At 68.5% G+C, this 229,959-nt stretch carries 203 protein-coding genes, 2 tRNA genes, 1 other RNA gene and 11 pseudogenes (2 of these 217 cut by a window edge); 117 read left to right on the forward strand and 100 right to left on the reverse strand.

Going from position 1 to position 229,959, the window contains the following annotated elements:
• Together ACQP2E_RS03600 and ACQP2E_RS03605 are read left to right on the forward strand one after the other, a co-directional pair.
• Positions 1-90 carry the 3' end of a nucleoside triphosphate pyrophosphohydrolase gene (locus tag ACQP2E_RS03600; RefSeq protein WP_433828452.1) on the forward strand. Its footprint begins 870 nt before the window's first position, so 90 of the gene's 960 nt are visible here — the last part of the coding sequence; its start codon lies beyond the left edge, outside the window; the stop codon is at positions 88-90.
• 9 nt (positions 91-99) lie between these two features.
• Positions 100-1,716, forward strand: coding sequence for a DUF885 domain-containing protein (locus ACQP2E_RS03605; protein WP_433828453.1), 1,617 nt, complete (start codon positions 100-102; stop codon positions 1,714-1,716).
• A gap of 7 nt (positions 1,717-1,723) precedes the next feature.
• On the opposite strand, the gene ACQP2E_RS03610 is transcribed toward ACQP2E_RS03605, so the two are convergent.
• Both ACQP2E_RS03610 and ACQP2E_RS03615 read right to left on the reverse strand, forming a co-directional pair.
• Entirely contained in the window at positions 1,724-2,380 is a 657-nt protein-coding gene (locus ACQP2E_RS03610; protein ID WP_433828454.1) for a hypothetical protein, read from the reverse strand.
• Positions 2,381-2,455: 75 nt separating this feature from the next.
• Positions 2,456-3,088: a hypothetical protein gene (locus ACQP2E_RS03615; protein WP_433828455.1), complete on the reverse strand. Its 633-nt coding sequence runs from the start codon at positions 3,086-3,088 to the stop codon at positions 2,456-2,458.
• Between the two features lie 169 nt (positions 3,089-3,257).
• On the opposite strand from ACQP2E_RS03615, the gene eno reads away from it, so the two are divergent.
• From eno to ACQP2E_RS03705, 18 genes are all read left to right on the forward strand, one after another.
• Positions 3,258-4,541, forward strand: coding sequence for a phosphopyruvate hydratase (gene eno / locus ACQP2E_RS03620; RefSeq protein WP_433828456.1), 1,284 nt, complete (start codon positions 3,258-3,260; stop codon positions 4,539-4,541).
• A 98-nt stretch (positions 4,542-4,639) separates the two neighbouring features.
• Positions 4,640-5,200, forward strand: coding sequence for an FtsB family cell division protein (locus ACQP2E_RS03625; RefSeq protein ID WP_111648375.1), 561 nt, complete (start codon positions 4,640-4,642; stop codon positions 5,198-5,200).
• Positions 5,200-5,706 (forward strand): DUF501 domain-containing protein, encoded by a 507-nt coding sequence (locus ACQP2E_RS03630; RefSeq protein WP_433828457.1) that lies wholly within the window; start codon positions 5,200-5,202, stop codon positions 5,704-5,706. The genes ACQP2E_RS03625 and ACQP2E_RS03630 overlap by 1 nt, the downstream gene beginning before the upstream one ends.
• The gene (locus tag ACQP2E_RS03635) at positions 5,703-6,200 is read left to right on the forward strand and encodes an amino-acid N-acetyltransferase (protein WP_111648373.1); all 498 of its coding nucleotides are present in this window, start codon (positions 5,703-5,705) and stop codon (positions 6,198-6,200) included. Before ACQP2E_RS03630 ends, ACQP2E_RS03635 begins: the two co-directional genes overlap by 4 nt.
• 10 nt (positions 6,201-6,210) lie before the next feature.
• Positions 6,211-7,119, forward strand: a complete 909-nt coding sequence (locus tag ACQP2E_RS03640) for an exopolyphosphatase (RefSeq protein WP_433828458.1) — start codon at positions 6,211-6,213, stop codon at positions 7,117-7,119.
• A 274-nt stretch (positions 7,120-7,393) separates the two neighbouring features.
• Positions 7,394-7,723 carry a PadR family transcriptional regulator gene (locus ACQP2E_RS03645; protein WP_433828459.1) on the forward strand — a complete coding sequence of 110 codons (330 nt, stop codon included), beginning with the start codon at positions 7,394-7,396 and terminating at the stop codon, positions 7,721-7,723.
• The gene (locus ACQP2E_RS03650) at positions 7,720-8,736 is read left to right on the forward strand and encodes an HAAS signaling domain-containing protein (protein WP_433828460.1); all 1,017 of its coding nucleotides are present in this window, start codon (positions 7,720-7,722) and stop codon (positions 8,734-8,736) included. The genes ACQP2E_RS03645 and ACQP2E_RS03650 overlap by 4 nt, the downstream gene beginning before the upstream one ends.
• Before the next feature lie 93 nt (positions 8,737-8,829).
• A complete protein-coding gene (locus tag ACQP2E_RS03655) occupies positions 8,830-9,561 on the forward strand; it encodes an LppU/SCO3897 family protein (protein WP_433828461.1) in 732 nt (243 codons plus the stop codon).
• A gap of 99 nt (positions 9,562-9,660) precedes the next feature.
• Positions 9,661-10,413, forward strand: coding sequence for a uracil-DNA glycosylase (locus tag ACQP2E_RS03660; RefSeq protein ID WP_433828462.1), 753 nt, complete (start codon positions 9,661-9,663; stop codon positions 10,411-10,413).
• Between the two features lie 47 nt (positions 10,414-10,460).
• A complete protein-coding gene (locus tag ACQP2E_RS03665) occupies positions 10,461-11,162 on the forward strand; it encodes a DUF4129 domain-containing protein (RefSeq protein ID WP_433828463.1) in 702 nt (233 codons plus the stop codon).
• On the forward strand, positions 11,159-11,737 hold the full coding sequence (locus tag ACQP2E_RS03670; RefSeq protein ID WP_433828464.1) for a hypothetical protein: 579 nt from the start codon (positions 11,159-11,161) through the stop codon (positions 11,735-11,737). Before ACQP2E_RS03665 ends, ACQP2E_RS03670 begins: the two co-directional genes overlap by 4 nt.
• Before the next feature lie 7 nt (positions 11,738-11,744).
• Positions 11,745-12,740, forward strand: coding sequence for an AAA family ATPase (locus tag ACQP2E_RS03675; RefSeq protein ID WP_433828465.1), 996 nt, complete (start codon positions 11,745-11,747; stop codon positions 12,738-12,740).
• Positions 12,733-14,040 carry a DUF58 domain-containing protein gene (locus tag ACQP2E_RS03680; RefSeq protein WP_433828466.1) on the forward strand — a complete coding sequence of 436 codons (1,308 nt, stop codon included), beginning with the start codon at positions 12,733-12,735 and terminating at the stop codon, positions 14,038-14,040. Before ACQP2E_RS03675 ends, ACQP2E_RS03680 begins: the two co-directional genes overlap by 8 nt.
• Position 14,041: 1 nt before the next feature.
• Positions 14,042-14,605 carry a hypothetical protein gene (locus ACQP2E_RS03685; RefSeq protein ID WP_433828467.1) on the forward strand — a complete coding sequence of 188 codons (564 nt, stop codon included), beginning with the start codon at positions 14,042-14,044 and terminating at the stop codon, positions 14,603-14,605.
• Positions 14,606-14,692: 87 nt separating this feature from the next.
• Entirely contained in the window at positions 14,693-16,048 is a 1,356-nt protein-coding gene (locus ACQP2E_RS03690; protein ID WP_433828468.1) for an NAD(P)/FAD-dependent oxidoreductase, read from the forward strand.
• Between the two features lie 48 nt (positions 16,049-16,096).
• A tRNA-Leu gene (locus ACQP2E_RS03695) sits at positions 16,097-16,179 on the forward strand.
• A 197-nt stretch (positions 16,180-16,376) separates the two neighbouring features.
• Entirely contained in the window at positions 16,377-17,219 is an 843-nt protein-coding gene (locus tag ACQP2E_RS03700; protein ID WP_433828469.1) for a Bax inhibitor-1/YccA family protein, read from the forward strand.
• Positions 17,220-17,707: 488 nt separating this feature from the next.
• A complete protein-coding gene (locus ACQP2E_RS03705) occupies positions 17,708-18,022 on the forward strand; it encodes a hypothetical protein (RefSeq protein ID WP_433828470.1) in 315 nt (104 codons plus the stop codon).
• 199 nt (positions 18,023-18,221) lie between these two features.
• Here ACQP2E_RS03705 and ACQP2E_RS03710 read toward each other — a convergent pair whose 3' ends face one another.
• The 5 genes from ACQP2E_RS03710 to ACQP2E_RS03730 form a co-directional block, all read right to left on the reverse strand.
• Positions 18,222-18,722: a GNAT family N-acetyltransferase gene (locus ACQP2E_RS03710; RefSeq protein WP_433828471.1), complete on the reverse strand. Its 501-nt coding sequence runs from the start codon at positions 18,720-18,722 to the stop codon at positions 18,222-18,224.
• Between the two features lie 141 nt (positions 18,723-18,863).
• On the reverse strand, positions 18,864-21,500 hold the full coding sequence (locus ACQP2E_RS03715) for a helix-turn-helix transcriptional regulator (RefSeq protein WP_433828472.1): 2,637 nt from the start codon (positions 21,498-21,500) through the stop codon (positions 18,864-18,866).
• Between the two features lie 171 nt (positions 21,501-21,671).
• Positions 21,672-22,910, reverse strand: coding sequence for an acetyl-CoA C-acetyltransferase (locus ACQP2E_RS03720; protein ID WP_433828473.1), 1,239 nt, complete (start codon positions 22,908-22,910; stop codon positions 21,672-21,674).
• Between the two features lie 46 nt (positions 22,911-22,956).
• A complete protein-coding gene (locus ACQP2E_RS03725) occupies positions 22,957-23,745 on the reverse strand; it encodes an SGNH/GDSL hydrolase family protein (RefSeq protein ID WP_433828474.1) in 789 nt (262 codons plus the stop codon).
• A 16-nt stretch (positions 23,746-23,761) separates the two neighbouring features.
• Positions 23,762-24,793: an SGNH/GDSL hydrolase family protein gene (locus ACQP2E_RS03730; RefSeq protein WP_433828475.1), complete on the reverse strand. Its 1,032-nt coding sequence runs from the start codon at positions 24,791-24,793 to the stop codon at positions 23,762-23,764.
• A gap of 146 nt (positions 24,794-24,939) precedes the next feature.
• Here ACQP2E_RS03730 and ACQP2E_RS03735 point away from each other — a divergent pair, with 146 nt between their 5' ends.
• The 4 genes from ACQP2E_RS03735 (at position 24,940) to ACQP2E_RS03750 (ending at position 29,576) form a co-directional block, all read left to right on the forward strand.
• Entirely contained in the window at positions 24,940-25,284 is a 345-nt protein-coding gene (locus tag ACQP2E_RS03735) for a YkvA family protein (protein WP_433828476.1), read from the forward strand.
• Between the two features lie 3 nt (positions 25,285-25,287).
• On the forward strand, positions 25,288-26,646 hold the full coding sequence (locus tag ACQP2E_RS03740; RefSeq protein WP_433828477.1) for a cystathionine beta-synthase: 1,359 nt from the start codon (positions 25,288-25,290) through the stop codon (positions 26,644-26,646).
• Between the two features lie 1,660 nt (positions 26,647-28,306).
• Positions 28,307-28,600, forward strand: a complete 294-nt coding sequence (locus ACQP2E_RS03745) for a hypothetical protein (protein ID WP_433828478.1) — start codon at positions 28,307-28,309, stop codon at positions 28,598-28,600.
• 649 nt (positions 28,601-29,249) lie between these two features.
• Positions 29,250-29,576: a hypothetical protein gene (locus tag ACQP2E_RS03750; RefSeq protein WP_433828479.1), complete on the forward strand. Its 327-nt coding sequence runs from the start codon at positions 29,250-29,252 to the stop codon at positions 29,574-29,576.
• 4 nt (positions 29,577-29,580) lie between these two features.
• Here ACQP2E_RS03750 and ACQP2E_RS03755 read toward each other — a convergent pair whose 3' ends face one another.
• Positions 29,581-29,766 (reverse strand): hypothetical protein, encoded by a 186-nt coding sequence (locus tag ACQP2E_RS03755; protein WP_433828480.1) that lies wholly within the window; start codon positions 29,764-29,766, stop codon positions 29,581-29,583.
• 91 nt (positions 29,767-29,857) lie between these two features.
• Between ACQP2E_RS03755 and ACQP2E_RS03760 the strand changes: the two genes are divergently transcribed.
• The 5 genes from ACQP2E_RS03760 to ACQP2E_RS03780 all read left to right on the forward strand — a co-directional run bounded on the left by ACQP2E_RS03760 (position 29,858) and on the right by ACQP2E_RS03780 (position 34,426).
• Positions 29,858-31,291, forward strand: a complete 1,434-nt coding sequence (locus ACQP2E_RS03760) for a CHAD domain-containing protein (RefSeq protein WP_433828481.1) — start codon at positions 29,858-29,860, stop codon at positions 31,289-31,291.
• 80 nt (positions 31,292-31,371) lie between these two features.
• Complete coding sequence (gene ppk2 / locus ACQP2E_RS03765; RefSeq protein WP_433828482.1) at positions 31,372-32,289, forward strand: polyphosphate kinase 2; 918 nt, start codon at positions 31,372-31,374, stop codon at positions 32,287-32,289.
• 287 nt (positions 32,290-32,576) lie between these two features.
• The gene (locus tag ACQP2E_RS03770; protein WP_433828483.1) at positions 32,577-33,485 is read left to right on the forward strand and encodes a ribonuclease Z; all 909 of its coding nucleotides are present in this window, start codon (positions 32,577-32,579) and stop codon (positions 33,483-33,485) included.
• Between the two features lie 24 nt (positions 33,486-33,509).
• Positions 33,510-34,013 carry an N-acetyltransferase family protein gene (locus ACQP2E_RS03775; protein ID WP_433828484.1) on the forward strand — a complete coding sequence of 168 codons (504 nt, stop codon included), beginning with the start codon at positions 33,510-33,512 and terminating at the stop codon, positions 34,011-34,013.
• A gap of 101 nt (positions 34,014-34,114) precedes the next feature.
• Positions 34,115-34,426, forward strand: coding sequence for a hypothetical protein (locus ACQP2E_RS03780; protein WP_433828485.1), 312 nt, complete (start codon positions 34,115-34,117; stop codon positions 34,424-34,426).
• A 126-nt stretch (positions 34,427-34,552) separates the two neighbouring features.
• On the opposite strand, the gene msrA is transcribed toward ACQP2E_RS03780, so the two are convergent.
• Together msrA and ACQP2E_RS03790 are read right to left on the reverse strand one after the other, a co-directional pair.
• Positions 34,553-35,215: a peptide-methionine (S)-S-oxide reductase MsrA gene (msrA, locus tag ACQP2E_RS03785; protein ID WP_433828486.1), complete on the reverse strand. Its 663-nt coding sequence runs from the start codon at positions 35,213-35,215 to the stop codon at positions 34,553-34,555.
• A 2-nt stretch (positions 35,216-35,217) separates the two neighbouring features.
• Positions 35,218-35,664, reverse strand: a complete 447-nt coding sequence (locus ACQP2E_RS03790) for an HIT family protein (protein ID WP_433828487.1) — start codon at positions 35,662-35,664, stop codon at positions 35,218-35,220.
• 24 nt (positions 35,665-35,688) lie between these two features.
• Here ACQP2E_RS03790 and ACQP2E_RS03795 point away from each other — a divergent pair, with 24 nt between their 5' ends.
• From ACQP2E_RS03795 to ilvA, 3 genes are read left to right on the forward strand one after another with little or no spacing between them, the layout of a single operon-like run.
• Positions 35,689-36,840, forward strand: a complete 1,152-nt coding sequence (locus ACQP2E_RS03795; RefSeq protein WP_433828488.1) for a cystathionine gamma-synthase — start codon at positions 35,689-35,691, stop codon at positions 36,838-36,840.
• 24 nt (positions 36,841-36,864) lie between these two features.
• Positions 36,865-38,220, forward strand: a complete 1,356-nt coding sequence (locus ACQP2E_RS03800) for an amidase (protein WP_433828489.1) — start codon at positions 36,865-36,867, stop codon at positions 38,218-38,220.
• Positions 38,221-38,245: 25 nt separating this feature from the next.
• Positions 38,246-39,487 (forward strand): threonine ammonia-lyase, encoded by a 1,242-nt coding sequence (gene ilvA / locus ACQP2E_RS03805; protein WP_433828490.1) that lies wholly within the window; start codon positions 38,246-38,248, stop codon positions 39,485-39,487.
• 412 nt (positions 39,488-39,899) lie between these two features.
• Here ilvA and greA read toward each other — a convergent pair whose 3' ends face one another.
• Together greA and ACQP2E_RS03815 are read right to left on the reverse strand one after the other, a co-directional pair.
• Positions 39,900-40,394: a transcription elongation factor GreA gene (gene greA, locus ACQP2E_RS03810; protein ID WP_433828492.1), complete on the reverse strand. Its 495-nt coding sequence runs from the start codon at positions 40,392-40,394 to the stop codon at positions 39,900-39,902.
• Between the two features lie 153 nt (positions 40,395-40,547).
• Positions 40,548-41,024, reverse strand: a complete 477-nt coding sequence (locus tag ACQP2E_RS03815; RefSeq protein ID WP_433828493.1) for a DUF4307 domain-containing protein — start codon at positions 41,022-41,024, stop codon at positions 40,548-40,550.
• A 54-nt stretch (positions 41,025-41,078) separates the two neighbouring features.
• On the opposite strand from ACQP2E_RS03815, the gene mca reads away from it, so the two are divergent.
• The 3 genes from mca (at position 41,079) to ACQP2E_RS03830 (ending at position 45,071) form a co-directional block, all read left to right on the forward strand.
• On the forward strand, positions 41,079-41,960 hold the full coding sequence (gene mca / locus ACQP2E_RS03820; protein WP_433828494.1) for a mycothiol conjugate amidase Mca: 882 nt from the start codon (positions 41,079-41,081) through the stop codon (positions 41,958-41,960).
• Between the two features lie 17 nt (positions 41,961-41,977).
• Positions 41,978-42,328 (forward strand): hypothetical protein, encoded by a 351-nt coding sequence (locus tag ACQP2E_RS03825; protein ID WP_433828495.1) that lies wholly within the window; start codon positions 41,978-41,980, stop codon positions 42,326-42,328.
• Positions 42,329-42,566: 238 nt separating this feature from the next.
• Positions 42,567-45,071 (forward strand): putative bifunctional diguanylate cyclase/phosphodiesterase, encoded by a 2,505-nt coding sequence (locus ACQP2E_RS03830; protein ID WP_433828496.1) that lies wholly within the window; start codon positions 42,567-42,569, stop codon positions 45,069-45,071.
• Positions 45,072-45,097: 26 nt separating this feature from the next.
• Here the strand turns inward: ACQP2E_RS03830 and ACQP2E_RS03835 are convergent, their stop codons facing one another.
• Positions 45,098-46,378 carry an ATP-binding protein gene (locus tag ACQP2E_RS03835; protein ID WP_433828497.1) on the reverse strand — a complete coding sequence of 427 codons (1,281 nt, stop codon included), beginning with the start codon at positions 46,376-46,378 and terminating at the stop codon, positions 45,098-45,100.
• 170 nt (positions 46,379-46,548) lie between these two features.
• On the opposite strand from ACQP2E_RS03835, the gene ACQP2E_RS03840 reads away from it, so the two are divergent.
• A complete protein-coding gene (locus ACQP2E_RS03840) occupies positions 46,549-48,558 on the forward strand; it encodes a thioredoxin domain-containing protein (RefSeq protein WP_433828498.1) in 2,010 nt (669 codons plus the stop codon).
• Here the strand turns inward: ACQP2E_RS03840 and ACQP2E_RS03845 are convergent.
• Complete coding sequence (locus tag ACQP2E_RS03845; protein ID WP_433828499.1) at positions 48,537-49,100, reverse strand: Uma2 family endonuclease; 564 nt, start codon at positions 49,098-49,100, stop codon at positions 48,537-48,539. The two genes, ACQP2E_RS03840 and ACQP2E_RS03845, sit on opposite strands and share 22 nt — an antisense overlap.
• Positions 49,101-49,283: 183 nt before the next feature.
• On the opposite strand from ACQP2E_RS03845, the gene ACQP2E_RS03850 reads away from it, so the two are divergent.
• On the forward strand, positions 49,284-50,426 hold the full coding sequence (locus ACQP2E_RS03850; protein ID WP_433828500.1) for a 5-(carboxyamino)imidazole ribonucleotide synthase: 1,143 nt from the start codon (positions 49,284-49,286) through the stop codon (positions 50,424-50,426).
• Positions 50,426-50,923, forward strand: coding sequence for a 5-(carboxyamino)imidazole ribonucleotide mutase (gene purE / locus ACQP2E_RS03855; protein WP_433828501.1), 498 nt, complete (start codon positions 50,426-50,428; stop codon positions 50,921-50,923). Before ACQP2E_RS03850 ends, purE begins: the two co-directional genes overlap by 1 nt.
• Here purE and ACQP2E_RS03860 read toward each other — a convergent pair.
• Positions 50,920-56,040 (reverse strand): SCO7613 C-terminal domain-containing membrane protein, encoded by a 5,121-nt coding sequence (locus ACQP2E_RS03860; protein ID WP_433828502.1) that lies wholly within the window; start codon positions 56,038-56,040, stop codon positions 50,920-50,922. The genes purE and ACQP2E_RS03860 overlap by 4 nt on opposite strands.
• A gap of 217 nt (positions 56,041-56,257) precedes the next feature.
• Here ACQP2E_RS03860 and ACQP2E_RS03865 point away from each other — a divergent pair, with 217 nt between their 5' ends.
• Positions 56,258-57,412 (forward strand): acyl-CoA dehydrogenase family protein, encoded by a 1,155-nt coding sequence (locus ACQP2E_RS03865; protein WP_433828503.1) that lies wholly within the window; start codon positions 56,258-56,260, stop codon positions 57,410-57,412.
• A gap of 489 nt (positions 57,413-57,901) precedes the next feature.
• On the opposite strand, the gene ACQP2E_RS03870 is transcribed toward ACQP2E_RS03865, so the two are convergent.
• The 3 genes from ACQP2E_RS03870 to ACQP2E_RS03880 form a co-directional block, all read right to left on the reverse strand.
• Complete coding sequence (locus ACQP2E_RS03870) at positions 57,902-58,003, reverse strand: universal stress protein (RefSeq protein WP_433828504.1); 102 nt, start codon at positions 58,001-58,003, stop codon at positions 57,902-57,904.
• 44 nt (positions 58,004-58,047) lie between these two features.
• The gene (locus ACQP2E_RS03875; RefSeq protein ID WP_433828505.1) at positions 58,048-60,654 is read right to left on the reverse strand and encodes a response regulator; all 2,607 of its coding nucleotides are present in this window, start codon (positions 60,652-60,654) and stop codon (positions 58,048-58,050) included.
• Positions 60,655-61,187: 533 nt separating this feature from the next.
• Complete coding sequence (locus ACQP2E_RS03880; protein WP_433828506.1) at positions 61,188-61,610, reverse strand: ATP-binding protein; 423 nt, start codon at positions 61,608-61,610, stop codon at positions 61,188-61,190.
• Between the two features lie 436 nt (positions 61,611-62,046).
• Between ACQP2E_RS03880 and ACQP2E_RS03885 the strand changes: the two genes are divergently transcribed.
• On the forward strand, positions 62,047-63,255 hold the full coding sequence (locus ACQP2E_RS03885; protein WP_433828507.1) for a PP2C family protein-serine/threonine phosphatase: 1,209 nt from the start codon (positions 62,047-62,049) through the stop codon (positions 63,253-63,255).
• A gap of 183 nt (positions 63,256-63,438) precedes the next feature.
• Here the strand turns inward: ACQP2E_RS03885 and ACQP2E_RS03890 are convergent, their stop codons facing one another.
• From ACQP2E_RS03890 to ACQP2E_RS03935, 10 genes are all read right to left on the reverse strand, one after another.
• The gene (locus ACQP2E_RS03890) at positions 63,439-63,708 is read right to left on the reverse strand and encodes a GlsB/YeaQ/YmgE family stress response membrane protein (protein ID WP_433833752.1); all 270 of its coding nucleotides are present in this window, start codon (positions 63,706-63,708) and stop codon (positions 63,439-63,441) included.
• Between the two features lie 353 nt (positions 63,709-64,061).
• A complete protein-coding gene (locus tag ACQP2E_RS03895; protein ID WP_433828508.1) occupies positions 64,062-64,796 on the reverse strand; it encodes a GAF and ANTAR domain-containing protein in 735 nt (244 codons plus the stop codon).
• A gap of 40 nt (positions 64,797-64,836) precedes the next feature.
• Positions 64,837-65,574 (reverse strand): GAF and ANTAR domain-containing protein, encoded by a 738-nt coding sequence (locus tag ACQP2E_RS03900; RefSeq protein WP_433833754.1) that lies wholly within the window; start codon positions 65,572-65,574, stop codon positions 64,837-64,839.
• Between the two features lie 281 nt (positions 65,575-65,855).
• The gene (locus tag ACQP2E_RS03905) at positions 65,856-66,170 is read right to left on the reverse strand and encodes an STAS domain-containing protein (protein WP_433828509.1); all 315 of its coding nucleotides are present in this window, start codon (positions 66,168-66,170) and stop codon (positions 65,856-65,858) included.
• 183 nt (positions 66,171-66,353) lie between these two features.
• Positions 66,354-66,662 carry a hypothetical protein gene (locus tag ACQP2E_RS03910; protein ID WP_433828510.1) on the reverse strand — a complete coding sequence of 103 codons (309 nt, stop codon included), beginning with the start codon at positions 66,660-66,662 and terminating at the stop codon, positions 66,354-66,356.
• A 70-nt stretch (positions 66,663-66,732) separates the two neighbouring features.
• Positions 66,733-67,122, reverse strand: coding sequence for a DUF3618 domain-containing protein (locus ACQP2E_RS03915; protein ID WP_433828511.1), 390 nt, complete (start codon positions 67,120-67,122; stop codon positions 66,733-66,735).
• A complete protein-coding gene (locus ACQP2E_RS03920; RefSeq protein ID WP_433833756.1) occupies positions 67,119-67,544 on the reverse strand; it encodes a phage holin family protein in 426 nt (141 codons plus the stop codon). Before ACQP2E_RS03920 ends, ACQP2E_RS03915 begins: the two co-directional genes overlap by 4 nt.
• A 681-nt stretch (positions 67,545-68,225) precedes the next feature.
• Positions 68,226-68,840: a DUF3618 domain-containing protein gene (locus ACQP2E_RS03925; protein ID WP_433828512.1), complete on the reverse strand. Its 615-nt coding sequence runs from the start codon at positions 68,838-68,840 to the stop codon at positions 68,226-68,228.
• A complete protein-coding gene (locus ACQP2E_RS03930) occupies positions 68,816-69,232 on the reverse strand; it encodes a phage holin family protein (protein ID WP_433828513.1) in 417 nt (138 codons plus the stop codon). Before ACQP2E_RS03930 ends, ACQP2E_RS03925 begins: the two co-directional genes overlap by 25 nt.
• A complete protein-coding gene (locus ACQP2E_RS03935) occupies positions 69,229-69,966 on the reverse strand; it encodes a hypothetical protein (protein ID WP_433828514.1) in 738 nt (245 codons plus the stop codon). Before ACQP2E_RS03935 ends, ACQP2E_RS03930 begins: the two co-directional genes overlap by 4 nt.
• A 291-nt stretch (positions 69,967-70,257) precedes the next feature.
• Between ACQP2E_RS03935 and ACQP2E_RS03940 the strand changes: the two genes are divergently transcribed.
• Positions 70,258-70,482: a hypothetical protein gene (locus ACQP2E_RS03940; RefSeq protein ID WP_433828515.1), complete on the forward strand. Its 225-nt coding sequence runs from the start codon at positions 70,258-70,260 to the stop codon at positions 70,480-70,482.
• A 222-nt stretch (positions 70,483-70,704) separates the two neighbouring features.
• Positions 70,705-70,926, forward strand: coding sequence for a hypothetical protein (locus ACQP2E_RS03945; protein ID WP_433828516.1), 222 nt, complete (start codon positions 70,705-70,707; stop codon positions 70,924-70,926).
• An 82-nt stretch (positions 70,927-71,008) separates the two neighbouring features.
• Here the strand turns inward: ACQP2E_RS03945 and ACQP2E_RS03950 are convergent, their stop codons facing one another.
• Positions 71,009-73,264: a catalase gene (locus ACQP2E_RS03950; RefSeq protein ID WP_433828517.1), complete on the reverse strand. Its 2,256-nt coding sequence runs from the start codon at positions 73,262-73,264 to the stop codon at positions 71,009-71,011.
• Between the two features lie 127 nt (positions 73,265-73,391).
• On the opposite strand from ACQP2E_RS03950, the gene ACQP2E_RS03955 reads away from it, so the two are divergent.
• Entirely contained in the window at positions 73,392-74,192 is an 801-nt protein-coding gene (locus ACQP2E_RS03955) for an MBL fold metallo-hydrolase (protein WP_433828518.1), read from the forward strand.
• Between the two features lie 29 nt (positions 74,193-74,221).
• Here ACQP2E_RS03955 and ACQP2E_RS03960 read toward each other — a convergent pair.
• Positions 74,222-74,530: pseudogene (locus ACQP2E_RS03960) on the reverse strand (glutathione-dependent formaldehyde dehydrogenase); the annotation flags it as partial.
• Positions 74,531-74,640: 110 nt separating this feature from the next.
• On the opposite strand from ACQP2E_RS03960, the gene ACQP2E_RS03965 reads away from it, so the two are divergent.
• From ACQP2E_RS03965 to ACQP2E_RS03975, 3 genes are all read left to right on the forward strand, one after another.
• A complete protein-coding gene (locus ACQP2E_RS03965) occupies positions 74,641-74,808 on the forward strand; it encodes a hypothetical protein (protein WP_433833758.1) in 168 nt (55 codons plus the stop codon).
• A gap of 26 nt (positions 74,809-74,834) precedes the next feature.
• Entirely contained in the window at positions 74,835-75,017 is a 183-nt protein-coding gene (locus ACQP2E_RS03970; RefSeq protein ID WP_433833760.1) for a hypothetical protein, read from the forward strand.
• A gap of 291 nt (positions 75,018-75,308) precedes the next feature.
• On the forward strand, positions 75,309-75,623 hold the full coding sequence (locus tag ACQP2E_RS03975; protein WP_433828519.1) for a hypothetical protein: 315 nt from the start codon (positions 75,309-75,311) through the stop codon (positions 75,621-75,623).
• Positions 75,624-75,908: 285 nt separating this feature from the next.
• Here ACQP2E_RS03975 and ACQP2E_RS03980 read toward each other — a convergent pair whose 3' ends face one another.
• Entirely contained in the window at positions 75,909-76,322 is a 414-nt protein-coding gene (locus tag ACQP2E_RS03980; protein WP_433834292.1) for a glycosyltransferase family 2 protein, read from the reverse strand.
• Between the two features lie 199 nt (positions 76,323-76,521).
• A pseudogene (locus ACQP2E_RS03985) lies at positions 76,522-76,794 on the reverse strand (glycosyltransferase family 2 protein); the annotation flags it as partial.
• A gap of 105 nt (positions 76,795-76,899) precedes the next feature.
• On the opposite strand from ACQP2E_RS03985, the gene ACQP2E_RS03990 reads away from it, so the two are divergent.
• From ACQP2E_RS03990 to ACQP2E_RS04000, 3 genes are all read left to right on the forward strand, one after another.
• Positions 76,900-77,877 (forward strand): methyltransferase, encoded by a 978-nt coding sequence (locus ACQP2E_RS03990; RefSeq protein WP_433828520.1) that lies wholly within the window; start codon positions 76,900-76,902, stop codon positions 77,875-77,877.
• Positions 77,878-77,886: 9 nt separating this feature from the next.
• On the forward strand, positions 77,887-79,029 hold the full coding sequence (locus ACQP2E_RS03995; RefSeq protein ID WP_433828521.1) for a carboxylate-amine ligase: 1,143 nt from the start codon (positions 77,887-77,889) through the stop codon (positions 79,027-79,029).
• 137 nt (positions 79,030-79,166) lie between these two features.
• Positions 79,167-81,536 carry a putative bifunctional diguanylate cyclase/phosphodiesterase gene (locus ACQP2E_RS04000; RefSeq protein WP_433828522.1) on the forward strand — a complete coding sequence of 790 codons (2,370 nt, stop codon included), beginning with the start codon at positions 79,167-79,169 and terminating at the stop codon, positions 81,534-81,536.
• Positions 81,537-81,843: 307 nt separating this feature from the next.
• Here ACQP2E_RS04000 and ACQP2E_RS04005 read toward each other — a convergent pair whose 3' ends face one another.
• From ACQP2E_RS04005 to ACQP2E_RS04040, 8 genes and pseudogenes are all read right to left on the reverse strand, one after another.
• Positions 81,844-82,245, reverse strand: a complete 402-nt coding sequence (locus tag ACQP2E_RS04005) for a hypothetical protein (protein ID WP_433828523.1) — start codon at positions 82,243-82,245, stop codon at positions 81,844-81,846.
• A gap of 124 nt (positions 82,246-82,369) precedes the next feature.
• Complete coding sequence (locus ACQP2E_RS04010) at positions 82,370-82,783, reverse strand: CBS domain-containing protein (protein ID WP_433828524.1); 414 nt, start codon at positions 82,781-82,783, stop codon at positions 82,370-82,372.
• Positions 82,784-82,885: 102 nt separating this feature from the next.
• On the reverse strand, positions 82,886-83,611 hold the full coding sequence (locus ACQP2E_RS04015) for a DUF72 domain-containing protein (RefSeq protein ID WP_433828525.1): 726 nt from the start codon (positions 83,609-83,611) through the stop codon (positions 82,886-82,888).
• A gap of 101 nt (positions 83,612-83,712) precedes the next feature.
• A pseudogene (locus ACQP2E_RS04020) lies at positions 83,713-84,174 on the reverse strand (sigma-70 family RNA polymerase sigma factor); the annotation flags it as partial.
• 52 nt (positions 84,175-84,226) lie between these two features.
• A pseudogene (locus ACQP2E_RS04025) lies at positions 84,227-84,412 on the reverse strand (PfkB family carbohydrate kinase); the annotation flags it as partial.
• Between the two features lie 214 nt (positions 84,413-84,626).
• On the reverse strand, positions 84,627-85,262 hold the full coding sequence (locus tag ACQP2E_RS04030; RefSeq protein WP_433828526.1) for an alpha/beta fold hydrolase: 636 nt from the start codon (positions 85,260-85,262) through the stop codon (positions 84,627-84,629).
• A gap of 58 nt (positions 85,263-85,320) precedes the next feature.
• Positions 85,321-85,470, reverse strand: a pseudogene (locus ACQP2E_RS04035) (alpha/beta hydrolase); the annotation flags it as partial.
• Positions 85,471-85,473: 3 nt separating this feature from the next.
• Positions 85,474-85,830, reverse strand: a complete 357-nt coding sequence (locus ACQP2E_RS04040) for a VOC family protein (protein ID WP_433828527.1) — start codon at positions 85,828-85,830, stop codon at positions 85,474-85,476.
• 1,054 nt (positions 85,831-86,884) lie between these two features.
• On the opposite strand from ACQP2E_RS04040, the gene ACQP2E_RS04045 reads away from it, so the two are divergent.
• On the forward strand, positions 86,885-87,670 hold the full coding sequence (locus ACQP2E_RS04045; RefSeq protein ID WP_433828528.1) for a hypothetical protein: 786 nt from the start codon (positions 86,885-86,887) through the stop codon (positions 87,668-87,670).
• 254 nt (positions 87,671-87,924) lie between these two features.
• A pseudogene (locus ACQP2E_RS04050) lies at positions 87,925-88,707 on the forward strand (transposase family protein).
• A 208-nt stretch (positions 88,708-88,915) separates the two neighbouring features.
• Here ACQP2E_RS04050 and ACQP2E_RS04055 read toward each other — a convergent pair.
• The gene (locus tag ACQP2E_RS04055; protein WP_433828529.1) at positions 88,916-89,626 is read right to left on the reverse strand and encodes a hypothetical protein; all 711 of its coding nucleotides are present in this window, start codon (positions 89,624-89,626) and stop codon (positions 88,916-88,918) included.
• A 440-nt stretch (positions 89,627-90,066) separates the two neighbouring features.
• Between ACQP2E_RS04055 and ACQP2E_RS04060 the strand changes: the two genes are divergently transcribed.
• Positions 90,067-90,843 carry an HTH domain-containing protein gene (locus ACQP2E_RS04060; RefSeq protein WP_433828530.1) on the forward strand — a complete coding sequence of 259 codons (777 nt, stop codon included), beginning with the start codon at positions 90,067-90,069 and terminating at the stop codon, positions 90,841-90,843.
• A gap of 350 nt (positions 90,844-91,193) precedes the next feature.
• Here the strand turns inward: ACQP2E_RS04060 and ACQP2E_RS04065 are convergent, their stop codons facing one another.
• The 4 genes from ACQP2E_RS04065 to ACQP2E_RS04080 form a co-directional block, all read right to left on the reverse strand.
• Positions 91,194-93,146, reverse strand: coding sequence for an AAA family ATPase (locus ACQP2E_RS04065; RefSeq protein ID WP_433828531.1), 1,953 nt, complete (start codon positions 93,144-93,146; stop codon positions 91,194-91,196).
• The gene (locus tag ACQP2E_RS04070; protein WP_433828532.1) at positions 93,143-93,715 is read right to left on the reverse strand and encodes a hypothetical protein; all 573 of its coding nucleotides are present in this window, start codon (positions 93,713-93,715) and stop codon (positions 93,143-93,145) included. The genes ACQP2E_RS04065 and ACQP2E_RS04070 overlap by 4 nt, the downstream gene beginning before the upstream one ends.
• The gene (locus ACQP2E_RS04075; protein ID WP_433828533.1) at positions 93,712-95,046 is read right to left on the reverse strand and encodes a hypothetical protein; all 1,335 of its coding nucleotides are present in this window, start codon (positions 95,044-95,046) and stop codon (positions 93,712-93,714) included. The genes ACQP2E_RS04070 and ACQP2E_RS04075 overlap by 4 nt, the downstream gene beginning before the upstream one ends.
• A 311-nt stretch (positions 95,047-95,357) precedes the next feature.
• Positions 95,358-96,995: a GNAT family N-acetyltransferase gene (locus ACQP2E_RS04080; protein ID WP_433828534.1), complete on the reverse strand. Its 1,638-nt coding sequence runs from the start codon at positions 96,993-96,995 to the stop codon at positions 95,358-95,360.
• A gap of 394 nt (positions 96,996-97,389) precedes the next feature.
• On the opposite strand from ACQP2E_RS04080, the gene ACQP2E_RS04085 reads away from it, so the two are divergent.
• Together ACQP2E_RS04085 and ACQP2E_RS04090 are read left to right on the forward strand one after the other, a co-directional pair.
• Entirely contained in the window at positions 97,390-99,459 is a 2,070-nt protein-coding gene (locus ACQP2E_RS04085) for a GNAT family N-acetyltransferase (RefSeq protein ID WP_433828535.1), read from the forward strand.
• Positions 99,459-99,890, forward strand: a complete 432-nt coding sequence (locus tag ACQP2E_RS04090) for an ASCH domain-containing protein (RefSeq protein ID WP_433828536.1) — start codon at positions 99,459-99,461, stop codon at positions 99,888-99,890. Before ACQP2E_RS04085 ends, ACQP2E_RS04090 begins: the two co-directional genes overlap by 1 nt.
• A 258-nt stretch (positions 99,891-100,148) precedes the next feature.
• Here ACQP2E_RS04090 and ACQP2E_RS04095 read toward each other — a convergent pair whose 3' ends face one another.
• The 4 genes from ACQP2E_RS04095 to ACQP2E_RS04110 all read right to left on the reverse strand — a co-directional run bounded on the left by ACQP2E_RS04095 (position 100,149) and on the right by ACQP2E_RS04110 (position 105,512).
• Positions 100,149-101,867: an ATP-binding protein gene (locus tag ACQP2E_RS04095; protein ID WP_433828537.1), complete on the reverse strand. Its 1,719-nt coding sequence runs from the start codon at positions 101,865-101,867 to the stop codon at positions 100,149-100,151.
• 211 nt (positions 101,868-102,078) lie between these two features.
• The gene (locus ACQP2E_RS04100) at positions 102,079-102,732 is read right to left on the reverse strand and encodes a hypothetical protein (protein ID WP_433828538.1); all 654 of its coding nucleotides are present in this window, start codon (positions 102,730-102,732) and stop codon (positions 102,079-102,081) included.
• 182 nt (positions 102,733-102,914) lie between these two features.
• The gene (locus tag ACQP2E_RS04105) at positions 102,915-104,180 is read right to left on the reverse strand and encodes a tyrosine-type recombinase/integrase (RefSeq protein ID WP_433828539.1); all 1,266 of its coding nucleotides are present in this window, start codon (positions 104,178-104,180) and stop codon (positions 102,915-102,917) included.
• A 951-nt stretch (positions 104,181-105,131) separates the two neighbouring features.
• Entirely contained in the window at positions 105,132-105,512 is a 381-nt protein-coding gene (locus ACQP2E_RS04110) for a hypothetical protein (protein ID WP_433828540.1), read from the reverse strand.
• A 271-nt stretch (positions 105,513-105,783) separates the two neighbouring features.
• On the opposite strand from ACQP2E_RS04110, the gene ACQP2E_RS04115 reads away from it, so the two are divergent.
• Complete coding sequence (locus ACQP2E_RS04115; RefSeq protein WP_433828541.1) at positions 105,784-106,584, forward strand: SDR family NAD(P)-dependent oxidoreductase; 801 nt, start codon at positions 105,784-105,786, stop codon at positions 106,582-106,584.
• 292 nt (positions 106,585-106,876) lie between these two features.
• Here ACQP2E_RS04115 and ACQP2E_RS04120 read toward each other — a convergent pair whose 3' ends face one another.
• From ACQP2E_RS04120 to ACQP2E_RS04135, 4 genes are all read right to left on the reverse strand, one after another.
• A complete protein-coding gene (locus ACQP2E_RS04120; RefSeq protein ID WP_433828542.1) occupies positions 106,877-107,752 on the reverse strand; it encodes a zinc-binding dehydrogenase in 876 nt (291 codons plus the stop codon).
• A 105-nt stretch (positions 107,753-107,857) separates the two neighbouring features.
• Positions 107,858-108,280, reverse strand: coding sequence for a hypothetical protein (locus tag ACQP2E_RS04125; RefSeq protein WP_433828543.1), 423 nt, complete (start codon positions 108,278-108,280; stop codon positions 107,858-107,860).
• 85 nt (positions 108,281-108,365) lie between these two features.
• Entirely contained in the window at positions 108,366-109,157 is a 792-nt protein-coding gene (locus ACQP2E_RS04130; RefSeq protein ID WP_433828544.1) for a cytochrome c oxidase assembly protein, read from the reverse strand.
• Between the two features lie 11 nt (positions 109,158-109,168).
• Positions 109,169-109,609: a DUF2243 domain-containing protein gene (locus ACQP2E_RS04135; RefSeq protein ID WP_433828545.1), complete on the reverse strand. Its 441-nt coding sequence runs from the start codon at positions 109,607-109,609 to the stop codon at positions 109,169-109,171.
• A 644-nt stretch (positions 109,610-110,253) separates the two neighbouring features.
• Between ACQP2E_RS04135 and ACQP2E_RS04140 the strand changes: the two genes are divergently transcribed.
• The gene (locus tag ACQP2E_RS04140; RefSeq protein ID WP_433828546.1) at positions 110,254-116,934 is read left to right on the forward strand and encodes an RHS repeat-associated core domain-containing protein; all 6,681 of its coding nucleotides are present in this window, start codon (positions 110,254-110,256) and stop codon (positions 116,932-116,934) included.
• Positions 116,935-116,937: 3 nt separating this feature from the next.
• The gene (locus ACQP2E_RS04145; RefSeq protein WP_433828547.1) at positions 116,938-117,171 is read left to right on the forward strand and encodes a hypothetical protein; all 234 of its coding nucleotides are present in this window, start codon (positions 116,938-116,940) and stop codon (positions 117,169-117,171) included.
• A 51-nt stretch (positions 117,172-117,222) separates the two neighbouring features.
• Here ACQP2E_RS04145 and ACQP2E_RS04150 read toward each other — a convergent pair whose 3' ends face one another.
• Positions 117,223-118,311 carry an FAD-dependent oxidoreductase gene (locus ACQP2E_RS04150; protein ID WP_433828548.1) on the reverse strand — a complete coding sequence of 363 codons (1,089 nt, stop codon included), beginning with the start codon at positions 118,309-118,311 and terminating at the stop codon, positions 117,223-117,225.
• Positions 118,312-118,439: 128 nt separating this feature from the next.
• On the opposite strand from ACQP2E_RS04150, the gene ACQP2E_RS04155 reads away from it, so the two are divergent.
• A complete protein-coding gene (locus tag ACQP2E_RS04155) occupies positions 118,440-119,282 on the forward strand; it encodes a helix-turn-helix domain-containing protein (RefSeq protein ID WP_433828549.1) in 843 nt (280 codons plus the stop codon).
• Here the strand turns inward: ACQP2E_RS04155 and ACQP2E_RS04160 are convergent.
• Positions 119,207-120,043, reverse strand: a complete 837-nt coding sequence (locus tag ACQP2E_RS04160; RefSeq protein ID WP_433828550.1) for an alpha/beta hydrolase — start codon at positions 120,041-120,043, stop codon at positions 119,207-119,209. The two genes, ACQP2E_RS04155 and ACQP2E_RS04160, sit on opposite strands and share 76 nt — an antisense overlap.
• A gap of 94 nt (positions 120,044-120,137) precedes the next feature.
• Here ACQP2E_RS04160 and ACQP2E_RS04165 point away from each other — a divergent pair, with 94 nt between their 5' ends.
• Together ACQP2E_RS04165 and ACQP2E_RS04170 are read left to right on the forward strand one after the other, a co-directional pair.
• Positions 120,138-121,157, forward strand: a complete 1,020-nt coding sequence (locus tag ACQP2E_RS04165) for a LacI family DNA-binding transcriptional regulator (RefSeq protein WP_111648329.1) — start codon at positions 120,138-120,140, stop codon at positions 121,155-121,157.
• Between the two features lie 87 nt (positions 121,158-121,244).
• On the forward strand, positions 121,245-123,086 hold the full coding sequence (locus ACQP2E_RS04170; RefSeq protein WP_433828551.1) for an RICIN domain-containing protein: 1,842 nt from the start codon (positions 121,245-121,247) through the stop codon (positions 123,084-123,086).
• Positions 123,087-123,158: 72 nt separating this feature from the next.
• On the opposite strand, the gene ACQP2E_RS04175 is transcribed toward ACQP2E_RS04170, so the two are convergent.
• Positions 123,159-124,244, reverse strand: coding sequence for an Lrp/AsnC family transcriptional regulator (locus ACQP2E_RS04175; protein ID WP_433828552.1), 1,086 nt, complete (start codon positions 124,242-124,244; stop codon positions 123,159-123,161).
• 58 nt (positions 124,245-124,302) lie between these two features.
• On the opposite strand from ACQP2E_RS04175, the gene ACQP2E_RS04180 reads away from it, so the two are divergent.
• The gene (locus tag ACQP2E_RS04180; protein WP_433828553.1) at positions 124,303-125,493 is read left to right on the forward strand and encodes a M20 metallopeptidase family protein; all 1,191 of its coding nucleotides are present in this window, start codon (positions 124,303-124,305) and stop codon (positions 125,491-125,493) included.
• Positions 125,490-126,878 (forward strand): MFS transporter, encoded by a 1,389-nt coding sequence (locus tag ACQP2E_RS04185; RefSeq protein WP_433828554.1) that lies wholly within the window; start codon positions 125,490-125,492, stop codon positions 126,876-126,878. Before ACQP2E_RS04180 ends, ACQP2E_RS04185 begins: the two co-directional genes overlap by 4 nt.
• Before the next feature lie 172 nt (positions 126,879-127,050).
• On the opposite strand, the gene ACQP2E_RS04190 is transcribed toward ACQP2E_RS04185, so the two are convergent.
• Positions 127,051-128,028 (reverse strand): hypothetical protein, encoded by a 978-nt coding sequence (locus tag ACQP2E_RS04190; RefSeq protein WP_433828555.1) that lies wholly within the window; start codon positions 128,026-128,028, stop codon positions 127,051-127,053.
• Between the two features lie 58 nt (positions 128,029-128,086).
• Between ACQP2E_RS04190 and ACQP2E_RS04195 the strand changes: the two genes are divergently transcribed.
• Both ACQP2E_RS04195 and ACQP2E_RS04200 read left to right on the forward strand, forming a co-directional pair.
• Positions 128,087-128,599, forward strand: a complete 513-nt coding sequence (locus ACQP2E_RS04195; protein ID WP_433828556.1) for an acyl-CoA thioesterase — start codon at positions 128,087-128,089, stop codon at positions 128,597-128,599.
• Between the two features lie 52 nt (positions 128,600-128,651).
• Positions 128,652-130,631, forward strand: a complete 1,980-nt coding sequence (locus tag ACQP2E_RS04200) for an acetoacetate--CoA ligase (RefSeq protein ID WP_433828557.1) — start codon at positions 128,652-128,654, stop codon at positions 130,629-130,631.
• On the opposite strand, the gene ACQP2E_RS04205 is transcribed toward ACQP2E_RS04200, so the two are convergent.
• Positions 130,612-131,340 (reverse strand): TIGR03089 family protein, encoded by a 729-nt coding sequence (locus tag ACQP2E_RS04205; RefSeq protein WP_433828558.1) that lies wholly within the window; start codon positions 131,338-131,340, stop codon positions 130,612-130,614. The two genes, ACQP2E_RS04200 and ACQP2E_RS04205, sit on opposite strands and share 20 nt — an antisense overlap.
• A 166-nt stretch (positions 131,341-131,506) precedes the next feature.
• Here ACQP2E_RS04205 and ACQP2E_RS04210 point away from each other — a divergent pair, with 166 nt between their 5' ends.
• Positions 131,507-132,652 (forward strand): glycosyltransferase family 4 protein, encoded by a 1,146-nt coding sequence (locus ACQP2E_RS04210; protein WP_433828559.1) that lies wholly within the window; start codon positions 131,507-131,509, stop codon positions 132,650-132,652.
• A 22-nt stretch (positions 132,653-132,674) separates the two neighbouring features.
• Entirely contained in the window at positions 132,675-133,793 is a 1,119-nt protein-coding gene (locus tag ACQP2E_RS04215) for a mannose-1-phosphate guanylyltransferase (protein ID WP_433828560.1), read from the forward strand.
• Here the strand turns inward: ACQP2E_RS04215 and ACQP2E_RS04220 are convergent.
• From ACQP2E_RS04220 to cofD, 3 genes are read right to left on the reverse strand one after another with little or no spacing between them, the layout of a single operon-like run.
• Positions 133,790-134,347, reverse strand: a complete 558-nt coding sequence (locus ACQP2E_RS04220; RefSeq protein ID WP_433828561.1) for an NUDIX hydrolase — start codon at positions 134,345-134,347, stop codon at positions 133,790-133,792. The two genes, ACQP2E_RS04215 and ACQP2E_RS04220, sit on opposite strands and share 4 nt — an antisense overlap.
• Positions 134,344-135,297, reverse strand: a complete 954-nt coding sequence (locus ACQP2E_RS04225) for a coenzyme F420-0:L-glutamate ligase (RefSeq protein WP_433828562.1) — start codon at positions 135,295-135,297, stop codon at positions 134,344-134,346. Before ACQP2E_RS04225 ends, ACQP2E_RS04220 begins: the two co-directional genes overlap by 4 nt.
• Entirely contained in the window at positions 135,294-136,244 is a 951-nt protein-coding gene (cofD, locus tag ACQP2E_RS04230; RefSeq protein ID WP_433828563.1) for a 2-phospho-L-lactate transferase, read from the reverse strand. Before cofD ends, ACQP2E_RS04225 begins: the two co-directional genes overlap by 4 nt.
• Positions 136,245-136,333: 89 nt before the next feature.
• Here cofD and ACQP2E_RS04235 point away from each other — a divergent pair, with 89 nt between their 5' ends.
• From ACQP2E_RS04235 to ACQP2E_RS04245, 3 genes and pseudogenes are all read left to right on the forward strand, one after another.
• Positions 136,334-137,296 carry a hypothetical protein gene (locus ACQP2E_RS04235; protein WP_433828565.1) on the forward strand — a complete coding sequence of 321 codons (963 nt, stop codon included), beginning with the start codon at positions 136,334-136,336 and terminating at the stop codon, positions 137,294-137,296.
• Positions 137,297-137,403: 107 nt separating this feature from the next.
• Positions 137,404-138,642: pseudogene (cofG, locus tag ACQP2E_RS04240) on the forward strand (7,8-didemethyl-8-hydroxy-5-deazariboflavin synthase CofG); the annotation flags it as partial.
• Positions 138,643-139,021: 379 nt separating this feature from the next.
• Positions 139,022-139,279 (forward strand): WhiB family transcriptional regulator, encoded by a 258-nt coding sequence (locus ACQP2E_RS04245; RefSeq protein WP_111648315.1) that lies wholly within the window; start codon positions 139,022-139,024, stop codon positions 139,277-139,279.
• Between the two features lie 21 nt (positions 139,280-139,300).
• On the opposite strand, the gene ACQP2E_RS04250 is transcribed toward ACQP2E_RS04245, so the two are convergent.
• Positions 139,301-139,777 carry a metallopeptidase family protein gene (locus ACQP2E_RS04250; RefSeq protein ID WP_370457816.1) on the reverse strand — a complete coding sequence of 159 codons (477 nt, stop codon included), beginning with the start codon at positions 139,775-139,777 and terminating at the stop codon, positions 139,301-139,303.
• Positions 139,778-139,964: 187 nt separating this feature from the next.
• On the opposite strand from ACQP2E_RS04250, the gene ACQP2E_RS04255 reads away from it, so the two are divergent.
• Complete coding sequence (locus ACQP2E_RS04255; protein ID WP_433828566.1) at positions 139,965-140,327, forward strand: DUF3499 domain-containing protein; 363 nt, start codon at positions 139,965-139,967, stop codon at positions 140,325-140,327.
• A gap of 32 nt (positions 140,328-140,359) precedes the next feature.
• Here the strand turns inward: ACQP2E_RS04255 and ACQP2E_RS04260 are convergent, their stop codons facing one another.
• From ACQP2E_RS04260 to ACQP2E_RS04275, 4 genes are all read right to left on the reverse strand, one after another.
• Positions 140,360-141,190, reverse strand: a complete 831-nt coding sequence (locus ACQP2E_RS04260) for a polysaccharide deacetylase family protein (protein ID WP_433828567.1) — start codon at positions 141,188-141,190, stop codon at positions 140,360-140,362.
• Positions 141,191-141,460: 270 nt separating this feature from the next.
• A complete protein-coding gene (locus ACQP2E_RS04265; RefSeq protein ID WP_433828569.1) occupies positions 141,461-141,835 on the reverse strand; it encodes a DUF779 domain-containing protein in 375 nt (124 codons plus the stop codon).
• Positions 141,836-141,899: 64 nt separating this feature from the next.
• Entirely contained in the window at positions 141,900-143,423 is a 1,524-nt protein-coding gene (gene exaC, locus ACQP2E_RS04270) for an acetaldehyde dehydrogenase ExaC (protein WP_433828570.1), read from the reverse strand.
• 31 nt (positions 143,424-143,454) lie between these two features.
• Entirely contained in the window at positions 143,455-144,711 is a 1,257-nt protein-coding gene (locus ACQP2E_RS04275) for a GAF domain-containing protein (RefSeq protein ID WP_433828571.1), read from the reverse strand.
• A gap of 1,366 nt (positions 144,712-146,077) precedes the next feature.
• On the opposite strand from ACQP2E_RS04275, the gene nfi reads away from it, so the two are divergent.
• The 14 genes and pseudogenes from nfi to hpf all read left to right on the forward strand — a co-directional run bounded on the left by nfi (position 146,078) and on the right by hpf (position 161,571).
• Entirely contained in the window at positions 146,078-146,746 is a 669-nt protein-coding gene (gene nfi, locus ACQP2E_RS04280; protein ID WP_433828572.1) for a deoxyribonuclease V, read from the forward strand.
• 63 nt (positions 146,747-146,809) lie between these two features.
• A complete protein-coding gene (locus ACQP2E_RS04285) occupies positions 146,810-148,189 on the forward strand; it encodes a phosphomannomutase/phosphoglucomutase (RefSeq protein WP_433828573.1) in 1,380 nt (459 codons plus the stop codon).
• Positions 148,190-148,230: 41 nt separating this feature from the next.
• Positions 148,231-148,419 (forward strand): annotated as a pseudogene (locus tag ACQP2E_RS04290) (Trm112 family protein); the annotation flags it as partial.
• Positions 148,420-148,511: 92 nt separating this feature from the next.
• On the forward strand, positions 148,512-149,723 hold the full coding sequence (locus ACQP2E_RS04295) for an SIS domain-containing protein (RefSeq protein ID WP_433833762.1): 1,212 nt from the start codon (positions 148,512-148,514) through the stop codon (positions 149,721-149,723).
• Positions 149,720-150,667: a cation diffusion facilitator family transporter gene (locus ACQP2E_RS04300; protein WP_433828575.1), complete on the forward strand. Its 948-nt coding sequence runs from the start codon at positions 149,720-149,722 to the stop codon at positions 150,665-150,667. Before ACQP2E_RS04295 ends, ACQP2E_RS04300 begins: the two co-directional genes overlap by 4 nt.
• A 20-nt stretch (positions 150,668-150,687) precedes the next feature.
• Positions 150,688-151,869: a mannose-6-phosphate isomerase, class I gene (gene manA / locus ACQP2E_RS04305; RefSeq protein WP_433828576.1), complete on the forward strand. Its 1,182-nt coding sequence runs from the start codon at positions 150,688-150,690 to the stop codon at positions 151,867-151,869.
• A gap of 1,002 nt (positions 151,870-152,871) precedes the next feature.
• Positions 152,872-154,314, forward strand: a complete 1,443-nt coding sequence (gene ahcY, locus ACQP2E_RS04310) for an adenosylhomocysteinase (RefSeq protein WP_433828577.1) — start codon at positions 152,872-152,874, stop codon at positions 154,312-154,314.
• A 186-nt stretch (positions 154,315-154,500) separates the two neighbouring features.
• Positions 154,501-155,349 carry a helix-turn-helix domain-containing protein gene (locus ACQP2E_RS04315; RefSeq protein ID WP_433828578.1) on the forward strand — a complete coding sequence of 283 codons (849 nt, stop codon included), beginning with the start codon at positions 154,501-154,503 and terminating at the stop codon, positions 155,347-155,349.
• Positions 155,350-155,401: 52 nt separating this feature from the next.
• Positions 155,402-155,605 carry a DUF397 domain-containing protein gene (locus ACQP2E_RS04320; protein ID WP_433828579.1) on the forward strand — a complete coding sequence of 68 codons (204 nt, stop codon included), beginning with the start codon at positions 155,402-155,404 and terminating at the stop codon, positions 155,603-155,605.
• Positions 155,606-155,760: 155 nt separating this feature from the next.
• Entirely contained in the window at positions 155,761-156,450 is a 690-nt protein-coding gene (gene mtrA / locus ACQP2E_RS04325; protein WP_014688036.1) for an MtrAB system response regulator MtrA, read from the forward strand.
• Positions 156,451-156,503: 53 nt separating this feature from the next.
• On the forward strand, positions 156,504-158,129 hold the full coding sequence (gene mtrB / locus ACQP2E_RS04330) for an MtrAB system histidine kinase MtrB (protein WP_433828580.1): 1,626 nt from the start codon (positions 156,504-156,506) through the stop codon (positions 158,127-158,129).
• Entirely contained in the window at positions 158,129-159,955 is a 1,827-nt protein-coding gene (locus tag ACQP2E_RS04335) for an LpqB family beta-propeller domain-containing protein (RefSeq protein ID WP_433828581.1), read from the forward strand. The genes mtrB and ACQP2E_RS04335 overlap by 1 nt, the downstream gene beginning before the upstream one ends.
• Before the next feature lies 1 nt (position 159,956).
• Complete coding sequence (locus ACQP2E_RS04340) at positions 159,957-160,673, forward strand: ComF family protein (protein WP_433828582.1); 717 nt, start codon at positions 159,957-159,959, stop codon at positions 160,671-160,673.
• A 277-nt stretch (positions 160,674-160,950) separates the two neighbouring features.
• Positions 160,951-161,571 (forward strand): ribosome hibernation-promoting factor, HPF/YfiA family, encoded by a 621-nt coding sequence (hpf, locus tag ACQP2E_RS04345; protein ID WP_433828583.1) that lies wholly within the window; start codon positions 160,951-160,953, stop codon positions 161,569-161,571.
• Here hpf and ACQP2E_RS04350 read toward each other — a convergent pair whose 3' ends face one another.
• Positions 161,572-162,585: a GNAT family N-acetyltransferase gene (locus ACQP2E_RS04350; protein WP_433828584.1), complete on the reverse strand. Its 1,014-nt coding sequence runs from the start codon at positions 162,583-162,585 to the stop codon at positions 161,572-161,574.
• Positions 162,586-162,760: 175 nt separating this feature from the next.
• On the opposite strand from ACQP2E_RS04350, the gene secA reads away from it, so the two are divergent.
• On the forward strand, positions 162,761-165,667 hold the full coding sequence (gene secA / locus ACQP2E_RS04355; RefSeq protein WP_433828585.1) for a preprotein translocase subunit SecA: 2,907 nt from the start codon (positions 162,761-162,763) through the stop codon (positions 165,665-165,667).
• A 166-nt stretch (positions 165,668-165,833) separates the two neighbouring features.
• Here secA and ACQP2E_RS04360 read toward each other — a convergent pair whose 3' ends face one another.
• Complete coding sequence (locus tag ACQP2E_RS04360; RefSeq protein ID WP_433828586.1) at positions 165,834-166,376, reverse strand: Rv3235 family protein; 543 nt, start codon at positions 166,374-166,376, stop codon at positions 165,834-165,836.
• 107 nt (positions 166,377-166,483) lie between these two features.
• Positions 166,484-166,711: a helix-turn-helix transcriptional regulator gene (locus ACQP2E_RS04365; protein ID WP_433828587.1), complete on the reverse strand. Its 228-nt coding sequence runs from the start codon at positions 166,709-166,711 to the stop codon at positions 166,484-166,486.
• Between the two features lie 111 nt (positions 166,712-166,822).
• Between ACQP2E_RS04365 and ACQP2E_RS04370 the strand changes: the two genes are divergently transcribed.
• Positions 166,823-167,326, forward strand: a complete 504-nt coding sequence (locus ACQP2E_RS04370; RefSeq protein WP_433833764.1) for a DUF6912 family protein — start codon at positions 166,823-166,825, stop codon at positions 167,324-167,326.
• Here the strand turns inward: ACQP2E_RS04370 and ACQP2E_RS04375 are convergent.
• Positions 167,278-168,243: a hypothetical protein gene (locus ACQP2E_RS04375; RefSeq protein ID WP_433828588.1), complete on the reverse strand. Its 966-nt coding sequence runs from the start codon at positions 168,241-168,243 to the stop codon at positions 167,278-167,280. The two genes, ACQP2E_RS04370 and ACQP2E_RS04375, sit on opposite strands and share 49 nt — an antisense overlap.
• 311 nt (positions 168,244-168,554) lie before the next feature.
• On the opposite strand from ACQP2E_RS04375, the gene ACQP2E_RS04380 reads away from it, so the two are divergent.
• From ACQP2E_RS04380 to ssrA, 8 genes are all read left to right on the forward strand, one after another.
• Positions 168,555-169,070, forward strand: a complete 516-nt coding sequence (locus tag ACQP2E_RS04380; RefSeq protein WP_111648295.1) for a PadR family transcriptional regulator — start codon at positions 168,555-168,557, stop codon at positions 169,068-169,070.
• 52 nt (positions 169,071-169,122) lie between these two features.
• Positions 169,123-170,235, forward strand: coding sequence for a peptide chain release factor 2 (prfB, locus tag ACQP2E_RS04385; protein WP_433828589.1), 1,113 nt, complete (start codon positions 169,123-169,125; stop codon positions 170,233-170,235).
• Positions 170,236-170,376: 141 nt separating this feature from the next.
• Positions 170,377-171,057, forward strand: coding sequence for a cell division ATP-binding protein FtsE (ftsE, locus tag ACQP2E_RS04390; RefSeq protein WP_111648294.1), 681 nt, complete (start codon positions 170,377-170,379; stop codon positions 171,055-171,057).
• Between the two features lie 66 nt (positions 171,058-171,123).
• Positions 171,124-171,999, forward strand: coding sequence for a permease-like cell division protein FtsX (gene ftsX / locus ACQP2E_RS04395; protein ID WP_433828590.1), 876 nt, complete (start codon positions 171,124-171,126; stop codon positions 171,997-171,999).
• Between the two features lie 104 nt (positions 172,000-172,103).
• Positions 172,104-173,327 carry a M23 family metallopeptidase gene (locus ACQP2E_RS04400; protein WP_433828591.1) on the forward strand — a complete coding sequence of 408 codons (1,224 nt, stop codon included), beginning with the start codon at positions 172,104-172,106 and terminating at the stop codon, positions 173,325-173,327.
• 63 nt (positions 173,328-173,390) lie between these two features.
• The gene (gene smpB / locus ACQP2E_RS04405) at positions 173,391-173,867 is read left to right on the forward strand and encodes an SsrA-binding protein SmpB (protein ID WP_433828592.1); all 477 of its coding nucleotides are present in this window, start codon (positions 173,391-173,393) and stop codon (positions 173,865-173,867) included.
• A 133-nt stretch (positions 173,868-174,000) separates the two neighbouring features.
• Positions 174,001-174,759: a cellulose binding domain-containing protein gene (locus ACQP2E_RS04410; RefSeq protein WP_433828593.1), complete on the forward strand. Its 759-nt coding sequence runs from the start codon at positions 174,001-174,003 to the stop codon at positions 174,757-174,759.
• Between the two features lie 27 nt (positions 174,760-174,786).
• Positions 174,787-175,164, forward strand: a transfer-messenger RNA (tmRNA) gene (gene ssrA / locus ACQP2E_RS04415).
• Positions 175,165-175,418: 254 nt separating this feature from the next.
• Here the strand turns inward: ssrA and ACQP2E_RS04420 are convergent.
• A pseudogene (locus ACQP2E_RS04420) lies at positions 175,419-175,628 on the reverse strand (type II toxin-antitoxin system Phd/YefM family antitoxin); the annotation flags it as partial.
• Positions 175,629-175,685: 57 nt separating this feature from the next.
• A complete protein-coding gene (locus ACQP2E_RS04425; RefSeq protein WP_433828594.1) occupies positions 175,686-176,492 on the reverse strand; it encodes an S-methyl-5'-thioadenosine phosphorylase in 807 nt (268 codons plus the stop codon).
• 71 nt (positions 176,493-176,563) lie between these two features.
• Here ACQP2E_RS04425 and ACQP2E_RS04430 point away from each other — a divergent pair, with 71 nt between their 5' ends.
• A complete protein-coding gene (locus ACQP2E_RS04430; RefSeq protein ID WP_433828595.1) occupies positions 176,564-177,163 on the forward strand; it encodes a YqgE/AlgH family protein in 600 nt (199 codons plus the stop codon).
• A gap of 76 nt (positions 177,164-177,239) precedes the next feature.
• Positions 177,240-177,312, forward strand: a tRNA-Ala gene (locus tag ACQP2E_RS04435).
• 155 nt (positions 177,313-177,467) lie between these two features.
• Here ACQP2E_RS04435 and ACQP2E_RS04440 read toward each other — a convergent pair.
• The 10 genes from ACQP2E_RS04440 to ACQP2E_RS04485 form a co-directional block, all read right to left on the reverse strand.
• The gene (locus tag ACQP2E_RS04440; protein ID WP_433828596.1) at positions 177,468-177,758 is read right to left on the reverse strand and encodes a hypothetical protein; all 291 of its coding nucleotides are present in this window, start codon (positions 177,756-177,758) and stop codon (positions 177,468-177,470) included.
• A 46-nt stretch (positions 177,759-177,804) separates the two neighbouring features.
• Positions 177,805-178,410 (reverse strand): type 4a pilus biogenesis protein PilO, encoded by a 606-nt coding sequence (gene pilO / locus ACQP2E_RS04445; RefSeq protein WP_433828597.1) that lies wholly within the window; start codon positions 178,408-178,410, stop codon positions 177,805-177,807.
• Positions 178,410-179,108: a hypothetical protein gene (locus tag ACQP2E_RS04450; protein WP_433828598.1), complete on the reverse strand. Its 699-nt coding sequence runs from the start codon at positions 179,106-179,108 to the stop codon at positions 178,410-178,412. The genes pilO and ACQP2E_RS04450 overlap by 1 nt, the downstream gene beginning before the upstream one ends.
• Positions 179,105-180,130 (reverse strand): type IV pilus assembly protein PilM, encoded by a 1,026-nt coding sequence (gene pilM, locus ACQP2E_RS04455; protein ID WP_433828599.1) that lies wholly within the window; start codon positions 180,128-180,130, stop codon positions 179,105-179,107. Before pilM ends, ACQP2E_RS04450 begins: the two co-directional genes overlap by 4 nt.
• 22 nt (positions 180,131-180,152) lie before the next feature.
• Entirely contained in the window at positions 180,153-180,938 is a 786-nt protein-coding gene (locus ACQP2E_RS04460) for a prepilin peptidase (protein WP_433828600.1), read from the reverse strand.
• A gap of 78 nt (positions 180,939-181,016) precedes the next feature.
• Entirely contained in the window at positions 181,017-181,496 is a 480-nt protein-coding gene (locus ACQP2E_RS04465) for a prepilin-type N-terminal cleavage/methylation domain-containing protein (protein WP_433828601.1), read from the reverse strand.
• An 81-nt stretch (positions 181,497-181,577) separates the two neighbouring features.
• Positions 181,578-182,810, reverse strand: a complete 1,233-nt coding sequence (locus ACQP2E_RS04470; protein ID WP_433828602.1) for a type II secretion system F family protein — start codon at positions 182,808-182,810, stop codon at positions 181,578-181,580.
• A 4-nt stretch (positions 182,811-182,814) separates the two neighbouring features.
• Positions 182,815-183,933 carry a type IV pilus twitching motility protein PilT gene (locus ACQP2E_RS04475; protein WP_433828603.1) on the reverse strand — a complete coding sequence of 373 codons (1,119 nt, stop codon included), beginning with the start codon at positions 183,931-183,933 and terminating at the stop codon, positions 182,815-182,817.
• Positions 183,934-184,008: 75 nt separating this feature from the next.
• A complete protein-coding gene (locus tag ACQP2E_RS04480) occupies positions 184,009-185,673 on the reverse strand; it encodes a GspE/PulE family protein (protein ID WP_433828604.1) in 1,665 nt (554 codons plus the stop codon).
• Between the two features lie 89 nt (positions 185,674-185,762).
• The gene (locus ACQP2E_RS04485; RefSeq protein WP_433828605.1) at positions 185,763-186,719 is read right to left on the reverse strand and encodes a GlxA family transcriptional regulator; all 957 of its coding nucleotides are present in this window, start codon (positions 186,717-186,719) and stop codon (positions 185,763-185,765) included.
• Between the two features lie 71 nt (positions 186,720-186,790).
• On the opposite strand from ACQP2E_RS04485, the gene ACQP2E_RS04490 reads away from it, so the two are divergent.
• Positions 186,791-188,071, forward strand: coding sequence for an MFS transporter (locus tag ACQP2E_RS04490; protein WP_433828606.1), 1,281 nt, complete (start codon positions 186,791-186,793; stop codon positions 188,069-188,071).
• On the opposite strand, the gene ACQP2E_RS04495 is transcribed toward ACQP2E_RS04490, so the two are convergent.
• Positions 188,061-188,378 (reverse strand): STAS domain-containing protein, encoded by a 318-nt coding sequence (locus ACQP2E_RS04495; protein ID WP_433828607.1) that lies wholly within the window; start codon positions 188,376-188,378, stop codon positions 188,061-188,063. The genes ACQP2E_RS04490 and ACQP2E_RS04495 overlap by 11 nt on opposite strands.
• 93 nt (positions 188,379-188,471) lie before the next feature.
• Here ACQP2E_RS04495 and fxsT point away from each other — a divergent pair, with 93 nt between their 5' ends.
• Entirely contained in the window at positions 188,472-190,895 is a 2,424-nt protein-coding gene (gene fxsT / locus ACQP2E_RS04500) for an FxSxx-COOH system tetratricopeptide repeat protein (RefSeq protein ID WP_433828608.1), read from the forward strand.
• 80 nt (positions 190,896-190,975) lie between these two features.
• On the opposite strand, the gene ACQP2E_RS04505 is transcribed toward fxsT, so the two are convergent.
• From ACQP2E_RS04505 to fxsA, 3 genes are read right to left on the reverse strand one after another with little or no spacing between them, the layout of a single operon-like run.
• On the reverse strand, positions 190,976-192,643 hold the full coding sequence (locus tag ACQP2E_RS04505) for a putative bifunctional diguanylate cyclase/phosphodiesterase (protein ID WP_433828609.1): 1,668 nt from the start codon (positions 192,641-192,643) through the stop codon (positions 190,976-190,978).
• 47 nt (positions 192,644-192,690) lie between these two features.
• Complete coding sequence (locus tag ACQP2E_RS04510) at positions 192,691-194,136, reverse strand: aKG-HExxH-type peptide beta-hydroxylase (protein ID WP_433828610.1); 1,446 nt, start codon at positions 194,134-194,136, stop codon at positions 192,691-192,693.
• Positions 194,136-194,324, reverse strand: coding sequence for an FxSxx-COOH cyclophane-containing RiPP peptide (gene fxsA, locus ACQP2E_RS04515; protein ID WP_433828611.1), 189 nt, complete (start codon positions 194,322-194,324; stop codon positions 194,136-194,138). The genes ACQP2E_RS04510 and fxsA overlap by 1 nt, the downstream gene beginning before the upstream one ends.
• A gap of 350 nt (positions 194,325-194,674) precedes the next feature.
• Here fxsA and ACQP2E_RS04520 point away from each other — a divergent pair, with 350 nt between their 5' ends.
• Positions 194,675-195,076, forward strand: a complete 402-nt coding sequence (locus ACQP2E_RS04520; RefSeq protein ID WP_433828612.1) for a hypothetical protein — start codon at positions 194,675-194,677, stop codon at positions 195,074-195,076.
• Between the two features lie 23 nt (positions 195,077-195,099).
• Here ACQP2E_RS04520 and ACQP2E_RS04525 read toward each other — a convergent pair whose 3' ends face one another.
• Positions 195,100-195,384: a DUF427 domain-containing protein gene (locus ACQP2E_RS04525; protein WP_111648271.1), complete on the reverse strand. Its 285-nt coding sequence runs from the start codon at positions 195,382-195,384 to the stop codon at positions 195,100-195,102.
• A 139-nt stretch (positions 195,385-195,523) separates the two neighbouring features.
• On the opposite strand from ACQP2E_RS04525, the gene ACQP2E_RS04530 reads away from it, so the two are divergent.
• A complete protein-coding gene (locus ACQP2E_RS04530; protein ID WP_433828613.1) occupies positions 195,524-196,606 on the forward strand; it encodes a hypothetical protein in 1,083 nt (360 codons plus the stop codon).
• Positions 196,603-198,099: a hypothetical protein gene (locus tag ACQP2E_RS04535; RefSeq protein ID WP_433828614.1), complete on the forward strand. Its 1,497-nt coding sequence runs from the start codon at positions 196,603-196,605 to the stop codon at positions 198,097-198,099. The genes ACQP2E_RS04530 and ACQP2E_RS04535 overlap by 4 nt, the downstream gene beginning before the upstream one ends.
• A gap of 476 nt (positions 198,100-198,575) precedes the next feature.
• On the opposite strand, the gene ACQP2E_RS04540 is transcribed toward ACQP2E_RS04535, so the two are convergent.
• The 4 genes from ACQP2E_RS04540 to ACQP2E_RS04555 all read right to left on the reverse strand — a co-directional run bounded on the left by ACQP2E_RS04540 (position 198,576) and on the right by ACQP2E_RS04555 (position 203,741).
• Positions 198,576-200,378, reverse strand: a complete 1,803-nt coding sequence (locus ACQP2E_RS04540) for a SpoIIE family protein phosphatase (protein ID WP_433828615.1) — start codon at positions 200,376-200,378, stop codon at positions 198,576-198,578.
• Between the two features lie 129 nt (positions 200,379-200,507).
• Entirely contained in the window at positions 200,508-201,344 is an 837-nt protein-coding gene (locus ACQP2E_RS04545; protein ID WP_433828616.1) for a bifunctional DNA primase/polymerase, read from the reverse strand.
• Between the two features lie 30 nt (positions 201,345-201,374).
• Positions 201,375-202,376, reverse strand: a complete 1,002-nt coding sequence (locus ACQP2E_RS04550) for a beta family protein (protein WP_433828617.1) — start codon at positions 202,374-202,376, stop codon at positions 201,375-201,377.
• 36 nt (positions 202,377-202,412) lie between these two features.
• Complete coding sequence (locus ACQP2E_RS04555) at positions 202,413-203,741, reverse strand: AAA family ATPase (RefSeq protein WP_433833766.1); 1,329 nt, start codon at positions 203,739-203,741, stop codon at positions 202,413-202,415.
• Positions 203,742-203,798: 57 nt separating this feature from the next.
• On the opposite strand from ACQP2E_RS04555, the gene ACQP2E_RS04560 reads away from it, so the two are divergent.
• From ACQP2E_RS04560 to ACQP2E_RS04570, 3 genes are all read left to right on the forward strand, one after another.
• Positions 203,799-204,167, forward strand: coding sequence for a hypothetical protein (locus tag ACQP2E_RS04560; RefSeq protein ID WP_433828618.1), 369 nt, complete (start codon positions 203,799-203,801; stop codon positions 204,165-204,167).
• Between the two features lie 828 nt (positions 204,168-204,995).
• Entirely contained in the window at positions 204,996-205,664 is a 669-nt protein-coding gene (locus ACQP2E_RS04565) for a hypothetical protein (RefSeq protein ID WP_433828619.1), read from the forward strand.
• 219 nt (positions 205,665-205,883) lie between these two features.
• A complete protein-coding gene (locus ACQP2E_RS04570) occupies positions 205,884-206,363 on the forward strand; it encodes an SDR family NAD(P)-dependent oxidoreductase (RefSeq protein WP_433828620.1) in 480 nt (159 codons plus the stop codon).
• Between the two features lie 18 nt (positions 206,364-206,381).
• Here ACQP2E_RS04570 and ACQP2E_RS04575 read toward each other — a convergent pair whose 3' ends face one another.
• Positions 206,382-206,600: a hypothetical protein gene (locus tag ACQP2E_RS04575; protein ID WP_433828621.1), complete on the reverse strand. Its 219-nt coding sequence runs from the start codon at positions 206,598-206,600 to the stop codon at positions 206,382-206,384.
• Positions 206,601-206,691: 91 nt separating this feature from the next.
• Between ACQP2E_RS04575 and ACQP2E_RS04580 the strand changes: the two genes are divergently transcribed.
• The 4 genes from ACQP2E_RS04580 (at position 206,692) to ACQP2E_RS04595 (ending at position 214,104) form a co-directional block, all read left to right on the forward strand.
• A complete protein-coding gene (locus ACQP2E_RS04580) occupies positions 206,692-210,933 on the forward strand; it encodes an AAA domain-containing protein (protein WP_433828622.1) in 4,242 nt (1,413 codons plus the stop codon).
• Between the two features lie 328 nt (positions 210,934-211,261).
• Positions 211,262-212,977, forward strand: coding sequence for a sensor domain-containing phosphodiesterase (locus ACQP2E_RS04585; RefSeq protein WP_433828623.1), 1,716 nt, complete (start codon positions 211,262-211,264; stop codon positions 212,975-212,977).
• A gap of 19 nt (positions 212,978-212,996) precedes the next feature.
• Entirely contained in the window at positions 212,997-213,386 is a 390-nt protein-coding gene (locus ACQP2E_RS04590; RefSeq protein WP_433828624.1) for a cupin domain-containing protein, read from the forward strand.
• Positions 213,387-213,615: 229 nt separating this feature from the next.
• Positions 213,616-214,104: a MarR family winged helix-turn-helix transcriptional regulator gene (locus ACQP2E_RS04595; protein ID WP_433828625.1), complete on the forward strand. Its 489-nt coding sequence runs from the start codon at positions 213,616-213,618 to the stop codon at positions 214,102-214,104.
• Between the two features lie 73 nt (positions 214,105-214,177).
• Here ACQP2E_RS04595 and ACQP2E_RS04600 read toward each other — a convergent pair whose 3' ends face one another.
• Entirely contained in the window at positions 214,178-215,158 is a 981-nt protein-coding gene (locus ACQP2E_RS04600; protein WP_433828626.1) for an MGH1-like glycoside hydrolase domain-containing protein, read from the reverse strand.
• A 73-nt stretch (positions 215,159-215,231) separates the two neighbouring features.
• Positions 215,232-216,302 (reverse strand): DNA polymerase ligase N-terminal domain-containing protein, encoded by a 1,071-nt coding sequence (locus ACQP2E_RS04605; protein WP_433828627.1) that lies wholly within the window; start codon positions 216,300-216,302, stop codon positions 215,232-215,234.
• A 214-nt stretch (positions 216,303-216,516) separates the two neighbouring features.
• Between ACQP2E_RS04605 and ACQP2E_RS04610 the strand changes: the two genes are divergently transcribed.
• The 3 genes and pseudogenes from ACQP2E_RS04610 to ACQP2E_RS04620 form a co-directional block, all read left to right on the forward strand.
• Entirely contained in the window at positions 216,517-217,623 is a 1,107-nt protein-coding gene (locus ACQP2E_RS04610) for an FAD-dependent monooxygenase (RefSeq protein WP_433828628.1), read from the forward strand.
• 159 nt (positions 217,624-217,782) lie between these two features.
• The gene (gene ctaD, locus ACQP2E_RS04615; protein ID WP_433828629.1) at positions 217,783-219,522 is read left to right on the forward strand and encodes an aa3-type cytochrome oxidase subunit I; all 1,740 of its coding nucleotides are present in this window, start codon (positions 217,783-217,785) and stop codon (positions 219,520-219,522) included.
• Between the two features lie 182 nt (positions 219,523-219,704).
• Positions 219,705-220,946 (forward strand): annotated as a pseudogene (locus ACQP2E_RS04620) (MFS transporter); the annotation flags it as partial.
• 1,039 nt (positions 220,947-221,985) lie between these two features.
• On the opposite strand, the gene ACQP2E_RS04625 reads toward ACQP2E_RS04620, so the two are convergent.
• The 5 genes from ACQP2E_RS04625 to ACQP2E_RS04645 form a co-directional block, all read right to left on the reverse strand.
• Positions 221,986-222,240: a hypothetical protein gene (locus tag ACQP2E_RS04625; protein WP_433828630.1), complete on the reverse strand. Its 255-nt coding sequence runs from the start codon at positions 222,238-222,240 to the stop codon at positions 221,986-221,988.
• Positions 222,241-222,616: 376 nt separating this feature from the next.
• Positions 222,617-223,402 carry an RBBP9/YdeN family alpha/beta hydrolase gene (locus tag ACQP2E_RS04630; RefSeq protein ID WP_433828631.1) on the reverse strand — a complete coding sequence of 262 codons (786 nt, stop codon included), beginning with the start codon at positions 223,400-223,402 and terminating at the stop codon, positions 222,617-222,619.
• Positions 223,403-223,474: 72 nt separating this feature from the next.
• A complete protein-coding gene (locus ACQP2E_RS04635; protein WP_433828632.1) occupies positions 223,475-224,116 on the reverse strand; it encodes a GNAT family N-acetyltransferase in 642 nt (213 codons plus the stop codon).
• Between the two features lie 65 nt (positions 224,117-224,181).
• Positions 224,182-224,760, reverse strand: coding sequence for an isochorismatase family protein (locus ACQP2E_RS04640; protein WP_433828633.1), 579 nt, complete (start codon positions 224,758-224,760; stop codon positions 224,182-224,184).
• Between the two features lie 10 nt (positions 224,761-224,770).
• The gene (locus tag ACQP2E_RS04645; RefSeq protein ID WP_433828634.1) at positions 224,771-226,057 is read right to left on the reverse strand and encodes a nicotinate phosphoribosyltransferase; all 1,287 of its coding nucleotides are present in this window, start codon (positions 226,055-226,057) and stop codon (positions 224,771-224,773) included.
• 117 nt (positions 226,058-226,174) lie between these two features.
• On the opposite strand from ACQP2E_RS04645, the gene clpS reads away from it, so the two are divergent.
• The 5 genes and pseudogenes from clpS to ACQP2E_RS04670 all read left to right on the forward strand — a co-directional run bounded on the left by clpS (position 226,175) and on the right by ACQP2E_RS04670 (position 228,924).
• The gene (gene clpS, locus ACQP2E_RS04650; protein WP_433828635.1) at positions 226,175-226,465 is read left to right on the forward strand and encodes an ATP-dependent Clp protease adapter ClpS; all 291 of its coding nucleotides are present in this window, start codon (positions 226,175-226,177) and stop codon (positions 226,463-226,465) included.
• A gap of 60 nt (positions 226,466-226,525) precedes the next feature.
• The gene (locus ACQP2E_RS04655; protein ID WP_433828636.1) at positions 226,526-227,026 is read left to right on the forward strand and encodes a DUF2017 domain-containing protein; all 501 of its coding nucleotides are present in this window, start codon (positions 226,526-226,528) and stop codon (positions 227,024-227,026) included.
• A gap of 59 nt (positions 227,027-227,085) precedes the next feature.
• Positions 227,086-227,576, forward strand: a pseudogene (locus ACQP2E_RS04660) (Mov34/MPN/PAD-1 family protein).
• A 63-nt stretch (positions 227,577-227,639) separates the two neighbouring features.
• A complete protein-coding gene (locus ACQP2E_RS04665; RefSeq protein WP_433828637.1) occupies positions 227,640-227,954 on the forward strand; it encodes a MoaD family protein in 315 nt (104 codons plus the stop codon).
• Positions 227,955-227,958: 4 nt separating this feature from the next.
• Positions 227,959-228,924: a PLP-dependent cysteine synthase family protein gene (locus tag ACQP2E_RS04670; RefSeq protein ID WP_433828638.1), complete on the forward strand. Its 966-nt coding sequence runs from the start codon at positions 227,959-227,961 to the stop codon at positions 228,922-228,924.
• A 43-nt stretch (positions 228,925-228,967) separates the two neighbouring features.
• Here ACQP2E_RS04670 and ACQP2E_RS04675 read toward each other — a convergent pair whose 3' ends face one another.
• Positions 228,968-229,351, reverse strand: coding sequence for a hypothetical protein (locus tag ACQP2E_RS04675; RefSeq protein ID WP_433828639.1), 384 nt, complete (start codon positions 229,349-229,351; stop codon positions 228,968-228,970).
• A 285-nt stretch (positions 229,352-229,636) separates the two neighbouring features.
• Between ACQP2E_RS04675 and ACQP2E_RS04680 the strand changes: the two genes are divergently transcribed.
• On the forward strand, positions 229,637-229,959 hold the beginning of the coding sequence (locus tag ACQP2E_RS04680) for an MBL fold metallo-hydrolase (protein WP_433828640.1). It continues 424 nt past the right edge of the window; 323 of the gene's 747 nt are visible here — the first part of the coding sequence; the start codon lies at positions 229,637-229,639; its stop codon lies beyond the right edge, outside the window.

The raw sequence follows: 229,959 nt of genomic DNA on the forward strand, positions 1-229,959 counted from the left end.
GGTCTCGATCCGGAGGCTGAGCTGCGCAGGGCCGCGCTCGAATACGCCGACGCGGTGCGTGCGGCGGAAAATGTCGGTCCGTCCGAGTAGTTTCTGGGCATGGCTGAGTTCGTGCCGCTCGCCGAGCGCATCGTCGACGCTCTCCTGGAGAGCGACCCCGCAACCGCGACCTATGCGGGTGACCACCGCTTCGACGACCGTCTGCCCGATCTCTCCGGAGACGGCGTGGCGGGCCGCGTCGCGATGCTGCGTGACGCGGGTGACGCGCTCAGTGGCGTCGATCCCGACGGCCTCGACCCGGAGGACCAGGTCGACCACGCGATCCTGGCCGCCATGGTGGAGCGTGCCGCGTTCGAGCTGACCCAGATCCGCGAGCACGAGTGGAACCCTCTGGAGCACAATCCCGGCCCGCTTCTGCACGCACTGCTGGCCCGGCCGTTCGCTCCGGCCGATGAGCGGCTGACCAGCCTCACCGGCCGGCTCACCGCGATCCCTGACGCGCTCGCCACCGCCCGTGCGGTGCTGCGCGACGTGCCCCGCATCCATGCCGAGACGGCGGCCGGCCAGTTCGCCGGCACGGCCGCGCTGATCCGCGACGAGGTGCCCGCCCTCCTGGCTCAGGAGCCCGGCCTGCGTGACCGGGTGGAGCCGGCGGCCGCCGCGGCGCTTGCCGCGCTCGGTGAGTTCGACGGCTGGCTGCGCGAGCGGCTCGACAGCGGCGAGCCGGGCCGCGATCCCCGGCTGGGCCGCCGCCTCTGGGAGGCGCGGCTCTGGCACACCCTCGACACCGAGCTCTCCGCGTCCGAGGTGCTCTCCCGGGCGCGGGCAAATCTCGATCGGGTCGGTGCGGAGCTGCGGGCCGCCGCGGCCGAGCTGGTCGGCGGTCCGGCTGACGACGACACGGTCCGCCGCGCGCTGGACTCGATCGCCGCCGATCACCCCGACAACCAGTCCATCGTCGGGCTGGCCAAGCTGACGATGGACGAGGCGACCGCGTTCGTCCGCGAGCACGACATCGTCTCGCTGATCGACGACAACTGCGTGATCGAGGAGATGCCGGAGTTCGCACGGGGCGTCGCGGTGGCCTACTGCGATCCGCCCGGCCCGCTCGAGACGGCCGACGTGCCCACGTTCTACTGCATCTCGCCGGCCCCGGCGGACTGGCCGGCCGACCGGGTGGAGAGCTTCTACCGGGAATACAACAACCAGATGATCCGGGGCCTCACCGTCCACGAGGCGATGCCCGGCCACTTCCTGCAGCTCGCGCACTCCCGCCGGTTCCGGGCCGCCACCCGGGTCCGTTCGCTGGGCCTCTCCGGGCCGTTCGTCGAGGGCTGGGCGGTCTACGCCGAGATGGCGATGGCCGGCCTCGGCTTCGGCGGCCTCCCGGTGCGGCTGCAGCAGCTCAAGATGCAGCTGCGGATGAGCCTCAACGCGATCATCGACCAGCTCGTGCACTGCGACGACCTGGCCGAGGCCGAGGCCATGGAGCTGATGACCGGGCGTGGTTTCCAGGAGGAGGGCGAGGCGGCCGGCAAGTGGCGTCGCGCGCTGCTCACGTCGACCCAGCTCTCGACGTACTTCGTGGGTTACAGCGAGGTCGCGGCGATCGCGGCGGCCAGGCCGTTCGGCGCCACACCGAAAGCGTGGCACGACGCGATGCTGGCGCACGGTTCCCCGCCGCCACGGCACCTGCGCACGCTGCTCGGGGTCTGACTGGGGGTTATTTGTCTCGGCGGTCGACCAGCTCCGAGCCGGGCGGGACCTGGAAATCGCGTTCGTCGGCCTCGTCGGCGTACTCGGTGAGCACCACGTCCACCTCGGTGCCGTCGAACCGGCCGCGGAAACTGGCGAGCATGCCGCCGACGGTCACGCACACGTCGAACGACGACGCCTCGGCGGCCTGCACACCGGTCAGCGCGAGGCAGGTGGCGTGCCGTCCGGCGAGAGTGGTGTCGGTCTGGGTGACCTCCGGGTACGCGTCGACCGCCGCCGCCTCCAGCAGCGCGACGACCTCGGCATCGGTCACCAGGCCGGTCCCGGCCGGAAGCGCCGCGGCGGGATCCGGGTCGGAAGCGGTGCAGACATCGCCGGCACAGCGGGTCACTGCCGCCGGGGTGCGGATCAGGCGGCCGTCGGGAAACGCGTACGCCGTGCGGTCCGGAGTGAGACTGCGGGTCACCCGCGCGGTGTCGCCACCGGCCAGCCGATAGGTCGCGGTGTGCTCGGGGCCGGGCGTGGCCAGTTGCGAGGCCACCTCGGAGACGAGGTCACCCTGGGTGACCCCGGCGGCATTGGCCTGATCGAGCCCTCCGCAACCGGCGAGGAGCCCGAGCAGACCGATCACCACGACAGATGTTGATCTCACGGAGGCGGGCACGACCTCCACCCTCGCCCAATTCATGGACGGTGCGCAATCGAGTTATCTCGTTGCCGACATTCACTTTTGAATGGTTCAGGCTGTATCTCTCGCCCGGGCCACCTGCTGGCGCAGCACATATCGGCGGATCATTTTGGCCTGCCGTTCATCCTGCTCGAAGACGGCCACCAGTTCGACGATGAGCGGCCCGCGGACCGGCACCCGCTGGCGGATCGCACTGACCTTGGTGGCCAGCGCGGTGAACTCCACGACGTCCTCGGCGAGCTGGACACGCAGCGTCATCTCGGCGCCGGGCCGCAGGTCGACGTCGGTGAAGTGCGCGCGGATCGAGCTCTCACTGATGTCGTGCACCCAGCCGATCGCCTCACGCTCACCCGGGCGTGCCAGCACCACGCTCTCGCCGCCGCCGCCGCGTACGTAATGCCGCAGCTGCTCCAGCTCCGGCGGGCCGAGCGGCCGCAGCTCGACACGGTTCTCGTCGGTGCTGGTCACCGAGCAGCGCACGGCATATCGGCCCCGCGGGCCGGCCGGGCCACGCAGGGTCACCGTGGCGCCGGCCGGAGGCACGTCGTCGAGGGCCATGGACAGCGTCGCGGCCTTGTCGGAGGCACGGAGGACCCGGATACCGGGGATGCGTTCCTCGCCGTTGTCGAACTCGATGCGCGAGCCCTCAGCGAGGAAGCCTGCGGGAAAGAGATCACTGGTCATAGTGCCCAAAGGTTCGGCAGGCCGGGTGCGGGTTTGAGGTAAACAGGGTGCGAAGTTGACCGGCCCCGCGAACGCCGCATCGCCTCACTCGATAGGCTCAAGTGCGTGGTCGGCCCGCAGGGTCGCGGACCGAAACTGAATTCCCAACTGTTAGGGAGCGACACGACTAATGGCCACCATTGAAGCGATCGTCGCCCGCGAGATCCTCGATTCCCGGGGCAACCCCACCGTCGAGGTCGAGGTCGGCCTGGACGACGGCACGGTGGGTCGCGCGGCGGTGCCCTCCGGTGCCTCCACCGGCGCGTTCGAGGCGCTCGAGCTCCGCGACGGCGACAAGGGCCGCTACCTCGGCAAGGGTGTCGAGAAGGCTGTCGCCAACATCGAAGACAAGATCGCCGACGAGCTGATCGGTTACGAGGCGAGCGAGCAGCGCCTGATCGACCAGAAGATGCTCGACCTGGACGGCACCGACACCAAGTCGGAGCTGGGCGCCAATGCGATTCTCGGCGTGTCGCTCGCCGTCGCGAAGGCCGCGGCGCTCTCCGCCGAGCTGCCGCTGTTCCGCTACGTCGGTGGCCCGAACGCCGCCGTCCTGCCGGTGCCGATGATGAACATCGTCAACGGTGGCGCCCACGCCGACTCGAACGTCGACGTGCAGGAATTCATGATCGCCCCGATCGGCGCGCCGACCTTCCGCGAGGCGCTGCGGACCGGCGCCGAGGTCTACCACGCCCTCAAGTCGGTGCTGAAGAAGAAGGGCCTCTCGACCGGCCTGGGCGACGAGGGCGGCTTCGCGCCGAACCTGCCGGCCAACGCCGCCGCGCTGGACCTGATCGCCGAGGCCGTCCAGGCCGCCGGCTTCAACCTGGGCACCGACATCGTGCTGGCGATGGACGTCGCGGCCACCGAGTTCTACAAGGATGGCGCGTACGTCTTCGAGGGCTCGCCGAAGTCGACCGACGAGATGATCGCGTACTACGCGAAGCTCGCTGCCGACTACCCGATCGTCTCGATCGAGGACCCGCTGTCCGAGGACGACTGGGCCGGCTGGACCGCGATGACTGCGGAGCTCGGCGACAAGATCCAGATCGTCGGCGACGACCTGTTCGTCACCAACCCGCAGCGCATCGCCCGCGGCATCGCCGAGCGCGCCGGCAACTCGGTGCTCGTGAAGGTGAACCAGATCGGTTCGCTCACCGAGACCCTGGACGCCGTGGACCTGGCCCACCGGGCCGGCTTCAAGACGATGATGTCGCACCGCTCGGGCGAGACCGAGGACACCACGATCGCCGACCTCGCGGTGGCGGTCGGCAGTGGCCAGATCAAGACCGGCGCACCGGCCCGTTCGGACCGTGTCGCCAAGTACAACCAGCTCCTGCGCATCGAGGAGCAGCTGGAGAGCGCCGCCCGGTACGCCGGTGCGGGCGCGTTCCCGCGTTACCGCGTCGGCTGACGACTCGGCGACAGATCATGGAGTTGTGGCGCCCGTGCCGGCCGACGTAGGTTCGATCGGGCGCCACAAATCTTGGTGAGCCGGGGGGAGGGGCAAACATGACGCAGCGTCGCCTGCCGAGCGGGCAGGGCCCGACCCGTCGCCCCGGATCCGGCGGACGTCCGACGGCTTCGCGTACCCGTAACACCGGGCCGATCCGGGTGCCGTCGTCTCGGCGTACCCAAGGGTCCGGGTCGGAAAAGGGCGGCGCAGCCGCCGAGCGCACCGACGCACCTCGCCCGCGCGCGCTGACCGGCCGGGCCACCATCCTGATCGCGGTCTTTGTGGCCCTGGCGCTGGCTTACACCTATCCGCTGCGTGTCTACCTCGAGCAGGAGACGCAGATCGCGCAGATGGAGAACGATCAGGATCGGCAGCGTGGCGACATCGCCGCGACCGCCAAGGAACTGGAAAAATGGCAGGACGACGAGTACCTGCGCATCCAGGCTCGGGAGAAGTACTTCTACGTCCGTCCCGGTGAGACGCCGCTGCTGGTCTATTACGATGCTGCGGGCGCCGCTCGCGACGCCGACGAGAAAACGCCGGCGGCCGCTCCGGACCGCTGGTACGACACGCTGTGGAGCAGCGTCCAAGCCGCGAATGCGGAGCCCGCGAACTGATGGCTGAAGCACCAACCCCTGAAGACCTCGAAATCGTCGCCGCTCAGCTGGGCCGGACCCCGCGCGGCACTCGCGCGGTCGGGCATCGCTGCCCCTGCGGTAATCCGGACGTGGTGGAGACCGCGCCGCGTCTTGACGACGGCACACCGTTTCCCACGCTGTACTACCTGACGTGTCCACACGCCACCGCCGCGTGCAGCCGCCTGGAGTCGGCCGGCGTGATGCGTGACATGCAGGAACGGCTGAGCACCGATCCTGAGCTGGCGAAACGGTACGCCGAGGCGCATCAGGAATATCTGGACCGGCGGACCGCCATCGAGGACGTGCCGGAGATCGCGCGCGTGTCGGCGGGTGGCATGCCTGATCGGGTGAAGTGCCTGCACGTCCATCTCGGGCATGCGCTGGCCGCGGGGCCGGGAGTGAATCCGTTCGGTGACGAGGTGCGGGATGCGATCGGGCCGTATTGGTCCGGTGGATCTTGCGTGTCCCGTCCGGTCTCTTCATGATCATCCGGCGTGCCCGGACCGGGGATGTGCGAGCCATCCGGGCCCTGGTCGACGCTTACACCACCGACCGGCGGCTGCTCAGCAAAGCCACCGTCACGCTCTACGAGGCGGTCCAGGAGTTCTGGGTGGCGGTCGACGAGCAGGACGGCACGGTGGCCGGGTGCGGTGCCCTGCACGTCATGTGGGAGGACCTCGCCGAGATCCGGACCGTCGCCGTCGATCCGTCGCGGCGCGGGCAGAAGATCGGCCACCGGATCGTTTCGGTGTTGCTCGATCAGGCGCGGGAACTGGGCGTACGCCGGGTCTTCTGTTTGACGTTCGAGACCCGGTTCTTCGGGTCGTTCGGGTTCACCGAGATCGATGGGGCGCCGGTGCCGCACTCGGTTTACGAGCAGTTGCTGCGCTCCTATGACGAGGGCGTCGCGGAGTTCCTGGATCTGGAACGCGTCAAGCCGAACACGTTGGGAAACACGCGAATGCTGCTGCACCTGTGAGGGTCTTTTTGTGAGAGTTGCTGCTATCGACTGCGGGACCAATGCGATTCGCCTGCTCATCGCTGATGTGGCCGGCGGTCAGCTGGTCGACGTCGCCCGCCGGATGGAGATCGTGCGCCTGGGGGAGGGTGTTGATCGCACCGGGCTGCTCGCTCCCGCCGCGATCGAGCGCACTCGGCAGGCATTGCTGGGATATGCCGCCGAGATCGCCGAGCTGGGCGTGACCCGGGTGCGGATGTGCGCGACGTCAGCAACGCGCGACGCCGAAAATTCCGCGATATTTCGTGACATGGTGCGCGGTGTCCTCGGCATCGACCCCGAAGTGATCACCGGCGAGGAAGAGGCGACCCTCTCCTTCCTCGGCGCGGTCCAGGGCCTGGACGCCCCCGGCCCCTACCTCGTCTTCGACCTCGGCGGCGGCTCCACCGAATTCGTCACCGGCACGGCAACGGTCGAACACGCCATCTCGATGGACATCGGCTGCGTCCGGATGACCGAACGCCACCTGCACAGCGACCCGCCCACCGCGGCGGAGATCTCGGCGGCCACGGCGGACATCACCAAGGCCGTGGACACCGCCCTGGCAGCCGTCTCCCCAGCTGTCACTCTGGTCGGCCTGGCCGGGACGGTCACGACCGTCGCTGCTATCGCTTCAGGCCTCCCTGGGTACGACTCGGAGCGCATCCACCACAGCAGGATCTCCGCCGTCGACGTCGCCCGGGTGACCGACTCGCTGCTGGCGATGACGGTCGCGGAGCGGCGCGCCCTGCCCGTGATGCACCCGGGCAGAGCCGACGTGATCGGTGCTGGCGCCCTGATCGAGAAGATCATCGTCGAGAGGTCAGGCCACGACGTGGTGATCGCCTCCGAACACGACATCCTGGACGGCATAGCTTTCGGCCTGGCAGAGGCCGCCTGAGCCGCTTTTTCCGCGGGGGTGCCTTCCAAAGAGCTCGGCTGGCTCTCGCGAGGGTGGCCGATTCGGGAGAGTGGCCGATTCGGGAGAGTGGCCGACACGCCCTCATCCACGCTGATCTGACCCCAGCCGGCCTTTGTAAAGCCGGCCGCGCGCGCCCGGTCGGCCAGTGCGCTTCCCTGCCCGCCTAATCCTGCGCCCGCCCGCACCGCGCCCGCCCTGCGCCTCGGTAGTCTACTGTTGACGGTACTTCGGATTGCGCAGTAGTGTGCCACGCGTGGATCCGACCCAACTTCTCAAGGGTGTGCTTGACCTTGCCGTCCTTGCTGTTCTGCGCGACGAGGACGGTTACGGCTACGACATTCTGCGACGTCTGCGAGCTGCCGGCCTGGAAGATGTCGGCGACGCTTCGGTCTACGGGACCCTGCGTCGTCTCTTCAACAGCGGCCTGCTGACCAGCTACGTGGTGCCCAGCGACGAGGGTCCGCACCGGAAGTACTACGCCCTCAATACGGCCGGCCGCGAGGAGTTGCAGCGTTCCGGCAAAATCTGGCAGGGCTTTGCATTGATCATGGACGATCTGCTTCGCGAGCGGGGGACGGCGTGAACCTGACGGCACAGGACGAGATCGGCAGCTATGTCGAGGAGGTTCGGCAGGCGCTCGGGGGTCTGCCGGCCACCACTCGCGAGGAGCTGCTGGAAGATCTGCCGGAGCATCTGGCGGAAGTTCTCGCCGAGGGCGGCGGCACGCTGGTGGAGCGTCTCGGTTCCCCGTCGGCCTATGCCGCCGAGCTGATCGCGAGCGCCGGGCTTGCGGACGGTTCCGCGCCGCGCCCTCCGGGCCGCGAACGCTTCGCCCATCTCCGTGGCCGGGCACGCGAGGCGATCAAGCGGACCGACGTGCGGGTCGGGCCCCTTCTTGGGTACGCGAGAGCAACCGAATTCCTGGTGCTCCTGCGACCGGCATGGTGGGTGTTGCGGGGTTACCTGGCCGCGATGGCCTTCGCCTACGTCTTCGACGACAACAACGGCCCGATCGGGCTGCTGCCCCGGGTCGGGGGCGTCGGCTTCGATCTGTTCACGATGACGTTCCTGGTCGTGGCGATCGTCGGCTCGATCTGGCTGGGCCGTCGTGGCGAGCCGGCCGGCCGGCTTCCTCGCCTGTTGCTCCGCGGCAGCTCGATCGCGCTGGCCATCTTCGCGGTGGTGGGTTTCTTCGAGATGGACAGCTCGACCCGGCAGACCGCGTTCGTCGGTGACTACGTGAGCAACCAGTACAGCAGCGTGCAGGACGTCTTCGTCTACGACGGCCAGGGCAACCTGGTACGCAACGCGCAGCTGTACGACCAGTGGGGCAACCCGATCCAGTTCGGCGAGCCGGGCTGCATCGACCCGCAGACGGGCAACTGGAGTGCGACTCGCTCGCTCGGCTACCCGTTCTGCCCGGACCAGGCGCCGTTCCCCGGCGAGACCCCGGACGGCACGGAGAGCACGCCTCCGTTGGAACAGAAGCCGGACCCGGCGGCAACCGCGGAGAACCGTACGAAAACGGACACCGGGCCAACTGTCGAGCCGGCCGACGCCCCGAGTGTTGCGAACGCCTCACCCGGCGGTGAATAAAGCCTGGTTACGGGGTCGCGCAAGCCCTGCGGCGGTCGCTATCCTCGCGTGCCGACGGCCGATTTTCGGCCGTGCCCCCGAGAGGAAGACCCCATGACAGACCCGGTTGTGCCGACCCCGCCCGGTGGCGGCTACCCGTCCGCTCCCGGGGGCGGTTACCCGCAGCAGGGCTACCCGCAGCAGGGTGGCACGCCCGGCTACCCGCAGCAGGGCTACCCGCAGCAGGGTGGCACGCCCGGCTACCCCCAGCAGGGCTACCCCCAGCAGGGCTACCCGCAGCAGGGCGGCTACCAGCAGCCGGCCGCCCCCGGCTACCCCCAGCAGCCCCAGCAGGGCGGTTACCCCCAGCAGGGCGGTTACCCCCAGGAGCCGCAGCAGGGTGGCTATGCGCAGGGCTTCGCGGGCAAGGCCGAGGGTGACGCCCCTGCCTTCCCGCCCGCGCCCGAGCAGAAGCCGGAAAAGAAGAAGGGCAAGAAGGCGCTCGGCATCATCGGCGCCATCGTGATCTTCGTGATCATCGCGGTGATCAAGGGCGGCCTCGGCGCGCTGTTGAAGAAGGACCCGACCGCCGAGGCGAAGGCCGGCGACTGCATCTCGGTCGCCGACAACCTCGGTGAGCAGGCCACCGACGTCAAGGCCAAGGTCGTCGAGTGCTCCGCGTCGGATGCGAAGTTCACCGTCCTCGGCCGGGTCGACAAGGTCACCGACGTGAACAGCACGGCGTGCGACGCCACCTTCAACGAGAAGCTGGCCGAGGGCGGCGAGGGCGCGATCATCGCCAGCGAAGAGGGCGACGGCTACCTGCTCTGCCTGAAAGCGAACTGAAACAACCGGAAACACTCTGAAACACCCGGAAATCACGGTACGACGCGGAAGCGCCGACCCGGGTACACGACGATCACCGGCGAATGCTGTGCTGATCCGATGCTCCCGTCCGGCGCTTCCGCGCGTACCCCAGAGGCCGTTGTCGCCAAGGCGGCCTCGGCCGCCTCACTCAGCGTGCTTGACGCGGAGATCGCGGATTGTTTCGCCTGTCCGCGATTGGTCACCTGGCGCACGGACATCGCATCGACAAAGCGTGCCTCTTTCCGGGATCAGGAGTACTGGGGACGGCCGGTGCCCGGGTTCGGGCCGGAGGGTGCCGAGATCGCGATCCTCGGTCTCGCGCCGGCCGCGCACGGTGGCAACCGGACCGGGCGGATCTTCACCGGCGACCGCTCTGGCGACGTACTTTTCGCCGCGCTGCATCGCGCCGGCCTCGCGAATCAGCCGACAAGCGTCTCGATCGACGACGGCCTCGAGCTGAGCAACACGCGGATCTTCGCGGCGGTCCGCTGTGCGCCGCCGGACAACAAACCGACACCCGAAGAGCGCGACACTTGCGCGCCCTGGCTTCGGCGAGAGCTGGAATTGATCAGACCCACCCTGCGGGTGGTCGTCGCTCTGGGTGCCTTCGCTTGGGCTGCGTGGTGGCCGGCCCTCATTGATGTGTACGGCTTGAGGCCGCCCGTTCCGCGTCCGAAATTCGGGCACGGGGCCGAGGTCGGGCTGGCCGGCGCGCCCGACCTGATCGGGTGTTTCCACGTGAGTCAGCAGAACACCTTCACCGGGAGGCTGACACCCGTGATGCTGGACGAGGTGTTCGCCCGTGCGAAGGCTCGTGCGGGCCTGGCATGATTCGAGCTCTGACGACCATCCCCGAGTCACGGATCTGAGCCCCCCGCATGGACCTCGCCGCACTGCGCCGATGGTGGCCGCTGGCCGCCGTCGTCACACTGCTCTTCGTGATCTCGCTGGCTGCGACGCGTTCCTCGCCGCAGCTGGACCACATCACTCCGGAAGCGACACCGACCACGACGGCGCCACCACTGCTGCCGCCCCGGACCGAGCCGGTGCCGGAGCCGAGCGCCGTCGACACCGCCGTGCCCGAAGCGGCCCGCAACCTGCCCGGTTGGGCAGGGCAAGCAGCTCTCGTGGTGCTCGCCTTCGTGGTGATCTGCATGGTCGTGCTGCTCTCCTGGGCGCTTGTGCACGACTTCCTGCGGCGCCGTGGCCGGCGCAGCGGAAAACTCGACCCCCGGAAGCGGCCACGTACCGCTGAGGATCTGGTGGCCGCGCTCGACGCCGGCCTGGAGGAGCTCTCCGACACCGACCGCGATCCGCGCCGCGCGGTGATCGCCTGCTGGGTGCGGTTGGAGGACGCGGCCGCCGCGGCCGGCACGCCCCGGCACCCGGGTGACAGTCCCACCGACCTGGTCGGCCGGCTGCTCGCCGAGCAGCGGGTGGACGCGGGCGTGCTCGCGGCGCTGCTGGAGGTCTACCGGGAGGCGCGATACGCCACGCACACGGTGGACGATCAGATGCGGCAGCAGGCCAGGTCCGCTCTGGAGCGTCTCCGCGCTGACCTGGGTGGGGTGACGGTGTGACGGACGGGAGTCTTGACGATCTCTTCGGGCCCGGACATCAACAGCAGCCCGTCGAGGAGGTCGCGCCGGTTGAGAAACGCCGTTCGCCGATCCCACGGCTGATCGGTGAGGCCGCGGTCCTGATCCTGGCCACCGTGGTGATCACCGCCGGTCTGCGAGCCGGCGGGGTGAGCATCCCGTTGCTGCTGCTCGTGTCCGCGCTGGTCGGGCTCCGCCTGGTGGTCTGGGCCGCGTCCGCGGTCGCGCCGCCACCCGCGCCGAAGCTGCGCTCGCGGATCGGGCGGGACGCGAAACCTGCCCCTGACGCGTTGCGTTCCTCGGTGAAACGGTGGGAGCGAAACCTGGAGCAGGCCCACTCGGACCCGGATCTGTATGCGCGTAACGTTCTGCCGGTGCTCGCGGAGCTCACCGACGAACGGCTGCGGTTGCGGCACGGCATCACCCGGGCCAGCGACCCGCGCCGCGCCCAGGAGTTGCTCGGCGAACCGCTGTGGACAGCGCTGGCCGATCCGGGCCGGCACGGCTTGCGGGCACGTGATGTCGATACTTTGCTAGACGCGTTGGAACGACTGTGAGAAAGGTGTGCCGGTGACGCAGGCTCTTCCCCCGTACGAGGTCGGGCGGCTATCCGGAGCGATCCTCGACGCGGTCGGCACCGTGGTGGTCGGCAAACGGGACTCGCTCGAGCTGGTGCTGGCCGGCATCCTCGCCGGCGGGCACGTCCTGCTGGAGGATCTGCCCGGTCTCGGCAAGACGCTTACCGCCCGCTGCTTCGCGCAGGCGCTCGGTCTTGACTTCCGCCGCCTGCAGTTCACACCGGACCTGCTGCCCGCCGACGTGACCGGCTCCTTCCTGTACGACCAGCGCAAGGGCGACTTCGCGTTCCGCGCCGGGCCGGTCTTCACGAACATGCTGCTGGCCGACGAGATCAACCGGACGCCGCCGAAGACCCAGTCCGCCCTGCTCGAAGCGATGCAGGAGAAACAGGTCTCGGTCGAGGGTGTCACCTACCGGCTGGACCCGCCGTTCCACGTGCTCGCGACCGCGAACCCGATCGAGTACGAAGGCACGTACCCCCTGCCCGAGGCGCAGCTGGACCGCTTCCTTCTCCGGGTGTCGTTCGGTTACCCGACCTCCGAGGAGGAGTGGGACGTGCTCCAGCGGCGGATGTCGCGCCGCCAGGAGGAAGCCGTCATCTCGCCGGTGGTGGACTCCCGCTCGCTGCAGGCCATGCAGGCCGCCCTGGAATCGGTCGCGGTCGAGGACTCGATCGGGCGGTACATCGTGGCGCTCACCTCGGCCACCCGCGAGCACGGCGCCGTACTCGTCGGCTCGTCACCTCGTGGCTCGCTCGCGCTGCTGCTGCTGGCCCGCGCACGCGCCGCGATGGCCGGCCGCGACTACGTGGTGCCGGAAGACGTGAAGGACGTGGCCGTACCGGCTCTGGCGCACCGGATCACGCTGCGCCCGGAGATGTGGCTGCGTCAGGTGAACCCGTCGTTCGTCGTCCAGGAGGTGCTCTCCGCCGTTCCGGCGCCGGCCAGCGGCGCGCTGCCCACCTACGCGCGGCATGACTGAACCCGTCGCCGGAGTGTGGGTGCCGACCCGGGCACTCGGGCGGACGGTGCTGCTCACCGGCCTGCTCCTGCTGCTCGGGGTGGCGCTCGGCCGCGTCGACCTGGTGCTGCTCGCGTCGCCGTTCGCGATCGGTGCCGCGATCAACCTGCACCGGCGGCCGAAAGCCGTGCCCGAGGTGACCATCACCGCTGACGTCGAGCACGTCGTCGAGGGCGGCAAGGTCGAGGCCGGGCTCACCGTGGCGAACCCGGACGTGATCGGTTACGACCTGGTGGTCGTCCGTACGCGTACCTCGCCGTGGCTACGCCTGCAGCACGCCGACCGGCCGTTCGCGCTGACCGTGCCGCAGGACGGCTGGGCCGCGATCGACCTGCCCGGCGAGGCCCTGCGCTGGGGCCGGCAGGACGTCGGACCGGCCGCCGCCCGGGCCGCGGCCTGCGGCGGCCTGCTCGCCTGCCGCCCGGTCGTCACCCCCGCACAGGGCGTACGCGTCTACCCGGTCACCGAGCCGTTCAACGCGACCGAGGCGATGCCGGCCGCTGCCGGTCTGGTCGGCGCGCACCGCTCCCGGCGGCCTGGTGAGGGTGGTGAGCTGGCCGGTGTACGCCAGTTCGCTCCCGGTGACCGGTTGCGCCGCATCGACTGGCGGGTCTCGCTGCGTACCCGTGATCTGCATGTGGCGTACACGCTGTCGGACCGCGACGCCGAGGTGCTGCTCCTGCTCGACGTTCTCGGCGAGGTCGGTCTGCCGGGCGTAGGCGGCGGCTCCTCGGTTCTGGACACCACGGTTCGCGCGGCCGCCGCTGTCGCGGAGCACTATCTGCACCGCGGCGACCGGGTCTCGCTGCTGGAGTACGGCTCCGGCGCGCGCCGGCTGCGCCCCGGCTCCGGCCGCCGCCAGTACCTGACCGTCCTGGAATGGCTGCTCGACGTACGCCCCAACCAGGCTGACGAGACCGAGCAGTACGAGAACCTCCTGGCCGCGCACCACGTCTCGTCGTCCGCGCTGGTCGTGGTGCTCAGCCCGCTGGTCGACCCGCGGGCCGCCGACATGCTGGCCCAGCTCACCCAGTCCGGCCGGTACACGGTCGCTGTCGACACCCTGCCGAAGGACGCCGCCCCGCCGGTCCGCAACCAGTGGACCCCGGCCGCGACCCGGCTGTGGCGGATCGAACGGGAGAACGTGCTCGGCCGTCTGCGCGAGCACGGTGTGCCGGTGGTGACGTGGGCCGGCGCCGGAAGCCTCGACCTGGTGCTGCGCGATGTGGCCCGGATGGCCTCCGCGCCGAGGGGACGCTGACATGCTGACCGGGATCACGGCCCGGGCCGGGCACCTTCGCAAGACGCTGAGCAGGGCTACTCCCGTACCCATCATGATCCGGGGTTCGGCGTTCCTGACCGGTCTGCTCGCGCTCGGTGTGGCCTGGCCGGCGCAGTTGCTCGCGAGCCGGTACTTCGTTCTGATCGCGCTGCTCGCGCTCTGGCCGGCGCTTGCGCCGGCCGGGCGCGGCGGCACTGCGGTGGCACTGACCGCGGTGGGTGGCTGGCTGCTGGACACGGCCGGTTTCGACTCCCGGATCGCGCTGTGGCGGGTGCTCGCGCTGGCCGCACTGCTTTATCTGGCTCATACGCTGACCGCGCTCGCCGCTGTTCTGCCCATCGACTCGATCGTCAATCTGGACGTGCCGGGGACCTGGCTGGGGCGTGCCGCAGTGGTCATTCTGATCTCGTCGGTGCTGATCGTCCTGGCCCTCGGTCTTACCGCCGACCTGGGCGGGAGTGCCTTCCAGCTGGCCACCCTCGTCGGGCTCGCCGGAGCGACGACTGTGACGATCCTCCTAGCACGTATGGCCCATCACGAGTGAAATCTGTTAGTTACGACACTTGACTTTCACCGTTGCGATCGTCACAGAACAACGCATGAAGTGCCTCTCACGCGCGAGAATAGGGGCGTGAATCCGCCGCGCATAGTCGTCGTTGGAGCAGGTCACGTCGGCCTTTACGCCGCCCTCCGCCTGTCCAAGAAGCTGAACCGGAACCAGGCCGAGATCGTCGTGATCGACCCTGTTCCGCACATGACTTACCAGCCGTTCCTGCCTGAGGCAGCGGCCGGTAACATTTCGCCGCGACACGCTGTGGTGCCGCTGCGCCGGGAGCTCAAGAAGTGCCGCATCGTTTCTGGTGAGGTCACGAAGCTCGAACACGCTCGCAAGACCGTCACGATCCAGCCGATCGACGGCCCCGCCTTCGAGATGGAATACGACCACATCATCGTGGCTCCGGGTTCCGTCTCCCGCACTCTGCCGATTCCCGGCCTGAGTGACATGGGCATCGGCCTGAAGACCATCGGCGAGGCCATCTACCTGCGTAACCACATCCTCGACCGCCTGGACGTCGCAGCCGTGACGCCGGACGAGGAAGTTCGTAAGGCCTCGCTCAACTTCGTCTTCGTCGGTGGTGGCTTCGCCGGCATCGAGGCACTCGCCGAGATGCAGGACGTCGTCGCCGAGGCACTGAAGTACTACCCCGAGCTGGACCCCAAAGAGGTCCACTTCATCCTGGTCGAGGCATCCAACCGGATCCTCCCCGAGGTGGGCCCCGAGATGGGCGCCTACACGGCTCGCCAGCTCTCCAAGCGGGGGATCGACCTGCGCCTGGAGACCTTCCTGAAGTCCTGCGTCGACGGGCAGATCGAGCTCTCCGACGGAGATTCGTTCCGCGCCGAGACCCTGGTCTGGACGGCCGGCGTCAAGCCGTCGCCGATGCTGGAGCAGACCGACCTTCCGCTCGGCCCGCGTGGGCACGTCAACTGCCTGCCCACCCTCCAGGTCGCCAGCATCGAGACCGGCGAGGTCCTCGAAGGCGCCTGGGCCGCGGGTGACTGCGCTCAGGTCCCCGACCTGACCAACCCGGGTGGCTGGTGCTCGCCGAGCGCTCAGCACGCGGTTCGGCAGGCCACCGTGCTCGCCGACAACATCCGCCAGGTCGTCCTGGGCGGCGCGCCGAAGGAATACCGCCACAAGCACGTCGGCGGTGTCGCGGGTCTCGGCATCAACAAGGGCGTCGCCCACGTGTACGGCATCAAGGTCAAGGGCTACCCGGCGTGGCTCATGCACCGCTTCTACCACGTGAGCCGGATCCCGTCGGTCAACCGCAAGGTGCGGGTGCTCGCCGACTGGGTGCTGGCCTTCCTTCTCAAGCGGGAGACCGTGGCCCTGGGCCAGCTCCACCACCCGCGTGAGGAGTTCGTCGAGGTGACCCCGCCGGTCACCCCGGCTGCCGACAAGGTTTCTTCCGGCACTCGCTGAGGCCGGTTCCACCATCCGGGCGGCACCAGATACGGTGTTCGCAGGTCCGCCCGGGTGGTGGAATGGCAGACACGGCCGCCTTAAAAGCGGCTGCCTCACAAGGCGTGCGGGTTCGAGACCCGCCCCGGGCACAGTAAAGGGATGCTCCAGGTGGAGCATCCCTTTCGTCGTTGTCACGACCGTCGTATCGTCATTTCCCGCTGGGAATCCGTATCTGACCTTGGGTTCTCAGACTGCTCACAGCGACCGCGGGCGCCGGTTCGGGCGTTGACCCCGTACCCTTGAACAACAGGCATGGTGCCCTGACCTCTAAGGGAGGCTGGAAACAGTGAAGACATCGAACCCGGTGCTCTCGCGCCTCGGCCAGGCGGCCGAGCGGGAGCGGTCGGCCGGGTACGGGCCCTACGGGCCGGCCGGTCAGCCGACGGGTTACGGTCAGCCGGGTTACGGCGAGCCCTACCCGACGGCGACAGGCTACCCCGCCTCTCCGCCTGCCGTTCGACCGATGACCATCGACGACGTCGTGGTCAAGACCGTCACACTGCTCGGACTCACCGGCATCTCCGCGGTCGTCGCGTGGAACGTCATTCCCGCCTCGGCGACGGGTGCCGCTTGGATCGGCGCCGCGCTTGTCGGCCTGGTGCTGGGTCTGGTCATCTCGTTCATGCGGGTCGCGAACCCGGCGCTCGTCATCGCGTACGCGGTGATCGAGGGCGTGTTCGTCGGCATGGTGAGCAAATACTTCCAGAACATCCTGGGTTACGACGGGATCGTCCTGCAGGCGGTGGTCGCCACATTCGGCGTCTTCTTCCTGATGGCGGTGCTCTACCGGGCCAGAGTCATCCGGGCCACGCCGAAATTCACCCGCGCCATCATCTCGATCATGGCCGGCCTCTTCGCGATGATGCTGATCAACTTCGTGCTGTCGCTCTTCGGCGTCAACACGGGCCTGCGTGACAACGGTGCCATCGGCATCATCTTCAGCATCGTCTGCATCGTGGTCGCGTCGCTGAGCTTCATTCTGAACTTCAACGAGATCGAGGAGGGCGTGCGGATGGGTCTTCCGCAGCGCTACTCCTGGACCGCCGCGTTCGGGATCCTGGTCGGCCTCGTCTGGCTCTACATCGAGATCCTGCGTCTGCTCAGTTTCCTGCAAGGCGGCGACGACTGACGGTTCGTCCGTCGTCCCCAGCAACGCCCGGCCCGCCTCCCCGCGGACCGGGCGTTGTCCCGTTCCCGGGCCCGAACTCCCCGGCCACCCCAAGCGTCGTCTCGTTCCCGGGCCCGAACTCCCCGGCCGCACCAAGCGTCGTCTTGTTCCTGGGCCTAACCCGCCGACGGCGCCGGGGCCGAACTCACCGGCCGCACCAACCGTCGTCTTGTTCCTGGGCCTAACCCGCCGGTGGCGCCGGGGCCGAACTCACCGGCCGCGCCGAGCGTCGTCCCGTCCCTGTCCCCGTCCCTAGCCCGCTGGCGGTGCCGGGCCGAACCGCCGGCGGTGCCGGGGCCGGGCGTTGTCCCGTTCCCGACTGGCTCAAGACGTCGGTGGCGCCGCGGCCGGGTGTTGGCCGCTCTGGAGCTTGACTCGCCCGGCCGTGCTGGGCTGGGTGTTGATGGCGCTCCGGGGGAGTGGGCGGCTTACCGGGTACCCTCTGGCGGGTGTCTGACTTCGCCGCGTCGATCGATCGCCTGCTCAACCAGGTACGTCACTGGGAGGAACGCCGCTGGTCACTGCCGGCCGGCGCGCTGGGCCAGACGCGAGCCCAGGCGGTCCGCGGCCTCGCCGAGCAACTGGCAGCGCTGGGCGCCGAGGCGGAAAAGACCCCGGCGCACGAGCTGCCCGTCGTCCACGACCTGATCCTGCCCGATCAGCTCCGAGTCCTGGCAAACGACATCCTGGCGGCAGGACCCCCACCCGAACTGCTGACCCGAGCAGCCAACGCAGTGCACGAAACCCGCCAAAACCTCAAATAGCTCGCATCCGAAGCGCCGCGCCCTGGCCACTCGCGCGCGCCTGGCCACTCGCGCGCGCCTGGCCGCCCGCGAGCGGCCGTGGAGTGCCGGAACCCGCTGAGATCTTGTGAGGTTGTGCCGCCGTGGCAGCCGAAAGCTCACAAGATCCGCTGGTCTTGGTCGGTGGCTACCGGGTTGGGTGGCTCCGGTGGGTTGGTGGTTAGTGGGGTAAGGGGAGGTTCAGGGCGGTCAGGCCGTTCACCTCTGTGAAGCCGGCTGCTGTGTACAGCTTCAGCGCCGGGCTGTTGTCGCTCTCGGTTCGCAGGGAGACGCGTAGGGCGCCTGCGGACTTCGCGCGATCCAGCACGTGGTTCAGCAGGGATTGGGCGACGCCCGCTCGGCGGGATTCCGGCTTTACGAACAGGTCCTGTACGAACCACAGCACGCCCAAGCGCAGCGACGCCGGCTGGATCGCGCTGGTGATAAAGCCGATGGGCCGAGCCCCGGACTGGGCCGCCCCGGACTGGGCCGCCCCGGACTGGGTCGCCGTGGACTGGGTCGCCACGGAGAGGGTCAGTCTGCCGGTGGTGAGCTGTTCCGAGAGCCAGTCGTGGGTTCGGGCAGGGGACGAAGGCTGGCCGTAATGCACCCGGTAGTCGTCGAAGAGTTCGGCGGCCGGCTTGAACGCGGCGTGGCCGGGGTTCACCTCAATGATCTCCACGCGCCAGATCCTATGAGGGCGGGCCGGTTACGAGCAGCCCGGAATGTCGGTTCGGCGCATGAGGTTCCTTTCGTTCATCGCCTGAGAACCGTACGAAAGCCGGGTTATCCGGCGGCATACGTCGGCTGACGTAAGTGCCGGTCAGAGACCCGCGATCCGGTCACGGAGCTGGCTGCGCGCCGTTACGCCCAGTTTCGGGAAGGCGTTGTAGAGGTGCGTCGACACGGTTCGCGGTGACAGGAACAGGGACGCGCCGATCTCGCGGTTCGTCATGCCGGCGGCGGCCAGCCGGACCACTTCGCGTTCCTGGCCGGTCAGCTCGGTCCACGCGGACGGCTGGGGAGCGGCCGTAGCGCCGCCGGCCGCGCGCAGCTCGGTGGCGGCCAGCTCCGCCCACGGGCGGGCGTCGAGACGTTCGAAGCCGGCAAGCGCGGCCTGCAGCTCAGTACGCGCATCGGTGGGCCGCTGCCGGCGACGAAGCCAGCCGCCGTACTCCAGGTGGGCCCGGGACAGCTCGAACGGCCACTGTGCGGCCCCGGCGGCGGTCGTCGCGAATCGGTGGAAGGGTTCCGCCTCGTCGCCGGCGAGCAGCGCACGGGACCGGGCTAGCTGGAGCCGGAGCCGGGGGCTCGCGGTGGACAGGCGGTCCGCGGCGAGGGCGACGACGGGCCGGAGCTCGTCGAGCAACCCGGCCCGGACACCGGTCGAGACGTAGTGCGCCAGCTCCCGGTACGAGATGTGCGTGTGCACCGGCTCGCCGCGCTCGTCGAAGAGTGACCGCAGCGCCTCCCAGGCGCCCTGGGCGTCACGTTCGGCAAAGGCCAGATATGAGCGGGTGACCTGGAGATTCCTCTCCACCGACGCGAACTCGCCGATCTCCAGGTCACGCAGAATCCGGTCGGCCATCTCCCGGGCGGCACCGGCCTGACCGCGCAGCGCGGCAACCCGGGCGCGCAGCTCCAGGCCGTGCTCGACGGCGTACGGGTGACGGCCCGCAGCGGCGATCTCGGTGAGCATCCGGCCGGCCTGGTCGCCCGCGTCGTAGTCGCCGACGTCGATGTGAACCTGGGCGATGGTCATCAGGGAGTTGACGGTTTTCGCCGGGGCGTCGGCCCGTCGCAGGTCGATCGAGCGGCCGAGCCGGGCCAGCGCCGCCCCGGACTCATCCAGGATCCAGGCCGCCGCGCCGAGCATCATCTCGTGCTCGGCCGTCATGCTGGCCGGGAAGTCCGGAACCGGGGCGGTCCGCACCAGCTCCACGATGTCGGCGGGCCGGGCCAGCGGGTCGACCAGGGCACGGACCCAGGCACGGCAGGCGACGGTGATCTCCGGGTAGGTGTCGGCCCGGTGGCCGGCCCTCTCGTACCGGTCCAGCCATTCGCGCAGCTCGTGTACGCCGGACCCGCTCCGGAAAGTGAGCACCGCCAGGGTCGTCAGCGATGCCCAGCCCCAGTGCTTGTCGTGATTGAGCAGTTGTTCAAGCGCCTCGCGGAGAGCCCGGCGTGCCTCGTGCTGCCGTGACGTCTGTGCCATGGCGTACGCCATTGTGTGGCTGGCGAGCGCCCGCGTCGACGGATCGTCGGCGCGGTCCCGGAGCGGCCGGGCCAGCTCGATGGCCCAGGCGAAGAGCCCGCCGGCCGACGCCGTCACGACCGCTTGCAGAGATCGCCTTTCCCGGTCCGTGCAATCGGGGCTGAGCTCGGCTGCTTTGACGTACGCCCCGGCCGCCTCGGTGTTCGCCCCACGCTGGTACGCCCGGGCGGCGATCTCCTCCAGCGCTGCGGCGACCTCCTCGTCCGCGACGATCGTGGCCTCGGCGAGGTGCCGGACCCGCCGCTCGGGGTCGTCCACCAGGGCCGCCGCGAGCCGCCGGTGCGCGCGGGTGCGTTCCTCGGTGGTGGCGATGGAGTGCGCGGCGGCACGGGCGAGGGGATGCCGGAACGAGACGGTACGCCCGGCGACCGACACCAGCCCGGCGATCTCGGCCGGGGCCAGCCGGGCGAGCAGCACGTCCGGCTCCTCGATCCGGCTGAGCACCCGCAGGTCGCCGTCGCCGGCGGCGGCCAGCAGCAACGTTTCCCTGGTCGGCGCGGGAAGCGCGGCCAGCCGCTGGGCGAAGGCCAGCTCGACACTTGACGGCAGCGTGTCGCCGGCCGCGGCCGCGCGGCCCAGTTCCAGCAGGGCAAGAGGATTGCCGGCGGCCGTTTCCAGGACCTTTGCCGAGGTGGCCCGGTCCAGGGTGAGTCCGGCCTCGCGCAGCAGCCGGTTGGCGTCCGGCTCACCGAGCGGGGAGAGACGTACGGCGGGGATGCGGGTGAGGTGTTCCGGGAGTTCGCCGTCGCGGGCGGCGGCCAGGATGGCGACGTCGAGGCCGGACAGCCGTCGCGCCAGGTAACCGATCACGGAGAGAGAGCTGTCGTCACCCCACTGGGCGTCGTCGACGATGAGCAGGGCCGGGCCGATCGATTCCAGCCAGGACAGAACGTCCAGGCGCAGGCGCAGCGGATCCGGCGGGTGCGACGCGGCAACCCGGTCCAGCAGGTCGGCGGGTCCACGTGCCGAGGAGATCAGGTCGGCCAGGAGTCCGAAAGGGATCTGCTGGTCACCGGGTGCGCAGGTCGCGGTGATGACAAGCCGGCGGTCGCCGGCGACGGCCGTGAGGATCGAGGTCTTGCCGGCGCCGGGCAGACCGACGACCACGGCGGCCGGGGTGCCGGCCGCGAGCAGCCGCCGGACCTCGCCGAGTTCACGGTCACGTCCGAGCAGGCTGGCGGGCACGGAGATCACCCTAGGTGACCACGAGCACTGATAGGAAAAGAGCGAGACCGATCACTCAGGCCGCCCGGTGCGGAGAGCGAAGCGAATCCGCACCGGGCCCTCGGCGGGAGCAGCGATCTGTACCCACCACCGAGATGCGACCTGAATTTGATCTTGAAAAACCGCCGGGGCCTAGAGACGCTCGATGACCAGCGCCATTCCCTGGCCGCCGCCGACACACATCGTCTCAAGGCCGATGGTCTTGTCGTGGAAGTCGAGGGAGTTGAGCAGGGTGCCGGTGATGCGGGCGCCGGTCATGCCGAAGGGGTGACCGACAGCGATCGCGCCGCCGTTGACGTTGAGCTTGTCCAGCGGGATGCCGAGATCCTTGTACGACGGGATGACCTGGGCTGCGAACGCCTCGTTGATCTCGAAGAGGTCGACGTCGCCGACAGTGAGGCCGGCGCGCTTGAGGGCCTGCTTGGACGCCTCGACCGGGCCGAGGCCCATGATCTCCGGGGAGAGCGCGGTGACGCCGGTGGAGAGGATCCGTGCGAGCGGGGTGATGCCGAGCTCGCGAGCCTTCGTGTCGCTCATGATCACGAGCGCGGCGGCGCCGTCGTTGAGCGGGCAGCAGTTGCCGGCGGTGACTCGGCCGTCGGGCCGGAAGACCGGCTTGAGCTGCGAGACCGCGTCGATGGTGACGCCGGCGCGGGGACCGTCGTCCTTCGACACGACGGTGCCGTCAGGCAGGGTGACCGGGGTGATCTCGCGGTCCCAGAAGCCGTTGGCGATGGCCTTCTCGGCGAGGTTCTGGCTGCGGACGCCGAACTCGTCCATCTCCTCGCGGGTGACGTTCTTGATCTGCGCGAGGTTCTCGGCGGTGTAACCCATGCCGATGTAGATGTCCGGAACCGCGCCGTCCTCACGCGGGTCGTGCCAGGTCTGTCCGCTGGCGGCGGAGCCCTTCGTGCGCGCCTGGGCGTCCGCGAAGTACGGGTTCTCCCAGGGGCCGACTACTTTTTGGAGCTCGGACGGCAGCCCGTCGGAGGAGCCGCGCGCGAAACGGGACACCGTCTCGACGCCGGCCGAGATGAAGATGTCGCCCTCGCCGGCCTTGATCGCGTGGAACGCCATCCGGGTGGTCTGCAGCGAGGACGAGCAGTAACGGGTGATCGTGGCGCCCGGCAGGCCGTCAAGGCCCAGCTTGGTGGCGACCACGCGGCCCATGTTGAAGCCCTGTTCGCCGCCGGGGAGACCGCAGCCGAGATAGAGATCCTCGATCAGCGTGCGGTCCAGCTGCGGCACCTTGTTCAGTGCGGCGTCGACGATCGTGGTGGCGAGATCGTCGGGTCGCAGATCCTTCAGAGAGCCCTTGTGGGCGCGGCCGATGGGGGAGCGGGCAGTGGCAACGATGACAGCTTCCGGCATGCCGGTCAGTTTACTCGCCGGTAACATGGTCGGAAGTGCGAATTTGTCACACGCCGGTCATCGCGGCTTTGGACACTGCTGGGAACAGCGCGTGCGCCCACACCCGATAGCCGTCGGCGGACGGGTGAAAGCCGTCGTAACAGAGTGTCCCCGAGTCGGCCCGGAACACCGTGCCGGTCTCGACGGCCAGGTCGACCACCGTGCCACCGGCCTCGGTCACCGCGCGGGCCTGCGATTTCGCCATCCGGCGGCCGAACAGCCCGGCGATCTGCCGCAGCGGCGGCGCGATCGAGCGGACCGCGCCCAGGTCCGGGCAGGTGCCGACGACGACCTGCACGCCGGCCGAGCGGAGACGCCGCACGGCCTGGCCCAGGTGGATCGCGGCGTCCTCGGGAGCGCGGCCGGTCGTCGCGTCGTACGCCCCGATCAGCACGACAGCCACGTCCGGCCGGTCGTGCAGCAGCGCCCGGGCCACCTGGGTGGCGAGATCGCTGGACCGTGAACCGGCCACGCCGACGCTACTGAGCAGCACGTGCCGCGGACCGGACTCCGGTGTGCCGTCAGCAAGCAGGCGCGCCAGCTGGCCGCCGACCGTGTCGGAGAGCCACTCCACGCCGACTCCGACCGCGGCCGAGTCGCCGAGCAGCACCAGACGCAGCGGAGGCGCGGTCGCCGGACCCATCGAGGTACGCAGGGCCAGGCCCATCGTGGGCTTGGCGTAACGGCGGGCTTTGGCCGCGAGCAGCTCACCGGCGATCAGGGCAGCGCCGCCCACCGCGCCGGCCAACAGGCTCGTGGCCGCGGCCTTGCCTATTTGTCTTGGCAGACCAGCCATGTCACGCCTCCCTGCATCAGCCGACTTGATGATCCTCTGGCGTATACCCTACGGCGGGAACCGGGTTGACCGTGCCCGCCCTCGAACCGAACCAGTGGCGTGGCTCGCCGAACCACGGGTGCCGCCGCAGCTGCGCCCACCGCCCGGCCGGGCTGACCTCGGTGCCCGGCGCCCGGACCGCGGCATCCGCGGCCTCGGGCAGTGTCCGCACGCTCTCCGCGACCGGAGTCCGCGCGTCCTCGCCGAGGGCGGCCATCACCGTCGGCATCATCACGGCCGCAGCTCGGGCGTACCCCTCAGCGGACGGGTGGAAACGGTCTGAGCTATACATCCGCACCGGGTCCGCTTCGAACATCGGGCCGAGCAGGTTGCCGATCGAGACGGTCCGGCCGCCTTCGCGTACCACCGCGATGGTTTGCGCGGCGGCGAGCTGACGGCTCCAGCGCCGGGCCAGCCAGCGCAGCGGCGGCTTGATCGGCTTGATGGCGCCGATGTCCGGGCAGGTGCCGACGACGACCTTGCAGCCGGCGTCGCGCAGCCGGCGCACCGCGTCACCCAGATGGCGGACGGCGGAGTCGCGGGCCGACGCGTGTGTCACGTCGTTCCCGCCGATCATGATGACCGCGAGCTCCGGTTCGTATTCGAGGGCGGCGTCCACCTGGTACGGCAGACCTGACGACATCGAGCCGACGACGGCCAGCCGATGCAGCCGCACCGGGCGGTGCAGGCGGCGGGAGACACCTGTCGCGAACAGGGCGCCGGGGGTCTCCCGGGGCCGGTGCACGCCGTAGCCGGCCGCCGACGAGTCGCCGAGGATCACCAGGTTCAGCGGTTTGCCGCCGAACTTCGCGCCGTACACGCCGTCGCCGCGTGGCGGGGGCGCCTCGGCCATCGGGATGATCCGGCGGGCTTCGGCGGCCTGACGCATCAGCAGGCCGGCGGAGACGGCGGTGAGACCGGCGAGCATGCCGGTCAGCTGCCCGGCGATCCGGCCGGCCAGTTTGATCCGCCGCCAGTCCTCGGCGGTGAGGAAATTGATCGAACTCATGGTTTCCCTCGCTTGTGGCTCTAAGGGAAGGCATCGTGTTGGGCCAAGATCGGCACCGAAAGTGGGTACTTGAGGCTAACTCGCGATGGCGAGAGGCAATCATGGCGTGCCCAAGTCATGCTGGAGTGGCGGAGAGGGGAACAAAGATGGCCAAGACGTTGAAACGTGCGGCGGCGTTCACTGCGCTCGCTCGTGCGCTGACCGCTGGCGCCCGCGGCGGACCTTCGGTCGGTCAGCGGCTCGGCGCGCTGCCCCGGATGCTCGGGGCGGTACGCCGAGGCGAGTACGACGGTGGCATGCGGCTGGCGCTGATGGCGGCTGCGACGGTCTATGTGGTGTCGCCGATCGACGCCGTTCCGGAGGCGTTCGTCTTCCTGTTCGGGCTGATCGACGACGCTGTCGCGGTCACCTGGCTCGCCGGCGCCGTGCTCGCCGAGACGGACCGCTTCCTGGAGTGGGAGCGGACCAACCCGCGCGTGGTCGTAAAGTGAACTGTGCGCTATTACGACAATGTCGTCGAGATCATCGGTAACACTCCGCTGGTCCGGCTGAACAGCGTGACCGAAGGCATCAGCGCCACCGTGCTGGCCAAGGTCGAGTACTTGAACCCCGGCGGCTCGGTCAAGGACCGGATCGCGCTGCGGATGGTGGAGGACGCCGAGAAGGCGGGCCTCCTCAAACCCGGCGGCACGATCGTGGAACCGACCAGTGGCAACACCGGAGTCGGGCTGGCCCTCGTGGCACAGCTCCGGGGTTACAAGTGCGTCTTCGTCTGCCCCGACAAGGTCAGCGAGGACAAGCAGAACGTCCTGCGGGCGTACGGCGCCGAAGTGGTGGTCTGCCCGACCGCCGTGGCACCGGAGGACCCGCGTTCCTACTACAACGTGTCCGACCAGCTGACCCGGGATATTCCCGGCGCCTGGAAACCGGATCAGTACAGCAACCCGGCGAACCCTCGCTCGCACTACGAGCAGACCGGGCCGGAGCTCTGGGAGCAGACCGGCGGCAAGATCACCCACTTCGTGGCGGGTGTCGGCACCGGTGGCACGATCACCGGCGTCGGGCGGTACCTCAAGGAGCAGGGCGACGTCCGCGTCGTCGGCGCCGACCCGGAAGGCTCCGTCTACTCCGGCGGGACCGGCCGGCCGTACCTCGTGGAGGGCGTCGGCGAGGACTTCTGGCCGAGCGCGTACGACACGAGCGTCACGGACGAGGTCATCGAGGTCAGCGACTCGGACTCGTTCGAGATGACCCGCCGGCTGGCTCGCGAGGAGGGCCTGCTCGTCGGCGGCTCCTGCGGCATGGCCGTGGTGGCGGCGCTCGAGGTGGCCCGCAAGGCCGGACCGGACGACGTGGTCGTGGTGCTGCTGCCGGACGGTGGCCGTGGCTACCTCTCGAAGATCTTCAACGACAAGTGGATGGCACGGTACGGCTTCCTGCACACGTCGTCGGCGTCGCCGACCGTTGCCGACGCCCTCGCCGGCAAGGGCGCCGAGATCCCGCCGCTGATCCACGTGCACCCGACCGAGACGGTCCGCGACGCGATCGACTACATGCGGGAGTACGGCGTTTCCCAGCTCCCCGTGCTGAAAGCCGAACCGCCCGTCGTGACCGGTGAGGTGGCCGGCTCGATCTCGGAAAAGGCGCTGCTCGACGCGCTCTTCACCGGCCAGGCCCACCTGCACGACACGATCGAACGCCACATGGGGGAGTCGCTGCCGATGATCGGCGGCGGCGAGCCGGTGGCCGAGGCGGTCGGGCTGCTGGAGAAATCCGACGCCGCGATGGTTCTGGTGGACGGCAAGCCGGCCGGCGTTCTCACCCGGCAGGACCTGCTGGCCCATCTGTCCTGATTGGTCTTTCCGCAGTCGCTGCGGGCCCTTTCTCCGGGCCCGTAGCGACTTTTTTGTGCCCTCCGGACATGGACCGTCACGGATAGTTGCCGCAATCGCACACACAGTCCGACCAGCAGATGGTCCGCTGCGGTTGTATGTGTCGTGACGGAGCTATGAACCACACCCGGACGAAGGGGCAGGGGATGGTCGACGTCGACGAGGCGGCGCCCGCCGAAATCGTGGACCGCCTGTTATGGCGGGACGCTCAACAGACGCTGGGGCGCCACATGGCGTCCACTGTGGATAACACATGCGTCTGGTGCGGCTGGCACTGGCCCTGCTCGGCACGCCGTCTTGCGGAACGCGCCGACGCCGCGGCCAGAAGGCCATGGCGCGAAGCGTGGACCCTGCGACACGACGTGAACAGCATGCGTACCCTGCCAGGCCGCGGACTCGAGGACAACGTCCCCGGTTCGCACCGCTATAGGAGGTAACCCGACAACTTGGACGTCGCCGAAAAAGCTTGACCGTCCCCCGGCAAGCAACGGCTTCCCGGCCCGGCCGACGTCAACCGGCGGTGACGCCGGGGCGCCCCGCCAGCGCTCCGGCATCCCGCACCCAAGCCCGCCCAATGAACCGGCTCGGAAGGATCAGCACGCCTCCGCTGATCCGCGCCTCCGGCCAGGCGCACCCGGTTCGGGCGGGGCGGTGGGCGGGAGCACGTGATCACAGGTTCCCCCGCATTCATAGGTCACGTGCTCCCGCACATTCTTCGGTTCATGCGCTTAGGTTCTTGATGCGCGCTTTGGTTCTTAAGGGGCGCTTCTTTGGACACATCCGACTTCTTTGGATACGCCCGATGTGGCCGGCCAACCGCAGCCGACGCCACCAGCGGTTTTCCAGACACCTGACGGCCCCTCCCGCCGGCGCACGCCACCGCCGGCCCCGGCGCCCCCTCACGGCCCACCCGTTCAACGCGGGGGGTGATGTGCTGCTCCGCGCGGGGTGTGCTGTGCTGGTCCGGGGCGGGGTGTGCTGTGCTGTGCCGCCCCTGCGGGTGTGCTGTGCCGCCCCTGCGGGTGTGCTGTGCCGCCCCTGCGGGTGTGCTGTGCCGCCCCTGCGGGTGTGCTGTGCCGCCCCTGCGGGTGTGCTGTGCCGCCCCTGCGGGTGTGCTGTGCCGCCCCTGCGGGTGTGCTGTGCCGCCCCTGCGGGTGTGCTGTGCCGCCCCCCGCCGTTCGCGCCGCACCGTGCCGTTCTACGCCGCACCGATCCGTAAGGCCCTGGTCGCCTGCCGCGCTCCGATCAGCTCTGCCCGCGATCTTGAGCGACTTTCAACCGTCCGGTGTGGAAGATCGCTCAAGATCACCGACGCCGGAACGCCGGAACGCCGGAACGCCGGAACGCCGGAACGTGTTGAATTTGGGTGCGTATCGGACCTGAAGTCGACACGGGCGGTCTGCGGTTTGCGGCTTGAGTTTGGGTGCGGATTGAACCCAAAGTCGACACGCTCTCTTTGGCTGCGACCGCTGCGACCGCTGCGACCGTTGTGAGCGCGTTGAGCGCGGCGCGCGCAACGCTTGGGATGGCGTGCACACCCCCGGCCAGGGTTGACCCGCGCGCCAGCCGAGGCTGAGTCGTCTCGAGGCGCCCCGGGCGGTAATCCAGCGCCAGGGTGAGATTGACCGCCGCTGCCGCCGCGACGGCGACCACCGCCGCTGCCGCCGCGACGGCGACCACCGCCGCTGCCGCCGCGACGGCGACCACCGCCGCCGCCGCCGCGACGGCGACCACCGCCGCCGCCGCCGCGACGGCGACCACCGCCGCTGCCGCCACGACGGCGACCACCGCCGCTGCCGCCACGACGGCGACCACCGCCGCTGCCGCCACGACGGCGACCACCGCTGCCGCCACGACGGCGACCACCGCCACCGCTACCGCCCTGCCGACCAGCTGGCCACGACGGCGGTGGTGAATTTCCCGGCCCTGAGTCATCGTCTGCTGGGCGAAGTCGCCGTCAGCGAAGAGCGGAGCGGCTCGCTCGTACGGAGGTTGTCCACGTCGCCGAAGTGTGAACACGTGCCGCCGAGACTCCGGCGCACGGAAGAGTCGCCCCGCGATGCTGAGCGCTCACACAACTGGTGTGTGGGCTCACATCTCGGCTATGGCGTGGATGAACCCGCACCGAACGGTTACGTGCGACCTCATCCACGCCGCGAGGGCCAGGCCGCGAGGGCCAGGCCGCGAGGGCCAGACCGCGAGGGCCACACCGCTCGGGCCAGACCGCGAGGGCTCCGATCATCAGGTCAAATGCGCCAGCGCGGCCATCCTCGAGACAGCGCCACCCCTTGTCACGAACAGTGAGGAACCGCCGCGGCCCGCCGACGCCAAATTTCCACACACCCCGCCAGCCCTTCACCCTCCGTGACAAGACCGGCGACAAAGGGCCCGCCCGAACCGCAATGAATTGAGGCGTACGAAATCGCTCAAGATCTAAGCGGGTTGGGCAGCGCCGGGCGCAAGCCCGAGCCCCACTTTTCACGCCACCGGTCGAAAAGAATCGACATATCCCGACATGCCGCACACACTCAGAACGAGCAGAGTGAGGAGTGCGGGAGGTCATCATGTCGCCCCGATTTCGCAACGAGGACGAGCGAGCCGCCTGGGAACTGGCCGAGTTCATGATCCAGCAGGCTCGGTCGATGATGCGCGAGGCCGAGAAGTCGCTGGAGAGCTGGAAACTCGGCAAGGAGATGAACCGGCAGCGCTGTGCGCGCCGTGGGATCAATCAGACCGATGCCGAGATCCGCTGGGCAGCTTCGTCGAGTGCGAAGAACGCGATCACCAACAACAATTTCCACGTGTCACTGGCAACGATGTATTACGGCGCGGCGACCGCGAATTACGCCCGAGCCGATTACCTGCGCAACCAGAGCGAAGCCAGGCGTTGACCACTCACTCGTCAGGTGAGTCGGGATTCTCGTGCTCCGCCACCGGCCCGGGCTGCGGTCGGGGCGAATCGGCCTGGGCCGGCGACGCGGGGATGGTGAGTGCCAGGCCGAGGACGGTGCCGGCACCGATCAGGCGCAGACCGGCGATGGACGCGGACAGTGAAACGGGGCGACGCTCGGGCTTCTCCATACAACACTCCCATCAAGCCGGATTTCCCACGATGACATTCGAACCTGAGACATGACTGTGTCAGGGGCCCGCAACGGGGCACCATTAACGCGTGGAGATCGCCACCGAGACCGAACGCAAGTACGACGTCCCTGCGACATTCGAACTTCCGGAGCTGGCCGGGTTGGCCGGCATCACCGGCGTGGACGGCACCGAGACACATGATCTCGACGCCACCTACTTCGACACCGAGGACCTCCGGTTGATGAGAAATCGCCGGACACTTCGACGCCGGGCCGGAGGCAACGACGCCGGCTGGCATCTGAAGACACCAGGGGACGGCGCCGGGCGTACCGAACACCGGATTTCCGGGCACGAGGGTGACGCCGTTCCGGACGAGCTCGTCAGCATCGTGCGCGGCCTCGTCCGCCGAGCGCCGCTGGCTCCGGTGTGCCGCCTGCGCACACACCGGGTGGAGACGCCGCTGCGTGACGGCGAGGGCCGTACCCTCGCGCTGATCGCGCAGGACCAGGTGCACGCCGAGTCCGAGGGCCGGGAAAGCGCCTGGCAGGAGATCGAGGTCGAGCTGGTCGACGGTGACGCCGCCGTCCTCGACGCCGTCGAGCAGGCCCTTCTCAAAGCTGGCGCCACCCCCGCCGAGGGCCCGTCCAAGGTCTCCCGAGCCCTGGCCGAGAGGCTGACCGAGGCCAAGGCGAAGACCAAGGTCAAAACCAAGGTCAACCCCGTCCTTCGGTACGCACGAGAGCAGCGCGACGCCATCCTTGAGTACGACCCACCGGCCCGCCGTGGCGACGCCGACGGTGTGCACAAGATGCGCGTGGCGACCAGGCGGCTCCGCAGCACGCTGAAGACGTACAAACGCTGGTTCCCTGAATCGGGCACCGGCGACGAGCTGCGCTGGCTTGCCGGCATGCTCGGCGCGGTCCGTGACCCGCAGGTGCTGGAGGGCAAGCTGCTCACCGGTGTCGAGGAGTCCGGCCCCGAGTTCGGGCCGGTCGCCCAGCGGATCCGCAACGCCCTGGAACATCGGGTGGCGCAGGGCCGTGACGAGCTGGCCGAGGCGCTCGAGTCGGACCGCTACCTGGCCCTGCTGGACGCGATAGACACCCTGGTCGACCACCCGCAGGCGGACGGCGGCAACCCGGCCGAGCGCACCCGCAAGATCCTGCGCAAGGCCGACGAGGAGCTGGACGCGGCCACCAGGAGTGGTGTCGACGAGGAGTTGCACGACGCCCGCAAGACCTACAAGCAGGCCCGGTACGCCGTCGAGGTGATCCAGCCGGAGCACGGAAATCCCGCGAAACAGCTGGTGAAGGCATTGACCGCCCTGCAGGACGGCCTGGGCGCGCACCAGGACTCCACGATCGCCCGCCAGGTCCTGCACGAGATCGGCCCGGACAGCTTTTACTTCGGTGTGCTGTACGGCCGGCAGGAACAAGTGGGTAAGGAGACCCTTCGGGAGGTGCCCGCGCTGGTGCGGGCGTCACGGCGCAAGAAGGTGCGGCGTTGGCTGGCGAAGACATGACCACAGATGTTCATCCGGAACACGTTGATCCCGACCAGGCCGGTCCCGAGCATGACGATCATGAGCATGCGGAGGAACCGATGACGCAGCCCTACGCGGGTCCGATCGCCGAACTGAGCGGTTACCGGGTGGTCGACGATGAGGACGACGACCCGCGTCTGATCAATGCGGACGGCACACCGATCGACACGTGGCGGGAGGATTACCCGTACGAAGAACGGTTGCCCCGCCTGGACTACGACCATGACAAGCGGCTGCTGCAGATCGAGCTGCTGAAGCTGCAGAACTGGTGCAAGGACACCGGCGAACGCCTGGTGATCCTCTTCGAGGGGCGGGACGCGGCCGGCAAGGGCGGCACCATCAAGCGCTTCATGGAGCACCTGAACCCGCGCGGCTCCCGGGTGGTGGCCCTGGAGAAGCCGAACGAGAAGGAAAGCACCCAGTGGTACTACCAGCGATACCTCAAGCACCTGCCGTCCGCCGGTGAGATCGTGCTCTTCGACCGGTCCTGGTACAACCGGGCCGGCGTCGAGCGGGTGATGGGTTTCTGCACCCGCGCCGAGTACCTCGAATTCATGCGGCAGACCCCGGAACTGGAGCGGATGCTCGTCCGGTCTGGGATCAACCTGGTGAAGTTCTGGTTCTCGGTGACCCAGGGCGAGCAGCGGACCCGGTTCGCGATCCGCCAGGTCGACCCGGTCCGCCAGTGGAAGCTCTCCCCGATGGACCTGCAGTCCCTGGACAAGTGGGACGACTACACCGAGGCGAAAGAGGCGATGTTCTTCTACACCGACACCGCCGACGCACCGTGGACCGTGGTGAAGAGCAACGACAAGAAGCGCGCCCGGGTCGCGGCGATGCGGCACGTGCTCAACCGTTTCGACTACACCGGCAAGGACGCGGACATCGTCGGCGTCCCGGACCCGGAGATCGTCGGACCCGCCTCGCTCGTGGTGGAGAGCACCGAGATGTCGCCTCGGGTATTCCCGCGCCTCTAGTGATTTAAAAGCGTTGGCGGCGGACGCCGACCTTGGTTAACGTGGCCGTACACGTGAAGGGAGGTGGTCCGAAGTTGCATAGCATCGGGACTCGTGAGGTGGCTGTCCGCTAGCCGCTGTCCTCGACAGCTTCGTCTTGAGAACGTCGAGACCGTGTGGCAGCGGCCCGGCGAGTAACAGACAGCCATCCGACCCCCGGGGATCCGGCCTTGTCCGACCGGACCACGTTCGTTCGCGAGCGTGGAAGATCCCCCGGGGGTCGCCTAATTTCCGCCGGGGGTTCCGAGATGCGTGAGCTACTTGTGCTCGGGACCGCCAGCCAGGTGCCGACACGGCACCGCAACCACAACGGATACCTCCTGCGCTGGGACGACGAGGTGATCCTCTTCGACCCGGGCGAGGGCACCCAGAGGCAGATGCTGATGGCCGGCCAGGCCGTCACCCCGCTCAAACGGATCTGCGTCACGCACTTCCACGGCGATCACAGCCTCGGCCTGCCCGGCATTCTGCAGCGCATCTCGCTGGACCGGGTGCCGCATCCGGTCACGGTCCACTACCCGGCCGGCGGCCAGGATTTCTACGACCGGCTCCGGCACGCCACGAGTTATTGGGACAACGCCGAGATCGTGCCCTCACCGGTCTCTGCGCAGAGCGCCGCAGGCTTTGTCGCGGAGACCTCCGCGGGGCGCCTCACGGCGCTGCCACTCAGACATTCCATCGAGGCGTACGGGTATCGCCTGGCCGAACCCGACTCCCGGCGACTGCTACCCGCTCTGCTGGCCGAGCACGGCATCAGTGGCCCGGCGGTCGGCGAGCTCCAGCGCACCGGCCGGCTGGGCGAGGTCACGCTGGAACAGGTCAGCACGGTCCGGCCCGGGCAGAGCTTCGCCTTCATCATGGACACCGGCCTGTGCGACAACGTCTACGCACTGGCCGAGGACGTGGACATGCTGGTGATCGAGTCCACGTTCCTGGCCGAGGACGCCACGATGGCGGCCCAGGTCGGCCACCTGACGGCGGGGCAAGCGGCTTCGGTGGCCCGCGAGGCACGCGTACGAAAGCTGGTTCTGACGCATTTTTCGCAGCGTTACCAGGACTGGACCCGGTTCCTGGACGAGGCCCGCAAGGAGTTCGACGGCCCGATCGTGATCGCCGAGGACCTGCTACGCATACCGGTTCCGCCGCGCCGGTGGTGAGCCGGCCGGGCTACGGTCGGCAGCATGACCGCGTCTCTGCGCCCGGCGACCGAAGCTGACCAGCCCGCCGTCGGCGCGCTGCACCATCGTTCCCGGGCAGCCGCCTACGCCGACCTGGTCGACCCCGCCTCGTTCGAGGCGCGCGGCCCGCAGATGATGTCCGACTATTGGGTGGAGCGTTACCGCTGGGAGCAGGACACCCACCGGATGACGGTGGCCGAGGAGAACGGCTCCCTGATCGGCTTCAGCTACGTGGGCCCGAGCGAGACCGAGGGCGCGGCCGAGCTATATGCGATCCACCTGGACCCGTCGAGGGTGGGCACGGGCGCTGGCCGCCTGCTGATGATCCAGGCCCTGACCGACTTGAAGTCCTTCGGCGAGAAGCGGGCCGTCCTGTGGGTCCTGGAGGGCAACGAGGTGGCGAAACGCTTCTACGAACGAGGCGGCTGGAGTCCCGACGGGGCGTCCCGAGCCGACACGGTAAACGACCACCCGGTGACCCACCTGCGCTACTCCCACCCCCTCTGACCCCGTCTGTCGCCCCAGACGCAGCCAAGCAGGCGGGGGCCGCTCCGCTGAGGGTGGGCCCCCGTCCGGGCTCCCGGTGATCTGCCTTGCCAGGAGTCACCGTGCGGGCGCTCCGCAACCTCCTGGCGCATGTTCCCGTCGAGACGGCCGCAGTGGCGCTGAGCGAAGAGTTTCCCTGGCTCGGACTGCTGCCGGCCGACGCGGTGGCGCAGTTCGTCACTGAATTCATTAAGGCAGCGAGGATATCGGCTGATTTGGGGCAATGGTCGGTGCTGGCCGAGATGCTGCGTGGGTGGAAGTCGACGGCCATGGTCTATGCCGATCCGGAGCTTCTGCGCCAGCTGAGTGGCCCGTTGGACGAGGACCTGGGTCCGGTGCCTGCTCCCGTGGATGGCAACGCTGATGCCCGCTAAGCGAGGCGATCGGGTGGCGCCGCCGGGGTGACGGCCGGCGGCCGAATCTGGTACTGCCCAGATGCGGACCGCCGGATCGTCTGGATTGTCGCAGCCGGTCCGTCCCACCCGAAGCTGACCGAGTGATCAGTGGGCGGTCTTGGCGACGCCGATCGGGCAGGTCATGCCGTTCGGGCCGTGGTTGCAGTAGCCGTACGGGTTCTTCGCGTCGGACAGGTACTGCTGGTGGTAGTCCTCGGCGTAGTAGTACTTCGTCAGCGGCTTGATCTCGGTGGTGATGGCGCCGTGGCCGGCCGCTGTCACCACCGGCTGGAAGGCCTCCAGCGATGCCTGCGCGACGGAGGCCTGCGCCTCGGTCGTCGTGTAGATCGCCGACCGGTACTGGGTGCCGCGGTCGTTGCCCTGGCGCATGCCCTGGGTCGGGTCGTGGTTCTCCCAGAACGCCTTCAGCAGATCCTCGTACGAGATCTTGCTGGGGTCGTAGACGACCTGGACCACCTCGGTGTGCCCGGTCGTGCCGGAGCAGGTCTCCTCGTACGTGGGGTTGGTGGTGAACCCTCCGGCGTAACCGGCTGAGGTCGAGTGGACCCCCGGCAACCGCCAGAAGATGCGCTCCACGCCCCAGAAACAGCCCATTCCGAAGACGGCGGTCTCGTACCCGGCCGGCCAGGGGCCCTTCATCGGGGTGCCCAGCACGGTGTGGGTCGACGCTACCTGGATCTCGGCGTCGCGGCCGGGCAGGGCGGAGTCGGCGGTGGGCAGGTCGAGCTTCTTGTACCGCAGGAACACGGTCACTCCCTTCGTCCAGTTTCTGCAACGTCGAGGGACCGATATTCATTACCAACTTTGGCGGCGTACTCAAGGGCTTCGTCGTCGCTCGCGTACTTGTGCCTTGGCCAGAAGAATCCGCGGAGGCCATCACCCTTGGTACGCGGGACGACGTGGCTGTGCAGGTGCGGCACCGACTGGGAGACGATGTTGTTCATCGCGACGAAGGTGCCCTGGGCGCCGAGCGCGGCGGGAACGGCAGCGGACAGCAGCTGCACAAAACGGAAATATCCGCTTAAGTCGGACTCGGGTAGGTCGGGCAGCTGCACCACGTGTGCCCGTGGAACAACCAGGACGTGACCCTTGAAAACCGGGCGAATGTCCAGGAAAGCCACCCCGGCCGGGACCGAGGCGACAGTGAATGCCGGGACGGTGCCCGCCACGATGCCACAGAACACGCAGTCCGCCACCACGTGAGACTAGCCTTGCGCTACATGACGGCTAACCAGTACGGGTTCGACACCCTTGCCATCCACGCCGGCCAGGATCCGGATCCGCGGACCGGCGCGGTGGTGCCTCCGATCTACCAGACCAGCACCTACGCCCAGGACGCCGTCGGCGCTCCTCGCCTGGGTTACGAGTACAGCCGATCCAGCAACCCGACCAGGGACGCGCTCCAGGAGTGCCTCGCCGCGATCGAGGGCGGACGGCGCGGGCTCGCTTTCGCGAGCGGTCTCGCGGCCGAGGACACCCTCTTGCGTACGGTCTGCCGGCCGGGCGACCACGTGGTGATCCCGAACGACGCGTACGGCGGCACGTACCGGCTCTTCGCGAAGGTCGCGGAGCGGTGGGGCCTCGACTGGACCGCGGTGCCGCTCGACGACATCGACGCGGTGCGTGCCGCGTTCCGGCCCGGGCACACCCGGCTGATCTGGGCCGAGACGCCGACCAACCCGCTGCTCAACATCGCCGACATCCCGCTGCTGGCGGGCCTGGCGCACGAGTACGACGCGCTGCTCGCCGTGGACAACACGTTCGCCTCGCCGTACCTGCAGCAGCCGCTCGGCCTCGGCGCCGACGTGGTGATCTACTCGACGACCAAGTACATCGGCGGCCACTCCGACGTGGTGGGCGGCGCGCTGATCACCGCGGACACCGGCTTCGGCGACGAGCTGGCCTTCCACCAGAACGCCATGGGCGGCGTGAACGGTCCCTTCGACGCGTGGCTCACCCTTCGAGGGATCAAGACCCTTGGGGTACGCATGGACCGGCACTGTGACAACGCGGAGCGGATCGCCGGTTACCTGAGCGAGCACCGTGCCGTGTCCCAGGTTCTCTACCCGGGTCTGGACACGCACCCCGGGCACGAGGTCGCGGCCAAGCAGATGAGCCGGTTCGGCGGCATGGTCTCGTTCCGCGCGGCCGGCGGTGCGGAGAAGGCGATCGAGATCTGCAACCGGGCGAAGCTCTTCGTGCTCGCCGAGTCGCTCGGTGGAGTCGAATCGCTCATCGAACACCCGGGACAGATGACACATCTGTCGGCTGCGGGCTCAGCGCTTGAAGTTCCCGCCGATCTCGTGCGACTGTCTGTCGGCATCGAAACCGTTGACGATCTGCTCGCCGACCTCGAGCAGGCACTCGGATAAGACCGACGCTGGAGAATCTGCGCGATGACGACGACCTGGGTGGGAGCGACCGCCAAACAGATCGCACGTGCGGTGCGCCGCGGCGACGCGAGTGCCACCCAGGTCGTTGCCGACCATCTGGAACAGATCGCCATCTCCGATCCAGAGCTGGGCGCGTTCCGGGTGGTCCGCGGCGTCGAGGCGATCACCGAGGCGGAGAAGGTCGACGACCAGGAGGACCTGGCGAACCTTCCGCTGGCCGGTGTGCCGGTGGCGGTCAAGGAGAACACCGCAGTGGCCGGGCTTCCGACGTGGCACGGCAGCGCTGTTGCGCGTACCCCTGAGGTGGCTGAAGAGGACCACGAAGTGGTCCGGAGGCTGCGCGGAGCCGGCGCCGTCGTGGTCGGGGTGACCAAGATGCCGGAGATGGGTCTCTGGGCCACCAGCGACGACGAGAGCGGCGCCGCCCGCAACCCGTGGGACCTGGAGCGGACCCCTGGTGGGTCGTCCGGTGGATCGGCGGCCGCGGTGGCGGCCGGGCTCGTGCCGATCGCGCAGGGCAACGACGGCCTCGGCTCGATCCGGATTCCGGCGGCCTGCTGCGGCCTGGTCGGGCTGAAGCCGGGCCGTGGTGTTGTCCCGGTCGACTTCGGTGACAAGGACTGGTTCGGCCTGGTCGAGAACGGCGTGCTGACCAGCACGGTCGCCGACGCCGCGCTGGGCTTCTCGGTGCTGGCCGGGCTGACCCCGCAGGCGCTGAAGGAGCCGGGCCGGCTGCGGGTCGGCATCTCGCTGCGCTCGCCGGTGGCCGGGGTGAAACCGGACGAGCCGAACGTCGGCGCTGTCACCACTGCCTCGAAACTGCTCACCGCGGCGGGCCACGACACGGTCACCGCCGACCCGACGTACCCGACGGGTGTGGCGCTTGGGGTGCTCGCCACCTGGTTCGCGGGCGCTTATGTGAACTCGGAAGGGTTGCCGGTCAAGGATCTGCAGCCGCGTACCCAGCGGCACATCGCGCTCGGCAAAGCCGCGATGCGGGCCGGGCTGGTCCGCCAGTCGCAGCGTGACGCGTGGCGCGAGCGGTGCATCCGGTTTTTCGCCGACAACTCGATCGACCTGCTGCTCACCCCGGCGCTGGCCACCGCGCCGCCGCCGGCCGTGCTGTACTCGGGCATCTCCTGGTGGAAGAACATGCAGGCCAACGCGGCGTACGCGCCGTACCAGGCGCCGTGGAACTACTCCGGCCTGCCGGCGATCGTGGTGCCGGTCGGTTCCCGGCCGGACGGGTTGCCGCTCGCGGTCCAGCTCGTGGGCCCGCCGGACTCGGAGATGCTGTTGCTCTCGGTGGCCGGGCAGTTCGAACTTCAGAACCCCTGGCAGCGGCAGAACCTGGTCTGAGGGGGCAGTGGCACGATTGGTGCCCATGACCGCACCACTGGACCTGCTCTCCCTCTCCGACGTCGAAGCCGCCCGCGAACTGCTGTCCGAGGTGGCCAAGACGACGCCGCTGATCACCTCCCGGCCGCTCACCGAGATCACCGGGGTTCCGGTCTGGCTCAAGTGTGAGAACCAGCAGCGTGCCGGGTCGTACAAGGTGCGCGGCGCGTACACCCGGATCGCCCGTCTCTCCGGCGACGAGCGCGCCCGCGGCGTGGTCGCCGCCTCCGCCGGCAACCACGCGCAGGGTGTGGCGCTCGCGGCGGGCCTGCTCGGCACCCGGGCCACGGTCTTCATGCCGGAGGGCGCGCCACTGCCCAAGGTCTCGGCCACCAAGGGGTACGGCGCGGCGGTCGAGTACGCCGGGACCAGCGTGGACGACGCCCTGGAAGCGGCACACGAGTTCGCCCGCAGCACCGGGGCGATCCTGATCCACCCGTTCGACCACCCCGACGTGATCGCCGGGCAGGGCACTGTCGCGCTGGAGATCCTGGAACAGTGCCCGGAGGCCGCCACGATCATCACGGCGGTCGGCGGCGGCGGGTTGATCTCCGGCATCGCGGTGGCGGCCAAGGCGCTGCGGCCGGACATCCGAGTCGTCGGGGTGCAGGCGAGTGGCGCGGCCGCGTACCCTCCCTCGCTCGCCGCCGGCGCGCCGCGGAAGCTTGCGGCAGGCGCGACGATCGCGGACGGCATCGCCGTCCTGCGTCCCGGTGACCTCACGTTCGCGCACGTCGAGAAGCTGGTTGACGAGATCGTCACGGTCTCCGACGAGGACCTGTCGGCGGCTCTGCTGATCCTGCTGGAACGTCACAAGACCGTGGTGGAGCCGGCCGGCGCGGCGGCCGTCGCGGCGCTGCTGACCGGCGCATACGTGCCTCCGCGCGGCGGGCCGGTGGTGGCGATCCTCTCCGGCGGCAACATCGACCCGATGCTGCTTCTCCGGGTGATCGAGCACGGGCTCGCGTCGGCCGGGCGGTTCCTGCGGCTCGCGGTGCGCTGCGCGGACCGGCCGGGTCAGCTGGCCCGGCTGCTGGGGGAGATCGCCGAGCAGCGGGCGAACATCGTCGACGTCTCGCACTCCCGGCAGAGCCCCCGGCTCAGCTTCGGCGAGGTCGAGGTGGCGCTCTCGGTGGAGACGCGCGGGCCGGCCCACTCGTCCGCGCTGATCGGTGCCCTGCGCGAGGCGGGTTACCGAGTGGCCCTGCTGGCCGACGCCACGCCCTGACGGGCCCGGCAATTCACCGAGCGAGCTCGGGCACTTCGTGAACGGCGACGTCCGGCGTGGGCTGCTCACCCCGTCGGCGCGCAGCACGCTGGGACATGTTGACACTGTGGTGCGCCGGGAAGCTCGGGCGAAGCTGGGGGCGCAGGCCTGGCGAGCGGCGTCCGATCAGGCGCGGGCCGGCCTGGAGTCGAGCACGAAGGTGGCGGCGTTGCGGCAGCTCAGCCGGCGTACCGAAGTCTCGCTTTTCGCTTCGCACCCGTCGGCCGGGCTGCGGGCCGGGCTGACAGCTTCACGGCCGGCGCAACCGGCCGCGGTGGAGCTGACCGGACCGGAATCGGTCCGGATGGACGACGAGCTCGCGGCGCACTATGAGCGGGCACGTCGCGAGCTCGCGGTGAGCCGACGAGCGAGGTCAGCCCTCGAAAGCGCCGAACTTGACGACGGTGACCTTGATGTCGGCGCCGCTGGGGGCCGTGTAGGTCACGGTCTGGCCGGAGCGGGCGCCGAGGATCGACTTGCCGAGGGCCGATTCCGGGCTGTAGACGGTGAGGTCGGTCGTGGAGGAGATCTCCCGCGAGCCGAGCAGGAACGTCTCGGTGTCGGCCTGGTCGTCGTCGAAGTAGATGGTGACGACCGAGCCGGGCGTGACGGAGTCGGCGACCTGTGCCTCGCCGACCTCGGAGTTGCGCAGGAACTCCTTGAGGTACAGGATCCGGCCCTCCTCGCGGCTCTGCTCCTCGCGAGCCGCGTGGTAGCCGCCGTTTTCCCGGAGGTCGCCCTCTTCGCGCCGCGCGTTGATCTCCGCGGCTATGGCGGGCCGGTTGGCGATCAACTGGTCGAGCTCGGCCTGGAGCCGGTCGTAAGCGTCCTGGGAGAGCCAGGTCTTCGGCGCCTCGGAACTGGGCACGGTCGATCTCCTTGCTGGTACTGGGCAGTTCTGGAGAGAACTGGGCAGGGTCAGGACACACCGCCGAAAAGCAGCATGTTCAACGCAGCGAATCACCAAGCTTACCAGCGGTGTGCGGGGCGCCCGGAATGTGAAATCGCGTCAGCTTGTGGATCAACCGCCGGCGCGGCAGCCCATCACGTCGCCCACGGAAGCCTGCGCGGTGGTCGGCACCGACTCGCTGACCTCGGCCGAGCCGCCACCGGGTGGGGCCTGCACGACGACCGTGCGGCGGCCGACCTCGAAGCCGTCGTAGTCCCGGGCCCGCAGCATGCAGCTGGCGCTGCCGTCGTCCGGCAGCAGGACCCGGAACTGGATGACCAGCTCGGTGGGCGTGGGGTCGTTCCAGCCGATGATCTGCGGGTCGTAATCGCCCTCGCCGAACTTGTTGTAGTACTGCAGCGAGAGGGCCACCACACCGATGCCGAACAGCACGGTGACGAGGATCGGCAGCCAGCGGCGGCGTGAACCCTCCCGGCGGCGGCCGTAACGGCCGGCGGGGAAGACCGGTGCTGTGGCGTGCGTCTCGCTCACCTGACGACCTCTCGTGCGTTTGTTGTCGGTGGGATCGGCCAGAATGGCAGAGTCCATCTTCGCAGCCGATCCTGGGCCGCCGTCGGCAGGCCTGGTCGAGAGGGTAATAACGTGGCCGAGCAGTTGCGCCTGATGACCGTGCACGCCCACCCCGACGACGAGTCGAGCAAGGGCGCCGCCACCATGGCGAAATATGTCGCCGAGGGGGTCCAGGTCCTTGTCGCGACCTGTACCGGCGGTGAGCGCGGCAGCGTGCTCAACCCGAAGATGGACCGGCCCGAGGTGCTCGCGGACATCGCCAACATCCGCCGCGCCGAGATGGTCAAGGCGCGCGAGATCCTCGGCGTCGACCAGGCCTGGCTCGGCTTCGTCGACTCCGGGCTGCCCGAGGGCGACCCGCTGCCGCCGCTGCCCGAGGGCTGCTTCGGCCTGCAGGACCCGCACGAGGCGGCCAAGCCGCTGATCAAGCTGATCCGCGAGTTCCGGCCGCAGGTCATCACGACGTACGACGAGAACGGCGGATACCCGCACCCCGACCACATCATGTGCCACAAGGTGTCGGTGATCGCCTTCGACGCGGCCGGCGACCCGGAACTCTACCCGGAGCTGGGTGAGCCGTGGCAGCCGTCGAAGCTGTACTACAACTCCGGCTGGACCCGGGCGCGGATGCTGGCGCTGCACGAGGGGATGCTGGCGGCAGGGCTCGAGTCGCCGTACACGGAGTGGCTGGAGAAAGCGTCCGAGCGGCAGGACCGTGGCGACAAGCTCACCACGCGGATCGAGTGCGGTGACTACTTCTCGATCCGGGACGACGCGCTGCGCGCTCACGCCACCCAGGTCGACCCGGACGGTTTCTGGTTCCACATCCCGCTGGAGCTGCAGCAGAAGGTGTGGCCGACCGAGGACTTCGAGCTGGCGCGCTCTCTGGTGGACAGCCCGATTCCGGAGTCCGACCTGTTCGCGGGCATCCGGGAGAAAGTCGACGCCCACTGAGGCAGTACGCTGAGGGCGTGGACGTCTTCGCTGTCAACAACTTCGGTGACACCCGTTCGGGCGGCTTGGCCGGCCCGATGGGGCTGTTCCTCATCGTCCTCATGTGTGTTGCGACGGTGCTGCTGATCCGCAACATGAACAAGCGCATTCGTCGGCTTCCCGACAGTTTCTCGCCTCCGGCCGATCGCGAACGTGTGGCGGAGATCGCTCGTCTCGATGCTGATCTCGAGCGTTCCGGCGCCGCGGCCGCGAGCGACGTCGAAGCGGGTCGATCGGCTGCTCCGGTGACCTTGGAGGAACCCGAGGTGGCGGGCGTGGACGACGAGAAACGTGACTCCACTTCAGGTGGCGGAGCGGCCCGCGCCTGACGGCGCGGGCACGTGATGCCGGCCCGGTGGTGTGGACCCGGATGGGCCGAGTGTCCCGGTCTCGGGTCCGTCAAGCCCTGTTGCGTTCATCGGTATTGATTTAGCCTTCCGCCGGGGGCCATACGGCCCCTGGACCCTGCGCGGAAGGGGGCGCCGAGATGACACCTTTCCGGCGCGAACTCTCCGCGAAGCATCTGCACGTGCATCTTCCTGTGCATGCCCGGTGCGGGACGCTCTCATGACCGCCGAGCAGTTCCACCACCCCTCCTGGCTCGCCCGGCCGCGTCCGGTGCGCCTGCTGACCGTCGCCGTCGTGATCGCTGCCGTCGCTGCCGTCGTGCTCGGTGTCCTGCAACCGGTGGATTCCCCGGCCGGGCGGCCGCTCTCCGCCGTCGACGGCATCTGCGTCGCGGCGGTCCTCGCGGCGATCGCGCAGCTGGCCGGCCTCCGGTTCCGCCTCGGCCCGGACGCGGTCTCGGTCAGCTGGGCCGAAGCAGCAGTGGTGGTCGGCTTCGTCGTCGCGCCGGCCGGCTGGCTGCCCGCCGCGACCCTGGCCGGCACCGGAGCGGCCTGGCTGCTGCTCGCCTGGTTCACCGGCCTGCGCAACGCGGCCGAGATCGTCCACCTCGTCGCTTCGATGACTCTCGGCGTGGCCGGCGCTGCCCTGGTCACCTCGCTGCTGGCCGGCGACGCCCCGATCGGCGGCGCACGGCTGCCACTCGCCCTGGTCGCCGGCGCCGCCACCTACTTGCTGATCACGTTCGGCCTGGTCGTGCTCACGCTGGTGCTGCACCGCGACGCCGCGCCGGGCCGGATCGCCACCCGGGTTCTCTACGCCAAGCTGCCGATGTCCGTCGGCAACGTGCTGGTCGGCCTCGGCGCGGTCTTCGCCCTGATCCGTGAGCCGCTCTGGCTGCTTGCCTTCGGGCCCGCGCTCTGGCTGCTGCACCGGACGTACCGCTTCCACCTGCGCGCCGCCGAGGAACGCCGGATGTGGGAAGCCTTCGCGACCGCCACCGCCCGTCTGCCCGGCGCCAGCGAGGCCGAGGTGGCCCGGGCCGGGCTGCGCGGCGCCCTCGACGTCTTCGGGGCCCGCCGCGCTGAGCTGGAGGTGCGGCTCGGCAGCGGCCACCGCCGTTACTCGCAGGACGGCCCCGGGCAGAACGACACCGCCGCAGCCCGATCCGGGCCGGCCATCACCCGCAGCATGGCTGTCGCCGGGCACCCGGTCGGCGAGCTCACCGTCTGGCTCGGCGAGCCCAGCATGCCGGTGCCGCAGGACGAGGCGGCCATCGTGGCGTACGGGGAAGCGCTGGCCGGAGCCCTGCACGACGCGGCCGCACACCAGCGGATCGCGGAGCTGGACGCCCGCGCCGCACACGACCGGGTGCACGACCGGCTCACCGGGCTGCTCAACCGGTCCGCCTTCGCCGAACAGGGCGATCTGCTGCTGCGCTCGGTCGACAGGGGTCAGCACGTCGCCCTGCTGCTGCTCGACGTGGTGGACTTCCGCGAGGTCAACCGCACTCTCGGACATCGGGGCGGCGACGAGGTGCTGCGGCTCGTCGCGGAACGGCTCACCGAGCTGGCCCGGCCGCTTGAGCTGGTCTCGCGTACCGGGGATGACGAGTTCGCGCTGCTGCTCCCGGCGATGGCCGCGCTCGGTGAGCCGGCCGGGCGGGTGGGCGGTTCGATGCCACCGGCACTGCGCCGGGCCCGGGAACTGGTCGAGCAGCTGCGGCTGCCGATGGAGGTCGCCGGGGTACGCCTCGCCGTCGAGGTGACCGTCGGCGTCGTGGCCGAGCAGCCGGGCCGGATCGAGGTGAGCGAGCTGCTCCGGCGGGCTTCGCTCGCGGTCGGCCGGGCCAAGGAGCTGGGCCTCACCGTCGGGACGTACGACAGCAGTCAGGACGCCAGCAGCACCGACCACCTGGCGCTGCTCGCCGAGCTCCAGGACGCGTTCGCCGCCGACGACCAGATCGTGCTGCACCTGCAGCCCGCCGTCGATCTGGTGACCGCCGCACCGACCGGTGTGGAGGCGCTGGTCCGCTGGCGGCACCCGCGCCGCGGACAGCTCTCGCCGGGCGCCTTCCTGCCCGCTGTGGAACGCAGCGAGCTGCTCATCCCGTTCACCAGGCGGGTGCTCGACCTGGCGCTCGCCGCAGCCGCCGACTGGACCGCGAACGGCATCAACATCCCGGTCTCGGTCAACGTTTCGGCGCGCAGCCTCACCGACCCGACGTTCCCGGCCCAGGTCACCGAGGCGCTGCGCCGCCATCGGACGCCGGCCTCCCGCCTCGTGCTGGAGATCACCGAGTCGGTCGCGGTGAGCGAGCAGGAGGTCGTCGACGAGGTGCTGGCCCGGCTGCGTGCCTCCGGCGTGCAGATGTCGCTCGACGACTTCGGCACCGGGTTCTCGTCGCTCGCCTCGGTCACCCGGATCCCGGTCGACGAGATCAAGATCGACCGGTCGTTCGTGGACGAGATGATCGACAAGCCGGCCGCCGGCGCCGTGGTGCGCGGTGCGGTCGAGCTGGGGGCGCGCCTCGGCGTCCGGGTCGTCGCCGAGGGCATCGAGACGATCGAGCAGCGGGCCGCCCTGATCGAGCTGGGCTGCCCGACCGCGCAGGGCTACCACTTCTGCAAGCCGATGCCGGCCGACAAGATCGTTCAGGCGCTGACGCAGCTGATGGAGGACGCGCCAGCGCCGGTGACGCGACTGCGGGCTGACGGCGCTTCCTGATCCGGCGTGAGCGGCTTGGTGGGCGGCTATTGGTCGATTGGCGTCCAAAGGCGGTCGACCGGCATGACGTGGATGCGGTCCTCGTAGGTGAACGATCGCAGGCCTGTGCTGAGTGCAACGCCGGCGATGAACTTGTTGCCGAGCGCGTCTCGGAGCTTACGGAGGCCTTTGAGGTCGGTGCCCGCGATGCGTTCGTTTGCCTTGACTTCGAAGGCGAGGACCTGGCCGTCATCGAACTCGATGACGTAGTCAACCTCGTCGCCGTCGTGGGTGCGCCAGTGTCCTGTGGAGACCTGCTCGTCCAGCCAGGAGACCTGCTTGCGAAGCTCGCCGACGACGAAAGTTTCGAGTAAGTGACCGAATTCCGCCAAGGCGGTGGGATCGAGGGAGGCGAGCTTGGCCGGTGTGACTCGCATCAGTCGAGCGGCCACGCCGGTGTCGATGACGTGCACCTTCGGCGATGCGACGGACCGCGCACGCAACGTTTTACCCCAGGCAGGAAGCCGGTCGATGAGGAAGAGGTCTTCGAGGAGCCGGACGTAGTCCTCGATGGTTTTACGTTCCGCGGTGAGTCCCTCGGACGCCTTGGTCAGATTCAGCACCTGTCCGGTTCGCCCGGCAAGTCGGCCTAGAAGCTCGCGCAGCATGTGGCGTTGGCGTATCCGGACAAGCTCGATGGCGTCACGTTCCAAGGACTGGCGGATGTAGTCGTCGAACCACCGATCGCGTGCGGTGCCGATCCGACGCAGGGCCAGCGGGAATCCTCCGGCGCAGAGCCGATCGACATATTCCGTTCGGATGGTGGTGGACGACGGCCGGGCGGCGACGGCCGCATCGGGATCTGCTCGGAGTGCTGGTACGAAGTCCTCGCGGACACCGCCGATTTCTCCTTGGGAAAGCGGCCAGATGGTCATCGTGTGCAGCCGGCCGGTGAGTGCTTGCGCCGTGCGGGGCAGAGCATCCTGGCGAGTTGATCCGGTAAGCACGGCGGTGCCCGGCAGAGTGCCTTCGTGGTTGAGGCGTGCTTTCAACGCGTCGAGGATCTCCGGAGCATGCTGATATTCGTCCACGCACAGCAAGTTCTGCGTCGCGACGGCTGTCTGCGGGTTGGCCACTACGGCATCTCGAATGCCCGGATTATCCAGGTCTAGGATGGATACGCCCCGAGCGCGGGCCAAGCCGCTCAATACGGTGGATTTGCCGACGGAGCGCGGGCCATGTAGGGCGATGACCGGCTCCACCTGGAGCAAGTCGTTGAGCAGCGCAGAGACACGCCGTTCCGCAATTCCGGCGAGTGGCCCCGTCATGCTGTCTCCCCGGTGGTCGTGCGATACCAAATTCTGGAAAATGAAAGTACCAAAATTTGAGCAATGCAACCGCCAAAATTTTAGCCTGCGGGATACCGAATCTTGAGGTGTGCTGACGTGCTACCTCTGACCTACCGGGAAGGTGGACGGGCTTGTGAGAGGGTTGGTCCATGAACCGGCTGGGAAGTGCCACCTCGCCCTACCTTCTCCAGCACGCCAGCAACCCCGTTGACTGGTGGCAGTGGTCGGCCGAGGCGTTCGAGGAGGCGCGTCGCAGGGACGTGCCGGTGATCATCTCGGTGGGTTACGCAGCTTGTCATTGGTGTCATGTGATGGCGCACGAGTCCTTCGAGGATGCCGCGATCGCGAAGCAGATGAACGAGGGCTTCGTCTCGATCAAGGTGGACCGTGAGGAACGACCTGACGTGGACGCCGTCTACATGACCGCGACCCAGGCGATGACCGGGCAGGGTGGCTGGCCGATGACGGTCTTCGCGACCCCGGACGGCGACCCGTTCTTCTGCGGCACCTACTTCCCCCGGGAGCGGTTCGGCAAGCTGCTCGAATCCGTCGGCACCGCCTGGCGCGAGCAGCGTGACGACGTGCTCAAACAGGGTTCCGCAGTCGTCGAGGCGGTCGGCGGGGCGCAGATGATCGGCGGCCCGACCGCGCCGATCTCCGCCGGGTTGCTCGCCGCCGCGGCCGCCGGGCTGGAAAAGGAACAGGACCGTGAGCGCGGCGGTTTCGGCGGCGCGCCGAAGTTCCCGCCGCACATGAACCTGCTCTTCCTGCTGCGCCACCACGAGCGCACCGGCTCGGCCGAAGCCCTCGAAATCGTCCGGCACGCCGCTGAGCAGATGGCTCGCGGCGGCATCTACGACCAGCTGGCCGGCGGCTTCGCGCGGTACGCGGTGGACGACACCTGGACCGTGCCGCACTTCGAGAAGATGCTGTACGACAACGCCCTGCTGCTGCGGGTCTACACCCAGCTGTGGCGGCTCACCGGCGACCTGTTCGCCCGCCGGATCGCCGACGAGACGGCCGCTTTCCTGCTGCGCGACCTCGGCACCGCGTCCGGCGGCCTGGCGTCCGCGCTGGACGCCGACGCGGAGGGGGTCGAAGGGCTGACCTACGCGTGGACGCCGGCCTCGCTGACCGAGGCACTCGGCGCCGAGGACGGCGCGTGGGCCGCCGACCTGTTCCGGGTCACCGTCGCCGGCACCTTTGAACACGGCTCCAGCGTGCTGGTCCTGGCCCGGGACATCGACGAGGCCGCCCCGGAGATCGTCGACCGGTGGCGTGACGTGCGCTCCCGGCTGCTCGCGGCCCGCGCGCAGCGGCCTCAGCCGGCCCGCGACGACAAGGTGGTCGCCTCCTGGAACGGGTTGGCGATCACGGCGCTCGCCGAGCACGGCGCGCTCACCGGATCGGCTGAGTCCCGCGACGCTGCGATCGCGTTGGCCGAGGTCCTGGCCGACCGGCATCTGATCGACGGCCGGCTGCGCCGGGTCTCCCGGGACGGGGTGGCCGGCGAGCCGGCCGGGGTGCTCGAGGATTACGGCTGCGTGGCCGAGGGGTTCCTCGCGGTCTTCCAGGTGACCGCCGCGCCTCGGTGGCTGTCGCTTGCTCGGGAGCTGCTCGATGTCGCTCTGGCGCGGTTCGCCAGCGGGGACGGCGGGTTCTACGACACGGCCGACGACGCGGAAAAACTGCTCACCCGCCCGGCTGACCCAACCGACAACGCCACGCCGTCCGGGCTGTCGGCGCTGTGCGCGGCGCTGGTGTCGTACGCGGCGCTGAGCGGCTCGACCTCGCATCGGGAAGCGGCAGACGCGGCTCTCGCCACTGCCGGGCCGCTGATCGGGGGCCATCCGCGCTTCGCCGGATATGCGGCGGCGGTGGCCGAGGCGGCGCTGACCGGGCCGTACGAGATCGCGATCGTCACGTCCGGGCCGGTGAACGGTGATCCGCTGGTGGAGGCGGCGTGGAAGCAGGCGCCGGGCGGGACCGTGATCGTCGCGGGCGAGCCGGATCAGGAGGGTGTGGCCCTGCTGGCCGACCGGCCGTTGATCGGCGGGGAGTCGGCGGCTTACGTCTGCCGGGGTTTCGTGTGCGACCGCCCGGTCACCACAGCAGCCGACCTCACCACCCGTTTGGGTCAGGCCTCCGGGGACAGATGATCCCGGACGGCGGTCTGCAGTAACCAGCTCAACGGAACCTTCGCGGACACGTCATAGGTCCCGCCGTCGTTGAGCCGGTAGAGGGTGACAGTGTTCGCGGAATCCCGCGCGACCATCCAGTAGTGGGGGATGCCGGCCGATGCGTATTCGGTCACCTTGGTCACCTGGTCCGTCGCGGCGGACCCCGGTGAGATGATTTCGATGACGAGGAGAAGGTCATCGACGTCGTACCACACCGCATCCCCGGGATCGCGTGACCAAACAGCGAGGTCAGGGATGCGCCCGGCGTCTCCCTTGGGACTCCTGATGCGGATGCCCGGCACCTGCATGAGCTGATCAGCCGGCCAGCCCGCCATGCCGAACCACAGGGTGAGTCGAGTGGCGATCTTGGCATGCTTGCCATCCGGGGGAGGGACCACGGTGAGCACTCCCTCGATGCTGGTCTCATATCGGTGCCCGTGCTTATCGGCCTCGATCATCGCCACCAGGTCGTCGAGCGTGATGGTGGCGGGCATCAAGCCGCCGATCGCCTCTGCGCTCATAACGACATGTTATCGACGGTGACGGGCCGGTGTCGCCTTGCAGATTGTCAAGGTGGCCGGAGAACCGGCGGTAGCGCCCGGAGGGCGGCCGGCCCCGTGGTGCGGTTGGCGGAGGCGTAGGGCGTACCCAAGAAAGGGGTTGATTTTCGGTCTTCGGGGTGGCGTCGCTAGGCTGGCCTGGCGATGGATACCCGAACCGGTCTGCCTGTAGTCGGCATGGTGGGTGGCGGCCAGCTGGCCCGGATGACCCACCAAGCTGCCATTTCTCTCGGCCAGTCACTGCGTGTGCTCAGTGAGAAGCCTGATGACAGTGCCGCGCTCGTCGCGGCTGACGTGCCGATCGGCACGCACACCGATCTTTCCGCTCTGCGTGAGTTCGCGAAGGGCTGCGACGCGGTCACATTCGACCACGAGCACGTGCCGACCGAGCACATCGAGGCGCTCGAGGCCGAGGGCGTGAAGATCTTCCCGGGGTCGAAAGCGCTGGTCTTCGCACAGGACAAGGGCATGATGCGGGAGCGCCTCGCCGCGCTCGGCGCGCCCGTCCCGCGCTGGGCGCGGATCAGCACGGCCCAGGACATCGAGACCTTCGCGGCCGGGTCCTGGCCGGTGGTCGCCAAGGCAACCCGAGGTGGGTACGACGGGCGCGGCGTCTGGATGGTCGGATCGCCCGAGGCCGCGGCTGACCTGGTGTCGACCGGCATCCCGCTGATCGTCGAGGAGAAGGTTCCGCTGCGGCGGGAGCTCGCGGCGCTCGTGGCGCGGTCGCCGTTCGGGCAGGTCGCGGCGTACCCGGTGGTGGAGACCGTGCAGAAGGACGGCATCTGCGTCGAGGTGCTGGCGCCCGCGCCGGACCTGGACGAGGAGCTGGCGCTCGACGCGCAGCAGCTCGCCATCGACCTGGCGAACGAGCTCGGGGTCGTCGGCCTGCTCGCCGTCGAGTTGTTCCAGACCGACGACGGCATCGTGGTCAACGAGCTGGCGATGCGTCCGCACAACTCCGGTCACTGGACCATCGAGGGGGCCCGGACCTCGCAGTTCGAGCAGCACCTGCGGGCCGTGCTGGACTACCCGATGGGTGACACCACGCTTACCGCGCCGGTCGTCGTGATGGCGAACGTGCTCGGCGGCGAGCCCGGCGGGATCTCGATCGACGAGCGGCTGCATCACCTGTTCGCGGCGGATCCGGGTGCTCGTGTGCACCTCTACGGCAAGCAGGTCCGGCCGGGGCGCAAGATCGGCCACGTGACGGTTCTCGGCTCCTCGTTGGAAGAGGTCCGTGCGCGCGCCGCGCGGGCTGCGAAATGGCTTCAGGAAGGCAACTGATGGCACCCGTCGTCGGCATCATCATGGGCAGCGACTCCGACTGGCCGACCATGGAGGCCGCCGCGATCGCGCTCGCCGAGTTCGAGGTGCCGTTCGAGGTCGGTGTGGTCTCCGCGCATCGGACCGTGCGCAAGATGCTCGATTACGCCGAGTCGGCCGCTGACCGGGGCATCAAGGCGATCATCGCGGGCGCCGGCGGTGCGGCCCATCTGCCGGGCATGGTGGCGGCGCTGACCCCGCTGCCGGTCATCGGGGTGCCGGTGCCGCTCAAGCACCTGGACGGGATGGACTCGTTGCTGTCGATCGTGCAGATGCCGGCCGGGGTTCCGGTCGCCACGGTGTCGATCGGTGGAGCGCGTAACGCCGGGTTGCTCGCGGTCCGGATCCTCGGTGCTTCGGACCCGGTACTGCGTGCCCGGATGCTCTCCTTCCAGGCGGGACTGGAAAAGATGGTCGCCGAGAAGGACGAGGCGCTGCGCGCCAAACTCCTCGGCTAACGCATCTTCGACAGGACGTTTCGGATGTCCTGGGTGCGGCGGCGGTTTTCGCTGGTCGCGCCCAGGAACAGCAGCACCACACCGAGCGGCACCAGGACCAGCCACGGTCCGACCAGGTTGAAGCCGAACCAGAGCGCTGCGAAGATGGTCGCGATCGTGCCGATCACCACGGGCGCCTGCTGCTGAGTACGCGAACCGACGATCAGCGTCGCCACCGCACCGAGCAGCAGCAGCACCGGACGGGTGTCGCCACCGGCGTCGGCGAGCACGATGCCCATCGTCGGCACGAAGGCGGCGATCAGCGCTGGACCGTACGCCGCCCAGCTGCTCAGATCCGGCCGCTGGTGTGCCTCGACCACGCCGACCGCGAGCGCCAGCGTGGCGAACGGCAACGTGTACGCCTCCGGGACCGCCACCTCGGCCAGTGCGATGAACAGCCACCAGCCGACGATCTCGAAACCGACCGCCACCCAGAACAGCGTGCGCCGCTGCTGCGGGGTGCGGTCCGGCCGGGACGCGGTGAGGCCGAGCACGGCACCCCAGGCCGCCAGCAGCGCCGCCAGATGCGCCGGGGAGTCGAACGCCAGCACACCGGCGATCAGGGCGGACGCGTAACCGCACCACTCGACGGTGACGGCTTCGGCACGGTACTGCGGCAGGCCGAGCCGGGGCAGCGCCGCTTCCAGGGAGAGCAGCACGGCGCCGACCGCGAGCACACCGAACGCCGCCCACTGCCGCGCCAGCCCCGCCGAGATCGCCACGGTCAGCACAAACATCTGACCCATCAGCGCGGCGAAGAGCCAACCCAGGATCCGAGCTGCTTGGGTACGCCCACCGACCGCAGCGACCAGCCCGACACCGATCGCACTGCCCAGTGTGAACAGGGTCAGCGGCTCATCGGCGAGACTGCCGGCGAGCCCGGCGCCGCCGGCCAGCAGACCAACCACGAAGACGATGCTGCGCGTGGTCCGCAGCAGCGGCGCACGGGTGGCCGCCGGCGGCGGGGTGAGCGCCAGGCCGAGCATCGAGATGGTGAAGACCACCAACGCCGCGCCGGTCGCCGCCGGGAACCCGGCGTGCAGCGCGATCGGCGTGATCAACAGGGTCAGCGCCACACCCGGCAGGATCACCGGCACCGTCTCGGAGGCCTTGCCGCCGAAACCGAGCGCGGCGAGTGCCGCAGCGCCGGTGAGCAGGATCGCGGCGAGCGCGCTGGTGGCGTCCACGGTTCCGGCGTCCGGCACGGCCAGCGCCGGGATCGGGCCCTCCCAGATCGCGTTGATCTGCTTCAGTGGGTCGATCAGAGCGGCACGCAGGGCCGGCGCGAGCGAGAAGAGGGCCAGCAGGGTCGGCAGCAGCGCCAGCCAGACCGCGCCGGTAGCCGGGTCGGCGAGCCAGCGTTCGCCCAGCCCGCCGGCGGTCAAACCGCTCGACCGCAGGGTGCCGCGGCGGGTCCGGACATATCGGGGCGCCGGATATTCGAGCGGTGCCACCCGCTGCACCGGAGCCGGGACGGCGCCGCGCAGCAGCTCGGCCAGCACACCGAGCAGGGCGGCCGCGGCGGCGTACAAAGCGGTCGGGTAATCGCTCGGCACCGAGGTGAGCGCGGTGATCGTGGCGCCGAGCACCAGGCCGATCGTGGCCCACGGCAGGTACTGCGGGATGTACTGGCCGAGGGCCGCCAGCACGGCCAGGCCGATAGCGGACGCGGCCAGCGCGGCGGTGAGCACAACCGGGGTGCCGAAACCCTGGTCGGCGGCGGTCGCGGCGAAGACACCGGGCAGGGCGAGCAGGATCGCGCCGGTGGCCGCGCCGCCGATCTGGGCCCGATGGCGGGGCAGCGCGCTTTCCGGCAGCTGGCCGTCCTCGGCCTCCAGGGCTTCCGGGGCGGTGCCCCGGATCGGGATCCGGGCGGTCACCGCGACCAGCACGCCGAGGAGCACCACGAGCAGCAGGCCGAGCGCTGTCGCCCAGGGCCGGACCAGGCAGGTCGCCACGGCGTGCAGGAGCACCACGGCGGCCACTCCGGCCCGGGCGCGGGCGGCTGCCGGGGACGGCGCGGCCACGGCGGCCAGGCCGTACGCGATGGCGACCGCGCCGCCGACGATCAGCGGTGCCCACCACGGCATGCCGAACGCGTACGGCGCGCCGATCGTGGCGAGCGCGGCGGCCAGGCCGGAGGCGTAGTGCGACCACGGCTTGGACATCCCGATGGCGGCCGTGATGGCGACCATGACCAGGGCGAACGGGGCCTGCCAGGCGCCGGCGGGCGGCTCCTGCGCGTACTGGCTCAGGTCGGCGGCCCAGATCGGGCCCGGCGCGGCCAGGATCCGCAGACCGCCGACCACCGCCTGGGCGCCGGCGATCAGGCCGACCACCAGGGCGGCGATGCCGAGACCCCGGGACGGTCCGCGTTTCCAGTCCTCCGGAAGGACGGTGACGGCCATCCCGACCAGCAGCACCACGACACCGGCCACGGCGAGCGAGGCGTCCGGGAAGGCGAGCGCGGCGACCCGAGCCAGCGCGCCGCAGATCGCCACGGTGGCCGCGGCGGCCGCGATGTCCGCGCCGTCCAGCAGCCGGTCGTTGCGGCCACGCTCGTCGATCGACTTGGCGAAGAAGAGCAGCCCGGCGGCGCCGAGCAGCAGCGCACCGACCCAGATGTCGGGTGCTGCCGCACCGGGCGCGAAGAGCGCGGCCAGGGCCATCGCCACCGCGCCGAGTCCGGTGCCCAGGGTCAGCGGCACGCTGATCTCCCGGCGGGCGACCTGGTAGACGGCGGCGTAGCTGAGGGTGCCGGCCACCGCGAGGAACCCGGCGGCCAGCGCCGGCACGGTCGCCTGGGCGGTGGCCGGTGGCCCGCCGCCGGTGTCGGAGATCGCCAGGGCGGCAGTCACCGCGGCGCCCGGGATGGCGAGCGCGGCGCCGCCTGACGCCCAGTCGCCGATCATCCAGGCGAAGAGACGGACCGGGATCTGCCGAGCGGCGATCGCCACCATCACGCCGGCGCCGGCGATCGCGGTCAGCACCGCGGCGGTCAGCCAGGAGGCGCTCAGCGAGGCGGCCGCACCGAACAGGCCGACGATGCCGGCCGCGATGATGTGGGCGAAGGCGATCCGCCGGGTGCTCGCCCACAGGCCGGCCGCACCCAGGCCGATCGCGGCGAGGACAAGCGGCCAGGGCGCCTCCGACCAGGGCAGGCCGAGTGAGGCGGGCACGGCGAGCGCGGTCAGCGCGATGCCGGCCACCGCGCCCTCGTGCCGGATGCTCGACGGCAGGGCGAGCGCCGCCGCGATGGTGAGCAACAGTGCGCTGAACGCCAGCAGCCAGCCGGACGGACCGACCGCGTCAGCGAGCTGCTGCGCGTAGGCGGCGGTGTCGGCGTTCCAGATCGGGCGGGCCGCGACGACCGGGGCGAACGCTGCGCGGAGCGCGTCGATCGAGACGATCAGTCCGATAATGGTCAGGGCGCCGGTTGACGCGTACTGCGGGCCGCGGCGGATCGGCTCGGCCAGCAGCCCGACCACCGCGCCGGTGATTGCGACGGTGGCCGCCGCGATCACCAGGGTCCAGTGCGGCGCGACCACATCGGCGAGCCGGGCCGTCGTACCGATGACGGCGAGGGTGAGAACAGCGCCCGCGATGTTCATGGCGAGCGGGTTTTTCAGCAGCCGGGCGGCAGCGACCCCGGTGAGCGCGGCCGCGACCAGGATCAGGCCGGAACGCAGGGCGTCCGCCACCACCTGGGCCTGCAGCAGGGCCACCGATGAGTAGATCAGCGCGCCCGCGCAGGCGAAGCAGAGCAGCGCGAAGGTCAGCTCGCGGAGCCAGTCGGCGGACGGCGGGCTGGCCGGTGGCATGAGCGGCACCGAGCCGGCCGGTGGCGCGTCCTCGGGACGCGGCCCGGGGAAGATCCGGGTCGGCAGCCAGCGGCGCCGGGGCTTCGCCAGACCGGAAATGATCAGGTCGGGCTCTTCCGGGTGGGACTCCGGGCGCGGTGGGGCGTCGGGATCCAGGTCGATCTCAGCGGGCGCGCGGTCGGCCGGCGTCGGCCGGCCCAGCGGCCAGCGCGGCACCAGCCGGCCGGACCGGATCACGGTGGTGAGCAGCAGAAGGTCGAGCACGGCCACGGCGGTCAGGGCCAGGCCCCAGCCGGCCGGGCTCTGGATCATCGGGTACGCCAGGAGCGGCGCGACCGGCTGCGTGGCGATGACCGTGGCGTACCGCGGAGCGGCCAGACGAGTGACGCCGGCGTAGATGAAGCCCGCCACCGCCGTGATCGCGAACGTGATGCCCAGGTAGAGCGCGACCGGCACGTCCGACCCGCCGACGATCGTGCTGCCGTGCATCGCGAACAGCGTCATCGGGAACAGCGCCAGGCCGACCGCGGCGATCGTCTCGCCAGTCGAGGTGAGACCCCGCCGGGCCACGCCCGGCGCGACGGTGAGAGCGATGCCTGTCGCTATCGCGAGGATCAGGGTACGCGCGAACGGGTTGTCCACCGCGACACCGGCGAAGACCACGGCGGCGATGCCGAGCAGCAGCGCGCCGAGGGCGAGCAGGATGTTCTGCACCGATTGGGTGGACGCCTCGGGCGGGTGACCCGGGGGAGGGGGCGGCGGCCGGCGAGGCGCGGTGGCGACCCGCTCGGTCGGCGGCGGATCGTCGACAAGCAGCGTGACCCCGTCGGTGGCGACGCCGGGCGGGCCGGTGTGCCGGGCGCCGGGCTCGGCCCAGTCGGGCGGCGGGTTGCGGTCGGGCCGTGGGTTGCGATCCGCCCGGGGGTTGCGATCGGGTCGCGGTGCGGCACGATCACGGCCGCGAGGTGGTGGCGGCGGGTCGTCGTGCTGCGGGCGCGCTCCCGCTGGGGGCGGCGGAGGAGGCGGGAAGTCACCGCCGTCCGGTGGCCGGCGACGCGCGGACCGCTTGTTGCTCTTGGCGCCCTTGGTCTTGTTCGCATGCGCCAGGATGTCCCGCTGGAACTGCGCGGCCTGGATCTTGCTGGCGATCTTGGTCCGTTCGGACGCGGCCTGCATGTCCTTGATCTTCAGCTCCGCGATGGAGGCGTCGATCCGAGCCAGATCGTCGGCATAGCCGGACTCGTCAGCCTGCGCCACGGGGCCTCCTCGACTCCTCTTGGTAACTAGAGCATGCCGGTCGGACACCTCATTAGAACAGTCTCAACCGGGTGGAGATCTACGGAAACGGCGCGGAACCCGGCACTTTTCCTGGGGTTACTTCTCGGGGGGATCTTCCGCACACTTCCGTCTGTTGCATCGGCTGCGCTACGCGCCGGTAACATGACGTCGGGACCCCTTAGGGAAGGTTAAGGTCATGTCTGATTTCGACGCATACCGGCTGCCGGAGGACCACGAGACCATTCGTGCCGCCGTGCGCGAGGTCTGTGATGCACGCGTCGCGCCGAACGCCGCTGAGGCCGACGAGACCGGCGAGTTCCCCAAGGCGTCGTACGAGGCCCTGCGCTCGTCCGACTTCCACGCGCCGCACATCCCGGTCGAGTACGGCGGCGCCGGCGCGGATGCCCTCGCCACCGCGATCGTGATCGAAGAGGTGGCCCGCGCCTGCGCCTCGTCCTCACTGATCCCGGCGGTGAACAAGCTCGGCACCATGCCGCTGATCATCGCCGGCTCCGAGGAGCTCAAGCACAAGTATCTGTCGAAGGTCGCGGCCGGCGAGGGCATGTTCTCGTACTGCCTCTCCGAGCCGGACGCCGGCTCGGACGCCGCCTCGATGACCACCCGCGCGGTCCGCGACGGTGACAGCTGGGTGCTCAACGGCGTCAAGCGCTGGATCACCAACGCCGGCGTCTCCGAGTACTACACGGTCTTCGCTGTCACCGACCCCACCGCCCGCTCCCGGGGCATCTCAGCGTTCGTCGTGGAGAAGTCCGACGAGGGCGTCAGCTTCGGAGCGCCGGAGAAGAAGCTCGGCATCAAGGGCTCACCGACCCGTGAGGTCTACTTCGACAACGTGCGCATCCCGGCCGACCGCATCATCGGCGCCGAGGGCACCGGCTTCGCCACCGCGATGAAAACCCTGGACCACACCCGGGTCACCATCGCCGCGCAAGCCATCGGGATCGCGCAGGGCGCGCTCGACTTCGCCCTTGGGTACGCGAAAGAGCGCAAGCAGTTCGGTAAGCCGATCGCCGATTTCCAGGGCCTGCAGTTCATGCTGGCCGACATGGGCATGAAGCTCGAAGCAGCCCGCCAGCTGACCTACGCCGCGGCCGGCAAGAGCGAGCGCGGCGACGCGGACCTGACGTACTTCGGCGCGGCCGCCAAGTGCTTCGCGTCGGACGCGGCCATGGAGATCACCACAGACGCGGTGCAGATCCTGGGCGGGTACGGCTACACGCGCGACTACCCGGTCGAGCGCATGATGCGCGACGCGAAGATCACCCAGATCTACGAAGGCACTAACCAGGTCCAGCGAATTGTCATGGCGCGGCAACTATTGAAGGGCTGAGGGAGCAAGTTTTCCCAGTTCAGAGTGGGGTTGACTCTTCGGAGTCAGCCCCGTTTTCTATCTACGAGTCCCTCGTAGATATCGGCGATTTACGGATGTGCGGCTCCGGCTGGGCCGGGCCGGTGCTGGGGAGGCGGATGGCGTGCGCGCTGAAGGGGAGTTTTTGCTGGTCAGGGGCTATTGCTCGCTGCTCGTTGGCGGGCGGTTCTCATACTCATGCTGACGATCCTTTGTGGATATTTTTGGTTAGTGTTCTGGCTAAATCCTGGTCAGTTCTACTGATGCATCGGAATGCATGGATCGAGCACCCGTCTGCCCTGCATGGTAGTAAGGGTGCTGACCTGGACTTATTCGGTCTAGCGGCTGCCGCAGTAACATGATTCGAGTCTTCGCTACGCTAAGTGATTTATGCGGGGTGCGGCCTCTGGGGAGGCGTTAAGACTTGCTGCGTAAGGACTGGGCCGATGGTTGCGGGCTTGGAGCGGCGCCTCACGTGATGATCACAGGGCAGGCGGCGTGCACGGCGACTTTGATCGCGACGGAGCCCAGCAGCAGGCCGGGTAGGCCGCCGCGGCAAGCCGAACCAGACAACCACCGCCTTCATCCGCGGTACACCACGCAGGCCCATCCGGAGCTCACGAAGCAGGAGTGGCACTCGGGTCGTCGTGGAGGGGGCGGGGTGTTTGTAGCAGGGTGTGGGCGCGAGTGAGCAGGTCTTTGTTGTTGAATGGTTTACCGATGTAGTCGTCGGCGCCGGCCGCGCGGGCAGCGGCTTGTTCGGCCGGGTGGTGGCGTACGGACAGCAGCATGATCGGTATGTGTTGGGTGGTGGATTCGGCGCGGAGTTTGCGGCAGATGTCGAGGCCATCGATGCCGGGTAGCGACGGGTTCATGACGATCAGGTCCGGGATGTCGGCGAGGGCGCCGGCCAGCGCGGCGTCGCCGGTTGTGGTGAGGCGGGTCTGGTATCCGGCACGGGCGAACAGTCGTTGTACGACGGCGGCGATGTCGGGCACGTTCTCCCCGATGAGTACGGTGGCCATGGTGTCTTCCTTCGAGTGTTCGAAGGCGGCATGGCGGTCGGTGGCCGGTAGCCGCACGGTGATGGTCGTGGTGCCGCCCTGGTCGGGGTGCACGGTGATGGTGCCGTGGTGAAGTTCGGTGATGATGCGGGCCAGGGCCAGGGTGGTCGCGCCGCCGGTGGCGGGCAGGCCGGTGGTGTTGGTGTCCGACAGTCGCTGGTACAGGTCGACCGGGTCGTCGTCGCTGCGGCGCGGATGGGTGACGGTGAGTTCGGCGGCGCCATCGACGAGGTCGAGGGCGACCGCAACGTGCCCGCCGGCCGGGGTGGCGCCGATCGCGTAGGTGATCAGCCGGTCGGCGAGTTGGCGTAGCCGGTCCGGGTCACCAGTGACGGTGACGTGCGGGCGCAGGTCGCACCGCACGGTGAGCTCCGCGATGGCGGCGGTCGGCTGGTTGTCGGAGCCTGCGGCCGCGACCAGGTCGCAGAGGTCGACGAGGGCGTCGTTGAGGGGAAGGGTGCCGGCGTCGAGGGCGGCGAGGTCGAGCAGGTCGTCGACGAGGGCCCGAAGTTTCGTGCCGTTGCGGTCGATCGCTTGTAGGTACTGCCGGTCGTCTGCCGGGTCGGGGCTGGGGTCGTCGAGCAGCATCTGGGTGTAGGCGGTGATGGCGGTAAGCGGGGTACGCAGTTCGTGGCCGACCAGGGCTACCAGGTCGTTCTTCGCATGGTCGAGTTGCCGGGCGAGGTGGTCGGCATGGTGGCGTGACAGGTAGTAGCCGAATCGGTCGGCGATTGCGGCGAGTAGGCCGGTGATCAGGAACTCGTCGTGTTCGGCTGTCTGCGCCACGCCGCTGAGCACGCCGAGGGTGGTGTCTCCGGAGGGCACGGCTACGGCCGCCAAGGTGTGCATACCCCGTGCGACGCAGGCCTGGATAAAGGCAGCCGCGCCGGGGGTGAGCATCCGGGTCGGATCGAGGTCGGCGAGGGCGGGCACCCAGATCGCCTGCCCGGTGGTCCACACCCGGCCCAGCCCGCGGTCGTTCCTGCCGATCCGCTGCGGTAGCAGGCCGGTCAGATCCTCATGGCCGGCAGCGGCGTGATGCCCGGCCGGGAGCAGGCTGTCGCTGACCGCGTCGACGAGCCACAGTGTCAGATATGGCCAGCCCAACGCCACACTGACCGCGCGCAGCATGCGCGGCACCGCCTCGGCGACGGTGTCGTGGCGGGTCAGGATGTCGGCGACCTGCATCTCGCAGTCGCGGAAACGCTGCGTGCGACGCCGCGCTGTGACATCCACGATGGTGGATACGGCACCTTGTCGGCTGCCGTCGGCTGCGGGAATCGGCTGGCTGTTGACTTGTAGGTAACGCTCCGGCTGGCCGGGCACCAGAAGCAGTTCTTCCGCGTCGCGGATGGGCCGGCCCTGCAGGGCCCGGGTGATGGCTAGTTCGTCCGATGCCATCGGGGTGCGGTCGGGGTGGTGCAGCCGGGCGACCACGTTGGTCATCGCCTGGCGGGGTGTGGCGGCGTCGGGTATCGCGTACATCTGGCGTGACGCTCGGTTGAACAGCAGCGACTGACCGTCGTTGTCACAGACCACGACTCCCGCTTGCACGCTGTCGAGCAGGGCGGCGACGAAACCCTCTCCGTCAAGGGCGTCTGTCACGGCCTGCCCGAGCCCGACGACAGGCGAATTTGCCCCGGGTTCGCCGGGCGGCGGTGTGTCCAGCAGGGGGCCGATCAGCGTCGACAACTCGACAAGCGTTGTCAGCTGCTCGGCGGTCCACGAGCGGGGCACGGTGTCGAACACCGTCAACGATCCCAGCACCTGATCGTCGGTGTCGCGTAGCGGCACGCCGAGAAACGCCCGTACTCCGTACTGCACTGCCAGCGGATGCTCTCGCAGTTGCGGGTCGGCGTCGGCGAGCATGTCCGGGACCTCCACCGGAGCGTCGACGCTGACCACGTATTTGCACACCGAATAGGTGACATCGGCGCGGCGCCCGGCCGTCAACTCGGGCGGCAGCCCACGGACGCCGGCGAAGATCTCCTGCTCCGGGCCGACGAGTGTCGCCGCCGCCATCGGCGCGCCCAGCAGATGTGCCGCGGCCCGGGCGATGGCATCCAGCGGCATCGCCAGCCTCGGCACCATCTGCTCGGCAAGCCGTACCGCACGCAGCCGCTGCGAATTTTCGAGCACTGAAGAATCCAGGACCACCATGACTGCCTGACCTGACTCACCTCAGGCGGACCCAGCTCAACAGGCTGGGCCTTACCGTCCGACCCCGGGCCGCAGTCGCGGCGGTGGTGGATAGGCAAGTCCACGAACAGAGCACCTCATATCTGACAGTAGCCCCAATCTCCGGAAAAATAATGAAACGGATATATGATCTTCGTTCGAGCGGGCCGGCGAGATCGACGGCCTCGACCGCAGGCGAGGACCTGACGCCGAGCTGCATCAGGGCGCCGGGCCCGTGTACGCCAGCCAGATGGCCGAACAGTTCTGCGAAAGCCCGGACCGCTGCCGGACGTGTGCCCGGTGATCGAAGCTACGCGGCACGCCACTACGGCCGGGGGGCGGCGGACCTCGGGTACATCACCAACAGCGTCGGCCAACTTCACTTCGGTTCTGCTGGCCGTCGCACCTGGAGCGTCGACGAACGCGACGCGGCCACCGAATGCCGCGACGAGCAGGCGGCGCAGCATCAGTCCCGCTCCAGCCCGGTGAAGGCTGGCCCGGAGCCGGCCGTGTGATCAACGCGGTGACGTTGTTGTGATCAACGCCCAGACGGTCTTACCCGCCGAAGCCGGAGCGGGCCGGATGCCCCAGTCATGGGAGAGGGCGGCGACGATTGGCAGGCCCCGGCCGCCGGGTCGGCGCGGATCCGGTGGGCGGATCTGCGGCAGGTCGGGGCAGAAGTCGGTCACCTCGATCACGACAATGCCCTGGTCGCGGGTAAGGGTCAGCCGACCGCCGTCGCCGGTGTGCTGGGCGACGTTCTGGACCAGTTCGGTGATCACCAGGAGGGCGTCCTCGATCAGCAGGGCCGGTAGCTGCCACTCGAGGAGAATCTGGTGAGCCCACTGTCGCGCCGGTGCGGCACTCGTGCCGTGCTCGAAGAGCCAGTAAGCCTCGTTCTGGCCGGTGTGCGCTGCTGCCTGATGTGCCACAACCACCCCCGACCCATGTTGTGCGATCCGCAATATAGCGGCTGACTTCCCGCTGTGACGCCCTTTGCGATCGTGACAGTCTCATGACAGTAGTCGAATCGTGCCATCGAAAACCTGGCACTGGTGCCTGTTCAAAGCCGTCGCTGTGGGGGAGAAGCGGACTGAATGGTTCGTTATGCGTCCGCGTTGTAGCCGTATGCCGGTTTTGCCGATGAATATGCACTTCGTGCCTGGTCAACGCTCATAGAGCAAAGAGATCGCAAGATCTGCGACGAAAGAGGCGCGCCTGGTGCGGCCGTAGATCAGTCGCGGTGGCGGGGCGCAATAATGAGGTCCGGGATCCGGGGTCGCGTTCGGGCTCGTGAGCGCATCACTCGCCCGGCTTGTGTAGCGGAATCCGATCCACAGCCGGTGACCTGACCGGTCATCCAGGAGAGGAACCATGATGGCCGGTGGCGATCAAGCGTCGGCTACCCCGGCGCAGCGCGGGAAGGACGCGACAGCAAGATCGCAAGCTGTTCCGGTCGGCATTCTGCTCGTCGAGGACGACGACGCCGACGTCCTGCTGACGCGCGAGTATCTCGCCGACAGCGGCCTCACCTACCAGTTCCAGCATGCCGGCACCCTGACGCAGGCAGCGGCACTCACCATCGTCCCCGACTGTGTGCTGCTAGACCTGAACCTGCCGGATGGCCACGGGCTGTCCGCGCTGGCTCAGGTCCTGCGAGTGTGGCCGGATACCGCCGTGGTGGTCTTGACCGGGTTGAACGACACCGCTATGGGCAGCGCGGCCGTCGCCGCCGGCGCTCAGGACTACCTGGTCAAGGGAAACGTCGACGGCGTGATGCTGGGCCGCACGATCCAGTACGCGGTCCAGCGGCGCCACGCCCATATCACCGAACGACAACTGGCGGAGAGCCGGTTGCAGACCCGGGAGAACATCCGCCTGCAACGCGGCCTGCTGCCCAAGCCCTTGACCACCGGCGCGGACCTGACCGTGACCAGCCGCTACGTGCCCGGCCAGCAGCGTTCCCTGCTCGGCGGTGACTTCTACGACGTGGTCCAAGACCCGGACGGGGCGATCCATGCTGTCATCGGCGATGTCTGCGGTAACGGACCTGACGAGGCGGCCATCGGGGTAGGCCTGAGGGTGGGCTGGCGCACCCTCACCCTGGCTGGTGTCGGTAAAGCCGAACGGATGCGGCTGCTCGAGCAGATGCTGGTCGCCGAACGCCCCCATGACGCGATGTTCGCGACCGCCTGCACCGTGCGCATCAGCTCGGACCGGTCAGAGGCGATTGTCGTCAGCGCCGGTCACCCGCCACCGTTGGTGATCACCCGCAAGGGTGCAGTCCCTGCCCCGATCCGATCCCACCTGGGCTTGGGCATGTTTCCCGGCCGAGGTCGTTGGCAGGAAAGCGTCGCCGCTCTACCCGCCGACGCGGGGCTGCTGCTGTACACCGATGGCGTCTATGAAGGCTTCACCGAAAACGGCAGCCGGCTGGGCGAACAACGCTTCGTTGAGCTGGCCTCGCAGCTGGCCACGACGACTGATCCGTCCGCGTACCTGACGGATCTACTGGCCGAAGTGCAACGTGGTGATGACGGACGCCACAGCGATGACACCGCTCTGCTCTACCTCACCTGGTAATCCCCGGTCGTCGTCATCTGTTGATCACCGAGACACGGTGAAGGTCCGCACCGCGTGGTAGCGGTTGGGGCCTTCACCGTGTCTCGAGCGGGCTCGGATTCTTTTGCCTTTCCAGCCAGATTCTGTCCGCGTTCCATCTGGGCATGGACGCTGGCGAGCGCTTTGATGATCCCGCGGATGGAGTCAGAGACGGCGGCGTCCGCGGGCGCCAGCCACGATGGCAACACCGGCGGCGGCGAGGGCGACCTGGATGGCGAGTTCGATCCAGTCGATGCCGCGGGTGTCATCGACGCCGATCGCAGCGGCTAGGAAGGTGCCGAGGATGGCGGCCACGACGCCGATGAGCATGGTCAGCCAGATCGGAATGTTCTGCTTGCCTGGCACGACCAGGCGGCCGAGAGCGCCGATGATCAGACCGATGACGATGGCGGTGAAAAATCCGGTGACATCCACGTTGCGCTCCAAGCCGAAAGGATGGGTTTACCTGCCGCGGTGTTCCCACTGGAGGGTGACTGTCAAACGTCAGGGTGGCGCAGACGTGGTAGCCGCAGGGGCCTGGACCAACGAGAAGGATTCGCTGCCGTTGCGGTGCGCAAGCCAAGCCGGACCACACCATGGCGCAGCGCGTGACGGCCGCGGTGCTGGCGGATGTGCCCGCCCGGGTGTGCCGAGTAGAACCGGGGGTTGAGGTGGGGGTGGGTGGCCGGTCACGGGGTAGTTGCAGGCATACCGTGGTGCCGTGGGGGCGCACGGTGCCGCTCACAGCGCGGGGTTCAAAGGTGTCGAGTTAGGAATCGTCTGCGCTTTTACGCCTCGGAACTCGTTGTTCCCAGGGAACGGGATCCGGCGTCAGTGACGATCTGGCGAGCGACGTCGGTCAGCCGGTGATTGTGCTGGCGGGAACGGTGGCGGATCGCGGTGAACGCCTCCTCGACGCTGACACCGGTTGCCTGCGCGACGACGCCCTTGGCCTGCTCGATGACGACCCTGCTGTTCAGCGCATCCTGTAGCTGGCCGGCCAGTGCCTCGCCGCGGCGGATGGCGCTTCGCCGCAGGAGCCCGCCGGCGGCTACTTCCGCGAGGGCCTGCACGACTGCGGTGTCCGCGTCGGAGAAACGTTCGCCTTCGGCGGCACTGAACACGTTCACCGCTCCGATGACCTGATCGCGCTGCCGCAGCGGGAACGCGTGCACCGACCGGAAGCCTGCTCGAGCGGCCTGGGGTGTGAAGCGCGGCCACCGGCGTGCCGCTTCCCGCGGATCGGCGTTGATGATCGGCTCACCAGTGCGGTACGCGTCCAGGCAGGGGCCTTCGCTTTGCTGCAAATCCAGGAGTTCGGTCAGCGCGGAGTCGCCCGACCCGGTGACGAACCCGAGGCAGCCGCCGCGGTCAGCCACCAGCACTCCGGCGGCCTGCGCCGCGGTGAGGGCGGTGACCCGGTCGGCGAGCATGCGCAGGTAGACGGTGAGGTCGAACCGGTCGACCATGGTGTCAGCGACCTCGACGAAGACCGCCGCCAGCCGTTGCGGGATGACGGTCATGCCTGTCCCTTGCGATGGCGTTGTACGGCTGCCGGCCGCATCAGAGGCCCGGCATCGAGTTGGCGGTGAATCTCAGCCGCCGGTCGACGACGTCATGGCACACGTCGTCAAGGCCCCGGCTCGCGGCGTACGAGTGCGCGCGCAGCCGCAACAACGCTTCCTGGCTGTCGACGTCGAGCTGCACGAGCACCATGCCGACAGCCTGATGGACATGGTCGCGGTAGCCATGACCGGAGACTGCGGCAGCGGTATGGGTCAGGGAATCGGTGTTGAGCAGCGCGTACCCGGCGGCGATGGCACACGCGCGGGCGATCGACACCTGCTCGTCGGTCAGCGCGCCCGAGGTACGGCGGTACAGGTCGAGCACGCCCAGCGGGACACGACCCGCCCCCACCGGGAAGGCGAAAATCGCGGACACGCCAAGAGCGCTGACCGCTGGCAGGTACGCCGGCCAGCGGTCCCGATGTCGCGCCTGGTGCAGATCGGCCACCAGAACCGGATCGCCCCCGGCGAACGCTTCCCAGCCCGGCCCCTGGGCCTGCAAGAACTGCAGATCCTCCACGGCTGCGATGACACCGTCGCTGGCGTGAACGGTCTGACGAGCATCAGGCCCGGTCATCAAGGCCACCGCGGCGCCGTCAACACCGGGCAGCCTGCTCAGACAAGCGACGACCACGTCAGCCACCGTGCTGCACTCATGCTCGCCTCCGGGACCGTCGACATCGTCGCGACGAGTGTGGGCGCAAAGCCCGGACACGCTGAAATCGGATTGCCCCACGGCGACGCCTTCTCCCAGATGAGTTGAGTCCGCGCGGTGTTGATGCGTAGTGGGCAACGGGGTCCGGGTATTTCACGCCGCTCGTCATCGCGGAATGTACTCCTCACCCTACCCGCCGTCAGACCGGCATGCCCGACCCGCGGTCTGGCGGCATGGCGAACTTGCTCCCACGATGACTCCACGGTGCCGGAGCCGCCCGAGCAGGTCCTGAAAGATGGAACCGCCGCTCCAGGACGGCTGGCGGAGCGCTCGGGCAGATGCCGCAACGGCCTACCACGAAGCTATTTCAATGGTTGTGTCAGCGTCTCCAGCATGCCGACGATTTCGAGCACGCGGCGGACCCGCGGCGACTCGTTCGTGACGCGTAAGCGCATCGCCCGTTCAGCCGCGGCGCCATAGGCTTCATCCAGCGTCGCGATTCCTGAGGAGTCGCAGAAGCTGACCTCCGCCAGGTCGACCAGGATCGTCCGAGTGTCCGCATCGTCGAGGGCCTCGAACAGGACGCGCTTGAGGTCCGGCGCGGTTGCCAGATCTATCACGCCGGCTACGGCGATGTCCACCACGCCTGCAGCGGTGCGGCGGACATCGACGTTCACGTGGTCCTCCGCGTCTGCTGCCGGCTGTTCTGACACCTAGATCAGGGTAACCGTCGTCGGTCTAGCTCCGATCGGTGCTCAATTCGCCAGGATCGGTGTCACCTGCTCCGGCCGAGGACCGTCGGGTGTCCAGCGCGAGGTGCTGGACACCCGAAGAGTCCGCTTGTGGCTTTGAAGGCCGGGTTACAGCGACGGCTGGCTCGATGCTGGCGTGGTGGACGGGGCCGGTGCGGGCTTGCGTCGTGCGGGACGCGATGTGCTCGGCGAAACCACCGTCGGCGTCGTGGCGGGCTCATCGCGTCCCGCGGAGCCGAGTTTGGCGGTCACCGTCTCGGCGCCGGTGCCGAGCAGGGCTTTCGCCTTCTCTTGCGCCTGGACGGCGGTGGGATGGGCGCTCACCTTGCGGGCGGTCGCGACGATCTGCTCGTACTTCTCGCGGCCGGCCCTGGCACCGAGGACGTAGCCCACCGCGAGCCCGGCTGCCAACTTCATGATTGCCATACGAACGTTTCTCTCCGTCAGGTGTAGTTGTCGTGTCCGGTGTTCGGGACCGCTTTGCCGCTCAGCGGTAACGGCGGAGCCAGGCTGCCGGCCCGGAACGGGCCCGGCGCGCTGCTGCGCGCCGACGCTGGACCACCACAAGCGCGGTGCACAGGACAGCGGCTGCCGCTGCGGTGATCGCCGTCGGTGGCAGCGCCCGGCGCACCGTGGGGTGGCGGCTTGCCTCAGTCAATCGTTCCTTGGTGGTAACGGCGGCCTGTGCGGTCTTTGCTGTCGCTACGGAGACCCGCTGCCGAGCCTGGCCGGCGGTGTCGCTGAGCGCCTGCTTCGCCCGGGTCTTGACATCAGTCTTGGCCGCGAGGGCTTCGACGGTGCCGCCGAGGTCCGCACGGGTCTGCTGGATCTCGGCGCGCAGTTGCGCCGGATCGGTGGGGCTGGTGGGTGAAGTCATGGTTGCCGTCCTCGATGTGCTGCGCTTTTCACGGTCTGGATGTCGGCTTCCACACCAGCGATCGCGTCCTGGGGCACTACCGGGTTCGCTTTGGACAGCTGCTTCTTGCCCAGCAGAGCGGCCACGCCCGCGGCTGCGAAGACCACGACCATCACGACCAGGACGGCCAGCCACAACGGCCACACCATGTCCAGGGCGACCACGGCCAGGGTCAGCAGCAGGCCGAGGCCGAACCACGCCAGCACGGCGGCGCCGCCGAACAGGCCGCCGCCGACACCGGCTCGTTTGCCTTTCTCGGCCAGTTCCAACTTCGCGAGCGTCAGCTCGTCGCGGACCAGTGTGGAGATCTGCGCGGCCGCCTGGCTCACCAACTCTGCCGTCGACGCCGTGCCGGCGGCTGTCGGTCGGGGGGACTCGTTCATCGTCACAGTGCGCACCTCCTCGCTACCATGCCGCTGCTGTGCCCACCGCGTAAACAGGCGAAACCGTGCCAGTACTCGGCCCGCCGCCCGCGGCGGATATCCGACGGCCGCGGCGCCGGAAGCTCCGGTGTGTCCGCCCCATAGGGCCGTCGCTCCTACGGCTACGCCTCGGCGGCCCGAACCAATGGCTGTTCGCGGGCTAGGACCAGCATGTTTGCTTGGGCGCCGCGGTACAACGATCTCGGCTGGCGGCTACGAGCCGGTGCGGGAGACGCGACGGCCAAGGCGGCCGAGCACGGACACTCTTCGCCGGGAAGCGATCTCCGGGGCGACGCCGCTGCGGTCGTGTCCATCGCCTACACGGGTGGAGCACTGCATAGTCCCGCGGCGGTGATCACGATTTAGAGGAGACCGTGACCGAGCAGCAGCGTGTCGGCGGTGAGGTCCGCAAGGAGCGAATCGAGGCCGGCCTGCCTGACGAGGACCGCCGCCGCGCCATCGGCTGATCAGCTGTCTATGAGTACGAACCTATCGGCGCCTTTCCCCCGATCGAAGAGGGAGAGGCTCCGGTTTCCGTCGTTCACGATGGCATTTAAGGCATCTTCGATGGCTCCTGCGCGGGCAGGACGGTAAAGCAGCTTGTGCCGGCCTCCGCAGGGAGGCCGGCACATGAGAGCTCGTTCAGGAGGCGTGCTGTGCGGCCTGCCGGGTCTGGTCCTTGACGTCGTGCGCCGAGGACTGTGCCTGACCCTTAGTGGTCTGTGCGGCATCCTGAGCGGTCTCCTTCACCGAGGCGACAGCGTCCTGCACCGGATCGGTGAGGTCGCTCTTCACCTCGGTGGCGAGGTCCTTCACCTTGTCGGTGAGGTCTCCGCTGTTCTCCTTGAGCTGCTGCCCGGCGCGGCGCTCGGCGTCGGTGACCGGGATCAGGGTGGCGGCGAGCATGCCGACACCGAACGCGATGACGCCGGCGGCGAGCGGGTTACCCTGCGTCTGGGTGGCGACGGCCTGCGGCGCGCTGCGAACGGCTTCGGCAGCGTCGTGGGCCTTCTCGCCGGCGACGTCACCGGCATGCGATGCCTTTTCCTGTACGGTGCTCAGCGCTGACGAGGTGCTGTCGGCGGCCGCGTGGCGTGCGTGGTCGGTGGTTCCCATGACCTTCTCCCTCACTGAATTCCAGCGCCGCTGCGCGACCTTGCTGGGGCTGGTCTTCTCGGCCAGCAGATCGACGTCGCGGGTCAGCGACTCGCGGGTGTTCTCGATCTGCCGCCTCAGCTGGTCGGGTTCTTCAGCCATTGCGCATCCTCCTTGAGGGTGTCCACGGTGCGGTGGGGGACGGGGTCGACGGTCTTGAGCTTGTTGCGGCCGGCCACGAACAGGGCGCCGCCGATGGCTGCCCAGAGGAGGGCGACGATGAGCGCGGCCCAGCCGGCGTCCATGACGTTGGCGAGGCCGAACACGGCGGCGAAGCTGAGCAGCACGACGGCGAGGTAGCCGGCGAAACCGGCGACGCCGAGCATCCCGGCAGCCTTGCCGGCCTTCGTCGCTTCCTGCTTCATCTCGGCCTTGGCCAGGTCGACCTCTTGCCGGAACAGCTGCGATAGGTCGTTGCTGATGTTGCCGATCAGCTCACCGATCGAGGTCTCGGAGACCTCCTCGTCGGTGCGGTGCGAGTGCGGGATCGTCACGGCCGCGGCTCCGGGTTCTGGTATCCGTACGGGTCGTTCGTCACGGCGGGGATGCCGGTGCCGGTGGCCGCGTACTCGGTGCCGGTGTTCACGCCGTTGGTGACCGGCACGACCGGGACGGCGGGGGTGACCGGAGCGACCGGGGCCTGGTAGGCCGGCGGCTCGGAGACGAAGGTGTCCGGGGTGGTGCTGGTGCTGGCGCTGGCGCCGGCGTTCGGGTCGGCCTTGGCGACGCTCTTGCCGAGGCGCCCGACGACGAATCCGGCGGCGAGGGCGGTGGCGAGGAACGCTCCCGGGCGGCGCCGGGCGAAGTCCTGCACCTCCTGGAGCACACCCTCGGGACCGTTGCGGTCGAGGTAGTCGGCGAGCTGGCGGCCGCCGTCAGCGACCCGCGACACCACTGCCGCGGCCGGGGAGTCCGGCCGGTCGCCGCGCATCTCGTCGAGGTGCTCGGCGGTCTGGCGGATGCTGCTGACCAGGTTGTCGTTCTGGGTGCGGGCCTGCTCGGTCACCTTGTCGCGGACGTCGGCGGCGAGGGTGCGAGCCTGGGTCTTGGCCTCCGCGCCGACACGCTGGGCCTGCTCCTTCGCGGTGTCCTTCACGTCCACGGCGGCCTGGGTCGCGGCCTGCTTGCTCTCCCCGGCGACCTGCTTCGCCTTGGACGAGTCGTCCGGTGAGGAATAGTCCGGCGCGGAAAGATCCGGCGAGTAAGCGCCGACGGTTCGGTCACTCATGGTGCCTCCTACATTGGCCTGGGTTCGATCAATGAAGTCCCCAGTGCCAGGACTCTTAATCGTCGGCCGGCGTCCTTAGTTCAACCCGGTGCGCATGCGGTGTCACGGGTGGATACAGGCCGCGGACCGTCGCTCCCCGAACTTCTTATGACCTATACAACATGCGAGAGTGATTCATTTCCGTCCGCGCCTATCACGGGAGACGGTTGCGTCCGTGCGTGAGGATGCGAAGTTCGACCGTCCACGGCAGACCCGCGGTGGTGAACGGGGACCGGACGCCCAATGGCGTGAGTGACGTCACCGGCGCCGGGCGTGCGCTACCGGCTGATCTCTCAGGTCGGCGTCGGTGGTATGGCCGTGGTGTGGCAGTGCCATCACCACCGCCGGACGACGCTGCCGTCGGCCACCAGCCGCCGGCTCTTCCTGACGATGGCGCGCTTCCCGATCCAGGCGCGGGGGTGGGCGCCAGGCGAATGGGTGCGGTGTACGCGCTGGCTGCCGCACTGGTGCTCGTAGCTACCGGTGCGACGGTGTGGCTGCAACCCACTTCGGAACAGCAAGCAGCCGCATCGGCGCCCGCACCCGCCACGACCAGCTCGGTCGCAAGTCCAGGATCTGCGGCGAGCGGAGCCGCTGCCGAGCCGCCAGCCGGCGCGTCGAAGGCGCCGATCAGCGCCGAGCCGGGCGTTGCCGAGCCCCGAGCCGGGGGTCACCACGACGGCCCCGGCGGCGCAGCCGGTGGAACGCACACTGTCATCGGCCGCCGGCTCCGTCCGGGCCATTTGCCCGGACGCCGGGACCGCGCAGATCTTGTCCTGGACGGCTACCAAGCCGTACAAGATCAGCGGCGGTGACGAGGAGCCGGGACCGGCGCCGACGGTTTCCTTCAAGCACGGCAAAACCCAGATCACCATGACGGTGACCTGCGACGGCGGGGTGCTGTCCTCAACCAGCACCTGACCTGCCGAGAGCGGGCCGACGAGCGAGGCCCTGTTCCGCCGCAGTGGCGGCACAGGGCCTCGTCAGTGTTTCCCGTCGAACGTCAGGCGACCAGGGCCGGGAACCGCTCCCACACCCGGTGCGCGCCCAGCAACTGCTGAACCTCGGCGAAGACGGCCTCACCGGAGGTCGCGGTGACCACGCCCGGTGTGTCAGCGATGCCGGTTTCTTGCAACACGGTGACGCCGTCGCCCCACGCGCCGATCGTCTTGGCGTGCCGCCAGCACTCGTCGACCAGCAGCAGGACCCGCGGGTCCACGGTGACGGCCGAGCCGGCAGCACCGGCCTTGGCGTCACGGCCCGGGCGCGCGTCCGGGGCCGGGATCGGCGCGCCGGCGAGCAGGATCGCGTCGTACTCCACCGAGCGGGCGGTGGCGAACGTCCGCTGGACCGGGGTGCCGCCGACCATCCCGCCGTGCGGGGCGATCAGCAGCGCCGTCATGCCGGCGGCGAACACCGCGTTCCGGACCGTGTTCACCTCGTCGAGGTCACCGTCAGGGTCGACGACGATGCCGATGGTCCGGCCGTCCGTCGGCCAGGTCTGGCCGATCTGGGACAGTGTCGGGCTGGGCATTACGTCGGCGAGCGGCACGGTCGGCTCCGGGGCGGGCAGGCCCAGGCCGGCCGCGACCTGCTGGCACAGCACCGGGTCGATGTTCGCCAGCGACTGCAGTTGCCGCTCCTTGATCGCCTGCTCGTAACACTTGGCCAGCTCGAACGTGTACGCGTTGATGATGTGTTCCTGCTCGACCGGCGACATGCTCAGCCAGAACAGCCGTACCTGGCTGTAGTGGTCGTCGAACGACGCCGGGTTCTGCCGGATCTTCGGCGCCTCCGCCACGATCACCGGCACGTCGACGAAACCGTCCTCGGCGGTGAACGGGTTGCCGCCGTCGAGTGAGTTCGGCCGGTACGGTGCCACTCCGCCGTGCACGGCGTGCTGGTGGAAGCCGTCGCGCAGCATGTCGTTGACCGGCGCGTGCGGCCGGTTGATCGGGATCTGCGGGAAGTTCGGCCCGGCCAGCCGGGTGAGCTGGGTGTCGAGGTACGAGAACAGCCGGCCCTGCAGCAGCGGGTCGTTGGTGACGTCGATGCCCGGCGGCATGTTGCCGAGGTGGAAGGCGACCTGTTCGGTCTCGGCGAAGAAGTTGGTAGGCGTCCGGTTCAGGATCAGCTTGCCGATCGGTTGGACCGGGGCGAGTTCTTCCGGCACGATCTTCGTCGGGTCGAGCAGGTCGATGCCCGCGAAGGTCTCCTCAGGGGTGTCCGGGAAGACCTGGACGCCGAGCTCGTACTCGGGGAACGCACCGGCCTCGATCGCGTCGTACAGGTCGCGGCGGTGGAAGTCCGGGTCGACGCCGTTCAGCAGTTGCGCTTCCTCCCAGGTCAGCGAGTGCACGCCCAGTTTCGGCTTCCAGTGGAACTTCACCAGCACGGTCTCACCGTTCGCGTTCACCAGCCGGAACGTGTGGACGCCGAAGCCCTGCATGGTCCGGTACGAGCGCGGAATGCCCCGGTCCGACATGTTCCACATGGTGTGGTGCTGTGCCTCGGTGTGCAGCGAGACGAAGTCCCAGAACGTGTCGTGCGCGCTCTGCGCCTGCGGGATCTCCCGGTCCGGGTGCGGTTTGGCCGCGTGGATGATGTCCGGGAACTTGATCGCGTCCTGGATGAAGAAGACCGGCATGTTGTTGCCGACCAGGTCGAAGTTGCCCTCGTCGGTGTAGAACTTCACCGCGAAACCGCGGGTGTCGCGGACGGTGTCCGCCGAGCCGCGCGAACCCAGAACCGTGGAGAACCGGACGAAGACCTCGGTCTCCGTGCCCTTCTTCAGGAACCCGGCCCGGGTGATCGCCTCGGCGGTGCCGTACGCGGTGAACGTCCCGTGCGCGCCGGTGCCCCGAGCATGTACCACACGCTCCGGGATGCGCTCGTGGTCGAAGTGGGTGATCTTCTCGCGGAAGTGGTGGTCCTGCATCAGCAGCGGACCACGCCGTCCTGCCTTCAGGGAGTGGTCGGTGTCGCGTAGACGCACACCGTGAGCGGTGGTGAGGTAGGCACCCTGCTGACTGTTCGCGGTCGGCGGCAGGCCGGTCTCCGCACCGGTGGGGGTGCGGGTGTCCGGGGTGCCCTGTTCCTTCTTCGGCGGCAGCGGCTCACGCGGCGTGGTCGGCTCCTCGAACGTTGCCGGTGCGCTGCCCGGGGAACCGGGGACCTGGGCGGTGAGGGCGTCGGTGACCGAGTCGGCCGCCGCCTTCACGGCTTTCTTGGCCGCCTTGACGGGCTTGCTGGCATCCATCTGAGATTCCTCCAAGAACGGGCAGCTTTCGGCCTGAGCGGTCCCGAGCTACCCGGCCTGTCACCGAGCAAACACCCAATGCGCGCAAAAGCGTTTTGCCATCAGACCGGCGGGTAGCCCGGGCCACATGACACCGGACGCCAGCGCGACCTTCATCGGCAACGCGACCACCCTGCTCCGGCTCGGCGCTTTCACTCTGCTTACCGACCCGGCGTTCGGCCCGGCCGGCAGCCGCGTCCATCTCGGTTACGGCGCATGGACACGGCGGCTGCGTGATCCCGCCATGACGTACGCTGACCTGCCGTTCCTGGACCTGGTTCTGCTCTCGCATCTGCACGGCGACCACTTCGACCGCGCCGCCCGGCGGGCGCTGCCACCGACCCTGCCGATCGTCACCACCGTCCAGGCGCAGCGCCGCCTGCGCCGGCGCGACTTCGCCGTCACCGGGCTGCCCACCTGGGACGCGCAGGAATGGCAGCGCGACGGGCAACTCCTGCGTGTCACCGCTCTGCCCGGCCGGCACGGCCCGGGTTTCGTCGACCGGTTGCTGCCCGACGTGATGGGCTCGCTGATCGAATGGGAGGTCGACGGCGAGCACCGGCTGCGGCTCTACATCACCGGCGACACGCTGTACCGGCCGTTCCTCTCAGAGATCAGTCAGCGTTGCGGCGAGATCGACGCGATGCTCATCCACCTCGGCGGCACCCGGCTGCTCGGTCTGCTGCTGACGATGGACGGCCGGCAGGGCGCCGAGCTGACCGGACTGATCCGGCCCCGGCTGACCCTGCCGATCCACTACGACGACTACAAGGTCATGAAGTCACCGCTGAGTGACTTCCTCGCCGAATGCCGCAACCGATCACTCACCGGCGTCCAGGCGCTGGGGCGCGGCGAGACCATCAGCCTGTCACCGACCAGTCAGCGGTAACCCGGGAACACCGACGGCTTCTGCGGTCTTCACGGCACGAAAACCGCCCGCACACAGCCGTCTTCCTTCTCCTTGAAGATGCGGTAGCCTTCCGGCCCCTGGTCGAGGGGCATGACGTGGGTGGCCAGGTGTTCGGTGGTGAGTTCGCCGCGGGCCATGCGTTCCAGCAGCATCGGGATGTACCGCTGACCGTGCATCTGGGCGCCGCGGACGGTCAGGCCCTTGTTCATCAGCGCGCCGAGCGGAAACTTGTCGACGAAACCGGAGTAGACACCGAGGACGAAAACGGATCCGCCGTTGCGGCAGGCGTGGATCGCGTCGCGTACGGCGGTGGGTCGGTCGGTAGGCGTAGTTGCTGTTTGAGCTGGTCGTAGCCGAACTGCGGACCGGGGGAGTGCGCTTTGCGAAGTCACCGTCGCGGCGCTGGCTCGCGGACCGCTACGCCGCTGTGGCCCGCCACCTTTGTTCGACCGGCCACCGCGTTGTGATCACCGGCTCCGCCGCCGAGCGTGCGAACGCGGTACGAGTGGCTGTCATGGCCGGACTGCCCGCCGGCGCGGTGCTCTCCACGGGACTGACCGAGCTCGCGCCCTGGTCGCCGGCGCCCGGCTGCTGATCAGTGGCGATACCGGAATCGCCCACCTGGCTACCGCGTACGCCACGCCGTCGGTAGTCCTGTTCGGACCGATGTCACCGGTACGGTGGGGACCGCCGGCGGAGCGGTCGCAGCAGCGCGCGATCTGGCACGGACCCGTAGTGAACCGGGTGACGCTCCCGGTCCCGGGGTTCATCCCGCACTGTTCGCGGTGCAGCCAGCCGAGGTGATCGCCGCAGCCCGAGAGGTTTTGGCTGAGGCGTGAGGTAAGGGCTCGCGCACCGTGAGACGCCGAGCCGGGTGAAAGCCGCCCGAAGTGTTGAAGACCAGCAATGTATGTGAGCACGCCCATTAGCCACATCTGGCCGCAGATACGATTCACCGCTTACATCCCTGTCGATCTCCTCTTCTGGTAACAGTCTGGACACGGGCTGTATAAACGCTGATTGGCGCCCAGTTGGCCGGGTAACTCCTGTTTGCCGTCGTCAGGCGGCGTTCTACAGACCCCCCGGGAGAGAACGATGGCTACGAGCACTCAGACCCACCATGAGAACAGCACCGTGAAGACGGCCCGTTTTCGGGGCGAGGAGACCAAGCCTTCCTTCAAGACCACTGAGCTGATCGTCTACGTGCTTGCGGTCATCGGCGTGTTAATCGCCTCGTACACCGTCGGCGACGGTTCCGCCAACAACGGTGCTGACTACTTCGCCGCCGACAAGGCGTGGTGGTACATCACCCTGCTGACCATCGGTTACATGATCAGCCGGGGCCTGGCCAAGGCCGGCAGCCGCAGCAGCGACAACGACCCGCGTACGCACGACTCGCGCACGCACTGATCAACCTGAAGCATCCGCGGGCGCGATCGAGTAGTTAATCGGTCGCGCCCGCTGTCTTGTGCGTTGGCTGAGTCGGTAGGCGATGGTTCGAGACCGGTGGATGAGCCCGGTCGGGTACAGGTCGGCCGGTGCGTTGAGAACCGGGTTGAACTCGAGCGGGGCGCCGGTCAAGGCTCTCATCACACTGGACGAACGACTTCGACGCGTTGTAGACGGCCTAGTAGGTGCCCGGCATCATCGAGGCGACGGACGAGGTGAACAGCACCGCACCCGCGTCGCGGGCGACTATGCCGCCGACGATGACGAGACCACGGCGAGCCGGGTCAGCCCGGATTCGACCGCCACAGGCAGGCGGCGCCCGTGATCCGGAGCCCATGGCAGATCAGGCACTGCTTCGGCCGCTCCGCGCGGGCACTCCCTGAGCGCCGCCACCACGGTCCGGAGAGCCACCGCCGGTGGCCGGCGCAGGGCGGCGGTCAGGACTCGGTTGCGGACCTCGCGGCGCAGCCGGGCGCTCACGTCGCGGCCGGCCGGGTGCGGGAGGTGACGCACCCCGAGGTGCGGTACGTACGACAGCTCGTGGCCGGCGGCGGCCAGATCCATCGCGAGCAGCGCTTCCTCGCCGTACACGAAAAGCCTGGGCTGGAATCCGCCGGCCGTGAGGAAAGCATCGCGGCGCACCACTACCGCGCAGGCCATGAAACCGAGAATCGCAGGACCGGCCGCACCGGACGGTATTCCTAACGGGGCCGCCGCCATGGCTGCCGAGACCGGGTCGAGACGTTGATCGGCGCCCACCAGGACCCGGGCGGCGAGCAGGCCGGCCCGTGGATGCGCCCCGCATCAGCGCCGCCGCCGCGGCCAGTGATCCCGGGGTCCAGTACGAATCGTCGTCGGCGAACGCGATGTATGGCGTCCGGGCTCGCCGCACACCCACATTGCGGGCGGCCGCCCCTTGATTCCTCTCCAGCCGCACCAGATCGACGCCAGGAACATCGCCGATGTTCCCGGAGGCGTTGTCGACCAGGATCACCGGCGCCCGATGGTGCGGGACCGTCTCAGCCAGCCGGTCCCACCGATCACGGGTGGCAATCACCACCGTGACCTCGTCGGTCTCGATCGGGGCGGGGTGCTGTGGTCGTTCGGTCGGCATCGCGCCCGAGTACTCCATCGTCACTGATCCAATCAGCCTCGGTAACGCTCCGAGTTCGGCTTTGGTGTCGAGGGGAACCGGCCGAGTGCGGTTGAGGCGTCGACGGATGGGCAACCCGGCCGGATGAGGATCACTGCCACGAAAGCACCCGCTCCACCCCACGACCTGGGAACTTCCGACGCCGCGCTGATGGAGCTCGGCGAAGCTCTGCGGGCCGCCGGCTATCACTTCACGACGATCACCCCGGCCACCCACGAACGGGTGAACCGGCGGCCCGCCTGCACACAGGCAACCGACCTGCGTGGGGTCTTCGGCTGGAGTCGTCCGTTCGGCCCCGGAGTGCTGCCGGCCCGGCTCGTGGAGTTGATGGACGCCGCCGGTGTCATGCACAGGTCGGGCGAGCTCTGCCGCAGCCTGGTCCGGTTCTCCTCGTACGACGGCGAGATCTTCGTACACTCAGCCTTTCCGACGACGGCGCCCGACTCGGTGTTCTTCGGGCCGGACACCCAGCGGATGGCGGACGCTGCCTCAGCCGCCGTCGAGGGCCGCACCCTTCCGCTGCGCCGGGCAGTGGACATCGGCTGCGGCACCGCTGCGGGTGCCATCACCATCGCGAAGCTGGCACCGGACGCTGAGGTCCTCGCCGCCGACATCAATCCCGCCGCCCTGCGGTTCGCCCGGCTCAACGCCGTCCTGGCCGACACCTCGAACGTACGGCCGTGCCACAGTGACCTGCTCAACGATGTCGACGGCGCCTTCGACCTGATCATCTCCAATCCGCCGTTCATGATCGATCCGGGTGGCCGGACCTACCGCGACGGCGGCCCGCACGGGCACGAACTACCCCTCGCGGTCGTGGACGCGGCCGCGCAACGACTCGATGCCGGTGGCACGCTCGTGCTGTTCAGCGGCACCGGCATCATCGACGGCCGCGATCCGTTCCGGGACGCCGCCGCGCATCGGCTCGGCGGCGCCGGCCTGGATTGGTCGTACCGGGAGGTTGACCCGGACGTCTACAGCGAGGAACTGGACGGCCCGGCGTACGCGTACGCCGAACGCATCGCCCTCGTGGTGCTCACCGCCAGCCGCAACGGCGGTTGAGTGTCGGCCATGACCTCACATCCGGGAATCGCGATCTCCGCTGCCCGATCACTCGACCCGTCACGACTCACTGTGGGTGTAGAAGAGGAGTTCCTGCTCCTCGATCCGGACAGCATGGCGAACGTCCCGGCTGCGGAGGCGGTGCGCAAGGCGCTACCCGCCGAGGCCTGGGAGCAGAGCCGGCAGGAGTTCCGGCACAGCATGATCGAGATGGTCACCCCCGTCTGCGCCAGCCTTGACGAGGTCGGGCAACAGTTGCGGCAGCTCCGCAGAGCCGCCGCCCATGCGGCGGACACGAACGGGGCCCGCTTGGTCGCGGTGGGCGCCACGCCGATCGCCGAACCGTGCCGGACCATCACCGACAACCCCCGCTTCCGGGCCATCCTCGACCATTACGGTCCGATCGTCGACGATCCGGCGGTCTGCGGATGCCACGTCCACGTCGGCGTACCCGACCGGGAACTGGCCGTGCAGGTGTGCAACCACCTGCGCCCGTGGCTGCCGATGGTGCAGGCCCTGACGGTGAACTCGCCGTTCCACGCCGGCCGCGACACCGGCCACGCCAGCTGGCGGGCGATGCAACTGGACCGGTGGCCGGCCCTCGGACCGACACCCTGGTTCGCCTCCGCCGAGCACTTCGACCGTACCGTCGAAGTTCTGGTCGCCTCGGGCGTCATGCTCGACGACAGCCTGATCCTCTGGCACGCCCGGCCGTCAGCCACTTATCCCACCGTCGAGGTGCGGGTCGCCGATGTTTGCCCGACCGTCGACGACACGGTCCTGTTGACCGGCTTGGTCCGGGCACTCGTCGCCACCGCCATCGACGACGTCGCCGGCGGGCGGGCCGCGCCGCCGATCCCTGACGGCGTGCTGCGGGCCGCCCACTGGAACGCCGCGCACCAGGGCATCGACGGCACCCTGCTCGACCCGCGCCGCGGCCAGGCCCGACCGGCCTGGGAACTGGTAGACGAACTCGTGGCCACGGTCACCGCGGCGCTGTCCCGCAACGGCGACCTACCACTGGTCGAGGCACGGTTGGCCAGGCTACGCAGGAACGGCACCGGCGCGAACCGTCAACGCCGACAGTACGAACGAACCGGTGACCTACACGCAGTGCTTGCCGACCTGGCGCACCAGACCGTGTACGGGTGAGCGACCGCACGTCCGGCCGGCGTACCGAACCTGTCCCTGGATCAATTGTGTGATGCAACCGTGCTGCATCCCGATGGCATCCCGTCACTCACCCTTGCTGAGATCTACTGACCGTTCGACTGTCGGTTGGAGGGCTCGTGACCTGGCATCTGCTGCGTAGGCTCCGCGCACCATGGGCGATTTACCTGCTCCTCGGTGTGGCTGCGGCAGCCGGTTTCGCCGCAAGCGGTCAGCTGTGGGCAACCGTGGGTGCCACCGTGGTGCAGGCCTCGGCCGGCCTTGCCGTCGTCTACGGTGTTCTGCGGTATCGGCCGTCTCGGCCGCAGTTCTGGTGGCTTCTCGCCGCAGGCCAGCTGATGTACGCCGCTGCACAAGGTGCCTGGCGCATCCGGTTCGACGGCTCTCGAGGGCTGATCCCGTTCGGCGACTTCAACGACGTGCTCTATCTGGCAGCGCTCGTGCTCTTCATCGCCGCCCTGACCGTGGGGCCGCGACCTCGGACAGGTTCCCGGACCGGTGCGATCGACAGCACGGCGGTCGTGCTGGGTCTGGCCTTCGGAACGTGGAATCTGATCGCCGAGCCCTACGTCGCTTCCGGCGACCTCACCTCGTGGGGTATCGCGATCTTCCTGACCTACGAGGGCCTGGAAGTGTTGCGGATGGCGGTGCTGGTCCGCATCCTGCTCGGGGGCCGCCTGACTGGCAGCATCGCCCTCATGTCCGCCGGCATGCTGGTACAACTCACCGCTGATCTGGTGTACGGCGTCAGCCTGCTCGCCCCCAGCGGCCCCGTCGACGCGTGGGAGAACGCCGGCTGGATCATCGGCAGCGTCCTCATCGGCGCAGCCGGTCTGTACCCGCACCGCGATCAGGTGCCCCGCGTCGAAAACGACAGCAATGACACCGCTACGGTCTCCCGGCTCCGGCTCGCCACCTTCCTCGGGCTGATCCTCGTCTACCCGGCGACGACCCTGCTCGACGCTCTGCTCAGCGGCACCCTGGCCTCGATCTCCATCACCGGGTCGCTGCTGCCCATGATGCTCATGATCGCGGTGGCGACGCTGCTGATCGTGCGCCTCGGAATGCTCACCGGCGTGGCCCAGCACCGCACCGCGGAGATGCGCCGGGCGTTGCAAGCCGAACATGAAATTCGCAACGAACTGACCCACCAGGCTCTGCACGATCCCCTGACCGGACTCGCAAACCGCCGGATGCTGACCGACGCGCTCGCCGCAGCCGGGCGCCGCGGCACCCTGCACCTCATCGACCTCGCCGGATTCAAGGAGATCAACGACCGCCACGGGCATCCGATCGGCGACGCCGTACTGGCGGGCACCGCCCGACGCCTCAATGAGCTGGCCCCCGGCGCGGTCATCGCCCGGCTGGGCGGCGACGAGTTCGCCGTCCTCGACGAGGCGCGTGGCACCGCGGCCGACGAATTCGCCGCGCGGATCAGCGCCGCCCTCAGCCGGGCGCACCACGTCGACGATCTCCAGATCGTCGCGCCCGGTCACCTCGGTTTCGTCGACCTCGAGGACTCACTACCGGCTGAGGTGATGCGCGACGTCGATCTGGCCCTGTACGCGGCGAAAGAGCAGAACGGCGGCGCCGCGGTCCGCTTCCATCCCGGCCTGCGTGACGGATGGCTACGGCGTACCGCAATCAACCACGGACTGACCCTGGCCCTGACCGGGAATGGGCTGAGTCTGCACTATCAGCCGATCGTTGACCTGGAGACCGGCCGGATCACCGCGCTCGAAGCACTCATGCGATTCACCGCGCCCGATGGCGAGCCGGTCTCACCGGTCGAGTTCATTCCCATCGCCGAGCAGAGCGGCCTCATCATCGACGTGGGCCGCTGGGCGTTGCGCACCGCCTGCGCGCAGGTCCGGCCATGGCATGCCCGGTTCGGCGTCGGGGTCACCGTGAACGTCGCCGCACGCCAGCTGACCGAGCCCGGATTCCACGACGAGGTCCTCACAGCGCTGCGTGACCACGGCCTGCCAGGTTCAGCTCTCACCTTGGAGATCACCGAAAGCATGCTGATCGGTACGACCGGAGAGATCCCCGAAGCGGTCATCGGCACACTCCACCAATTGCGGTCCCACGGAATCCGCATCGCCATCGACGACTTCGGCACCGGCTACTCATCGCTGTCCTACCTGCAGGAGCTACCGATCGACGTGTTGAAACTCGACCGCTCGCTGACGTTATCGGCCGACCCGACGGCCCGGCAGACAGCGATCACCCGCGCGGCGATCGATCTGGGTAACGCCCTGGAGTTAAGCACCGTGGCCGAAGGCGTCGAGTCCGCCGAACAAGCGCAGATCCTGCGCCGACTGGGCTGTCCGAAGGCGCAGGGCTTCCACTTCGCCCGGCCGGTGTCCGCCGACCGAGTGACCGGCCTGCTCGACGGCACAGATCCACTCGGCGATCTCACGCCGACCGCGGAACACACCGGATCCCACGGCCGCCGGCCCGAGATGGCCCGGTCGCTCAACCGCTGAGCCGCCCCGGCTCAGAAGGTGTGGTGGTAGAGGGAACAGCGGACGCTCAGGGGAAGGCACCGGGTTCGGCGATCTGGGCGATGGCCTCATCCACATAAAGCTCGTCGATCAATTCGGCAAGCGCACTCGATCTGGCGCGAGCAGGAGATGACGTTGACTGTCCGCGTCAGTCAGACCTGGGTCGCATTGCCGGAAGGCTGGCGGCTGGCTGGTATCCAGTTCAGCTCCCTCAGCGACGCGTGACCGCCGGTTCATCAACGCCACCTGCATCCTCATCCATCGCTGGGGGGGCGAATCAGGGTTCCCGTCAGCGTTGGTCAGCGGGCCGGAGTATGACGGCATAGAGGTCACCAATGCCGGGTTCGTGGACATTGCCGGCGGAGTCCCGCCCGAGTGGAGCGGACTCACCAGTAGTCGGGAAGTACCAGGCCTCCTCCACGTCGGCCAGGGGAGAGCAGTCGCCTCCGTCTGCTCCGTCTTCCGCGACGACAACTATGGCTTCGTCAGGCATATCGGCCAGGATGTCACGGAGGCCGGCGACGGTAATTGTCCCGAGGGTGTGCATCGGGTCCACTCGGGCATTCTGATCATGTACGTAAGTGTTCTGCTCGGGATCCACTGCATTCTCCGCTCGCCGTGACGTTGCCATGATGGCTCGTCGCAACGAAAGACGCAGGAATTCGAGGATGTCGTCAGCGTTACCGAGCATCGATGAAGGCGGCGATGCTCACGTCGAGCAGCACGTCCTGCGTTTCACATCGCTTCCTGTTGAGGCGACGTCCGGCGCCGGAGGAATGCTCCCCGGCGCCGGGGCGGAATCGGACTGGTGGTGTTTATTCGCTGAGTGCGTCGATCAGGTCGCCGACCGGCCGGTCGGGCAGGGCGCGGGCGACGTCCGCCACCGCGACGATGCCGACCAGCTGGTGGCCGTCGATCACCGGCAGCCGCCGGACCTGGTGCTCGGCCATGGTGCGCAGGATCTCGGCCACGTCGTCGTCAGCGCCGATCGTGACCGGTTTCCCGGTGCCGAGTTCGCCCGCGCTCACATCGGCGGGGTTGCGGCCGGCCGCGACTGCTTTCACCACGATGTCGCGGTCGGTGACCATGCCCTTGAGCCGTTTGTCCTCGCCGCAGATCGGCAGCGAACCAACCTGGAGATCGGCCATCTTCCTGGCCGCGTCGCCCAGGCTTTCCTTCTCCCCGACACAGGTGACGTCGGGAGTCATGATGTCGCGTGCGGTGGTCATGAACTGCTCCCTTCCCTCAATCGCTATACCTGTGGCCTACCCGGGACGGCCCGGATCATTCGCCGATGCCGATCGGTTGTCGCCGACCGGTGACGGCGTTGTTCAGGGGAGAAGGTTTCGGAGAGTCTCGGCGTTACGGACGGCGTTCCCGTCACCGTCGTTGTTGAAATAGGCGTAGACCTCTCGGTTCTGGCCGTTCCACTCGCGGATCCGGTCCGCCCACCAGACGAGGCTGTCTTTTGGGTACGACCCGGCGTACAGATGATCGGGATCCGGGCCATGCATGCGTACATAGACGAAGGGTGCGGTGGCGCGCAGCAGACACGGCAGCTGGGCGCCGCTCATCACGCAGTACTCCGCCCCGTGGTCTTCCAGCAGCTTGAACACCTGGTCGTCGTGCCAGCTCGGGTGCCGGAACTCGACGGCCGTGCGAACCCAGCCGGGCAGCAGATTGAGAAAGTACGCGAGACGGGCGTCGTCGCGCTGCTGCTGCGGGCCCAGCTGGACGAGGAACACACCTCGCTTGTCACCGAGTTCATGCAGGCCGGCGGTGATCCGCTGAATCCACTCCTCGGGCGCGTACAGCTTCTTGGCGTGCGTCAGACCGCGAGGTGCTTTGACGGAGAGCCGAAATCCATCGGGCAGGCGCCGCTGCCAACCGGCGAAGGTCGCCGGCGCGGGCCAGCGGTAGAAGCTGGCGTTGAGTTCGACCGTGTGGAACCGCCGCACGTAATGCTCGAGGCGGTTCCGCGGCGGTGTGCCCGGCGGATAGAGCACACCATCCCAATGGGCATAGCTCCACCCGGACGTCCCGATCTGAACACTCACGGGTCCCCGGTGCCCACAATCGTGTCACTCATGCAGCTTCAGCGGGCCAAGGTCAGGACGCAGCACTCTGAACAGCTGGGCGGGCGAAAGCCAGCGGCTGCTCAGGCGGTGGCGCCGTCGAGCTGGCGCCGCAACTTCGCGAGGGCTCGGGTGAGCAGCCGGGAGACGTGCATCTGGGAAATACCGACCTGCTCGGCGATCTGCGTCTGCGTGAGGTTGCCGTAGAACCGCAGGCCGACGATCTTCTGTTCACGTTCGTCGAGGCTGGACAGCGCCGGGCCGAGGGCGATACGCAGCTCGGCGAGTTCGTAGCCGGCGTCCTCACCGCCGAGCGTCTCACCGAGTTCGGTGCCGCCTTCGCTGACCGGCGTGGACAGGCTGGTCGAGTTGTAGGCGCGGGCGCCTTCCAGGCCTTCGATGACCTCATCCTCAGTGATGCCGAGGTATGCGGCGATGTCGGAGACCTGGGGGGAACGGCCGAGAGTGTGGCTGAGCGTGTTGTTGGCACCGGTGATGGACAGCCGCAGCTCCTGCAGCCGGCGCGGCACACGGGGCGTCCTCGTCGAGCAGTTCGACGATCAATCCGGTCAAGGCGCCGGGGCGGCGGATGACCGCGCTGACGTCGATTCCGTCGCGGCGGGCCTGGTCGAGCAGGACATCGCCGATGATGTCGTCGCCGGCCACGGCGATCAGCCGTGGCCGCAGGCCGAGCTGAGCGAGGGCGACGGCTTGGTTGGCGCCCTTGCCGCCGAGTTGTTCCAGCCGGTCGCCGGCTTCCGCCGCGGTGCCGGGGGCGGGCATCCGGTCGACAATCAGGACGAGATCCCGGGCGAGTTGCCCGATGACGGCCGCCACGAGTTCGGTCACGGCTGCGGGATACCCACGCGGACGGCGACAAACCTGGCCTTGATCAGGGGAGTCATCGCGGGGCGGTGTCGTGGCGGAGGAACACCATGACGCCACAATTGCTCGAAGATGACCAAAAGAATCTTCAACGGTCCTCCGTACGCCGTGATCAGGACGGCGTCAGGAAGCCGAGCAGCGCCTCGGCAACCGCGCCGGGTGCCTGCTCCGCCTGATGGTGCCCGGAGCTGATGACACGGTGGGTCAGCGGCCGGGCCAGCCAGGGGGCCCAGATCGCGGCTGGGTCGCCGTGAATGTCCAGGTCGTCGCCCGCGGCTTCCAGCAGGAGGACCGGGCAGCCGATCTGGCGCCGGGCGGCCCGGTCGGCTTCGTCGTGTGCGCGGTCGATGTCCAGGCCGGTCCGGTAGTCCTCGCACATGCCGTGGACGACTGCCGGGTTCTGCAGGGCCGCCCACAGGTCGGCGTGATTGCTGGCGCCCATCGCGTCGGGTTCCGGGGTGCTGTACCAGGCTCGCGGGTCGGCACAGATGACCCGTTCCGCGGGTTTGTCGGTCTGGCCCAGGAACCACCAGTGCCACCAGGCCTGGGCGAAGGTGGCGTCGGTGCGTTCCAGGTGTTCGATCACGGGCAGGGAATCCATGACCACCAGGTGCGACACGAGGTCGGGATGGTCCATCGCGGTCCGGAACGCCACCAGGGCGCCCCGGTCGTGGCCGACCACGGCGAATCGCCGGTGCCCGAGATGGGCCATCAACCGGACCACGTCCAGAGCCATGCCGCGGTTCATTCGCCGGGAGCGTGGATCCGCCGTACCCGCGCAGGTCCGGCGTCACCACGAAATGGTGCTCGGCGAGGGCCGGGGCGACCTGGTGCCAGGTGGTGTGGGTCCGTGGACGGCCGTGCAGCAGCACGACCGGGGTACCGGCGCCGCCGTGCCTGACCCGAAGGGTCACGTCACCGACCCGTACGTGATCCAGTTCAAAGCCGTCGAACATCTATCAACCCCGGCGGTGAAGGACGCAGAACTCGTTGCCCTCCGGGTCGGCGAGAACGGTGAACCCCTCGTCACCGTTCTGCCCGACATCGGCCCGGGTGGCGCCGAGTTCCAGCAGCCGGGCCACTTCGGCCTCGGCGTCGCCGTCGGCGGCGACCAGGTCCGGGTGATCACGGTTCTTGCCGACTTTAGGCGTGGTGGTGGGCTGCAGCCAGACACTGAGACCGCCGCCGTCCGGCCATAGGTGAGCGTCGCCGTCGTCGCCACGCTCGATGCGGTAACCGAGCGCGGCGGCCCAGAACGCCGCCATGCGATCGACGTCGTGCACGTCCAAGGTCCACTGCGTGAAACGACTGGCCATGAGACGCGGATGACCGCAGAACGCCCGCTTAAACATCACATCGGGGAGCTCAGGTCATAGGCCAAATATACGAAGGCACGAATCAAGTTCAGCGAATCGTCATGGCGCGGCAGCTTCTGAAAGACTGAGGGAAGCGAGTTTCCGCAGGTCAGAGTGGTTTTAAAGCGGGGCCGACTGTAGACAGTCGGCACCGTTTTTTGGCCACGAAAACCCGTAGATGTCCGCGATTTACGAATGCGGGATATCTATCGATGGATGCGCCGGGCGCTGCGAGGTGTCTCGACGCGTCGTGTGGGCCGTTTTCCCAGCTCAGGGCCCATAGTGTGCAGTGCGTGTGCCGGTTGCCTTGCGTGCTTATTTCGTCACGGAGAGAAATCCGTTAGGGACATTTTCGGTTGGCGCTATGGTGAGATGCTGGCTGAATCGATCGACAAATTTGAGTAAGGCGATGAACGGGGCGCCGTCGAGTTGCTTCATGAAAAATCGGATACCTTCGATCCACTCAAGGGTGATGGTGGGAATTCCTGGCTGGCTCTTTGATGCCCCGGACGCTTCGGCGGCTGGGATGCCGAACTTCGTCTAGTAACGCAGAGTAAGCGTCGACCGCCCAGGTCTTGCCGTTCGATGCTGCCCTGCACTGGCGGGGAAGATCGGCGACACCACCATTTCCAGCTACCACCGCTGGACGGAGGGCAGCACCATCGGCACGCTGATCACGCGCCAACCCTGGCCGTCCCCGCTGATTTCAGCACTGCCGGGCTGCCCTGCGGCCTGCAGATCATCGGCCGAAATCACCACGACTACGCCCCTTATGAACTTCGTCGCAGCTTGGGAGAAACAGACCGCCGCCCTCCAGCAGATGCTGCCCCGCTGCTGTGCTGACCCAGCAGACGACACGGCGACTCCCAGAGACCGGGCCTGGTCGGCAGCCATATTTCTGGGCGTCGTTGTCGCCGAGCGGCATGACTGGTCGGTCCGCGGTGCTTCTCCGGTCACCATGTCGGAGGTGCTAACTCCGTAGACTGACCAGACGCCTGACCCGCATCATCGGCGAGTGACCTCTCTGAGCGATGACCAGGAGCTGGAGCGCCTCGGCGCACTCCATCTGGCGGCAGCCCACGCCTGCCTGGAGCACTGGCGAACGGCGCCCGCGTTCCTGGTCGACGCGGAGTCGACGAAGAGGTTCAATGCCACCTACCCGGTTGTCGCCCACGCGATGGCACAGGTCGTGGCGGCCCTCAGTCTGCATGCGCAGGGCTTGGGCTACGCCGCCCGCGCGAACATCCGGGTGGCCTTCGAGCACGCCCTTGCTGCCCAGTGGGTGATCCATACCCACGAGGGCGAGGAAGCCCTGATCGGGTCCATGAGCCGGCTGCACCGCAACGTCGTTCAAGGCATGCGCGATGGCGGCGTCGTCATCCCGGAGAACCTGCAAGCGGATCTTAACCATCCCGTAGGAGAGCCACAGCTCAAAATCCAAGCGGTTGCAGACCGCTTTGACGGCGGGACCAAGGGCATTTACGGCTTGTACCGTCACCTCACTGGGGCGGTTCATGTCAGCCTGGCGACGCTGGCCGCGTACATCGACTGGCGGGGCGAAGACCATCCGCCGGCCCTGCGCCTCGCCGCTGAGCCCGACGCTGACCCTGACCAGCTACTCGTACTGGGGTGGAGCCCGGTATTGGCTCTCAGCGCCATCGAGAGCCTGCGAAGCGGACATCCCTACCTGGCGAAGATCCGCGATCTCGCAGCAGCTCACGAGCTGGTGCCCGACCTCGGACCGTTCGATACCCAACCGCATCTGCAACATCCTCCGTCATCGACGGCCAGCAGCTCGTGATCTGGGGCCTTGGCATTCCGAGGAAGCCCGCGGCCAGGCGGCCGTCGGCGAACCGGCGGCTGCTGCCACTGCACGACGCGGGTTCACGAGCAGCGGCTATGAGAGTGTTACGAGTCCGGGACGTATCAATATTGAGCCTTTTTCATCGTGACGGCGCAGGTCACGGCAGGGCAGGCGCTGGAGTCGACATAGGACGAGGCTCCCGGTAAAACAGCAGTCGACCAAGATCCGATTCCCCAACCGGGAGCCTCGCTGTGCTGTCTTACCCTGCCGCGATTCCGTTGTCCACTCGCAGCCTGAACCACCTGGCCGGCCTCATCCGAGCCCACCGCAACCGGCGCAGGTCCCGGTGGCGGCGCCTCGACCCCGGCCGGCAAGCCCTGCTCGCGCTGGCCCACCTACGTAACGGCGACACCCTGACCCGCCTGGCCAGCGGATTCGAGATCGGCGTCACCACCGCGTGGCGATACGTCCGCGAGGCCATCGACCTGCTCTCCATCACCGCCGACGATCTCGACGCGGCAATGACCAGGATCCGGCTGCTCGCCTACGTGATCCTCGACGGCACCCTGATCCCGATCGACCGGGTCGCCGACCTGAAGCCCTACTACTCCGGCAAACACCGCCGCCATGGCGTGAACGTACAGTTCATAGCCGACGCGGCAGGCCGGCTCATCTAAGCATCAGCAGCCCTGCCCGGCGCGGTCCACGACCTGACCGCCGCCCGCACCCACGCCATCATCGAGGCCTTGACCAGGGCGAAGGTGATGACGTTCGCCGACAAGGCCTACCAAGGCGCCCGCAGCAGCATTCGCACACCGTTCAAACGCCACCGTTACCGGCCGAAACTCTCCGCCTGGCAGAAGAAGGTCAACCGGGCACACGCCTGGATCCGCGCCATCAGTGAACGCGCCAACGCCACCCTCAAGACCTGGAAGATCTTGACGAAACTCCGGTGCAGCCCACACCGAGCGACCCCGATCGTGCAGGCCATCCTGACCCTGCATCACGTTGAGAACCCGGCCTACTCAGGATGAAAAAGGCTCATTGTTTGAGCGAAGGCCGCAAGACGCAATGGTGATCTGCTCCACCGGTGGCACGTGGGCATTGTCATTTCCTCGGATAAAGCCACGCAAGAATTGCGATAACCATGCTAGCAGCTCCGAATATCCAGCCCATATGTGTTGCGAGGTAGGTCTTATACTCCAAATTTCCATCTCGTGAATATACGAATCGGATCCAGGACTACACACGGGTGACGCTCGATCCTGCCCGATGCGTAACGGCATTCGGCTTGAATTTCACACTCGATGCCGTAAGCCGCCTAAAGCCATCTACCCATAACGGCGAAAACGAAAGAATAATGAACACCGTCATGACGGTGGCCTGGATGGCAACGACAGGGGTGTCGGAATCGTCCTGCCCTAGACTTTGGAAGAAGCCGGAGAAGAAGGACCAAATCCAAGCTACGGCGAAGATCGCAGTGGTACCGACAATGGAGCTTAGGTAATGCCAGAATCTTCCCCGTTTTGCTGACGGGTACACTGCGTCGGTAATCCTCCTATACGCGGCCGAGGATTCAACGCCCGGGCCATGGCATGCCGAGACGATAGACCTATGTGTTTTCGACCAGGGCGCGCCCACCAAAATCTTGATTTTGGTGCCGTCTACGTCGGCCTCGAACTCGAAGTGAAAGATTCGTCCTGCCGGGGCCACTTGAATCAACCCATCAAGAGAGTCGCTCGTCCACTGGGATAGCCCTCTTCGTCGAACATGGGGTGGCCCTGCAAGCGTTTCTGGAACGAAACATGTCCAGCACTGGACCCCGTCCTTAACCTCCTCGGCTATTGCCTTGAGGTCCCTGATATTGAGGCGTGTCGAACGAAATCCCCACTCCTCCAAGTACTGGTGCGGATGGGCGTCAGTGCTCGGCGGCTCTTCCGTCGGTGAGGCCATGCTGGGCATCGTATCCGGGCTTTGCTCCTAACAGGATGTTCGGCGTATGCCCGCATGTAGACCGGGATGCCGCCTTCAGTGTCGGCGGTCCCGGGGGAGCATCTGTGTTTCATCTGTTAGCTGCGATAGGGGTGATGCTCGTGTCGGGGACAGCAACGAACTAATGATCAGGAACTACACGTTCGCAGTGTAGGCCGGCGACTCCGCCCGCCTTCGAGACCTGCGCTGAGGTTCAACCCGTGCAAGCCATCGCCGCCATCCCCAATACGTTGAAGGGGTTGGTCGAGGCCGCTAGCCCGGGACCCGGGCTGCGAGGAACTGCTGCCGCCTATGTGCGCGGCAAGGGAGGATGTTGCGACGGCTCGACGGCCAGACACAGCCGGGGCACCAGGCTAATCTGATTCCCAGTGGGTTTGTTATCAAAGGGGAGTCGGCATCTCATGGTTAATTTGTCGTGGCAGGACGCGATCATAAGGGTCCTAGAGGAGGCAGGAAAGCCACTTCACTACGCAGATATTGCACAGGCCGTGATTGACGGCGGACTGAGGGATAATGTAGGTGCCACACCGGCAAACACAGTTGCGTCCGTCGTCTCACAATCAATAAAAGATCTTGAAGACGGCTCTCCCTTCTTCAAATTGGAGCGGGGTATTTATGGCCTGCGCGCGGCTGGACCTGAGGAACCCGCGCTTGAGGCGCACGATGAGGCCGAAGAAGATGCCGAGCGCATGGGTCTCATCAATGCATTTGGTATGTTCTGGCGACGAGACCTCGTGATATGGGCGCCAACAGAGCCTCAACTGCTTGGACAGCAGCAAGCAGGCAGCGACGCGATCAATTTTGCTGCTCAGACCGGCGTTTACATCTTATACGATGGTGACCGCGTGATTTACGTCGGTCGAGTCACGGGCGAACGTTTGAGCAAGCGCCTAAAAGAGCACACTAGGGATCGACTAAATGGTCGCTGGGACCGATTTTCCTGGTTCGGAGTGCGAAGGCCGGCTGCAAGCGGAGAGCTTCAAAATGCGCCCGATGCCTTCGACCTGGACAACCTAGTGGCCACAATGGAGGCGTTGCTGATCGAGGGTCTTGAGCCGCCGCAGAATAGGCGTCAGGGGGACAAATTTAACGCAGTTGAGTTCATTCAAATCGCCGACCCGCAGATTGAGCGCGAGCAGATGCGGAAATTGCTTATTGAGGTGAGTAAAAGCATTTAAGACTCCCTTTGGGAAGTGCTCTCATCGGCATGAAATGTCCTCGCGAGAATCACGTCTGCGGTGAGGCAGCGGCAGCGGTAACTCGGGCTTGGTCGATGTTCTTCGCCTGGTTACAGTGCCAGCGACTTCGGGCCTGCGTCCAGGAGCAGCGGAGCGCCGAGGGCGCCCGCAGAAGATCGGCCCAGTCGGCATTGCCGCCAACCGTGCGCGCGCTGACAGTCTTCTCGGACCCCCGCCAGCGGTAGGTCGTGAAGACCGCCGAGCCCACGATGCTCACCGTGCTACCCGGCCAGCCGCCCTGACCGGCAGGAGCCGAGCCGATCTAGAGTCGGCTCGGCTCCTGCCGGCTTTCACTGGTCAGCTTCGGGTTCGTCTTGCTCGGTGTCGTTTTCGTAGATGGTGTCCACGGCTGCCGGGCCCGGGTGCTCGATGGTGGACACTGTAGGCGCGTCGTAGTCGAAGTCGATCTCCGCGAAATCACGTTGCACGGCTGGGGGCAGCTCGTTGTCGGCGACGATCAGTTGCAGCTTTCCGGGCAGGGCGCCGGCGAGGCCGCTGAGTCGCCGGTAGAGAGCTACCTGCATGTTCGTCGCCGAGTTCAACGCCATTCGCGGGCTGTCGATCAACAGGAACGACGGATACTGGGTATCGCCGCGAGACACCACCACGTAGAGGATCGTTGTCCAGTAGGCGATCTGGGTGGCGGTGATGATGCCGCCGCCCTTGCTCGACTTCTGGAACGGCTTACCGTTCAGGAGGGGCAGGTAGGTGGTGGGGCTGATCTCGGCGGTTCTCACGCTGGGCACGCCGATGCTGCGCATGACCCGGTCGAACTGGTAATTGAGCTGTCCGATGATCGAATCCCGGCGTTCGTTCAGATCCGCCTCCAGCCGTTGGCACTCGCCTCGGACTCGATCACGTTTGGCGCGCAGCTCGTCTTCGATACGGCCCAGATCGTCCACCCGGTCCCATTGCCGCAGGACGGTCTCCAGCTCTCGGTGCCGGGCTTGGGCGTTGGCCAGTTTGGTGGCGGCGTCGGTGTACGCCTGAAGACGTGGCGTGACCCGCTCCGCTGTCCGGGTCTCGATCTCCACGGTGAGCCTGTTGACGAGTGCTTCACGATCGGTGACCGCGTTCTTGGTGGCGGCGAGCTGTCCCCTCAGCACCACCAATTGCGTGTCCATCTCGCGCATCTGGTCGGCCAGTTGACGCTGCTCGTACTGGTCATCGCTGTGCCCGGTTGTCACCGGATCATGCTGTAGGCACACCCGGCAGGCGCCGTCGGGAACCGGCCTGGTTGTCAGCGATTGCAAGCATCGGGGGCAGGTCACGAACTCGATGTCGGCGATCCGGGCGCCGGCATCGCGCATGCGCTCGAGCCGTGCCAGGTCGGCTTCGACCCGGCTTCGCTCGCGAGTCAGTTCCCGCTGCTGCCGGCTCAGGGCGGTTACCGTCGCCCGGGCGTCCGCCAGCCGCCGCTCGGTGTCGGTCAGCAGGTCGCGGATCACCTGGGTCTCGCGGTCGACGGCCGGGGTGATCGCTTCCCGCAGCACCTTCAACTGCGCCTCTGCGGCGATCTGGTCGTTGGTGGCCTCACCGAGAGCGCTGAGCGCTTCTTCCTTGCCGGTGGTGTTGGTGGTGCGCAGGAAGCTGCGGATGGTGTGGTTTTCCTTCTGCGCGGCCGAGACCTCGGCGTTCAGCTTGCTGGCCTCCGAACGCAGGGCGAGGATGTTCTCGTTGGTCAGCATGAACAGCAGCTCGAAGACCGCTTTACGTTTCGGTTCGAGGTACTGGTCCTGGCTGCGGGCGATGTCGCGGTTCATATCCGATTGCGCGACATAGAGGAAGGAGAAGACGTCGGCGAACGAGATGCGGGTGCCGGGGTTGCCGCTGGTGCTGTTCTTCGATGCCGCCCGCATATCGGCCGACAGGCCCAGCGCGGTCAGGAGCAGGGTGTTGAGACTGGGCGACTGATCCAAATCGGTGCTGTGATCGGGCAGCCGCTCGCGCGTCTTTAGATCGGTGACACGGACGTTGCGCCGCTTGTTCGGGTCGGTCGACCGCGACAGCTGGTAGCGCTCGTCGCCGATGGTCACATCGACGCTGATGTCGGTGACGCTATCGGTGATGACCAGGGCCAGTACGCCGTCGAGGCCGAAGCCGTACTTGACCGCTTCCAGCAGGGTGGTCTTCCCGACACCCGTCGGGCCGGCCAGGATCGTCAGATCTCTCGGAAATTCGTGCCGCACTGGCCCTTCGACAGTGTCAAGGACGACGGCGTTGAGACGAAACGTGGTGGTCAACGGATCACCTGTCGGTGGGGTCGGTCCATGAGGTCGGACAGCCTCTGGTAAATGAGATCCTTGAGGGCGTTGCCTGTCAGACCGGTCGATGCCTGCGCGATGGCCCGACTGCGTTCCGCGATGACCTCCCAGGCGGAGGCGTCGGCGAGCTGCCCCGCCAGGTCACGGCCTTCACTGGTCGGCACCAGAGCCACGCTGCCTTTGCGGCCACGGGCGTAACGCAGCAGGCCACGCCCGACCAGAGCACCGATGATCGCGTAGTAGCGGTCATCCCAGGGCCCGTACTTGTAGCGGGTCATCGGGGCTTCCACGTCGGTGGGCTGCCGGACTTCGTCCTCGCTCAGATGCAGACGGGGGTCATTGGGGTCGAGCTCGTCCAGCACCTGCGTAGCCAGAGCGGGATAGCGCAAAAGGAAGTCCAGCTTCGCGAGCTTGGTGAGCCCGTCGAGCTTGCGGTTGTGGCCCCGCTCCGCGGCGGTAGCGGTCACCAGTAGCAACACGCGAGCCTGGTGGTAGGCGAGGTCCTCCCGCAGTAACGCCAGCTCAGCGGCCTCGAATGCTGTCGTCATGATCCTCCACCCCCTTCACCACGCCGCCGCGCAACCTCGCTGTCGATGTCGAACTTCTCGCTGAACCACACCTGACAACGGTTGGACAGGTCACACAGCCCACCCAGAGCCAGGTCCACATCCATATCGTCAGGCAACTGGGCTGCCTGCTGCTCGAGCGAAACTTCAAGTTCCCGCCACAGAGCGGTACCCCACTCCGCCTCCGGATCGCCCACCCGCGACGTCGCGGTGTCGCTGATCCGCAACAACATGCGGCGCAGCCGCATCTCCTCGGCACGGGCTAGCGGATCACCCGCCATCCGTTCACGCATCAGATCCTGATAATCCAGACGCAGCTGCTCCGCGCGTTCTACAGCGTTGTCCGAGCAGCCCCCCACCTCCATCTTGATGGACAGACGGCTGGTGCGCTGCATACGCGGCAGCCGCGCGAAACCCGACGGGAACGCCAGCGCAGCGCGGACGGCCACATCGATATCGCCGAGGGTGACGATCCGGCCCATCAGATTCTTCTCCAGCTCGGCCGCGCTCGAGACTCCGGCGCCCACCGGGGCAACCAGAACCGCCGGGAGACCGCCTACCTCGGTCGGGCCACAGGCCCGCATCCGAGCGCGGAACAGCGACAGAACCGCTTCCCAAACCGCATCGGCAGGAATCGAGCTGCCTAAACGCCGCAGCACCGGCTGCACATACATCGACGGCGCTGCAAAGCCGACGTAGTCGCGTAGAGGGCTCGGCTGATAGCGGAACATCGACAGGAAACGCGCCATCTGCCGCCGCTGGTCTGAGCTGGGAACCGCATCGGTCTGGCCTCCAGCGTCGGCGCTCCACCGCTCGGGCAGGCCATCGCAGTGTTTCAACAGTGCGGCACCGAAGGCGTCGAGCAATTCCTCGAACTCGCCGTCGTTGACCAGAGCGACACCGGCAAGCCGTCGCTTCTGCAGCGTCTCTGCCAGTGCGGCCAGCTGTTTGGGCTGCTTGTCCACGCCGGCGGTCGTCACGAGCCGGCACGTCGCCTGCTCGCCCATGGTCAGCCACCGGTTGAACAGATGCCCGACGCCACCGTCATCGGCCAGCGAATTGAGAGTCGTGTAGGCACCAAACGAGAGACCCGGATGCTTGGCGGAGATCAACTCGGCATCCCTGTCGCGCAGGATCACCCAGTCCTCATGCCGCTCACACAGCACCCGGCAGCCCTCTGCCGCGACGAGATCGCCAGACGGGCCGAGAGCGTCTAGATAAAGCCGAAATCCGTCAGCCGCGGCCATGACAGCCTGCCACTCGTACAGATCCGCAGTCCGAGCACCGGCATCGTCGGGTGGCTCCTGCGTCACGACAAGCTCAGCGGCCGAAGCCGCTCCGTCTCCAGCCTGCAAACGCCACCCGCACAGATATCCGTAGGTATCGAAGCACTCACCGCTTGTGGTCGCAGCACCGTATCAGGGCGGCCGTCGCCAGGGCGACAGTAGAGGCCTGTCGCCAAGCCGACAGCGGCGAACGATCCAGGGTGCCGGAGTCGGGCGAGCAGGTGAAGCCAGAGCATGGATGAGTCCGCGACCGCGCCGCTCTGCCCTCAGTCTCACTTGCGGGTCTCCGCCAGGTGTCGGGGATCCGTGGTCGGTGCAGGTGAGCTGATTCTCGAAAGCTAAGACAGCCGCGGAAGAGGGATCTGGTCGAGGCGAAGTGGTCCGTCTGGGAGGTGGGCCAGCAGGTCGCCCGCGTCCTCATCAGCCTCGATCGGGGCGCCGCCGATGGTGTCGATCAGAGCAGTGAGGCGGGGGAAGGCTGCAGACTGTCGGATCCGGTCGACGGCTTCAGTACCGCGGAAGGCCTGGACGGCCATCATCGCCAGGTTGGCGGCGCCACGCCGATACTCCGAGTCATTGAGGGTGAGCAGCGATCCGTTCAGGAGTCCGTCGCGGTACTTGGGCCGAACCGGCTGGTATTCGATCAGTAGGTCTCCGCGCGGTACGCCGAAACTGATCTGCCCCTCGTGCAGGGCGTCTCGATTCTGCTGAGGGATTCGGCCGACGACCGGGCCATGCCGCAGTGCCCGGATTTCGGGAACCTGCTCAATGGTCGGATCCACCAGCTTGTCGTGGTCGGGTAGCAGCAAGATGGTGTGCCCGATCAAGGTGGTGTCGTCGTGCCAGCGAGGCTCGTCGGTGGCGTACTGGGTGCGGTTGCCGTCGGGGTGGTGGAGCACCACGCCGACCGGCAGGATCTCGGCGGAAATTCCGAACAGCTGGTAGGCATGCCGCAGCTGGGCGCACGCGTCAAGGCAGGCGTTAGCCCGTCGGCCTTCGGCCATCTTCACCCACAGCAAGGGCAGGAACTGAATGGCGAGGTACTCGCCGGAGCCCTGCATCAACAGGGCCGGTAGGTGATCGTCGTGCAGAGCCAGGGTGCCGGGGTCGAAGTGCGTTCTGGCGCGGCGGGGCGCTGGCACCCGGCCGGGCCGGCTCCGGTCAGAGCCGGGCTTCTGGTGGCGAACGAACGTGCGCTCGCCGGGGTCGGGGCGGATTTCGGCATGTACCCCGAGGACCACCCACGGGTCGAAGCCGCTGTCGCGGTCCAGGACATCGAAGCCGTGGCTGCGGTAGAACCGCTCCAGCGCTGAGCTGTCTGCCATCTGCCCGTACGTGATCATGTAGCCGCAATGGGTGTAGACCTGCTGGCAGCGGTAGAGCAACGCACTGCCGATCCCCTGACCGCGCACGGCCTCGTCGACCGCGATCGCCTTGATCCGCACGATCCACATCACTGCGGCCATGACCAGCTGGAACCGCTGCTGGCCGGTGGAGCCGATCCGCTGTTGGTGTTCGACCAGCTGCTGGATGACCCCGCCTGGCGGATACGCGACCACGGCACCGACAACGCCGTGCTCGACGTGTTCGGCTACCAGCACCAGAGTCGTCGGCGGCAGCAGCCGACCCAGGTCCGTGCCCTGTGACCCGGTGAACTTCTCGGCCATGTGCCGCGTGAACGTGTCCGGGCCGCCGCTCAGTCCAGCCTGCAAAGCGGCCCCGCCGACGCCCGCCTCCACTGCCGCGACGACTTCGTCTTCCAGCCGGGTGCCGGCCAGCGAGGTGAGCCGGCGCACCGCGGCCATGTCCTCGCCGCGGGCCAGCCGCACTCGCACCTGCTCGGTAACCGGCCACCCGTCGATCAGGTGCTGTTCGGTCAGGTCAGTGACCTTGCCCGTTGAAGCGGATAGCCGTGCTACCGGGATCGGACGGCGGATCGGTTCCCGGTGTCGAGACCGGCTGTTGCGCTTACTCACGGGCGGCTCCCTCCACAGCGAACATTGCCGTCAGTCACGGTACCGTCACTCTTAGGCAAAATTCGATGGGTGAGCGCGGCCGAAATCTGACCATGCACCGGCTGTTTGGGGAACGGCGAAGATCGCGGTTCGGGGCGGCGAGCCCGGCCTATCTCGCTCTCCAAGATCGTGGGGCGCAGGAGTGCCTGACGCGCTGCCTGCGTCGACAGGGTCGGCAGCGACAGCGGCTGATTCTCTGACGGCGTCGTCAGTCGGCCGCTATGACCCGGCCGTCCAGCGACGCCTCGAACGGCACAAGGTCGCCGACCCGCACTTCGCAGCCAACATGGTTTCAACGCAAAGACCCTGCCGTAACACCTTTAACTCAGCACAGTGGATCGTGCACACTGCGTTCATGCTGGCGAAGCGGGGTGCCGAGTTACCGGAATCGATCAGATTAGCGAGACCGGACATCCGGGACAGCACGGCCATCGACGCCGCCATCCAGCTGGGAAACGCGGCTCGATCCACGCTGGGGCACATGCCGTTCTCCGGCTATATCGACGCGGCGGACAAGCGCACCCTGCTGCTCGCCTACGCCGACGACACCGCCGTGGGATACGCCCTGTACGCGCTGGCACGCCGACGCGTTCGCCTCAACCACCTCTGCGTCGACCCCACATGGCGGGGTACGGGCATCGCGCGGCTGCTCGTCGAGGACATCAGCGAACGCCACAGCGACCACCTCGGGATCTCGGCACGGTGCCGCCGCAACTACCGCCTCGGCGAGATGTGGATCCAGCTTGGCTTCGCCCAACGAGGCGAACGACGCGGCCGCGGCGCCAAAGGCGAGATCCTGATCGACTGGTGGCGCGACCACGGCCACCCCAACCTGCTGTCCCCCGACGCCGACACAGTCCTTGTCCGTGCGGGCATCGACATGAACGTCCTGCGTGACCTCACCGAACCCGGCCGGACCAACGCGGACGAGTCGTACGCGCTGCTCGCACCGCACCTCGTCGGACTGCTGGAAATCGTCCGAACCGCGGCGCTGAACACCGAGATCGACCGCATGGACAGCGATCTGCGCACCCGCTGCACCGATCGCGCACAGGGATTCACCTCGGTCCGCTCCGATCCCAGGACCCGCAGCGAGGTCATCGCCCAGCTACGGCAGCACACCCGCCCGCTGGACGCCGCCAACCCGCAGGACCGGCAAGACCTGCTCGACCTCCAGCACGTCGCCGAGTCGATCGCCGCCGGACTGAACGTGCTCGTCACCAACGACCGGGAGCTGACCAGGATCTACGGCGGCATCGCCGAACGGTACGGCTTGCGGATCATGCGACCCGCAGACGTGGTCACCCATATCGACGAACTGGAGCACGCGGAGTCGTACCGCCCCGCCAGCCTTCACGACACCGGCTACGTCGAACGGCGATTCCGCAGCGGTGAGAACCAGACCGTCGAGACCCTGCGCAACCACACCACCGGCGAACGCCCCCGCGACCTGCAGAGCACCCTCACCAACCTCGCCACGATCGGTGCCCAGCGCCTAGGCATCTTCCAGCCGTCCGGGGAGCTAGTGGCCGCCTATGCCACCACCCGCACAGCGGGTGTCCTCCAGGTGCCGCTGCTACGGGTAGCGAGCCGGCCCCTCGCCGACACCCTCGCTAGGCAGCTGCTGTTCCGGTTACGCCAGTCGGCGCGCGACGCCGCACTCCCCATGATCCAGATTGCGGATCCACACCTGTCGCCGCAAGCACGGCTCGCCGCCGCCAACGACGGCTTCCAGGAAGCCGACGGCACCCTTTACTGCTACGTCGTCGACACCGTCGGCCCGGCCTCGGACGTCGAACGGGTCGCGAGTTCAGCCGCCAGGGTGGCCGGATTACCCCCACCCGCACCGTTAAGATCTGGTATGCCCGTCGTCGTCGCCGCTGAACTCGAACGCGTCTGGTGGCCGGCGAAGATTCTCGACAATGAGCTGCCGACCTATCTCATCCCCATCCAGCAGCCCTACTCGTCGCAACTGCTCGGCGTCCCCGCCAGCTTCCTGCCCCGCCAGGACGTCCTGGGCATCAGCCGGGAACACGTCTACTACCGCAGCCCCGGCGGCACCAGACCACAGGCGCCCGCGCGGCTGCTGTGGTACATGAGCAAAGGCGGAAACACCACCCAGCAACCCGCGGCCATCATCGCCTGCTCACAACTCGATTCCGTCATCACCGCGCCGGCCGACGAACTCTACGACCGGTTCCAGCACCTCGGCGTCTGGGACCGCAACACCGTTCACCAGGCCGCCCGCGACGGGATCGCCCAAGCCCTGCGGTTCACCAACACCGAAATCTTCCCGCGCCTCATCCCGAGGCAGACGATCCGCCGCCTTGCGCTCGAACACGGCGGTCCCGCCAACCCGCCACAACAACCCACCCGGATTCCTGCGGCTCTGTTCGCTGCCCTCTACCAGGAAGGTCGAGCCTGATGACACACCAGCGGACACTGCTGCTCTCGCTCCGCCCTCGCTTCGCCGCCGCCATCCTGGCGGGCACGAAAACCATCGAAATCCGGCGTCGCCCGGTGAACGCCGTGCCCGGCACACCGATCATCCTCTACGCCAGTTCTCCCCAGATGGCGGTTGTCGGCACCGCCAAGCTCGGCGAGGTAACCGTCTGTCTCCCCAGCAACGGGTGGCACCGGTTCCATGAGGAACTCGGTGTCAGCCGCGAGGAGTACGACGCCTACCTCGACGGCGCCCCCAACGCGCACCTGCTGCACATCAGCGCAGTCAATCGGCTCAACGAACCACTACCCCTGCGGCATCTTCGCGAGCAGGCGCCATTCCAGCCGCCGCAGAGCTTCCGCTACGTCGCGGCGGGTGACCCGGCAGGCCTGCACGACCTTGTCAAAGCCTGATCACCGTCGCCGCGGCAGACGGCTCACGCAAGTGGGTTCCGGGCCCGCGGACGTGCCGTCGCGGTGCGCGGCATACGGATCTCGCCCAAGTCTCGTCTGTCCAGTGTTCGTGCCGTTCTAAGCTGCGGCAGGCTGCCTGTGTCGGCGGCGATCACTTCGGCAACCCGTAACCCCGGGGCCGTGGTGCGCTGTTCCGCTTCGGGTCTGCTCTTGTAGAGGAATTGGATCCGGCTACGGTGCGTCGGCGATCAGGGCTGTTCAGGCTTCAGGCGTGACCCAGCGATAGCGACGTTTGGGGCTCCGGATAGGTCCTAAGACCTCGATAGTCTCGGTTTCGGCTAGAGCGCGGAGATGGTTTAAGACGGCATTACGGGACAGCCCGGTCATTTCAACGAGCTCGCCTGCCGTCGCTTCTCCACGTGCCTTGAGCGCTTCGGCAACATCGGGCGGCGGTTGAGGCGAAATCGCCGAGAAGAGATCGGGAGTTCGTAACCGGCCCGAGGCTGCGGGGTCGAGGACATACCGCGCATAGCGTCTGCCGCCCTCCTTCACTGCCAATCCTTGATCGACAAGGTCGCGGAGGACCTGGCCGGCTGCTACGCGGTCCACTCCCCACTGCCGGAGCATCTCGTTGGTCAGGTAGTCGTCGCGCAGCATGGCGAGAGCGAGGTGATGTGCCTGTGTGGGCAGGTGGGCCCCGAGCCGGGAGATCCAGCCGCGGACTTCGGGGCTGAGAAGTTCCGACCGGGCCATGGTGACCACGAAGCTGGCGATCGAGCTGCGAAAGCTCGGCCGGGGGAGTCCTCGGCGCCGGGCCACGGCCAGCATCGCGGGGATGCCTGATGACCTGTTCTCCGCCACGAGTTCGTTTGATGACGGGAGGTAGGTATCTGCAAGGAGGCTGCTCAGTACCGCGTTCCGAGATGACGAGATGCCTTCCTCGCCGAGTTCGTCGACGATGACTCCGCCGTAGAGTCCGCCGGGGCTGCGGACGACGAGACGGTCGGGGAACAGCTCGATCTGTACTTGAGTGCCTCTGGTCACCGGGCTGTAGTCACGGTGCATCAGGGCGTTGACGACCGCCTCGCGTACCGCTTCCAAGGGGTACTCGACTTCGTCCACGCGTGAGCCGTACTCGCTGATGACGGCGCGGACCGCGAGGTTGCGGCGAAGCATGGCCAGTGTCGTCTCGACCATCTCGGGGATCGGGCCACGGACTGTCTGATTGTCGAGGAAACGGGTTCCAGAGCTGGAGTCCGGACTGTGGACGACGACCGACACCATCAGCTGGGGAAAGAACTGCTGCGGAAACTGGCCGAAGGCCAATAGCCCCGCCAGTGTCAGCGGGGCGCCCGCGGAACGCCCGGCGGTGATGCCCAGGCGGAAGAGGACCGTCGCGTCGTCGGACTGTGCGAGTTTGGGGAACCCGGCCCGAACCCGTCGCAAGGTGCGCCGCCATGCCTCCTCGTCCAGGTCCTGTACGGAGGTTCCGTCGATGACTTCGCGGTCGTAGACCGGTTGAGTGCGGGCCGCCATGGTGAGGGCGATCTCGGCCTCGGTCATGTGTCGATCGCCGTCTCCTCCGCGTAGGTAGGAACCGCCGGAGATTCCTTGCGTGGTGACGTAGACGGGCCGCCGGTCCGCTGACATCGGGGGGACCTCGGCCACGACCAGCCTCCGATCCTCGACCTCGACGATCTCGGTGCTGATCTGCAGAGGAGGTGTGATGTCGTCTCGTGACATCTGCACCAGCGCATCGCGGAGGGCGCTGGGATCGGTGAGCTCGACCACGCTGAAGCCGCTCGCTTCGTCCACGCCGAGTAGGACCGTCCCGCCGTCGGTGTTCGAGAAGGCGGACAGGGTCTCGCGCACCGCCTTGGGTAGCCCGCCTGCAGCACGTTTCGCTTCGATCCGTGTCGGTTCGCCGCCCATCCGCCGCAACGTGGCGAGGGCTTCCCTAACGCTTTCAGCGCTCATGAGGTCATCCCATCACCCGAGCTTCACACCTCGCAAGCAATGTGCGAAGAATGTGTGAAGTGGTGTGAAGTCGTGTGAAGACTGCGGCGCACCGTCATGCCGGATCGCTGAAGGTGAACTACCGACTGGCCAGTGGCTTGGCTCCTGCCTTTGGCGGGGGTCACGGCGGTTCGTCCTTCATGTGCTGCGACAGGACCCGCCGAAGGGAGGTTCAGTTCTGGGCAGCGGGTTTCCGCCAGGCCGTCACCGCGATCGTCACGTGCCCGCTCCAGCCGTCAGTGAGCGCCTTGACGTGGACGATCTTGCCCTTGTCATGCGCTTGATCTGCGGTGGCGACACAGAAGCTGAGCCCAGCAGAGACTCGAGTCGTCGTCTCGTCGAAAGCCGAGACTCGCAAAGCTTCGAGGCATGTGTTGAGGGTGGCGGGCGTGGCAGTGTTCGCATACCCGCCGGCCGCGTCGGTGGCGAGCCAGAATTCCTGGTCGATGCAATGGTAGGTGAGATCCTCCCCGGAGACGGGAAATACTCGCGGTTCATCCAGGTCGATGTCCACCCCCGTACCGCAGTTGATTGTGAGCTCCGTGCGGTCGTAGGCCAGCGAAGTGTCATGGGTGGTGGGCGTTGGCCCGGCCGACGAAACCACCGTCGGGTCGGTCGAGTCCGTTGCGCGCAGGGCGGAGATGCTCGGCTGTGCCGACGCACGACTCTGCCCCGGTTCGGCCACGGCGCCAGGGTTGGGCGAACGTGGAAACAGCCAGGCCAACAGGGCTATGAACAGCGCCAGAACGGTCGATACGGCTGCGATGACATCGATCAGTGACTTCCGGGTGGATCGTGCCGGCAAGGTCCCCGGCGAACGCGACATCACTAGACATTCGTCCTAGCTTTGGCGACAGCGGCGACCGTCCACAGTAGCTGATGCGTGCGAATAGCCCCCGGCGCTTTTTGGGTGCCGGCCAGCGGCCGTCGAGCTACGCCCGGCGTGGATGCCGATGCTGACTCTGTTCGTCTTGCCGTCAAACTTCGTCCGCCGGGGTCCGTGCTTTTCTAGGCTGCGGCAGCCTGCTTGGATTGGCGGCGATCGCCTCGGCCGCTGAACAGAGACGAGGACTCTCGACGGCGGCCGCCATTGGCACCGATTGCACGCAGGCCCGACAGGCACGCCATCGCATTGTTCATCGCGGCCCGCCCACGATCCGGAGCGTCGGGCATCAGGTGCCCGTAGTAATCGTGGGTGATCTCCGGCGAGGCGTGGCCGAGCCATTCCGCGACGTCGGTGATCGGGACGCCGTCGGCGAGCAGCGACGAGGCGAAGAAGTGCCGCAGTGCGTGAGTGCGGTCGAACGGCACCTGGGAGGCTGCCAGGGCCGGGCGCCAGACCTTGTTGCGGAAGTAGTACTGATACAACAGCCCTTTGCGGCTGTGGTTCGGGAACAACAACTGCACCGGACCCTCTGATGACTGCCAGGTAACGATGCCGAACCGCTTGATGCACGCGCGCAGCGCCTTGGCGACTATCCGCGGCAGCGGCACCGTGCGGCCAGGGTCGTCGAGGTCACGGTGCTTGGTATACATCTTCAACTGGAGCCCGGCGTTCTTGCCGCTCGCCGTTTTGCCGTCCTCGGTGACCTGCCGGTTGACGTGCAACAACCCGCGCTCGAAGTCGATTTGGTCGACACACAGGCCCATCGCCTCGGCGATACGCAATCCGCAGCCGACCATCACCCACACCATCGCCGTATACCGGGGATCAAAGACAGAGATCAGCGCCTCGATCTCGGCGAGGGTAGGGACGACGATCTTGCCTTTGACCTTGCGGCGAACGTTGGCCCGTTTGCCGGGCAGCTTTGCCCGTCTGGCAGGGTTGCGGCCGAGTTCCTCGTTGTCGACCGCCCACTGCATTGCCGAGGACAGATACCCGAACCGGGTCTGCAGCGTCTGCGGCGCGTAGGCCTTCGTGTCGCGCATCCACAGGATCCACGCCTGCACGTCGGCGGGTTTCAGTGCACCGACTGTCTTGGCCCTGAAGAATGCCCGGATCGCCTGATTTAGCATGCTGCGGTACTGCCGGACGGACGAGTTCTCCACGCCACGGGTGGTCGCCCACCGCTCGAACAGAGCAGCCACAGTCTCGGCGCCGTGTTTAGCCTCGAGGTAGGTGCCGGTGGCGATTTCGCGTTCCTTCTTCGCCCGGAAATCGTCGGCATCGGCCTTCAAACGGAACGCCTTCTGCCGTTGCCGTTTATCGGGATCGATCCAGAAGCAGGTGTAGCCGGACTTTCCGATACGGGCAGTTACCCATGCGTGTGCCATGCGGGGATTCCATCCGATGCCGGAGCGTCGCTGCGCCCGTTCAAAGGTTGTCTCACCTTTTCGGCGGCTCGTCATCTAAGGCGACGTCGCTGGCCGGCTGCAGCTGCGACGAGGGCGGGCCAGATCCAGCTTGCCCTCCTGCCGAGCTCAACGCCGGAGGGTGGAGACGCCGACGGGCAAGCCCCGGCGGTAGGCCAGTTCGATCGTCGGTAACCATGTCGTCGGCGACCTACGAGATGGTTGGCGCAACGAGGATTGGCTACTTCGTACGGATCGACGCTGAGTGATGTTGACAGCCCAGCCCATCGATCGACCCTGATGGAATCCAGGCTCGAAGCCCTCTCGGTGTTGCTGGTTATTGCTGATCCTTGCTGGTTGCTGCTGGATGACCTGTTGATCGTCAGTCGCCTATGGGCCTGCCGGTCAAGTGCTGAAAAGGGTGCTGACGAGTCCTAGGCGTCCTGGGTTTATCCTGGGTCAAGCGCCCGAAAGTCGAGTTTCTGCAGCTCAGAGGCGGTGCGATCGTAGTTCACCCAGATCTACGAGGGCACCAACCAGGTGCAGCGGATCGTGATGGCGCGGCAGCTCCTGAAGGGCTGAGAAAAGCGAGTTTCACAGGTCAAAGTGGTCCTGAGGCGGGGCCGGCTGTAGACAGTCGGCCTATCGAGGTGGCTGCGAGCCCGAGCGATGCTGTTCACCGCTACAACGAACCGGCGAAGCCCGGGCTGTCCGCTCCAGGTTTTGGCGATGCGTGGACGATTCCGGATCTGGCAGGCTGAGTGGCGATCCTTGCCGGGTTGACCAGAGACTCTCCGTCAAACCCGGAGCTGACAGTCTTCCACTGCACGGCCGGTCGCCCATCGCTGGAACAAGGCAGCCTCGGTCTCGTCGCCGCCCGGCGGTCCAGGGCGGGGTTGACTCTCGGTAGTCGACCCCGTTTCGCTTGTGTGTTCATTCCGGTCGTTGGTTGGGGTGCAGGCCGTTGGCCAGACGGGGATGGGCTTTCAAGGCTGGGGCGGTGTTCGCGACGCTGTCCTGGCCGAGGCTCCGGACGGCATGATGGGTTGCAGTTGCAACGGATCCCTGAGGAGTCCAGGACGCCAGCCCGGACGCGTCAATTTCCAGGGTCTCCGGGGCCCGGCGGTGAAGTAGATCCTCGACGGTGCAGCGAAGATGATCTGCGGTCGTGGCGTCCAATTCCCCGTTCAGCAGCAGTCGTGCTGACGTCGGGTGCGGGTGTGTGAGGTCGATGCTCAACCACTCGGTGGCGAGATCGTCCTGGGTGACCCGGCCGGTGGTGGTGACTTCGGGCTGCTCGGCAGTGGTATCCATGTCGATCCCTGCGTCGGTGGCAGCCGGTTCCCTGCTAGTTGAAGGCGCGGCATGCCATTTCCGAGGGTGCCCCAGTTCCGTCCGCAAGCGCTGGCACCGCCGCCCGGCAGGTACAGAATCGCGGTTGCCATCGGTCTGAGCGGCGCCGGCCCGCGGGGTGCTCCCCGCGCGGTCAGCACGGGGTAGGTGTCGGTGCCGAAGAACACCGAGTCGGGCGCCGCCGTGGGGGAAGTTGCCGGTTAGCCGGGCAGCTTGGGGGAACCCGGCACATATGACATCACCGACCGGAAACAAGTTCGCCGTCGTCACCGGAGCGTCCAGCGGGATCGGCTTCGAGTTGGCGAAGCAGTTCGCCGAGCACAACTTCGACCTGTTGATCGCGGCCGAGGACGAAGGCATCGAGGAGGCGGCGGCGATCCTGCGCCGCGACGGACGAAATCAAATTCTTTCGGTACGCGCCGACCTGGCGACTTTTGACGGCGTCGAAGCTGTGTCCACGGCGATCGCCGAGTCCGGTCGTGACGTCGACGTTCTCGCGCTGAACGCCGGTCGCGGAATCGGCGGCGACTTCACCAGAGGGACCGAGCTGGCCGACGAACTGAACGTCATCGACGTCAACGTCACCTCGACCGTGCACCTGGCAAAACGGGTCCTGCCGGGCATGGTCGCCCGCGACACGGGTGCGGTGCTGTTCACCTCGTCCGTCGCCTCGATGATGCCGGGCACGTACCAGGCGGTCTACAACGCGTCGAAGTCGTTCGTCCAGTCGTTCGCGGAAGCGTTGCGCAACGAACTCAAGGACACCGGCGTGTCGATCACCGCGTTGATGCCTGGCCCGACCGATACCAATTTCTTCCATCGCGCCGAGATGGACGACACCAGGGTCGGCGCCGGCGCCAAGGATGATCCCGCCGCGGTCGCCAAGCAGGGCTTCGAGGCGCTGATGAAAGGCAAGGAGAAGGTCGTCGCCGGCTCGGTGAAGACGAAGGTGCAGGGCGCAGCGTCCAAAGTCATGCCGGACAGCGTGAAAGCGGAGATGCACCGGAAGATGGCCGAACCCGGCTCGGCGTGAACGACGGCAAGGAACAGCAGTGCGCGGATGTCGCCCGAGTTCACCGTCCGGCTCCAACCGGTACGGGGCGCAGTGCGCGGTCGGCAGCGCCGGATTGGCGGCGAACCTCATCGGCGGCCCGTGGGGAGGTTCTGCGTGCCGCCGCGACGACGGTCGAGGCCGCAGCGGACAAGCTTGCCGTCTCCTGCGGGCTACTGGGCGCGGCCCTGGTCACCGGCAACACGGTGGTCTACAAACCGAGTGAGCGGACACCGGCCACCGGCTGGCGACTGGCCGGGTTGCCCCGGTCGGCTCAGTTGCCGGGCACGAAGACGGCGCGCACGCAACCGTCTTCCTTTTCCTTGAAGATGCGATATCCCTCCGGCGCCTGGTCGAGGGGCATGACGTGGGTCGCCAGGTGCTCAGTGGTCAGTTCGCCCCGGGCCATCCGTTCCAGCAGCATCGGAATGTAACGCTGGCCGTGCATCTGTGCCCCGCGGACGGTGAGGCCCTTGTTCATCAGCGCCCCGAGTGGGAACTTGTCGACGAAGCCGGCATAGACGCCGAGGACGAAGACGGATCCGCCTTTACGGCAGGCGTGGATCGCGTCGCGTACCGCAGTGGGCCTGTCGGTCTGCAGCCGCAATTGCTGCTTGATCTGGTCGTAGCCGAACTGCGCTCCGGGGGAGTGTGCCTCTATCCCGACCGCTTCGATGCACACGTCCGGGCCTCGGCCACCGCTACGTTCACGCAGCTCCCCGCCCACATCGGTACGGTCGTAGTTCAGCGTCTCGGGGCCGGCGAACTTCTCCACCTGTTGCCGGCGGTTGTCGAGGCGATCGATGACGATCACCCGGTCGGCGCCGAGCAGTACCGCGGCCCGGGCCGCCATCTGGCCCACCGCGCCCGCTCCCCAGACCGCGACCACGTCACCGGGCTTGACGCCGCTGAGGTCAGCACCCATCCAGCCGGTCGCCGCCGAGTCCGATGCGAACAGGGCTCGTTCGTCACTGACCTGATCCGGCACGGTGAACGCGCCGACGTCGGCGAACGGGACCCGGATGTATTCGGCGTGGCTGCCGGCGTTGCCACCCATCGCGTGGGAGTAACCGAAGCAGCCACTCGGCGCCTGCCCCCACAGGGTCTCGGTGATCGCAGGGTTGGTGTTGCCGTTGTCGCAGAGCCGCACGTCACGGTCTTGGACACTTTGACGATCAGTCTCCGGGGTTGCGCAGCTCCGGGTCGGGGACCTCACCCACGGCGAGCTTGTTGACGCCCTGCCACTGCAACGCTTTCACAGCAATCCTCCTTCACGGCCGTGCTGGGTCGCCGTACGCAACGGGCGATTGAACAGGGTGGGAACCGTCGTCGCCGGACCGGATGGCAGCAGCACATCCCCGGCCTCCAGCAACGAACGCGTCTCGCGCAGCGCACGACGGACATCACCGCTGGTCACAGTGGATTTCTCCGGAATGTGCACAGCGATCTCGGTGCCCCGGCCGCCAGGTGCGGCGGACAACGTGATCTCCACGTCACCCGCGATCTCCGCCAGCGAACCGGGCCACTGCGTGGTCTCCAAATCGGACAACGGCCGGAAAACGGTGACCACGTGCCGCCGCTTCTCCGGCACGCCAGGTCCGCGTCGCCGCCGGGCCGCGACCGCGGCGCCGGCGACGAGCGGCACGGCAATCAAAATTCCCCATCTGGTACGGCTCACAGCCGGACTCCTTTCGCTCGGTGCCGCGATGCCGCACTGCGCGAGGAATAAACCGGACCGCCGCTCCCGGTGTTGTCACCGAAGGTCAGGTCCCTGCCGGTAGTCGCCACGTCCGCCGCCGGTTGGTGGTGGGTCGCCGGTCGGGTGTGGTGGCGGCGTACCACTGGGCGCAGAAGATCACCACGAGCAGCAGATGGGCCAGGTCGCCGCCGTAATACATCAGTTGCGCCCCGCTCTGTGCCTCGGCAGCCGGAACTCCGGCCGGAGGGTACGCGTAAAGGTGTTTGGCGAGCATCCCGTGCACGGCCAGAAAAGCGACAATGACGGCAGCGCGGGTGCGACGCCCCGGGCGGTGCGGAGCGGGGTCGACGCCGATCATCGCAGCGGTGAACAGGAAGCCCGACAGCAGAACATGGGCATGAACCAGCAGAGCGATGACGGGATGCCGTGACATCTGCGGATATAGATCGGTGGTGTAGAGGATCCACGCTCCGCCTGCGTTCAGGATCGCGGCGGTCACCGGATGAGTGATGGCGCGAGCGGGGCGGCTGCGTAACACGTGCGCGAGCCGGCGGGCGGCCGGCACCGGCAGGGCGCGTAGTGCGAGCGTGACCGGCGCGGCCAGGACCAGCAGAATCGGCACGAGCATGCCGAGCAGCAGATGCCCGGTCATGTGCGCCCGGAAATCGTGACCGGGCCGGGCCAGTGCGATTACGGCCAGTACCAGCCCGGCGAGCCACAGGATCGTGGATCGTACGGGCCATCCGCCGCCGTGGCGGCGGATCGAGAACCGGGCCAGCCCCAGATATCCGGCAGCGGCCACCAGTGCCAGGACCGCGGCCGGCCATCCCAGACCCGTGCCGTGTTGTTCATCCATGCCGGCACCGCTCAGGCAGCGGTCGTTGTCGCGCGCCGGCCCTGGGCCAGCAGGACGACGCCGCCGGCCAGCAACAGGACCGCGATGACGTTCCAGGTCCAGTCGTACGGCGCCAGCGGCGCGTCGTACCGGATCTGATGCAGACGCAAAACCTTGTGCTGGATGGTGCCGTCGTAGAGCTGGAAGCCGCCCGCGCCGGTGAGCAGGCCACCCCACCAGATGTGCGCCGCAAAGGCACGGCGCCGGCGCAGGTCGGCGTAGAGGAACAACGCGGCGACGGTGGCGACCATCCCCACCGCGTGGAAGATGCCGTCCGAGACCAGCCCGGCAGCCGGTGTCGACTTGTCGTAGAAATGGTGCCAGTGCAGCAACTGGTGGAACACGGTCTCGTCGATGAAGGCGGCGATGCCCACGCCCAGCAGCAAGCCGGAAAGCACGTTTCGGCGGTTCACATCGCTCCCTGCTCTTCGCTCACCTGGCTCGCTCTCGCTCTGGCGTACCCCTGGCGGCCCGGATCATTCGCCGGAGCCCTGGCCCGATCCACCGAGAAAATCTAGGTTGACTGGACTAGACATTCTCGCGACGGCCGGATAGTGTTTCTCTCGTCGCACAGAGAGATTGCTGAAAACGCAGAACTGATGCAACAGGACCTGCCGCACGTGTGCGGGGCCATGAAGTTTGCGTGGGGCTCCGGCACCGGCAGGTGGTGTGACAGCACTGAAGGTGTGGAATCAGAGGAAAGGGAGGGCCGAGCACCGTTGGATCGCCCGCCCACCAGGACGTGATCCTAGGTCTGGGGCGGACACCGCAGTCTCCATCGAACGTGAGGTGGTCTCCGGTCACGCGTATGCGATCCTCGCGCTGCAAGCCGCTGCTGGCGGCAGGCGTGGAAAAGACAACCCGGCGAACCTGCCGGTAGATGGTGTATCAAACCCGGTAACCCTGGGCCCCGGCGCTTCGAGCGCCGGGGCCCTCGTCATGTCGTGGGCGGCCCGGGGCGGGGATGGATGAACTCTGTGGAACCGCTCTGGTGTTGGTGATCTTCTTTCTTTACAGTCTTCGATTAATCGAGCGCTGTGATTACGGGGGATCGGCGATGCGTGTCTTCGGTGTGCCCATCTATCGGCGGGTGGCCGGTAGTGGTCTGGTCAGGAACTCACTCTTCCGGCGACGGACCGCCGTGGTGGCCGCGGGAGTGACGGGCGTTCTACTGGCCGGGCTGGTGCAGCCGCCCGCGGCGTCGGCGGATCCCAAGCCGTACGCCCCGCAGGTGGCTCAGAAAGTGGCCAAGGTCGACGTCAAGGCCGCGAAGATCGATCCGGCGGTGCGGGTCGCGGATCCGGCTCCGGCGTCGAAGCAGCCGGCCCCGTTGTGGCCGAAGGCGGCCGGGGAGATTCTCGAAGTGCCGGCAGTGTCCGGGACGGTGCCCGTGCACATCGAAGCAACCGCCAAGCAATCGCCCGCCCGGGTGCGAGCTGAGGTGCTGGATCGGAAGGTCACCGAGCGCGCGGGTGTGCATGGCGTGCTGATGAGGTTCGGCCGTGCCGACGGTGTGGCGGCCGCGGCGACGACGAAAGTCACGCTGAACTACACGTCATTCGCGACCGCCTACGGCGCGGACTGGTCGAGCCGGTTGCGGCTGGTCGCGCTGCCGTCGTGTGCGCTGAGCACTCCGGCGAAGAGGGAGTGCGCCGGCACGCCGCTGGTCAGCGAGAATGACGTCGCCGCGAAGACGCTGTCCGCGCAGGTCGCGGTGTCGGGTGTGTCGACGCTGGTGGCGGCGACCGCGGCGGCATCCGGGGAGGCCGGGAGCTATGCGGCCAGCCCACTCAACTCCTCGTCGAATTGGTCGGCGGGCGGCAACACGGGGACGTTTACCTGGAGCTACCCGATGCGGGTGCCGCCGTCACTGGGCGGCCCGGCCCCGGGCATCGGCCTGGCGTACTCGTCGCAGTCGGTCGACGGCCGGCACGCCGCGTCGAACAACCAGCCCTCCTGGGCCGGTGAAGGCTTCGAGGCCTCGACAGGCGGGTTCATCGAGCGCCGCTACATCCCGTGCTCCGACGACATGGGCGAGACGGCGAACAACAAGGAGAAGACCGGCGACCTGTGCTGGGAGACCGACAACGCCACGATGTCGTTCTCCGGCCACTCCGGTGAGCTGATCTACAACGCCACCGAGAAGCGGTGGCACGTACGCGGTGACGACGGCACCCGGATCGAGCGGAAGACCGGCGCCAGCAACGGCGACAACGACGGCGAGCACTGGGTGGTCACCACCACCGCCGGAATCCAGTACTGGTTCGGCCTGAACCGGCTTCCCGGCTGGGCAACCGGCAAACCGGTCACCCAGTCGACGCTGACTGTCCCGGTGTTCGGCAACGACCCCACCGACGTGTGCCACGCGGAGAGCTTCGCCGACTCCGACTGCGTGCAGGCGTGGCGCTGGAACCTGGACTACGTCGTCGACCTCTCCGGCAACTCGATGTCCTACTGGTACGACAAGGACACCAACCGGTACGCGCGCAACCTCAAGGACGACGACGCAGCGTCCTACGACCGGGACGGCTGGCTGGAGCGCATCGACTACGGCACCCGCCGGATCAGCGGCGTCGATTCGGTGCACGGCACGGTCGCTCCGATGCGCGTCGACTTCACCAGCGACGACCGTTGCCTCGCCGAGTGCGGCACCCACAACGCCACGCGCTGGCCGGACGTGCCCTGGGACCAGGCCTGCACCGGCGAAACCTGCGCCGACAAGTACTCTCCGACGTTCTGGTCCACCAAGCGGCTCGCCACCGTCACCACGCAGGTCCGCAGTGGCAGCGCCTACCGTGACGTCGACCGGTGGACGCTGACACATACATTTCCCGATCCGGGTGACGGCACCCGCGCCGGCCTGTGGCTGTCGAAGATCGCACACACCGGCCTGGTCGGTGGCAGCGCGTCGGTGCCGGACATCGAGTTCACCGCCGTGCAGATGGCCAACCGGGTCGACGCGACAGGTGACTTCGCGGCCGCGATGAACTGGATGCGGATCTCCCGGATCCGCACCGACACCGGTGGTTCGATCAGCGTCGTTTACTCCGACGCTGACTGCGAAGCCGGCGACACGATGCCGAACCCGGCCACCAACACCACCCGCTGTTACCCGGTGCGGTGGATCCCGGAGGGATACTCCCAGCCGGTCACCGACTGGTTCAACAAGTACGTCGTCACGACGATCTACGAGAACGACAACACCGGTGGCGTCCCGCCGAACGGCAGCGAGCGGATCGTCTATCGCTACGACTACCAGGACGGCGCGGCCTGGCATTACAACGACGACGACGGCCTGATCAAGAAGAAGTTCAAGACCTGGTCGGACTATCGGGGTTACGGCCGGGTCGGTGTCACCACCGGTGACCCGGGGTCGCAGACCTACACCGAGAGCACGTATTTCCGGGGCATGCACGGCGACCGGCTCAACGCCGACGGCGGCACGAAGAGCGTCACTGTGGGCGGTGTCGCCGACCAGGACTGGTTCGCCGGGCAGACCAGGGAGTCGACCGTCCGGAACGGTCCTGGCGGCGCCGTGGTGTCGCGGTCCGTCAGCACACCGTGGGCATCCGCGCCGACCGCTTCCCGCACCATCAACGGCGACACGGTGACGGCCCGGTTCACCGGTATCGGCGCCAGCGCCAACCACGTCACGCTCGACGGCGGGCGCGGCGAGCGGATCACCAGAACGACCACCACGTTCGACGCCTACGGTATGCCGTCGCAGGTCGACGACCTTGGCGAGGACGGCGTCGCCGGCGACGAGAAGTGTGTGAAGTACGACTACGCGCCGCGGAACACCACCGCTACATGGATTCTCAACAAGGTTCACCGTGAGCAGTCGTTTGCAGTTTCCTGCGCCGCCACCACCGGAACGCTGACCGAGGACCAGGTGATCGGGGAGTCCCGAGTCTCCTACGACGGCCTGGCGTACAAGGCGACACCGGCGAAGGGCCTGCCCACCCAGGTCCAGACGATGGCCACCTGGAACAGCGGAACACCGACGTTCGTGGTGACCGGCAAGACCGGGTACGACGTGCACGGCCGGGCCACCTCGACGACGGACGCGCGCGGTTACCTGACGAAGACCGCGTTCACGCCGGCGACGGACGGGCCGGTCACGTCCGCGCTGTTCACCAACCCGCTGACCCACGAGACCAGCAACACCATCGAACCCGCGTGGGGCGCGACGACCGCGATCGTCGACCCGAACGGCAAGCGCACCGACACCGAGTACGACCCACTGGGCCGGGTCACAGCGGTGTGGGCGCCGGGCCGGACCAAGGGAACCCACTCGGCGACCGTCAAGTACGGGTACGACATCAACGTCGCGGCGCCCTCGGTGGTCGCCACGTCGACCCTGAACGCGACCGGCGGGTACGTGACCTCGTACACGCTCTACGACGGGCTGGCCCGGGAACGGCAGACCCAGACGCCGTCACCGACCGGTGGACGGATCATCACCGAGCAGTTCTACGACACCGCTGGGCGTTCCCGCCTGCAGTTCGGCGCGTACCACGCGGACGGCGCCGCCGGCGGCACCCTGTCCGCGCCGCTCGACCGGGCGTTCGTGCAGAAGCAGACCCGGGTCGAGTACGACGGCGCCGGCCGGCCGACCGCGAACGTGTTCCAGCCCAATGGCGTCGAGCGCTGGCGTACCACCACGGCGTACGGCGGTGACCGGATCGACGTCACACCGCCCGCGGGTGGAACCGCCACCTCCTCGGTCATCGACTCCCGTGGCCGGACCGTCCAATTGCGGCAGTACCACGGCGCGACACCTACCGGGGGCTTCGACACCACCACCTACCGGTTCGACGCGCGCGGTTACCAGACGGCCGTTGTCGACGCTCTCGGCAACGACTGGACGTACAAGTACGACGTCCGTGGCCGGCAGACCGAGGTCGAGGATCCGGATCGCGGCAAGAACACCTACACCTATGACAACGCGGGCAACGTCGAGACCTCGACCGACTCCCGCGGTGCGAAGACCGCTTACCTGTACGACGCACTCGGACGTAAGCGGGCTGCCTACGACAACGAGGTCGGCGGCTTCCTGCGTGCCCAGTGGATCTACGACACGGTCGCCGTCGGACAGCTGTCGCAGTCGACCCGGTTCGTCGGGTCAGCGGCGTACCAGGTCAAGGTGCTCAACTACAACGACGGGTACCAGGCGGGCGACACCCAGATCATCATTCCGGCGAGCGAGACCGGTCTGGCGGGCACCTACAACTACAACACCACCTACAACGTCGACGGCTCGGTCAAGTCGATCAGCGTGCCGGGGACCAACACGAACCTGCAGCCCGAGACGCTGACGTACGGATACGACGGCTTCGGCCTGTCAACCACGGTGAACAGCCTGTACGGCAGCACCAACTCGACATACGTGGTGGGCACCGACTACAACGCGCTCGCCGAACTCGACCAGATCAAGCTCCACACCGGCACGGGTGAGGGCGGACGTGTCTACACCAAGTACACCCGCGAGCCGTCGACCGGCCGGGTGACCGGCATCCGTACCGACCGGGACCAGGTCGCGCCGTACATCCTGACCGACACCACCTACCGGTACGACGACGCCGGCAACGTCATCCAGATCAGTGACGCCGCCCCGGCGGGCGCCGACACCCAGTGCTTCACCTACGACTACCTGGTCCGGTTGACCCAGGCCTGGACGCCGGCCGGCGGAGACTGCGCCGCGGCGCCATCGACTGCCGCGCTGGGCGGTCCCGCGCCCTACTGGCACAGCTGGAAGTTCAACGCGATCGGCAATCGGACCGAGGAGACCGTACGGACCGCGTCCAGCACTTCCACCACCTCGTACCAGTACCCGGCGTCCGGGGCCACGGCGGTCCGTCCGCACGCGGTAACCGGCACCACCGGCGCCCGTACCGGCGGCTACACGTATGACAGCGCCGGCAACACGCTGACCCGGCCGACCGCCGCGGCGGGTGCCCAGACCCTGGTCTGGGACGCCGAGGGACGTCTGAACACCGCGACCGACAACACCGGCGCAACCACCTACATCTACGACGCCGACGGCAACCGCCTGGTCCAGCGCGATCCGACCGGCCGCACCCTCTACCTGCCGGGCCAGGACATCCGGTACACCACGAGCATCGCCAGCACGGCGGCCACCCGTTACTACACCCATGCCGGCGGCACCATCGGTACCCGGACCAGCGCCGGTCTGACCTGGACCACCGCCGACCACCAGGGCACCGCGAACATCGCCATCTCCGCGACGAACCAACAGGCGACGGTACGCAGGCAGACGCCGTACGGTTCGCCGAGAGGTGCCACCGCGGGGGCCTGGCCGAACAACCGTGGATTCGTCGGTGGTGTCGTCGACAACACCGGACTGACCCACCTCGGCGCCCGCGAGTACGACCCGGTGCTGGGCAGGTTCGTCTCGGTCGACCCGCTGCAGAACCTGGCCGATCCGCAGCACTGGAACGGCTACTCGTACGGCAACAACAACCCGATCACCCTCAGCGACCCGGACGGGCTGGAACCGCGGCCCTGGCATGACCCGAACTACAGCCCGGAGACCAACTGCGGCGGCAGTTCCTACTACAGCCAGGAGTGCAACCCGGCCGGCCCGAAGGATTACTCCGTCGACCACATCGCCCCGTCGCTCTACGTCTCCCAGGACGACAACGACGACCGGCGGATCAGCCGGCCGGAGATGGCGGCCCACAAGCTCGACCTCGACGAGCGGGCGCATCAACAGAAACAGTCGTACTGCGTCCTGCACGCGGCCGAGTGCGTGGCCGCCAACCGGGCCGCAGGCATGGAGTTCCTCAAGAGCCTCAATCCGCTGCAGGACGCCCAGGACTGCTCCGGCGGCGACAAGATGGCCTGCGGCATGTTGCTGGCGGGCGCGGCGACCGGCGGCCTCGGCTTTCTCGCCAAGAGCCTGAAGGGGTACGTCAAGGCGCAGAAGGCGCTCGACGCCGCGGCGGACGCGGCCGGTTGCGCCGGAGGCAAGAAGAGCTTCGACGGCGAGACGCTCGTGCTGATGGCCGACGGCTCGACCAAGAAGATCAGCGAGCTGCGCGTAGGCGACGAGGTACGCGCGACCGACCCGGAGACGGGCGAGGACGGCGCACGGCGGATCGAAGCCGTGTGGGTCCACGACGACAACCTCTACACGCTCACCGCCGGTGGCGCGGACGTGGTCACCACCGAGGATCACCCGTTCTGGAACGAGACCGACCGGGAGTGGGAGGACGCGCAGGAGCTGGATCGCGGCGACCTGGTCCGCACCCCGACCGGCACGGTCGCGGTCGGCGGCTTCGACCTCCAGCGGTCCCGGTACGCGAAGGCCTACAACCTCACCGTCGCGGGCCTGCACACCTACTACGTTCTCGTCGGCCTGCACCCGGTTCTCGTCCACAACGACAAATGTCCTGAGGTCCCCTTCGGGCCGCAGATGAACTACAAGCCGAACAAGAAGCACGACAAGGGTGTGCTCGGTAAGGAGATCGGACCGCACCCGACCCGAGGAGCGGAAATGCTGAATCAGTCGTTCCTGCTCAACTCGTCCAGTGGGCGCCGGGCCGCATACGACAAGGTCAACAAAGAGATCATCATCTTCGCGCCGGACAATCGGGAAGCGACCTACCATGGATTTGTGGTGACCTGGGACCTGCTCGATCAGAAGGTTCGGTCGGTGTTCGTCTCGCAGGGAATCTTCAACGACAAGGGCAAGTTGAGGCCGGGGTGGAAGTAGCTCATGCCAGATAAAATCACGGTCGGGACGATCTACGAGAGTTGTAAGTTTCATCCCGTTCTGTGCACTGTGGTCTACGACGACGACTCGTTTGGTGGCATTTCGCTGATCGACGGGTCGTACCCGAACAACTGCGCCGTCATCGGTTGCGGAGCGACTCCGTTGACCATCGAGCAGGCGGTCGAGATCAACCGTGATTTCGACGGTTACGTGAAGCGCCGGATGCAAGAGCTCTAGAAAGCGGGACAGCGGCCACCACGGTGGCCGCTGTCCCGCCGGTACATCGAGTTACCCGGTCAGCGAATCGGCCGTGCCCAGCATCTCGCGGTACCGCTCCAGGTAAAACGTGCTCTTGAAGCGAGCGGTGTCCTCGGCGCCGAGGACACCCATGCCCGCCTCGTAACTCGCTCCACCGGCAGGTCCGAGCGGCAACACGATCGCGTCCGCGGCCGGCTCGTAAACCACCGGATCGCCGTCCCCGAGGATCCGCGCGCGGATGTTCGCCGCCACCACCTCGGCGTGCTGCCCGGCGTTGCGCGCCATCTTCATCTCCGGCACAGCCGTCACATCACCCACCGCGAAAATGCGATCCTGCCCGAAAACGTTCAGCTGCGGCGTCACCGCGAGCCGCCCGTCCGCCTGCCGGGCGGCGGCCAGCGCCGGATCCAGATAGCCGGTGTCCACCGATCCGCCGAAGCACGGTAGCCATAGATCAGCAGCGATCACCTCACCCTCATCGGTGGTCACCGTGAACGGGCGCAAGCTTCCTGCCTCCGGTTCCGGCTGCGTGCGCAGCCGCCTTCCGAGCTTCAGGCGTACGCCCAAAGCACTCAACTGCTCCCGCAGGAGGCCCCGGAACTCGTCGGGAAAACGTCCGGCGAGCAGGTCCGAACCCGGATCGACCACGGTGACCGTCTTGCCGGGCCAGGCCGACGTGATCTCCCCGGCCATCTCCAGGCCGACCGCACCGGCGCCGAGCAGCAGAACGTGCGACGCCCGGAGCAGGTTGTCCCGCAGCCGCTCAAGGTCTGCACCACCCCGCGCCGGGTCTTCGATCTTGGCGGGGAACGGCCCGGACGAGCCGGTCGCGAGCACCACGTAATCGGCCGGCAGCTTCTCGCCGGACGCCAGCTCGACCGAGGTGGCCGAGACGAGCGTGGCCCGATCCTGCCGGATGCTGCCGTGCGCCAGCAGACCCCCGTACGGAATGAAGATCTTTTCTTGCCATGAAGGGTCGACCACGGCTCGCAGCGCGGCGACGTTGTGCACGAACGCCTCGCGCGGTTCGACAAGGGTGACGCGGGCGATGTCGTCGAGGGCCTTCGCCACCGCGATGCCGCCGTATCCGCCGCCGATCACCACTACGTTTTCGGTCATGGGGAAGAACCTCCGAAAGTCGATGTCGGGATCGACTCTCGGCGCCGGGCGGCCGGCGGGGGAGACCGTGGTCAGGGTGGTAGTGCGGGGGACACCCTGCGGGCGGCGCACGTTGCTACGGTCGACGGGTGAGCGACAACGAGCTCGGCCTCTTCCTGCGCAGCCGCCGGGAATCGGTGAGCCCGGCCGAGGCGGGACTGCCGGCCGGCCCGCGCCGGCGTACTCCTGGCCTGCGCCGCACCGAGGTCGCGATGCTCGCCGGGGTGAGCGTGGAATACCTGATCCGCCTGGAGCAGGGCCGGGACCGGCACCCGTCGCCACCGGTGCTCGCGGCCCTCGCCGGCGTGCTGCGGCTGACCCCGGTCGAGCGTGTCCACCTGCACCGCCTGGTCAAGTCGGCGGACGCCGGTTTCACCTGCCGCGGCGACGCCGGACCAGCCCGGACGGTACGACCGACCGTGCATGCCCTGCTCGATCAGCTGGAGCCGGCCGCCGCCGTGCTGCTGAACCAGATGGGCGACGTGCTGGCCTTCACCCGCGGCTTCCGGCGGCTGACCGGGCCGATCGGCCTGCTGGACGGCCCGGAGCCGAACGTCGTGCGGTACGTCCTCGGCGACCCGCGCGCCCGGACGGCGTTCCCGGACTGGGACCAGGTCGCGGACGAGCAGGTGGCGGCGTTGAAACAGGGCCCGTTCCGTGCGGACCGCCACATGGCCGCGCTCGCCGACGAGCTGACCGTGACGGCGGGGGACGAGTTCACCGGCCGCGTCGACCGGGTCCCGGGCCTGCCCCGGGCCACCGGCACGCTGCGGCTGGCCCACCCGTCGGCCGGCCCGCTGCGGCTGGCGTACGAAACGCTTGACCTCTCCGCCGACGACGACCAGCGCATCCTGGTCTACCTCCCGTCCGACGAAGCGACCGAGGAGGCGTTGCGCGGGCTGTCCGAGCCGCTGCGGCTGGTCGCCGGCTGACCGAGGGCGATTTCGGCCATCGCTGTCAGCGAGGAGGTACCGGGCACGAAGTACCCGTCGTGGCCGGCCACGTCGCCGGCCGGCAGCGGGAGTGCGCCGAACGCGGCGTCGATCGGCAGGCGCCCGTGTCCCACGCCGAAGATCCGGACGCCGGGCAGGCGGCGAGTCCAGTCGTCCGGGGCGCTGCCGGCCCACACGCGGGCCTGCGAATCCAGGTCGGCCACCGTCGGGACGCCCATTCCGGGACTGCCGATCGCCACGATGTCGGTCACCTGAGGTGGGAGATTTGCGGCGGCTTGACCTGCGACGATGGATCCGTAACTGTGCCCGATCAGGGTGATCTCCAACTCTGGCCGTGCCTCGATCAGGCCGGCGACGTATTGCTCCAGGGCCAGGGCTCCGGCCGCCGCCCGGTCTTCGCGGAGCGCGTCCACGCGTACCCCATCGGGTGTGTCGTAGCCGAGCCAGGCGATCACCGCGACCGGTGCGCCTGGCTGGAGTGCGGTGATCTCGTCGCGCAGGCGACGCGCCTGCCAGGCGGGCGCGCGGCGAGCGACGCCGCCGAGGCCGGTGTCAAAATTGGACACCTTCGTGGCGACGCCGGGGATCAGGATGGCGACCCGGCGTGCGGTGGAGAGATCGCCCACCACTTCGATCTTCCGGGCGTCGGCGTCCACCTCCGGGGTGGCGTGGGTGGGGCCGAAGAGCCACAGTGCCGGCGCGGCGATCAGAAGCAGCGAAACCATCCACAGTCGAGTCATGGACCGGAAGGTAGGTATCCGACGGGTCGCTCCGAGTCGGTCCGCAGAGCCAGAAAACCCCTAGGACTCAGGTATCAGTGTCTATGCTTCGGCCGTGAAACATGATGATGAAACATCGCCGCGACGGATCACCGTCCGCGACGTGGCCGCGCAGACCGGGCTGTCGATCGCCACGGTTTCCCGGGTGCTGAACGGCCGGGCCAACGTGGCGCCGCACACCCGCGACCGGGTGCTCAGCGCGATGGGTGGGCTGGGCCGGCAGGCGCCCCGGCGGCGCGGCGACCGGGCCACCGGGATCTTCGTGCGCTGCCCGTACGTGCTCACCGATTACTTCGGTCTGATCGTCTCGGCGCTGGCCGAGGCGCTGGAGCCGCACGGCCTGCAGGTGATTCTCAACGCCGGTGTGTCCGCGCAGCGTGAGCGGGTGCTCGGCGAGCTGACCGGCCGCCGGGACGTGGCCGGCGCGGTGCTGATCCTGCCGCCCGAGCCGGGCGCCGAGCTGGTCCGGCTGCGCGACCGGGGTTTCCCGTTCGTGGTGGTCGATCCGCGTACGCCGCCGCCGCGCAACATCGCCGCGGTCTCCGCCGCGCACTTTGCCGGCGCCCGGATGCTCACCGCGCACCTGGTCGAACTCGGGCATCGCCGGATCGGCATCATCGGCGGCCCGCGCGACTGGCTGGCCAGCGAGAACCGGTTCGCCGGATATCTGTCGCCGCTTGCCGACGCCGGGGTGCTGCAGGCGCCGGAGCTGACCCGGTTCGTCGCCGAGCCCACCGTCGAGCTCGGACATCGGGCCGCCGCCGAACTGCTCGACCTGCCCGATCGGCCGACCGCGCTGCTCGCGTTCAACGACAAGATGGCGATCGGCGCGCTGCGGGCCGCGGCCGAGCGAGGGCTGCGGGTGCCGGAGGACCTGTCGGTGGCCGGGTTCGACGACATCGAGCTGGCCGAGGCGTGCCGGCCGATGCTGACCACGGTCCGCCAGCCGCTCGGTGAGATGGGCCGGATGGCGGTCAACCTGCTGCTGCGGATGCTCAGCGGGCACCGGCTGGAGGCGTTGCACGTCGAGCTGGCCACCTCGCTCGTCGTCCGGGGCTCGACCGGGCCGGTCTGACGTGTTTCACGGTTCCGGAACCAGTTTGTAACAATCAGCGGCTTGATTGCATTGACCTCACTGGATTAATGAAGGTTTCCTTCCGGTATGAGGCTGTTACTCGCAGCGGTGGTTGGTGCTACCGCCTTCCTTTCATCCCCGGCTTCCCCCGCGCTCGCCGTCGGCGAGACCGTCAACGTCTACCTCACCACCACCTCGGACAGCGGCGGCCGTACCGTGACCCGCGGCCTCCAGCAGCAGGCCGCTGTCGCGTTCGGTCCGGCCGGCGGCACCGCGAATCAGACGATCAACGTGAACGAGGGCGTCACCTACCAGACCTTCGAGGGCGGCGGCGCGTCGATCACCGACACCACCGCGTACCTGATGCGCGGCGGGCCGATCAGCGCGGCCACCCGCGACGACGTGATGACCAAGCTGTTCAGCCCGGCCCAGGGCATCGGTCTCTCGTTCGTCCGCAACCCGATCGGCGCCTCCGACCTGTCCCGGCCCGGCAACGTCTCGCTCGACGACACCTGCTGCGACCTGAACGATTTCGGCGCCAACGGGTACGACACGAACGTCCGTCTGCTCACCCAGCAGGCTCGCCAGCTGAACCCGGCGCTGCGGGTCAAGGGTGTGCCGTGGAGTGCGCCCGGCTGGATGAAGGACAACGGCCGGATGGACCAGATGGGCTGGCTCAAGTTCGAGCACTACCCCACGTACGCGCAGTACCTGGTCAAGTACATCCAGAGCTACCAGGCCGCCGGTGTGCCGATCAACTACATCTCGGTGCAGAACGAGCCGAACTGCTGCCAGGCGTCGAACCCGGCCGCGATGAACTACCCGGGCATGAGCTGGAACCCCTCCGGCCTGGTCGAGTTCACCAAGAACTTCGTCTACCCCGCGTTCCGGGCGGCCGGCATCACCACGAAGGTGCTGATCCACGACTGGAACTACGGCGACTACGCAAACTTCGGCGCGGCCATCCTCGGTGACGCCGGCGTACGCAACGACCCGCTGTTCGGTGGCATCGCCTGGCACGGGTACTTCGGTGACCCGGTGGTCGGCACCCAGGTACACGATGCGTACCCCAGCGTGAAGCAGTTCAGCACCGAGCACTCCGGCGGCACCTGGATCAGCAACCAGCACAACGAGGATCTCGCCGACATCGTCAACTACACCCGGAACTGGAGCAGCAGCCTGGTCAAGTGGAGTCTGGCGCTGAACCAGAACATGGGCCCGCACAACGGTGGCTGCGGCACCTGCACCGGGCTGATCACCGTGCAGGAGGGTGGCAGCCGGGCCGGTCAGGTCGACTACACCATCGAGTACTACACGACCGGGCACCTCACGAAGTTCGTGAAGCCGGGCGCGGTACGCATCGAGTCGAACAACACCGCCGTGCAGAACGTGGCCTGGCGCAACCCGGACGGCTCGAAGGCGCTGATCGCTCACAACGGCGGGACGTCGGCACAGTCGGTGCGAGTCAACTGGTCCGGTCAGTCCTTCGTGTACAACCTGCCGGCGCGTACCACCGCGACGTTCACCTGGTCCGGCGCTTCTGCCCCGTTGAATCAGATCGTTGGCCTCGGCGGTAAATGCATCGACGTCGCCGGCGCGGCCACCGCGAACGGGACGGCCATCCAGCTGTACGGCTGCAACGGATCCGCAGCGCAGCAGTGGACCCGGGCTTCCGATGGAACCCTGCGCTCGCTGGGCAAATGCCTCGACATCAGCGGGCCGAGCAACGCTGACGGTACGGTCGCGCACCTGTGGGACTGCCACACCGGCACGTCACAGAAGTGGACCTACGACAGCGCGACGCAGCGGCTGGTCAACGGATATTCCGGGAAATGTCTTGATGTAACTGGAAATAGCTCGGCAGACGGCACACGCCTGCAGATCTGGACGTGCACGACCGGCGCGAACCAGAAATGGACGCTCAATTAACCGGCGGCGCGGTTTAGTGTGAGGTCCGGTGGGTTCAATCTGGACTGCCGTCGGCTGACTGAGTAGGGGCGGTCAGCCGCCCGCCTGCCGGAGGCGAGCCAAAAGCTCGCCTTCGGCAGCGTCGGACGCGGGGTCGTTCCAGAACCCCAGGGGTACGGTTCGCAGGTTGCGCCCGAGCGGATCCAGCAGGTGGCCGCCGAGTTTCATCACCCAGAGCGCCACCGCCCGGTCGGTGATGGTCAGCTCCGGCACCTGCACACTGAGCCGCGCCTCGAACGCGGCGACCTCCTGCACCGACCGCAGCCAGACCACCAGGATCAGGTTCGCCGAGCCGGACAGCGTCGCGCAGAACCGGGTCTCGCGCATGCCACTCAGCTTGCTCACCACCCGCCCGGTGTCGCCCGGCGGCAGCGTGCACCACAGCGACACCGAGATCGGAAAGCCGGAGACGTACCGGGCCACCTCGCAGCGGTAGACGATCGACCGTTCCGCGTCGAGCCGATCCAGCCGCCGCCGCACGGTCGTCGGACTGAGCCCGGTCCGCTCGGCGATCCGCACAGCCGGTTGCCGCGGATCCTCGCTCAATGCCTGGATCAGCCGGATGTCCTCGTCACTGAAGACACGGCCTTGTCTTGGCATCGCGATCCGGCCCTCGGTGAGTGACTCCCGGCCCTGCTCGCTGAGCCGTTCCAGCCGCCACCGGCTGCCCTCGACGTGCACTGTGACAGCGATCTGTGTCCGGGTGGACGCCACTCCGGGCAGCATCCCCAGCCGCATGCTCAGATAGCGGCCGAGCTGCACGTGATCGACGAAGGCCGCCTGGATCAGCAGGTCACGTGCCCCGGTCACGTGTTCGAGGGTGACGATGTTCACGTCGTTCGCCAGCACCGCCGCCACCTCGGGAAGCCGGCCGGCCACACAGTCGACCTCGATGACGGCGAGCACCACGGACGGCAGCGCCAGCTGGGCCGGCAAACAGCTGATCCACGCATGCCCGGACCGGAAGAGCCGGTTCCAACGCCGCGCCGCGGTCGAACCGTCCACCCCGATGGCGTCGCCGATCCGCTGCCAGTCGCCACGGGGCGCGAGTTGCAGGGCGGTCAGGAGTTGATAGTCCAGCTCGTCGAGGGTGAGCGTTTCCGGCGTCTCAACGGCCATCAGCGGCTGATCTCTGCAATTTCCACGCCGCTGCGTTCATTCTGGCGACCATACCGGCATGTTCACCTCCTCCGACGCGCTTCCCCACGCCGAGCGGTTGATCGGCCTGCGCCAGGCGCTGCACCGCGAACCCGAGCTCGGTCTCGACCTTCCGCTCAGCCAGGCCAAGGTGCTCGCGGCGCTGGACGGCCTGCCCCTGGAGGTCACCACCGGTAAAGCGCTGACCTCGGTCACCGCCGTGCTGCGTGGCGGGCGTCCCGGGCCGGCCGTGCTGTTGCGAGGTGACATGGACGCGCTGCCGGTCCAGGAGGAGAGCGGTGTCGCGTACGCCTCGGAGATCGCCGGAGTGATGCACGCCTGCGGGCACGACCTGCATACCGCAGGCCTGGTCGGCGCCGCCCACCTGCTCGCGTCGCGGCGCTCCGAACTCGCCGGCGACGTGGTCTTCATGTTCCAGCCGGGCGAGGAGGGCCAGCGCGGCGCCAAGATCATGATCGACGAAGGTGTGCTGGACGCCGCCGGTTCCCGTGTCGTCGCGGCGTACGCCCTGCACGTGGCCGCCACGGCCCTGCCGCTCGGGGTGTTCGCCACCCGGCCGGGAACCGTGCTCGCCGCGTCCGACTCGGTCATCGTCACGGTCACCGGCCAGGGCGGGCACGGCTCGTCACCGCACCTCGCGATCGACCCGGTACCGGCGCTCTGCGAGATGGTCACCGCGCTGCAGACGATGGTGACCCGCACCGCCGACGCGTGGGACCCGGCGGTGCTGACCGTCGGCTCGATCCATGCCGGTTCGGCCTTCAACGTGATCCCGGAGAGCGGGACTTTCCAGGCGACAGTGCGTACGTTCTCGGTCGCCACGCACAAGGCGATCAGGGCCGGCGTGGAACGCGTCGTACAGGGGATCGCGGACGCGCATGGTGTGAAGGTGTCGCTGGATTACCAGGAGAACTACCCGGTCACCGTGAACGACGCGGTCGAGGCCGATTTCGCGTACCGAACCATGCAGGATGTCTTCGGAGCGCAACGGACGTTCCTGGCTCCGAGGCCGCTCGCGGGCTCGGAGGATTTCTCCTTCGTGCTCGACGAGGTTCCCGGTGCTTACCTCATGCTCGGCGCGGTGCCGCCAGGCACCGACCCGGTGACCGCGCCGATGAACCATGCGCCGCAGGCGGTCTTCGACGACCGTGCCGTGCCGGAAGCAGCCGTCGCGCTCGCCTCCCTCGCCGCGGCCCGGCTCGCCCGATGACCGCCGTCCTCGACAAGCAGAAGGTCTCCGCCGTCGTCGGCCTGCTGGTCCTCTTCGAGATCACCAGCGGTTTCATCCAGGGCGGGGTGGCGCCGCTGCTGCCCGACCTCGGCACCGAGATGAACATCTCGGACGCCAACCTGAACTGGGTGATCTCGGTCCAGCTGCTCACCGCGGCGGTCTCGGTACCGGCCTTCGGGCGGCTCGGCGATCTGTACGGCCACCGCCGGATGCTCCGGATCGCCCTCGCCTGCGTGGCGGTCGGCAGCATCCTGGTGGTGGTCGCCCCGAACCTGCCGGTCCTGCTCGCCGGCCGCGCCCTGCTGGGCCCGCTCGCCGCACTGCTCCCGCTCGAGATCGCCCTGGTACGCGACCGTCTCCCGGTCGAACTGGCCCGCCGAGCCATCGCCCGGCTGGTGGGCGCCCTGACCTTGGGCGGACTGCTCGGCGGCGTCATCACGGCCGGCCTCTACCAGGTGATCGGCGACGCCCGGCTCACGCTGCTGATCCCGGCCGTGCTCGCGGTCATCTGCGTACCGGTGTCGTTCCTCGCCGTGCCGGAGACCTCCCAGCTCGCCACGGGCAAGCTGGACCTGCCCGGTGTGGCGCTGCTCAGCGTCTCGATGGTCGCGCTGTTGTCCGGAATCTCGCTGCTGAGTTCGGTTGCCCTTGTGGGTGCTGCTCTCGTGGTGGCCGGCGTCGCGGGTTTCGCCGGCTGGATCGTGCTGGAGCTGCGCACCGCCGAACCGCTCGTCGACCTGCGAGCCCTGGCCGGCCGGCACGTAGCGCCGTTCTTCCTCTGTTCGTTCGTGTTCGGCATCGTCTACTTCGGCAGCCAGGCCCCGGACGCCACGTTCCTGGCCGCCGACCGTGCCGACGCCGGCTATGGCTTCGGCTTCACCGCCCTGCAGATCTCGCTGACCGCCCTGCCCGCCGCGGTAGCCGCCGTCATCGGCTCGACCCTCACCGCCGTGATCGCCGGCCGCTTCGGGTACCGACCCACGCTGATCGCCGCGTTCCTGATGATCGCCGTGACGTTCCTGGCCCAGGCGCTCTTCCACGATCAGCTGTGGCAGCTGCTGCTCTTCAAGATCCCGGTAGGCCTGGCCGCCGGTGTAGCCCTCGGCGCGATGCCCACGGTGATCGCCGAAACCGCCGACGCCTCCCGCACCGGAATCACCACAGCCCTTTACAACAACGTCAAAACCCTCGGCGGCGCCGTCGCGGGAGCGGTGGTCGCGGCCATCCTGGCCGCGTTGGTCACAGGCAGCGAGAGTACGCCCACCGAGTCGGCCTACGTGATCGTCTGGCTGATGTGCGCGGTGCTCTGCGTAGGTGCGGCCGCCGCAGCGGTGTTCGCCCGCCGAACCGAAACCACAGCCTGACCGAGCACCACAGCCTGACCGAGCACGAACCCGGCTGTCGCTCAGGGCTGCCGGCTGTACGTGGCGGCGACCGTGGCGTTCAGCTTTCATGCGGTCGCCGCTTGCAGCTTGCGCTTGTGGTCGTGTTTTCGGCCCGCGCGCGACCACGGGCGCGAGCCGGCTGCGCGCCGGGTCAGGACTCGGTGGCGGGGGCGTTGCGCTGGGCCGGGATGAGGGTGGTCGGCTCGTCCTGGGTGCGTGGCTCGGGTTCTGCCGGAGTATTCGGTGTGGCCTTCGGGAGCAGTTGGGTCCGGTCTGCCTCGGCTGTCGGGGCCGGGGTGACGGGCGCGGTCTTCTCGTCGGTCACTGCTGTGAAGAACACCGTGGTGTCCTCGCGGGGTGCGGTCACCGTCGGCTTGGTCGCGGCGGGGTCGACCAGGCCGTTGATCGCCACAGTCTCGTCGGCGTTCGGCACGGCGGCGGTGCGGTCGTTGCTGGGGATGGCGACCGTGCGGTCGTTGGTCGGGAAAGCCACGGTGCGGTCGGCGTTGGGGAAAGCCACGGTGCGGTCGGCATTCGGGATCGCCACGGTGTGGTCGGCGTTGGGGATCGCCACGGTGCGGTCGGCGCTCGGGGGGATCGTTGCGCCCGGGGTTCCGATCGGGGTGCCGGCTCGCAGGACCGTGGTCTCGGAGATGGACATCGGCTCGCCGACCACTGTGGCCTTGCCGCGGAAGCGGCCGATCTCGCCGATGATCGGGAGGACCGGGGGCTCGTAACGGGCCCAGCGGCGGGCGCTCAGAGCGGTGCCCAGCAGCGGGATCGCCAGAAGAGCGACCAGGCCGTAACCGGGGCGGCTCAGGTCGAAGCCCTCTTTGGAGACCTCCGGGGCCCACAGCGACGCGTAATCGGCGGGTGAGGTCCACGCCCAGATCGTCACGCTCAGGTACGCCAAACCGGCAAGCACCGGGCCGGCCGGAGAAACCGGGGCGAACGTGAGGATCGTGTAGAGGATGCCGGCGAAGAGCACGAGCAGCAGCCCGCTGATCGACTCGGCGGCGAAGAAGTCGCGCCCTCGGGTGCTCAGGTCGTCGGTGAACCCGACAGCGGCCAGGACCCAGATGGATGGGGCCAGTACGAGGGCATAGAAGATCGACCTGAGGTGGCGCATGATCCGGCACGCTACCCCGGCCGGGCAAGCGTCTGCGAATGCCACCTACGGTACGAACATGGAAGAAGGACGCCCTACGGCGCGCTCGCGAGTCACGCTCAGCCGGATCATGAGTGCGGTCGACGTCAACCTGTACGGCACGGTGCACGGCGGTGTGCTGATGAAGTTCGTCGACGATGTGGCCGGCGCCAGCGCGGCACGGCACAGCGGCGGCACGGCCGTGACCGCGGCGATCGACGAGATCGTCTTCTTGGAGCCGGTCCGGGTGGGTGACCTCGTGCACGCGTACGCGCAGGTCAACTGGGCCGGGTCGAGTTCGATGGAGGTCGGCGTACGCCTGACCGCGGAACGCTGGGACGCCGAGGAGCCGACGCCGATCCCGGTGGCGACGGCCTACCTGGTCTTCGTCGGGATCGATGTGGCGGGCCGTCCGCGCAAGGTTCCGCCGGTGCTGCCCGGCGACCGCGAGGACCAGCGGCGTTTCCAGGAGGCAGTGATCCGGCGTGATCACCGGCTGGCCCGGCGGACGGCCATTCTGAAGGCACGTGCCGAGAGCGACAACAACGAATAGCGTGATCAAATCCCCAGCGGCGAAAGCCCGGGGGAGCGTTAATGTGAGCCGCATGACGGTGACGACGGACACAGTGTTGTGGGAGCCGCCGGCCGACATCCGGGAGACCTCCCGGATCGGCCGTTACCTGGCGTGGCTGGAGAGCGAGCGCGGTCTCGTCTTCGCCGATTACGCGGCTCTCTGGGATTGGTCGGTCACCGACCTGACCGGGTTCTGGCAGTCGATCTGGGACTACTTCGGGGTAATCGCGCACGACCAGCCGACGGCCGTACTCGGCGAAGGCGAGGGCGGAAACGCACGCGAAAGCGGAGGCGGCGCCACGATGCCTGGGGCGCGCTGGTTCCCCGGCGCGACGCTGAACTACGCGGAGAACGTGCTGCGGATCCCCGGCCGATCTGATGACGACACCGTCGTTTACGCGTACTCACAAAGCCGTGAACCGGTGGAACTGACCGCCCGGCAGCTGCGTGACCAGGTCTCCCGCGTCCGTGCCGGGCTGAAGGCCCGGGGTGTCGGCAAGGGTGACCGAGTCGCGGCCTATGCGCCGAACATCCCGGAAACCTATGTGCTGATGCTCGCGACCGCGAGTCTCGGCGCGATCTTCTCGTCGTGCGCGCCGGAGTTCGGCGCCCGCAGCGTGATCGACCGCTGGAGCCAGATCGAACCGAAGGTCCTGGTGGCGACGGACGGCTATCGATACGGCGACAAAGCGATCAGCAGAAAAGACGAAATATCCGATATTGCGCAAGCGATCCCGTCGATCGAGCACGTCGTCACCATCGGTTATCTCAACCCTGATGAAGGTGACTGGGACCAGCTCACTGGTGACGAACCGATGGAATTCGAACCCGTCGCCTTCGACCACCCGCTCTACGTGCTCTACAGCTCCGGCACCACCGGCCTCCCGAAACCGATCATTCACGGTCACGGCGGCATCCTGCTCGAACACCTCAAGACTCTTGCCCTGCACCACGATCTCGGACCGGACGACCGCTTCTTCTGGTTCACCACGACCGGCTGGATGATGTGGAACTTCCTGGTCAGCGGCCCGGCAGTGGGGTCGTCGATCGTGATGTTCGACGGCAACCCGGGCTGGCCGGGCCTGGAGACGCTCTGGGACCTGGTGGACACCGCCGGGATCACGTACTTCGGCACCTCGGCACCGTTCCTGATGGCCTGCCGCAAGGCGGGTCTGACGCCGCGCAAGCGGCTCAAGGGCGTCGGTTCGACCGGGGCGCCGCTGCCACCTGAGGGTTTCGCCTGGGTCTACGAGGCGGTCGGCAGCGAACTCCAGCTGCTCTCACTCTCCGGCGGCACCGACGTGTGCACCGGTTTCGTCGGCGGCGCGCCGCTGCTGCCGGTCCGCGCCGGGGTGATCTCCGGGCGCATCCTCGGCGCCCGGGTCGAGGCTTACGACAGCGAGGGTAAACCGGTCATCGGCGAGCTGGGCGAACTCGTGATCACCGCGCCGATGCCGAGCATGCCTGTCGGTTTCTGGGGCGACACGGACGGCTCGCGGTACCGGGAGGCCTACTTCGACATCTTCCCGGGCATCTGGCGGCACGGTGACTGGATCACCATCGCCGAGGACGGCACCTGCGTGATCACCGGCCGGTCGGACGCCACGCTGAACCGAGGCGGCGTGCGCCTGGGCACCGCCGAGTTCTACTCGGTGGTGGAGAGCCTGCCCGAGGTCGCCGACTCGCTTGTCGTGCACCTGGACACTCCCGGCGACCCGAACGGCGAGCTGCTGCTCTTCGTGGTGCTCACCGAAGGCCTGGAACTGGACGACGACCTCCGCGGCCGGATCGCGCGAGAGCTCCGTGCCGCGCTTTCACCGCGCCACGTCCCCGACGCCGCCTATCAGGTACGCGCAGTGCCGCACACTCTCTCCGGCAAGAAGCTGGAGGTGCCGGTGAAGCGGATCCTCACCGGCACTCCCGTGGAAAAAGCGGCGGCCAAGGGCGCCCTGGCCAACCCGGAGTCGCTGACCGCCTTCGCGGATCTCGCCCTCAAACGAGCGAAACGCTGACCTTTTCACTGGTGATCCGGGACTCCAGCTTGGCCCGGTCCAGGTTGGCGCAGAGCACCACCGATGCGCCGGCCACCAGCGGTGCGAGCAGCCAGTCCGCGGCTTCCGGGTGCACCGCCGTGTCGACGAGCACCCGGTCGCCGGCGGCGATGCCGAGTTCGGCGGCCCGCTCGGTGGCGGCCTCGATCACGTCGGAGTGGCTGAGTTCGTAAGGGCCAGACAGGGCCAGGTCGGCCGGGTCGACGGGTGCGCCGCCCCGGAAGTGGTCGCCGTAGTTACGGACCTCGGTGACGTAATCGGCGTACCCCTCGGGCAGGGTGCGCAGCGGCATGGCGAGTGGCAGCAGGCCGGTGGCGTACCGGTCCAGGGCGGACCACGCGGTCGCCCGCACGACCAGGTCGGGAGTGGTGAAGACCGCCTCGACCGGCTGCGGCTCCTCGCCGAGGTCGGCGGCGAGGCCGGCCACCGAGACGCCGAGGAGCAGCGCCGCAGTCTGCCAGTGCGGCGGGAGAATCAGGGCCACGATGTCGCCGTGGCCCAGTCCGACGCCGTCGACCAGCATGTTCGCGCTCTTGGAGACCCAGTTGTCCAGGGTCGCGCCGGAGAGCTCGGTGCGATCTCCGGAGGCATCGTCGTACCAGGTCAGGAGCGGTGCGGTCGGATCACGCCGGACTGCGGCCGCGAATGCCTGGGTAATCGTGTTCGTCACCGCCCTCACGATAGATGGATCACTGTCCGTGATGGCGGCGGAACGACCGTGATGTCGCGGTGTCGCGGACACTTCCTTGAAGCCTTCCGGGCGTACCCTCGGGAATGACGTTGCTCTTGAGATCCAACGCAGCTTCGGTACGTCAGAGATGCCAAGGAGATGCCTCGTGACCCCCGGTCGCCCCCCGCGAGTGCTGGTCGACGCCACAAGTGTGCCCGCTGACAGAGGTGGAGTCGGCAGATACGTCGACGGATTGCTCGGAGCCCTCGGGCAGCTCGGCCCGGACCGGGTGAACCTCGCGGTGGTGGCCCAGCGGGCGGACGCGGAGCGTTACCGCCGCATGCTGCCTGAGGCGGAGGTGATCCCGGCCCCGGCCGCGATCGTGCACCGCCCGGCCCGCCTGGCCTGGGAGCAGACGGGTCTGCCGCTGCTGGCCCAGCAGGTCGGCGCCGAGGTGCTGCACTCGCCGTTCTACACGTGCCCACTGCGGGCCGGTTGCCCGGTCACCGTGACGGTGCACGACGCGACGTTCTTCACCGAGCCGGAGCACTACGACAACACGAAGCGGACGTTCTTCCGCAGCGCCATCAAGACCTCGATGCGGCGCGCAGCGCGGGTGATCGTGCCGAGCAAGGCCACCCGTGACGAGCTGATCCGGCTCCTCGATGCCGACCCGACCCGGATCGACGTGGCGTACCACGGCGTTGACCAGGGTGCCTTCCACCGGCCGACCGAGGAGGAGAAAGCGCGCGTCCGTGCCCGCCTCGGCCTCGGCGACTCCGGTTACGTCGCGTTCCTCGGTGCCAAGGAGCCCCGCAAGAACGTGCCGAACCTGATCCGTGGCTGGGCTCGCGCGGTGGCCGACTGGCCGCACCCGCCGGCTCTGGTGATCGCCGGCGGTCAGGGTCACGACGACGACATCGACCGGGCCGTCGCGGAGATGCCTCCGCACCTGCGCCTGCTCCGGCCGGGCTACCTGCGGTACGCGGACCTGCCCGGCTTCCTCGGTGGCGCGCTGGTGGCCTGTTACCCGTCCTTCGGTGAGGGTTTCGGCCTGCCGATCCTGGAGGCGATGGCGTGCGGCGCCCCGGTGCTGACGACCCCGCGTCTCTCGCTGCCCGAGGTGGGTGGTGACGCGGTCGCCTACACCACCGAGGCGCCCGAGCGGATCGCCGAGGACCTCGCTGACCTGCTGCACGACGAGCATCGCCGGCAGACCCTCGCGAAGGCAGGTTTCGACCGTGCGAAGGAGTTCACATGGGCCTCCAGCGCGGAGGTACATGTAACAACGTGGAATCGGGTCGTTGCATGATCATCTACTACACTCTCCGCACATGAACGACGAACAGTCTGTGCTATATGGCGTGGTTCTGGCCGGGGGCACCGGAACCCGTCTCTGGCCACTGTCCCGCGCCGGTCATCCCAAATTCCTTCACCCCCTGACCGGTACGCCGGCCTCTTTGTTGCAGGCCACGGTGGACCGGCTGGACACGCTGACGTCACCCGAACGGATGTTTGTGGTGACCGGCGTCGCGCACGCCGCGGCGGTCTCCCGTCAGCTCGCCTCGGTCCCCGAGGAAAACGTTCTTGTCGAACCGTCGCCACGGGACTCGTGCGCGGCGATCGCCCTGGCCGCCGCGGTCATCGCCCGCCGCGACCCGGAAGCGATCATGGGCTCCTTCGCGTCCGATCACCTGATCGCCGACAAGGAAGAGTTCGCCTCGGTCATCCGCAAGGCGATGGCCGGCGCGCAGCAGGGTCTGCTGATGACCCTGGGCATCACCCCGACCCGCCCGGAAACCGGGTACGGCTACCTCCAGTGCGGCGGCGAGTCCGCCGACGGCCCGGTCCTGCGGGTCGAGGAGTTCAAGGAGAAACCGTCCTACGAGGTCGCCGAGAGCTACGTGAAGTCCGGTAACTACCTGTGGAACGCCGGCATGTTCGTCTGGCGCGTCGACGTGTTCCTCGCTGAGCTGGCCCGGCAGCAGCCGCAACTGGCCTCCGGTGTCAGCCGGATCGCGCAGGCCTGGGACACGGCCGGCCGCGAGGAGGTTCTCGGCGAGGTCTGGCCGACCCTGCCGCGGATCTCGGTGGATTACGCGGTGATGGAAGGCGCGGCCACCGTCGGCCGGGTCGGCACCATCCCGGGCGACTTCGGCTGGAACGACGTCGGCGACTTCCACACCCTCGGTGAGGTGCTCACCGCTGACCCGGCCGGCAACGTGATAGTCGGCAGGGACGGCGACGTGGAGCGGCCGACGGTGCTGCTGCGCGACACCGAAAACCTCGTCGTGCTGCCGTCCTCGGGCCGGCTGGTGGCCGCCATGGGCGTCCGCGATCTGGTCATCGTGGACACCCCGGACGCGGTGCTGGTCTGCCCCCGTGAGCGGGCGCAGGAGGTCAAGCACCTGGTGGACGAGCTCAAGGAACTCGGCCACCACGGTTACATCTAGCCGATCCGCTTCAAGGCGGGTGCGATCTGGCGGACGGTTCCGGACGCCAGCGGGCTCGGCAGGTCGTCCGGCGTGAACCAGGCGAGATCAGCGGACTCCTCGCTGATCCGCTCGGTCGCGCCGGCCGGGCTGCGTACCAGGAACCGCACGTCGAAGTGGACCGACGGCTCTGCCGGCGCGCCGTCGGCGGCGCCGCAGCGGACCTCGTGGATGTCGATGTCGATCGGCTCCGGGTCGATGACCAGGCCGTCGATGCCGGACTCCTCGGTGGCCTCACGCAACGCGGCAGCAGCAAGGGTGGTGTCGCCGGGCTCGCAGTGCCCGCCGAGCTGCATCCACATGCCGAGCCGTCCGTGCAGGCAGAGCAGGACCCGGCCGGCGTCGTCGACGATCAGCGCGCTGGCCGTCACGTGGCCGGCCCGGTGTGCCCGGGTCATCGCCTCCGGGCCGTCGGCGAGCAGGTCGAGGGTGCGTTTGCGGGCCAGCTCGGCGTCTTCCGAGGTGGCGGCCCAGGCGCTGAGAACCTTTGCGGCGTCGTCGTACAGGGCGCTCATCCGGTCACCTCGATCGTTGCTCCCGTGTCGTCGAAGACCACGGTTGTCCTGTGTCCATCGGCCGCGAGCATTGTGCGTACCCGATGGGTCTCGGCGCCCAAGCGCAAGAAGTCCGCTGGAGCGGGACCGGCGGGGGTGAGGCGCAGAGCGCCGGTTCGCACGATTTCGAGTGCCCGCTGGGCCGTGGTCACTTCATCGGCGTCCAGCAGGGCCGCGTCGCGCAGGCCCTGGGCGCGGGCCTCGGCGGTGCCCAGGCTGAACATGTCGCTCGCGGTGTCCCGGATCAGCTCTTTCGCGCCGTTGCCTTCGCCGGTTTCCGGATAACCGCGGATCACCGCAACCGGCACCTGGTCCGACTTGCCCTTGACCAGCTCGGCCGCGGCCGAGAGCTCGTCGATCACGGCCATCTGGGTGAGGACGAGTTCGTTACCGTACGGATCGATCTCGCCCCGGTGATCGCGGACCGCTTCGATACCCGCCGCTCCGAGCGCCACATCGGTGAGACCGTTGCGCCAGGCCCGGCCCATCGTGTCGGAAATGATCACCGCGACGTTCTTCTTGCGGGCTTTCAGATTGTCGCGCAGGGCACGGGCCGAGGCGTCCGGGTCGGCCGGGAGAAGCACCAGGTGCGTCTTGTCGACGTTCGAGGCGTCGATGCCGGCCGCGGCCATCACGAAACCGTGGTGGGTCTGCACGATCGTGGTGGGACCGCGACGGGCCACCACCCGGGCGGTCTCGCCGGCGAGCACCTGCTGCCTGGCCTCCTCGCGCTCCGGGCCGTCGGCCGGCACCTCGACGAGGCGTCCTTCGGCCTTCGACACGATCTTGCTGGTCACCACCAGAATGTCACCGTCGGCGAGCCAGGGCGCCGCGTTCGTGATCAGCTCGGCGAGGTCGTCGCCGGCGGTCACGTCGCCGATGCCGTGTATCGGGAGGATCTCGAGCTTCATTTTGCTAGCTCCAGTGCTTCCGCGACCATCGCCGCGGTCAGGGATTCGTCCTTCATCCAGAGCGGCACCGCCTTGGTGCGCACGCCCGGGACCTCGGCGCCGGCGTCCGACGTGTCGACAAGCCAGCCGTCCAGCAGGCCTCCTTCGGCGCGTGGGCCGTACATCCGGCCGACACCGGCCGCGCTCACCTCGACCCCGAGCGTGGCCAGGCACTTGTCGGCCATCCCGCGCACCGGCGCGCCACCGATGATGGGTGACACCCCGATCACCGGCGCCGGGCCGTTCGCCACGGCCTCTTTCAGAGCGGGTACGGCGAGAATCGGCGCGATGCTGACCACCGGATTGCTCGGGGCGACCAGCACGACGTCGGCCTGACCGATCGCGTCCAGGACGCCCGCACCCGGTTTCGCCACGTCGGCGCCGCGGAAGACGAAGTTGTGTGTCGGCACGTTGCCCCGATGACGCACCCACCACTCCTGGAAGTGGATCACCTTGCGCTCGCCGTCGACGTCCACGACGACGTGCGTCTCCAGACGGTCGTCGGTGGCCGGGAGCAGCGTGATGCCGGGCTGCCAGCGCTCACAGAGAGCGGCGGTCACCGCGGAGAGGGGATAGCCGGCGTTCAGCATCGTCGTGCGTACCAGGTGGGTGGCGGTGTCCTTGTCGCCAAGCCCGAACCAGGACGGCTCCACGCCGTACTTCGCCAGCTCCTCCTTGACGACCCAGGTCTCGCCGACCCGGCCCCAGCCGCGGTCCGGGTCGGCGGCGCCGCCCAGCGTGTACATGACGCTGTCCAGGTCGGGACAGATCTGAAGGCCGTGCATGCGTACGTCGTCGCCGACATTGACCACGGCGGTGACGTCGGCGCCGATGGCGCGGGCGTGCTCGCGCACGCCGAGGAGGAACCGGGCGCCGCCGATACCCCCGGTAAGGACCACGATCCGCATTCCTACATCCTCCCGCACCCGCGTCGGCGCGACGGGTTGTGGGTGCCGGTTTACGCTGGCCCTCCGTCAGATACGCACCGGGAGTAACCGTGACCACATCACCGCCGCCTGCCCCGGCCGGCGACAAGCCGATCGGGCAGTTCCTGCGGCCGTTGCGCGACTGGGCCGTGTACGCGCTGGCCGGGGTCCCGGCCGTCATCCTGTTCGTCGCGGTCCTCGACATGTTCGGCGAGGATTTCCTGCACCGCACCCAGTACAGCTTCGGCAGTTTTGTGAACCTCGCGACGATCTTCTTCCCAATCGCCGCAGTGGTGCTCTCCCTGGCCGTGAAGCCGGTGCACCCGCAGGCCCGGACCATCACGCTTGTCGCTCTCGTGGAGTACGGAGTGGTGGCCTTCTTCGGGCTCGTCTTCGGCGTGCTGTTCGGGGTCAGCAACATCGCGTCGACATCGCCGGGTTCGGCGCTGCTGGAGCTGCTGGAGCGAGTGGCCTGGCTGGCGCTGTTCGGGCTGGCGGCGTACGCGGTCTGGCAGATCTGGCGCGGGGTGTTCACGGTGCCGAGGCCGCAGGGTGTTTACGGGCAGCCGGGTTTCGGTGGCCCGCAGGGTTATAACGGGCCGCAGGGTTTTGGTGGCCCACAGGGTTATGGCGGACCGCAGGGTGTTTACGGGCAGCCGGGTTTTGCTGGCCCGCAGGGTCAGCAGCCGCCTTTCGGGTCGCCTCAGCAGCCGTGGGGTCAGCCGCAGCCGGGTTATCCGGCGCCGCCGCCGGGATTCGGCCCGCCGCAGGGTCCGCCGCAGGGTCCGCCGCAGGGTCCGCCGCAGGGTCCGCCGCCCGGATGGAACCAGCCGCCGGTTCATGGGCAGCCGCCGGTCCCGGCCGCTCCGGTCCCCGCCGCTCCGGTCCCGGCCGCTCCGGTCCCGGCCGCGTCTGCGTCTGCGTCTTTCTCGGAGCCCACCCAGGTCGTTCCCACCACCGAGAACCAGCCTGGTGGCGTCCCCTCCGACCGGCCCGGTTTCGGTCCGGCCGATCAGGACCCGCCGCGTCAGTGACGACCCGGCCCCGGGGCGTCTCGCCTCGGGGCCACCGTGTTCCACGACACTGCCTGGCCCGCTGACCATGGGGGCGGCAGAAACGATTCCGGCCTAGGCTGCTTTGCGTGGTAGAGGTCAACGTGGAACCGGTACCGGCGAGCATTCAGCGAGCCCTGCGCCGCGCCGCGGGTGGCGAGTCGATCGATGTGGACGACGCGATCGCGCTGCTCGGGGCCGAAGGCGATCAATTCGACGAGTTGCTGGCCATCGCGGGCGGTGTGCGCGATGCCGGCCTGCTGGAGGCCGGCCGGCCCGGCGTGGTCACGTACTCTCGCAAGGTTTTCATCCCGCTCACCCGGCTCTGCCAGGATCGATGTCATTACTGCACGTTTGCGACCGTGCCGCATCGACTGCCGTCCGCGTACCTGGAGCTGGACGAGGTCCTGGAGATCGCCCGGCAGGGCGCCGCAAAGGGCTGCAAGGAAGCGCTGTTCACCCTCGGTGACCGTCCTGAGGCGCGCTGGCCGGCGGCCCGGCAGTGGCTCGACGAGCGTGGTTACGAGTCGACCCTCGATTACGTCCGCGCCTGCGCGACCGCCGTGCTTACCGAGACCGGCCTGCTGCCGCACCTCAACCCCGGTGTGATGACCTTCGACGAGCTCCAGTGGCTGAAACCGGTCTCGCCGAGCATGGGGATGATGCTGGAGACCACCGCCACCCGGCTCTGGTCGGAGAAGGGCGGCCCGCACTACGGCTCGCCCGACAAGGAGCCGGCGGTCCGGCTGCGGGTGCTGGACGACGCCGGCCGGGCCGGTGTCCCGTTCACCACCGGCATCCTGATCGGCATCGGGGAAAACATCGCCGAGCGAGCCGACTCGCTCTTCGCGATCCGGCGGACAGCCCAGGAGTACGGGCACATCCAGGAGGTCATCATCCAGAACTTCCGCGCGAAGCCGGACACGGCGATGCGCGGCATGCCCGACGCCGAACTGCGGGAACTGGCCGCCACGGTGGCCGTGGCCCGGATCCTGATGGGCCCGCGAGCCCGGATCCAGGCGCCGCCGAACCTGATCGACCAGGAGTTCCCGCTGCTGTTGCGCGCCGGGATCGACGACTGGGGTGGCGTCTCGCCGGTGACGCCGGACCACGTGAACCCCGAGCGCCCGTGGCCCCAGATCGACAACCTGCGGGAGAGGTCCGCCCGATCCGGGTTCGAGCTGCGAGAGCGGCTCACGATCTACCCGGAGTACGTCCGCCGCGCCGAGGAGGGCTGGCTCGATCCTCACCTGTCCGCGCACGTCGCGGCGCTGTCCGGTCCGGACGGACTGGCGCTGGAGATCAGCCCCGAACCCCGGCCCTGGCGTGCGCTTTTGCCGCTCGCGGGAGGGGCCACTGTCTACGACCACCACTGACCACTTGATCCATTCGGCGGACCCGCTCCGGGGGACCCCCTGCCACTAAGTTACAAAACGGGTTAAATTGGACGTGACCGCCCGAGCCCGCGTTACCTTCCGGTGGCTCCGGGAGATAGGGCAGGAACGGGGGCCGTGAAGCGTCCTCGACGCTTGCAGGAACGGGCCTATTTATCAGGTTCGGCTTGACGACGCACGTCTTACACGCGTGTAATTTTGGTGGGGTTGTGGGGACGATGCGCTCATTTCGCATCGAACCCACAGAAACACGCCGCGTGCGTGGGGGGTCAGCGTCGGCTTCGCAGCCGACGCGGAAAATGGAGGCACGCCGATGGAAACGCAGGTTGAAGGGTTCGACCTGCTCGGGGACGCCCCCGAGTGGCAGGAGCGAGCACTGTGTTCGCAGACCGACCCGGAAGCCTTCTTTCCGGAGAAGGGCGGCTCGACGCGCGAGGCCAAGCGCATCTGTGGTCGCTGCGACGTGAAAGCCGATTGTCTCGAGTACGCACTCGGCCACGACGAACGCTTCGGGATCTGGGGTGGACTGTCCGAACGTGAACGTCGAAAGTTGAAGCGGCGGGTGGCCTGAGGCCACTCAAGCCGTTTCGTCTCAAGCCAGTTCGTCCGGGTCGACGCCGAGCAGGTTGGCAACCTGCTCGATGATCACATCGTGGACGAGGTCGGCGAGGTCTTCCCGATCCATCGCCCGGAATTCCAGCGGGCGGCGGTAAAGCACGATCCGCGGTGGCAACTCGTGCCGGCCGGGGCGGCCGGGCAGCAGCCGGGCCAGGGGCACCTCGCCGTCCTCGAGCACGTCCGAGTCGTAGACGTTGAGCTCCGGGGGCACGTCCTCGACTGCGAACTCGACGCCGGCCAGCTCCTTCGCGTACCGCCGCTCGAGGCTCTCGACCGTGTCCAGCACCAGGTCGTCGAAGATCTCCGCCTTGGTGCGGGCCAGCGGCACGGTGGCCGGGACAAGACGGCCGCGCAGCCCACGTCCATGCCGGTCGCGCCGGGCCGGATGGCCCGGGCCGGTGCTGCGCGTCGCCTTCGGATCCGTCCGGCGGCGTTCAGGGCTGGTGGTCACGCGGCCAGCGTATCCCCACGCGGGCGACATACGTGGTCAGGCTGTTCTCATCGTGTGTCTCACCTGTTAATTCGCCCCAACGGGGCGGCGTGTCCTGTCGCCATGGCCGAATCGTGATGCGTTGTGGGTCGGCGTGTCGCGAGGGCAACGCTCCCCAGATCGGCCGATTCAGAGATAACGTGCCGCCGTGAGGTCACCAAGGCGCTGCTCCCGGAACGGCTGTCCCCGACAGGCGGTCGCCACCCTGACCTACGTCTACAACGATTCCACGGCCGTGGTCGGTCCACTCGCGGCCTTCGCCGAACCGCACACGTACGACCTGTGCGAGCCGCACGCCCGCAGCCTCACCGCACCGCGCGGCTGGGAACTGGTCCGGCACGACGGCGACTTCGCGCCGCCGCCCCCGACCACCGACGACCTGGTCGCCCTAGCCGACGCCGTCCGCGAGGCCGCCCGTCCGGTGCCCACGCGGCCTGACGAGGCCGACCACGCTCCGGGGCACCAGACCGGTCGCCGGGGCCACCTGCGCGTGATCCCGCCCTCGCACTAGGGCTCCGGGCTCCGGGCTCCGGGCTCCGGGCTCTACAGCGCCACGAGGTGGAAGTGGCGTCGCAGCCACGGCAGCAACGTCTTGTACGCCTCGATCGTGTCCGGCTGCGCGTTGTCGTGCGACAGAATCACGGAGCCCTTCCGGGTGCGCTTCTGCACGATCTTGACGATTTTCTTCCGGTGGTCGGCGTGTGTCTCGCCCTTCGGCTGGTCCCAGTCGCGCGGGTCGACCTGCCAGTACAGCGGGGCCATGCCGAGCTTGCCGGAGACCTTCACCAGGTTCGGCGTGAAGTTGCCGCCGGGCGCCCGCATGTAGCTGATCTTCGCGTTCGGCACGGCCGCGCGGATCGCGGCGTTGGTGCGCTCCAGGTCTGCCTTGATCTTCTTGGGCGGCTTCTTGCCGAGCTTGAGATCGTGGTTCCACGAGTGGTTGCAGAGCGAGTGGCCGGCCTTGACGATCTCCCGGATCAGCTCCGGATGCTTCTTGGCGTTCGTGCCGACGACGCAGAACGTCGCCTTCACCCGCTCCTTGGCGAGCATCTGCAGCAGCTGCGGCGTGTACGTCGGGTCCGGCCCGTCGTCGAAGGTCAGCGCGACGCCCTCGGTGCCGGTGGTGGTGATGCTGTGCGCCGGCCCGTTGGTGTGCGGCCGGTGGCGCTTGCCGCCGATGTTCGTGCTCTCGGTGCGCCGGCTGCTCTTCGCCGGGTTCGGCTTGGCCGCGGCGGGCTTGCTCGTGGGCGGCACGACTGTGGGGCTTGCTGGCGCCTCCGAATATGGAGCCGTCGGGGTAGCGGGCGTCGAGGTCACCGGGGTCGGTGACGACGTCGTCTGGGCCGCTGCGGCCTGTCCGAGAAGAGCTGTCATGATCAGCAAAATGCTGAGCGTGACAGCCTTTCGGGTGTGCGACAGCCGCATCGAGTGTTCCTCCCCAGGTTCGTCGGCGACTGACGACGATGCCTCAGGAGTGCGTCCGGCCGCCAGTCCCGTACGCATGCTTCGTTCGAAAACGGTAATGCGCTCAGGTATGTCGGCGTATCATCGCGCACCAGCGCAAGTCCCTGCGCATGGCAGTAAATGTCCGAAAGGGGCCGAGTCGCCTCAGCCCCTTCGATTGCTCCCCGGTTGTGAAAAAACTTACGCGGCCAGCTCGGCCAGCTCCTGTTCGGTGAGCAGGCGGGAGCGGATCAGGAACCGGACCCCCTCCGGCGCTTCCAGCGAGAAGCCGGCGCCGCGACCGGGGACCACGTCCACCGTGAGATGTGTGTGCTTCCAGAGTTCGAACTGCGAGCTCGACATCCAGAACGTGATCGGCTCCGGTACCCCCTCGATCACCAGAGACTCCAGCAGCACATCGGACTGGCCGGTGCGGAATTCACCCTCCAGATAACACATCGGCGAGCTGCCGTCGCAGCAGCCGCCGGACTGGTGAAACATCAACGGACCGTGCTGCTCCCGCAGCTGCCGCATCATCACGGCAGCGGCGGGAGTGACGTCGACTCTAGTTGCCATGATCGACTGCACCGCAGCGAAGCAAGGGCCAGGAGAGCATGGCGAAAGTAAACTCAGCCATGGCCTAGAAGAAGCCCATCGCCTTGGGGGAGTAACTGACCAGCAGGTTCTTCGTCTGCTGGTAGTGGTCGAGCATCATCTTGTGGTTCTCCCGGCCGATGCCGGACTGCTTGTAACCACCGAACGCGGCGTGCGCCGGGTACAGGTGGTAGCAGTTCGTCCACACCCGGCCGGCCTTGATCGCCCGCCCGGCCCGGTACGCCTGACTCCCGTCCCGGGTCCACACGCCGGCGCCGAGACCGTACAGAGTGTCGTTTGCGATCTTGATGGCGTCGTCGAAGTCGGCGAACGGCGTGACCGACACGACCGGGCCGAAGATCTCCTCCTGGAAGATCCGCATCCCGTTACGGCCCTCGAAGATCGTCGGCTGGACGTAGTAACCGCCGGCCAGGTCGCCGGACAGCTCCGCGCGAGCGCCGCCGGCCAGAACCCGAGCGCCCTCCTGCCGGCCGGTGTCGAGGTACGACAGGATCTTCTCCAGCTGGTCGTTGGAGGCCTGTGCACCGACCTGGGTGTCGGTGTCCAGCGGATTACCCTGCTTCAGGTTCTCCACCCGCTTCACGCCGGCCGCGAGGAAGTCGGAGTAGTGGCCCTGCTGGATCAGCGCGCGCGACGGGCAGGTGCAGACCTCGCCCTGGTTGAGCGCGAACATCGCGAAGCCTTCGAGCGACTTGTCCAGGAAGTCGTCGTCGGCCCGGCTGACGTCGTCGAAGAAGATGTTCGGGCTCTTGCCGCCGAGTTCCAGCGTGACCGGGATCAGGTTCTCCGAGGCGTACTGCATGATCAGGCGGCCGGTGGTGGTCTCGCCGGTGAACGCGACCTTGGCGACCCGGTTCGAGCTGGCCAGGGGCTTGCCGGCCTCCACACCGAAGCCGTTGACGATGTTCACCACGCCGGCCGGGATCAGGTCGCCGATCAGCGAGAACAGGTAGTGGATCGAGGCCGGGGTCTGCTCGGCCGGCTTGAGCACCACCGCGTTGCCGGCGGCCAGGGCGGGCGCCAGCTTCCAGACGGCCATCAGGATCGGGAAGTTCCACGGGATGATCTGGGCGACCACGCCGAGCGGCTCGTGGAAGTGGTACGCCACGGTGTCCTCGTCGATCTCGCCCGCTGTGCCCTCCTGCGCCCGGATCACCCCGGCGAAGTAGCGGAAGTGGTCGATGGCGAGGGGGATGTCGGCGGCGAGCGTCTCGCGTACCGCCTTGCCGTTCTCCCAGGCCTCGGCGACCGCGATCTTCTCGAGGTTCTGCTCCATCCGGTCGGCGATCTTGTTGAGGATGTTGGCACGCTCGGTCGGCGAGGTGCGGCCCCACGCGCCGGCCGCGCCGTGTGCGGCGTCCAGTGCCCTCTCCACGTCCTCGGCGGTGCCCCGGGCGACCTCGCAGAAGGTGCGGCCGTTCACCGGGGACGGATTCTCGAAGTATTGGCCTTTGGCCGGCGGGACGTATTCGCCACCGATGTAGTGGTCGTAGCGCGACTGGTAACTGACGATCGATCCGTCGGAACCGGGCGGGGTATAGATGGTCATAGTCTCGCCTCCTCTTCGAGGCGGACGCTAGTTACGGCGACGTTGCGCGAACGTTGCAGATCTCGTATTCGTCGGACAGCTGGGCCACCCGGCGAGCCGCGATCGGGTCGGCCGGGGCCAGCGTGGCGTACGCCTCCCACATCTCCAGGTCCTCCGCACCGAGCGGGCCACCCAGCCAGGTCTGCAGCAACCTCCGGTCGCCGGTGGCGAGCACGGCGGCACGCAGCCGGTCGTCCAGCCGCCGGCGCAGCCGGACCACGCCGGGCGCGTCCGACGCCGGAAGCAACACCCCTGGGTACGCCGAAAGAGCCTCCGCCGCCCGCCCGGCGTCCAGCAGCCGGCTCACCGTCACGAAGTCCACGTCCAGCTCGGCGCGCAGCCGGTAGGGCCGGGAGTCGAGCAGTTCCGGACCGAGGATGCGGCGCAGCCGGGACAGCTCGGCGCGGATCGTCACCGGGTTCACGTCGTCGCCGTACAGATCGATGCCCAGCTGATCGCCGGTGCGACCCTCCGGATGCAGGGTGAGCAGCACCAGCAGCTCGGAATGCCGCCGTCCGAGCCGCAACCGCTTCCCACCCACCGCGATCATCGCCTCGTCCCGGCCCAGTGCCGCGACCGCCGGGCGGTCGCTCACCGGCTTCGCCGCGCCCAGGTACGCCTCAGCGGCCAGCGCCGTGGCCCGGACCAGCGCCAGACTGTGCGGGTTGGCCAGATGGTCTCCACCGGTCACGTCGATGGCGCCGAGCAGCCGCCCGCTGACCGGATCGTGAATCGGCGCCGCCGCGCACGTCCACCGCTGGACGGGTCGGCTGTAGTGCTCGGTCGCGAAGATCTGGATGGCGTGGTCGACGGCGAGCGCGGTGCCCGGTGCGTTGGTGCCGGCGTGCGCCTCGTCCCAGCGCGCGCCGGGCACGAAGTTCATCGAAGCCGCACCACGCAGCGTGCCCGGCCGCCCCTCCACCCACAGCAGCCGCCCGGTCGCGTCACAGACCGCCAGAATGTGCTCGCCGTCCTCGGCCAGCCCACCAAGCAGGTCCCGGAAGATCGGCATGACCTGCGCCAGCGGATGCGCCGACCGATAAGCCTCGAGGTCATCGTCGGAGAGATCGATCGGAGCGGTGTTGTCAGCCCCAATCGACGCGGCCGACCTGGCCCACGAGTCAGCGACAACCGAGCGCATCCGATCCGGCCGGCGATCACCGGCCAGAAACCGCTCATGGGCACGGCCGACCTGGCGGATCCGCTCGGCCGGGTCATCTCCAGGAGTGAGCGCAAGCCACGGGTTCACCTGGTGCACCTCCAGACCCACCCATCGTGACCCCCGTCACGCCCGGAAACAACACCAAGCCCACGGCCAAGCCACCCGGCGGCTGGCCGTTCCGCCCCGCGCGGCCGTCCCGCGCCGCTATCCCGTCCCGCACCGCTATCCCGCCCTGCGCCGCCGTCCCGCCCTGCGCCGCTATCCCGTCCCGCGCCGCTATCCCGTCCCGCGCCGCTATCCCGCCCTGTGCCGCTATCCCGCCCCGCGCCGCTATCCCGCCCCGCGCCGCCGTCCCGCGCCGCTATCCCGCCCTGCGCCGCGGTCCCGCCCCGTGCCGCCAGCTGGCCCCGGCCGAGGGCGGCTCGCCTGCACCGCGCCCGTCCCGTTCGAGGGCGGCTCGCCTTGTGCCTTGCTCGTCCCGTTTCGCCCGCGGCGAAGTGCCCTGTGCTCGCCGGGAACTCGCATGCCAGTAGCGGACGAAGGCGGATTTATCCGGTTTGCTAGGCAGGCTAGGCAGGCCAGGCAGACCAGGCAGGCCTCGGCCGGCCTCCCGCCCGCGCGCCCGCCCGAGCGGGGCCCACCACCGCACCGCGCGACCGCTCGACCGGGGTTCGCCATTTGTAGACCGGTAGCGGGGGCTCGGGGCGGCGTGGCGGTTTCTCGGTGCGAGGGGCCGTTCGGAGATCTTGTGCGGTTTGGCCGGCCGATCGACCACAAGTGCACGAGTTTGCGGGACGGCCATCCGCAGCATGTCGGTTTCGGGTGATTGGCGAGTGCTGGGGTGACGCTCTGCCCCACAGCAGGTGCTTCACCGTGCCACCACAGCAGGTGCTTAACCGTGCCACCACAGCAGGTGCTTCACCGTTTCGGCGTGGTGAGCGGGATGCTTCGCCGATCTTGTGGAGTTCGGCGAACCGTTTGCGCGTAACTCCGCAAGATCGGCTGGGCCTGTTCGATCTTGCGGAGCTGTGCGGTTACGTCTGCGGGGAAGTCCACAAGATCCAACCGGCGCGGCGCCAAACGGAGCCAAGCAGGGCGGGGCGGGGCAGGGCGGGCAGGACAGGGCGGGGCAGGGCGTGGCGGGGCAGGGCAGGGCGGGGCGTGGGGTGGGGTGCCTTTGGCGGACGGCGTCACTGTCCCGGCGGGGCAGTGAATCTTGTGTCGTGGCTGGTCGCGGTGTGTATCGGGGAAACCGGGTCGGCCTGGCGGATCTGCAGGGCCACCAGTTGTTACGCGATGAGCCCGGTCGCCGGGCAGGACCGCAAATGGCGAGAATCGAGCTGCTCCTGAAGCCCGGGTGATCCTTGCGCTGTGTAGTTGGCGGCGGTTGGGCGGTGCGGTGGTGGATTGGCTTGGGGCGTGGGGGTGATTCGGGCGGTTCTATGCTTCGGCGGTGGAGTTCTGGCCGCGTACCGAAGAGGAAGCTCTTGCCGCTCAGGAGGTCTTGCGCTCCCGGGTGGTCTCCGTCCGCCTGCCGGCGTCTCCCAGGACCGTTGCCGGGCTGGACGTGGCCTACGACGGTGACCGGCTCGGTGCGGCGGTCGTGGTGCTCGATTACGCGGACCTCTCGGTACGGGACACCGCTCTGGTGATCGGGCGGCCGGCGTTTCCCTATGTTCCGGGGCTGTTCGCGTTCCGGGAGGTGCCGTCGCTGCTGGACGCGCTGGAGAAGCTGACCGTGCGGCCCGATGTGCTGATCTGTGACGGGCACGGGCTGGCGCATCCAAGGCGGTTCGGGCTTGCGGCGCATCTCGGGGTGCTGACCGATCTTCCGGCGTTCGGGGTGGGCAAGACCCGGCTCGTGGGGGAGTTCGCGCCGGTGGGTGCGGAGCGTGGTGACCGGTCGCCGCTGGTGGACGCGGGGGAGACGGTCGGGGCGGTGCTGCGGACGCGGAGCGGGGTGAAGCCGGTCTTCGTCTCGGCGGGGCACCGGATTGATCTTGATACTGCCTGTGCGATCACCCTGCGGCTGACGCCGAAGTTCCGTTTGCCGGAAACCACCCGGGTAGCTGACCGTGCTTGTCGTGATCTTCTTCAGTTAACTGAGCGGCATCGCGGTTGAAGCATTTCGGTACTGATCGCTCCGATACCCTCAGCCCAAAGGGGACTCATGGAGGAGCGAGTGGTGACCGATCTGTCGCAGATCATCAAGGCGTACGACGTCCGGGGCATCGTTCCGGACCAGCTCAACGAACCGGTGGCCCGGGCGCTGGGTATCGCGTTCGTCGAGATGTTGCGCGAGTCCGGCAGCGAGCCGGACCGGATCGTGATCGCTCACGACATGCGCGACTCCGGTCCGGGCCTGGCCGCCGCGTTCGCGCGGGGTGTCAACGCGGCAGGCGCCGGAGTGATCAATATCGGTCTCGCCTCGACCGACCAGCTCTACTACGCCTCCGGCTCGCTGAACCTTCCCGGCGCCATGTTCACCGCCAGTCACAACCCCGCTCAGTACAACGGGATCAAGCTCTGCCGGGCCGGCGCCCGCCCGGTCGGCCAGGACAGCGGTCTCGCGGTGGTCCGCCAGCGCGCCCAGAAACTGCTCGCCGACCTGAACGCGGAGGCCGAGGGCCCGGAACGGGTCGAGCAGCGTGACTCGCTCAAGGACTACGCCGCGCACCTGCGCTCATTGGTCGACCTGGCCGGCATCCGGCAGCTCAAGGTGATCGTGGACGCCGGCAACGGGATGGGCGGTTACACGGTTCCGGCGGTGCTCGGCGACCAGGTGCTGCCGGCGCTGCCGCTGGAGATCGTCCCGCTCTTCTTCGAGCTGGACGGCTCGTTCCCCAACCACGAGGCGAACCCGCTGGACCCGAAGAACCTGGTCGACCTGCAGAAAGCGGTACGCGAGCAGGGCGCCGACATCGGGCTGGCGTTCGACGGCGACGCCGACCGTTGTTTCGTGGTGGACGAGAAAGGCGACCCGGTCTCCCCGTCCGCGATCACGGCGCTTGTCGCCTCCCGTGAGCTGGCGAAGTTCCCGGGCAGCACGATCATCCACAATCTGATCACCTCGGCCGCGGTTCCGGAGATCATCACGGAGAACGGCGGCAAGCCGGTGCGCAGCCGGGTCGGCCACTCGTTCATCAAGGCCGAGATGGCCGCGACCAACGCGATCTTCGGCGGCGAGCACTCGGCGCACTACTACTTCCGTGACTTCTGGTTCGCCGACACCGGCATGCTGGCCGCGATGCACGTTCTTGCCGCGTTCGGCGGGCAGGATCTGCCGCTGAGCGAGTTCGCCGCCGAGTACGAGCGGTACGCCGCCTCCGGTGAGATCAATTCCACGGTGACCGACACGCCCGCCAAGATCGCCGAGGTGCGTGCCGCGTTCCCGCAGGCCGAGGTGGACGAGCTGGACGGTCTGACCTTCCAGGTCGGCGATGGTGCCTGGTTCAACCTGCGCGCCTCGAACACCGAGCCGCTGCTCCGGTTGAACGTGGAGGCCCACGACGCGGCGCGGATGGCCGAACTGCGAGACGAGGTGCTCGCCATCGTTCGTGGATAGGATCGCCTCGACACTCGACGTTTGCACAAAGGAGTTGAGCGGTGGCGCTCGATCAGCAGTTGCTGGAGATTCTGGCCTGCCCGGACACGCATCATTCGCCACTCGCATACGACGAGGACGCTCAGACGCTGACCTGCACCGACCAGCGCTGCGGTCTGATCTTCGAGGTGCGGGACGACATCCCGATCCTGCTGCTGGACGAAGCGCGAAAGAGCGAGGCGCGAAAGAGCGAAGCGCGAAAAAGCGAAGCGCGAAAGAACGAGGCGCACAAGCCTCAGAGCAACAACGGAACCACGACGGAGGCGTCCTGATGGTGAACCCGATGGACGGCTCCGCCGGGGTGAACGGGCACCGCGTCGCCGACGAGTCCCTGCTCGACGACGAGAAGACGATGCTGGGCAACGACCCAGGTGGCATGCTCCGGGCTACCGCGTCGGCCGGCGCCCAGGTCCGTGAGTCGGCGGCGCTCGCCGCCGAGGTCGACCTGAGCATGCTTGCCGAGGAGGGCCGGCCACGGGCCGTCGTGGTGGCCGGCATCGGCACCGCGGGCCTCACCGGCAACATCCTCGCCACCGTGGCCGGGCCACGCTGCCCGGTGCCGATCATCGGCCACCGCAGCGCCGGCGTGCCCGGCTGGGTCGGTGCCGCCGACGTGGTGATCGCGGTCTCCGCGTCCGGCCGCAGCCCGGAGGCGCTCGCCGCCGCCGAGGCCGCGTCCCGCCGCGGCGCCCGGCTGGTCGCGATCGGCAACCCCGGCTCGGAGCTGGAGGCGATGGCCGAGCGGGCCCGCGCGCCGTTCATCGGTGTTCCACGCCGTGCTCCGGCCCGCGCCACGCTCTGGGGCCTGATCCTTCCCGTGCTCTTCGCCGGCCGGGCCCTGGGCCTGGTCAAGGTCACCGAGGCGGACATCGCCGAGACCGCGACCCGGCTCGACGCGGACGCGGAGCGCTGCCGTCCGGCCGCCGACGCGTTCGTCAACCCGGCCAAGGCGCTCGCGCTCGGCCTGGCCGGCTCGGTGCCGATCGTCTGGGGCTCTTCGCCGCTGGCCACCGTCGCGGCCCGGCGCTTCGGCGACACCCTCGCCGCCAATGCGCGTTACCCGGTCATGGCCGGCGCGCTCGGCGAGGCCGGTCGTGGTCGCGTGGGCCTGCTCGACGGCGTCTTCGGCGGTCTCGCCGAGGGCACCCGGGACATCTTCGCCGACCCGGAAGAGGTCGACGAGAGCGTCACCCGGCTGCGGCTCGTGCTGCTTCGCGACGGCGGGCTGAACCCTGAGGACGACGCCGACGAGCCGGTCGCCGTCGAGGAACGCCGCGCTGACGCGATCCAGACGATTGCCGACCGGCGTGGTGTGCGCTGCGACGTGCTGACCGCCGAGGGCGGCTCGGCGCTGGAGCGGCTCGCGTCCCTGGTAGCCGTCCCCGACTTCGCATCGCTCTACCTGGCACTGGCACACGGTCTCGACCCGATGGCCGTCCCGGCGATCAGCGAGATGAAGGAACTGGCGAACTTCGTTCCGGACGGGATTTCGTGAGCGCGGAAGGCGGCACCAAAGCCATCATCGCAGCGCTCAGTGCGAACCTGGGCATCGCGGTCACCAAGTTCGGCGCGTACCTGCTCACCAGCTCGTCGTCGATGCTGGCGGAGTCGATCCACTCGGTGGCCGACTCCGGCAACCAGCTGCTGCTGCTGATCGGCGGCAAGCGGGCGAAACGCGCGGCCACCCCGGAGCACCCCTTCGGGTACGGACGTGAGCGCTACATCTACGCGTTCATCGTCTCGATTGTGCTGTTCAGCGTGGGTGGGCTGTTCGCGCTCTACGAGGCGTACCACAAGTGGCAGGACCCGCACGGGATCACCGAGTACCAGTGGGTGCCGATCGCCGTCCTGGTGGTTGCGATCGGGCTGGAGAGTTACTCGTTCCGTACCGCGATCAAGGAGTCGAACCAGACCCGCGGCACGACCTCCTGGGTTGATTACGTACGCCGGGCGAAGGCACCCGAGCTGCCGGTGGTGCTCCTGGAGGACTTCGGCGCGCTGATCGGCCTGATCCTGGCGCTGTTCGGCGTCGGGCTGACGCTGATCACCGGCGACGGCCGCTGGGACGCAGCCGGCACCGCAGCGATCGGCCTGCTGCTGGTGGGCATCGCCGGGATTCTGGCGGTCGAGACGAAAAGCCTGCTCCTGGGCGAGGGCGCCAGCCCCGAGGCGGTACGCAAGATCGAGCAGGCGGTCCTGGCCGGCGACGGCGTCGACCGGATCATCCATATGAAGACGCTGCACCTCGGTCCCGAGGAGCTGCTGGTCGCGGTGAAGATCGCCGTACCGAAGTCGGAGAGCGCCTCGGACGTGGCCCGGCACATCGACGAGACCGAGGTGCGGATCCGCGAGGCGGTTCCGATCGCGCGCGTGATCTACATCGAGCCGGACATCGATCGGGCCGGCAAAGAGCAGGCAGCGCCCCCCGCGGCCGTCTGATAGCTGCTACTTTGCCGGGTATGACCGTGTACCCGCTTCACGGAGCGATCCGGACTTACGCCTGGGGCTCCCGGACCGCGATCGCCGAGCTGCAGGGCCGCCCAGCATCCGAGGGACCGGAGGCGGAGCTGTGGCTCGGCGCGCACCCGGGTGACCCGTCGACAGTGCCCGGGCCGGACGGTCCGCTCGCGCTGAACGCACTCATCTCCGGCGACCCGGCCGGCCAGCTCGGCGCGCCGGTCGTCGAGCGGTTCGGCGATCGGTTGCCGTACCTCATGAAGGTCCTGGCCGCGGCCGGCCCGCTCTCCCTGCAGGCCCACCCCGACGCTGAGTACGCAAAGTCCGCCTTCGCCCGCCAGGAGGAGGACCCGGCCGCGCCGAAGAACTACACGGACGGCCACCACAAGCCCGAGATGCTGGTGGCGCTCACGCCGTTCGAGGCGCTCTGCGGGTTCCGCTCGCCGCAGGTCTCCGCCGAGGTGCTCGGCGAGCTGAACCTGCCGCAGCTGGCCCCGGTCGTCACCGCCCTGCGCGACGGCAACCTCGAAACCGCGGTGCGTACGCTGCTGAGCTGGCCCGAGTCCGAGCGTGACGACCTGATCAAGCAGGTCTCGTCGGCCGCCCAGCAGGTGCCGGAGGACCACGGGCACACCCCGTCGTTCGTCCTCGCCGTCGACCTGGCAGCCAACTACCCGGGCGATCCGGGCGTGCTGGTCGCGCTGCTGCTCAACCTGGTGTGGCTGCAGCCCGGCCAGGCGATCTGGATGCCGGCCGGCAACCTCCACGCGTACCTGGGTGGCCTGGGTGTCGAGCTGATGGCCTCCAGTGACAACGTGCTGCGCGGCGGCCTCACCCCGAAACGCGTCGACGTCGACGAGCTGCTGCGGGTCCTGCGCTTCGAGGTCCTGGACGATCCGCTGCTGCACCCCACCGAGCTCGCGCCCGGCGTCACGTCGTGGAAGGTCCCGGTGCCGGACTTCGAGCTCTACCGCGTGACCCTCACCGAGGACCGCCCGCCGGCCCAGCTGCCGGGTAGCGGCCCGCGGGTCATTCTGGGCGCGTCAGGCGACATCCACGTGGGCGAGGGGCACGGCACACCGGTCGAGGTGCGGCCCGGCGAGGCCGCTTACGCCCCGGCGAGCGCCGGGCCGCTCACCGCGGCCGGCGTGGGCGTCCTCTTCGTCGCCTCGGTTCCTGCTTGATTCCTGGGTACGCCCAATCGCCCGCGGTAAGCAGCCGTGATCCCCGATCGTGGGGCTCACGGCTGCTTCCGTCTGTTGTGCGTGTCGAGTTGGGGTGCGTATTGAGTGCGTATTGAGCCCGAAGTCAACACGCGTCGTGGTGTGCGCCGATCTCTTCTAGATCTTGTGAGCTTGTGTCGGGTGGCCGGCTGGTCGACCACGGGTGCACGAGTTTGCGGGGCGGTCATGCGTGGCGTGTCGGTTTCACGGGTCCGGCGTGGTGCACGCGGTGTTCTGCTGGTTCGGCGTGGTGCACGCGGTGTTCTGCTGATTCGGCGTGCTGCACGCGGTGCTGGTGCTTCGCCGATCTTGTGGAGTTCGGCGAACCGTTTGCGTGTAACTCCGCAAGATCGGCTGGGCGCGTTCGATCTTGTGGAGTTGTGTGGACACGTTTGCGGGGAAGTCCACAAGATCCACGCCGAGCCGAGCCGGGCCGAGCCACGCCGAGCCGAGCCGGGCCGAGCCACGCCGAGCCGGGCCACGCCGAGCCGAGCCGAGCCGAGCCGAGCCGAGCCACGCCGGGCCACGCCGGGCCACGCCGGGCCGCGCCGGGCCGCGCCGGGCCGCGCCGAGCCGGGCCGCGCCGGGCCGCGCCGGGCCGCGCCGGGCTGAGGCTTGGGCTTTCTGCGGTGGGCGGTCGCTCGCTCGTCGAGAGGCGGCTTTCGTCCGGATTTTGGGGAAATAGCTTGACATAGTGGTTGCGGAGTGTGAATCTAGAAACACGCAGCGTCATTGGTGATCGGGGGGTCCCACGGACGCGCGCGGTACCAAACCGGGGGGATGAACGGGGCGATGGGCTTAGGCCTGTCGCCCCGTTCGCTATGTCCAGCCCTGAAAGCGGCGGTAAGGGCACGCGCCGGCGGCGCGGCAGCCAGGATGAGTGGCAAGGGGCTTGCGCAGGGTCGTCACGGGCGGCGTGGCTGCGGTTGGGACGCCCTTAGGTCGTACCAAAAAGGGGTTTTGATGTTGGCTGAGGGTGATTTCAAGGTCGCGGACCTCTCGCTCGCCGCGTTCGGGCGTAAGGAGATCGATCTGGCGGAGCACGAGATGCCGGGTTTGATGGCGCTGCGTGCGGAGTTCGGGCCGAGTCAGCCGCTGCGGGGTGCGCGGATCACCGGGTCGCTGCACATGACGATCCAGACCGCGGTGCTGATCGAGACGCTTACCGCGCTCGGTGCGCAGGTGCGGTGGGCGTCGTGCAACATCTTCTCGACGCAGGATCACGCGGCCGCGGCGATCGTGGTGGGCCGGGAGGGTACGCCGGAGAAGCCGCAGGGTGTGCCGGTCTACGCGTGGAAGGGCGAGACGCTCGAGGAGTACTGGTGGTGCACCGAGCAGGTGCTGCTCTGGCCGGACGGCGAGGCGCCCAACATGATCCTCGACGACGGTGGCGACGCGACGCTGCTGGTGCACAAGGGTGCCGAGTTCGAGAAGGCCGGCGTGGCGCCGCCGCCGGAGAGCGCGTCCTCGGAGGAGTACGCGGTGATCCTGGGCCTGCTCGCCCGCAGCCTGAAAGAGGACGGCAAGCGCTGGACCAGGGTGGCGGCGGGGATCAAGGGTGTCACCGAGGAGACCACCACCGGGGTGCACCGGCTCTACGAGATGCAGCTGCACGGCACGCTGCTCTTCCCGGCGATCAACGTGAACGACTCGGTGACCAAGTCGAAGTTCGACAACAAGTACGGCTGCCGGCACTCCCTGATCGACGGCATCAACCGGGCAACCGACGTGCTGATCGGCGGCAAGGTGGCGGTCGTGTTCGGGTACGGCGACGTGGGCAAGGGCTGCGCCGAGTCACTGCGCGGGCAGGGCGCCCGGGTGATCGTGACCGAGGTCGACCCGATCTGCGCGCTGCAGGCCGCGATGGACGGCTATCAGGTGGCTCGCATCGAGGACGTCGTGAGTTATGGGGACATCTTCATCACCGCGACCGGCTGCTTCGACGTGATCACCCATGAGCACATGGCCCAGATGAAGCACCAGGCCATCGTCGGAAATATCGGTCATTTTGATAATGAGATTGATATGGCGGGCCTGGCTCGCCGTGATGATGTGACACGGGTGACGATCAAGCCGCAGGTCGACGAGTGGCGGTTCGCCGACGGGCACTCGATCATCGTGCTCTCCGAAGGGCGGCTGCTGAACCTCGGCAACGCTACCGGGCACCCCTCGTTCGTCATGAGCAACAGCTTCTCGAACCAGACGATCGCTCAGATCGAGCTTTTCACGAAGACCGAGGAGTACCCCGTGGGGGTGTATGTGCTCCCGAAACAATTGGACGAAAAAGTCGCCCGATTGCACCTCGACGCTCTCGGAGTGAGGCTCACCGAGCTCTCCAAGGAACAGGCCGCGTACCTCGGTATCGCGGTCGGCGGACCATTCAAGCCGGACCATTACCGCTACTAGACAGCTGTCTAGACATGCCGGAGCCCCCGCTCGCCCGCCGAGCGGGGGCTCGTTGTCTCCCCGGGGGTTGCCGCCACCGGAGGTCGGCTGTCTCCCACCATTACTTCACGCAGGCGATGGCACTGCAAGCGCAATGCATCCTTTGCAAGTTGCAACGGCTCATCGATACGCCGATATGGTGGCTCCGTGGCTCGGCCGACATCGACAGCACGCCGGGAGCTCGGGGGTGAACTGCGCCGGCTCCGCGGTGAACGCCGTGCGGTCGACGTGGCGACCGCGCTGGGTTGGTCGGAGTCAAAACTGAGCCGGATCGAGACGGCGCACACCGGCATCACCGAGGCCGACCTCGATCGGCTACTCACCCTGTACGGCGTCGCCGTCGAGGACCGCGGGCGGCTGCGTGACCTTGCCCGCCGCGGACGGGCGCGAGCCTGGTGGACGCCGTACCGGTCGTCGGTGCCGGATCCGTACGACGAGTACCTCGCCCTGGAGGGCGAGGCGGTGCTGATCACCGAGTGGGAGGCCCAGGTGGTGCCGGGCCTGCTGCAGACCGACGAGTACGCGCGAGCGGTGATCGAGACCGGCGCGGACATCGACGACATGGACATCATCGCCCGGCGTCTCGCGCTGCGGATGCGCCGTCAGGAGGTGCTGGCCCGGGACCCTCCGCCCAGCCTGCGGATCGTCATCGACGAGGGTGTTCTGCTGCGCGAGGTGGGCGGCCGGGAGGTGCAGCAGCGCCAGCTCAGCCGGCTCTACGAGGCGAGCAGCCGTCCCGAGGTGGAGATCCAGATCCTCCCCTTCGAGGCCGGCGCGCACGCCGGTCTCGTCGAGTCTTTTCTGGTCATGGAGTTCGCGCCGGGCACCCGTAACCCGGTGGTGCACATCGAGGGACTGACGGGCGGCCTCTTCCGGGTGAAGCCCGAGGAGATCGATGTCTATCAAGACGCATTCGATGACCTGCAGGAACGCGCATTGTCGCTAGAAGAGAGCCGAACGGCCATCGCTGAGACGAGGGATCGACTGGCTCGGTGAGCCCTCGCCGTGGGGTCCAATGGAGAAGGTTATTCCACGGAAGGAGATGATCATGCAGAACGCCACGCTCACCTGGCGTAAGAGCAGCCGTAGTGGCGCTGCTGGGCATTGCGTCGAGGTCGCCAACGTTCCGGCCGCAGTGCTGGTCCGTGACTCGAAGGACGTCACGGGTCCGGTGCTCACTTTCGGCGCGGGCGACTGGACCGGCTTCATTGCCGGAGTCCGGGCCGGAGAGTTCGACTTGCCCGGCATCTGATCGCAGATCGTGTGCCACGACGGGCGGTCCCAGGTCAGGGACCGCCCGTTTTCTACGCCTCCGTGCGGGGCTGCCGGAAAAGATCGGCCGTTCTCGGGGCAAGATCGACCCCCGGGTAGCGCGGACATCGGCAGGACAGTGCAATATTGGACCGCATGAGAGCCCGGGTACTGGTCGTCGACGACGACCCAGCGTTGGCCGAGATGCTCGGCATCGTCCTGCGCAGCGAAGGATTCCTGCCTTCCTTCGTGGCGGACGGTGAACGTGCCCTGGCGGCCTTCCGGGAGAACCGTCCCGACATCGTCCTGCTGGACCTGATGCTTCCCGGCATGAGCGGCATCGACGTGGCACGTGCCATCCGAGCCGAGTCGGGCATCCCGATCGTCATGCTCACGGCCAAGAGCGACACCGTCGACGTGGTGCTGGGCCTGGAGTCCGGCGCCGACGACTACGTGGTCAAGCCGTTCAAGCCCAAGGAGTTGGTGGCCCGGATGCGGGCCCGGCTGCGCCGGGGCGAGGACGCCGCGCCGGAGATGCTCACCATCGGCCCGCCCGGGAACCAGATCACCATCGACGTCCCGGCGCACACCGTGTCGCGCGACGGCGAGGAGGTGAAGCTGACCCCGCTGGAGTTCGACCTGCTGGTCGCGCTCGCCCGCAAGCCGCGCCAGGTCTTCACCCGCGAGGTGCTGCTCGAGCAGGTCTGGGGTTACCGGCACGCGGCCGACACCCGTCTGGTCAACGTGCACGTCCAGCGACTGCGGGCGAAAATAGAGCCGGACCCCGAGCGTCCGGAGATCATCCTCACGGTCCGCGGCGTCGGCTACAAGGCGGGGACCGGCTAGGCCGTCCGAGCGGTTAATGTTGCCGCGAGATGCGTGCTCCTTCCTGGCTCCCCATGCCCGTGCGCCGTGCCCTGCGAGTGGTGCGGCGCTACTGGCGCGTGGTCGCCCGGCACGGCAAGCAGTACACGGCGCCGGCCCGGCGGGCCTGGCGCCGTTCGCTGCACCTGCGGGTGGTCACGCTCACCCTGGTCGGCTCCAGCCTGCTGGTCGGCACGTTCGGCTGGTTCATCGCCGCGCAGAGCGCCAACATCCTGCTCAGCCGCACCCAGGACGAGATCTCCTCGTCGATGAGCGGCAAGGTGGCGTACGCGTACAGCCAGCTCACCGTGCACCCGCAGGCACGTGACCCGGAGCTGGCGAACACGATCAACGACACCGTCAACGAGCTCTTCGACGGTGATCAGGCCGAGGACGGCGGCTCGGTCATCTCGATCCGGGCCGAGCACTACCAGGACCTGCCGGCGGTCACCCTGCCGGATGTGGACACCCGTCAGCTGATCACTCCGGACATGATCCGGGCGGTCGCCGAGCAGGGTCAGGTGGCCCAGCAGATCCGGACCGCGGACCTCAGCGGTGGCACCACGAAATACCTGGTCTACGGCTCCCCGGTGCCGACCAAATTCGGTCATCTCGAGCTTTACTACATGGTCCCGCTGACCACCGAGGACCGGGCCGCCAACCAGATACGGACGACCGTGCTGGTCACCGGCATCGCGCTGGTGATCCTGCTCGGGGTGGTGGCCGGCCTGGTCACCCGCATGGTGGTGACCCCGGTCCGGGTGGCCGCGCGGACCGCGCAGCGGCTCTCGGCGGGCCTGCTCGACCAGCGGATGAAGGTTGACGGCGAGGACGACCTGGCGCTGCTCGCCGCGGCGTTCAACCAGATGGCGGCGAACCTGCAGCGGCAGATCGTCCGGCTGGAGGAGATGTCCCGCCTCCAGCGCCGGTTCACCTCGGACGTCTCTCACGAACTTCGGACACCCCTCACTACGGTACGCATGGCCGCTGACCTGATCTTCTCGGAGCGCGAGGACTTCGATCCCGCCGTGGCCCGCAGCGCCGAGTTGCTCCAGGCCGAGCTGGACCGGTTCGAGGGCCTGCTCACCGACCTGCTGGAGATCAGCCGGTTCGACGCCGGTTTCGCCGCGCTGGACGCCGAGCACACCGACCTGGTCCCGATCGTGCGACGGGTCACCGAGCGGCTCACCGGCCTGGCCGAGCGGGCCGGCGTCGAGGTGGATCTGCGCCTACCGGACACCCCGGTGATCGCCGAGGTGGACCCGCGCCGGGTCGAGCGGGTGCTGCGCAACCTGGTCGGCAACGCGATCGAGCACGCCGAGGCCAAGCCGGTCGTGGTGACCATGACGACCGACGAGGCCGCCGTCGCGGTGACCGTGCGCGATTACGGGATCGGGCTGAAACCGGGGGAGGAGCGCCTGGTCTTCAACCGGTTCTGGCGTGCCGATCCGTCCCGTGCCCGGCAGACCGGCGGCACCGGGCTGGGCCTGTCGATCAGCGTCGAGGACGCCCGCCTGCACGGTGGCTGGCTAGAGGCGTGGGGCTCGCCGGGCGAGGGCTCCCAGTTCCGGCTGACCCTGCCGGTGCGCGCCGGTGACCGGCTGGTGGCGGCGCCGCTGCCGCTCATTCCCCGTGATCGTCCCGCGGAGGTCACCAGCTGATGCGCCGTTCACTTCCCTGTCTCGTGGTGGCCTCCCTGCTGGTGCTGAGTGGCTGCGGCATCCCGGACGAGTCCGGGATCACCGTGGTCGGCCCCGGCCCGTCGACCGGTATCACCTCGGGCAGCAACGCCACGCCGGACCAGGCCACCCGGACGACGACAAGCGACCGGACCGAGTTCGTCGACAACTACCTGGCCGCGGCGGCCGGTGATTACGACGGCGCGATCGACCGGGTCAAGGAGTTCATGTCGCCGCGGGCGGGCACCGACTTCAAGCCGGTGACCATCCCGCGGGTGATCCGGCTGGTCGGTAATCCGCTGGTCTCGCCCGGCGACCCCGAGGTCGTCATCACGTACGACCTGGTCGGGACGCTCGGCAAGAACGGCCTGCTGGAGCCGCCGAAAGAGCCGGTCCGGGGCAAGTACGAGATCACCCTGGGCACCGCCGAGGACGGCGTCTCGCTGTACGTGCTGGAAGCGCCGCCGTTCCTGCTGATCACCGACACCGCGCTGGCGAGCCGGTACACGCAGCGGACCATCTACTTCTGGAACACCGAGCACACCGGCCTGATCCCGGACGTCCGCTACATGCTGCGCGACGTGCCGATCGAGCAGGTGCCGACCACGGTGATCGGCTGGCTCATCGAGGGCCCGGCGCCGTGGCTCAAGAGCGCCGTGGAGTTCCTGCCGGATGGCACCGCGCTGCTCGGCAAGGTGCCCGCGATCGCCAACCAGACACTGTCGATCAACCTGAGCGCGCAGGCGGTGCCGACCGACGGCGCCCCGGAAGCGCTGGACCGGCTCCGCCGGCAGCTCCAGTGGTCGTTGCGGACGCTCCTGCCGGACAACCTGGCCCTCAAGATCGGCCACCAGGAAACCAAGAACTACTACGGCACCGGTTACGAGACCAGCAACGCCGCCGCCCGGCTGCAGCGTCTACCGGAACGGTTCGCGGTGTACGGCGGGAAGATCGTCCGGCTGTCCGAGTCGCCGCGCGCGGTCGAGGCGATCCCGGCCGTCCCGCCGCAGGCGAACAAGGACGTCCGGACTGCGGCGCTGAGCAATACGGCGACGGACACCTACGCCGCCCTGGTCACCGGATCGGGCGGCAGCGAGGCGCTGCGAGTCGGCGTCACGGTGAACAGCAGCGGTCAGGACGCCACCCTGCGCGAGGTGAGCGGCCTGCCGTCCGGCCTCGGATACCCGGTCTGGGCGATGACGAGCAACGACCGCCCGGGGTCCTCGATCGGGATGATCATCGGCAACGGCGGGCTCTACAGCTTCCGTGCCGAGGGCGGCGCGGCCCGGCAGGTCCAGGTGTCCGGCGTGATCGGCAAGATCACCGCGATCACCGTGGCGCCGGACGGGCACCGGGTGGCGATCGTGGCGGGCGGCCGGCTCTACCGTGCGGTTCTCGCGGTCAGCGGCGACGGCGTGTCGCTCAGCGAGCCGGAGTTGCTGCGTCCCCCGCTGAACCCGGTCACCGCTGCCGACTTCAGCGGCGAGGGCTGGCTCACCGTCGCCGGCACCCGCGGTGGTGACGGCCGGGTCAGCGTGATGGACGTGACGATCGACGGCGCGCTCCAGGATCCCCGGCTGGCGGACCTCGGCGACGACACGGTGAACTACGTGACGGCGTACCCGGCCAATCCGACAAATCCGGTCAGCAACGAGCTGGGCAACGCCGACTACGTGTCGTACACGACCGCGGACGCGGCGTGGGACGCGCTCTCCACCCCGGTTCGGATCGACGCGGCCGACCTGGCCCAGCCACCCGGCGATCAGCCGGAGAACACCGTGCCGGCCGCACCCTTCTTCCTCAACTGAGATGTTCTCTCTTCTCGGCGATCTGACCGACCTGGTTCTGCCGGGCGCCTGCGCCGGCTGCGAGGCCGAACGAGTGCGGCTTCGGTACGGGACCTGCGCGGCCTGCGTGGCCGACCTGGAAGCCCTGGTGGCGCATCCGGCGGCTCCCACGCCGCCACCACCGGGTTTTCCGGCGTGCGCGGCTGTCGGGCCCTATGCGGGGGCTTTGCGGGGCGCTCTTCTCGCGTACAAGGAAAGGGGCCGGCATCGGCTCGCCCGGCCTCTCGGCATGCTCCTGGCCGGCGCGGTCGCGGCGGTTGCGCCGCGCGACCGCCCGGTGGTCCTCGTTCCGGTCCCGTCCACGGCTGCCGCCCGCAGGCAGCGGCACGGTGACCACATGGCCCGGATGACCGGTCACGCGGTACGGAGGCTGAGGGCGGCCGGGTGGACGGCCGGGATGGTCCAGCCGTTGCGAGCGCTGCCCCGACCTGACTCCACGTCACTGGACGCTGCCGGACGGCACGCGGCAGCTGTCAGTTCCCTGCGAATCAATCCTCGTATCAGCGTTCCCCGGCGTCGCGACCGGATGAGGGGGACCCTTGTGGTGACGGACGACATCGTCACCACCGGTGCCACTCTGGCGGCGGTGGTTCGCCGGCTCGAGGAGGCGGACATGCAGGTCACGGGTGCTGCGGTGCTGGCAGCGACGCAACTGCGCAAAATCACTACCGGTGTTTGACTCCCATGCCGTCCCGGGTTGCCGATGAAGGCGAATGTCAGCCATCGGTTATCCCAAACGAGTGGTGACGGACAGGCAGCGGCAGGTTAGCGTCTAGGTGACGAGGGTCAGCGGAATCGTTACCCGCCACCGGAGCGCTTGTGGGCCAGTTCCCCGCACCGGAAAGGAGTCGCCCCACCCACGTAAGCCGCGTCGGTGGCAAGTCACGCGGCGTCTTCTTCATGCAGGATGCGCCGTGGTTCGGCGCCCGCAAGCACAACGTTGGGGGAGGTCACGAGTGGACATTGTCGTCAAGGGCCGCAACGTAGAGGTTCCCGATCATTACCGAGAGCATGTCGCCGAGAAGCTGAGCAAGGTCGAGCGTTACGACCCGAAGTTGATGAGAGTTGACGTCGAGCTCTTCCACGAGCGCAATCCGCGGCAGGCCGATACCTGCCAGCGAGTCGAGATCACCGTCATGACGCGAGGCCCGGTGGTCCGAGCCGAGGCACAGGCACAAGACTTTTACGCAGCTCTGGACTGCGCCATCAACAAACTCGACGGCCGGCTGAGGCGTTCCGCCGACCGCCGCCGAGTCCACCGAGGCCGGCACGCGCCGGTTTCCGTCGCCGCGGCCACCGCCAACCTCCCCACCGACGTTCACCCCGGCCGGACCGGCACCCTGGTCGCGGAGCCGGAGGTCGACACCGAGCTGAGCGAGCACGACGCGGACCAGCCATGGCGCATCGTCCGGGAGAAAGAGCATCCGGCTGAGCCGATGACCGTCGACGACGCGCTGTTCCAGATGGAGCTCGTCGGCCACGACTTCTACCTGTTCCAGGACAAGGACAGCGGCCGGCCCAGCGTCGTCTACCGCCGTCGCGGCTACGACTACGGCATTCTCAGCCTGGGCATGTGATCAATCGCCGCTGGAGGCCTGTGCGAGCAGGTCTCCAGCGAGAAGGACGTACTGCACGTCGTCGATGCGGGTGCCGTCCGGCCCGGGCAGGCGCGACTTGAGGTACGCCTCCCGCCGGAAACCCGCTTTCTCCAGTACCCGCTGCGATCCGGTGTTGTCCGGGGCCGCCCCGGCGATCAGCCGCACGATGTCGGTCTCGGCGAACGCCCAGAGGGCGACGAGCTTGGCGGCACGGGTCGTCAGGCCACGTCCGCGATAACCGGGCAGCATGCTGTACCCGATCATCGCCTGCTGGGTCGGCGGCTCCTGGTAATAGAGGTCGATCTCGCCGACCGGCGCGCCGGTGGCCTCGTCCAGGATCACCAGATCGGCGCGCGTGCCGGACAGCCACTGCGCGTCCGACCGGGAGCACCGCCGGAGCACCTCCGCAGGCGTCGGCGGCACCGGTGGAACGCTGGTGTTCACCACTTCCGGCAAATTGTGCAGCTCGGTGTAAAAAGCGACATCCTGTACACCGAGCGGGCGCAGCTTCACCACGCCGTCGCTGAGTTCTCCGCCGGGCAGATCGGGCAGCAGGCGCGGGGTGGGCTCCGCCGGATCGCCGGCCAGCCGGGACCAGACCTGCCGCTCGCTGCCGGGCTCACGGCGTACGCCCTCCCGGGTGTAGCCGGCCGCCATCGCCACCCGCTGTGCCACCGGGTTGTCCCAGCCGATCAGCAGTTCCAGGCGGCCTCCGGTGTGGTGTTCGCCGAGAACGCGCAGGGCCGCCGTCGCGACGCCGCGGCGCCGAGCGCCGGGCGCTACCCAGAAGGTGAGCTCGGGTGTGACGGTGATGACACCGAGGAATTCGCCGTTCAAGCCCTCGATCACCAGCTTCTCCTGCTCCTCGGCCTCGCCGGCAACGCGGTTCGTGCCCAGGAAGCGCTGGAACGCCGGGTCTGTCTCGCCCTCGGTCACCGCCGGGGCGTCGTCCGGCCGGAGCTCACGCAGCAGCACCCTGATCTTTTGATCCACTGGGTCATCCTCGCCGTGACGCGCCCGGGACGCCAAACTGGTTTGAAATGACGCTGTCAGCGAACTTACTGACACCTTTCGCCCTGTTTGCCAGTTTCACTGGAGGCTCGGGTCACAGGTCCCGAGCGAAGGTGCCTACGATGGTTCGGCAGACTGTCTAGGGGAGCGCTGACCCGTGTCGATATTGGAAAAGATTCTTCGCGCCGGCGAAGGCCGCATGGTGCGACGGCTCAAAGCGATCGCGGACGCGGTCAACTCGATCGAGGACGACTATGTCGACCTCACCGACGACGAGCTGCGCGAGTGCACCCAGCAGTTCAAGGAGCGTTATGAGGAGGGCGAGTCACTGGACTCGCTGCTCCCCGAGGCCTTCGCGGTCGCTCGTGAGGGTGCCAAGCGGGTGCTCGGCCAGCGGGCGTACGACGTCCAGCTGATGGGTGGCGCCGCGCTGCACTTCGGCAACATCCCGGAGATGAAGACCGGTGAGGGCAAGACCCTGACCGGTGTGTTCCCCGCCTACCTCAACGCGTTGAGCGGCAAGGGCGTGCACATCATCACGGTGAACGACTACCTCGCTCAGCGTGACGCCGAGTGGGTCGGCCGGGTGCACGTCTTCCTCGGCCTGACCGTCGGCGTGATCCTGCCGAACCGGCCGTCCGTCGAGCACCGCGCGGCGTACCAGTGCGACATCACGTACGGGACGAACAACGAGTTCGGCTTCGACTACCTGCGCGACAACATGGCGTGGTCGAAAGCTGAGCTGGTGCAGCGCGGGCACAACTTCGCGATCGTCGACGAGGTGGACTCGATCCTCATCGACGAGGCGCGTACCCCGCTGATCATCTCCGGCCCGGCCGAGCACTCCGCCCGGTGGTACGGCGAGTTCTCCCAGATCGTCAACCGGCTCAAGGCCGGCAAGGACGGCGAGGGCGACTACGAGGTCGACGTGGCCAAGCGCACCGTCGCGATCACCGAGCGTGGTGTCGCGAAGGTCGAGGACCGCCTCGGCATCGACAATCTGTACGAGTCGGTGAACACCCCTCTGGTCGGTTACCTGAACAACGCCATCAAGGCCAAGGAGCTCTACAAGCGCGACAAGGACTACATCGTCAGCCCTGAGGACGAGGTCCTGATCGTCGACGAGTTCACCGGCCGCATCCTGCACGGCCGGCGGTACAACGAGGGCATGCACCAGGCCATCGAGGCGAAAGAGGGGGTGGAGGTCAAGCAGGAGAACCAGACCCTGGCGACCATCACCCTGCAGAACTACTTCCGCCTGTACGAGAAGCTCGGCGGCATGACCGGTACGGCTCAGACCGAGGCCGGCGAGTTCAACAGCGTCTACAAGGTCGGCGTCGTGAGCATCCCGACGCACCGTCCGATGGTCCGCATCGACCACCCGGACGTGATCTACAAGACCGAGAAGGCGAAGTTCGAAGCGGTCATCGAGGACATCGCCGAGCGCCACGTCACCGGCCAGCCGGTGCTTGTCGGCACGGTCTCGGTGGAGAACTCCGAGATCCTGTCGACGCTGCTGCGCCGCCGGGGCATCCCGCACAGCGTGCTGAACGCGAAGTTCCACGCGCAGGAAGCCACGATCATCGCGCAGGCCGGCCGCAAGGGCGGCGTCACCGTCGCCACCAACATGGCCGGCCGTGGCACCGACATCCTGCTCGGTGGCAACCCGGACTTCCTCGCCGCCCAGGAGCTCACCCAGCGCGGGCTCGACCCGGTGGAGAACCCCGAGGAGTACGCGAAAGCGCTCGAAGAGGTGCTCCCGACCGTCAAGCAGGCGTGCGAGACGGAGCAGTCCGAGGTTCAGGCCGCGGGCGGGCTCTACGTGCTCGGCACCGAGCGGCACGACTCCCGCCGCATCGACAACCAGCTGCGTGGTCGTTCCGGCCGTCAGGGCGACCCGGGTGAGTCCCGGTTCTACCTGTCGCTGCAGGACGACCTGATGAAGCGGTTCCGGGCCGGTGCGGTCGAAGCGGTGATGGAGCGCTTCAACATCCCGGACGACGTGCCGATCGAGTCCAAGATGGTGACCCGCCAGATCCGCGGCGCGCAGACCCAGATCGAGGGTCAGAACGCCGAGATCCGGAAAAACGTCCTCAAGTACGACGAGGTGCTCAACAAGCAGCGCCAGGTCGTTTACGCCGAGCGCCGCCGGGTGCTCGACGGCGAGGACATGCACGACCAGGTCACGCATATGATCGACGACGTGATCGCGGACATCGTCTCGGCGGCCACCGCCGACGGTTTCGCCGAGGACTGGGACCTCGACCAGCTCTTCACCGACTTGAAGCGGCTCTACCCGATGACCATCACCATCGAGGACATCGTCGAGGAGTCCGGCGGCGAGCGGAACACGGTCGACCAGGAGTTCCTCGCCGAGCAGCTGAAGCAGGACGCCCAGGCGGCGTACCGGGCTCGTGAGGAAGAGCTGGGCGAAGAGGGTCTGCGCGAGCTGGAGCGTCAGGTGCTGCTCGCGGTCATCGACCGCAAGTGGCGTGAGCACCTCTACGAGATGGACTATCTCCAGGAGGGCATCAGCCTGCGGGCCTACGCGCAGCGCGACCCGGTGGTCGAGTACCAGCGCGAGGGCTTCGACATGTTCAACCAGATGATGGAGGGCATCAAGGAGGAAGCCGTCGGCTTCGTCTTCAACCTCGAAGCTCAGGTCGAGGAACAGCCCACCATCACGGTCGACCCGTCCCAGGCGTTCGAGCTGCCCAAGGTCGGCGGCGACGAGCCCGAGGGCGGCGACGAGCCGGAGCGGGTCGAGGTGCGCGCCAAGGGCCTCGGCGGACCCGGTCGCCAGCAGAACCTCCAGTACACGGCTCCGGCGATCGACGGCGAGGCCGGCACCGGTCGCCCGGTGATCCAGCAGCAGCCGCAGGGCCAGGTCAACATCGGCCCCGGCGGCACGCCGGTCCCGGCGAACCCGGCGCACACCGGTGCCCGGACCGCGGCGAACCGGGTGGCCGGCCAGGAGTCGAACGGCCCGTCGCGTAATGCGCCGTGTTACTGCGGCTCGGGCAAGAAGTACAAGCGCTGCCACGGCGCGCCCGGCACCGCCTGACAGTTTCGTTCGAAACGGCCCGCAGCGATGCTGCGGGCCGTTTCGCTATCCACCCGAGGGCAGTCGAACACTGGGATGGCTCCGGCTGGACGCTGACGGATCCGCGAACCGGGCGCGGCGCCCGGGACGCCCGCCGCCCGTGCTGCTCGCCGGACGCCCCGGGGGCTCAGATCAGGCACAGGGTCGTCGCCACCCAGCTCTGATCATGAAGCTCCATCCGCAGTGCCAAGGCCCAGGTCCGGTCGCCGGTCACCAGCACGATCGCGGCCTCGATGGCGCCGGCCCGTGGCTCACAGAGCTGCACTCGCAGCACGACCACCGGATCCGGGCGCCGTTGCCCTTTGACGCTGCTGCCTCTGGCTTTGCGGAGCCGGCCGACCCACTGCGCCCCGGCCAGGCCGGAGTCGACCACCTCGGCAGCGGTGGCCGGGAGGCTGAGCCGGCGCAGGTGACCGGCCGGGCGGAATCCGTTGAGGACCTCCACGCAGAGGTGCACGAAACGTCGGACGGCCAGCCGGGCGTCACCGGAGGCGCCAGGTGGCGGTGGTGACTGCGGAACGGCGGCCGGCACCGGTGGCGGGACCGGGACCGGGACGGTCCAGTCCAGCGCCAGCTGCTGCCGTGGCGGGCTCCAGACCTGTGGGGCGAGCTCGTCGTCGAACGGTGGCTCGTACCGCGGCGCGGGGCGCAGGTGGATCGTCGACCGCATGAAGGTCTCCGTTCCTTGTGTTTGCCTACGTTTGCCTTCGACTGTCACTCATGGAGGATCGACGGGGCAATGCGCGAGGAACGATGCGAGCGAAGGGGCAAAACGCCTTAGTCCGGCTCACGCTCGGTCAACGGGTTGTCCCGGACCCAGGTGGCCGTCTCGGCGTACTTCTGCTGGATGTATTCCTCCAGCTTGGCGCGTTCCACCCGCCACTGGCCGCGGCCACCGATCTTGATCGCGGGCAGCTCGCCGCTGCGGACCATGTGGTAGACCTGCGAGTCCGAGACGTTCAGCTCGGTGGCGACGTCGCCCAGCAACAGGAATCGAGGTTCCATAGCCTGAGTTTGCCACCGTTTGCGGCCGAGTTGGATCCCGGATCGTCACGATGAACAGACGCCTGGTGGAATGAGGGCCGGACTCGCGAAGCGCAGGAGGAAGACGTGCCGATCACCGACCTGGTCCGGGTTTACGTGCCGGCCACCGTGCCGATGCTCGCAGCCCTGAAAGCAGCCGGGCGACTCGGCGAGGCGACAACGGCCGCCCACGCGGTGACCCCCGCCCTGCGGGAGTGGTACGCGGAGGGCGACGAGGAGGAGCTGGAGTACGTGGCCTTCACCCGCGCCGCCCAGGACGCCCTGCGGCTGCTGCGGCAGGACTCCTCAGCGCCGCACCGGCGCGTCGTGGTCTCGGCCGACGTGCCCGCGACCGCTTTGGTACGCGAGGACACCGAACTCGGCTCCAGCACGGTCCGGCTGCCGCAGCCGATCACGCTGAAGGAGGTCGCGAGCATCCATGTGGACAGCGCCGACGCCGCCGAGGCGGTCGAGGCCGCGGCCGGTGTGGTCGAGGAGGCGCTGGCCGGTGACCCGGACGCGCAGTTCACCGTCGACAGCGCCGAGGATCACGAGTTGGAGTGGTACGCCGTCTCCGAGCTCGACGAGCTGACCTGACCCTCTTCCTTCTCCTCTTCCCCGTCCCCCTCCGCTTCGTCGGAAGCGGGGGAGAGAGTACGTCCGACCGCGAGCATCGCGGTCATCGCGCCGACGAAGAGGACGATCAGGCCGCTGTTGAGCCGCGCGGTGCTGAGGATCTGCTGGGCCAGCTGGTCCAGCGGGCTGACCCTGCCGGCCAGCTCGAGCACCTCGGCGCCGGCGGTCCGGGAGAGGATCTCGCCGATCACCACGACAAGGCCGGGGCCGGCGCCCGCGAGGGTGTAGAACGGCCACTTCACCTGAGCCTTGCGCAGCAGGAAGTACGCGATCAGGCCGGCCGCCAGACCGCTGAGCGCCGCCTGCCCGTACGAGAACCACTGTGCCGCGTTGGCTGACGACGCGGTGTCGTCGGCACCGAGCAGGTCCAGCACCGGCGCCTGGAAGAGGTTGAGCACGAAGCCGAGCAGGAACACGCCGACCGAGGCGAACGCGGCGGCCGTGATGACCCGCGGGATCCGGAACCCGGCGATCGCGCCGCCGATCGTGGCGGCTGCCGCCACGGTGCCGCCGACGATCGCATACAGCGACCCGGCCGTGTTGATCGTGATCATGGTGACCGCGCTGAGCACGCCGACAAGCAGGCCGGCGCCGGTCGCGACTGCGAAGCGGACGGTGGCGCCGAGCGCCCGCCGCGACCCGAGCAGGGTCAGGACGAGCAGGGCCACGGAGGCTCCGGCCACCAGGTCGGCGGAGACGGCTCCGGGCAACGCGTACGCGGTGGAGGTCACCTCCATCTCGGCGTTCGCCCGGCCGGTGATCGTCACCCGGGCGGACCAGAGCATCGCGGCCGTCCATGCGAGGGCGGCGGCCGCGAGCAGCACCACGGTGAGCCGGGATCCCTCGGAACTCTCCGGAGCTTTGTCACGGTCGGTCATGGAGGTCAGGGTAGCGGGCGAACCTGCGGCCACCCGACCGGCCGGTCCCGAGGAACTATCCACACATGAGCCAAGTGTCGTTTTTTGCACGCGACCTTTGCCCGGTTTGGGAGGTTTCCTGCCTCGGATGCGTCGTCTGACCGAATAGGTGTTCCATCCTACCTGGTCAGGCACGGTTTCAAGGGCGAAACGCCGGGTCTGCACCCTCGTTGTCGGACTGTCTGTGCGGGACAGTCGTTTGTGGAGGCGCAAACTGGACGGATCGTGCGAAATCCTGGACGCCAGAGCTACAAAGTGGCAGCTTAGAAGGCATGCCCGACTTCCAAATCAATCCGACGGCGGCTGCCCTCCTCGGACTCCTTCACGAGGGGCCGATGACCGGTGGCCAGCTGATGGCGGCTGCCGAACGTCGCCTCGGGCCCTACTGGTCGATGACGCGGAGCCAGGTCTACCGCGAATTGCCCGTACTGGCCGAAATGGGGTACGTCCGCCTCGGCAAGCCGGGTCCCAGGTCCAGTCAGCCCTATGCCATCACCGCTTCCGGCAAGCGCGCGTTCAGCCGCTGGCTCGCGGAGTCGCCCGGCCGGGACGCTCTGCGCAATCCGATCGCGCTGCGAGTGGCTTTTGGCCAGCAGCACAGCGGGGAGCAGCTGGAAGTGCTTTACAGCACTGCCAACCAGTACCACTCCGAGGCCATGGCGATGGCCAAGGAACAGGCCAAGGAGGCGAAGAAGAACGGTGATCCGTACGGCGCGGCCGCGCTGGAGTTCGCCGTCGCCTATCACAAGGCCGCTCTCACATGGCTCAAGGCCGTGCCGACGAGCTGATATACGACCTGCCCGGCCAGTTGACTGGCCGGGCGGCGTAGTCTTGGGTGTCGTGACCGCTGCCGACTTTCCTGAGCAACTCAAAGTCCTCGACGCCACCCTCCGCAACATCGAGACCGTCCTGGACGTGGACAAGCTGCGCCGCGACAAGGCCGACCTCGAGGAGCAGGCCTCAGCCCCGGACCTCTGGGACGACCAGGCTCGCGCGCAGGAGGTCAACAGCCGCCTCGCGTACGTCTCGGGAGAGATCTCCAAGCTGGAGCGCCTGCGCTCCCGTCTCGACGATGCCGGGCTCCTCCTCGAAATGGCCGAAGAAGCAGGTGACGCCGGCTCGATCACCGAGGTCGGCGACGAGCTTGTCACGCTGAGCAAGGCCATCGAGGAGATGGAGGTCCGCACCCTGCTCTCCGGTGAGTACGACTCCCGGGAGGCCCTGGTCGCGATCCGGGCCGGTGCGGGTGGTGTGGACGCCGCCGACTTCGCCGAGATGCTGATGCGGATGTACCTGCGCTGGGCCGAGCGGAAGGGCTACCCGACCGAGGTCTACGACACGTCGTACGCGGAAGAGGCCGGCCTCAAGTCCGCCACCTTCGCGGTCAAGGTGCCGTACGCCTACGGAACCCTGAGCGTCGAGTCCGGCACCCACCGCCTGGTCCGGATCAGCCCGTTCGACAACCAGGGCCGCCGGCAGACCAGCTTCGCCGGCATCGAGGTGATGCCCGTTGTGGAGCAGACCGACCACATCGACATTCCGGAAAACGAGATCCGGGTCGACGTGTACCGGTCGTCCGGCCCGGGTGGGCAGAGCGTCAACACCACCGACTCGGCGGTCCGGCTGACCCACATCCCGACCGGCATCGTGGCGTCCTGCCAGAACGAGAAGTCGCAGCTGCAGAACAAAGCGGCCGCCATGCGGGTGCTGCAGGCCCGTCTTCTGGAGCGCAAGCGCCAGGAAGAGGCGGCCAAGATGGCCGATCTGAGGCAGGACACCACCGGATCGTGGGGCGATCAGATGCGTTCGTACGTCCTGCACCCGTACCAGATGGTGAAGGACCTGCGCACCGAGTTCGAGGTCGGTAACCCAACGAACGTCTTCGACGGCGACTTGGACGGCTTCATCGAGGCGGGCGTCCGGTGGCGCAAACAGAACCAGATGAGCGCCTAGCCAATTTCAGTGACAGAGCGCTACCTCGCCTGAACGCTGGGTCAGGCGAGGAGTGCCCGATTCAGCCGTTACCGCAGGTGGCAAATATTCCGGCCCCCGGCGGACTTGGCGAATTCGTTACACCGCGTAGACTCCAGTCCCGTGATTCAGCTCGAGAACGTGACGAAGACGTATCCGAAGGCGTCTCGGCCGTCGTTGGACAATGTCAGCGTCGGGATCGAGAAGGGTGAGTTCGTCTTCTTCATCGGCCCCTCCGGTTCCGGTAAGTCGACGATCATCAAGTTGCTGCTGAAAGAGGTCGCTCCGACCAGCGGCAAAGTGGTGGTGAACGCCAAGGACGTGACCTCCCTGCGCTCGTGGAAGATCCCCCACTTCCGGCGTTCGATCGGTTGTGTCTTCCAGGACTTCCGCCTGCTGCCCAACCGCACCGCGTACGAGAACGTGGCGTTCGCCCTTGAGGTGATCGGCAAGACGAAAGCCGTCGCCCGGCGCGTCGTTCCCGAGGTGCTGGAACTGGTCGGCCTCGGCGGCAAGGAGCACCGTTACCCGCACGAGCTCTCCGGTGGAGAGCAGCAGCGAGTCGCGGTGGCACGGGCGTTCGTGAACCGGCCGCTGATCCTGCTCGCCGACGAGCCCACCGGTAACCTCGACCCGGATACCTCCATCGAGATCATGCGTCTTCTCGATCGGATCAACCGGACTGGCACGACCGTCGTGATGGTCACGCACGACTCCAACATCGTCAACCAGATGCGCCGGCGGGTCATCGAGATCGAAAGCGGACGGATCGTCCGTGACCAGGCCCGCGGTGTCTACGGATAGGCCCGGCTCCGTGCTCGTACCGGCAGCTGACACAGCAACACGCGGAGTCCTTGGAGGATCCCCCCGATGCGCGTGAAGTACGTCCTCAACGAGGTCTTGGTGGGCCTGTGGCGAAACGTCACGATGACGGTCGCCATGATCATCACCATGTCGGTCTCGTTGACCATGCTGGGCGCGAGCGTGCTCATGTACATGCAGGTCGACAGGATGAAGACCTTCTACTACGGCGAGATCGAGGTCTCGATCTTCCTGAACGACGACGTCGACGAGGCACAACGGGCGGCGATCGATCAGGCGATCGACAGCAACCCGCTGGTCAAGGAGAAGACGTACGAGAACAAGGAGCAGGCCTTCGAGCGCTTCAAGGTGCTCTGGGAGGACTCTCCTGACTTCGTCAACTCGATCAGCGCGAGCAGCCTCCCCGAGTCGTACCGGGTGAAGCTGAGTGATCCCGAGCAGTACGCGGACTTCGCCAAGGAGATCGAGGGTCTGCCCGGGATCCGGCAGATCATCGACCAGAGGACCCTGCTCGACAAGGTCTTCAAGATCTTCAACTCGATCCAGGTGATGTCGCTGGTCGTGGCGGCGGTGATGGCATTCGCCGCGTTGCTGCTGGTTGGCAACACCATCCAGGTGGCCGCCTACAGCAAACGCCGAGAAGTCGCGGTGATGAAACTGGTGGGCGCGTCGAACTGGTTCATCCAGGCACCATTCGTCCTCGAGGCGGTGGTCGCCGGGTTGATCGGCTCGGTGCTGGGCTTCGTCGCCTTGTTCATCGGCAAGGTCGTGCTGCTCGACAACAAGCTGCAGGCCTTGACCACGATCCTGACGCCCATCCCGAACGGCAACGTGTGGCTCATGCTGCCGCTGCTCGCCGGTGTCGGCTCGCTGGTCAGCGCTGTCACCGCATGGGTCACCCTGCGGTTCTACCTCAAGGTCTAAATAGTTCCCGGACCTGCATCCGACGGCCGCGATCCCTGACGGGGTCGCGGCCGTCGGGCGATTTACGGCATTTCGGGCGATTGGTGGGGGTACGGTGACTCCCCGTGAGGTATCGCCGTTCTGCTGCTCTGCTCACCGTTTGTCTGTGTCTGCTGGCATCCTTCGAGGAGCCGGCCGCTGCTGATCGGGGTGACGACGCCGCCAGGGCGGTCCGCAAGGCCGAGGCGCTACTGGAGAGTGCGAGCGTCACCGCCCGCGCCGCAGCCCGCCGCCTGGCCGCCGCCACCGCCTCGATGCCCGCCGCGCAGCGCAAGGTCGCCACCACCCGCGGGGTCGTCGTCGCCACGAAGGTCGAGGCCAACACCGCCCGGCGGCAGGCCAACCGGGCCCGCGCCGAGTACCGCGAGGTCGCCGACTACTACACCAACGCGGCGGACCGGGTCAGCGAGGCGCGCTCCCGGGTCGACCGGATCGCCGCCACCAGCTACATGGGCAGCACGTTCTCCCGGGTCAACGTGCTCGTCACCGCTTCCGGGCCACAGGACATGCTGGACCGGATGGGCTTCGTCGAGCAGCTGATGGACCACGAGCAGGCCGAAGTGCGTACCCTCGTGGGTGCTCGCAGGGACGCCCGCGCCGCGCATGACCGAGCCGGCGCCGCGAAGCGCGCCGCGGAGGAATTCGAGCGCGTCGCCCTCAACAAGCTGCGTGCCGCGCAAGCGGCGCAGACGGCCGCTGTCGAGGCCCGGCAGGCGATGTACCACCTGGTTCTCGCCCGGCAGACCGCGCTTCGTGCCGCGCAGGCGCAACGGGTCACCGTGCTTGCGAACTACCGTGCCGCGCTCGCGACCGAGCGCAAGGTCCAGGCCGCGCTGCGCGGTTACGACAGCCGGACCGGCGGTGTGAAGGGTTATGGCGGTGGCCGGCTCACCATGCCGGTGCAGGGCTGGAAGAGCAGCGACTTCGGGAATCGGTACGACCCCTACTACCGGGTCTGGCAGCTGCACGCGGGCACCGACTTCGCGGCCGGATCGGGCACCGCGATCCGGGCCGCCGCCACCGGACGGGTCATCCAGGCGGGCTGGGCCGGTGGGTACGGCAACTACACGTGCATCAATCACGGGCAGCTCGGTGGATACGGATTCACCACCTGTTACGGCCACCAGTCCCGGATGTACGTCCATCGCGGGTCCTACGTGCGCCGTGGCCAGGTGATCGGCCGGGTCGGCAGCACCGGGGCGTCCACCGGCGCGCACCTGCACTTCGAGACCCGTTTCGGCGGGGTGCCGCGCAATCCGCTGCACTATCTGCCCGGATGCCTCTGCTGAGGGTTTGCCGGGCAGGCCGGGTAGGATTGATCGGTTCCACCATCGTCAATAGGGAGGGCCGACGTGCCGCGCGAACAAGGGCGTAAGCCGGTTGCCTCCAACCGCAAGGCGTACCACGACTACACCATCCTCGAGACGTACGAGGCCGGGATGGTGCTGACCGGCACCGAGGTGAAATCGCTGCGGCTCGGGCGTGCCTCGCTGGTCGACGCGTTCGGCCACGAGAACCGGGGCGAGATCTTCCTGCACGGGCTGCACATCCCGGAGTACACGCAGGGCACCTGGACCAACCATGAGCCGCGCCGGGTCCGCAAGCTGCTGCTGAACCGCGAAGAGATCCACAAGGTGCTCAGCAAGCTGCGCGACGACGGCGTCACGCTGGTGCCGCTCTCGGTCTATTTCCAGAACGGCTACGCCAAGGTCGAGATCGGCGTCGCGAAGGGCAAGAAGAGCTACGACAAGCGGAACGACCTGGCCGCCCGGGACGCCCAGCGGGAGATCAACCGCGCGATGGGCCGCCGTGCCAAAGGCATGGACTGACGGGGTATCCTGCCCAGCCTGGTTCTGTTGATCTATCGCTGGCTCTGCCTGTCGTTCGCTGGCTCTGTCCCGTTATCCGCTGGCTCTGTCCTGTCGTTCGCTGGCTCTGTCCTGTCGCGAGGAGACTCGGTCGTTGTCGAAACATGCCGAACGCCGGTTCACTCCGGCACGACTCATCCTCGGGTTGGCCGCTGCCGTGCTGGTCGCCCTGGTCGGCTTGATCGTGGTCCGCTCCGGTGGCAGTGGCTCCGCGTCGGCCGCCGGTGATCCGTTGCTCGTTCACCCGTCCGCCGGTGACCTCCAAGCGGTGGAGAACCACATTCCGCTTGATGAGCCGCTGACCACAGCGACGGCTGCCGGTGGCTCACCGTCGGCGTCGGCATCGCTGGCCTCTGCCTCAGCATCGCCGACTGCCTCGGTCAGCCGGTCGGCCGGCGCGTCGGTCTCGCCGTCGTCTCCGGCGGCCTCGCCCGTCACCTCCGTGCCCGGTGCTCCGGCGCCCACCACGGCTGCGCCGACGCCGGAGAAGACGACCGCCCCGGCCGCTCCGAAGCCGACCAAGACCGCGCCGGCGCCGGTCAACGACCTTGCCGTCACGTACTCCACCACCGCCACCTGGCGGGGCGGCTTCATCGCCTCGGTGCGGATCGAGAACGAGGCGTCCGTCACCCGCGATTACTCCGTGACGATCAATTACCCGTCCGGTTCCGACGTGAAGATTTACGGCGCCTGGAACACCCGGGCCAGCGGCGGCGGCGAGCAGGTCACCCTGAGCGGGACCCTCAACGCAGGCGCGTCGATCACCGCCGGATTCCAGGGCGGCAAGGACGGCGACCGCAACATAAGATCACCAAGCTGCTCCGTCGGTGGCGGAACCTGCCGGGTGAGCTAAGATTGCCGGGTTGTGGAACACATGCCAGGGGGTGACTGGTTTCGACTTCGTACGTGGAGACAGGGGAAGCGAGCCGAGGAAGCCGACGTCGTCTCGAGAATCGGTCGTCGGAAACTTATAAGCGCCAAGGATAACTCCCGCGCTGACTTCGCCCTTGCCGCCTGAGGTAAGTAGCGAGTCTGTCGACCCGGGGTCGCCTTCGACCCGGTTTGTCGGCATAAGCTAGAAGGCTGGCCAAACGGTTCTAGTCGTGAGGACCGGGCGGCGAGATCAAACACGGCTGGGCCCGTCATGCCAACTCGCTCACGTGATTGGCAGGGCCGAGTAGAGACATAGTGAGCTGCGCTCGGAGAAGCCCTGACAAAGCAACGAAGGACCCGGGTTCGATTCCCGGCACCTCCACTGCCTGGCGGCCCCCTGCTCGCGGAAAGCGCGAGCAGGGGGCCGTTTCGGTATTCTGCTCAGGGGGCCGAGCCCCCTGAAACCCCACGGTGCGGTTGGTTGCGCTGGGTGGGGGCTTGGTGCGCTGGGTGGGGGCTTGTGCGCCTGGGTGGGTGACTCGCGGATCCGGCGGTAGCGCCGTTTTGGCGGATCGCGTTCAGGCGGCCAAGAGCTCGGGGAGATCGGGCGGTCCCAGCTTGCCCAGGGACTGCTTGATCGTCACCTCCCAGATCGTGGCGACACTGATGTAGACCAGTAAGGGAGCCTCGCCCTGTCCTGTTGACCCGCGGCTTGAGCGGAATCACCTTGGCCACGGGGGAGCCCGCGCGGCTGATGATGATTTCCTCGCCGTGTTCGACCCGGTCGATGATGCGTGACAGGTTGCCCTCAGCGTCATGAATGCTGATGTGGGCCGCAGGCTCGGACATGGGGTCACCTCCGGAAATCGAGGTTAGTCCACCCGGCTGGCGCTCCGGGCGTACCGATCAGGGCAGTTGGAAAGGCAGTTTGATGCCCGCCAGGGCGTCCTTGCAGGGGCAGGAACGCTTGGCAGGCAGCTTGACCACCGCGTCCAGCAGCACCTCACGCAGTCGCGCGGTGTTCTCCCCGAAGACCCGGAAGACCTCCTCGTGGGTGACGGCCTCGCCGCCCTCGACGCCCGCGTCCAGATCGGTCACCAGCGCGATCGCCGTGTAGCAGAGCTCCAGCTCCCGGGCCAGGACCGCTTCCGGGTGACCGGTCATGTTCACGATCGTGCCGCCGATCGCGGTGAACCAGCGGGACTCGGCGCGGGTGGAGAAGCGCGGTCCTTCCACGACGACCATGGTGCCGCCGTCGACGGCGTTCACCCGCTCGGCGGAATCCAGCACCGCGGCGCGGCCGGCCGGGCAGTACGGGTCGGCGAACGAGACGTGCACGGCGCCCTGGTCGAAGAACGTCTGCTCGCGGCCGCTGGTCCGGTCGATCAGCTGGTCAGGAACCACGAACGTGCCCGGGCCCAGCTCCGGCCGCAGGCCGCCGACCGCGCACGGGGCGACGATCTGGCGTACGCCGAGCGAGCGCAGCGCCCACAGGTTGGCACGGTACGGAATCTTGTGCGGCGGAAACCGGTGGTCACGCCCGTGCCGCGGCAGGAATGCCACCCGGCGTCCACCCACCTCGGCGATCGTGACCTTGTCGGAGGGCGCGCCGTACGGCGTGCTGACCTCGAACTCCGTGGCGTTGTCGAGGAGCGCGTACAGCCCCGATCCGCCGATGACACCGATCTCTGCTGCCGTAGGTGGCGGGTTCATGTCCAGACCTTATCCGTGGCCGGAAACGCAGGCTAATGTGCGAGTCATGGCAACGTCGAGCGGACGGCGGGATGCACGTGTTCGGTGAAGGGCAGCGAGTTGGAGGCCGGTCTGTGGAGTCGATGACCGGTCAGTTGCTCGTCGCCACGCCCACCCTCAAAGACCCGAACTTCGACCGTACGGTCGTGCTGCTGGTCGCCCACGAGACCGGCGGCGCTCTCGGCGTCGTCCTCAACCGGGCGACCGAGGTGCCGGTCGCCGAGGTTCTCGGCAATTGGGGAGAGCTGGCCGGTGACCCGGCCGTGCTCTTCGAGGGCGGCCCGGTCCAGCCCGAGTCGGCCATCTGCCTGGCGCGTACCCGTCCCGAGGTGAAGAAGCGCGTGACCGGGTTCCACACGGTCAGCGGATCCCTCGGCACTCTCGACCTCTCCGCCGACCCGGACCGGATGCGCGAGAACGTCGCCGGCATCCGCGTCTTCGCAGGCTACTCCGGCTGGTCCGCGGGCCAGCTGGAGGAGGAGATCGCCGCCGGCTCCTGGTTCGTCTTCGACGCGCTCCCCGGGGACCCCTTCGTCGAACGCCCCGACGACCTCTGGGCCATGGTCCTGAAACGCCAGGGCGACATCCTCGCAGCGGTCGCCCATTTCCCACCGGACCCAGCCCTCAACTGAGGGGGTGGCTGAAGCCTCGCCCGAAGGTTGTGTAGTATTTCCAGCGTGCCCGGGGGAAACGCCGGGGACACCGCAAGGGGCTGTGGCGCAGCTGGTAGCGCACCACACTGGCAGTGTGGGGGTCAGGGGTTCGAGTCCCCTCAGCTCCACTCGAGCGGGATGGGCGGTCTATGTTCGCGGAAAGCGCGAACATGGGCCGCTCTCGTCATTTCTGCTCCGGGGGCCGAGCCCCCGGAAACCCCGCGTTGCGATGGTCATCCTGAGCGCATCGGCGCCGGCTTAATCCCTTTCCTTTTGGTACGCGCTAAAGCTTCTGTACGCGCAAGGGGAACGCTGGGCCTGGTTCGTCGGGGTGCCAGCCTTGGTCCTGGGCCTGGCGGACCATCGTGGCCACCAGCGCTGGGACGGTGGCTGTGCCGATCCAGTCGCCTGGGGTGCCGCCGACTGTGGCCAGCAGGATTGCGCCCCGGCGGTCGGCTCGCTCCACCGCGAAGGCGAGCGCCAAGGGGAGCAGCGACGGGTGGGATGGGCGTTTGCGGACACGCCAGCGGTAAACGACGCCGTCCACCGTGATCAAGCGATTCAGCACAGCCATACACCGATCAATGCCCCGCCGGGCGGCGGGGCAATCCGGCCGCGGGTCAGGAGGCTTCCTCCAGGTCCTTCTTGAGTTCGTCCAGGTCGACCGTCTCGGACGCGGTGATGAAGGCGCTCAGGCCCAGCGTCACGGATGCCTCGCTGGGGCTGTCGATCGTCAGCGAGGCACTGTCGATCAGCACCGCGCGTGGCTGCGTGTTCTGCAGCTGCTTGAGGAACTTGCTGAGGTTCGTGGTCTTGCCCTCGGCGTTGAGCGTGATCGGCAGCTCGGTGACCGCGCCGGCGTCGTCGGAGGTCTCCGGCTCGGCCGCGCTGTAGCCGCTGACGTCGACGTCCAGCTTGGTGCCGAGCGTCTGCAGCTCGCGCAGGAACGCCGGGATGCTGTTGTTGTTGCTGCTCTGCGGCAGGGCGGCCTGGTACGTCGCCAGCTCGGTCATGTACTGGTCGAGATTCTCGGCGCGTTTCTGCTGCTGCGAGTACTTGCTCTTCAGCGTGCTCACCTGGGCCGCGATGGTGCCGGCCTGCTCGCGTTCGCCGTCCGCCTCAGCGTACTTCGGTTTGATCAGCATGAACCAGCTGGCGATGATCAGGACGGCCATCAGTGAGAGCCCGCCGATGAGCCAGATGCTGTCGATGCGACGTGCGGTCATCACTTTCCTCCGCTCGGGCAGACGTGGTCGGAGTCCACGAGGCGGCCGCAGAGCGCGTCCTCGGTGATGGTCACGGTGATGCTGAAGGCGACCTTGCCGTCGCCGCCGGCGATGCTGCTGACGAACGGGTTCGAGGCGTCTTCCAGGTCGCTGAGCGCGTCCACGTACGCCGCGACGACCTTCTTGTTCTTCGCGGTGCCGGTGACGGTCAGGGTTCCGACCTCGCCGGCTGTGCTGACGGTGCCGCTGTTCGCACTGTCGAGCGAGGCGGTGATCTCGGCGACCGTCACGTCCACGTCGTCGGCCCGGTCCCGGATGAGGTCGAGCATGTTCGCCCAGGAGAGGTCGTTCGCGAGCGCCGCCTTCAGCTCCTTGGTGAGCAGGGCGGTGCCGTTGTCGACCTTGATGAGGCCCTGCACCTCGGGGTCCTTCTGCTGGGCCCGCTGCACGTCGGTGAGCTGGGCGAAGGCGTCGTTGTTCTCGGTACGCGCGGCGTCCAGGTCCTGGATGGCGAGCCAGTACCAGCCGCCGAGCATGGCGAGCACGAGCGTCAGCGAGACCAGCACGAACCCGCGGGTACGCCGGGCGCGCCGGCCGTCCCGGATCTCCGGGGGCAGCAGGTCGGCGCGGACGCTCAGCACCCGGGCCGCCTGTGCGGGGGAGACCGAGGGGTCGACAGGCATCAGGACCGTAGTCATCGCGACGCTCCCAGGGTGAGGCCGATCGACACGGCCGCCGACGGCACGAAACTGTCGAATCCGCGTTCGCGGGCCTTGCGGGTGTCACGCAGGCGGGCCGTCGAGTCCGCGTACATCACCGCGACGCCGAGCTGCTCCTGGAGGTGTTCGGCGAGGCCGGGCATCAGCGCGCTGCCGCCGCAGAGCGACACCCGGGTGACCTGTTTCTGCCGCTCGCCGGAAGCGAGATAGGTGAAGGAGCTGCGCAGCTCGCTGGCGAGCGGCCGGACCGCGTCGGTGAGCGCCGCGACGGTGTCCGGATTGCCGTCGCCGTGCAGGCCGTTGCGGCACTTGATCGCCTCGGCCTCGGCCGTGTCGACACCCAGCCGGGTCGCGATGCTCTCGGTCACCTCGGTGCCTCCGCGAGGGAGGGTGCGCACGAAGATCGGCTCCCCGTCCGCATGCACCACGACGCTGGTGATGTTGGCGCCGATGTCGACGATCGCCTCGACCTGTGCGTCCAGCCGGGATGCGGACCGCAGCAACGCGAACGAGGCCAGGTCGACGCCGGTGACCTGGAGGCCGGCCTTCTCGACGGACTGCACCATGGTCACCACGGAGTCCTTCGGCATGGCGATCAGCAGGCCGCGCACGGTCGGATTGTCGCCAGGCTCCTCCAGCGGAAGGAAGTCCAGCAGTGAACGCTCGACCGCGAGCGGCAAAGCCTCCTTGACCTGGAACGGCAGGGCCTGCTTCATCTGGTTGGCCGGCAGGTTGGCGATCGACATCTCGCGGACCACCAGCTGCGGGTTGGTGACGCCGATGGCGACCTTCTTGGTGCCGAACCGGCAGGCGGCCCAGAGCTGCTTGAGCGCCGCCGTGACGGCGATCGGGTCCTGGATGACGCCGCCGATGACGGTGCCGGGAGGAAGCGGGAACTGTCCGAAATTGATCAGGGTGTAGTCGTCTTTGGAGCGGCGTACCTCGACCGCCCGGATGGAGGACGAGCCGATGTCGAGCCCGATCGGTGTTGCTCCGGCCATCGGCCTTCCTTCCTATCAGCGATCAGAGGGTGGGTGCGAGCAGCAGGTTGCTGTACCAGTCACCGAGTGGCGTCGCCGCGAAGACCGCGAGGAACGCGCCGGCCAGCATGTACGGGCCGAACGGGATCTTGCTCTTGCGACTGGCGAGCTTGAGCGAGAGCAGGACCGCGCCGGCCAGCCCGCCGAGCAGGAAGCCGGCGAAGGCGCCGATCGCGACCGCGCTCCAGCCGAGCCAGCCGAGGTAGAAGCCGAGCAGCGGTGCGAGCTTCACGTCGCCGCCGCCCATCCCCCAGAAGGAGATGACCAGGTAGAAGACGTAGAGCGCGACGGCCGCGACGAGGCCCCGGATGACCGCGCTCAGATCACCGGCGGCCAGCGAGACCGGCACCAGAAGGGCGACGGCCACCGCGTACGAAGGGAGGACGATCTTGTCAGGCAGCCGCATGACGTCCAGGTCGATGAGCGCCAGGGCGATCGCGACGGCCGCGAGGTAGAGGTAGGCGGGTAGTTCCCAGGACCAGCCGAACCGGGCGGCGACCGCCACGAACAGGGCGGCCGTACCGGCCTCGACCAGCGGATATCTGGCGCTGATCGGGGTGTGGCAGTCCGCGCACCGGCCGCGAAGCAGCAGCCAGCCGAGCACCGGGACGTTGTGCCGGGGGCGTACCGCGCTGGTGCAGTGCGGGCAGTGCGAGCCGGGCCGTACCAGCGACTCGCCGCGGGGAACCCGGTAGATCACCACGTTGAGGAACGAGCCGATCGCGAGACCGAGCACACCGGCGACGATGAGCAGCGGTGTCAGCAGCATGATCGGCTCTTCCTCTCCGGAGAAGGAACAGGGCGCTGCCCGGGTGGCGCCGCAAGCCGGCGGCGCCACCCGGTGGCATCACTTACAGGTGGTCAGCGTCAGCGTGGTGCTGGCGGTCTTGACGGAGCCGCCGGTCGAGCTGTCGTAGACGTACCACTTGCCGCTGCCGCCGGTGTTGTTGGCGCAGATCAGGTACGCGCTGGTGCCGTTCGGCACGTACGAGAGCTGGGTCTTGTCGGAGAGCGTGACGACGCCGTCCGTGCCGCCGGTCTGCTTGGTCAGCGTGAGCGACGCGGTCGCGCTGCTCGTGTTGGTCTGGTCCTTCTGAGCGGTCGGGTACGTGTTGCCGTTGTTCGTGTAGTACTGCTCCACCGCGCTGATCGCCCCACGCACGTCGGACTGTGCCGACTTGTCGGCCGCACCCTGGCGGTAGTTCAGGTAGACCGGGACCGCGATGGCGACGAGGACACCGATGATGACCACGACCACGAGGAGCTCGATCAGGGTGAAGCCTTCGTCGGCCTTCTTGGCGCGAAGCTTGGCGATGACGTCCTGCATTCGGGGTGCCTCCAGGGCATGAGGGTCGGGCGGGGAAGGTGGTGCTGACCGGCAGTCGGGAGCAGCCGGGAATGCTGAGGATCAGCTCGTCTGGATGTTCTGGTAGATCGTGAACATCGGCAGGTAGAGGCAGACGACCATGCCGCCGACCACGGCGCCCATGACGAGCACCATGATGGGTTCGATCGACGCCGTCAGTGATTCGGCTGCCTCGTCGACCTCTCTGTCGTAGAAGTCGGCAACCTTGTCCAGCATCTGACTGATTTGGCCGCTTTCTTCACCGACTTCGATCATCTGTGTGACCATCTCCGGGAAGATTTTGTGGTTGCGCAGGGCCGAGGACATCGGCTGACCGTCACGGACGGTGGCCTGGACGTCTTTCATGGCGACGTTGATGACCTCGTTGCCGGTGGTCTCGCCGACCACCGACAGTGCCTGCATGACCGGGACGCCGACGTTGAGCAGAAGTCCCAGGTTGCGGGAGAACCGGCTCATCGCCAGCTTGCGCAGCAGCGACCCGAAGACCGGCATACGCAGCTTGATGCCGTCGACCTTGTGCCGGAAGTCGGCGCTCGCCCGCATCTGGCGCTTGTACGCGAAACTGGTGCCGGCGCCGACGCCGATGATGAGCGGGCCGATCCAGCCCATGTTGTGGCTCGCGTCGACGAGAAACTGGGTGATACCGGGCAGTTCGCCGCCGAGATTCTTGAACATCGCCTCGAAGATCGGGACGATGAAGACCAGAACCGCGGCGATCAGTACGAAGGTGAAACCCAGCACGATCGCCGGATAGGTCAGCGCTCCCTTGATCTTGCCGCGGAGCGCGGTGTCCTTCTCCAGGCTCTGTGCGATCTGTTCGAGAGCCTTGTCGATCATGCCGCCGGTCTCGCCGGCCCGGATCATCGCGATCATCAGGCGTGGGAAGACCCGATCGTGCTTGGCCATCGACACGGAGAGTCCCGAGCCCCCAGCCACGTCGGTACGAACCTCGGCGATCGCCTTCTTCAGCGCCGGCGAGGACGTCTGCTCCTCGAGGATCGACAGCGAACGCAGCAGCGACATGCCGGACGCGGTCATCGTGGCGAACTGCCGGGCGAAGACCGCGACGTCCTTGAGCTTGACCCGGTTGCCGAAGCCAGGGATCTTGACCTCGCGCTGCATGCCCTGGCCCGCTTCGCTCAGCCCGAGCGGAACCTCGCCACGCTGGCGCAGCATGTGTGTCGCGGCGGCCTCGTTGGGCGCCTCGATCGTGCCCTTGGATTTCTTTCCCTGGGCGTCGATCGTGTTGTAGTTCCAGACCTTGGTGGCCGGCATCTGATCACGCCCGTCCCACGAGCCGCTTGAGCTCGTCCGGTGAGTGGCTGATCTCCAGCGCGGTCGTCAGGCTGATCGAGCCTTCCCGGACCTTCTCGGCCAGGTGCTGGTCGAAGGCGAGCATGCCCTCGCTGGCACCGGCCTGCATGAAGGACGGGATCTGGTGCGACTTGCCCTCGCGGATCAGGCTCCGGATGGCGGGGGTCGCGGTCAGGATCTCGGCGATCACGACGCGTCCTTTTCCGTCGGCCTTCGGCGCCAGCGCCTGGGTGATCACGCCCTGGAGGCTGGCTGCCAGCTGGGCGCGGATCTGGAGTTGCTGGTGCGGCGGGAAGATGTCGATGACCCGGTCGATGGTCTGGGTGGCGCTCTGCGTGTGCAGCGTCGCCAGCACCAGGTGACCGGTCTCCGCAGCGGTCAGCGCGGTCGCTGTCGTCTCCAGGTCGCGCAGCTCGCCGACCAGGATGATGTCCGGGTCCTGCCGCAGCGCGTGCTTGAGCGCGCTGGCGAAGTTGTCGGTGTCGGTGCCCACCTCGCGCTGGTTGACCACGCTGCGCTTGTGCGGGTGCAGGAACTCGATCGGGTCCTCGATCGTGATGATGTGGTCGGCCCGGGTGCGGTTCGCCAGATCGAGAAGCGAGGCCAGGGTCGTGGTCTTGCCGGAACCGGTCGGGCCGGTGACCAGCACCAGGCCGCGTGGCAGATGCGCGAACCGGGACACCGACTCCGGCATGCCCAGCTCGTCCAGTGGCTTGATCTTGTGCGGGATGGCCCGGAAGACCGCGCCGCAGGAGGTTCGCTGCCGGTAGAGGTTGCCGCGGTAGCGGGAGACGCCCACGATGCTGTGCGCGAAGTCCATCTCCTGCACACGCAGGAAGGTCTCCCACTGCTCCGGCGAGACCGCCGCACGGGCCAGAAGCTCGGTGTCCGAGGCGTTGAGCTTGCCGTAACCGGGAACCGGCCGCAGCGAGCCGTCGACCCGCATCATCGGCGGTGAGCCGACGGTCAGGTGCAGGTCGGAGCCACGAGATTCCACCAGAGTGACGAGCAACTGGTCGAGCACGTCCAGATCGTCCGAGGTGGCGGCCGTGTCCGGCTGCCGAACCTGCTCGATCGTGTCCATTTCCCGCTCCAGTCATTTCATCGTCCCGACGACATTTGATTCGGCACCGAAGGGACGGGATTTAGTAGCCGTGCGTCAGACGGCGATTCGGGACACCTCTCGAATCGAGGTGAGCCCACCGGCAGCCTTGGCCAGGCCGTCGGCGCGTAGTTCGTACATGCCTTGTTCGAGGGCCACCTCGCGGATCTCGCCGGCCGAGGCCCGCTTGATGGTCAGCGACTCGATCTCCGCGCTGATCGGCATGACCTCGTGCACCGCGATCCGGCCCTTGTAACCGGTGTTCGCGCAGTTGCGGCAGCCCACCGGCCGGTACAGCACCTGCGGGAACGCCAGGTCCTCCAGCGGCCAGTTGGCGCCGACGACCTCCTCCTCGGTCGGCGCGTACGCCTCCTTGCACCAGTCGCAGATCCGCCGGGCGAGCCGCTGTGCCAGCACGCAGTCCAGCGACGAGCCGACCAGGAACGGCTCGATGCCCATCTCGGTGAGCCGGGTGACCGCGCCGGGGGCGTCGTTGGTGTGCAGCGTGGAGAGCAGGAGGTGGCCGGTGAGCGCGGCCTCGACCGCGATCTGCGCGGTGGCATGGTCCCGGATCTCACCGATCAGCACCACGTCCGGGTCGGTACGCAGAATCGCCGGCAGCACCGCCGCGAAGGTAAGCCCGGCCTTGGCGTTGACCTGGACCTGGTTGACGCCGCGCAGCCGGTACTCGACCGGGTCCTCGACCGTGATCACGTTGACCTCCGGCCGACTGATCTTGCCGAGGGTGGCGTACAGGGTGGTGGATTTGCCGGAACCGGTCGGGCCGGTGACCAGGACCATGCCGTGCGGTTTGGTGAAGGACGCGCTGAACCGGTCCAGGTTGTGCTGGGTGAAGCCGAGTTTCGCCAGGTCGAGGTCGATGCCGCCGGTGTCCAGGACACGGAGCACGATCTTCTCGCCCCAGACCGTGGGCAGAGTCGCGGTACGCAGATCGACCGTCCGATCCCGGATGAGCGCGCTGATCCGGCCGTTCTGCGGCAGCCGCTTCTCGGTGATGTCGACGCCCGACATGATCTTGATACGGGACGTGAGGGCGGCCATCACGCCGCGCGGCACCACGTCCAGCTCGTGCAGCACGCCGTCGATCCGGTACCGCACCCGCATGTCGTCCTCGGTCGGCTCCAGATGCAGGTCGGAGGCGCGGTTCATGACGGCCTGCTCGATCAGGCTGTTCACGTACCGGACGATCGGGGCGTCGTCGGCGCTTGTCGCCTGGGCCGACATGCCCGAGGATTCCTCGGCGTCGTCGGCCAGGTCGGCGAGGTCGGCACCCTCGCGCTGGAGACGTTCGATGATCCGCCGTACCTCGCTGCGAGCCACCACGACCGGGCGGATGGTCATGCCGGTCGCCGCGCGTACGTCGTCGAGGGCCACCACGTCGGCCGGGTCGGTCACGCCGACGACCAGCTCGCCGTCGTTGATGGCGAGGCCGAGCACCCGGTGCCGGAGCACCACGGGCAACGGGATCCGCTTGAGCGCCGTCGGATCGGGGGTGAAACCGACCAGGTCCAGGGTGTTGATGCCGAACGCGGCGGCGGCCGCCTGGGTCAGCTGCTCCTCGGTGACCACCTGGTCGTTGATCAGGACAGCACGCACCGACCGCCCGCTGCGCTGCGCCTCGTCAGATGCCGCGTCGATCGCGTGAGCGTCGACACCGATCTGCTTGAGGGCATCGAGCAACGGGCGGAACGTCTGATCCATGGAGTCCTCAGCGGGCGCGGCGCAGGTCCTGTATCGGACCCATCGGGCGATCAGTCGTAAACCTGAGCCCAAGCCTGCAGGACGGAAACCTAGCCGGTGTGCCGGAATGTCCTCCGGTACGCCGAAGGCGCCACCCCGATCGTGGCGTGCAGATGCTGCCGGAGTGCGGTGGCGCTGCCCAGCCCGGCGCGCCGGGCGACCGCGTCGACGCCCAGGTCCGTCGATTCGAGCAGGATCCGTGCGTGCTCCACCCGCTGCCGCAGCAGCCACTGCCGGGGGCTGAGCCCGGTCTCGTCGCGGAACCGGCGGGTGAACGTGCGCACGCTCATCCTCGCGTGTCCCGCCATCTCCTCCAGGCTCACCGGCTCCGCCAGTCGCTCCAGCACCCAGGTGCGGGTCGCCTCGGTGCCGGCGCCGCCGGCGGCCGGCACCGGGCGCTCGATGAACTGCGCCTGCCCGCCGTCCCGCCACGGCGGCACGACGCAGCGGCGGGCCACCCGGTTCGCCACATCGGCGCCGTGATCGGTACGCACGATGTGCAGGCACAGGTCCACCCCGGCACCCACCCCGGCCGACGTCAGCACGTCGCCGTCATCAACAAAGAGCACGTCGAAGTCCCAGTTGACCTGCGGATAGAGCCCGCCAATCCGCTTTGCCCAGGCCCAGTGGGTCGCGGCCGGCCGCCCGTCGAGCAGCCCGGCGGCAGCCAGCACCGAGGCGGCCGTGCAGATCGACACGATCCGGGCGCCGCGCGCGACGGCGGCCAGGAGCGTGTCCCGCACGTCGGAAGGCAGCGTCCCGTCGGTGACCGGCCCGCCGCTATGGATCCCGGGGACGATCACCGTGTCGGCGCGGGCCAGTTCGTCCAGCCCGAAGGCGGGGGTCACGGTGAACCCTGCCTCGGTCAGCACCGGTCCGGCGCCGCAGACCACGACCTCGTACAAATGGTTGCCCGCCTCGTCCCGGGCCGTACCAAAAACTTGAGGAATCACGCCTAGGTCGAACGGGACCACACCGTCACACACCAGAACGCCAACAACATGCATGGCTTGATTCTTGCGTATCATGGCCTCCGGGCCACTCGTCTCTTCCGCCGCGAAGAAGCAGGATCTGTGTCGTGAGACGAATCCATCCCGCCTGGGCCGTGGCCGCGGTGACCTTCATCGCGCTGATCGGCGCCGCCGGCTTCCGCGCCACCCCGTCGGTCCTGTTGCAGCCGCTGCACGACGAGTTCGGCTGGTCGCTCGGCACCATCTCGGCCGCCGTGTCGGTGAACCTGCTGCTCTACGGCCTGACCGCGCCGTTCGCCGCGGCCCTGATGGACAAGTTCGGCATCCGCCGGGTCGCGATGGCCGCGCTGTTCCTGGTCTCGCTGGGTTCCTTCCTGACCCTGTGGATGTCGCAGAGCTGGCAGCTCATCCTCTGCTGGGGCGTCCTGGTCGGCCTCGGCACCGGGTCGCTCGCCCTCGGGTTCGTCGCCACCATCACCGGCCGCTGGTTCGTGAAGCACCGCGGCCTGGTCACCGGCGTGCTCACGGCGGGCGGCGCCACCGGCAACCTGATCTTCCTGCCGGTGCTCTCCCGGGTCTCCGAGTCGAACGGGTGGCGGACCGCGGCACTCACCGTGTCAGTGGCCGCGCTTCTGGTCGTACCCCTGATCTTCTGGCGGTTGCGGGACCACCCGGCGGACCTTGGGGTGACCGCCCTGGGAGCCACCGGCGACGCCGCCCCAAAGCCGGCCCGGAACACCGGCGGTGCCGCCCGCAACGCACTGCGCGGTCTGCGTGATGCCGCGAAGACCCGGGCGTTCTGGCTGCTCGCCGGTGGGTTCGCGATCTGTGGGGCGACCACCAACGGTCTGGTCGGCACGCATTTCATCCCGGCGGCGCACGACCACGGGATGCCGCAGACCACGGCGGCGAGCCTGCTGGCGCTCGTCGGACTCTTCGACATCGCCGGCACCATCGCCTCCGGCTGGCTGACCGACCGGGTGGACAGCCGGATCCTGCTCGGCGGTTATTACTTCCTGCGCGGGCTGTCGCTGCTGGTGCTGCCGTCCATCCTGGCCGCCACCGCGCATCCGAGCATGCTGGTGTTCATCCTCTTTTACGGCCTGGACTGGGTGGCCACCGTGCCGCCGACCGTCACGCTGTGCCGGGAGTACTTCGGCGCGGCCGGTCCGATCGTCTTCGGCTGGGTCTTCGCCTCGCACCAGTTCGGCGCGGCGATCGCCGCGACCGCCGCCGGCCTGGTCCGCGACCAGCTCGGCACGTACACGGCCGCTTGGTACGGCGCCGGCGCGCTTGCCATCGCAGCCTCGGTCCTGAGTTTGATGCTCTTCGCGGGAAAGAAAATCAAGACGATGTCACCTGAGCTCGGCATCGCGCTCAAGGCGTGACCTGGACGACCTCCAGCAGGCCGCTCAGCACCAGGATCTGCCGGACGTTGTTGCTCGGCCGGGTGAGCCGGAACTCGATCGCCTTGTCCCGGGCGCGCTGAAATCCGGAGATCAGCGCGCCCAGCCCGGTCGAATCGATGAATGCGACACCGGCCATGTCCACCACGATCTCCTGCGGACGGCTCGCCACCGCCTCGCCCAGGATGACCCGAAGCTGCTCCACGGTCAGGATGTCGATCTCGCCCTGCAGCGACACGGTCGCCGTGCCATCGACGACATCCAGGCTCGTCACGATCTCATCGGTCACGGGTGGACCTTCCGTTCCGGGCGGGTGCCCGCTTTGCGTTGGCGGGTGTTCCACGTACGGTAATCGGCATCACCAACACGTGAGGAGCACAGTGTGCCGATCCGTGGCGGTCTGCCGCCGCGCAACCCCCGCTTCGTCGGCCGGGAGGAGTTGCTGACCCGGGTGCGTGGCCTGCTCGGCAACGGTCCGGTGGTGTTGCTGCCGAGCCCGGACCATCAACTCGGCGGAACTGGGCGTACCCAGTTGGCTGTGGAGTATGCCTACCGGCACGCCGACAGTTACGACCTGGTCTGGTGGATCCCCGCCGAGCAGAACGCCGGGATGCGCGCCGCCCTCGCCGGCCTGGCGCAGCAGCTGGGTGTTCCCGAGGCCCGTGATCTCAACCGGACGCTCGGCGCTGTCCGCGATGCGCTGAGCCGCGGGGAGCCGTACCGCAACTGGCTTGTCGTCTTCGAGAACGCGAACCGGCCCGAGGACATCATGCCGTACCTGCCGAGCGGGGCCGGGCATGTGCTGGTGACCAGCCGCAACCCGCGCTGGACCGCCGAGGTGGCGCAGGCCATGCCGGTGCCGATCTTCGACCGGTCGGACAGTGTGGACCTGCTGCGGGCCCGGGCGCCGGAACTGTCCGCGGACGATGCCGACCTGCTGGCGTCCCATCTGGACGATGTGCCGATGGCACTCGACCTGGCCTCGGCTGTTCGCGACGCGACGGGCTGGCCGCTCGCCGATTACCTGCGAAGGTACGACGAACGCGCCGCCGAGCTGGCCTTCCCCACCCCGATCCGGGTCGCCTGGGGGCTGGCCGCCGAGGCGCTTGGCGAGAACGCGCCGGCCGACCGGGTCCTGCTGGAACTCTGCACGTTCCTGGCCAGCGCACCGATCTCGTGGCGGCTGCTCTGGGCGGCACGCACCCTGCCGCTGGAGGGCGAGCTGTCCCGGACGGTCCGGGTCGAGCGTCGGCTGCGTGCCGCGATGCGCCGGATCGGCCGGTACGGTCTGGCCGATCTCGATCCGGCCGGCGAGAACCTCACCGTGCACCCGCTGGTCCGGGGCATGCTCGGCCAGGAACTCAGCTCGGAGCGGCACGCGGCGCTGCTGCGTACGGTCCGGGGCATGCTGGCCGCGGCCGACCCGGGTGACCCGGACAACCCGGCCGGCTGGTACCGGTACGCCGAACTGGCCCCGCACCTGATCCACTCCGACCTGCTGGGCGGCGACGCCGAGGAGGTACGCCAGCTTGTCATCAACTGCATCCGGTTCCACTTCGCCCGGGGTGACTACGACTCCAGCCGTGACCTGGCGAGCTCGGCGGTGGCCCGCTGGCGCGACGGGCTTGGCGAGACGTCCGAGCAGACCCTGCTGGCCGCTTTCCACCTGGCGAACGCGTTGCGAGCGGTGGGCCGCACGGCGGACGCCCGCAATCTGAACCTGCAGACGTTGCGTACCCAGCGGGAGGTTTTCGGCGCCGACGACGAGGCGACGCTTGCCACCGCGAACAGCGTCGGCGGCGACCTGCGGATGCAGGGCCACTTCGGGCAGGCCCGGCAGCTCGACGCGGACAACCTGGTGCGGTACCGGCGGCTGTTCGGCGAGAGTTTCCCGACCGCGCTGCGCTGCGCCAACAACCTGGCGGCCGATCTGCGGCTGCTCGGCGACTTCCGGGGTGCCCGGGCGCTCGACGAGCAGACCCTGCGGCACCGCCAGGCGATCTTTGTGGACGGCCACCCGGAGACGCTGTCGTCGCGTACTGGTCTCGCCTTCGACCTGTACGGCCTCGGCGATTACGCCGGCGCGGCCGAGCTGCTCGCCGGTGAGCCGGCCGGCCGGGTGCCGGCCGACCACCCGTTCGCGCTCTGGGCCGGCCGGTTCGCCGCGATGGCGGCCCGCCGCCGGGGTGAGCCGGAGGCCCGCGAGCTGGCCGCGGCGAACTTCGCGGCCTGTCGGCAGCGGTTCGGCGATCTGAGCGTTGACACGCTCGCGGCCGGGGTCTCGCTGGCACACTGCGCCCGCGCCGACGGTGATCTCGCCGGAGCGCACGAGCTGCTGGAACGCGCCGTGATCCGCTATCACGCGGTGCTCGGTGACGAGCACCCGTTCACCCTGGCCGCCTCGGCCGGGCTGGCCGCCGTGGTCCGCGCCGGCGGCCGGTACGCCGAAGCCCGCACCATCGACCAGGAGGTGCTCGGTGGCCTGCGCCGCAGTGTCGGCGCTGACCACCCGTTCACGCTGAGCTGCGCGAACGGTCTGGCCGGCGATCTGGCCGCGGTGGGTGAGGCACAACCGGCCCGCGAGCTGGCGGCCGACACGCTACGCCGGTCCCGGGCGGTTCGCGGCCCGGACCACCCGGACACGGTGGCCTGCGCGTGGAACCTGGCGCTCGGCGACAGCGACGATGCGTCCCAGCAGCAGGCCCTGGACGAGCTGCGGAAAGTGTTCGGCGACGGCCATCCGGTGTTCCGGAGGACCGCCGCCGGCGAGCGGCTGGAGACCGATATCGATCTCCCGCCCCTCTGAGCCGAACCCGCCCGATCTTGTTGAATTCCCCGGCACGGGTGCGGCGAACTCAACAAGATCGATGAGGGAGGCAGCGCGGGTCAGGCTGTCAGTGGCAGCGTGGCCTGCCGGTCCAGCAACTCGGTCACCTCACCGGCCGGCATCGGCCGGGCGAAGTGGTAACCCTGCGCCCGCCCCGCACCCAGCTCCCGCAGCCACGTCGCGGTCGCCGCGTCTTCGACACCCTCGGCGACCGGCGCCAGGTTGAAGGTCCGGGCGATGTGCAGCACGGCCTCGGCCACCGACGCCCCGCCGCTGGCCGGCATGGCCTGCACGAACGAGCGGTCGATCTTGACGACGTCCACGGGCAGCGTGCTGAGGTGGCTCAGCGAGGAGAACCCGGTGCCGAAGTCGTCGAGGGCGAGCCGGACTCCGAGCGCCTTGAGCGCGCCGAGCACCCGCGCCGACTCCTCCAGGTCGGTGAGCGCCACCGACTCGGTGAGTTCGAGGACCAGGTCCTGCGGGGGCAGGCCGGTCCGGTCGAGGACCGCCTGCACCTCCTCGATCAGCCGCGGGTTGCCCAGCTGGGACGCGGACAGGTTCACGTTGAGCTCGAATCCGGGGAACCGGTTCTGCCAGGTGATCGCCTGCCGGCAGGATTCCTCCAGGACCCAGCCGCCGATCCGGGGGAGCAGGCCGAGGGACTCGGCGAGGTCGAGGAACTGGGCCGGTGCCATCAGGCCGTGCTCCGGGTGCCGCCAGCGGATCAGGGCCTCCACGCCGACGGTCTGCTCGCCGCCGTCCAGGTCGACGATCGGCTGGTAGTAGACCTCGAACTCGCCGGCGTCCAGACCGCGCATCAGGTCGGCCTCGGCGCGGCGGCGGGTCTCGGCCGCGGCGAAGAGCACCGGGTCGAACCGGCGGGCCAGGCCGCCGCCCTCCTGCTTGGCCCGGTACAGCGCCTGGTCGGCGCGGCCCAGCACGGAGTCCAGCCGGTCGCCGTCGCGGGCCACTGCCACACCGGCGCTGACCCGGACGCTCATCGGGATGCCGGCCACGCTGAGCGGCCGGTGCAGCTCGGCCAGGACGCGCTCGGCGACAGCGAGAGCCGCCTGCTCGTCCTCGATGCCGGGCAGCAGCACCGCGAACTCGTCGCCGTCGAGCCGGGCGACAGTGTCACCGGCGCGGACGTTCACCGCGAGCCGGTCGGCGGCGGCACGCAGCAGATCGTCGCCGATCGCGTGCCCGTGGAAGTCGTTGATGTCCTTGAACCCGTCCAGGTCCACGATGATCACCGCGGTCTGGCCGCGGGTCGGCTCGTCGATCACGCCCTCGGCGTACTCCAGGAACATCGCCCGGTTGCCGAGCCCGGTCAGCGGGTCGCGGAACGCCTGCTGGGAGAGCAGGCTCTGCTGCCGGTTCAGGTCGGTCTCGACGCCACGGCCGAGCACCTCCCGGACCAGCACCGCCACCGCGATCAGCAGCACCAGCCAGATCGCGGCCGGCGCCAGCTCGGTGTTCAGATGCCGGAACCCGGCGGCGAGCAGCGCCGCGGCGGTCACCGCATGACGCAGCATCGGCCGGCCGCCGTCGAGCAGCAGCACGGCGAGGCCGAGACAGAGCGCCGCGAGCAGCGGCACGATCCGCCCGTCACCCATGCCGGGCTGCTGCGGTCCGGCAGCCGGCCAGGCGAGCAGCACGAGCGACGCGATGACGACGGTGTCGTCGACACCGAGCCGTACCCGATCCAAGAGAACGTTGCGAGCCACGATCCACCTCCGGCGAGTCAGATCGGTTCGCGAACCGTTCAGATGAGTCATCCGGAGAGCCAATCGGCGAGCGCGTCCACCGGAGCCTCCGGCGCGGCCATCGCGGCGGCCTTCACCACCTCCGGACGGGAGCGCAAGGCCGGGCGCGGGGAGACCAGGGCGAGGCCCGCCCAGGTCAGATCCCGGTCACGCTCTTTTTCCAGGCCCATTTCGTACGCACGAAGCGCAGCGCCGTCATCTCCCCGCACACAGGCGGCATCGCCGTCCGCCGCGAACCCGTTCTGCCCGGCGTCCTGGCCCTTGATCAGCGAGCGGACGAGACGCAGCCGGGGGCTGTTCTCCAGCGCCCGGCCGGTGCCCGGCGCCAGGACCGAGGTGACGGCCGGCGGCGGGCGGCCTTCACGCCAGGCGGCCGCCAGCCCGGCCGCGTCCTCCGGCGCGACGGTCAGGTTCCGCAGGCGCCAGCGCAGCCGGTGGTCGGTGCGGGCCAGCGTGGCCAGGCGCTCGATCTCCTCATCAACCGGTTCGCCGAGCCATTGCTGCACCTCGTCGAGCAACGCGGTCACGAAGCGGGTGCCGGCCTCGGTCAGCTCCCCGCCGTTGAGCAGCCGATCGGCTGCCTCGGCCACCGCGACCCGCCAGCGCGCGAACTCGAACTCGGCCCCGCTGCTGCTGTTTGTGCCGCCGCTGGCTCGTTCAGCACGCCAGAACCGGGTCACGGCCAGATAGGCATAGGTGCCGTGCAGCACGCCGGACGCGGGCCTCGGGTCGTCGCGCCAGGGCGAATATCCCGGGCCGCCACCCGGGTGGACCAGATCGAAGAGCAGGTTCGTGGCGTTCAGCACGCTGTGCTGGGTCTCGTGCAGCAGGCCCACGGCGAGCGCGGCCGCATCCGCCGGCGAGGACATGGCGACCGCGCCGAACGCCTCGGACGAGGTGGCGCTGATGCCCTCGGCCGCCGGGTCGGGCCGGACCGGCACGATCACCTTCAGCACGGCGGCGAGCATCTCGGCGGCCGGGCGGTGCCGGTTCACCAGGATCTCCCAGGCCCCGTCGAGGCAGCGTTGCCAGTGGTCGCGTTCGGCGGTGGTGAGCGGCGCGGCGGGCGGGAGACCGAATCCGTGTCGTACGGAGCTGGAGTCCTCTACGCGTACCCTCAGGGATTGATCTTGGGCAGTGGCGGTGAGTGGACGTCCTGGCTGGGGAAGGTCGTGGCCTGTTGCCTCGTCGCCGGCGCGCAGCGCTTGAGCGGCCCAGAGAGCGGTCATCGGGTCGGCGATCAGCCGATTTGCCTCGTCGGGAGTGGCGGAGGTGAGGCGGGAGTACCACGCGGGGGTGTGCGGGCGGCGGCGGCAGATCTCGCGCAGCAGCAGCAGGGTGCGGCTGAGCTGGGCGCGCCGGAGCGTTTCGAGGGTGCCCGGATCCGGTCGGCCGGCACCGAGAGCGGCGAAAGCGGTGTCACTGAGCAGAAAGGCCTGGGGCTGTGATCGCATCAGATCGCCGAGTTGAAGCCGGCGATCGGCTCACCCTGCCGATCCAGCTCGTCGGTGACACGGCGCAGCGCGAGAGTCAGGGCTGAGCCGTCCTCCTCGACGAGTTCCGCCAGGGTGGCCCCGGAAATGTCGATCATCACTGATCGCCACTCCTCCGGCGTCTCCCCGCCGTCCTGGCCTGCGTCCACGGGCCTTCTCCTCCGGTGCTGCCTCGGTGTCGGTCGATGCGTTGCCGCAAGGTTACGGCGGTCGTCGGGTCGGGTGACCGGCGGGAGTCACTACCGTGGGTGCTCGCACAGGGTTGCGTCGCCGTGATCTCATGGGACAACACGACCGCAAGCGGTAACGGAGGGCGAAATCGTGCTGGGTGTCGAGCCAGGCGCCGAAAGTGGCGTACCCCAGGCCCAGGGTGCGGCCGCTCCATCGGCGGACCAGGATGGTGCGGACGAGCCGGTCATGCCGGCGCCGCCGTTCCCCACCTTTCAGAACACCCCTACGTTGCCGCACCAGTCGCCGGGCAACGGATTCGAGAGCGGACGTGACAGTCGTGCCAGGTGAACCCACTCCGTCGCTGCCCCGCCGGGGCCCGGCGCCGCCGGTGGACCAGATGAACAACGCGGAGCTGGCGAGGATGGTCGAGGCCGAGCATCCGTACCGGGGTAAGGCGCTCTTCGAGCTCTGCGACCGGGTGCCGACCGACGACGATGCGGCGACCAAGATCGGGATGCTGTCCCGGCTCGACTCGCTGCGCCGGGCGCGGCTCTTCGACCGGGTTTCGCTGGCCTGGTCGGCGATCATCGCGCTGCTGGCGGCGGAGACCGGGCACGCGCGGGACGAGGCGTACGCGGCTTTTGCGGCGCTGGACCCGGAGGAACAGCGGGACATGCTGGATTACCTGGAGGTCAGTGCGATCGAGGAGGCCCACCCCCGCATCACGTGAGCGGGCCCCCGGTTCAGGTTTTCTTACGCTTCGACGTGGACGTCTTTCCGGAACGCGACACGGTCACGCACCGCTGAGGCGTCCGGTTTGGGGTCGGGGTAGTACCAGGCGGCATCCGGCGCTGTGTTCCCGTTGGCTTGGAGGGAGTAGTAGGACGCCTTGCCCTTCCATAGGCAGACGCTGTGCGTCTCCGACGGGACGAGCACGTCCTCACGCACGCTGGTGAGGGGGAAGTACGTATTGCCCTCGACAACCACCGTGTCGTCGCTTTCCGCGATCACTTCGTCGTTCCAGATAGCCTTCGGCATTCCTCGAACGTAGCGCGCCGTGGCATTTGTGTCCGATACGTGCGTTTTATTCACCTCTCGTGGGTGAAACGTAGGAAAACACGCGTGTGAAGATCTACAGTTGGTCCCCCGTTTCTGCTGTGGCTTTGGGGTGCGTTTGATGGACGACCGGCTCAACCAGCTGCGCGGGCCCGCGAAGGCCAAGCGGCACAACGCGCGGACGATCGCCGCGCTCACCGGCAACCCGGGCTGCTCCCGCCGGGCCGTCCTGGACGCCGCCGGGGTCGACAAGGTGAAACTCAGCGAGCAGCTCGGCTTCCCCGGCAGCTTCGGCCAGTCCCGGTTCGCGCTGTCCCGGGGCAACGCGTTCGAGGCAATGCTGAAAGCCGACGACTGCGAGCTGCTGCGATCGGTGCTCGGCGCCTCCTCCGCGCTGGCTTACCAGGATCTTGGATCTTCGTCGGTCGACGACCGCCACGCGCAGACCGTCAAGGCGATCGCCGGCGCGCGGGCCGCGCTGATCGACCACCCGCTGCTCACCCTCGACGTGGCCGGCCAGACCGTCTACCTGGAACCCGACCTGGTCGCGTACGCGAACCACGGCCGCCTCCAGGTCGTCGAGATCAAGTCGTTCGCGATCATCGACGACCAGGCCGAGAGCGCCAAGGTCTCGGCTGCCGCGGTGCAGGCCGCTGTCTACGTGCTGGCGCTCCGGGAACTGCTCGGCCGGCTCGGCCAGGACCCGATGCTGGTCAGCCACGAGGTCGTGCTGGTCTGCCCGGAGAACTTCTCGCTCAACCCGAAAGCGGTCGTGCTCGACGTCCGCAAGCAGCTCTCCACGCTGCGCCGCCAGCTCTCCCGGCTGTCCTCGGTGTCGTCGCTGATCGCCGAGCTGCCGGACTTCGTGAGTTTCGACGTGACCCTGGAGCCGGCCGCTCTCGTCGAGGCGCTCGGGCACATCGAGCCTCGGTACGCGCCGGAGTGTCTGTCGGCGTGCGAGCTGTCGGTCTACTGCCGGCACGAGGCGTCCGGAGGGACGGCTGTGCTCGGGCGCAGTGTCCGGGAGGCGCTGGGCGGGATCGAGAGCGTGGACGAGGTGCTGGCGCTGGCGGAGGGACGTCAGACGCCTTCCGAGGACCAGGCGGAGTCGGCGGCGCTGTTGCAGGCCGCGCTGAAGCTGCGTAATGAGGCGCTTTCTTCTTCTTCTTCTTCTTCTTTTTCTTCTTCGCCGGCTGCTGAGTGAGCACGCTTACCGCGCTGGCCCGCGCGCAGGCCCTTGCGGCCGGGCGGGCTCAACCGATCGCCACCGTGCGGCACCTGCATGTCCAGGACCACCCGCTGGTGCTCATTCCGCTCGCCATGGCCGGTGAGGCGAACGCGCCGCTCGCCGCCATGGTCGGAGTTTCCCCGGACAAGCCGCGCCTGCTCGTGGTGAGTCAGCCGCGTGACCGGGACCTGCGGTTCGCCTTCTTCGCTGACCTTGCCGAGGAGCTTCTTCCGTACCTGGAGAGCTTCGCGACCGAGAGCGAGGACGTCCCTATCGACCGCGGCAAGGACGTCCGCCAGCGCTATCTGGACGCGCCGCAGATCTGGGTGCCCAACTCGGGCGGCATCGACTTCCTGCGGATGCTCGGTCGCTCCACCCGATTCCGTACGGTCGACGGTGAATACCCGGTGCCCGCCGGAGTGCCGCTGCTCGGCCGCTGGCTCACGTTCCTCGCCGGGACGGCCGAGATTCCCGGCTCGTCGTTGCTGCTCAACGCGGTGCAGGCGCTCGGCCTGCACTGGGCGACCGGGCAGAGCGGCACCGAGGACGCCCAGTTCGGCACCCAGCTCGCCTGGATCGAGTCCGGAGCGGCCGAGGCCCGCGAAGCGGAGAACGGACCGGTCGCCGGGCCGGCCACCGACCCGGAGTTCGACAACAAGGTCCTGGCCCCGCTGATCGAGCGGTCCGCGCCCGAGCTGCCCGACATCCTGCAAGAGCTGCTGCTGCCGACCTGGGACCGGATGTGGCGCGCCCTGAACCTGCTGCGCGGGCTGCCGGCTGGCGAGCGGGTGTCGCTGCGCTGGGACTCCGACCGGGACGCCTACACGGCGTTCACTCAATACATCGCCGAAGGTGGCGCACCACAGCCCCGCCGGGACGGGGCGGTCGCCGCAGCGGCCCGGCTGCAGCGCCTGGAGAACGCCGCCTCCCGGTACGCCGTGCAGCGCGCCTTCGACGACCCACTGGTCCTCGCCGAATATCGCCTCAGCGGCGCGGCCTTCGCGGGCGTCGTCACCCTCGCCAACCCGAACCGGGTCGACGACAGCGGCAAACGGCCGGTCCTGCGCCCCCGGATCATGGTGCACACCACGGAACCCGTACGCATGGAGCCCGGAACCTCACTCACCTCCCCGTCCCGGACCGCGCAGAAGGCTCGGGTGGTCTCGGTGACGCCGGCCGGCGACGGGGTGGACGTGCTGCTGGAGCTCTCCGGCGGGATGGGACGCAAGCTGGTGGCCGAGCCGGGCAGCGTGCCCGAGGTGGGCGAACGGCTGATCCTGACCACGCTGAGCGAGGCCTTCCGCCCAGGCGGCACCTTCCCCGAACCGGCGGAGACCCCCTGGACCCACGGCGGCCCCCCGATCCCCACCCTCGAACCCGCTGCGCCGGCCGCACCCGCTGCGCCGGCCGCACCTGGCGCGGAGGCTCACCAACCTGATGCGCGGCCTCCCCAACCTGGCGTGATCTAGGCGAGCTCGGGCGCGAGGTCCCAGCAGGTGGTTTCCGGAGCTGTGTCGGTCTTGAGTGCAACACCCACTGCGGGTGTAGCCACACCCACAATGGGTGTTGAGGCTATATCCGTTTCCAAGATCTGCCCGTGATATTCCCTGATGGCCGCGAGCACGACACGCATAGCGACGAACAGGTCGCCGGCACCCCGCGCCTCGCCGCCCGGCGGGTGGCGCCGCCGCAGCCCCGCTGCGTGTCGAGTTGGGGTGCGATGCTGAATAGTGCGATGCGAACCTGAAGTCGACACGAGCAGCCGTTTCCCGGTGTGCGTGTCGAGAATGGGTGCGGATCGAACCCTAAATCAACACGCGGCGGGGGGTGGTCGTGCGGTTGTGGACCGTGGGCTCTGCTCCGGCGGCGGAGGTTGCTCGTGATCGGCTGGGCCTGTCCGCCAAGGCCTGATAAATCCGGATCGGTCGGCTATGGCTGCGCTTTTTCAGGTGAGGTTGACCAGTAGCAGGGCTATGTCGTCGTTGCCGGGTGGGGCCGCCGCCAGCAGCCGCTCGCACAGCTCGTCGGGAGTGCTGGTGGCGTTGGCGCGCAGCACCTCGGAGATCGTCGCGACGCCGTCGTCGAAGAGGCGCTGGCGATTTTCCACCAGGCCGTCGGTGTAGAGCACCAGCGTCGACCCGGCCGGGACGAACCGGCGGCTCGTGCTCCGCGGCTCTTTCGGCGGCAGGCCCAGCAGCGGCTCCGGCGGCACCCACCAGGCCTGCACGGTCCCGTCCGGCAGCAGGACCAGCGGCGGCGGATGCCCGGCACTCGCGAAACACACCGCCCAGCCCGCCCAGGATCGGCTCACCCGGGCCAGCACCGCGGTGGCCGCACCCGGCACGTGCAGGCCGTGCAGCGCCTGGTCCAGCGCGGAGAGCAGGTCCCCCGGCTCCTCGTTCCGCCCGTACGCGTTCCCGCGCACCAGGTTGCGCATCTGGCCCATCGTGGCGGCCGCCTCGATGTCGTGGCCGGCCACGTCACCGACCGCGACCATGACGCTGCCGTCGGGCTGGGCGAACGCGTCGTACCAGTCGCCGCCGACGGCCGCGCCGTCCTGGGCCGGCACGTAACGCGCGTGCAGGCCGATGCCCTCGATGCTCGGCAGCTCGGTGAGCAGGCTGCGCTGCAGCACCTCGGCCATGTGCCGCTGCTCGCGGTAAAGGCGGCTGTTCTCCACGGCCAGCCCGGCCCGGCGGCCGATCTCGGCGGCGGTGCGTTCCTCGGCGGCGGTGAAGGCTGACCGCTCCGGATGCTTCACCAGCAGCACCGCGCCGAGCGTCTCCCGCCGCACCGGCGAGGTGATCGGCACCAGCAGCGACGCGCCGAACCCGGCCCGTGCGGTGATCTCGGCCAGCTCGGTGTCGTGCAGCCGGCTCTGCAGATCGGCGGCGCCGTCCGGAGTGCGCAGCGAGCGGGTCCGGCGTACCGCTTTGACCATGGCACGCAGGTCGGCGCGGGATTGGACGCCCAGCTCGCCGAGGCGGGCCATGTCGGCGGCGCGCTCCGGGAGGCGGTGCGCGGCCGACACGTACGCGGAACCGCGCGGCTCGTCCGCGATGGTCACGACGCACCAGTCGGCGAGCCGGGCCGTGACGACGCTGCCGAGCCGCCGCATGGCCTCCTCGACATCCATCGTGGCGGCCAGCGACTCGGTCAGCTCGGCGAGCACCTCGAGCTGCTGATGCGCGGACTCGGCGGCGGCCCGGGCTTCGTCAGCGGCGGCCCGGGAGATCCGCAGGCAGACCTCCGACGAGCAGACCTCGGCCAGCTCGCTGATCAGGGTGATCTCGCTCGGTGTCCAGGCCCGGGGCTCCTGGTCGATCGCGCAGAGTGTGCCGACGATCTGCCCGTCCGGGCCGGTGATGGGCGCTCCTACGTACGCCACCGCGCCGATCTCCTGGATCGACGGATTGTCCCGGGTCCTGGGATCGGCCCGCGCGTCCGGAATCGACAGCAGCTCGCCGGCCACCACCACGTGCTGGCTGAACGAATGGGTCAGCGGCATCTCGCGGCTCGTGGCGAGCGGCTCCGGAACGCCGACCTGACCGACCAGGTGCTGCCGCTCGGCGTCAACGAGGCAGACCGCGCCCATCGGTGCGTCGACCAGTTTGTTCACGAGCATGGCGAGTCTGTCGAACGCCTCGTCCGGGTGCGGGCCGCCCATGATCCGGCGGACCGACAGCAGGCGTGCCGGGTCCGCGAGCACACCGCGCCCGGCGTCGCCGATCACTTCCTCGTGCAGCACATCGCCCCCCGGTCCGTTCCGCCAGGTTACCGGCGGTGCCCGGGTGCGGGCTCCTCCGGAGCTGACCCGATCATCCGTTTCACCCCTGCCCGAACGGCCACCCCCACACGGATGTCAACCCCCACGCGGTCAGGCCGCGTCTCGGCCGATGCCTTCGAACGGTTGCCGGATGCCGGCCGTCAGCCCGGATCGCAGCGTCCCCCGGATCTCGGCATGGCTCAGCCCCGCCCACAGCGCCGCCGCGGTCAGGGCGTGCCGCACCGTCGTGGCATCCAGCAGCCCGGCGCCGACGAGCCGGCCGAGCATGAACGCGGACCGGTTCAGCGTGTCGTTACGGGTGCCGACCGGGGCGTGTGCCACTTTGTCGGACTCGGATTCGAGGGCCGTTTCCGCGTACCGAATGGGGTGGATGACCCGGCGCCCAGCTGGCGGCGGCGCGGGGCCCTCGATGAGCGTGAGCAATGCGGGTGGGCCGGCCGGAAGGCCGGATGTCGGTCGGCGGATCCAGCTGTAGTCGACGCCGCTGGCGTGCCGCGACGGCGGGGCCAGGACGTAACCGCCGGCGCCGCGCCAATCGAGGCCGGGCAGCAGGCCGACCCGGTTGCCGAAACCGGTCGGGCGGAACCAGAGGTGGCGGCCGCCCCGCCCGGTGCGCACCTGCGGGCCGGCCGGGACATCGTCGCGCAGAAGGTGGCGAAGCCCGTGCCAGCCCTCCGCCGAGTCGACGTCGGCGACATCCATCATCACGCCGGTGCGCAGGCCGACGTTGGCACGCGGCCAACGCGTCCACCAGAGCCGGATCTGGTCGGTCTCGGTGGAGGCGTCGGTCACGCCGTGGCGGAGCAGGGGATGTTTGCCGGGACGGTCGCATCGCACTCCTCTGTCGCACGAACAAGTGCCACCCGGGTCAGGCGCGTGCACCGGCAGGACCGGGATGCCGTGCCGGGCGTACGAAAGGGCAGCCATGAGCGACATTAGAACAAGCGTACGACAAATTCAGGCGCAGGGCAGCGCCCGCAGCACATGGGAGATGTGGTGCGAGGTGCTCCACGCGATCCAGCTCGCCGAGCTGCCGGCGCCCCGGGCGGTCCGCGCCCGCCGGGCGATCTCGGCGTCACCCCAGGAGAACCGGGCGCCGGTGGACGGCCACTGCGGCGAGCTGACCAGGGTCCGGCACAGGTCGTGGCAGCGGTCGTCGCTGCGGCCGCCCCGGCGCGCCCATCGGTAGATCCACCACTCCTGCTCGGAGGTGTACCGCAGGGTCGGCAGCTGCCGGTGATGCTGCACGCCGTAACGCCGGACGGGCGACGTGACGCCGTGGTCCGCGTACCCGACGCCGGGTTCGCCGAGGCGTGCCCAGACCCGGGCGTCGAGCCGCCCGACCGGGACCGGGCGGTCGGTGGGCAGGTCATCGAGGTTCGGCGGCATCGCGCCGGAGGCCACGCTGACCGAGCGCCACGCCGAGCCGCGAGCCCAGCGCAGCACCCGCCGGGCCCGCTCCTCGACCATGTCGGCGTGCGACAGGCAGGCCGTCTCGGCGAGGTCGATCAACAGGTCGACCTGCCGCGGGTCGAGCCCGGAGGCTTCCAGAACGCGCTCGGCGACGGCGTTCGCCTCGGTCGGATTGCCGGCGTCGGCGTGCGGCTGGAGGCGCAGCACGGCCCGCTGCCGATGCATCCGGGCCGCCGCGCCGTGAGCAGCGAGCCGTTCATCGCTCTCGTGCGGGCGCATCACCGGGACCAGACCGAGATCCATTTCGGCCAGCCTCCCGGCCAGCGTCAGCAGTAGCTCCGGCGGCCCAGGGACCTTCCCGAGATCAAGAGCGACCACTTGGGTACGCGGCCGCAGCTCCCGCAACAACGGAAGGATCCCCTCGACCGACTCCAGCTCCACGATCGGCGTGAGCCGCGCCGCCTCCTCGGCCGACAGGTGGGCCAGCGCGGTCAGCTCGCCGCGCCGGGGGCGCAGGATCGGCTGGTAGTCGGCATAGAGATCCATGAATCCACGGTAACCTTATTGACGGTTACCATAGTGTTACGCTCTGTATAAATGCGCGAGCATCGATTGGTTCGCCTCCCAGCCGTCCGGAAACTTCACCGGGACGTTCAGGTGCACCGGCTCGGTGGACGGGTGCGCGTCCAGCAGTTCCGCGATGCCGGCCCGGGCCACCACGACACAGGCATGCCGATGCCGGGAGGTCAGCACGCACAACCGGCCGGACTCCAGGTGGAACGCGGTGGCGTCGCGCCGGCCGGAGAGCGGGTGCAGGACCACGGTCAGGTCGTACTCCCGCCCCTGCAGCCGGTTCGCCGTGTCGACGGTGACCTCGGCGGCCTCCGGCGGCAGCAGCGAGCGGATCACCGCCACCTGGTCGCGGTGCGCGGCGCCGATGGCGATCCGGTCCGCCGTGAGCGGTCCGGTCCCGGACTCCGAGGAGGCGACCCCCTGCCGGGTCAAGGCCCGTGCGGCCAGCTCGGCGCACGCGGCGGCAGCTTCCGCATCGGTACGCACGGTGAAGCGGGCCGGAAGCTCGTGCAGCCCCCAGCCGGTCGCCGCCGCCGTGTCCAGAACCTCGTCGAGCGGGCCCTGCGCGGGCTGACCGAACACCAGCGAGCGATCACCCGGACCGGTGCCCGACCGGAACCCGGTGAACGGGTAGAACGCCTCGGCCACCACCGGCGCCGCCGACGCGGGCAGCCGCCAGGAGACCGGCAGGCGATGCACCGGAAGCTCCGGGTTGTGGCGCAGCAGCACGGCGACCGCGCTCTGCATCGGGTCCCAGGAGAGGCCGACCCACCGGTCCACCTCGACCGTCGAGAACGGATCGAGCTGACCGGGATCACCGACGAACAGCGCCCGCGCAAATCGGGGAGCGACACGCAGCAGCGCGTCAGAGCGCATTTGGTACGCCTCGTCGACGATCGCCCACGCCCAGGTTCCCTCGGTGACCGTGGCCCATTTCGCCGCCGTGCCGATGGTGACCGCGGGCGAGCCCAGGTCCGTCACCTTCGGGGCGACCCGGCAGCTCGGATGAGCCCTGACCCGGGCCGACGCCTCGTAGTCGACCGCCGACAGCCGGCCGACCGAGACCTCCGGCGAGCGGGTGCCGAGCCGGTCGATCAGGTCGTCCACCTGTTCGTTGGTCTGCGCCACGATCATCAGTGGCTCGCCGGTGGCGGCCAGTTCGCCGGCTGCGCGTACCACCAGTGTCGACTTGCCGGCGCCGGGCGGCGAGTCCACCACCACGCCGCGGTGGTGGCCGGACCGCAGGTCGCTCAGCACCGCCGCGATCACGGCGGCGGCCTCCTCGGCCGGTGACAGGCTTTCTGCCGGGGACAGGCCGCTTGCCGGTGACGCGCTCAGACTCACTCCGGCACGTTAGCGTGGGCGCTGCCTCGGATGGGTACGCTGCCCGGCATCATGGACAGGAGTGAATGGGACTGGCCGGCGGTGAAACTGTCGGCGCTCCGGCTCGGTCGCCGGCTGGGCGTGCTCGTGCCCGCCTCGCAGCCGAACCGGTGGTCGTTCGTGCACATCGTGCCCAGCTCGGAGCCGGCCGACAAGGCCGCCCTGCGCACCGGGCGGGCGCGCAGCGACGACGCACGCAGCTTCCGGGTCACCCACTGGGAGTTCGAGGCCGACCGGCTTGAGGGGTACGACCACGACCTCGGTGCCGTCCGAATCCGGAACGCCGAAGCGGCCGACGAAGCGGCGCTCCTGGCCGTCCTGCGCGAATGGCGGCTGCGGCCGGACGGTTTCGAGCACTCCTGGGACACCGTCGGCCCGTGATATGTGAACGGTTCAGCCTGTGGCTGTTCACTTTCGGTTGTTCGACCGTGAGAAGCGCTTCCGTTTCCGGCGGGTAATTCTTCGCCGACCCGCCCGGCCCAGGCGTGAGGTGGGCAGAGGCGCTTGCCGTGCTTTGTCGGAAACGTTTACCGATTCGCGCTTTCTCGGTTCAGCGTCCATTCCAGAAATGGTTTTCCCCTAGCCGGGAAATGCGTATTGCGGTTTGGCCGCGCGTCCCCACGCCTGTTCCCCGCGCCCGTTCCCTGGCCCGCGCAGTTCGGCCGGTGGCATTTGTCCAGGCCTCTGTGCCTTGCTCCCGTCCTACTCCTGGTTGATCTGACGGGAATCCGACACTTGCTTCGTCGTGCTCCATCTGGCGATCTTGTGTCCCCTCGGGGCCAAGGCGGAGTAGATCGGCTTGCAACCACTTGCAGGAGGTGGCGGAACGTCCGAGATCGCCCGATAGGCGCTCCCTGAAATGATCATGAATATGCCCCTCGGTGCAGGTGGGGGAGCATTTGATCAAGATTGGGGGAGTGGTGTTTGCGTACCCGTCATCGACCGGAAATAACTCTCGTCTTGAATATTGAGTGCGGGCGAATAGCGAAGCCAGCCTGCAACTTGCGCATGCGGTTCGCTTGCGCAAGTTGCAGGTTTCGTCGCTCCCCGACTGCTCGCTCCAACGTCGTGGCAGCCTGTTGGTCGACATGCGCGAGTTCATTCACGGTTGTTTTTATGATCTCGTTGCGACCCCTTCCAGTCGATCATCGGAAGTGCAACTCTTCTAGCCAGCAGTGACGTCAGTAACACGGACGGTGGTGGTGGGGAATGCGCCCAGACGTTCTCGTCGGTCCGAGTGAATGGCTCATCGAGCAGTTTGGTGATCAGATCGCCGACGAGCTCTGGACCCGGGTACCCGAGGCTTTGAGCACCGCGATCGACCGCGAGGTGCACGCGCACCCGGCGATGACACAGACGGTGGAGCGTGTGCTCGCGAACCCGCGCTGGGCGTTGCCCTATGAGGAACTGGTCCTCTTCCTGGGCACACTCCCGGGCGCGGAGATCATTGCGGTGCCCCGCTCGGTGTACCAGCTTGTTTTGATCAATGGGCACGTCGTGGTGCCGTGGTGTTATGGACAGTCCGCGCGGATCTCGATGCGCGACGCCGAGGTCGGCCGCTCCTTCGGCCGCCTCGCCCGTGAGTTGCTCCGCCGGTTCGGCCCGCCGTGGCGCCGTTCACCGGTCGAGGCCCCGCTTCCGCTCGACGCCGTCGACGAGCGCGAAGTGGCCAAGATCTGCGCGGCGATCGCCCAGATGGCGACAAAACCCGAGGTCGTGATCGCCGGTTTCGCCGGCGCGCCCAATCTCGGCCTGCTCCGCGCCTGCCTGGGCGAGGTCAAGTCCACTGACAACGGCACCCTCAACTGGAGCCACCTGGACGACCTGCCCCTCCCGCCGCCGGTGATCCCGCGCCCGAGGCGCATGCAGTTCCCCTGACAACTTTTGGTAACTCCACCCATCAACGGCCACCTCAGGCAGCCGCCGCCGAGGTGGCCGTTGATCGTCCCGTCGTTCCAGGGCCGCTTTCTTCCTGAGGCCTCATTCGGGCGAGCTGTTGCGGCAGGATGGCCGGATGCCGTCATTCGTGGTCACCGGCGGAGGCCGAGGAATCGGCCGATCTTCCGCGACGCCACCCTGCACGAGTCACCCACCGAGGTGTCCACCCTGATCCGCCAAAACCTCGACCCGGTCCTGACCGGCTGCGCGACAGCGATACGCCACTTCCTCACCGCGGCCGAGGTTGATGGCTCGATCGTCAACATCTCGTCACATCAGGCGAGCCGTGCGGTGCGAGGCGCCCTTCCGTACGCGACCGCGAAGGCAGCCATCGAAGGCCTGACCCGAGCGCTGGCCGTCGATTACGGCCCGTCAGGGGTACGCACGAACGCCCTGGCCCTGGGCTCGATCACCACCGACCGATCCGAATCCCACCTGGCGGCCCTCTCCGAACCCGGTCGTGACCACTTTCACCAGGAGATCCGCCTGCTCCACCCGCTCGGCAGAATGGGCCACCCGTCCGAGGTGGCCGAGGCGGTGGCCTTCCTCCTCTCCACCGCGGCCTCCTTCATAAACGGCGCCACAATCCCGGTGGACGGCGGCCGGTCAGCTCAGGGCCGAGACCCCGAGGAAACCTGACCCCGTGCGAAGGCTGCGTCAGCCTGCCATCAGGTAAGCCGTTGAGAACGACTCGCGCCGGGCCCTCATATCCGCATATGTCGTGACGAGAAATGCGGTGCCCACCACGCCGAGGGCGATGCCGTAAACGGTGGCCACCCGGGCGATCGAGGCGCCGAAGTCGGCGTGGAAGAGCTGGAAGCAGCGGCCGATGCCGGCGCCGCGCTGTACCAGGGCCGGCTTCCACATCCGAGGCATCGATCCAAGATCAGTGCGCGCCACCATAGCGGGTGCCGAGGCACGCAGCAGCCCCGCGAAGATCACCACAACAGGCCCTAGAATCCCTGGGATGGCCGAGCAGCGGGAGTCACCCACGACGATCCGGGATCGGGCCGTGGCTGTCGCCGACTACCTGCTCGCGGTCCGGGCGCAGATGGAGCGGCCGTCGCGGACCCTTCCGTCCGACGCGCACTGGCTGAATGACCTGCCCGAGCACCCGGACTGCCGGACCGGCCCGGGCGCCGACGGCACGTCCTGGTTGCGCGTCGGCCGCCCCGAGCTCCCAGCGCCGCCCGCGGTTCCGGCCGCCCTGCGTCGCCGCCTGCGCGGCGAGGTAACCGCGGCAACCGAACCCGAAACAAAAGAAACAAGCGAAACCAAAGCAACAGGCGAGACAAAAGAAGCTAAAGAGACAGAAGAGCCGGACGACTTCGAGGCCTGGCGTGACGCGACCTGGCGGCCCTGGTCGCTTGCCACCGCTGCCGCCGAGCAGACCCGCGAACTCCATCGCCGCCTCTTCGACCAGATGCACCAGCTCGACATGGCCACCGCCACCACCGAACTGGTCTGGGGCCACGGCATCCTGGAGACCACGATCGACGGCAGCCGGGTGCGGTACCCACTGGTCGCCACCCCGGTCCTGATCGAGTACGACCCCGACCAAGCTCTGATCAGCGTCTCCCCGGCCGGCCCGTCCCGGCTGCAGGTCGAGGCGCTGACCGGCCTCGACGAGCGGTACCTCAACCAGCTGACAAACCTGGCCGGCCCGGGCGGCACCCTCGAAGTCGACCTCTGGAACGACTTCGAGCGCCGCGAATTCTTCGAACGAGCGCTGACCAGGCTGGGCTTCGACCGAACAATCATAGAAAATGGTGAGAAGACCCAGAAAGACGGCATCCGCGACGTCGCCGTCCTCTTCGCGCGCCCCCGCCAGCGCCACCTCCGCGCCTTCCTGGAAAACCTGCGGGACCGGCTCACCAGCGGCGACTTCGGCGCGGTGGGTTCGCTCGCCGCGATCGTGGCGCACGAGCCGAGCCGCCTGGAGATGCCCGACGACCAGCCGGAGACCTGGGAACGCGTGGGTGAGCGCCTGCTCATGCCGCTGCCGACGAACGAGGCTCAGGAGTCGATCGCCCGCCGCCTCGCGCACCACCGGAACGTCGCCGTGCAGGGCCCGCCCGGCACCGGCAAGACGCACACGATCCGCAACCTGATCTGCCATCTGATGGCGAACGGCAAGCGGGTCCTGGTGGTCGCGCAGAAAGAGGAACCGCTGCGGGTTCTCCGCGACGGCCTCCCGGAGGAAGTGCAGGCGCTCTGCCTCGCGGTTCTCGGGCGTACCACCGATCAGCTGGTACAGCTGCAACTCGCCGCGCGGGAGCTGTCCGACCGGGCGGCGACGCTGGACAAGGAGGCCGAGGCGCGCCGGGTGGATCGGCTCACCCGCTCGCTGGAGGAGGCGGAACGTGAGCTCGCCAGCGCGACAGCCGGCCTGCGGCTGATCGCCGAGAGTGAAGCGGCCACGTACCAGATCGGTGGGGTTGCTCTGCTCCCCGCCGAGGTGGGCGCGTGGTTACGGGAGCGTGCCGCCGCGCATGGCGGCATCCCGGATCCGCTGACCGGTCCGCCGCCGCTGACCATCGAGGAATTCGCGACGATGCTCAAGCTGGCGGCCCGGCTCACGGCCGAGGACCGCGCGGCCGCGATGCGTCCGTCGCCGGAGATCCAGGACCTGCCGGATGCCGCCGCTGTCGCGGCGTCCCGGCAGCGATGCGACGAGATCGAAGCGGCCCTCTCCCGCTTGGTGGACCAAGGCCTCGACATCGCGAGGGTACGCACGGAGCAGCGCGACGGCATGACCGAACTGCTCGCCGAGTTGAGGGATGCCCTGGCCTGGCTGCGGCGGCGCGAGGGAACCTGGACCGACCGGCTGGGCCGGCTGCTCGACGATCCGCACTGGCGCAGGCTCTGGAACGACCAGGTGGTCACCACCGAAGCTCTCTTCGCCGAGCTTGCCACGCTGGCCCGGGAGGTGACCGGCCACCGGATCGCGGTGCCGGACCCGATCCTGGCCGAGCCGAAACTGCTGCTGACCCGGCTGGGTGAGATCCGGCAGCGGTTCGAGGCGGGCCGCGGACTGAACAGGCTGCTCCAGGCCGGGCTGTACCGGCTGGCCGACGAGATCCGGGTGGACGGCGAACCAGTCCGCACGGTCGCCGACATCGACCTGGTGATCGCCGGGGTCCGCCGGTCGCAGGCTCGTCAGCGGCTCGGTGACTCGTGGGCGGAGTGGGTGGAGCGGCTGTCGGTGCCGGCTCCGGCGACAGGCTGGGGCGACCCGGAGATCTGGGCGGGAACACTGCTCGCCGAGGCGAACCAGTCGCTCGACTTCGACCTGAACCGGTGGCCTCCGCTCGAGGAACGCATCGCTTTACTCGTACCCCAGAAGGAGCTTGCGCTCGACGCAGCGTGCCTGGCGGACGTGGCCGGGATGCTGGAGAGCGCGGCCGGGGTTTTCGCCCTGGAAAGGGCGCAAGCGCAAGCGCGCGCCGTGGCGGAGCGGGTGGCGCCCTGGCCGGAGCTGGCCGAGGCGTGGAAGACCTTGGAGGGGTGGGACGAGGCGGTCGCCGAGGTGCGGCGGCTGGTGTTGCTGCAGCCGGACGTGTTGCGGTTCCACGCGGCGCACGACCGGCTCACCTCGTCGGCGCCGGAGTGGGCGGCCCGGATCGCGAGCGGGGAGCATCCGGTCGTCTCCGGCCAGGCGTGCCTGGAGGCGTGGGAGTGGCGGCGTGCGCAGACCTGGTTCGACGGTGTGGTCGGTGACGTGGATCCGGCGATGCTGGCCCGCCGGGTGGAACGGGCTCGCGCGAAGATCCGGCGGCTGACCGGTGAGCTGGTGGTCGGCTCGGCGTGGCTTGAGGTGGCTCGCGCGCTGGACGACCGCCGCCGCGCCGCGCTGGCGGACTGGACGACGGCCCTTCGCAAGATCGGCAAGGGCACCGGCCGGGGCGCCGCGGCCTGGCAGGCGCACGCGCAGCGGGCGATGGAGTCCGCGGTGAGCGCGGTGCCGGTCTGGGTCATGTCGGTGGACCGGGCGATCGAGCAGTTCGCCGGTGGCGCCAAGTTCGACGTGGTGATCGTCGACGAGGCCTCGCAGGCGGACCTGTTCGCGCTGCCAGTGCTCTCGCTCGCCGAACGGGCCGTGGTGGTCGGCGACGATCAGCAGATCGGGCCGCAGCTCGGCTTCGTCGGCGCGGTCTCCGGCCTGATCCAGCGGCACCTGGACGGTGTGCCGTCGGCCGAGCACTTCGACCCGGAGTCGTCGCTCTACGACCACGCGGTCCGCCGCTCGCCGGAGCGGATCCTGCTGACCGAGCACTTCCGCTGCGTGCCGCAGATCATCGAGTTCTCGTCGCGGCACTACTACGACAACAAGATCATGCCGCTGCGGGCCGACCGCCCGGTGCTGCCGCCGATCCAGACGGTCTTCTGCGAGACCGGCGTACGCCAGTCGCTGGCTGGTTTCGGCGACGTCAACCTGGAGGAGTCGACAGCCCTGACCGAGCGGATCACCAAGATCGTGGCGGACCCGCGGTATGACGGGAAGACGCTCGGCGTGATCAGCCTGTTGAGCAGCAGTGGGCAGGCCGGGCACCTGATCGCGTCGCTGCGGGAGGCGATCGGCGAGGACGAGATCCAGGCCCGGCGGCTGCGGGTGGGTGACGCGTACACGTTCCAGGGCGACGAGCGTGACGTCATGCTCGTCTCGATGGTGGTGTCCGAAAATGATCCGCGGGTGGCGGCCTTCACGAAGCGCGATTACCACCGGCGGATCAACGTGGCGGCGTCCCGCGCCCGGGACCAGCTCTGGATCTTCCACTCGGTACGGCCGTCCGCTCTCGCCGCCGACGACGCCCGGGGACTGCTCCTGTCGTACGCGCTGAACCTGCCGACCGAGGCCGCTGCTGCCGACCTGGCCGCCCGCTGCGAGAGCGACTTCGAACGTGACGTGCTCAAGCTGCTGGTGGCCCGGGGTTTCCGGCCGATACCGCAGTTCCGGATCGGCGGTTACCGGATCGACTTCGTGCTGAACGCGCCGGACGGCAGGCGGCTCGCGATCGAGTGCGACGGGGACGCGTACCACGGCCCGGAGCGCTGGGAGAGCGACATGCGCCGGCAGTCGGTGCTCGAACGGGTCGGCAACTGCGTGTTCGTGCGGATCCGGGGGAGTGTTTTCGCACGGGAGCCGGAGGCGGCGATGCGGCCGCTCTGGCAGCGGATCGAGGAGCTGGAAATCCCCTCGATTACCTAACGCACTCTTGGCCGGACGCTGAGTGCATGTGGACGGTCAACTCCGGGTAGGAGAATGCGGAAGGTTTCGTGACAGATACAAGCAGTGACTTTCTGTCATGAAGTGGAGGCGGCATTTAGGCGGAATTGTGGTGCGACGCGGTCGTCCGTTCGGTTGTTTCGCTGCTCTGGATGGGCGATAATTCCCTGCTCATGACCCTGCTGGCGAAACCGTCAAAACTTTGACGCTTGCGTCCACTGTTACTACAGCCCGGTCACGGGTCGTAATAGGTGAGGGGTCTTGGCTTGCTGGGGGGAACAGCGTTGCGCAAGGGGGGAGGTGTCGGCGGATGACCGTGCCCGAAGAACGGGAACGCTGGTCGCCGGCGTCCCCGACAGCGTTGCCCGAGCCCGCGCTGCCCGAGCCACGGCAGTCCGCGGAGGATCGGGCGGCCTGGTTCACCTACACCGCGACCGGTGACCAGATCGTCTGGTCGGCCGCACTCTCCGCAATGCTCGGCCGACCACCCGCCGAGAAGGAGATGACCCGCCAGATCCTGGCTCGTTACGTGCACCGCGACGACCACGCGAAAGCGCTCGGAGCCATCACCGGGTCGTGGACCAGCCGGAACACCGTGCACACGACGGTCCGGTTGATGCGTACCGACGGCGGCTGGTTCGACGTCGACTGCCGGCTCGAGCCGATGATGAGTTCCGACGGCACCGTCCGGGGCATCCGCGGCACCGTCCTTGACGTCTCCGCCCGGGAACGCGCCCGCCGGGAGAACGCCCGGCTCACCCGCCGCGGTGAGACCGTGCAGGCATCGCTCGTCGAACCGGATCCGGGCACCGGGCTGCTCACCAGGGCCAGGTTCGCCGACGAGATCGACCGCGCGCTGCGCGGCGCGGCCGGCGCGGTGCTCGTGCTGCGCGTCCAGGTCGACGGCGAGGGCGCCGAGGGGGTACGCCCGGAGCACAACGCCGAGCTGCTCCGAGGCGCCGCCCGGCTGCTGGAGGACCAGGTAAGGCCGGAGCACCTGCTCGGCCGCGTCGGACCGACCGAGATCGGCGTGCTGCTCGCCGGAGCCGGCTGGAACGCGGCACACGAACACGCCCGGCAACTGGTCGACGCGCTGCGGGCGTTCCGCCTGGAGCAGGACTGCCTGACCGTCGGCGCCTGGGGTGGCCTGGTCCGGTTCGAGCGGGATGCCGAAGCGGGTAGCCACGGCCTGCTGATCGACGCCGAGCAGGCCTGGCGCCAGTCCCGCGAGCTCGGCCGCCCGCTCACCCTGGTGGCCCACCCGGTTCCGGTACGCGACCGGCAGGGCTCGTACCGCAGCCGGGTCGCCGACGCGCTCGGCACCGACCGGTTCACGCTCTATTCGCAGCCGATCCTGGAACTCCAGTCGAACAAGGTGACCCGGCACGAACTGCTGCTGCGGGTGATCGACGAGGCGGACGGCCCGCAGTCGCCGATCCAGGTGCTGGACACCGCCGAGCGGCTCGACGCGATCTTCGACATCGACCTCTGGGTGGTGGAGCGGGCCATGCGGCTCGCCGCCGACGAGCCAGGCCTCTGCCTCCAGGTCAACCTCTCCGGCCGTTCGGTCGGCGACCCGCGGCTCACCACCGAGGTGGAGAAACTGCTGGAGCGGTACCGGGTCGACCCGGCGCAGCTCACCTTCGAGATCACCGAAACCGCGCTGATCGGCAACCTGAGCGAGGCGCGCCGCTTCGCCGACCGGGTTCGTGACCTCGGCTGCGGGCTGGCCCTCGACGACTTCGGCTCCGGGTACGCGTCCTTCCGCTACCTACGGATCTTCCCGATCGACCTCGTCAAGATCGACGGCGAATACGTCGTCGATCTGGTCGACAACCCACAGGACCAGGTCCTGGTCCGCGCGCTGGTCCAGGTCTGCCAGGCGTACGGAATACACACCGTCGCCGAGTTCGTGCAGGACGAGCCGACCCTGCGGATGCTGCGTGAGCTGGGCGTCGATTACGTGCAGGGTTATCTGATCGGTCGTCCGTCACCTGTTTCGCCGCTCCGATTGCGCGGCGCCTGACGGGGGTAACGTGCGGTGCATGGAGCACTTCACGATTGCCACCGTCGCGGAAAAGAGTCCCGACTTCCGCCGCGTCCTGTGGACCGGCAAGCACACCCAGCTCGTGGTCATGACGATCCCGCCGGGCGGCGAGATCGGCGAGGAGATCCACGAGGTCGACCAGATCCTCACGTTCGTGAGCGGGGTCGGCAAGGCCGTCATCTCCGGCGAGACCCGCAACGTCGCCCAGGGTGACCTGGTCGTGGTGCCGGCCGGCCGCAAGCACAACTTCACCAACGAGGGCCCGAACCCGCTGGTCCTCTACACGGTTTACGGCCCGCCGGAACACGCGGACGGCGCTGTGCACAAGACAAAGGAAGAGGCGGACGCGGCCGAAGAGGCCGGAAAGGACGAGCCGCCGTCGGCGTGAGCCCGCGGTCCTGGTGATCTGCGGTCCTGGCGATCCGTTAAACGACGCCGGAACCGGCCGAGGCCCCCCAGCCAGCCGGTTCCGGCGTCGTGTCGGGGTGAAAGTCCCTGCACAGACTACCGGTCCAGGTTCACGTAAGTCGATCGAATCGACTGACGATATATGGATCTTGGCGGATGTCTGCTGCCCGGCTTCGCCCGGGCCGCTCGATCAGCATTAACCTGCCAGCATGACTGAGCCCATCGACGGCGGGCCTCGCTGGCTGTCCGACGAGCAGCAGCACACCTGGCGCCAGCTGGTCGAGGTGCTCGTCAAGATGCCGGCCGCGCTCGAAGCTCAGCTGCAGCGCGACGCCGGGCTGACCCACATGGCGTACCTGGTCCTGGTGACCCTCTCCGAGCGCCCGGACCGCCGGCTCGCCATGAGCAAGCTGGCGCAGCGGGCCTGCGCCTCACTGTCCCGGCTGTCCCACGTGGTGGCCCGGCTGGAGGAGAAGGGCTGGATCCGCCGGGAACGCGACGCCGCCGACGGCCGGGTGCAGATCGCGGTGCTCACCGACGAGGGCTGGGCCAAGGTCGTGGCAACCGCGCCGGGCCACGCCGAGGCCGTCCAGCAGCTGGTCTTCGACAGGCTCACCGCGGCACAGGCCCGCCAGCTGACCCGGGTGGCCGAGGCGCTGCTGGAGCAGCCGCTCGAAGTCCGCGACCCGGAATCCTGAGCGGCGCCTGACCGGCGCCTGGCTGTTGCCTCTCCTTGCTCGACATTTCGGAAATGTCGGAAAATCGCCGTCGCTAGGCGCGGGCGTATGCCGGGGCTGAGCGGTCGGCCAGCAGGTCCAGGCTGAGGGCTGCGGTTCGCTCGTCCGACGACGGGCCGATGCCCTCACCGGTGTCCGGGTCGTAGCCGGCGTGATGGCCGTTCGCGTTGACCAAGCCGGTCGTGGCGGCGCGCAGCTGTTCCGCCTCCGCCCGGCGGCCGTGCACCAGCAGGCCGCGGCACAGCAGCCAGTTCAGATCGATGCGGATCGGCCCGCGCCGGGTGCCGTCGTTCTCCGGTACCGGCAGCCCGGTCCGTACCGGCAGCCCGAACCGCTCGGACGCCATCTCGTCGAGGATCGCCTCGGCCAGTTCGCCGGGCAGATCCGGGAGCAGCAGCGGCAGTAGCCCACCGGCGGTGTGCGCCGGCCCGGCCTCGCCGGTGCGTGCGTCCCGGGACCGGAACGTGCGGGTCGCCGGATCCCAGAGCCGCCGGACCATCGCGGCCGTCACGGCCTGCGCCCGGTCGCGGTGCCGGTCAGCGTCGGAGGGCCGGCCCAGCGCCCCGGCGATCTGGGCCAGGGCGAGATCGGCGGCGCCGAGGATCGCGTCGAAGCCGGGGTTCGCCACCTCGTCGGTGAGGAACTCCTGCTGAGCGGAGAGGCGAGGGTAGAGCCAGTCGAGCTCGGCGAGGGCATGACGAAGCATGGACGCACCGTGCCCTGCCGACCGCCGGTGTACCTCCCACGCCGCCACGGCGTGCAGCGGTGGTGACACGGGCCGGGCCGGGCGTTGGGCGTACCCGGGAATGAAGGTCTGGTGAGGCACCTGGCCGTCGGGTCGCTGGGCCTCGAAGAGGCCTCGGAGTGAGCTCCAGGCGCGCGCCGGATCGGTGTAGGCGAAACCGATCGAAGTGACCGCGATGTCCCAGCTCGTGCGGGCTGGGCGATTCGCGCGGCCGGTGTCGAGCACCCAGGTCGCGGACTTCCAGAGTTCGGCGGAGACGTCGGCGTGCATGGTGATGACGGCCCTTCCCTGTGTTGTCCGGTGGAAACCTTGTGATCGGCAGGAGATGGCCGGATCTGAAGGGTTAATCCGCCCGGATGTTCAGCCAGAGACGGCTGCGGCGGCCCGGCAGGTAGGGCGAATCCAGCCGCTTCGCCACCACTGAGGGCAAGCCCTGCGCGCGTGCGGCTTCCAGCGCGAACTCGCCGCCGCCCGCGAAGAACGGCGGGGTCTGCCAGTGATCGCCGGCCAGGGTCAGGCCGTCGAGAAGCTCGCGGCGTTCGGCGTACCGAACAAGCTCCATCGTGGAGTGACCCTCCAGCCAGAGCAGGTCGTACACCAGGAATTGCGCAGGCGTGCGCTCCGCCGCGCGCCGTGCCGCGGCAGGGTCTTTCGGCGCTCTGCGCCGAGCCAGAAGATCAGGCGAGGGTCGCGCGCCGTCGAACGTGACGATCTCGCCGTCGAGCACGACCTCGACCGGCGCGAGCGCCGGACCCAAAGGCCGGATCTCCGGGAACCACGAGGTCACGTCGACGCCGTCGGCGTCGATCAGCCGAGACCTTCCACCATTGATGTACGCCGAGACACGGTGACCGCCCCAGCCCATCTCGTATCCCCAGTCGGCGTCGTCGGCCGGGAGTCCGGTGGTTCTCGTTGCGAGCATCGGCGGGACTGATTCGGGCATCGACTCCCAGCCCGGTTCGGGCGGGTCCATCCGGCGAACCATCCAGTCGCGTCCATCGGTCTGGAAAAAGACGTAGCGTCCGCGGGTGCGCTCGCCATCGAAGGTCACACCGATCTCGTCGTCACGCCACTTGTCGATCTCGTAGGTGCCGTGGTCGTGGATGGTCATCCGGCCGCCGCCGTATTCGCCGGCCGGGATCACACCGGCGAAATCGAGGTATTCGAGCGGGTGGTCCTCGGTGTGTTTGGCCAGGTTGTTGCGGGCCTGGTCGCGGGGGAGCCCACGGGGAACGGCGAAGGAGACCAGCACGCCGTCGTGTTCGAGGCGGACGTCCCAGTGCAGGCTGCGGGCGTGGTGCTGCTGGATGACGAAGCGTCGCTGTTGCGTGTCCTGGGTTTTCCCTGCCGGAACGGGCTCCGGGGTGCGCCGTGCGTCCCGCTTGCTGCGGTACTCGTCGAGGCGGTCCGTCATGAGTTGATTGTCTGCCCGCGCGAATCGATAAATACACCGGTGTAACTCGGCCGAGGGGCGTGTTCACAGGCGGAAGGGTGAGTCCACATGCACACGAGCGGGATGGTGCGAACAAATCGGACTCGATGTTGATCGCGGGTGTTCCCCCGCGACGATGGCGGGGGGTAGTGTCTTGGCTCCGACGCGTATCCATCGACAAGAAAGCGTTGGTGCGATGACCTTGCGCATCCTCGTGGTGGGCGCCGGCATTGCCGGCCTGGCTGCGGCGCGGGGGCTACGCGTCGCCGGCTTCCGGCCGGAGGTGGTGGAGGCTCTGCCGGCCACCGTCGTGCCCGGTGCCGGCATCTATCTACCGGGCAACGCGTCGCGTGCGTTGCGGCTGCTCGGACTCGATGTCCCGCTGCGTCCGCTCGGCGATCTGATCTTCCGTCAGGTCTTCCTGGACTCCCGCGGCCGCCAGCTCTTCGAGATGGACGTCGCGGCTCTCTGGGCCGGTGTCGGCGAGTCCCGGGCGCTGTCCCGGGCCGACCTCCAGCAGGTTCTGCTCACCGGTGTCGGCGGCGAGGTGCGTTTCGAGACCGAGGTCACCGGGCTGGAAATCGTCGACGGCGCCGCGAAGGTCGAGTTCTCAACCGGCGCCGTCTCCGAGTACGACCTGGTCATCGGTGCCGACGGCCGCCGCTCAACGATCCGGGAAAAAGTCGGTCTCGGTGGGCCGGCCGTCCCGACCGGGCAGATCGTCTACCGCTCGGTGGTCAGCGGCGGTCCGCCGCTCACCGACTGGACCGCGGTGCTCGGGCGGCGTGCGTCGTTCGTTGCGATGCCGATGGGCGGCCGCAAGATCTATTGCTACGCCGACGAGACCGCGCCGGACAGCCCGAACCCGGACGATCCCCGTGCCCGGCTGATCGAGCTGTTCGGCTCGTTCGGCGGCCCGGTCGCGGCCATCCTGGACAAGGTGGAGAAAGTGCAGGTGGCGCGGACCGACGAGGTCGTGCTGCCGAGCTGGTCCAAAGGCCCGGTCGTGCTGCTCGGTGATGCCGCGCACGCCACCGCGCCGACGCTGGCCCAGGGTGCGGCGATGTCGTTCGAGGACGGATACGTGCTCGGCCAGGAACTCCGCGCCAGTGTTGACGACATCCCCGCTGCCCTGCGCAATTACGAGGATCGGCGCCGGCCGCGGTGCGCCGAGGTGCGCGAGCGGACCAGGGAACGCGACAGGACGCGTGACGTGCCGCCCACGCTGCGCGACCCGATGTTGCGGCGGCGCGGGCTTCGTATCTTCACCGACCACTATCGCGAGCTGGTGTCTCCGGTTTAGAGGGTCGAGGTTTTTCTCAGGGGCGGGGTGCTGTCCATCGGGGGCGGTTGGGTCACCCCGCGCCAGCCGAAGGTCATCAGGGGGACTATTCTGCCCACGGGATACGCCCGGATCTTCAGGTAATCCCTAGAGGGACGAACGAGACAACGGAGGCATTTCGTGACGACCGTTGCGCCGTCGCCGATCGCGACCCGACCGTATCCGGTGCGACGGCAGGTCAAGGGTTCGGCTTTTGCTCGGATCCTGCGCACGACGGACGCGAAGCAGATCGGGATCATGTACATGATCACGGCCTTCGTGTTCTTCATGCTGGGTGGCCTGATGGCCCTGCTGATGCGCGCCGAGCTGGCCCGTCCGGGCATGCAGGTCCTGTCGCCGGAACAGTACAACCAGCTGTTCACCATGCACGGCACGATCATGCTGCTGTTCTTCGCGACGCCGATCGTGTTCGCTTTCGGCAACTACGTCGTGCCGATCCAGATCGGCGCGCCCGACGTGTCGTTCCCGCGGCTGAACGCGTTCGCCTACTGGCTTTACCTCTTCGGTGGCCTGATCACCATCGGCGGGTTCGCGACGCCGGGTGGCGCGGCCGACTTCGGCTGGTTCGCGTACACACCGCTGAGCAACTCACTGCACTCGCCGGGCGTCGGCGGGAACATGTGGGTCGTCGGCCTGGCCCTTTCCGGCTTGGGCACGATCCTCGGTTCGGTCAACCTGATCACCACGATCATCACCCTGCGCGCTCCCGGCATGACGATGTTCCGGATGCCGATCATGACCTGGAACATGCTGGTCACGGCCCTGCTCGCGATCCTGGTCTTCCCGTTCCTGGCAGCCGCGCTCTTCGCGCTCGCCGCCGACCGCGTCCTCGGCGCGCACGTCTTCGACGTGGCGACCGGCGGGCCGATGCTCTGGCAGCACCTCTTCTGGTTCTTCGGCCACCCCGAGGTGTACATCATCGCGCTGCCGTTCTTCGGCATCATCACCGAGGTCATCCCGGTCTTCAGCCGCAAGCCGGTCTTCGGTTACAAGGGCCTGGTCGCCGCGACGCTGCTGATCGGCGCGCTGTCGATGAGCGTGTGGGCCCACCACATGTTCGCCACCGGCCAGGTACTGCTGCCGTTCTTCAGCTTCCTGAGCTTCCTGATCGCGGTACCGACCGGCATGAAGTTCTTCGTCTGGATCGGCACCATGTGGCGCGGCCAGATCAGCTTCGAGTCGCCGATGCTCTTCGCGGTCGGCTTCCTGGTGACGTTCCTCTTCGGTGGTCTCTCCGGCGTGCTGCTGGCGGCTCCGCCGATCGACTTCCACGTCTCCGACTCGTACTTCGTGATCGCGCACTTCCACTACGTGCTCTTCGGCACCATCGTGTTCGCGGTCTTCGCGGGCATCTACTTCTGGTTCCCGAAGATGTTCGGCCGTTACATGGACGAGCGCCTCGCCAAGATTCACTTCTGGCTGACGTTCATCGGCTTCCACGCGACGTTCCTGGTGCAGCACTGGCTGGGCACCGAAGGCATGCCGCGACGGTACGCGGACTACCTGCCGTCTGACGGGTTCACCTTCCTGAACACGTTCTCGACGATCGGCTCGTTCGTCCTCGGCCTGTCGACCCTGCCGTTCATCTACAACGTGTGGAAGTCGTACAAGGTCGGCCGGATCGCCACGGCGAACGACCCGTGGGGTCACGGCAACTCGCTGGAGTGGGCCACCACGAGCCCGCCCCCGCTGCGTAACTTCGACCGGATGCCGCGGATCCGCTCCGAGCGCCCCGCGTTCGACGAGAAGTTCCCGGAGCTGGCCGCCGGTCACTCCCTCGCCGGCCCGCCGGAAGGTGGCGCCCGTCCGCTGAGTTCGGAGTCGGACGGCGGCGCGACGTACCAGGAAGACCGCAGCTGATCTCTGCTTTTCGAACGGGTCGGCCCATCTGGGCTTTTTGAGCGAGCCGGCCCATCTGGCTTTTCGAACGGGTCGGCCCATCTGGGCCGGCCCGTTTCCGTCGTGTTACGTGACCCTCGTCAAACCCGGTGGTGTCTTGTCGTACCCCTGGGGGAGGATCGGCGGCGGAGGTCAGGATCGTCATGTTGCTCACGCCTTACCGGGAAACCCTCGCGCTGCCGAAGATCCCGTCGCTGCTCGTGGTCGCCACGCTCGCCCGCATACCTATCGCGGCCGCTGCGGTGGTGCTCACGCTGCACGTCGTCACTGATCTCGGCCGGGGTTACGGTGCGGCCGGGCTGGTCGGCGCTGCGGCCACCATCGGCGGGTCGTTCGGCGCCCCGGTGATGGGCCGCCTCATCGACCGGCGTGGGCTGCGCCTGGTGCTCGTGCTCACCACGGTGGCCGAGATGATTTATTGGCTGGTGGCGCAGGCCTTGCCGTACTGGGCTCTGCTCCCGGTCGCCGTCGTCGGCGGCTTCCTGGCGCTGCCGGCGTTCTCGGTGGCCCGGCAGTCGATCGCCGCACTCACCCCCGAGTCGCATCGGCTGCCCGCCTTCGCCCTCGACTCGATCACCACCGAGATCTCGTTCATGGCCGGCCCCGCCCTCGGCGTACTGATCGCGACCACCGCCGGCCCGCGCGTCGCCATGCTGACCATCGCCGGCGGCATCCTGCTTTCCGGCATCGGCCTCTGGCTGCTCAACCCGCCCACCCGGGCAGCGCACGAGGCACCGGTCACCAGCGGCGAGCGGGTGCCCCGGCGCAGCTGGCTCAAGCCGCGCTTCGTCGCCATCCTCGCCGTCACGATGGCCGCCACCCTGGTGCTCGCCGGCACCGACGTGGCCGTCGTCGCGGTGCTGCGCGAGTCCGGCGAGGTGCACTGGACCGGTTTGGTGCTGTCCCTGTGGGCGTTCTGCTCGCTGGTGGGCGGTTTCGCGTACGGGACGATCCGGCGTGGCCTCTCCGCCGTCGCCCTCTTCGCCCCGATGGCCGTCCTCACCATCCCGGTCGGCCTCGGCGGCGACCACTGGTGGCTGCTCGCCCTCCTGCTGATCCCGGCCGGCGCCCTCTGCGCCCCGACCATCACCGCGAGCTCCACCGAGATCAGCCGCATGATCCCGGCCGCCGCCCGCGGTGAGGCAATGGGCCTGCACAACTCGGCGCTGACCGTCGGAGTCGCCCTGGGCGGCCCGCTGGCCGGCCTGGCCATCGACATGAAGGGCGCGGCGTGGGGCTTCGCCGCGGTGGGCGCTGTCGGTGTTCTGGTGGCGCTGGCGGTGCTGCCGGCGGAGCTGAGGCACAGACGAAGCACAGCCCTCCCGAAGCCGGTCGCGGTCCCGGTCCCGGCGGCGGTCCCGGTCCCGGCCGTGGTCCCGGCCGTCGTCCCGGCCGTGGTCCCGGCGCTGGAGCCGGATCCGGTTCCAGCGGCAGGGTCTGCGCTGCCGGTGGCGGGGCCTGTGTCGGCGGCGGGGCCTGTGTCGGCGGCAGGGCCGGTGCCCGTGGCAGGGCCTGGGCCGGTGGCAGTGCCTGTGTCGGTGGCGGGGCCTGTGTCGGCGCCTGCCGAGCGCGCGCCTGCCGACCCGGAGCCGGCGAACGGGCTGGTCAAGCGCAGCTGACCCGGAGCAGGCTGAGGCTCGAGATCTTGAACTTTCTCGCTCCCGTCGGCTTTCGTTGTCGCATGCCGATCGGCTGACGGACGATTGGCCGGAACGCAGGCACACAGAAGGCGCCACCAGCGGGGACGAGGCCACACCGAGCACGTGTGTGGGCTCGCATCTCGGCCCTGGGCCCTGGCGTGGATGAAGTCGCACAGTGCCGTTACGTGCGCCCTGATCTGTCCGGCAATGCCGTTGTGTGCGGCCCTGTCCCGCACGGGTGTGGTCTAGAGACCTTTCACGGTCAGCCGGAACCGGGGCCGGAGCCGGAGCCGGGGCCGGGGTCGGTGCCGGGGTCGGGGTCAGGGTCAGGGTCAGAGCCGGGGTCGTAGTCGTGCTCGGGCTGGCGATCGCAAGCCGCATGTCTTCACGCGCCCCTCGCCTCCCTCGCAGATCTTGTGGACTTCCCCGAACCGTTTGCGGGGACCTCCACAAGATCTGGAACTCCTCGTCGATCTTGTTGACTTGAGAGGCGGCGTGTTCGTGAAATTCGACAAGATCGAGGAAAGCCAGCCACCACCGACCCGGCAGGTCCAGCGCCCGGCGTCCGGCAGCCGGCGCGATGCCGCACGCCCACCCATCCGTCGATCTTGTTGAATCCCCGCCATACCGGCGTGACGCGAGTCAACGAGACCGGCAGACGAGACTTGAGCGGACATCAGCGAGTGGCTATGACTCGAACCCCGTCCGCGAAAGCTTCAAAGATCCCGCGCCGGTCGTGCCGGACTCGCGTGTGCTCACCGCCGTTCCGGGGGCGGTGGCACACTCAAACGCTCACATATGCGCTCACCGCCCAGGTGGAGGCGGCGCACCCACTGGATCTTGAGTGATCCTGCACCTCGCAGTGTCGAAGATCGCTCAAGATCCGCTGGGCGACGCCGCGCCGGACCACGCCGCGCCGGACCACGCCGCGCTGGACCACGCCGCGCTGGACCACGCCGCGCTGGACCACGCCGCGCCGGACCAGCCGCGCCAGCCCACGCCGGGCCCGGCTGGGTGTGCGGCGAACGCGGCAGCTCACCGTGGATGCCTATCTCGGCGTGACGGCAGCGCACTGTGGGTTCCTGTCACGGCGAGGCGGTAGCGCACCGTGTGCGTCCATCACGGTGAGACGGGAACGCACTGTGGGCGTTCATCACACGCGAGATGGGAGCGCACGGTGGGTTCCTGTCGCGGGTGGAGAGGGGCGCACTGTGGGTTCTCAGCCACGGGCACGACACGGGAACGGCCCGGTACGGGAACGGCCCGGTACGGGAACGGCCCGGTACGGCCACGGCCCGGTACGGCCACGGCCCGGTACGGCCACGGCCCGGTACGGCCACGGCCCGGTACGGCCACGGGGGCGGTGGGGTGGTGGCCGCAGTGGGGACGTAGGTACGGGGTGTGGTGAGGCCGGGTCAGGAGGTGGGGCGTAGTTCGATCGGGGTGGCGTCTGGGCCTATGGACCAGGCGAGGACTGAGGGCCACGGGCCGTAGCCCGAGTGCATGTTGAGGTGTGCTGCTCCCGGGAGGACGTCGGTCGGGAGGTTCAGCGGGGTGCCGAAGACCTTGCGGATGTCATCGGGGAAGTACGGATCGTTGTCGGTGCCCACCAAGCGCGTGTAGCGGGACGCCGCCGCCAACTGCGCGGGTGTCACCGTAGGCAGAACGGAGCCGGGTGTCACCGCCGGCAGAGCAGAGCCCGGTGCCACAGCTGGGCGAGCGGAGCCGGGCGTCACCGCCGGCGGAGCAGAGCCCGGTGCCACAGCTGGGCGAGCGGAGCCGGGCGCCGCGGTTGGGGGAGTTGGCCCGGGCGTCGCGGGCAGCGGACTGGAGCCCGGGACCGCCGCTGTGATGGCGAAGCCGGCTATTTCTGGGTTGCTCAGGGTGATCGACGGGGACGGGGGTGCTACCAGCAGGACCCGGTCCACCTGGAGTGGGACCTCCGCTCGGGCCGCCGCGTTCAGCCACAACAGGCAACCCAGGCTGTGGCAGAGCACCGTCCGCCGGTTGCCGCTCATCGCGGCCACCCGGGTACGCAACTCGGCCAGCCAGTCCTCCAGCAGGGGGAAGTCCGGATCGGGCAGCTGGGGGTAGTCGACTGAGTGTCCGAGTTTGATCAGCTCGCCGGCCAGCCAGTGTTGCCAGTGTTCAGGTGGGCGGCGGTTCTGCCAGCCGTGCAGCAGAAGGAAGCTCTCACTCATCTGTTGATCATCCCTCCTGAGCGCCGAGACAACCGAGACAAACCGAGCCAGCCGAGCCAGCCGAGCCACCGATCATGCATCGAACCAGGGCAGGCAGGGTTTCAGGCCTTCGACAGTGACCGGGATCCGGGGTGCGGAACCCCACCGGGACCGGGTCAGGCGGAGGCGGTCGGAGACCAGGGCCTCATCGCCGCGGGCGTCGATCGAGATGCCGTCCGGCTCGTAGCCCAGCTTGCGGGAAACCGCCTGGGAAGCGTGGTTGTCCTGGAAGACGTCGGTACGCGCGGACGCCGCACCCAAATGATCGAAAGCGAGGGCGAGCAACCCGGCACGCGCCTCCGTGCCGTACCCCTGGCCGTGATGTTCGAGCCCCAGCCAGGACCAGGTGCTGACCTGGCGGACCACCGGGAAGTCGCGGCCCATCAGCGCGACCATGCCGATCGGTGTGCCGGCGACGAGGACGGCGAGCGGCAGCTCCCACCGCGATGCCTTCCAGCCCGCCAGGGCGTTCCACTGGCCGGTCAGCACGGCCCGCGCTCGCCCGGCCGGGGTGCCGTCGCCCCACGGGGTGAGGAACGGCTGCTCACCGGGCTGGAAAGCGCCCCGCGAAGCGACCTCGGCGAGCGTTGCCAGCTCCTCCTCGCGGGGCAGGCGCAACTCCAGGCGGGGTGTACGGACGATGAGGCCGAACAGCGGCCAGAGATCGACAAGCATCGGTTCAGAATCTCAGATGCATCAAGTGCGGGGCCGCCCGGGCGGCCCCGGTTGACGGCCTGATCTCAGGCGTCGACAACCGGAGTGCCAGTGGTGGCGACCGAGGCGGCGCGCAGCTGCTCCAGGGCGGTGTCCGTGGTGGCCCGGGCGACGCCGGCGGTCAGCTCCAGGACCACCGTCGTACCGAATCCCGCTGCGGCGGCGTCGAGGGCGGTTGCGCGTACGCAATGGTCTGTGGCGATGCCCACGACCTCGACGTCGGTGACTCCCTTGCCTTGCAGCCAGGCTGCGAGGGTTTCGCCCGACTCGGAGCGGCCTTCGAAGCCGGAGTAGGCCGCCTCGTATTCGCCCTTGTGGAAGACGGCCTCGATGCGGTCGGTGGCGAGTTCGGGGTGGAATTCCGAACCGGTGGAGCCGGCCACGCAGTGCACCGGCCAGGAGTCGACGTAGTCGGGGTTGTCGCTGAAGTGGGCACCGGGGTCGATGTGCCAGTCCTTGGTGGCGACGACGTGGTCCCATCGCTTGCCGGCCTTGTCGAGCACCAGCGAGATGCCCTTGGCGACCGCGGCGCCGCCGGCAACGGCCAGCGAGCCACCTTCGCAGAAGTCGTTCTGAACGTCGACGATGATCAGCGCACGAGACACAGCGAAACCCCTATGCGGTGGGAACTATGACTACGGGGATGGCGGGATCGCCGGAGGAGAGCTTGAGGCCCTCCCACGGGATGGAGATCAGGCACTGCCGCAGGTGCTCGCGGGACTCGATCAGCGACGGCATCGGCTGCACCTCGCCGGCGGTGATGAAGGACTGCTGGAGCATGCGGTCGTTGGCCTGGTGATCGGGCACGCCCTGGGAGTAGATGATCTCCTCGATGGCGGTGCCGGTCGGCTTGTGCCGGCGGACGGCGATCTTGCGGCCGCCGACCGTCGCCTTGTTCTCGGAGCGTTTCACGACCGGGCGGCCGTCGACCTCGACGAGTTTGTAGACGAGGCCGGCGGTGGGTGCGCCGGAGCCGGTGACCACCGCGGTGCCGGCGCCGTACATGTCGACGGGCTCGGCGGCGAGGGTGGCGATCGAGTACTCGTCCATGTCGCCCGAGACGATGATCTTGGTTTCGGTGGCGCCGAGCGAGTCCAGCAGCTCACGGGAGTGCTGGGCCAGCACCGACAGGTCGCCCGAGTCGATCCGCACGGCTCGCAGGTCCGGCCCGGCGACCGCGATCGCGTTGCGGATGCCCTGGCTGATGTCGTAGGTGTCGACGAGCAGCGTGGTGTTCTTGCCGAGGGCCGCCACCTGCGAGCCGAACGCCGTCGGCTCGTCGTCGTGCAGCAGCGTGAACGCGTGCGCCGACGTGCCGGTGGTCGGGATGCCGAAGGCACGGCCGGCCGCGAGGTTCGACGTCGAGGCGAAACCCGCGAGATAGGCCGCGCGCGCGGCCGCCACAGCCGCATGCTCATGGGTACGCCGAGAGCCCATCTCGATGATCGGACGACCCCGTGCCGCGGTGACCATGCGGGCCGCCGCCGCCGCGATGGCGCTGTCGTGGTTGAGCACCGACAGGATCAGCGTCTCCAGCACCACGCACTCGGCGAACGTGCCGGAAACGGTCAGGATCGGCGAACCGGGGAAGAAGAGCTCCCCCTCGGGGTAACCCTCGACGTCGCCGGTGAAGCGGTAACTCGTCAGCCAGGCGGCGGTCGTCTCGTCCACGATGCCGGCCGAGCGCAGGTAATCGACCTCGGCCGGGTCGAACCGGAAGTCCCTGAGCAGCTCGATGAGACGGCCGGTGCCGGCCACCACGCCGTACCTCCGGCCGGTGGGCAACCGGCGGGAGAAGACCTCGAAGACACAGGAGCGTGACGCTGTCCCGTCCTTGAGCGCGGCGCTGATCATGGTCAGCTCGTAGTGATCCGTCATCAAGGCGGGGGTGCTGGTCTCCACGGACCTACCCTATTGCGCCGGACCGACAACTGCGGCGCGCGGGCGCGGAACGGTTCCTGACCTGCGGTTCGGCGCTCCGGTTCACCGATCCGCCGAATCCGGTGGCAACATGGGGGCATGGCGTTACCACAGGTCGCTCCCGTCGAGACGCCGGAGATCGAGGAAGAACAGGCCGCTGACCGGCCGTGGGTGACCATCGTCTGGGACGACCCGGTCAACCTCATGTCATACGTGACCTGGGTCTTTCAGAAGCTCTTCGGCTACAGCAAGGAGAAGGCGGAGCAGCTGATGATGGATGTGCACACCAAGGGCAAGGCGGTGGTTTCCACCGGCGCCCGGGAGCGCATGGAAATGGACGCCAACCAACTGCACGGATACGGTCTCTGGGCTACGGTCGACCGGTCCTGATCGGGCCTTCACGCAGAGTCCTTACGCAGAGCCGGCAACAAAAAGCGGGTGGGGAAGAGCATGTTCCGACGCGTCGGCGGTCAATGTGTGGCCACCTTCGAGCACGATGAGGTGCGCGTGCTGCGGAAAGTGGCCGCCGAAGTGGTCGGCCTGCTGACCGAGGGCATGGACCACACCGATCCGGTGGTGTCCCGGCTCTTTCCGGACATCTATCCGGAGCTGCCCGACGACTCGCAGGAGTTCCGGCTCTACACCGAGGGTGATCTCAAGACCGGCAAGATCGACCAGGCCGGCGCGATCCTCGCGGCCCTGCCGGACGAGGGCGAGGGCGAGGTACGCCTCGACGGCGAGGCCGCCGAGGCCTGGCTCCGGGCGATCAACGACGCCCGGCTGGCGATGGGTACCCGTCTGGAGATCCAGGCCGACACCGATCTGGGCGAGGAGCTGGACGACGCGGTCCTTGAGGACCCGGGTTCCAGCCGGGTCTTCCAGCTGTCGGTCTACGCGTACCTGGGTTATCTCCAGGAGTCGCTGCTGAACGCTCTGCCGGAGATCAAGTAGCTGCCGGTGTGTGCACTGCCACGCCCGGCCGGCCGAAATACTTCGGTAATGTGAACCTCGTGCTGACCATCGACAAGGCGATCATCGACGCGATCGTCGCCCACGCCCGCCGGGACCACCCGGACGAGGCCTGTGGCGTCGTCGCCGGGCCGATCGGCAGCGACGTTCCCAGCCGGCACATCGCGATGGACAACGCGGCCCGCTCGATGACCTTCTACGAGTTCGACTCGATGGAATACCTGCGGGTCTGGCGCGAGATGGACGACCGCGACGAGGAAGCAGTGGTCATCTACCACTCGCACACCGCGACCGAGGCGTACCCGTCGCGGACCGACGCGGACATCGCCGGTTGGCCGGACGCGCACTATCTCCTCGTCTCGACCCGTGAGCCGGATGCGGAAGAGATCCGATCGTTCCGTATCGTGGACGGTGTGGTGACCGAAGAAAAGGTCAACATCGTGGATGCGACGGTGGACGCGTGAAGGTGAGTGCCGTGCAGTCGTGCATGTTCGGGCAGAGCCCGGTGTCGGTGGTCTACGAGTGTCGCTGAGCGACCGTCCCGACCCGTTTCGCTTTTCCCTCGTGAACGACACTCTCTAGGAGCAATGCAGTCATGGCTATCGAAGTCCGCGTACCCACCATCCTGCGCAGCTACACCGGCGGTTCGAAGATCGTCGAGGGCTCCGGTGACACGCTCTCCGGCCTGATCGACGACCTGGACGCCAAGCACAGCGGCCTCAAGGGCCGGCTCATCACGACCGAGGGCAACCTGCACCGGTTCGTGAACATCTACGTCAACGACGAGGACGTCCGCTTCCTCGGCGCGCTCGACGCGAAGGTCAAGGACGGCGACTCGATCACCATCCTGCCGGCCGTCGCCGGCGGCGCCCTGGGCTTCGCGGCAGCGGCCGCGTACCTCGGGCTCTGATCTGATGGCTCGTTACGAGAGCCTTTTAGACGCGTGCGGGGGCACGCCGCTCGTCGGCCTGCCCCGGCTGTCCCCGGTGGTGCCCGAAGGGGCGCCGCCGGTGCGGCTCTGGGCGAAACTCGAGGACCGGAACCCGACCGGCAGCATCAAGGACCGCGCGGCACTGTTCATGGTCCGCGAGGCCGAGGAGTCCGGCCACCTGCGTCCCGGCGACACCATCCTGGAACCGACGAGCGGCAACACCGGCATCGCCCTGGCGATGGTGGCGAAGCTGCGGGGTTACCGGCTGGTTTGCGTGATGCCGGAGAACGTCTCGGGCGAGCGGATCCAGATCCTCCGGATGTACGGCGCTGAGATCATCTTCTCGCCGGCCGCCGGCGGCTCGAACCAAGCAGTCGCGACAGCGAAGCAGATCGCCGCCGAACATCCCGACTGGAAGATGCTCTATCAGTACGGCAACTCGGCGAACGCCCGCGCGCACTACGAGACCACCGGTCCGGAACTGCTGCACGACCTGCCGACGATCACGCACTTCGTGGCCGGTCTGGGCACCACCGGCACCCTGATGGGCACCGGCCGGTTCCTGAGGGAGAAGGTCGAAGGCATCCAGATCGTCGCGGCCGAGCCTCGGTACGGCGAACTGGTCTACGGCCTGCGCAACATCGACGAGGGCTACGTCCCGGAGCTGTACGACGCCTCGGTGCTGACCCGGCGGTTCTCGGTCGGCACCCGGGACGCGGTTCTGCGTACCCGTCAGCTGGTCGAGGTCGAGGGCATCTTCGCGGGCTTCTCCAGCGGCGCGATTCTGCACGCGGCGCTCGCCGTGGCGCATGACGCCGTCAAGAAAGGCGAGCGTGCCGACGTGGCCTTCGTGATCGCCGACGGCGGTTGGAAGTACCTGTCGACGGGCGCGTACGGCGGCACACTCAACGACGCCGAAGAAGCCCTCGAAGGGCAGCTCTGGGCTTAGGCCTTTGGTAAGAAGCAGGCCCTGTTAGGAGTAAGAAGCAGGCTCAGTAGGAGATGGCCACCGCCACGGCGGCGGCCATCGGCGGCGCGGCCGCGAGCAGTAGCCACCACGGCAGGTTCCGCTCGTGGATGGCGAGGAACGCGGCCGCTGTCGGCACCACGCTCAGCCCGGTGAGCAGGCCCAGCACCGGTAGGTACCAGCCGGGCGCTCCGCCGAAGACGGCGATCACCGCGTACAGGCCGACGCCCACGCCGGTCAGACCGAGCGCGGTGCCGTACAGCGCCATCGCAAGGATCTTGGCGAGGCGTGGTGCCGGATCCTCCGGAGCCGGGAAGCGGAAGACGCCGGGATCGTCGCCGGAGGCGAGAATCGGGGCGTTTTCCAGGGGCTCGGTACGGGTAGTGCGGGCCTGTTCGACCGCGGTCACGTCGCCTCCATCAGATGACCTTCGACGTACTACCCTGAGCAACGCCAAGAGGTCACCGGACGTGACGGCAGAAATCGTGATGACAGAGGTCACGGCCGTTGTGACGTACGTTGTCGATTTGACGACAAATCGATCAGTTGTTTACGCGAAGCGCTGGTCGGGGCGTACGCTTCGCACCGTGATTGACTGGTCTGACAAGTCAAGCGCAGACCCGTCGGGCGGGGAGTGGACAACGGCGTGGGTGACCCGGTGTTGTTCAACCCGATGTGAGCCAGAGGAAACCGCATGCGACTGACCGTTCTCGGTTGTGCCGGCAGTTTCCCCGGCCCCGAGTCGGCATGTTCGGCCTATCTCGTTGAGGCCGAGGGATACCGACTCTTGATCGACTTCGGTTCCGGTTCGTTGTCCGCGCTCCAGCGGTACTCGGACATGCGCAAGATCGACGCGATCCTGCTCACCCATCTGCACTGCGATCACATGCTGGACGCGTGCACCTACGTCGTGGTCCGCCGTTACGAGCCGGCCGGCCCGTTGCCGCCGGTGCCGGTCTATGCGCCGCTGGGCGCCGCCGAGCGGATCGCCGCGGCGTACAGCACCGAGGGCGAGCC

Origin of the sequence: Actinoplanes sp. CA-015351 (assembly GCF_050955685.1) — a bacterium.
Lineage (GTDB): Bacteria > Actinomycetota > Actinomycetes > Mycobacteriales > Micromonosporaceae > Actinoplanes.

Excerpts from the sequence above, each read along its gene's own strand:
- ACQP2E_RS03605 (WP_433828453.1), top strand. The coding sequence starts at position 100 with ATGGCTGAGTTCGTGCCGCTCGCCGAGCGCATCGTCGACGCTCTCCTG.
- ACQP2E_RS03615 (WP_433828455.1), bottom strand. The coding sequence starts at position 3,088 with ATGACCAGTGATCTCTTTCCCGCAGGCTTCCTCGCTGAGGGCTCGCGC.
- eno (WP_433828456.1), top strand. The coding sequence starts at position 3,258 with ATGGCCACCATTGAAGCGATCGTCGCCCGCGAGATCCTCGATTCCCGG.
- ACQP2E_RS03625 (WP_111648375.1), top strand. The coding sequence starts at position 4,640 with ATGACGCAGCGTCGCCTGCCGAGCGGGCAGGGCCCGACCCGTCGCCCC.
- ACQP2E_RS03630 (WP_433828457.1), top strand. The coding sequence starts at position 5,200 with ATGGCTGAAGCACCAACCCCTGAAGACCTCGAAATCGTCGCCGCTCAG.
- ACQP2E_RS03635 (WP_111648373.1), top strand. The coding sequence starts at position 5,703 with ATGATCATCCGGCGTGCCCGGACCGGGGATGTGCGAGCCATCCGGGCC.
- ACQP2E_RS03655 (WP_433828461.1), top strand. The coding sequence starts at position 8,830 with ATGACAGACCCGGTTGTGCCGACCCCGCCCGGTGGCGGCTACCCGTCC.
- ACQP2E_RS03660 (WP_433828462.1), top strand. The coding sequence starts at position 9,661 with ATGCTCCCGTCCGGCGCTTCCGCGCGTACCCCAGAGGCCGTTGTCGCC.
- ACQP2E_RS03665 (WP_433828463.1), top strand. The coding sequence starts at position 10,461 with ATGGACCTCGCCGCACTGCGCCGATGGTGGCCGCTGGCCGCCGTCGTC.
- ACQP2E_RS03680 (WP_433828466.1), top strand. The coding sequence starts at position 12,733 with ATGACTGAACCCGTCGCCGGAGTGTGGGTGCCGACCCGGGCACTCGGG.
- ACQP2E_RS03685 (WP_433828467.1), top strand. The coding sequence starts at position 14,042 with ATGCTGACCGGGATCACGGCCCGGGCCGGGCACCTTCGCAAGACGCTG.
- ACQP2E_RS03720 (WP_433828473.1), bottom strand. The coding sequence starts at position 22,910 with ATGCCGGAAGCTGTCATCGTTGCCACTGCCCGCTCCCCCATCGGCCGC.
- ACQP2E_RS03725 (WP_433828474.1), bottom strand. The coding sequence starts at position 23,745 with ATGGCTGGTCTGCCAAGACAAATAGGCAAGGCCGCGGCCACGAGCCTG.
- ACQP2E_RS03730 (WP_433828475.1), bottom strand. The coding sequence starts at position 24,793 with ATGAGTTCGATCAATTTCCTCACCGCCGAGGACTGGCGGCGGATCAAA.
- ACQP2E_RS03735 (WP_433828476.1), top strand. The coding sequence starts at position 24,940 with ATGGCCAAGACGTTGAAACGTGCGGCGGCGTTCACTGCGCTCGCTCGT.
- ACQP2E_RS03750 (WP_433828479.1), top strand. The coding sequence starts at position 29,250 with ATGTCGCCCCGATTTCGCAACGAGGACGAGCGAGCCGCCTGGGAACTG.
- ACQP2E_RS03755 (WP_433828480.1), bottom strand. The coding sequence starts at position 29,766 with ATGGAGAAGCCCGAGCGTCGCCCCGTTTCACTGTCCGCGTCCATCGCC.
- ppk2 (WP_433828482.1), top strand. The coding sequence starts at position 31,372 with ATGACGCAGCCCTACGCGGGTCCGATCGCCGAACTGAGCGGTTACCGG.
- ACQP2E_RS03770 (WP_433828483.1), top strand. The coding sequence starts at position 32,577 with ATGCGTGAGCTACTTGTGCTCGGGACCGCCAGCCAGGTGCCGACACGG.
- ACQP2E_RS03775 (WP_433828484.1), top strand. The coding sequence starts at position 33,510 with ATGACCGCGTCTCTGCGCCCGGCGACCGAAGCTGACCAGCCCGCCGTC.
- ACQP2E_RS03795 (WP_433828488.1), top strand. The coding sequence starts at position 35,689 with ATGACGGCTAACCAGTACGGGTTCGACACCCTTGCCATCCACGCCGGC.
- ACQP2E_RS03800 (WP_433828489.1), top strand. The coding sequence starts at position 36,865 with ATGACGACGACCTGGGTGGGAGCGACCGCCAAACAGATCGCACGTGCG.
- ilvA (WP_433828490.1), top strand. The coding sequence starts at position 38,246 with ATGACCGCACCACTGGACCTGCTCTCCCTCTCCGACGTCGAAGCCGCC.
- ACQP2E_RS03815 (WP_433828493.1), bottom strand. The coding sequence starts at position 41,024 with ATGGACTCTGCCATTCTGGCCGATCCCACCGACAACAAACGCACGAGA.
- ACQP2E_RS03830 (WP_433828496.1), top strand. The coding sequence starts at position 42,567 with ATGACCGCCGAGCAGTTCCACCACCCCTCCTGGCTCGCCCGGCCGCGT.
- ACQP2E_RS03835 (WP_433828497.1), bottom strand. The coding sequence starts at position 46,378 with ATGACGGGGCCACTCGCCGGAATTGCGGAACGGCGTGTCTCTGCGCTG.
- ACQP2E_RS03840 (WP_433828498.1), top strand. The coding sequence starts at position 46,549 with ATGAACCGGCTGGGAAGTGCCACCTCGCCCTACCTTCTCCAGCACGCC.
- ACQP2E_RS03845 (WP_433828499.1), bottom strand. The coding sequence starts at position 49,100 with ATGAGCGCAGAGGCGATCGGCGGCTTGATGCCCGCCACCATCACGCTC.
- ACQP2E_RS03850 (WP_433828500.1), top strand. The coding sequence starts at position 49,284 with ATGGATACCCGAACCGGTCTGCCTGTAGTCGGCATGGTGGGTGGCGGC.
- purE (WP_433828501.1), top strand. The coding sequence starts at position 50,426 with ATGGCACCCGTCGTCGGCATCATCATGGGCAGCGACTCCGACTGGCCG.
- ACQP2E_RS03865 (WP_433828503.1), top strand. The coding sequence starts at position 56,258 with ATGTCTGATTTCGACGCATACCGGCTGCCGGAGGACCACGAGACCATT.
- ACQP2E_RS03875 (WP_433828505.1), bottom strand. The coding sequence starts at position 60,654 with ATGGTGGTCCTGGATTCTTCAGTGCTCGAAAATTCGCAGCGGCTGCGT.
- ACQP2E_RS03885 (WP_433828507.1), top strand. The coding sequence starts at position 62,047 with ATGATGGCCGGTGGCGATCAAGCGTCGGCTACCCCGGCGCAGCGCGGG.
- ACQP2E_RS03895 (WP_433828508.1), bottom strand. The coding sequence starts at position 64,796 with ATGACCGTCATCCCGCAACGGCTGGCGGCGGTCTTCGTCGAGGTCGCT.
- ACQP2E_RS03910 (WP_433828510.1), bottom strand. The coding sequence starts at position 66,662 with ATGAAGTTGGCAGCCGGGCTCGCGGTGGGCTACGTCCTCGGTGCCAGG.
- ACQP2E_RS03915 (WP_433828511.1), bottom strand. The coding sequence starts at position 67,122 with ATGACTTCACCCACCAGCCCCACCGATCCGGCGCAACTGCGCGCCGAG.
- ACQP2E_RS03920 (WP_433833756.1), bottom strand. The coding sequence starts at position 67,544 with ATGAACGAGTCCCCCCGACCGACAGCCGCCGGCACGGCGTCGACGGCA.
- ACQP2E_RS03925 (WP_433828512.1), bottom strand. The coding sequence starts at position 68,840 with ATGGCTGAAGAACCCGACCAGCTGAGGCGGCAGATCGAGAACACCCGC.
- ACQP2E_RS03935 (WP_433828514.1), bottom strand. The coding sequence starts at position 69,966 with ATGAGTGACCGAACCGTCGGCGCTTACTCGCCGGATCTTTCCGCGCCG.
- ACQP2E_RS03950 (WP_433828517.1), bottom strand. The coding sequence starts at position 73,264 with ATGGATGCCAGCAAGCCCGTCAAGGCGGCCAAGAAAGCCGTGAAGGCG.
- ACQP2E_RS03955 (WP_433828518.1), top strand. The coding sequence starts at position 73,392 with ATGACACCGGACGCCAGCGCGACCTTCATCGGCAACGCGACCACCCTG.
- ACQP2E_RS03975 (WP_433828519.1), top strand. The coding sequence starts at position 75,309 with ATGGCTACGAGCACTCAGACCCACCATGAGAACAGCACCGTGAAGACG.
- ACQP2E_RS03980 (WP_433834292.1), bottom strand. The coding sequence starts at position 76,322 with ATGGCCTGCGCGGTAGTGGTGCGCCGCGATGCTTTCCTCACGGCCGGC.
- ACQP2E_RS03990 (WP_433828520.1), top strand. The coding sequence starts at position 76,900 with ATGAGGATCACTGCCACGAAAGCACCCGCTCCACCCCACGACCTGGGA.
- ACQP2E_RS03995 (WP_433828521.1), top strand. The coding sequence starts at position 77,887 with ATGACCTCACATCCGGGAATCGCGATCTCCGCTGCCCGATCACTCGAC.
- ACQP2E_RS04005 (WP_433828523.1), bottom strand. The coding sequence starts at position 82,245 with ATGCTCGGTAACGCTGACGACATCCTCGAATTCCTGCGTCTTTCGTTG.
- ACQP2E_RS04010 (WP_433828524.1), bottom strand. The coding sequence starts at position 82,783 with ATGACCACCGCACGCGACATCATGACTCCCGACGTCACCTGTGTCGGG.
- ACQP2E_RS04030 (WP_433828526.1), bottom strand. The coding sequence starts at position 85,262 with ATGAACCGCGGCATGGCTCTGGACGTGGTCCGGTTGATGGCCCATCTC.
- ACQP2E_RS04040 (WP_433828527.1), bottom strand. The coding sequence starts at position 85,830 with ATGGCCAGTCGTTTCACGCAGTGGACCTTGGACGTGCACGACGTCGAT.
- ACQP2E_RS04055 (WP_433828529.1), bottom strand. The coding sequence starts at position 89,626 with ATGGCCTCACCGACGGAAGAGCCGCCGAGCACTGACGCCCATCCGCAC.
- ACQP2E_RS04060 (WP_433828530.1), top strand. The coding sequence starts at position 90,067 with ATGGTTAATTTGTCGTGGCAGGACGCGATCATAAGGGTCCTAGAGGAG.
- ACQP2E_RS04070 (WP_433828532.1), bottom strand. The coding sequence starts at position 93,715 with ATGACGACAGCATTCGAGGCCGCTGAGCTGGCGTTACTGCGGGAGGAC.
- ACQP2E_RS04085 (WP_433828535.1), top strand. The coding sequence starts at position 97,390 with ATGCTGGCGAAGCGGGGTGCCGAGTTACCGGAATCGATCAGATTAGCG.
- ACQP2E_RS04090 (WP_433828536.1), top strand. The coding sequence starts at position 99,459 with ATGACACACCAGCGGACACTGCTGCTCTCGCTCCGCCCTCGCTTCGCC.
- ACQP2E_RS04095 (WP_433828537.1), bottom strand. The coding sequence starts at position 101,867 with ATGAGCGCTGAAAGCGTTAGGGAAGCCCTCGCCACGTTGCGGCGGATG.
- ACQP2E_RS04100 (WP_433828538.1), bottom strand. The coding sequence starts at position 102,732 with ATGTCGCGTTCGCCGGGGACCTTGCCGGCACGATCCACCCGGAAGTCA.
- ACQP2E_RS04105 (WP_433828539.1), bottom strand. The coding sequence starts at position 104,180 with ATGGCACACGCATGGGTAACTGCCCGTATCGGAAAGTCCGGCTACACC.
- ACQP2E_RS04110 (WP_433828540.1), bottom strand. The coding sequence starts at position 105,512 with ATGGATACCACTGCCGAGCAGCCCGAAGTCACCACCACCGGCCGGGTC.
- ACQP2E_RS04115 (WP_433828541.1), top strand. The coding sequence starts at position 105,784 with ATGACATCACCGACCGGAAACAAGTTCGCCGTCGTCACCGGAGCGTCC.
- ACQP2E_RS04130 (WP_433828544.1), bottom strand. The coding sequence starts at position 109,157 with ATGGATGAACAACACGGCACGGGTCTGGGATGGCCGGCCGCGGTCCTG.
- ACQP2E_RS04140 (WP_433828546.1), top strand. The coding sequence starts at position 110,254 with ATGCGTGTCTTCGGTGTGCCCATCTATCGGCGGGTGGCCGGTAGTGGT.
- ACQP2E_RS04145 (WP_433828547.1), top strand. The coding sequence starts at position 116,938 with ATGCCAGATAAAATCACGGTCGGGACGATCTACGAGAGTTGTAAGTTT.
- ACQP2E_RS04150 (WP_433828548.1), bottom strand. The coding sequence starts at position 118,311 with ATGACCGAAAACGTAGTGGTGATCGGCGGCGGATACGGCGGCATCGCG.
- ACQP2E_RS04160 (WP_433828550.1), bottom strand. The coding sequence starts at position 120,043 with ATGACTCGACTGTGGATGGTTTCGCTGCTTCTGATCGCCGCGCCGGCA.
- ACQP2E_RS04170 (WP_433828551.1), top strand. The coding sequence starts at position 121,245 with ATGAGGCTGTTACTCGCAGCGGTGGTTGGTGCTACCGCCTTCCTTTCA.
- ACQP2E_RS04175 (WP_433828552.1), bottom strand. The coding sequence starts at position 124,244 with ATGGCCGTTGAGACGCCGGAAACGCTCACCCTCGACGAGCTGGACTAT.
- ACQP2E_RS04180 (WP_433828553.1), top strand. The coding sequence starts at position 124,303 with ATGTTCACCTCCTCCGACGCGCTTCCCCACGCCGAGCGGTTGATCGGC.
- ACQP2E_RS04185 (WP_433828554.1), top strand. The coding sequence starts at position 125,490 with ATGACCGCCGTCCTCGACAAGCAGAAGGTCTCCGCCGTCGTCGGCCTG.
- ACQP2E_RS04190 (WP_433828555.1), bottom strand. The coding sequence starts at position 128,028 with ATGCGCCACCTCAGGTCGATCTTCTATGCCCTCGTACTGGCCCCATCC.
- ACQP2E_RS04195 (WP_433828556.1), top strand. The coding sequence starts at position 128,087 with ATGGAAGAAGGACGCCCTACGGCGCGCTCGCGAGTCACGCTCAGCCGG.
- ACQP2E_RS04200 (WP_433828557.1), top strand. The coding sequence starts at position 128,652 with ATGACGGTGACGACGGACACAGTGTTGTGGGAGCCGCCGGCCGACATC.
- ACQP2E_RS04215 (WP_433828560.1), top strand. The coding sequence starts at position 132,675 with ATGAACGACGAACAGTCTGTGCTATATGGCGTGGTTCTGGCCGGGGGC.
- ACQP2E_RS04220 (WP_433828561.1), bottom strand. The coding sequence starts at position 134,347 with ATGAGCGCCCTGTACGACGACGCCGCAAAGGTTCTCAGCGCCTGGGCC.
- ACQP2E_RS04225 (WP_433828562.1), bottom strand. The coding sequence starts at position 135,297 with ATGAAGCTCGAGATCCTCCCGATACACGGCATCGGCGACGTGACCGCC.
- cofD (WP_433828563.1), bottom strand. The coding sequence starts at position 136,244 with ATGCGGATCGTGGTCCTTACCGGGGGTATCGGCGGCGCCCGGTTCCTC.
- ACQP2E_RS04245 (WP_111648315.1), top strand. The coding sequence starts at position 139,022 with ATGGAAACGCAGGTTGAAGGGTTCGACCTGCTCGGGGACGCCCCCGAG.
- ACQP2E_RS04260 (WP_433828567.1), bottom strand. The coding sequence starts at position 141,190 with ATGACAGCTCTTCTCGGACAGGCCGCAGCGGCCCAGACGACGTCGTCA.
- ACQP2E_RS04265 (WP_433828569.1), bottom strand. The coding sequence starts at position 141,835 with ATGGCAACTAGAGTCGACGTCACTCCCGCCGCTGCCGTGATGATGCGG.
- exaC (WP_433828570.1), bottom strand. The coding sequence starts at position 143,423 with ATGACCATCTATACCCCGCCCGGTTCCGACGGATCGATCGTCAGTTAC.
- ACQP2E_RS04295 (WP_433833762.1), top strand. The coding sequence starts at position 148,512 with ATGGACGGCTCCGCCGGGGTGAACGGGCACCGCGTCGCCGACGAGTCC.
- manA (WP_433828576.1), top strand. The coding sequence starts at position 150,688 with ATGACCGTGTACCCGCTTCACGGAGCGATCCGGACTTACGCCTGGGGC.
- ahcY (WP_433828577.1), top strand. The coding sequence starts at position 152,872 with ATGTTGGCTGAGGGTGATTTCAAGGTCGCGGACCTCTCGCTCGCCGCG.
- ACQP2E_RS04320 (WP_433828579.1), top strand. The coding sequence starts at position 155,402 with ATGCAGAACGCCACGCTCACCTGGCGTAAGAGCAGCCGTAGTGGCGCT.
- mtrA (WP_014688036.1), top strand. The coding sequence starts at position 155,761 with ATGAGAGCCCGGGTACTGGTCGTCGACGACGACCCAGCGTTGGCCGAG.
- mtrB (WP_433828580.1), top strand. The coding sequence starts at position 156,504 with ATGCCCGTGCGCCGTGCCCTGCGAGTGGTGCGGCGCTACTGGCGCGTG.
- ACQP2E_RS04335 (WP_433828581.1), top strand. The coding sequence starts at position 158,129 with ATGCGCCGTTCACTTCCCTGTCTCGTGGTGGCCTCCCTGCTGGTGCTG.
- ACQP2E_RS04340 (WP_433828582.1), top strand. The coding sequence starts at position 159,957 with ATGTTCTCTCTTCTCGGCGATCTGACCGACCTGGTTCTGCCGGGCGCC.
- ACQP2E_RS04360 (WP_433828586.1), bottom strand. The coding sequence starts at position 166,376 with ATGCGGTCGACGATCCACCTGCGCCCCGCGCCGCGGTACGAGCCACCG.
- ACQP2E_RS04365 (WP_433828587.1), bottom strand. The coding sequence starts at position 166,711 with ATGGAACCTCGATTCCTGTTGCTGGGCGACGTCGCCACCGAGCTGAAC.
- ACQP2E_RS04375 (WP_433828588.1), bottom strand. The coding sequence starts at position 168,243 with ATGACCGACCGTGACAAAGCTCCGGAGAGTTCCGAGGGATCCCGGCTC.
- ACQP2E_RS04380 (WP_111648295.1), top strand. The coding sequence starts at position 168,555 with ATGCCCGACTTCCAAATCAATCCGACGGCGGCTGCCCTCCTCGGACTC.
- ftsX (WP_433828590.1), top strand. The coding sequence starts at position 171,124 with ATGCGCGTGAAGTACGTCCTCAACGAGGTCTTGGTGGGCCTGTGGCGA.
- ACQP2E_RS04425 (WP_433828594.1), bottom strand. The coding sequence starts at position 176,492 with ATGAACCCGCCACCTACGGCAGCAGAGATCGGTGTCATCGGCGGATCG.
- ACQP2E_RS04430 (WP_433828595.1), top strand. The coding sequence starts at position 176,564 with ATGCACGTGTTCGGTGAAGGGCAGCGAGTTGGAGGCCGGTCTGTGGAG.
- ACQP2E_RS04440 (WP_433828596.1), bottom strand. The coding sequence starts at position 177,758 with ATGGCTGTGCTGAATCGCTTGATCACGGTGGACGGCGTCGTTTACCGC.
- pilO (WP_433828597.1), bottom strand. The coding sequence starts at position 178,410 with ATGACCGCACGTCGCATCGACAGCATCTGGCTCATCGGCGGGCTCTCA.
- ACQP2E_RS04450 (WP_433828598.1), bottom strand. The coding sequence starts at position 179,108 with ATGACTACGGTCCTGATGCCTGTCGACCCCTCGGTCTCCCCCGCACAG.
- pilM (WP_433828599.1), bottom strand. The coding sequence starts at position 180,130 with ATGGCCGGAGCAACACCGATCGGGCTCGACATCGGCTCGTCCTCCATC.
- ACQP2E_RS04460 (WP_433828600.1), bottom strand. The coding sequence starts at position 180,938 with ATGCTGCTGACACCGCTGCTCATCGTCGCCGGTGTGCTCGGTCTCGCG.
- ACQP2E_RS04465 (WP_433828601.1), bottom strand. The coding sequence starts at position 181,496 with ATGCAGGACGTCATCGCCAAGCTTCGCGCCAAGAAGGCCGACGAAGGC.
- ACQP2E_RS04470 (WP_433828602.1), bottom strand. The coding sequence starts at position 182,810 with ATGCCGGCCACCAAGGTCTGGAACTACAACACGATCGACGCCCAGGGA.
- ACQP2E_RS04475 (WP_433828603.1), bottom strand. The coding sequence starts at position 183,933 with ATGGACACGATCGAGCAGGTTCGGCAGCCGGACACGGCCGCCACCTCG.
- ACQP2E_RS04480 (WP_433828604.1), bottom strand. The coding sequence starts at position 185,673 with ATGGATCAGACGTTCCGCCCGTTGCTCGATGCCCTCAAGCAGATCGGT.
- ACQP2E_RS04485 (WP_433828605.1), bottom strand. The coding sequence starts at position 186,719 with ATGCATGTTGTTGGCGTTCTGGTGTGTGACGGTGTGGTCCCGTTCGAC.
- ACQP2E_RS04510 (WP_433828610.1), bottom strand. The coding sequence starts at position 194,136 with ATGCGATCACAGCCCCAGGCCTTTCTGCTCAGTGACACCGCTTTCGCC.
- ACQP2E_RS04525 (WP_111648271.1), bottom strand. The coding sequence starts at position 195,384 with ATGCCGAAGGCTATCTGGAACGACGAAGTGATCGCGGAAAGCGACGAC.
- ACQP2E_RS04530 (WP_433828613.1), top strand. The coding sequence starts at position 195,524 with ATGGACGACCGGCTCAACCAGCTGCGCGGGCCCGCGAAGGCCAAGCGG.
- ACQP2E_RS04545 (WP_433828616.1), bottom strand. The coding sequence starts at position 201,344 with ATGGCTGCCCTTTCGTACGCCCGGCACGGCATCCCGGTCCTGCCGGTG.
- ACQP2E_RS04550 (WP_433828617.1), bottom strand. The coding sequence starts at position 202,376 with ATGGATCTCTATGCCGACTACCAGCCGATCCTGCGCCCCCGGCGCGGC.
- ACQP2E_RS04560 (WP_433828618.1), top strand. The coding sequence starts at position 203,799 with ATGGACAGGAGTGAATGGGACTGGCCGGCGGTGAAACTGTCGGCGCTC.
- ACQP2E_RS04565 (WP_433828619.1), top strand. The coding sequence starts at position 204,996 with ATGCGCCCAGACGTTCTCGTCGGTCCGAGTGAATGGCTCATCGAGCAG.
- ACQP2E_RS04575 (WP_433828621.1), bottom strand. The coding sequence starts at position 206,600 with ATGCCTCGGATGTGGAAGCCGGCCCTGGTACAGCGCGGCGCCGGCATC.
- ACQP2E_RS04580 (WP_433828622.1), top strand. The coding sequence starts at position 206,692 with ATGGCCGAGCAGCGGGAGTCACCCACGACGATCCGGGATCGGGCCGTG.
- ACQP2E_RS04585 (WP_433828623.1), top strand. The coding sequence starts at position 211,262 with ATGACCGTGCCCGAAGAACGGGAACGCTGGTCGCCGGCGTCCCCGACA.
- ACQP2E_RS04590 (WP_433828624.1), top strand. The coding sequence starts at position 212,997 with ATGGAGCACTTCACGATTGCCACCGTCGCGGAAAAGAGTCCCGACTTC.
- ACQP2E_RS04595 (WP_433828625.1), top strand. The coding sequence starts at position 213,616 with ATGACTGAGCCCATCGACGGCGGGCCTCGCTGGCTGTCCGACGAGCAG.
- ACQP2E_RS04600 (WP_433828626.1), bottom strand. The coding sequence starts at position 215,158 with ATGCACGCCGACGTCTCCGCCGAACTCTGGAAGTCCGCGACCTGGGTG.
- ACQP2E_RS04605 (WP_433828627.1), bottom strand. The coding sequence starts at position 216,302 with ATGACGGACCGCCTCGACGAGTACCGCAGCAAGCGGGACGCACGGCGC.
- ACQP2E_RS04610 (WP_433828628.1), top strand. The coding sequence starts at position 216,517 with ATGACCTTGCGCATCCTCGTGGTGGGCGCCGGCATTGCCGGCCTGGCT.
- ACQP2E_RS04630 (WP_433828631.1), bottom strand. The coding sequence starts at position 223,402 with ATGAGTGAGAGCTTCCTTCTGCTGCACGGCTGGCAGAACCGCCGCCCA.
- ACQP2E_RS04635 (WP_433828632.1), bottom strand. The coding sequence starts at position 224,116 with ATGCTTGTCGATCTCTGGCCGCTGTTCGGCCTCATCGTCCGTACACCC.
- clpS (WP_433828635.1), top strand. The coding sequence starts at position 226,175 with ATGGCGTTACCACAGGTCGCTCCCGTCGAGACGCCGGAGATCGAGGAA.
- ACQP2E_RS04655 (WP_433828636.1), top strand. The coding sequence starts at position 226,526 with ATGTTCCGACGCGTCGGCGGTCAATGTGTGGCCACCTTCGAGCACGAT.
- ACQP2E_RS04665 (WP_433828637.1), top strand. The coding sequence starts at position 227,640 with ATGGCTATCGAAGTCCGCGTACCCACCATCCTGCGCAGCTACACCGGC.
- ACQP2E_RS04670 (WP_433828638.1), top strand. The coding sequence starts at position 227,959 with ATGGCTCGTTACGAGAGCCTTTTAGACGCGTGCGGGGGCACGCCGCTC.